Annotated in this window: 211 protein-coding genes, 1 other RNA gene, 2 pseudogenes and 1 other annotated feature (2 of these 215 cut by a window edge); of the genes and pseudogenes, 72 read left to right on the top strand and 142 right to left on the bottom strand. The window is 43.7% G+C overall.

Annotated features, from left to right (window positions below; all coding sequences use genetic code 11):
• The 3 genes from tgt to OCU38_RS02190 all read right to left on the bottom strand — a co-directional run.
• Positions 1 to 899: the 5' portion of a tRNA guanosine(34) transglycosylase Tgt gene (gene tgt, locus OCU38_RS02200; protein ID WP_261823600.1), read on the bottom strand. Its footprint begins 235 nt before the window's first position; only the first 899 of its 1,134 coding nucleotides appear in the window; its start codon is at positions 897 to 899; the stop codon falls past the left edge of the window.
• A gap of 228 nt (positions 900 to 1,127) precedes the next feature.
• Positions 1,128 to 2,180: a tRNA preQ1(34) S-adenosylmethionine ribosyltransferase-isomerase QueA gene (queA, locus tag OCU38_RS02195; RefSeq protein WP_261823599.1), complete on the bottom strand. Its 1,053-nt coding sequence runs from the start codon at positions 2,178 to 2,180 to the stop codon at positions 1,128 to 1,130.
• 144 nt (positions 2,181 to 2,324) lie between these two features.
• Positions 2,325 to 3,512: a S1 family peptidase gene (locus OCU38_RS02190; protein ID WP_172972822.1), complete on the bottom strand. Its 1,188-nt coding sequence runs from the start codon at positions 3,510 to 3,512 to the stop codon at positions 2,325 to 2,327.
• Positions 3,513 to 3,806: 294 nt separating this feature from the next.
• Here OCU38_RS02190 and OCU38_RS02185 point away from each other — a divergent pair, with 294 nt between their 5' ends.
• A complete protein-coding gene (locus OCU38_RS02185; protein ID WP_152821273.1) occupies positions 3,807 to 4,250 on the top strand; it encodes a CBS domain-containing protein in 444 nt (147 codons plus the stop codon).
• Positions 4,251 to 4,315: 65 nt separating this feature from the next.
• Here OCU38_RS02185 and lysS read toward each other — a convergent pair whose 3' ends face one another.
• The 5 genes from lysS to xerD all read right to left on the bottom strand — a co-directional run bounded on the left by lysS (position 4,316) and on the right by xerD (position 10,540).
• Positions 4,316 to 5,821: a lysine--tRNA ligase gene (gene lysS / locus OCU38_RS02180; protein WP_021714426.1), complete on the bottom strand. Its 1,506-nt coding sequence runs from the start codon at positions 5,819 to 5,821 to the stop codon at positions 4,316 to 4,318.
• Positions 5,822 to 5,833: 12 nt separating this feature from the next.
• Positions 5,834 to 6,932 (bottom strand): peptide chain release factor 2 gene (prfB, locus tag OCU38_RS02175; protein ID WP_119006043.1). Its coding sequence is split into 2 segments (ribosomal slippage): positions 5,834 to 6,856 and positions 6,858 to 6,932, totalling 1,098 coding nucleotides; the frame shifts between segments, so codons are not numbered across the junction.
• 117 nt (positions 6,933 to 7,049) lie between these two features.
• On the bottom strand, positions 7,050 to 8,789 hold the full coding sequence (gene recJ / locus OCU38_RS02170) for a single-stranded-DNA-specific exonuclease RecJ (RefSeq protein ID WP_261823598.1): 1,740 nt from the start codon (positions 8,787 to 8,789) through the stop codon (positions 7,050 to 7,052).
• 65 nt (positions 8,790 to 8,854) lie between these two features.
• Complete coding sequence (dsbC, locus tag OCU38_RS02165; protein WP_261823597.1) at positions 8,855 to 9,595, bottom strand: bifunctional protein-disulfide isomerase/oxidoreductase DsbC; 741 nt, start codon at positions 9,593 to 9,595, stop codon at positions 8,855 to 8,857.
• Between the two features lie 51 nt (positions 9,596 to 9,646).
• On the bottom strand, positions 9,647 to 10,540 hold the full coding sequence (xerD, locus tag OCU38_RS02160; protein ID WP_261823596.1) for a site-specific tyrosine recombinase XerD: 894 nt from the start codon (positions 10,538 to 10,540) through the stop codon (positions 9,647 to 9,649).
• Between the two features lie 134 nt (positions 10,541 to 10,674).
• Between xerD and fldB the strand changes: the two genes are divergently transcribed.
• From fldB to srmB, 3 genes are all read left to right on the top strand, one after another.
• The gene (fldB, locus tag OCU38_RS02155) at positions 10,675 to 11,193 is read left to right on the top strand and encodes a flavodoxin FldB (protein WP_261823595.1); all 519 of its coding nucleotides are present in this window, start codon (positions 10,675 to 10,677) and stop codon (positions 11,191 to 11,193) included.
• A gap of 129 nt (positions 11,194 to 11,322) precedes the next feature.
• Positions 11,323 to 12,048, top strand: a complete 726-nt coding sequence (locus tag OCU38_RS02150; protein WP_261823594.1) for a tRNA1(Val) (adenine(37)-N6)-methyltransferase — start codon at positions 11,323 to 11,325, stop codon at positions 12,046 to 12,048.
• 74 nt (positions 12,049 to 12,122) lie between these two features.
• On the top strand, positions 12,123 to 13,340 hold the full coding sequence (gene srmB / locus OCU38_RS02145) for an ATP-dependent RNA helicase SrmB (RefSeq protein ID WP_261823593.1): 1,218 nt from the start codon (positions 12,123 to 12,125) through the stop codon (positions 13,338 to 13,340).
• An 82-nt stretch (positions 13,341 to 13,422) separates the two neighbouring features.
• Here the strand turns inward: srmB and OCU38_RS02140 are convergent, their stop codons facing one another.
• From OCU38_RS02140 to OCU38_RS02125, 4 genes are all read right to left on the bottom strand, one after another.
• A complete protein-coding gene (locus tag OCU38_RS02140) occupies positions 13,423 to 13,851 on the bottom strand; it encodes a VOC family protein (RefSeq protein WP_261823592.1) in 429 nt (142 codons plus the stop codon).
• A 48-nt stretch (positions 13,852 to 13,899) separates the two neighbouring features.
• Positions 13,900 to 14,454, bottom strand: coding sequence for a GNAT family N-acetyltransferase (locus OCU38_RS02135; RefSeq protein ID WP_261823591.1), 555 nt, complete (start codon positions 14,452 to 14,454; stop codon positions 13,900 to 13,902).
• A gap of 113 nt (positions 14,455 to 14,567) precedes the next feature.
• Positions 14,568 to 15,341 carry a peroxide stress protein YaaA gene (gene yaaA / locus OCU38_RS02130; RefSeq protein ID WP_261823590.1) on the bottom strand — a complete coding sequence of 258 codons (774 nt, stop codon included), beginning with the start codon at positions 15,339 to 15,341 and terminating at the stop codon, positions 14,568 to 14,570.
• A 105-nt stretch (positions 15,342 to 15,446) separates the two neighbouring features.
• The gene (locus OCU38_RS02125) at positions 15,447 to 16,943 is read right to left on the bottom strand and encodes an alanine/glycine:cation symporter family protein (RefSeq protein ID WP_261823589.1); all 1,497 of its coding nucleotides are present in this window, start codon (positions 16,941 to 16,943) and stop codon (positions 15,447 to 15,449) included.
• A gap of 502 nt (positions 16,944 to 17,445) precedes the next feature.
• Here OCU38_RS02125 and OCU38_RS02120 point away from each other — a divergent pair.
• Positions 17,446 to 17,634, top strand: coding sequence for a DUF3545 family protein (locus tag OCU38_RS02120; RefSeq protein WP_261823588.1), 189 nt, complete (start codon positions 17,446 to 17,448; stop codon positions 17,632 to 17,634).
• 114 nt (positions 17,635 to 17,748) lie between these two features.
• Here the strand turns inward: OCU38_RS02120 and OCU38_RS02115 are convergent, their stop codons facing one another.
• From OCU38_RS02115 to nfo, 3 genes are all read right to left on the bottom strand, one after another.
• Positions 17,749 to 18,300 (bottom strand): hemerythrin domain-containing protein, encoded by a 552-nt coding sequence (locus OCU38_RS02115; protein ID WP_152821289.1) that lies wholly within the window; start codon positions 18,298 to 18,300, stop codon positions 17,749 to 17,751.
• A gap of 70 nt (positions 18,301 to 18,370) precedes the next feature.
• Complete coding sequence (gene ung, locus OCU38_RS02110) at positions 18,371 to 19,051, bottom strand: uracil-DNA glycosylase (RefSeq protein ID WP_390625231.1); 681 nt, start codon at positions 19,049 to 19,051, stop codon at positions 18,371 to 18,373.
• 247 nt (positions 19,052 to 19,298) lie between these two features.
• Positions 19,299 to 20,150, bottom strand: a complete 852-nt coding sequence (gene nfo / locus OCU38_RS02105) for a deoxyribonuclease IV (protein WP_261823587.1) — start codon at positions 20,148 to 20,150, stop codon at positions 19,299 to 19,301.
• Between the two features lie 318 nt (positions 20,151 to 20,468).
• Between nfo and grcA the strand changes: the two genes are divergently transcribed.
• Positions 20,469 to 20,846 carry an autonomous glycyl radical cofactor GrcA gene (grcA, locus tag OCU38_RS02100; protein ID WP_023404500.1) on the top strand — a complete coding sequence of 126 codons (378 nt, stop codon included), beginning with the start codon at positions 20,469 to 20,471 and terminating at the stop codon, positions 20,844 to 20,846.
• A gap of 121 nt (positions 20,847 to 20,967) precedes the next feature.
• Here grcA and thrC read toward each other — a convergent pair whose 3' ends face one another.
• Genes thrC through thrA form a run of 3 tightly spaced genes read right to left on the bottom strand, consistent with a single transcriptional unit; the run spans position 20,968 to position 25,669 of the window.
• A complete protein-coding gene (thrC, locus tag OCU38_RS02095) occupies positions 20,968 to 22,248 on the bottom strand; it encodes a threonine synthase (RefSeq protein ID WP_261823586.1) in 1,281 nt (426 codons plus the stop codon).
• Positions 22,245 to 23,207 carry a homoserine kinase gene (thrB, locus tag OCU38_RS02090; RefSeq protein WP_261823585.1) on the bottom strand — a complete coding sequence of 321 codons (963 nt, stop codon included), beginning with the start codon at positions 23,205 to 23,207 and terminating at the stop codon, positions 22,245 to 22,247. The genes thrC and thrB overlap by 4 nt, the downstream gene beginning before the upstream one ends.
• 2 nt (positions 23,208 to 23,209) lie before the next feature.
• Complete coding sequence (thrA, locus tag OCU38_RS02085; protein ID WP_261823584.1) at positions 23,210 to 25,669, bottom strand: bifunctional aspartate kinase/homoserine dehydrogenase I; 2,460 nt, start codon at positions 25,667 to 25,669, stop codon at positions 23,210 to 23,212.
• 27 nt (positions 25,670 to 25,696) lie between these two features.
• Positions 25,697 to 25,812, bottom strand: a sequence feature (Thr leader region).
• Positions 25,813 to 26,093: 281 nt separating this feature from the next.
• Between thrA and OCU38_RS02080 the strand changes: the two genes are divergently transcribed.
• Positions 26,094 to 26,606 carry a hypothetical protein gene (locus tag OCU38_RS02080; protein WP_261823583.1) on the top strand — a complete coding sequence of 171 codons (513 nt, stop codon included), beginning with the start codon at positions 26,094 to 26,096 and terminating at the stop codon, positions 26,604 to 26,606.
• Positions 26,607 to 27,011: 405 nt separating this feature from the next.
• Positions 27,012 to 27,728: a two-component system response regulator ArcA gene (gene arcA / locus OCU38_RS02075; protein ID WP_261823582.1), complete on the top strand. Its 717-nt coding sequence runs from the start codon at positions 27,012 to 27,014 to the stop codon at positions 27,726 to 27,728.
• A 103-nt stretch (positions 27,729 to 27,831) separates the two neighbouring features.
• Here arcA and OCU38_RS02070 read toward each other — a convergent pair whose 3' ends face one another.
• From OCU38_RS02070 to OCU38_RS02060, 3 genes are all read right to left on the bottom strand, one after another.
• Positions 27,832 to 28,296: a hypothetical protein gene (locus tag OCU38_RS02070; RefSeq protein WP_261823581.1), complete on the bottom strand. Its 465-nt coding sequence runs from the start codon at positions 28,294 to 28,296 to the stop codon at positions 27,832 to 27,834.
• Between the two features lie 2 nt (positions 28,297 to 28,298).
• On the bottom strand, positions 28,299 to 30,677 hold the full coding sequence (gene arcB, locus OCU38_RS02065) for an aerobic respiration two-component sensor histidine kinase ArcB (protein WP_261823580.1): 2,379 nt from the start codon (positions 30,675 to 30,677) through the stop codon (positions 28,299 to 28,301).
• Between the two features lie 121 nt (positions 30,678 to 30,798).
• On the bottom strand, positions 30,799 to 31,755 hold the full coding sequence (locus OCU38_RS02060; RefSeq protein ID WP_261823579.1) for a TIGR01212 family radical SAM protein: 957 nt from the start codon (positions 31,753 to 31,755) through the stop codon (positions 30,799 to 30,801).
• Positions 31,756 to 32,282: 527 nt separating this feature from the next.
• Between OCU38_RS02060 and gltB the strand changes: the two genes are divergently transcribed.
• Both gltB and OCU38_RS02050 read left to right on the top strand, forming a co-directional pair.
• Positions 32,283 to 36,821, top strand: a complete 4,539-nt coding sequence (gltB, locus tag OCU38_RS02055) for a glutamate synthase large subunit (protein WP_261823578.1) — start codon at positions 32,283 to 32,285, stop codon at positions 36,819 to 36,821.
• Between the two features lie 2 nt (positions 36,822 to 36,823).
• Positions 36,824 to 38,290 carry a glutamate synthase subunit beta gene (locus OCU38_RS02050; RefSeq protein ID WP_261823577.1) on the top strand — a complete coding sequence of 489 codons (1,467 nt, stop codon included), beginning with the start codon at positions 36,824 to 36,826 and terminating at the stop codon, positions 38,288 to 38,290.
• A gap of 293 nt (positions 38,291 to 38,583) precedes the next feature.
• On the opposite strand, the gene OCU38_RS02045 is transcribed toward OCU38_RS02050, so the two are convergent.
• Positions 38,584 to 39,813 carry an ATP-binding protein gene (locus tag OCU38_RS02045; protein ID WP_261823576.1) on the bottom strand — a complete coding sequence of 410 codons (1,230 nt, stop codon included), beginning with the start codon at positions 39,811 to 39,813 and terminating at the stop codon, positions 38,584 to 38,586.
• 547 nt (positions 39,814 to 40,360) lie between these two features.
• Between OCU38_RS02045 and OCU38_RS02040 the strand changes: the two genes are divergently transcribed.
• From OCU38_RS02040 to OCU38_RS02025, 4 genes are all read left to right on the top strand, one after another.
• Complete coding sequence (locus OCU38_RS02040; RefSeq protein WP_261823575.1) at positions 40,361 to 40,786, top strand: DUF1499 domain-containing protein; 426 nt, start codon at positions 40,361 to 40,363, stop codon at positions 40,784 to 40,786.
• Positions 40,787 to 40,862: 76 nt separating this feature from the next.
• Positions 40,863 to 41,564, top strand: coding sequence for a 5'-methylthioadenosine/S-adenosylhomocysteine nucleosidase (mtnN, locus tag OCU38_RS02035; RefSeq protein WP_261823574.1), 702 nt, complete (start codon positions 40,863 to 40,865; stop codon positions 41,562 to 41,564).
• On the top strand, positions 41,564 to 42,178 hold the full coding sequence (locus OCU38_RS02030) for a trimeric intracellular cation channel family protein (RefSeq protein ID WP_261823573.1): 615 nt from the start codon (positions 41,564 to 41,566) through the stop codon (positions 42,176 to 42,178). Before mtnN ends, OCU38_RS02030 begins: the two co-directional genes overlap by 1 nt.
• Positions 42,179 to 42,363: 185 nt before the next feature.
• The gene (locus OCU38_RS02025; protein ID WP_261823572.1) at positions 42,364 to 43,218 is read left to right on the top strand and encodes a LysR family transcriptional regulator; all 855 of its coding nucleotides are present in this window, start codon (positions 42,364 to 42,366) and stop codon (positions 43,216 to 43,218) included.
• On the opposite strand, the gene OCU38_RS02020 is transcribed toward OCU38_RS02025, so the two are convergent.
• From OCU38_RS02020 to secA, 6 genes are all read right to left on the bottom strand, one after another.
• Positions 43,145 to 43,939: a TSUP family transporter gene (locus tag OCU38_RS02020; protein WP_261823571.1), complete on the bottom strand. Its 795-nt coding sequence runs from the start codon at positions 43,937 to 43,939 to the stop codon at positions 43,145 to 43,147. The two genes, OCU38_RS02025 and OCU38_RS02020, sit on opposite strands and share 74 nt — an antisense overlap.
• A 234-nt stretch (positions 43,940 to 44,173) precedes the next feature.
• Positions 44,174 to 47,404, bottom strand: coding sequence for a carbamoyl-phosphate synthase large subunit (carB, locus tag OCU38_RS02015; protein WP_261823570.1), 3,231 nt, complete (start codon positions 47,402 to 47,404; stop codon positions 44,174 to 44,176).
• Positions 47,405 to 47,421: 17 nt separating this feature from the next.
• Positions 47,422 to 48,561: a glutamine-hydrolyzing carbamoyl-phosphate synthase small subunit gene (gene carA / locus OCU38_RS02010; RefSeq protein WP_261823569.1), complete on the bottom strand. Its 1,140-nt coding sequence runs from the start codon at positions 48,559 to 48,561 to the stop codon at positions 47,422 to 47,424.
• 458 nt (positions 48,562 to 49,019) lie between these two features.
• Positions 49,020 to 49,844 (bottom strand): 4-hydroxy-tetrahydrodipicolinate reductase, encoded by an 825-nt coding sequence (dapB, locus tag OCU38_RS02005; RefSeq protein ID WP_261823568.1) that lies wholly within the window; start codon positions 49,842 to 49,844, stop codon positions 49,020 to 49,022.
• Between the two features lie 66 nt (positions 49,845 to 49,910).
• Positions 49,911 to 50,306, bottom strand: coding sequence for an 8-oxo-dGTP diphosphatase MutT (gene mutT / locus OCU38_RS02000; RefSeq protein WP_261823567.1), 396 nt, complete (start codon positions 50,304 to 50,306; stop codon positions 49,911 to 49,913).
• A gap of 78 nt (positions 50,307 to 50,384) precedes the next feature.
• A complete protein-coding gene (gene secA / locus OCU38_RS01995) occupies positions 50,385 to 53,111 on the bottom strand; it encodes a preprotein translocase subunit SecA (RefSeq protein ID WP_261823566.1) in 2,727 nt (908 codons plus the stop codon).
• Between the two features lie 283 nt (positions 53,112 to 53,394).
• On the opposite strand from secA, the gene OCU38_RS01990 reads away from it, so the two are divergent.
• Positions 53,395 to 53,850: a DUF721 domain-containing protein gene (locus tag OCU38_RS01990; RefSeq protein ID WP_261823565.1), complete on the top strand. Its 456-nt coding sequence runs from the start codon at positions 53,395 to 53,397 to the stop codon at positions 53,848 to 53,850.
• A gap of 79 nt (positions 53,851 to 53,929) precedes the next feature.
• Here the strand turns inward: OCU38_RS01990 and lpxC are convergent, their stop codons facing one another.
• The 16 genes from lpxC to rsmI form a co-directional block, all read right to left on the bottom strand.
• The gene (gene lpxC / locus OCU38_RS01985; protein WP_021714389.1) at positions 53,930 to 54,847 is read right to left on the bottom strand and encodes a UDP-3-O-acyl-N-acetylglucosamine deacetylase; all 918 of its coding nucleotides are present in this window, start codon (positions 54,845 to 54,847) and stop codon (positions 53,930 to 53,932) included.
• 92 nt (positions 54,848 to 54,939) lie between these two features.
• Complete coding sequence (gene ftsZ / locus OCU38_RS01980) at positions 54,940 to 56,139, bottom strand: cell division protein FtsZ (RefSeq protein ID WP_261823564.1); 1,200 nt, start codon at positions 56,137 to 56,139, stop codon at positions 54,940 to 54,942.
• Positions 56,140 to 56,168: 29 nt separating this feature from the next.
• Positions 56,169 to 57,437, bottom strand: a complete 1,269-nt coding sequence (gene ftsA, locus OCU38_RS01975) for a cell division protein FtsA (protein ID WP_261823563.1) — start codon at positions 57,435 to 57,437, stop codon at positions 56,169 to 56,171.
• A 2-nt stretch (positions 57,438 to 57,439) separates the two neighbouring features.
• Positions 57,440 to 58,216, bottom strand: a complete 777-nt coding sequence (locus tag OCU38_RS01970; protein WP_261823562.1) for a cell division protein FtsQ/DivIB — start codon at positions 58,214 to 58,216, stop codon at positions 57,440 to 57,442.
• Positions 58,217 to 58,342: 126 nt separating this feature from the next.
• Positions 58,343 to 59,803: a UDP-N-acetylmuramate--L-alanine ligase gene (gene murC / locus OCU38_RS01965; RefSeq protein WP_261823561.1), complete on the bottom strand. Its 1,461-nt coding sequence runs from the start codon at positions 59,801 to 59,803 to the stop codon at positions 58,343 to 58,345.
• A gap of 106 nt (positions 59,804 to 59,909) precedes the next feature.
• The gene (gene murG, locus OCU38_RS01960) at positions 59,910 to 60,974 is read right to left on the bottom strand and encodes an undecaprenyldiphospho-muramoylpentapeptide beta-N-acetylglucosaminyltransferase (protein WP_261823560.1); all 1,065 of its coding nucleotides are present in this window, start codon (positions 60,972 to 60,974) and stop codon (positions 59,910 to 59,912) included.
• Positions 60,971 to 62,173 (bottom strand): cell division protein FtsW, encoded by a 1,203-nt coding sequence (ftsW, locus tag OCU38_RS01955; protein WP_261824217.1) that lies wholly within the window; start codon positions 62,171 to 62,173, stop codon positions 60,971 to 60,973. The genes murG and ftsW overlap by 4 nt, the downstream gene beginning before the upstream one ends.
• 85 nt (positions 62,174 to 62,258) lie before the next feature.
• Entirely contained in the window at positions 62,259 to 63,602 is a 1,344-nt protein-coding gene (gene murD / locus OCU38_RS01950; protein ID WP_261823559.1) for a UDP-N-acetylmuramoyl-L-alanine--D-glutamate ligase, read from the bottom strand.
• 3 nt (positions 63,603 to 63,605) lie between these two features.
• A complete protein-coding gene (gene mraY / locus OCU38_RS01945) occupies positions 63,606 to 64,688 on the bottom strand; it encodes a phospho-N-acetylmuramoyl-pentapeptide-transferase (protein ID WP_261823558.1) in 1,083 nt (360 codons plus the stop codon).
• A complete protein-coding gene (locus OCU38_RS01940) occupies positions 64,685 to 66,046 on the bottom strand; it encodes a UDP-N-acetylmuramoyl-tripeptide--D-alanyl-D-alanine ligase (RefSeq protein ID WP_261823557.1) in 1,362 nt (453 codons plus the stop codon). Before OCU38_RS01940 ends, mraY begins: the two co-directional genes overlap by 4 nt.
• Complete coding sequence (gene murE, locus OCU38_RS01935; protein WP_261823556.1) at positions 66,043 to 67,530, bottom strand: UDP-N-acetylmuramoyl-L-alanyl-D-glutamate--2,6-diaminopimelate ligase; 1,488 nt, start codon at positions 67,528 to 67,530, stop codon at positions 66,043 to 66,045. The genes OCU38_RS01940 and murE overlap by 4 nt, the downstream gene beginning before the upstream one ends.
• 8 nt (positions 67,531 to 67,538) lie before the next feature.
• Entirely contained in the window at positions 67,539 to 69,296 is a 1,758-nt protein-coding gene (locus OCU38_RS01930; RefSeq protein ID WP_261823555.1) for a penicillin-binding transpeptidase domain-containing protein, read from the bottom strand.
• Positions 69,296 to 69,610 carry a cell division protein FtsL gene (gene ftsL, locus OCU38_RS01925; RefSeq protein WP_261824216.1) on the bottom strand — a complete coding sequence of 105 codons (315 nt, stop codon included), beginning with the start codon at positions 69,608 to 69,610 and terminating at the stop codon, positions 69,296 to 69,298. The genes OCU38_RS01930 and ftsL overlap by 1 nt, the downstream gene beginning before the upstream one ends.
• A gap of 17 nt (positions 69,611 to 69,627) precedes the next feature.
• Positions 69,628 to 70,578 (bottom strand): 16S rRNA (cytosine(1402)-N(4))-methyltransferase RsmH, encoded by a 951-nt coding sequence (gene rsmH / locus OCU38_RS01920; RefSeq protein WP_261823554.1) that lies wholly within the window; start codon positions 70,576 to 70,578, stop codon positions 69,628 to 69,630.
• A 228-nt stretch (positions 70,579 to 70,806) separates the two neighbouring features.
• Positions 70,807 to 71,187, bottom strand: an RNA gene (gene rnpB / locus OCU38_RS01915) — RNase P RNA component class A.
• A gap of 81 nt (positions 71,188 to 71,268) precedes the next feature.
• The gene (gene rsmI / locus OCU38_RS01910) at positions 71,269 to 72,132 is read right to left on the bottom strand and encodes a 16S rRNA (cytidine(1402)-2'-O)-methyltransferase (RefSeq protein WP_152821329.1); all 864 of its coding nucleotides are present in this window, start codon (positions 72,130 to 72,132) and stop codon (positions 71,269 to 71,271) included.
• A 63-nt stretch (positions 72,133 to 72,195) separates the two neighbouring features.
• Here rsmI and OCU38_RS01905 point away from each other — a divergent pair, with 63 nt between their 5' ends.
• Genes OCU38_RS01905 through OCU38_RS01890 form a run of 4 tightly spaced genes read left to right on the top strand, consistent with a single transcriptional unit; the run spans position 72,196 to position 75,787 of the window.
• On the top strand, positions 72,196 to 74,022 hold the full coding sequence (locus OCU38_RS01905) for a penicillin-binding protein activator (RefSeq protein ID WP_261823553.1): 1,827 nt from the start codon (positions 72,196 to 72,198) through the stop codon (positions 74,020 to 74,022).
• The gene (locus OCU38_RS01900) at positions 74,006 to 74,374 is read left to right on the top strand and encodes a YraN family protein (RefSeq protein WP_261823552.1); all 369 of its coding nucleotides are present in this window, start codon (positions 74,006 to 74,008) and stop codon (positions 74,372 to 74,374) included. The genes OCU38_RS01905 and OCU38_RS01900 overlap by 17 nt, the downstream gene beginning before the upstream one ends.
• Before the next feature lie 2 nt (positions 74,375 to 74,376).
• Positions 74,377 to 74,967 carry a phosphoheptose isomerase gene (locus OCU38_RS01895; protein ID WP_023402602.1) on the top strand — a complete coding sequence of 197 codons (591 nt, stop codon included), beginning with the start codon at positions 74,377 to 74,379 and terminating at the stop codon, positions 74,965 to 74,967.
• A 28-nt stretch (positions 74,968 to 74,995) separates the two neighbouring features.
• Positions 74,996 to 75,787: a BON domain-containing protein gene (locus tag OCU38_RS01890; protein ID WP_261823551.1), complete on the top strand. Its 792-nt coding sequence runs from the start codon at positions 74,996 to 74,998 to the stop codon at positions 75,785 to 75,787.
• A gap of 84 nt (positions 75,788 to 75,871) precedes the next feature.
• On the opposite strand, the gene sspB is transcribed toward OCU38_RS01890, so the two are convergent.
• The 8 genes from sspB to zapE all read right to left on the bottom strand — a co-directional run bounded on the left by sspB (position 75,872) and on the right by zapE (position 82,231).
• Complete coding sequence (sspB, locus tag OCU38_RS01885) at positions 75,872 to 76,366, bottom strand: ClpXP protease specificity-enhancing factor (RefSeq protein ID WP_261823550.1); 495 nt, start codon at positions 76,364 to 76,366, stop codon at positions 75,872 to 75,874.
• Positions 76,366 to 77,001, bottom strand: coding sequence for a stringent starvation protein SspA (gene sspA, locus OCU38_RS01880; RefSeq protein ID WP_021714369.1), 636 nt, complete (start codon positions 76,999 to 77,001; stop codon positions 76,366 to 76,368). The genes sspB and sspA overlap by 1 nt, the downstream gene beginning before the upstream one ends.
• An 84-nt stretch (positions 77,002 to 77,085) precedes the next feature.
• Entirely contained in the window at positions 77,086 to 77,823 is a 738-nt protein-coding gene (locus OCU38_RS01875) for a cytochrome c1 (RefSeq protein ID WP_023402599.1), read from the bottom strand.
• The gene (locus OCU38_RS01870) at positions 77,823 to 79,085 is read right to left on the bottom strand and encodes a cytochrome b (protein WP_261823549.1); all 1,263 of its coding nucleotides are present in this window, start codon (positions 79,083 to 79,085) and stop codon (positions 77,823 to 77,825) included. Before OCU38_RS01870 ends, OCU38_RS01875 begins: the two co-directional genes overlap by 1 nt.
• The gene (gene petA / locus OCU38_RS01865; protein WP_039969944.1) at positions 79,085 to 79,675 is read right to left on the bottom strand and encodes a ubiquinol-cytochrome c reductase iron-sulfur subunit; all 591 of its coding nucleotides are present in this window, start codon (positions 79,673 to 79,675) and stop codon (positions 79,085 to 79,087) included. The genes OCU38_RS01870 and petA overlap by 1 nt, the downstream gene beginning before the upstream one ends.
• Positions 79,676 to 80,017: 342 nt before the next feature.
• A complete protein-coding gene (rpsI, locus tag OCU38_RS01860; protein WP_017026825.1) occupies positions 80,018 to 80,410 on the bottom strand; it encodes a 30S ribosomal protein S9 in 393 nt (130 codons plus the stop codon).
• A 15-nt stretch (positions 80,411 to 80,425) separates the two neighbouring features.
• Positions 80,426 to 80,854 carry a 50S ribosomal protein L13 gene (gene rplM / locus OCU38_RS01855; RefSeq protein ID WP_021714364.1) on the bottom strand — a complete coding sequence of 143 codons (429 nt, stop codon included), beginning with the start codon at positions 80,852 to 80,854 and terminating at the stop codon, positions 80,426 to 80,428.
• A gap of 264 nt (positions 80,855 to 81,118) precedes the next feature.
• Positions 81,119 to 82,231: a cell division protein ZapE gene (gene zapE / locus OCU38_RS01850; RefSeq protein ID WP_261823548.1), complete on the bottom strand. Its 1,113-nt coding sequence runs from the start codon at positions 82,229 to 82,231 to the stop codon at positions 81,119 to 81,121.
• Positions 82,232 to 82,350: 119 nt separating this feature from the next.
• On the opposite strand from zapE, the gene zapG reads away from it, so the two are divergent.
• The 3 genes from zapG to degS all read left to right on the top strand — a co-directional run bounded on the left by zapG (position 82,351) and on the right by degS (position 85,461).
• Positions 82,351 to 82,785: a Z-ring associated protein ZapG gene (zapG, locus tag OCU38_RS01845; protein ID WP_261823547.1), complete on the top strand. Its 435-nt coding sequence runs from the start codon at positions 82,351 to 82,353 to the stop codon at positions 82,783 to 82,785.
• 116 nt (positions 82,786 to 82,901) lie between these two features.
• Positions 82,902 to 84,272 carry a DegQ family serine endoprotease gene (locus OCU38_RS01840; protein ID WP_261824215.1) on the top strand — a complete coding sequence of 457 codons (1,371 nt, stop codon included), beginning with the start codon at positions 82,902 to 82,904 and terminating at the stop codon, positions 84,270 to 84,272.
• Positions 84,273 to 84,375: 103 nt separating this feature from the next.
• Positions 84,376 to 85,461 carry an outer membrane-stress sensor serine endopeptidase DegS gene (gene degS / locus OCU38_RS01835; protein WP_261823546.1) on the top strand — a complete coding sequence of 362 codons (1,086 nt, stop codon included), beginning with the start codon at positions 84,376 to 84,378 and terminating at the stop codon, positions 85,459 to 85,461.
• Positions 85,462 to 85,549: 88 nt separating this feature from the next.
• Here degS and parC read toward each other — a convergent pair whose 3' ends face one another.
• From parC to nudF, 6 genes are all read right to left on the bottom strand, one after another.
• Entirely contained in the window at positions 85,550 to 87,802 is a 2,253-nt protein-coding gene (parC, locus tag OCU38_RS01830; RefSeq protein ID WP_261823545.1) for a DNA topoisomerase IV subunit A, read from the bottom strand.
• Between the two features lie 2 nt (positions 87,803 to 87,804).
• Positions 87,805 to 89,685 (bottom strand): DNA topoisomerase IV subunit B, encoded by a 1,881-nt coding sequence (parE, locus tag OCU38_RS01825; RefSeq protein WP_261823544.1) that lies wholly within the window; start codon positions 89,683 to 89,685, stop codon positions 87,805 to 87,807.
• Between the two features lie 263 nt (positions 89,686 to 89,948).
• Positions 89,949 to 90,542: an esterase YqiA gene (gene yqiA, locus OCU38_RS01820; protein WP_261823543.1), complete on the bottom strand. Its 594-nt coding sequence runs from the start codon at positions 90,540 to 90,542 to the stop codon at positions 89,949 to 89,951.
• Entirely contained in the window at positions 90,543 to 91,361 is an 819-nt protein-coding gene (gene cpdA / locus OCU38_RS01815) for a 3',5'-cyclic-AMP phosphodiesterase (protein WP_261823542.1), read from the bottom strand. It abuts the gene before it with no gap.
• 34 nt (positions 91,362 to 91,395) lie between these two features.
• On the bottom strand, positions 91,396 to 91,836 hold the full coding sequence (locus OCU38_RS01810; protein ID WP_152821345.1) for a DUF1249 family protein: 441 nt from the start codon (positions 91,834 to 91,836) through the stop codon (positions 91,396 to 91,398).
• Complete coding sequence (gene nudF, locus OCU38_RS01805) at positions 91,815 to 92,453, bottom strand: ADP-ribose diphosphatase (protein WP_261823541.1); 639 nt, start codon at positions 92,451 to 92,453, stop codon at positions 91,815 to 91,817. Before nudF ends, OCU38_RS01810 begins: the two co-directional genes overlap by 22 nt.
• A 268-nt stretch (positions 92,454 to 92,721) precedes the next feature.
• Here nudF and tolC point away from each other — a divergent pair, with 268 nt between their 5' ends.
• Positions 92,722 to 94,038 (top strand): outer membrane channel protein TolC, encoded by a 1,317-nt coding sequence (tolC, locus tag OCU38_RS01800; protein ID WP_261823540.1) that lies wholly within the window; start codon positions 92,722 to 92,724, stop codon positions 94,036 to 94,038.
• A 238-nt stretch (positions 94,039 to 94,276) separates the two neighbouring features.
• Here the strand turns inward: tolC and OCU38_RS01795 are convergent, their stop codons facing one another.
• The 8 genes from OCU38_RS01795 to mlaF form a co-directional block, all read right to left on the bottom strand.
• Complete coding sequence (locus OCU38_RS01795) at positions 94,277 to 95,020, bottom strand: 1-acylglycerol-3-phosphate O-acyltransferase (RefSeq protein WP_261823539.1); 744 nt, start codon at positions 95,018 to 95,020, stop codon at positions 94,277 to 94,279.
• A 250-nt stretch (positions 95,021 to 95,270) separates the two neighbouring features.
• Positions 95,271 to 96,542, bottom strand: a complete 1,272-nt coding sequence (gene murA / locus OCU38_RS01790; RefSeq protein ID WP_261823538.1) for a UDP-N-acetylglucosamine 1-carboxyvinyltransferase — start codon at positions 96,540 to 96,542, stop codon at positions 95,271 to 95,273.
• Positions 96,543 to 96,551: 9 nt separating this feature from the next.
• Complete coding sequence (gene ibaG / locus OCU38_RS01785) at positions 96,552 to 96,806, bottom strand: BolA family iron metabolism protein IbaG (protein WP_023402583.1); 255 nt, start codon at positions 96,804 to 96,806, stop codon at positions 96,552 to 96,554.
• Positions 96,799 to 97,134 carry an STAS domain-containing protein gene (locus tag OCU38_RS01780; protein WP_261823537.1) on the bottom strand — a complete coding sequence of 112 codons (336 nt, stop codon included), beginning with the start codon at positions 97,132 to 97,134 and terminating at the stop codon, positions 96,799 to 96,801. The genes ibaG and OCU38_RS01780 overlap by 8 nt, the downstream gene beginning before the upstream one ends.
• Complete coding sequence (gene mlaC / locus OCU38_RS01775) at positions 97,131 to 97,772, bottom strand: phospholipid-binding protein MlaC (protein ID WP_261823536.1); 642 nt, start codon at positions 97,770 to 97,772, stop codon at positions 97,131 to 97,133. Before mlaC ends, OCU38_RS01780 begins: the two co-directional genes overlap by 4 nt.
• A 2-nt stretch (positions 97,773 to 97,774) precedes the next feature.
• Positions 97,775 to 98,254 (bottom strand): outer membrane lipid asymmetry maintenance protein MlaD, encoded by a 480-nt coding sequence (gene mlaD, locus OCU38_RS01770; protein ID WP_023402580.1) that lies wholly within the window; start codon positions 98,252 to 98,254, stop codon positions 97,775 to 97,777.
• A gap of 2 nt (positions 98,255 to 98,256) precedes the next feature.
• The gene (gene mlaE, locus OCU38_RS01765; RefSeq protein WP_261823535.1) at positions 98,257 to 99,048 is read right to left on the bottom strand and encodes a lipid asymmetry maintenance ABC transporter permease subunit MlaE; all 792 of its coding nucleotides are present in this window, start codon (positions 99,046 to 99,048) and stop codon (positions 98,257 to 98,259) included.
• Positions 99,045 to 99,848 (bottom strand): phospholipid ABC transporter ATP-binding protein MlaF, encoded by an 804-nt coding sequence (gene mlaF, locus OCU38_RS01760; protein WP_261823534.1) that lies wholly within the window; start codon positions 99,846 to 99,848, stop codon positions 99,045 to 99,047. The genes mlaE and mlaF overlap by 4 nt, the downstream gene beginning before the upstream one ends.
• A gap of 189 nt (positions 99,849 to 100,037) precedes the next feature.
• On the opposite strand from mlaF, the gene OCU38_RS01755 reads away from it, so the two are divergent.
• The 12 genes from OCU38_RS01755 (at position 100,038) to mgtE (ending at position 109,255) form a co-directional block, all read left to right on the top strand.
• Complete coding sequence (locus tag OCU38_RS01755; RefSeq protein WP_261823533.1) at positions 100,038 to 101,003, top strand: calcium/sodium antiporter; 966 nt, start codon at positions 100,038 to 100,040, stop codon at positions 101,001 to 101,003.
• 10 nt (positions 101,004 to 101,013) lie between these two features.
• Positions 101,014 to 101,988 (top strand): arabinose-5-phosphate isomerase KdsD, encoded by a 975-nt coding sequence (kdsD, locus tag OCU38_RS01750; RefSeq protein ID WP_261823532.1) that lies wholly within the window; start codon positions 101,014 to 101,016, stop codon positions 101,986 to 101,988.
• 3 nt (positions 101,989 to 101,991) lie between these two features.
• Complete coding sequence (kdsC, locus tag OCU38_RS01745; protein WP_261823531.1) at positions 101,992 to 102,549, top strand: 3-deoxy-manno-octulosonate-8-phosphatase KdsC; 558 nt, start codon at positions 101,992 to 101,994, stop codon at positions 102,547 to 102,549.
• A complete protein-coding gene (gene lptC, locus OCU38_RS01740; protein ID WP_261823530.1) occupies positions 102,546 to 103,109 on the top strand; it encodes an LPS export ABC transporter periplasmic protein LptC in 564 nt (187 codons plus the stop codon). The genes kdsC and lptC overlap by 4 nt, the downstream gene beginning before the upstream one ends.
• The gene (gene lptA / locus OCU38_RS01735; protein WP_261823529.1) at positions 103,090 to 103,587 is read left to right on the top strand and encodes a lipopolysaccharide transport periplasmic protein LptA; all 498 of its coding nucleotides are present in this window, start codon (positions 103,090 to 103,092) and stop codon (positions 103,585 to 103,587) included. Before lptC ends, lptA begins: the two co-directional genes overlap by 20 nt.
• A gap of 7 nt (positions 103,588 to 103,594) precedes the next feature.
• A complete protein-coding gene (gene lptB / locus OCU38_RS01730; RefSeq protein ID WP_021712403.1) occupies positions 103,595 to 104,320 on the top strand; it encodes an LPS export ABC transporter ATP-binding protein in 726 nt (241 codons plus the stop codon).
• A gap of 27 nt (positions 104,321 to 104,347) precedes the next feature.
• Positions 104,348 to 105,799: an RNA polymerase factor sigma-54 gene (locus OCU38_RS01725; RefSeq protein WP_261823528.1), complete on the top strand. Its 1,452-nt coding sequence runs from the start codon at positions 104,348 to 104,350 to the stop codon at positions 105,797 to 105,799.
• A gap of 21 nt (positions 105,800 to 105,820) precedes the next feature.
• The gene (hpf, locus tag OCU38_RS01720) at positions 105,821 to 106,108 is read left to right on the top strand and encodes a ribosome hibernation promoting factor (RefSeq protein WP_023402571.1); all 288 of its coding nucleotides are present in this window, start codon (positions 105,821 to 105,823) and stop codon (positions 106,106 to 106,108) included.
• A 2-nt stretch (positions 106,109 to 106,110) separates the two neighbouring features.
• Positions 106,111 to 106,578: a PTS IIA-like nitrogen regulatory protein PtsN gene (ptsN, locus tag OCU38_RS01715; protein WP_261823527.1), complete on the top strand. Its 468-nt coding sequence runs from the start codon at positions 106,111 to 106,113 to the stop codon at positions 106,576 to 106,578.
• Between the two features lie 4 nt (positions 106,579 to 106,582).
• Complete coding sequence (rapZ, locus tag OCU38_RS01710; protein WP_261823526.1) at positions 106,583 to 107,452, top strand: RNase adapter RapZ; 870 nt, start codon at positions 106,583 to 106,585, stop codon at positions 107,450 to 107,452.
• On the top strand, positions 107,449 to 107,721 hold the full coding sequence (locus OCU38_RS01705; protein WP_261823525.1) for an HPr family phosphocarrier protein: 273 nt from the start codon (positions 107,449 to 107,451) through the stop codon (positions 107,719 to 107,721). Before rapZ ends, OCU38_RS01705 begins: the two co-directional genes overlap by 4 nt.
• 175 nt (positions 107,722 to 107,896) lie before the next feature.
• Complete coding sequence (gene mgtE / locus OCU38_RS01700; protein ID WP_261823524.1) at positions 107,897 to 109,255, top strand: magnesium transporter; 1,359 nt, start codon at positions 107,897 to 107,899, stop codon at positions 109,253 to 109,255.
• Positions 109,256 to 109,347: 92 nt separating this feature from the next.
• On the opposite strand, the gene pmbA is transcribed toward mgtE, so the two are convergent.
• The gene (gene pmbA, locus OCU38_RS01695) at positions 109,348 to 110,691 is read right to left on the bottom strand and encodes a metalloprotease PmbA (RefSeq protein ID WP_261823523.1); all 1,344 of its coding nucleotides are present in this window, start codon (positions 110,689 to 110,691) and stop codon (positions 109,348 to 109,350) included.
• 130 nt (positions 110,692 to 110,821) lie between these two features.
• Here pmbA and yjgA point away from each other — a divergent pair, with 130 nt between their 5' ends.
• A complete protein-coding gene (gene yjgA, locus OCU38_RS01690; protein ID WP_261823522.1) occupies positions 110,822 to 111,346 on the top strand; it encodes a ribosome biogenesis factor YjgA in 525 nt (174 codons plus the stop codon).
• Positions 111,347 to 111,408: 62 nt separating this feature from the next.
• Here yjgA and tldD read toward each other — a convergent pair whose 3' ends face one another.
• The 27 genes from tldD to csrD all read right to left on the bottom strand — a co-directional run bounded on the left by tldD (position 111,409) and on the right by csrD (position 143,331).
• On the bottom strand, positions 111,409 to 112,854 hold the full coding sequence (gene tldD / locus OCU38_RS01685) for a metalloprotease TldD (RefSeq protein WP_261823521.1): 1,446 nt from the start codon (positions 112,852 to 112,854) through the stop codon (positions 111,409 to 111,411).
• Between the two features lie 3 nt (positions 112,855 to 112,857).
• Entirely contained in the window at positions 112,858 to 113,700 is an 843-nt protein-coding gene (locus OCU38_RS01680; RefSeq protein WP_261823520.1) for a carbon-nitrogen hydrolase family protein, read from the bottom strand.
• 11 nt (positions 113,701 to 113,711) lie between these two features.
• The gene (locus OCU38_RS01675) at positions 113,712 to 117,590 is read right to left on the bottom strand and encodes a YhdP family protein (RefSeq protein WP_261823519.1); all 3,879 of its coding nucleotides are present in this window, start codon (positions 117,588 to 117,590) and stop codon (positions 113,712 to 113,714) included.
• A 12-nt stretch (positions 117,591 to 117,602) separates the two neighbouring features.
• Complete coding sequence (gene rng / locus OCU38_RS01670) at positions 117,603 to 119,072, bottom strand: ribonuclease G (RefSeq protein WP_261823518.1); 1,470 nt, start codon at positions 119,070 to 119,072, stop codon at positions 117,603 to 117,605.
• 16 nt (positions 119,073 to 119,088) lie between these two features.
• Positions 119,089 to 119,664, bottom strand: coding sequence for a Maf family protein (locus tag OCU38_RS01665; RefSeq protein WP_261823517.1), 576 nt, complete (start codon positions 119,662 to 119,664; stop codon positions 119,089 to 119,091).
• A gap of 3 nt (positions 119,665 to 119,667) precedes the next feature.
• Positions 119,668 to 120,156 (bottom strand): rod shape-determining protein MreD, encoded by a 489-nt coding sequence (gene mreD, locus OCU38_RS01660; RefSeq protein WP_261823516.1) that lies wholly within the window; start codon positions 120,154 to 120,156, stop codon positions 119,668 to 119,670.
• Complete coding sequence (mreC, locus tag OCU38_RS01655; protein WP_261823515.1) at positions 120,146 to 121,066, bottom strand: rod shape-determining protein MreC; 921 nt, start codon at positions 121,064 to 121,066, stop codon at positions 120,146 to 120,148. Before mreC ends, mreD begins: the two co-directional genes overlap by 11 nt.
• Before the next feature lie 48 nt (positions 121,067 to 121,114).
• On the bottom strand, positions 121,115 to 122,158 hold the full coding sequence (locus OCU38_RS01650) for a rod shape-determining protein (protein WP_021712419.1): 1,044 nt from the start codon (positions 122,156 to 122,158) through the stop codon (positions 121,115 to 121,117).
• Positions 122,159 to 122,302: 144 nt separating this feature from the next.
• A complete protein-coding gene (locus tag OCU38_RS01645; RefSeq protein WP_261823514.1) occupies positions 122,303 to 126,124 on the bottom strand; it encodes a DUF6701 domain-containing protein in 3,822 nt (1,273 codons plus the stop codon).
• Positions 126,117 to 126,614: a hypothetical protein gene (locus OCU38_RS01640; RefSeq protein WP_261823513.1), complete on the bottom strand. Its 498-nt coding sequence runs from the start codon at positions 126,612 to 126,614 to the stop codon at positions 126,117 to 126,119. The genes OCU38_RS01645 and OCU38_RS01640 overlap by 8 nt, the downstream gene beginning before the upstream one ends.
• Entirely contained in the window at positions 126,604 to 127,398 is a 795-nt protein-coding gene (locus OCU38_RS01635; RefSeq protein ID WP_261823512.1) for a prepilin-type N-terminal cleavage/methylation domain-containing protein, read from the bottom strand. Before OCU38_RS01635 ends, OCU38_RS01640 begins: the two co-directional genes overlap by 11 nt.
• Positions 127,398 to 127,997, bottom strand: a complete 600-nt coding sequence (locus OCU38_RS01630; protein ID WP_261823511.1) for a type IV pilus modification PilV family protein — start codon at positions 127,995 to 127,997, stop codon at positions 127,398 to 127,400. Before OCU38_RS01630 ends, OCU38_RS01635 begins: the two co-directional genes overlap by 1 nt.
• Positions 127,987 to 128,484: a prepilin-type N-terminal cleavage/methylation domain-containing protein gene (locus OCU38_RS01625; protein WP_152821378.1), complete on the bottom strand. Its 498-nt coding sequence runs from the start codon at positions 128,482 to 128,484 to the stop codon at positions 127,987 to 127,989. Before OCU38_RS01625 ends, OCU38_RS01630 begins: the two co-directional genes overlap by 11 nt.
• A gap of 131 nt (positions 128,485 to 128,615) precedes the next feature.
• On the bottom strand, positions 128,616 to 129,080 hold the full coding sequence (locus OCU38_RS01620; protein ID WP_261823510.1) for a prepilin-type N-terminal cleavage/methylation domain-containing protein: 465 nt from the start codon (positions 129,078 to 129,080) through the stop codon (positions 128,616 to 128,618).
• A gap of 308 nt (positions 129,081 to 129,388) precedes the next feature.
• Positions 129,389 to 129,853 (bottom strand): type II secretion system protein, encoded by a 465-nt coding sequence (locus OCU38_RS01615; protein WP_261823509.1) that lies wholly within the window; start codon positions 129,851 to 129,853, stop codon positions 129,389 to 129,391.
• Between the two features lie 327 nt (positions 129,854 to 130,180).
• Positions 130,181 to 130,681 carry a type II secretion system protein gene (locus OCU38_RS01610; RefSeq protein ID WP_261823508.1) on the bottom strand — a complete coding sequence of 167 codons (501 nt, stop codon included), beginning with the start codon at positions 130,679 to 130,681 and terminating at the stop codon, positions 130,181 to 130,183.
• A gap of 333 nt (positions 130,682 to 131,014) precedes the next feature.
• Positions 131,015 to 131,599 (bottom strand): prepilin-type N-terminal cleavage/methylation domain-containing protein, encoded by a 585-nt coding sequence (locus tag OCU38_RS01605; RefSeq protein WP_261823507.1) that lies wholly within the window; start codon positions 131,597 to 131,599, stop codon positions 131,015 to 131,017.
• 95 nt (positions 131,600 to 131,694) lie between these two features.
• Positions 131,695 to 132,150 carry a hypothetical protein gene (locus tag OCU38_RS01600; RefSeq protein WP_021712429.1) on the bottom strand — a complete coding sequence of 152 codons (456 nt, stop codon included), beginning with the start codon at positions 132,148 to 132,150 and terminating at the stop codon, positions 131,695 to 131,697.
• 2 nt (positions 132,151 to 132,152) lie between these two features.
• Positions 132,153 to 133,373, bottom strand: a complete 1,221-nt coding sequence (locus tag OCU38_RS01595; RefSeq protein ID WP_021712430.1) for a type II secretion system F family protein — start codon at positions 133,371 to 133,373, stop codon at positions 132,153 to 132,155.
• Between the two features lie 6 nt (positions 133,374 to 133,379).
• A complete protein-coding gene (locus OCU38_RS01590) occupies positions 133,380 to 135,107 on the bottom strand; it encodes a GspE/PulE family protein (protein ID WP_261823506.1) in 1,728 nt (575 codons plus the stop codon).
• Positions 135,097 to 136,398: a tetratricopeptide repeat protein gene (locus OCU38_RS01585; protein WP_261823505.1), complete on the bottom strand. Its 1,302-nt coding sequence runs from the start codon at positions 136,396 to 136,398 to the stop codon at positions 135,097 to 135,099. Before OCU38_RS01585 ends, OCU38_RS01590 begins: the two co-directional genes overlap by 11 nt.
• Complete coding sequence (locus OCU38_RS01580; RefSeq protein ID WP_021712433.1) at positions 136,395 to 137,240, bottom strand: ExeA family protein; 846 nt, start codon at positions 137,238 to 137,240, stop codon at positions 136,395 to 136,397. The genes OCU38_RS01585 and OCU38_RS01580 overlap by 4 nt, the downstream gene beginning before the upstream one ends.
• On the bottom strand, positions 137,240 to 138,862 hold the full coding sequence (gene mshL, locus OCU38_RS01575; protein ID WP_261823504.1) for a pilus (MSHA type) biogenesis protein MshL: 1,623 nt from the start codon (positions 138,860 to 138,862) through the stop codon (positions 137,240 to 137,242). Before mshL ends, OCU38_RS01580 begins: the two co-directional genes overlap by 1 nt.
• A gap of 15 nt (positions 138,863 to 138,877) precedes the next feature.
• Entirely contained in the window at positions 138,878 to 139,201 is a 324-nt protein-coding gene (locus tag OCU38_RS01570; protein WP_261823503.1) for an MSHA biogenesis protein MshK, read from the bottom strand.
• Positions 139,194 to 139,835 (bottom strand): type II secretion system protein GspM, encoded by a 642-nt coding sequence (gene gspM, locus OCU38_RS01565; RefSeq protein WP_261823502.1) that lies wholly within the window; start codon positions 139,833 to 139,835, stop codon positions 139,194 to 139,196. Before gspM ends, OCU38_RS01570 begins: the two co-directional genes overlap by 8 nt.
• Positions 139,835 to 141,274, bottom strand: a complete 1,440-nt coding sequence (locus OCU38_RS01560) for a hypothetical protein (protein WP_261823501.1) — start codon at positions 141,272 to 141,274, stop codon at positions 139,835 to 139,837. The genes gspM and OCU38_RS01560 overlap by 1 nt, the downstream gene beginning before the upstream one ends.
• A gap of 44 nt (positions 141,275 to 141,318) precedes the next feature.
• A complete protein-coding gene (csrD, locus tag OCU38_RS01555; protein WP_261823500.1) occupies positions 141,319 to 143,331 on the bottom strand; it encodes an RNase E specificity factor CsrD in 2,013 nt (670 codons plus the stop codon).
• Between the two features lie 616 nt (positions 143,332 to 143,947).
• Between csrD and OCU38_RS01550 the strand changes: the two genes are divergently transcribed.
• The 3 genes from OCU38_RS01550 (at position 143,948) to OCU38_RS01540 (ending at position 147,158) form a co-directional block, all read left to right on the top strand.
• A complete protein-coding gene (locus tag OCU38_RS01550; RefSeq protein WP_261823499.1) occupies positions 143,948 to 144,937 on the top strand; it encodes an ABC transporter substrate-binding protein in 990 nt (329 codons plus the stop codon).
• 69 nt (positions 144,938 to 145,006) lie between these two features.
• Positions 145,007 to 145,906, top strand: a complete 900-nt coding sequence (locus tag OCU38_RS01545; protein ID WP_021712440.1) for an ABC transporter permease — start codon at positions 145,007 to 145,009, stop codon at positions 145,904 to 145,906.
• Positions 145,899 to 147,158, top strand: a complete 1,260-nt coding sequence (locus OCU38_RS01540) for a quaternary amine ABC transporter ATP-binding protein (protein ID WP_261823498.1) — start codon at positions 145,899 to 145,901, stop codon at positions 147,156 to 147,158. The genes OCU38_RS01545 and OCU38_RS01540 overlap by 8 nt, the downstream gene beginning before the upstream one ends.
• An 81-nt stretch (positions 147,159 to 147,239) precedes the next feature.
• Here the strand turns inward: OCU38_RS01540 and OCU38_RS01535 are convergent, their stop codons facing one another.
• Positions 147,240 to 148,169, bottom strand: coding sequence for a LysR family transcriptional regulator (locus OCU38_RS01535; RefSeq protein ID WP_021712442.1), 930 nt, complete (start codon positions 148,167 to 148,169; stop codon positions 147,240 to 147,242).
• Positions 148,170 to 148,292: 123 nt separating this feature from the next.
• On the opposite strand from OCU38_RS01535, the gene OCU38_RS01530 reads away from it, so the two are divergent.
• Positions 148,293 to 149,495, top strand: coding sequence for an MFS transporter (locus OCU38_RS01530; RefSeq protein WP_261823497.1), 1,203 nt, complete (start codon positions 148,293 to 148,295; stop codon positions 149,493 to 149,495).
• Between the two features lie 114 nt (positions 149,496 to 149,609).
• On the opposite strand, the gene focA is transcribed toward OCU38_RS01530, so the two are convergent.
• Positions 149,610 to 150,461, bottom strand: a complete 852-nt coding sequence (gene focA, locus OCU38_RS01525) for a formate transporter FocA (protein ID WP_261823496.1) — start codon at positions 150,459 to 150,461, stop codon at positions 149,610 to 149,612.
• A 327-nt stretch (positions 150,462 to 150,788) separates the two neighbouring features.
• Here focA and OCU38_RS01520 point away from each other — a divergent pair, with 327 nt between their 5' ends.
• Positions 150,789 to 152,153 carry an MATE family efflux transporter gene (locus OCU38_RS01520; protein WP_261823495.1) on the top strand — a complete coding sequence of 455 codons (1,365 nt, stop codon included), beginning with the start codon at positions 150,789 to 150,791 and terminating at the stop codon, positions 152,151 to 152,153.
• A 28-nt stretch (positions 152,154 to 152,181) separates the two neighbouring features.
• Here OCU38_RS01520 and OCU38_RS01515 read toward each other — a convergent pair whose 3' ends face one another.
• On the bottom strand, positions 152,182 to 153,099 hold the full coding sequence (locus OCU38_RS01515) for a M14 family metallopeptidase (RefSeq protein ID WP_261823494.1): 918 nt from the start codon (positions 153,097 to 153,099) through the stop codon (positions 152,182 to 152,184).
• Positions 153,100 to 153,819: 720 nt separating this feature from the next.
• Between OCU38_RS01515 and pykF the strand changes: the two genes are divergently transcribed.
• Positions 153,820 to 155,232: a pyruvate kinase PykF gene (pykF, locus tag OCU38_RS01510; RefSeq protein WP_152821408.1), complete on the top strand. Its 1,413-nt coding sequence runs from the start codon at positions 153,820 to 153,822 to the stop codon at positions 155,230 to 155,232.
• A 468-nt stretch (positions 155,233 to 155,700) separates the two neighbouring features.
• On the opposite strand, the gene ilvN is transcribed toward pykF, so the two are convergent.
• The 8 genes from ilvN to OCU38_RS01470 form a co-directional block, all read right to left on the bottom strand.
• A complete protein-coding gene (gene ilvN, locus OCU38_RS01505) occupies positions 155,701 to 156,195 on the bottom strand; it encodes an acetolactate synthase small subunit (protein ID WP_021712448.1) in 495 nt (164 codons plus the stop codon).
• A 1-nt stretch (position 156,196) separates the two neighbouring features.
• Entirely contained in the window at positions 156,197 to 157,918 is a 1,722-nt protein-coding gene (locus OCU38_RS01500) for an acetolactate synthase 3 large subunit (RefSeq protein ID WP_261823493.1), read from the bottom strand.
• A 357-nt stretch (positions 157,919 to 158,275) separates the two neighbouring features.
• Positions 158,276 to 160,105, bottom strand: a complete 1,830-nt coding sequence (locus OCU38_RS01495; protein WP_261823492.1) for an AMP-dependent synthetase/ligase — start codon at positions 160,103 to 160,105, stop codon at positions 158,276 to 158,278.
• 222 nt (positions 160,106 to 160,327) lie between these two features.
• A complete protein-coding gene (gene leuO / locus OCU38_RS01490; RefSeq protein WP_172972825.1) occupies positions 160,328 to 161,296 on the bottom strand; it encodes a transcriptional regulator LeuO in 969 nt (322 codons plus the stop codon).
• 331 nt (positions 161,297 to 161,627) lie between these two features.
• Positions 161,628 to 162,701 carry an MJ1255/VC2487 family glycosyltransferase gene (locus OCU38_RS01485; protein ID WP_261823491.1) on the bottom strand — a complete coding sequence of 358 codons (1,074 nt, stop codon included), beginning with the start codon at positions 162,699 to 162,701 and terminating at the stop codon, positions 161,628 to 161,630.
• Between the two features lies 1 nt (position 162,702).
• Entirely contained in the window at positions 162,703 to 163,260 is a 558-nt protein-coding gene (locus OCU38_RS01480) for a phosphatase PAP2 family protein (protein WP_261823490.1), read from the bottom strand.
• Between the two features lie 135 nt (positions 163,261 to 163,395).
• Complete coding sequence (locus OCU38_RS01475) at positions 163,396 to 166,503, bottom strand: efflux RND transporter permease subunit (protein WP_261823489.1); 3,108 nt, start codon at positions 166,501 to 166,503, stop codon at positions 163,396 to 163,398.
• The gene (locus OCU38_RS01470; RefSeq protein WP_261823488.1) at positions 166,500 to 167,816 is read right to left on the bottom strand and encodes an efflux RND transporter periplasmic adaptor subunit; all 1,317 of its coding nucleotides are present in this window, start codon (positions 167,814 to 167,816) and stop codon (positions 166,500 to 166,502) included. Before OCU38_RS01470 ends, OCU38_RS01475 begins: the two co-directional genes overlap by 4 nt.
• 707 nt (positions 167,817 to 168,523) lie before the next feature.
• Here OCU38_RS01470 and leuA point away from each other — a divergent pair.
• The 5 genes from leuA to OCU38_RS01445 all read left to right on the top strand — a co-directional run bounded on the left by leuA (position 168,524) and on the right by OCU38_RS01445 (position 174,208).
• Positions 168,524 to 170,074, top strand: coding sequence for a 2-isopropylmalate synthase (leuA, locus tag OCU38_RS01465; RefSeq protein WP_261823487.1), 1,551 nt, complete (start codon positions 168,524 to 168,526; stop codon positions 170,072 to 170,074).
• 71 nt (positions 170,075 to 170,145) lie between these two features.
• Entirely contained in the window at positions 170,146 to 171,237 is a 1,092-nt protein-coding gene (leuB, locus tag OCU38_RS01460) for a 3-isopropylmalate dehydrogenase (protein WP_152821422.1), read from the top strand.
• A gap of 53 nt (positions 171,238 to 171,290) precedes the next feature.
• The gene (leuC, locus tag OCU38_RS01455) at positions 171,291 to 172,697 is read left to right on the top strand and encodes a 3-isopropylmalate dehydratase large subunit (RefSeq protein ID WP_261823486.1); all 1,407 of its coding nucleotides are present in this window, start codon (positions 171,291 to 171,293) and stop codon (positions 172,695 to 172,697) included.
• Positions 172,698 to 172,708: 11 nt separating this feature from the next.
• On the top strand, positions 172,709 to 173,311 hold the full coding sequence (leuD, locus tag OCU38_RS01450; protein ID WP_152821426.1) for a 3-isopropylmalate dehydratase small subunit: 603 nt from the start codon (positions 172,709 to 172,711) through the stop codon (positions 173,309 to 173,311).
• Positions 173,312 to 173,407: 96 nt separating this feature from the next.
• Positions 173,408 to 174,208, top strand: coding sequence for a DUF547 domain-containing protein (locus OCU38_RS01445; RefSeq protein ID WP_261823485.1), 801 nt, complete (start codon positions 173,408 to 173,410; stop codon positions 174,206 to 174,208).
• A gap of 3 nt (positions 174,209 to 174,211) precedes the next feature.
• On the opposite strand, the gene OCU38_RS01440 is transcribed toward OCU38_RS01445, so the two are convergent.
• Positions 174,212 to 174,757 (bottom strand): DUF924 family protein, encoded by a 546-nt coding sequence (locus OCU38_RS01440; RefSeq protein ID WP_261823484.1) that lies wholly within the window; start codon positions 174,755 to 174,757, stop codon positions 174,212 to 174,214.
• Positions 174,758 to 174,765: 8 nt separating this feature from the next.
• Positions 174,766 to 175,611: a co-chaperone DjlA gene (djlA, locus tag OCU38_RS01435; protein WP_152821432.1), complete on the bottom strand. Its 846-nt coding sequence runs from the start codon at positions 175,609 to 175,611 to the stop codon at positions 174,766 to 174,768.
• A 148-nt stretch (positions 175,612 to 175,759) separates the two neighbouring features.
• Between djlA and lptD the strand changes: the two genes are divergently transcribed.
• From lptD to OCU38_RS01405, 6 genes are read left to right on the top strand one after another with little or no spacing between them, the layout of a single operon-like run.
• Positions 175,760 to 178,201 carry an LPS assembly protein LptD gene (lptD, locus tag OCU38_RS01430; protein ID WP_152821434.1) on the top strand — a complete coding sequence of 814 codons (2,442 nt, stop codon included), beginning with the start codon at positions 175,760 to 175,762 and terminating at the stop codon, positions 178,199 to 178,201.
• Positions 178,202 to 178,249: 48 nt separating this feature from the next.
• On the top strand, positions 178,250 to 179,560 hold the full coding sequence (gene surA / locus OCU38_RS01425; protein ID WP_152821436.1) for a peptidylprolyl isomerase SurA: 1,311 nt from the start codon (positions 178,250 to 178,252) through the stop codon (positions 179,558 to 179,560).
• Positions 179,550 to 180,536 carry a 4-hydroxythreonine-4-phosphate dehydrogenase PdxA gene (pdxA, locus tag OCU38_RS01420; RefSeq protein ID WP_023402512.1) on the top strand — a complete coding sequence of 329 codons (987 nt, stop codon included), beginning with the start codon at positions 179,550 to 179,552 and terminating at the stop codon, positions 180,534 to 180,536. Before surA ends, pdxA begins: the two co-directional genes overlap by 11 nt.
• Positions 180,533 to 181,336 carry a 16S rRNA (adenine(1518)-N(6)/adenine(1519)-N(6))-dimethyltransferase RsmA gene (rsmA, locus tag OCU38_RS01415; protein WP_152821439.1) on the top strand — a complete coding sequence of 268 codons (804 nt, stop codon included), beginning with the start codon at positions 180,533 to 180,535 and terminating at the stop codon, positions 181,334 to 181,336. Before pdxA ends, rsmA begins: the two co-directional genes overlap by 4 nt.
• A 30-nt stretch (positions 181,337 to 181,366) precedes the next feature.
• Positions 181,367 to 181,747, top strand: coding sequence for a Co2+/Mg2+ efflux protein ApaG (gene apaG, locus OCU38_RS01410; RefSeq protein WP_152821441.1), 381 nt, complete (start codon positions 181,367 to 181,369; stop codon positions 181,745 to 181,747).
• Positions 181,748 to 181,761: 14 nt separating this feature from the next.
• Positions 181,762 to 182,565 (top strand): symmetrical bis(5'-nucleosyl)-tetraphosphatase, encoded by an 804-nt coding sequence (locus tag OCU38_RS01405; RefSeq protein WP_152821443.1) that lies wholly within the window; start codon positions 181,762 to 181,764, stop codon positions 182,563 to 182,565.
• A gap of 54 nt (positions 182,566 to 182,619) precedes the next feature.
• Here OCU38_RS01405 and folA read toward each other — a convergent pair whose 3' ends face one another.
• The 7 genes from folA to rplU all read right to left on the bottom strand — a co-directional run bounded on the left by folA (position 182,620) and on the right by rplU (position 187,625).
• Positions 182,620 to 183,108 carry a type 3 dihydrofolate reductase gene (folA, locus tag OCU38_RS01400; protein ID WP_152821445.1) on the bottom strand — a complete coding sequence of 163 codons (489 nt, stop codon included), beginning with the start codon at positions 183,106 to 183,108 and terminating at the stop codon, positions 182,620 to 182,622.
• 10 nt (positions 183,109 to 183,118) lie between these two features.
• Positions 183,119 to 183,595, bottom strand: coding sequence for a threonine/serine exporter family protein (locus OCU38_RS01395; protein WP_023402508.1), 477 nt, complete (start codon positions 183,593 to 183,595; stop codon positions 183,119 to 183,121).
• Positions 183,592 to 184,359 carry a threonine/serine exporter family protein gene (locus OCU38_RS01390; RefSeq protein ID WP_152821447.1) on the bottom strand — a complete coding sequence of 256 codons (768 nt, stop codon included), beginning with the start codon at positions 184,357 to 184,359 and terminating at the stop codon, positions 183,592 to 183,594. Before OCU38_RS01390 ends, OCU38_RS01395 begins: the two co-directional genes overlap by 4 nt.
• Positions 184,360 to 184,478: 119 nt before the next feature.
• The gene (locus OCU38_RS01385) at positions 184,479 to 185,537 is read right to left on the bottom strand and encodes an FUSC family protein (protein ID WP_152821449.1); all 1,059 of its coding nucleotides are present in this window, start codon (positions 185,535 to 185,537) and stop codon (positions 184,479 to 184,481) included.
• A 112-nt stretch (positions 185,538 to 185,649) separates the two neighbouring features.
• A complete protein-coding gene (cgtA, locus tag OCU38_RS01380; protein ID WP_152821451.1) occupies positions 185,650 to 186,816 on the bottom strand; it encodes an Obg family GTPase CgtA in 1,167 nt (388 codons plus the stop codon).
• A gap of 220 nt (positions 186,817 to 187,036) precedes the next feature.
• Complete coding sequence (rpmA, locus tag OCU38_RS01375; RefSeq protein ID WP_017029046.1) at positions 187,037 to 187,294, bottom strand: 50S ribosomal protein L27; 258 nt, start codon at positions 187,292 to 187,294, stop codon at positions 187,037 to 187,039.
• A gap of 19 nt (positions 187,295 to 187,313) precedes the next feature.
• Entirely contained in the window at positions 187,314 to 187,625 is a 312-nt protein-coding gene (gene rplU, locus OCU38_RS01370) for a 50S ribosomal protein L21 (protein WP_017029047.1), read from the bottom strand.
• Between the two features lie 269 nt (positions 187,626 to 187,894).
• Here rplU and ispB point away from each other — a divergent pair, with 269 nt between their 5' ends.
• Positions 187,895 to 188,866, top strand: a complete 972-nt coding sequence (ispB, locus tag OCU38_RS01365) for an octaprenyl diphosphate synthase (protein ID WP_152821453.1) — start codon at positions 187,895 to 187,897, stop codon at positions 188,864 to 188,866.
• Positions 188,867 to 188,990: 124 nt separating this feature from the next.
• Here ispB and mdh read toward each other — a convergent pair whose 3' ends face one another.
• Positions 188,991 to 189,926, bottom strand: coding sequence for a malate dehydrogenase (gene mdh / locus OCU38_RS01360; RefSeq protein WP_152821455.1), 936 nt, complete (start codon positions 189,924 to 189,926; stop codon positions 188,991 to 188,993).
• Positions 189,927 to 190,220: 294 nt separating this feature from the next.
• Between mdh and argR the strand changes: the two genes are divergently transcribed.
• Positions 190,221 to 190,691 (top strand): transcriptional regulator ArgR, encoded by a 471-nt coding sequence (gene argR / locus OCU38_RS01355; protein ID WP_023402502.1) that lies wholly within the window; start codon positions 190,221 to 190,223, stop codon positions 190,689 to 190,691.
• Between the two features lie 114 nt (positions 190,692 to 190,805).
• On the opposite strand, the gene OCU38_RS01350 is transcribed toward argR, so the two are convergent.
• Positions 190,806 to 191,060 carry a hypothetical protein gene (locus OCU38_RS01350; protein WP_152821457.1) on the bottom strand — a complete coding sequence of 85 codons (255 nt, stop codon included), beginning with the start codon at positions 191,058 to 191,060 and terminating at the stop codon, positions 190,806 to 190,808.
• A gap of 65 nt (positions 191,061 to 191,125) precedes the next feature.
• Between OCU38_RS01350 and OCU38_RS01345 the strand changes: the two are divergent.
• The 5 genes and pseudogenes from OCU38_RS01345 to OCU38_RS01325 form a co-directional block, all read left to right on the top strand.
• A pseudogene (locus OCU38_RS01345) lies at positions 191,126 to 191,644 on the top strand (TAXI family TRAP transporter solute-binding subunit); the annotation flags it as partial.
• A gap of 49 nt (positions 191,645 to 191,693) precedes the next feature.
• A protein-coding gene (locus tag OCU38_RS01340; protein WP_261823483.1) for an IS3 family transposase occupies positions 191,694 to 192,877 on the top strand; the annotation gives its coding sequence in 2 pieces (ribosomal slippage) (positions 191,694 to 191,979 and positions 191,979 to 192,877; 1,185 coding nt in all).
• 34 nt (positions 192,878 to 192,911) lie between these two features.
• Positions 192,912 to 193,364: pseudogene (locus OCU38_RS01335) on the top strand (TAXI family TRAP transporter solute-binding subunit); the annotation flags it as partial.
• 268 nt (positions 193,365 to 193,632) lie between these two features.
• Positions 193,633 to 196,206, top strand: a complete 2,574-nt coding sequence (locus OCU38_RS01330; RefSeq protein WP_152821461.1) for a TRAP transporter permease — start codon at positions 193,633 to 193,635, stop codon at positions 196,204 to 196,206.
• 73 nt (positions 196,207 to 196,279) lie between these two features.
• The gene (locus OCU38_RS01325; protein WP_152821464.1) at positions 196,280 to 196,717 is read left to right on the top strand and encodes a universal stress protein; all 438 of its coding nucleotides are present in this window, start codon (positions 196,280 to 196,282) and stop codon (positions 196,715 to 196,717) included.
• 56 nt (positions 196,718 to 196,773) lie between these two features.
• On the opposite strand, the gene OCU38_RS01320 is transcribed toward OCU38_RS01325, so the two are convergent.
• From OCU38_RS01320 to rapA, 3 genes are read right to left on the bottom strand one after another with little or no spacing between them, the layout of a single operon-like run.
• Positions 196,774 to 197,742 carry a D-2-hydroxyacid dehydrogenase gene (locus tag OCU38_RS01320; RefSeq protein ID WP_152821466.1) on the bottom strand — a complete coding sequence of 323 codons (969 nt, stop codon included), beginning with the start codon at positions 197,740 to 197,742 and terminating at the stop codon, positions 196,774 to 196,776.
• A gap of 9 nt (positions 197,743 to 197,751) precedes the next feature.
• On the bottom strand, positions 197,752 to 198,489 hold the full coding sequence (gene rluA / locus OCU38_RS01315) for a bifunctional tRNA pseudouridine(32) synthase/23S rRNA pseudouridine(746) synthase RluA (RefSeq protein ID WP_152821469.1): 738 nt from the start codon (positions 198,487 to 198,489) through the stop codon (positions 197,752 to 197,754).
• A 13-nt stretch (positions 198,490 to 198,502) separates the two neighbouring features.
• Complete coding sequence (gene rapA / locus OCU38_RS01310) at positions 198,503 to 201,409, bottom strand: RNA polymerase-associated protein RapA (RefSeq protein ID WP_152821472.1); 2,907 nt, start codon at positions 201,407 to 201,409, stop codon at positions 198,503 to 198,505.
• A gap of 299 nt (positions 201,410 to 201,708) precedes the next feature.
• On the opposite strand from rapA, the gene OCU38_RS01305 reads away from it, so the two are divergent.
• The gene (locus OCU38_RS01305; protein WP_023402495.1) at positions 201,709 to 203,085 is read left to right on the top strand and encodes a PhoH family protein; all 1,377 of its coding nucleotides are present in this window, start codon (positions 201,709 to 201,711) and stop codon (positions 203,083 to 203,085) included.
• Positions 203,086 to 203,162: 77 nt separating this feature from the next.
• On the opposite strand, the gene OCU38_RS01300 is transcribed toward OCU38_RS01305, so the two are convergent.
• Together OCU38_RS01300 and mpl are read right to left on the bottom strand one after the other, a co-directional pair.
• Positions 203,163 to 203,804: a flavin prenyltransferase UbiX gene (locus OCU38_RS01300; protein ID WP_152821474.1), complete on the bottom strand. Its 642-nt coding sequence runs from the start codon at positions 203,802 to 203,804 to the stop codon at positions 203,163 to 203,165.
• Positions 203,795 to 205,159 (bottom strand): UDP-N-acetylmuramate:L-alanyl-gamma-D-glutamyl-meso-diaminopimelate ligase, encoded by a 1,365-nt coding sequence (mpl, locus tag OCU38_RS01295; protein WP_152821476.1) that lies wholly within the window; start codon positions 205,157 to 205,159, stop codon positions 203,795 to 203,797. Before mpl ends, OCU38_RS01300 begins: the two co-directional genes overlap by 10 nt.
• Positions 205,160 to 205,380: 221 nt before the next feature.
• Between mpl and fbp the strand changes: the two genes are divergently transcribed.
• Positions 205,381 to 206,397 carry a class 1 fructose-bisphosphatase gene (gene fbp / locus OCU38_RS01290; RefSeq protein ID WP_261823482.1) on the top strand — a complete coding sequence of 339 codons (1,017 nt, stop codon included), beginning with the start codon at positions 205,381 to 205,383 and terminating at the stop codon, positions 206,395 to 206,397.
• Here fbp and OCU38_RS01285 read toward each other — a convergent pair.
• From OCU38_RS01285 to tamA, 4 genes are all read right to left on the bottom strand, one after another.
• Positions 206,394 to 206,915 carry a lipocalin family protein gene (locus OCU38_RS01285; protein ID WP_261823481.1) on the bottom strand — a complete coding sequence of 174 codons (522 nt, stop codon included), beginning with the start codon at positions 206,913 to 206,915 and terminating at the stop codon, positions 206,394 to 206,396. The genes fbp and OCU38_RS01285 overlap by 4 nt on opposite strands.
• A 46-nt stretch (positions 206,916 to 206,961) precedes the next feature.
• Positions 206,962 to 207,306 carry a gamma-glutamylcyclotransferase family protein gene (locus tag OCU38_RS01280; protein WP_261823480.1) on the bottom strand — a complete coding sequence of 115 codons (345 nt, stop codon included), beginning with the start codon at positions 207,304 to 207,306 and terminating at the stop codon, positions 206,962 to 206,964.
• Positions 207,307 to 207,398: 92 nt separating this feature from the next.
• Positions 207,399 to 211,241, bottom strand: a complete 3,843-nt coding sequence (gene tamB, locus OCU38_RS01275) for an autotransporter assembly complex protein TamB (RefSeq protein WP_261823479.1) — start codon at positions 211,239 to 211,241, stop codon at positions 207,399 to 207,401.
• A gap of 2 nt (positions 211,242 to 211,243) precedes the next feature.
• Positions 211,244 to 212,968 (bottom strand): autotransporter assembly complex protein TamA, encoded by a 1,725-nt coding sequence (tamA, locus tag OCU38_RS01270; RefSeq protein WP_261823478.1) that lies wholly within the window; start codon positions 212,966 to 212,968, stop codon positions 211,244 to 211,246.
• A gap of 135 nt (positions 212,969 to 213,103) precedes the next feature.
• Between tamA and msrA the strand changes: the two genes are divergently transcribed.
• From msrA to OCU38_RS01240, 6 genes are all read left to right on the top strand, one after another.
• Positions 213,104 to 213,736: a peptide-methionine (S)-S-oxide reductase MsrA gene (msrA, locus tag OCU38_RS01265; protein WP_261823477.1), complete on the top strand. Its 633-nt coding sequence runs from the start codon at positions 213,104 to 213,106 to the stop codon at positions 213,734 to 213,736.
• A 110-nt stretch (positions 213,737 to 213,846) separates the two neighbouring features.
• Entirely contained in the window at positions 213,847 to 214,398 is a 552-nt protein-coding gene (locus OCU38_RS01260; RefSeq protein ID WP_261823476.1) for a YtfJ family protein, read from the top strand.
• 170 nt (positions 214,399 to 214,568) lie between these two features.
• Positions 214,569 to 215,372 (top strand): zinc uptake protein ZrgA, encoded by an 804-nt coding sequence (gene zrgA, locus OCU38_RS01255; protein WP_261823475.1) that lies wholly within the window; start codon positions 214,569 to 214,571, stop codon positions 215,370 to 215,372.
• A 70-nt stretch (positions 215,373 to 215,442) separates the two neighbouring features.
• On the top strand, positions 215,443 to 216,162 hold the full coding sequence (locus tag OCU38_RS01250) for an ABC transporter ATP-binding protein (protein WP_261823474.1): 720 nt from the start codon (positions 215,443 to 215,445) through the stop codon (positions 216,160 to 216,162).
• Entirely contained in the window at positions 216,159 to 217,418 is a 1,260-nt protein-coding gene (locus OCU38_RS01245; protein ID WP_261823473.1) for an ABC transporter permease, read from the top strand. Before OCU38_RS01250 ends, OCU38_RS01245 begins: the two co-directional genes overlap by 4 nt.
• Positions 217,419 to 217,428: 10 nt before the next feature.
• Entirely contained in the window at positions 217,429 to 217,920 is a 492-nt protein-coding gene (locus OCU38_RS01240; RefSeq protein ID WP_023402482.1) for a DUF3299 domain-containing protein, read from the top strand.
• A gap of 90 nt (positions 217,921 to 218,010) precedes the next feature.
• Here OCU38_RS01240 and cobA read toward each other — a convergent pair whose 3' ends face one another.
• A complete protein-coding gene (gene cobA, locus OCU38_RS01235) occupies positions 218,011 to 218,865 on the bottom strand; it encodes a uroporphyrinogen-III C-methyltransferase (RefSeq protein ID WP_261823472.1) in 855 nt (284 codons plus the stop codon).
• A 239-nt stretch (positions 218,866 to 219,104) separates the two neighbouring features.
• On the opposite strand from cobA, the gene OCU38_RS01230 reads away from it, so the two are divergent.
• Entirely contained in the window at positions 219,105 to 219,560 is a 456-nt protein-coding gene (locus tag OCU38_RS01230) for a GNAT family N-acetyltransferase (RefSeq protein WP_261823471.1), read from the top strand.
• 3 nt (positions 219,561 to 219,563) lie between these two features.
• On the opposite strand, the gene OCU38_RS01225 is transcribed toward OCU38_RS01230, so the two are convergent.
• The gene (locus OCU38_RS01225; RefSeq protein WP_261823470.1) at positions 219,564 to 220,148 is read right to left on the bottom strand and encodes a LysM-like peptidoglycan-binding domain-containing protein; all 585 of its coding nucleotides are present in this window, start codon (positions 220,146 to 220,148) and stop codon (positions 219,564 to 219,566) included.
• Between the two features lie 287 nt (positions 220,149 to 220,435).
• Between OCU38_RS01225 and OCU38_RS01220 the strand changes: the two genes are divergently transcribed.
• From OCU38_RS01220 to OCU38_RS01210, 3 genes are all read left to right on the top strand, one after another.
• Positions 220,436 to 221,056, top strand: coding sequence for an FKBP-type peptidyl-prolyl cis-trans isomerase (locus OCU38_RS01220; RefSeq protein WP_039969907.1), 621 nt, complete (start codon positions 220,436 to 220,438; stop codon positions 221,054 to 221,056).
• A 157-nt stretch (positions 221,057 to 221,213) separates the two neighbouring features.
• A complete protein-coding gene (locus OCU38_RS01215) occupies positions 221,214 to 222,482 on the top strand; it encodes an O-acetylhomoserine aminocarboxypropyltransferase/cysteine synthase family protein (RefSeq protein ID WP_261823469.1) in 1,269 nt (422 codons plus the stop codon).
• A 143-nt stretch (positions 222,483 to 222,625) separates the two neighbouring features.
• The gene (locus OCU38_RS01210) at positions 222,626 to 223,117 is read left to right on the top strand and encodes a DUF2780 domain-containing protein (protein WP_261823468.1); all 492 of its coding nucleotides are present in this window, start codon (positions 222,626 to 222,628) and stop codon (positions 223,115 to 223,117) included.
• 99 nt (positions 223,118 to 223,216) lie between these two features.
• Here the strand turns inward: OCU38_RS01210 and rplQ are convergent, their stop codons facing one another.
• The 15 genes from rplQ to rplE form a co-directional block, all read right to left on the bottom strand.
• Positions 223,217 to 223,597 (bottom strand): 50S ribosomal protein L17, encoded by a 381-nt coding sequence (rplQ, locus tag OCU38_RS01205; RefSeq protein ID WP_021712504.1) that lies wholly within the window; start codon positions 223,595 to 223,597, stop codon positions 223,217 to 223,219.
• 26 nt (positions 223,598 to 223,623) lie between these two features.
• On the bottom strand, positions 223,624 to 224,616 hold the full coding sequence (locus OCU38_RS01200) for a DNA-directed RNA polymerase subunit alpha (RefSeq protein WP_152821487.1): 993 nt from the start codon (positions 224,614 to 224,616) through the stop codon (positions 223,624 to 223,626).
• Between the two features lie 24 nt (positions 224,617 to 224,640).
• Complete coding sequence (gene rpsD / locus OCU38_RS01195) at positions 224,641 to 225,261, bottom strand: 30S ribosomal protein S4 (RefSeq protein ID WP_021712506.1); 621 nt, start codon at positions 225,259 to 225,261, stop codon at positions 224,641 to 224,643.
• Between the two features lie 31 nt (positions 225,262 to 225,292).
• Positions 225,293 to 225,682: a 30S ribosomal protein S11 gene (gene rpsK, locus OCU38_RS01190; RefSeq protein WP_004398450.1), complete on the bottom strand. Its 390-nt coding sequence runs from the start codon at positions 225,680 to 225,682 to the stop codon at positions 225,293 to 225,295.
• Between the two features lie 18 nt (positions 225,683 to 225,700).
• Positions 225,701 to 226,057: a 30S ribosomal protein S13 gene (rpsM, locus tag OCU38_RS01185; RefSeq protein WP_021712507.1), complete on the bottom strand. Its 357-nt coding sequence runs from the start codon at positions 226,055 to 226,057 to the stop codon at positions 225,701 to 225,703.
• A 147-nt stretch (positions 226,058 to 226,204) separates the two neighbouring features.
• Entirely contained in the window at positions 226,205 to 226,318 is a 114-nt protein-coding gene (gene rpmJ / locus OCU38_RS01180) for a 50S ribosomal protein L36 (protein WP_039969906.1), read from the bottom strand.
• A gap of 39 nt (positions 226,319 to 226,357) precedes the next feature.
• Positions 226,358 to 227,692, bottom strand: a complete 1,335-nt coding sequence (secY, locus tag OCU38_RS01175; protein WP_023402474.1) for a preprotein translocase subunit SecY — start codon at positions 227,690 to 227,692, stop codon at positions 226,358 to 226,360.
• A 20-nt stretch (positions 227,693 to 227,712) separates the two neighbouring features.
• The gene (gene rplO, locus OCU38_RS01170) at positions 227,713 to 228,147 is read right to left on the bottom strand and encodes a 50S ribosomal protein L15 (protein WP_021712509.1); all 435 of its coding nucleotides are present in this window, start codon (positions 228,145 to 228,147) and stop codon (positions 227,713 to 227,715) included.
• 5 nt (positions 228,148 to 228,152) lie between these two features.
• Positions 228,153 to 228,329 (bottom strand): 50S ribosomal protein L30, encoded by a 177-nt coding sequence (rpmD, locus tag OCU38_RS01165; protein ID WP_021712510.1) that lies wholly within the window; start codon positions 228,327 to 228,329, stop codon positions 228,153 to 228,155.
• 5 nt (positions 228,330 to 228,334) lie between these two features.
• Positions 228,335 to 228,835, bottom strand: coding sequence for a 30S ribosomal protein S5 (gene rpsE, locus OCU38_RS01160; protein WP_021712511.1), 501 nt, complete (start codon positions 228,833 to 228,835; stop codon positions 228,335 to 228,337).
• 14 nt (positions 228,836 to 228,849) lie between these two features.
• Positions 228,850 to 229,203: a 50S ribosomal protein L18 gene (gene rplR / locus OCU38_RS01155; protein WP_021712512.1), complete on the bottom strand. Its 354-nt coding sequence runs from the start codon at positions 229,201 to 229,203 to the stop codon at positions 228,850 to 228,852.
• A gap of 9 nt (positions 229,204 to 229,212) precedes the next feature.
• Positions 229,213 to 229,746, bottom strand: coding sequence for a 50S ribosomal protein L6 (rplF, locus tag OCU38_RS01150; protein WP_261823467.1), 534 nt, complete (start codon positions 229,744 to 229,746; stop codon positions 229,213 to 229,215).
• Positions 229,747 to 229,756: 10 nt separating this feature from the next.
• The gene (rpsH, locus tag OCU38_RS01145) at positions 229,757 to 230,149 is read right to left on the bottom strand and encodes a 30S ribosomal protein S8 (protein WP_021712514.1); all 393 of its coding nucleotides are present in this window, start codon (positions 230,147 to 230,149) and stop codon (positions 229,757 to 229,759) included.
• Between the two features lie 29 nt (positions 230,150 to 230,178).
• Entirely contained in the window at positions 230,179 to 230,484 is a 306-nt protein-coding gene (gene rpsN / locus OCU38_RS01140; RefSeq protein ID WP_017029090.1) for a 30S ribosomal protein S14, read from the bottom strand.
• Between the two features lie 17 nt (positions 230,485 to 230,501).
• Positions 230,502 to 230,686 carry the end of a 50S ribosomal protein L5 gene (rplE, locus tag OCU38_RS01135; RefSeq protein ID WP_021712515.1) on the bottom strand. 355 nt of this gene lie beyond the right edge of the window, so the window shows 185 of its 540 coding nt (coding positions 356-540); its start codon lies off the right edge, out of view; the stop codon is at positions 230,502 to 230,504.

Raw genomic sequence — 230,686 nt, 5'->3', positions numbered from 1 at the left:
GGATCTAGAGGTGTTGTATCTATTTTATGTTTCGCGTTTCGGATCTTGATCACACCGCCGGTCACAAATAGGTGGCCATTACGGGCATTTCGAGTAGGCATTACGCAATCGAACATATCAATACCACGACGAACACCTTCTACTAGGTCTTCTGGTTTACCCACGCCCATTAGGTAACGTGGCTTATCTGTTGGCAATTGTGGGCAAGTATGCTCAAGAATGCGGTGCATATCTTCTTTAGGTTCACCGACTGCTAGGCCGCCAACCGCGTAACCGTCAAAGTCAATTTTAGTCAGACCTTCAACGGATACATCACGTAAATCTTCGTACACGCCACCTTGCACAATACCAAATAGCGCATTTGGGTTTTCTAGTTTGTTGAAATGGTCACGAGAGCGTTGTGCCCAGCGTAGTGACATTTCCATCGATTTTTTCGCTTCGTTATGAGTCGCAGGATATGGCGTACATTCGTCAAAAATCATTACGATGTCAGAGCCGAGATCTTTTTGGATCTCCATAGACTTTTCAGCATCCATAAAGATTTTGTCGCCATTCACTGGGTTGCGAAAATGCACACCTTTTTCAGTGATTTTACGTAAGTCGCCTAAGCTAAATACCTGAAAACCGCCTGAGTCAGTAAGAATAGGACCTTGCCAGTTCATAAAGTCGTGTAGGTCGCCATGCAGTTTCATGACTTCTTGACCCGGTCTTAGCCACAAGTGAAAGGTATTACCCAACAGGATTTCTGCGCCTGTTCCTTTTACTTCTTCCGGAGTCATGCCTTTAACAGTGCCGTAAGTACCTACAGGCATAAATGCTGGGGTTTGAACCGAACCGCGTTCAAACTCCAATTGACCACGACGAGCTTTGCCGTCCGTTTTCTTTAGTTGAAATTTCACAAATTACTCCAATATGCCAGAGAAACAATCTGACGGTTAGTTTAGGACAACACGCTTACTTTTACCTTGTCCCAAAAAAGAGCGGCCATTAGCGATTAAGCCTTATTCAATAAGTCTCTTAACCCTATCACCGCTCATAAAATGAATTGTATCGAACCGTTCACAGCAAACGAGAACGGTATCTAACTTTGCTTTTTTACTTGCCGGACTTTACCGACAAATCTTCGTTTATAATCCTAAACGAGTCACAAACATCGCATCACCATAACTAAAGAAACGATAGTTGTGCTCAACCGCATGTTTGTAGGCTTGCATAACATTATCATATCCAGCGAACGCACTGACCAACATGATCAAAGTTGATTCAGGTAAGTGGAAATTAGTTAGCAGGCAATCGATTAACTGAAATTGATAACCCGGATAGATAAAGATATCGGTATCGCCAAAGAAAGGCTTAAGTTCTGTGCCCTTTTTCACAGCGTCTTGCGCCGCACTTTCTAGTGAGCGAACAGAAGTTGTGCCCACAGCAATGACTCGACCACCTTGCGCTTTAGTTTCGTTGATGGCATCTACCACCTCTTGAGTCACTTCAACATATTCGGCATGCATGTGATGTTCAAGAATGTTGTCAACGCGGACGGGTTGGAATGTGCCTGCGCCAACATGCAAAGTAACGAATGCAAGTTTTGCGCCTTTAGCTTTAATTTTAGCTAAGATTTCATCATCAAAATGCAGCCCAGCCGTAGGGGCGGCTACTGCGCCTGGCTTAGCGTTATACACAGTTTGATAACGCTCTTGATCGGAATCTTCATCAGGGCGATCAATGTAAGGAGGCAGTGGCATGTGGCCGACTTCTTCTAGGATCTGCAATACGGCTTTGTCTGAGGTAAAACGAATCTCAAACAGCGCATCGTGTCTTGCCACCATCACTGCTGAGTATTGATCTTTGTCGCCAAGCAACAACTCAGTCCCCGGCTTAGGAGACTTAGAGGCACGCACATGCGCTAAAACAGTGTGTTCATCGACCATTCGCTCAACCAACACTTCAATCTTGCCGCCACTGGCTTTACGACCAAAGACACGAGCAGGAATCACTCGGGTATTATTGAATACCAACAAGTCTCCTTCGTTAACAAGATCTAAAATATCAGTGAAGTGTTTATCCTGAACCTCACCGCTATTACCCGTCAGTTGCAGTAAACGGCTCGAAGTACGATCCGGCGTCGGATAACGTGCGATCAATTCATCGGGTAGGTCAAAATGAAAATCAGAAACTTGCATGGCGAATAACGATCCTAGGCTAAATATTTTGCAGGGCGCTAGTATAGATTGCCACCAGACAAGATCAAGGAAAGATAAAGAAGTCGTTGATTAAAGCCCTCTATTGCACGCCATTTGCGAGTAATAGAGGGCAAAATGGTAAATCTAACGTCGTTGGAAATGTCTTCTAAAGGCGACCGCTGATAGCAACAATAACCAGATATAGTGCACACTGCCTGAATCGGAATCCGAACCACCACAATCTACAAATACCGTTTCGCTTTCATCACAGCCTCCCTCTTCAGGTAAGGCTTCGTCATCCTCAGAAGATTGAGCGTTTTGAATGAAATTAGGCGGAGTCACTGTATCTGATGGCAGCTCTTCACTGTCCACTACTTGATTAATCCAATCATAAAAGTAAGACACTTTGGTATGGAAACTTGGGATAGTCACCGAGCCACAAACTGGCAAAATTAACGGCGTGCCACTGACAATACCAATCTGATACTCAGTGCCATCTAAACTAGACAGTAACGCACCGCCGGAGTCACCGATACAGGCTGAGTTGCCATATACACTGCCGTTCTCATCATATTTTTCAAGCTTAGTTGGATTGGTACAGATTTTAGTTGGGTCTATCGCTGAAGAAATAAAATCAGGGGCATCTTTGCCCTCTTCAAGACGAGTAAAACACTCATCAATGGGATAAAACGCTTGGGATGTGGTTTGCAGTTGCAGCTCTACGGTATCTCCCCAAGGGTCATACACATCGGTACTGCCCCAGCCGTGCACTTGCACATTTTCTGGCTTCGCCACATTACTTTCTGTTGGCCACTGAGAAATTAACTCAAGTTCAAGTGCAGCCATCACGTCAGGACTGGCTAAGGTTGCAGGGGTAATATCGGGTAACGGATATTTGATCCTCAACAAAGCAATATCGTTAGAGAGCTCAGTATTGATTTGTTCAACATCACCATTGGTTACTTCGACACTACTTAGCCTTTGATAATCACTGTGCACCACCACATGCGATACATCCACAAAGTTGGTGATGTCATCACTAATATCAGACTCTAAATTAGCCGCGCTATGCGTAATGGTGAGCTCTCCGGGTCGAGCGACATAGTAATCACCCGCATTTGTACCATCTTCACCGGGAAATACCACACAGTGCGCTGCGGTTAAAATCCATTGATCACGAATCAAAGTACCGCTACATAACGGAAATTCCGCCATATGACTGGAGCGAATGGTGACTCGATACTCAGCATCGAACACATCATCACCCAATGTAACCGCTTGGGCTCCGGTGACCATTGATAAGCCTATGGTCGATAAAATCCATTTATTCATCATTAATTCCATTTTTAAACATCTGCAACTAGCTGACAAAATCGTCACTACCCCGTTTAAAAATGGAATAGGCTGTTACAAAAAAGTAGTTATCCTCAGCAAACAATTGTTAGTTGCGATCAAGATCACAAAAAACACCCGTAATTCAAGGCTGTGTAACAAGAGAATTAATTAAGCTCGGTAAAGAAAAGCAACGAATTTGCTCAAATGTTAGGAGTAAATCAAAGTAAAAATACGCCCTGATTACTATAGTTAAATCAGATGTATTACTTCGGAACTTGCTAGGAGATCATTATGATAAAAATTGTCGATCTTATGACTCGCAACCCCTATACACTGTTGCGTTCCAACACCCTTGCCGATGCACAAAAGCTCATGACCGAACACGAAGTTAGACACGTACCTGTGGTTGATGTGGATGACAAGTTACTCGGCCTTGTCACACACAGAGACATACTCGCCGCTCAAGACTCAAACTTGCAAGCTGGCGCAGAAAGCAATAACTACACTCTGCATACGCCCCTTAACCAAGCAATGTCGAAAAACGTCATTACGGTCAGCCCTTATGCGGGTCTAAAAGAAAGCGCCTTAATGATCCAAAAACGCAAAGTAGGCTGTTTGCCAGTAGTGGAAAATGGAAAACTGGTAGGCATTATCACTGACAGTGACTTTGTGACGATTGCCATTAACTTATTAGAACTGCAAGAAGAAGTGGAACCGGTTGAAGTAGGCACATAAAAAAAGCCACATCAGTAATGATGTGGCTTCATCGTTGTTATGTTAACGCGCTACTGCAACAGCGGTTATTGTTGTGGGCGCATTGCAGGGAATAGAATCACGTCACGAATAGTGTGCGTGTTAGTAAATAGCATCGCTAGACGATCGATACCAATACCTTGGCCTGCTGTTGGTGGTAGACCATGCTCTAGTGCAGTAATGTAGTCTGCATCGTAGTACATTGCTTCATCATCACCCGCATCTTTTGCATCAACTTGCGCTTTAAAACGCGCATCTTGGTCTTCTGCATCATTAAGCTCAGAGAAACCATTTGCCACTTCACGACCACCGATAAAGAACTCAAAACGGTCAGTGAAGAATGGGTTGCTGTCACTACGACGCGCCAGTGGAGAGATGTCCGCTGGGTAGCCAGTAATGAAAGTAGGTTGAATCAGTTGAGGCTCAGCCGTTTCACCAAAGATCTCTTCAAGAAGTTGACCACAAGTCCAGAACGTTTCGACTTGAACGTGAACAGATTTTGCAATCGCCACCATCTTGTCACGGTCTTGAATGTCTTCTTCGGTCATTGCTTGAATTTCAGCATGATCTGGGTTGTATTGTTTAATCGCTTCAAACATGCTCATACGTGCATATTTGCCACCAAACTCAACCGTTTCATCGCCGTAAGGCATTGCTGTTGAACCAAGAACTTCAACCGCTACTGTGCTTAGCATCTCTTCAGTCAGATCCATTAGATCTTTGTAGTCAGAGTAAGCTTGGTAGAATTCCATCATAGTGAATTCTGGGTTGTGACGTGGAGAAAGACCTTCGTTACGGAAGTTACGGTTGATCTCAAATACACGGTCAAAGCCACCCACTACCAAACGCTTCAGGTAAAGCTCTGGTGCAACACGTAGGTACATGTCGATATCAAGTGCGTTGTGGTGAGTGATAAATGGACGTGCGGTTGCGCCGCCAGGAATCACGTGCATCATTGGCGTTTCTACTTCTAGGTAGCCTTTACCGCTCATAAAGTTACGAATAGCAGACACTAGTTTAGAGCGAATAATAAACGCATGACGAGAATCTTCGTTTACGATCAAATCAACGTAACGTTGACGGTAACGCATCTCTTGGTCAGTTAGACCGTGGAATTTTTCTGGTAGTGGACGAAGCGCTTTAGTCAGCAATTCGTACTCTTCCATGTTCACGTAAAGATCGCCTTTACCTGATTTATGCAGCGCACCTTTAATACCGATAATGTCACCGATATCAAGACCTTGGTACTGTGCTTTAAGCGCTTTTTGTACGTCTTTAGCAGCGTAACCTTGGATACGGCCAGAAGTTTCTTGGATCACTAAGAAAGGACCACGTTTTGCCATGATGCGACCTGCAACAGCCACTACATGGTTCAGTTCTTCTAACTCTTCTTTGGTTTTCTCACCAAACTGTGCTTGAAGATCACCGGCTAGGCTGTCACGACGGAAGTCATTAGGGTGACCGTTTGCCTTGCACTCCTTGCGGATTGAATCTAATTTCGCGCGGCGCTCTGCAATCAGTTTGTTTTCATCAATTTGAACTTGCTCAGTCATATTTAACCCTTATTACAGTCCAGACTTAAGGCTGGCTTCGATAAATTTGTCTAGGTCGCCGTCTAAAACGGCTTGCGTATTTCTGTTTTCTACACCAGTACGAAGATCCTTGATACGAGAATCATCCAGTACGTATGAGCGAATTTGGCTGCCCCATCCGATGTCGGATTTAGCATCTTCGTTTGCTTGTTTCTCAGCATTTTGCTTTTGCAATTCAAACTCAAACAATTTTGCGCGTAGTTGCTTCATTGCTTGGTCTTTGTTTTTATGCTGAGAACGGTCATTCTGACATTGAACCACGATATTGGTTGGTACGTGCGTAATACGTACCGCAGACTCAGTGGTGTTAACGTGCTGACCACCAGCACCAGAGGCGCGGTATACGTCAATGCGAAGATCTGATGGGTTAATATCGATCTTAATGTTGTCATCAATCTCAGGGTAAATAAATGCAGAAGCAAATGAGGTGTGGCGACGACCGCTCGAATCAAATGGTGATTTACGCACTAAACGGTGTACACCAGTTTCAGTACGAAGCCAACCATAAGCGTATTCGCCCGCAACGCGCACTGTTGCGCCTTTAAGGCCAGCAACATCACCGTCAGACACTTCGATAACTTCAACTTTAAAGCCTTTCGCTTCCGCCCAACGTAAGTACATACGCAGCATCATTGAAGTCCAATCTTGCGCTTCTGTACCACCAGAGCCTGATTGCAAATCGATGTAGCAATCAGAAGCATCATGGTCGCCAGAGAACATGCGGCGGAATTCTAACTTGTTCAGTTTAGTTTCCAGCTCAGCCAGTTCAGGCTCGATTTCATCAAAAGTTTCTTGGTCTTCTTCTTCAACCGCTAACTCTAGCAAGCCATCCACATCTTCGACACCTTGATCTAGTAAATCAATGGTTTCAACGACAGCTTCTAGTGATGCACGTTCTTTACCTAACGCTTGAGCGCGCTCAGGTTCATTCCATACATCCGGTTGTTCAAGTTCTGCATTTACCTCTTCTAGACGCTCTTTCTTAGCGTCATAGTCAAAGGTACCCCCTCAGGACATTAGTGCGTTCAGACACATCCTGTAGGCGGTTTTTGATCGGATTGATTTCAAACATTATTGGCCAATACTTTGAATAGAAAATAACCGCGGAATTTTACTCAAAAATGTGAGCAAGATACAGAAATATTTTAAAGATAGTCAATTCTCTTGATAAGAAACAACAATGACCGTACTAGGCGACATCAATATGCTCAACCATCAGTTGCAATGACTGATTACCTCTAAACTCATTGATATCAAGACGATATGCCATGCGTACTTTGGTAGTGGCTGGATCAGGCCAGCGGCGCAAATCTACATTAAAGGCAATCGCATCCACCATAATGTTGGTGCCATGGGATTTATGCAGAGGTTCAAGCATTAATTTAAGGTGTTTTTCACCGACCAATTTCTGATGCAAAACTTTAAATTCACCATCAAAAATCGGTTCAGGGAATGCTTGTCCCCAAGGGCCACCGTTGCGGATCTCCATCGCCGTGTGCATGGAAAACTCTTCGGGTGTTAATTCACCATCTGAAAGCACAATACCTTTTAGGGCATCTTCACCCACTTCATCGCGTACAGCTTTATCAAACAGTTCACTAAACTGTTTAAAATCTTGCTCTTTAATGGTTAAACCTGCCGCCATGGCATGCCCACCAAATTTTAAAATAAGTCCGGGATTCTGCACGTCGATTTTATCGAGTGCATCACGCATGTGCAGCCCTTTAATAGAGCGACACGAGCCTTTAATTAAGCCGTCTCCGCCATCGGCAAAAGCAATCACAGGACGATGGAATTGATCTTTAATGCGGGAAGCTAAAATGCCGATCACCCCTTGGTGCCAATCATGTTGGAACAAGGTGATACCATAAGGCATCTCTTGGTCTTTGCTAAATTGAATTCGCTCACAAAACGCCATCGCTTCTTGCTTCATGCCCTCTTCAATTTCGCGGCGAGTAATATTGAGAGCATCTAATTCGGTAGCCATGCGTCTTGCGGCATGAATGTTGTTACTCATTAACAACTCAACCCCAAATGACATGTCATCCAATCGTCCTGCGGCATTGATTCTAGGGCCTAAAGCAAAACCAAAATCAGAGGCAACCAAACGGCCTGGGGTTCGTTTCGACACTTCGATTAAAGCTTGTATACCTGGGCGGCCATGTCCGGCGCGAATGCGCTGCAGACCTTGATGCACCAGTATGCGATTGTTCTCATCTAATGCCACTACGTCAGCCACCGTACCTAGCGCCACCAGATCTAAAAACTCAGTAAGATTGGGCTCGGCAATGCCCATTTGTGTAAACCAGCCTTTTTTGCGCATCAATGCTCGCAGCGCAATCATCAGATAAAACGCCACTCCAACACCGGCTAATGATTTAGACGGGAAACCACATTCGTTTAAATTTGGGTTTACCATAGCATCGGCATTGGGCAAGACATGTCCCGGCAAGTGGTGATCAGTCACCAGTACCTGAAGACCATTGTCTTTGGCAAAACGTACCCCTTCAATGGAGGAAACGCCGTTATCGACCGTCATAATTACATCAACGCCCATCTCAATTGCTTGTTCCACTACTTCAGGGCTAAGGCCATAGCCATCTTCAAAACGGTTTGGCACCAAATAATCAACGTTATTCGAGCCTAGCATGCGCAGCGCCATAACCGATAACGCCGAAGATGTTGCGCCATCGGCATCAAAATCCCCCACCACAATAATGCGCTTATTGTTTTGAATAGCAGTAAACAACAACTCTGCGGCGGACTCGATACCAAATAGCTTTTGCGGAGCTAGCAAGCCCTTTGCGCCTCGCTCTAGTTGCGAGATGGATTCAATTCCGCGAGCCGCATAAATGCGTCTCATCAGTGCAGATAAAGAAGTGGGCAGGCTTGAGATATCCGCAAGAGGACGGCGTTTTATTTCGATCATGTGCTATCAATATTGTTCTGGAGTAATAAAAAAGCGCTGTAATAACAGCGCTTCGATACATCATATTAGTTTTGAGATTGCAGTCTGGCTAGTAAATCTTTTGGCGATAAGTAACCGCCTATATTCACGCCTTGCGCGTTGTACACCGCTGGAGTACCTGAAACACCAACAGATTTACCAACTTGATAGTGTTTGGTAATGATAGATTGGCACTGCTTGATATTATCCGTTGAGACTTCGGCATTTTTGCCACGCAGTTTCATATCACTCATAGCTTGAGCAGGGTCGTCATGACACCAAATGTTCGCCATTTGTTGCGCCACTTGACTTTGCGGGCCTGAACGAGGAAATGCAAGGTAACGTACAGTAATACCTAGTTTATTGTACTCATCCATTTGGCGATGCAGTTTTAAACAATAGCCACATGATGTATCAGTAAAGACAGTGACTACGTACTTTTCATCTTTGGCTTTGTAGACAATCATTTCATCGCTAAGACTCTCTAATTTAGCCGCAATTTTAGGACCAAGACGCGCCGCAGTCACATCTTTAAAATTGCCATCATCATCCAGTGAATACAGCTTGCCCGGAATAAAGTAATCGCCTTTTGGCGTTGCATAGAAAGTACCTTGATTGGTCGTTACTTCTACTAAACCATCAATACCAAGAGATTCCACTTCGGTAACAGAGACGCCAATTTTAGCAAATCGCTCTTTAATTTGGGCTTCATCAAACTTTGCTGCGCTGACACTAAATGCAATTAACGAGCAGATAAGTAAGCTAAAAACTCGACATAAACTCTTCATACAATTTCCTACTAAATAAAAAATATTGAGTGCGATTAGTTGTTGTTAATATCACGCTCTTGGATGGTGTTGCTGATGGATCTGTTTTAATCGTTCGGTAGCAACATGAGTATAAATTTGGGTAGTAGATAAATCACTATGCCCTAATAACATCTGTACGACACGTAAATCAGCCCCATAGTTCAATAAATGGGTCGCAAAAGCATGCCTCATAACGTGTGGTGACAAAGTATCCGTATCTATGCCTGCTATCAGAGCATAGTACTTTATGCGGTGCCAAAACGTTTGACGGGTCATTTGTCGAGCGCGTTTACTGGGAAAAACCACATCCGAAGAGTGCTCTCCCATTAATGCCGGTCGTCCTTGAGTCAAAAAACGTTCAATCCAATCAATGGCATTTTCACCCATAGGCACTAGACGCTCTTTTCCGCCCTTACCCACAACGCGCACCACACCTTGACGTAAACTCATGTTTTCCATCGTCAAACCCACCAGCTCAGAGACGCGCAATCCAGTGGCGTATAACAGCTCTAACATCGCTTTGTCACGAAGCTCGATAGGATCATCGACATTAGGCGCACTGAGCAAACTCTCAACTTGTTGTTCGCTAATATCTTTAGGTAAACGTTTTGGTAATTTAGGGCGAACCAATAACACACTAGGGTCATCCGCGCGCACCTTTTCACGATACAGATATTGAAATAAACGACGCATTGCCGACAACATGCGCGCACGACTTGATTGAGCAAACTTCTGCTCGGCCAACCACACTTGATATTCCAATAATTTTTCAGGACTTACAGAGGTAAGATCTGAATCATTATGATCTAACCATTGAGAAAGCTTGCTCAAATCTAAACGATAGGAAGCTAAGGTATTTTCTGATAAACCTTTTTCCATCCATATAGCGTCTAAAAATTGTTCTATAAGATTCTGATTTAACAAGCTAAAAGACCTACGATTCTCAAAATAATAACCTAAAGTATACAAGCATAACTGTGATTGCTAGAGCGGAACACTGAAACTTATTAAAAATAAGGGTAGAATCCAAAGTATGACAATTAGCTGTAATAAAAATAATGAAAATAGGACTATTTTTCGGCTCTACTACCTGCTATACCGAAATGGCTGCGGAAAAAATTCAAGACATTATTGGAAGTGAGATTGTAAATCTTCACAACGTAAAAGATACGCCACTTGCAAAAATGAACGATTATGATTTTTTGATTCTCGGCATTTCCACATGGGATTTCGGTGAACTTCAAGAGGACTGGGGCGCATTATGGCAAGACATCGATGGCATACCGCTAACCGACAAGCACGTCGCGTTGTTCGGCTTAGGGGATCAAGAAGGATATGGCGAATGGTTTCAGGATGCGATGGGACTACTTCATCAGCAGCTTCAGCCAAGCAATCCTAACTTTATTGGCTACTGGCCTACCGATGGGTACGAATTTGCAGCATCAAAGGCATTAACCGCCGACGGCACTCAATTTGTCGGCCTTGCTCTTGATGATGCAGCGCAATATGAATTAACCGATGAGCGAATTGCCGCTTGGTGTGAGCAAATTCTTACCGAATATGCCGACTCCTTGTAAGCAATAGACTCATTGATAAGTAAGGAGGTGCCGTAATCACCTCCTTGTCACGCGCCACTGCCACATCTGCTCACATACCCTTTTATCACCGATACCCTTAACCTTCGCAAAACCAAAAGCCTTTAATCAATGAAAGCCAGCACTAAAGATTTTCAGTTTAAACAATTTACTATTTGGGGTGGTCACAGTGGCATGCCCGTGAGTACCGATGGTGTTCTATTAGGCGCTTGGGCCACGCTATCTGGACATCATCACCTTTTAGATATTGGCACTGGCACTGGGTTACTGACCCTGATGTGCGCGCAAAGGCAACCAAACCTAACTTTGACAGGCATTGATATCGACCCGCATGCGATTGAGGCTGCGCAGACTAATTTTTCTGCCAGCCCATGGGCAGATCGCATCACTTTACAGCGCCATGATGTGATTGCTTTTAGTCGTGATAACTTAGCTAAGTTTGATGGCATCATATGCAATCCCCCTTATTTTAACTCGGGCGAACAGTCAGCCTTAGCCAGCAGAGCAACCGCCAGACACACGGCGACCTTGTCTCACCCTGAATTATTGCGCTGTTGTGGGGAGCTTCTGCAAGATGAGGGAAGGGCCAGTTTTATCTTACCTAGCCTAGAAGCCGAGCAGTTTATCGAGCACGCTGTCGCGCAACAATGGCAATTAACTCGGCTGTGCAAAGTAAAAACTACTGCCAGAAAAAATCACTCGCGCTACTTATTTGAGCTACAACTAAAAGGGAGCGAGCACACAAAAACCGAACAAAGTGAGCTGATCATTCATCAAAACGAGCAATACAGCGCTCAATTTATTGCTTTAACACAGAGTTTTTACCTAAAGATGTAAATAAGAGTGTGACCAGCATCACCATTAAACTATAATACTTTCTTTTATCATCCACCCGTTTGCGGAGCACTGCAGTGTTAAGAACTTTTGCTGAGTTAGATTTAGACCAATCCCTTATTAAAGCCATAGAAGAAATAGGCTTTGAGAGACCAACAAAAGTACAAAGTGAAGCCATTCCTCAAGCATTGGACGGAAAGGACATCCTTGCATCTGCACCAACAGGAACTGGTAAAACCGCCGCTTTTGTACTTCCAGCGTTACAATATCTATTGGATTTTCCACGTCGTCGTGGCGGCCCAGCTCGCGTATTAATTCTAACGCCAACCCGTGAATTAGCGATGCAAATTACCGAGCAAGCCAAACAACTCGCTAAATACACCAACTTGAACATTTTCACCATTACTGGTGGTGTTATGTATCAAGATCACGCTGATATCCTATCAACGACTCAAGATATCGTAGTGGCAACACCAGGACGCTTGATGGAATACATCAATGCGGAACGATTTGATTGTCGCGCTATCGAATGGTTAATTTTGGATGAAGCTGACCGCATGTTAGATATGGGCTTTGGCCCTGTTGTGGATCGTTTATCTAACGAATGTCGCTGGCGTAAACAAACCTTATTATTCTCTGCCACGCTTGAAGGTAAAGGTGTAGCAGGTTTCACTGAAGATCTATTAAAAGATCCTGCAGAAATCGATGCGCAGTCATCACTAAAAGAGCGTAAAAAAATTCAGCAATGGTATCACCGTGCTGATAACGCAGAACATAAACTTGCCCTGCTAAAACACATTATTACTGAGCAAGCGGAAAGAAGTATCATCTTCTTAAAAACCCGTGAACGTCTTGCTGAGTTACGTCAACAACTGGATAGCGCTCAAATTCCATGTAGCTGGATTCAGGGTGAAATGCCGCAAGATCGTCGTAACAACGCCATTGCCCGTTTCCGTGATGGACAAGTGAATGTACTGCTCGCAACTGATGTTGCCGCACGTGGTATTGACCTGCCAGACGTAAGCCATGTAATCAACTACGATCTACCTCGTACTGCCGATGTCTACTTACACCGTATTGGTCGTACAGCACGTGCTGGTAAAAAAGGAAATGCGGTTTCTCTTGTTGAAGCGCACGATCAACCTATGATTGAACGTGTAGAACGATACACAAAAGAAGCCATTAAAGAGCGTTTCGTTAAAGATCTTCGTCCAAAACACAAGAAACCTGTGTTCAAGAAGAAAAAGAAGCCAGCCGCTAAAACAGCGACTAAAGCTAAGAAGAAGAAAAAATAATAACCATCCCCGACCTTAGTGTCGGGGATTTTTTTATCTGGCTATTTGCTCCAATACCAATGCTAACGCCAATACGACAGAGCTACTCAATCACTAAGCTGCCGTCTGCATTAAATTGCCAAGAATCGGCGTGCGCCACTTCCCAATAATGACCATCAGGGTCTTTGAAGTAACCACTGTAACCGCCCCAAAACACTCTCTGAGCTGGTTTAACCAAACTGCCCCCTGCTGCTACCGCCTGCTCTAATATCTCATCGACTTGATGCTGTTGCTTGGTATTGTGCGCTAAGGTCATTACTGGTGAGGCTATTGCATCTTCTGTTAACTCAATGCCTATCTCTTCGGCAAGTTTCGCTAATGGATAAAGGGCGACACAAACGCCTGAGGTTTGAAAAAAGACAATATCTTGCTCTTCGGTATAAGACGAAGGAAAGCCAAGCGCAGAATAAAAATCATAAGAGCGCTTCAGATCGGCGACACCTAACGTAATAATGCTGACTCGCGGTTCCATAGCTACCTCGGCTTTTTAAATTTAAGAATGGTTTGGTAAGAATAGCGACTAAAGTTGTGCCTTCCATTGCTGTTTGCTGATTTTGTACAAGCAGTGCCAACTCAGATTAGAATTCACATCAAGCCGTGGGTGCTGAAAATTAGCCTGGGTATCTTGCATACCAATTTTTTGCATCACCCTTTGAGAAGGCAGATTCACCAAAGCGGTGAGGCTATAAATAACATCGACATGCATACGCTCAAAGGCATACTGCAATACCGCTGTAGCGGCTTCAGTGGCAAAGCCTTTGCCCCAATTACGCTCATTTAAGCGCCATGCGATTTCTTTAAACGGTTTAGTTAAAATCCCATCATCAATGGATCTTTGCTGCAAACCCAGCATACCTATAAACTGCTTGGTCGACTTTTCTTCGACTACCCACATACCCCATTGCTGCTGTTGCAACTCTTCGGATAAACGTCTTGCTGACTCAATACTCTGCAGTGGAGTTAAGGTGCTAGGGAAGAATCGCATCACTTTAGGGCTCGCATTCATTTGCACAAATGCGTCGAAATCGCAGGGCTTCCAAGGTCTTAATCGCAATCTATTTGTTTGCAGGATCATAGATGCGCCCCTTAGTGGTTTACTTAGACAAGAAGTAGTTAGATAGGTATTGGTGTTGCACTGCCAGAGTACGTAATTACTATCAATACGTACTCTGGCAAAAGAAGATTATCTTATTGCTGATCTCTTTTAAATACTAACTCTCTGGCGGTTGAGTCTGTATCACTAAAATAGTAACCCGCACTATCAAATAGCTTTAATGCCTCTAGGCTGTCTACTTGGTTTTGAATAATGTATTTCGCCATCATGCCGCGAGCTTTTTTGGCATAAAAGCTAATCACCTTGTATTGACCATTTTTCAAATCTTTGAACACTGGCGTAATCACTCGCCCTTGCACATTTTTCGGTTTTACTGATTTGAAGTATTCGTTGGAAGCAAGGTTAATTAGCAAGTCATCCCCTTGCGCCGCTAAAGTCTCATTCACCTTATCCGTGATCTGATCACCCCAGAAATGGTATAAGTTGCTACCTCTGGCGTTTTCTAATCTTGTACCCATTTCTAAGCGGTAAGGTTGCATCAAGTCTAGTGGTCTTAATAAGCCATATAAACCTGACAACATACGAAAATGTTGCTGGGCATAATCAAAGTCCTGTTCACTAAAGCTCTCAGCTTCAAGCCCGGTGTACACATCCCCTTTAAATGCCAAAATGGCAGGGCGAGCGTTGTCGGGTGTAAAGGTAGTGCTCCACTCTTGAAAGCGAGCCACATTCAATCCAGCGATTTTATCACTGACTTTCATTAATTTAGAAATATCCGCCGGGGTCAGCTTTTTGCAGACATCAATTAATTTTGCTGACTCAGAGATGAATTCAGGCTGTGTATAACGTTCAGTTGCCAATGGCGACTCATAATCTAACGTTTTTGCAGGTGAGACTAAAATCAGCATATCAGTATCCTTTACTTAAAAGTTCTGTTCCTATTGCACTAGGGTATAAAAAAAGCCGCGCTAAGTCAGCACGGCTTTCACTATTGTTTTAATCGGAGAATTCGATTACTTGTTGCGTTCTACTTGCGCTTTTAGCTCTTCGTAGTCATCCCAGATCCCTTCTTCAAGTTGCGAATGTAGCTCTGGGTAATTTCTCGCATCAAAAGTTGGCACAACACCAGATTTTAATTGCTGGTTATAATCCTTAGCCAGTTTCACAACTATGCCGGATAGCAACAAGATAGCGACCATGTTCACGATTGCCATTAAGCCCATAGAAACATCGGCCATTGCCCAAACCACAGGCAAAGTTGCTACAGCGCCAAATAAAACCATCGCTAATACAATGATGCGGAAGATATTTAATCCCGCTTTATGGCTGTGTCTTAAGAAGATAAGGTTAGTTTCAGCGTAAGAGTAGTTGGCAATGATCGAGGTAAAGGCGAAGAAGAAAATCGCTACCGCAATAAAGATACTGCCCCACTGACCAACTTCAGCGCTCAATGCTCGCTGAGTCAATTCGATACCAGTAAACTCACCATGTGGTACATATTCACCAGAGACTAAGATAATGGCGACCGTTGCCGAACAAATCACAATGGTATCAGTAAATACACCAAGCATTTGTACATAGCCTTGCGAGGCTGGGTGTGGCGGATAAGGTGTGGCTGACGCTGCCGCATTTGGCGCGGAACCCATACCTGCTTCGTTAGAAAACAAACCACGTTTAATACCATTAATCATCGCTTGTGCGATTGCATAGCCAACACCACCAGCGGCAGCTTCTTGCAGGCCAAAGGCGCTCTTAAAGATAAGTGAGATAACATCAGGCACTTTATCTAAGTTACTGAACATCACAAATAGCGCTAAGGCTAAATACGCCAACGCCATAACAGGCACAACAAGTTCAGCGGTACGAGCAATTTTGCGAATACCACCAAAAATAACAAATGAAGAGATCGCCACAATGATTGCGCCGCCAATCAATGCATTTCTGTCAAAGCTAAATTCACCAACCGACATTGGGTGCGCTTGAATTTCAAAAGCATTAATAACTGCGCTAACAATAGAGTTTGCTTGCACGGCATTAAAGACCAAACCAAAGGCTATGATTAGAAATACTGAGAACAGCACTCCCATCCAACGCATACCTAGGCCTTTTTCCATATAGTAAGCTGGGCCACCACGGTAGTTACCGTCACTATCTTTGGTTTTGTATAGCTGCGCTAGAGAGCTTTCGGCAAATGAGGTTGCCATACCGAGCATGGCAATAAGCCACATCCAAAAGATAGCACCAGGACCACCGACGGTCAGTGCTACCGCAACCCCCGCCATATTACCGGTACCCACACGAGCAGCCAGACTAGTACACAGTGCTTGAAAAGACGAAATGCCAGCACTGTCTGCTTTACGACTATTTTTCAAGACACTGAACATGTGCCCAAAATGTCTAAATTGAATAAAACTAAGACGAATGGTGAAGTAGATACCACCACCCACAAGTAGGTAAACAAGAATCGATCCCCACAGAAGATCGTTCATTAGATAAATAATATCAGCCACATAAACCTCGTACGCAAAAGGGCTCTATGAGAGCAAAGGAATGGTTGCTACTCGGTTTTTTTATATTTCTACCTATCCTAGTGATTAACTCGTCAAGCTAGCTGATAAAAATGCGATATTGTCGAGCATTTTCCTTGGCTATTTGTGAGCCGTTAATGACTGTGATGGATATCAGACCTGAGTAGTGTAGAGGGCAAACCGTCCACTTCATACCATTCTTGGAATTTAATTTTTCGTGTGCATCATGCCGATATAAATCTGATAAATCAAATTACACGCTTTAGTGTCTGTTTTTTATACAAATACGCGATTCAATAATGCAAACCTCATCACCATTGACACATTATTTTTACTTTTTGTACATATTTGTTAAACACTTCAAAGATACCATCACACTGTTCATGATAATAATGGCGTTAAGTTTGCTAGATGGTCAAAGTATCTGATTGTCCATATTCAATACAAACTGAAAGTACTTAATTACAACTAAAAGGGATAGCTTATGGATGGCTTGCAACTTGATAGTATCTTTGATGAAACAGAAGAGCGAACTCCTCGTAGAACCCGCTCAAAGCCGGTAAAACGCAAATGGCGTGAAATTGAAGCGATAAAAGATCGTCAAAGACTTCAAAAGGAATTGATGGATTTGGATGTGTGTAGCAGTTATCGATTAGAAGACATTCAGTTATAAACGAACAGACTCTTAGCCCTAGCCAGTTAACCCTATGCGCTAAGTCTATTCAATACTCTCTATACAGCAAAGGATGGGGCTTCCCCCCATCCTTTTTTAATATTCTAGCGAAATTTAACAGAGTTCTTTATCTACCTGTTTCACTCGATCGGCCAACTGCTTGTACTTGTCGGCAATGGTTTCACCAAACACAGGATCATCTTCCTGATCCCCCCATTTAGTTTCCAAATATTGCCAATCTGCGGTAGTCAGAGTTTTATTAAGCAAAGGCAAAATTTCATGTTCTTCTAGATCAAGGTGCTGCTTTTGACTGCGAATGAAGGTATTTAGTTGCTCAGCGAAAATATCTAATGGCACGACAGCATCTTGCAAGATCATGTCGACCATATCTAAAAACTCATGAGTGGTCTTAGAGAGTGCAATGTGCTCAGCTTCCAAATTACTGATTGTCTCATCCTTACCGTAGTTCTCATTAAAGTAATGATAAATAAGATCTTCTTTGGGATGGTGCGTCCTCTCAGAATGTTCACAAAGGTAATCAACTATCTCTTTTAATAGAGAATAATTGATGGGCTCTTCCCTTTTCACTTGTTTGAGCTTTCTTTTTAATATCGCCAGCAAACGAATCATATAATCGTGTTCACGCTGGATTCTTTCAATCATCATGATCTATTCCTCCATACCTACAACTGTTTAAAGTTTACGCGATTATACGGGGTTGTGTTTTAAGTATTTTTTAAAAGAGTGAAGGATGAGAGCTCGGTATTTGCCAATTGATCCCTGTTTTTCCTTGTTGCTCTAGATATTGATTGGCTAATGAAAAATGCTGACAACCCAAAAAACCACGCCTAGCCGAGAGTGGTGAAGGGTGGCTTGAAGTCAGTACGCAATGCTTTGCTGGATCGATACAGGCACCTTTCTTTTGTGCATGTGCGCCCCATAACATAAACACGATATGTTGCTGCTGGCTAACAAGGTATTCAATAGCGTGTTGAGTAAAGGTTTCCCAACCACTTTTAGCGTGCGAATGAGCCTGACCTTGTTCAACCGTCAGTACAGTATTAAGCAGTAATACCCCTTGCTCAGCCCACGATTGCAGGTAGCCGTGATCGGGCGTGACAAATTCTGGAATATCTTGAGCCAATTCTTTATAGATATTGCGTAATGAAGGCGGGATTTTATTACCGGGTAACACAGAGAAGCTAAGACCATGAGCTTGGTTTGGCCCATGATATGGGTCTTGACCGAGAATAACGACTTTAACCGTTTCTAGAGGTGTTTGTTCAAATGCAGAAAATACATCTTGGGGTGCTGGGTATATGACTTTGCCACATGAGCGCTCAGCATCAATAAATGCCTGTAGAGAAGAAAAGTACTCTTTTGAACGCTCTGTATTTATGAAATCTTGCCAACTCAACCTTATCTACTCCGTTACGTTTGGTATTGGAGAAAATATTGGCATATTGTTGGCAAATTAGATATCACTTCTTCTTAGGTGTTCGCTGAGGAGTACGGTGATGTCCTTGCCCACGCTGTGTTGGCCGGGCTTGAGGTAGTACAAAATTTACGTTAAACATGACACACTCCATAATGCGTAGTGACTTCGTCCGTTGCATTATGAGATGAAAGAAGTGTGCCAACAATCCGCTTATTTGCAAAATAAGTTACACAGAAAATGACCGCATTGCTTGAATTTCATCCTGCCATCTTTCTGGCTCAATAGTTTCTAAGATCAGCGGGATTCCATCAAAGCGAGAGTCTTGAGAAATATACTTAAAACACTCCCAACCTATCTCTCCTTCCCCCAAAGAATGGTGTCTGTCGACCTTTCCACCCAATGCTATTTTTGAGTCATTAATGTGCATTGCACGTAAATAGTGCATACCGACAATGCGATCAAACTCGGCAAAAGTATGCTCACAAGCTTCAGCAGTTCTAAGATCGTACCCAGCCACAAAAGTGTGGCAAGTATCAAGGCAAACCCCAACACGACTTTTATCTGCAACTTGCTCGATGATTTCAGCAATATGCTCAAATCGCCAACCAAGGTTAGTGCCTTGTCCTGCTGTATTTTCTATCACGGCAATCACATTCGGCACGGCTTGATGCGCTAGATTAATAGACTCAGCAATACGCGCTAAACATTCACTCTCGGAGATTTTTTTCAAATGACTGCCAGGGTGAAAATTTAGCAAAGTAAGACCAAGCTGTTCGCAACGCTCCATTTCATCAATAAACGCCGCGCGGGATTTTTCTAGCTTCTCTTCTTCTGGCGCACCTAAGTTAATCAGATAAGAATCGTGGGGCAAAATTTGCTGTGATGAATAGCCTAAAGCCGTGCAGTTTTTCTTAAATGAATCTATGCTTTTTTGCGTTAATGGCTTTGCCACCCACTGACGCTGATTTTTGGTGAATAAAGCGAATGCATTGGCACCAATTTCTTTGGCTCTAATGGGCGCGTTCTCCACACCACCAGCAGCAGAAACATGGGCACCTATAAATTTTTTATTTGACATAAAAACTCTCACTGACTTCAAAAAATGATCACTCTCAAACTGTTATGCTCAATCTGAATAGCAATGATTTTGATACAAATGTTGTTAAAAAACCACACATTAGCTTTCAAATCCATACAGCTTGTTAATTTAAATGGCGTAAGCCTATGAATTAATTAAAAGTTGATCCTAATCATGGAAAATACCTTAAAAAAAATGCGGTTTTTAGTTGTTTTTTGACTTAAATCAATATTAAAATGGCAAACATGCAGTGAGCGAACTAAAAACGCTCCAAGTTTATCCGTAAATCTAACCCACATATGTGGCTGAGGAGAAATCATGATCAAAGGTATTCAAATTACAAAAGCAGCAAACGATGAGCTTTTAAACTCTATCTGGCTACTAGATTCTGAAAAGAACGAAGCACGTTGTGTTGTTGCAACGTCTGGTTATGAAGCAGATCAACTAATCGCAGCTTCAGATCTAGGTGACTTCGAAAGCCGTGAAGTAGCTATCGAAAAAGCACCTAAAGTAGAAGGCGGTCAGCACCTAAACGTGAACGTTCTTAAACGTGAAACTCTTCAAGATGCAGTTGCTCACCCAGAGAAATACCCACAGCTAACTATCCGTGTTTCTGGCTACGCTGTACGTTTCAACTCTCTAACTCCAGAGCAACAACGTGACGTTATCGCTCGTACTTTTACTGAGACTATGTAATTACTAGTTTTTAAGTAAATTGCGAAAAAAGCTTGGCACTAGCCAAGCTTTTTTTTGCTCTAAGCAAAATATAAAAAAACGACACCGAAGCGTCGTTTTTATGCTGATAACGGTAAATGTGCTACTGCACTTTTCTTAGTACCGCTTTTAGTAGTTCAAAATCATTGTCTAAATCTTCTGACAATAAATCCATTACCGCATGCTTCGCCAGTGGTCCCGGTAATTCAATATCACTACCTAAAATATCATCAACCACTTCTTTAAACTTAGCTGGGTGAGCTGTACACAAGAATAGCCCGGTTTCGCCATCATTAAGTTGCTCTTGCAAAGAACGGTACGCTATCGCGCCATGTGGCTCACATAGGTAGCCTAAGTCGTTTAGTTCACGAACACTTGCAGCACTTTGCTCATCCGTCACTGTAGCACTGCCCAATGTATCTAAGCCCCAACCTTGACGCTGGCAAAGCTCTTCGATACGCGGCCAGTTATTAGGTTGGCTAACGTCCATTGCGTTTGAAGTGGTTGCAACGGTAGGTTTTGGATCCCATTTACCGGTTTTCAGATAACGAGGAACAGTATCATTGGCATTGGTAGCGGCAATGAAGCGCTTAATCGGCAAACCTAGAGCTTTAGCTAATAGACCTGCGGTTAAGTTACCAAAGTTACCACTTGGAACAGAGATCACTAGGTTCTCACGTTGTTCTTTACTCAGCTGAGCGGCAGCTTCAAAGTAATAACAAATCTGCGCCATTAAGCGGCTGATATTGATTGAGTTTGCTGAATTCAAACCAATTTCTTGACGAAGTGCTTCATCATCAAAGGCTTTCTTAACCAAAGATTGGCAATCATCAAAATCCCCAGCAATGGCCACGGTATGGATATTTTTACCCAAAGTACAAAATAGTTTTTCTTGTAGCGGGCTGATTTTGCCTTTTGGATACAAGATAACGACGTTGATATTTGGCATGCCATAAAAAGCATGTGCTACCGCCGCGCCAGTATCGCCTGAAGTCGCGGTCAAAATAGTAATTTGCCCACCTTCAGAAACCGTTGCCAATGACTGCGCCATAAAGCGGCCACCAAAATCTTTAAATGCTAGTGTTGGACCGTGGAACAACTCCAAAGCATAGGTACCGTCTTTTACTTGCTTAATCGGTGCAGGGAATGCAAACGCAGAGCTCACCATCTCGGAAACTTGCGCTTGTGAAAGTTCATCACCGATCAATGCAGACAATATTTTGCTGCTACGGGTAATAAAATCTTCTGCAAGTAATGCGTCAATGTTATCCAGTGCTGGAATATCCGTTGGGAAGAATAGTCCTTGGTTACGACCTAAACCTTGTCGAACAGCCTGTCCAAATGAGACCTGTTCGTCGTTTTCTTTGATGTTATACAACTTCATAATTTACTTCCTGTTCCCTTCGAGCCCTGCTGATCTATTTTGCAGATGTGCACGAATCCTTCATTATTTTGTACGTAGTTGACTTCAAGCCAAGCTTTCACTCTTTCGGCAACCTCTAAACTATCACAGATAGTAAACATTGTGGGACCACTTCCAGAAATTCCAGAAGTGAGTGCACCTACTGTTTCAGCGTACTCTCTCGCCTCAGGAAAACCCGGAAGCAGACGCTGTCGATAAGGTTCAGCAATCACGTCTTTAATCATTTTAGCGGCTAGCTTTGATTGACCCGAATAACTGGCATGAATAAAGCCTGCTAAATGACGACCGTGCGCAATAATGTCTTGTCTACGATATTGAGCAGGTAATATTTCACGAGCCGCTGCCGTTGAAACATTGATGCCCGGATAAGCCATCACCCAATACCAATCATCAAAACTAGGCACTTCTTGGCTAATAATACCTAGTTCTTCTACCATCAGTTGTACGCCGCCAAGATAGCAAGGGGCAACATTGTCATAATGGATGCCACCAGAAATTTCACCTTCCATCTCACCCATCAAGGCCAGCAACTCGGTTTCATTAAGTGGGTTATCATGAAATTGGTTTAATGCATCTAATGCCGCCACAATAGAGCAAGCGCTAGAACCAAGCCCAGAACCAATAGGCATGTTTTTCTCTAGGGTCATCTCAAGGTGGCGCAGTGCGACACCTTTACGCGCCACTTCTTTGGCAAACACTTGCCAGCAGCGATACACAATATTTTGTTTCGCATCAGCAGGCAATTTACTGACAAAACGCCCTGCTGTTTTTAATGAAAACTCTGACTCTCCAGTGGCAACCATTACTCGATCTCCAAGTAATGTGCCATCTACCGGAGAGACTGCTGCGCCCAGTACATCAAACCCGACACTGACATTGCCGATAGATGCAGGAGCATAAACGCAAACACTCTCTTTCATATTTAGATTCCTAACTTCCAACCCAATGTACGCATTACATCAGAGAATACACCTGCCGCCGTTACCTCTGTACCGGCACCGTAGCCACGCATAACCAGTGGAATTGGCTGATAGTAACGACTGTAGAATGCCAGAGCATTCTCGCCATCTTTTACTTTAAATAGAGGATTGTTCTCATCTACCGCGGCGATAGCCACTCGACATTTGCCATCGGCAATCTCGCCCACATAACGAAGCACTTTGCCTTCTTTGGCCGCTTCTTGGGACAAATTAGTAAAGTAAGCATCTGCATCAGGCAAGCGCGCTACAAACTCAGCAATAGAACCAGAATCATCAAAACCCGGTGGTAATGCTTGATCAACCACGACATCTTCAAGCTCAATCGACATGCCTGTTTCACGAGCCAGAATCAACAGCTTACGTGCTACGTCCATGCCCGATAAATCGTCGCGAGGATCAGGCTCTGTAAAGCCATTATCCATTGCTACTTTTGTCGCTTCACTCAACGTCATACCTTCATCTAATTTACCGAAGATAAAGGACATTGAGCCCGACAAAATGCCATTAAACTTAACCAGTTCATCACCCGCGTTAATCAGGTTTTGCAGGTTCTCGATAACAGGTAAGCCTGCGCCTACCGTTGTTTCATACATAAGTTTACGTCTTGAAGCGCGCGCAACTTGACGTAATTGATGGTAGTACGACATGCTCGCTGTGTTTGCTTTCTTGTTTGGCGTTACCACATGGAAGCCAGCTTGTAGGAAATCAGCGTACTGACCGGCTACGTTTTCACTAGAGGTACAATCGACTAATACTGGGTTGATAATGTGATTGCGCTGCACCATGGCGCTTAGTGATGAAATGCAGAATTTCTCACTAGCATCTCCCATACGATCACGCCACTGCTCTAGGTCTAAGCCTTCGCCATCAAGTAACATGCCTTGGCTATTGGCTAATGCACACACGCGCATCACAATGCCTTTGCTAGCAAGTTTTTGCTGCTGACGAGCGACCTGATCAACAAACTCACCACCAACACCACCAATACCGACTACAAAAAGGTCGATGAAATGCTTAGAATTAAACAGGTTTTCGTGACACGCTTTAATCGCTTTAGCAATTTTGTTTTCAGGGATTACCGCTGAAATAGCGCGCTCAGAGGAGCCTTGAGCAATAGCCACAATGTTGACATTTACTTGAGTTAACGAGGTAAAGAACTTAGAAGCCACACCACGAGAAGTGCGCATACCGTCGCCAACCAAAGTTAAAATAGCTACATCATTGATGAATTCGATTTGCTCTAACAAGTTGTCTTTTAATTCAAGTTCAAACGCATCTTCTAATACCGCTTGAGCACGCAGGCGATCAGCTGCCTCAATACAAAAGCTAATGCTGTATTCAGAAGAAGACTGAGTAATCAGTACAATCGAGATACCCGCAGAAGACATCGCGCCAAATACGCGACTTGCCATGCCCACCATACCTTTCATACCAGGTCCTGACACATTAACCATAGTCAGGTCGTTTAAGGTAGTGATGCCTTTGATATCTAAATTATCTTCACCGGTATCTAGGCCGATTAAAGTGCCCGGTCCTTGTGGGTTGAAGCTATTTTTGATCAAACAAGGAATATTAAACTGCGCAATCGGGGCGATGGTTTTTGGATGCAGTACTGAAGCACCAAAATAAGAAAGCTCCATCGCTTCTTGGTAACTTAACGATTTAAGAAGGCGGGCATCTTCAACTAAGCGCGGATCACAGTTATAAACGCCGTCTACATCAGTCCAAATTTCACAGCAATCTGCACGTAAACAAGCCGCTAATACTGCCGCAGAATAATCTGAGCCATTACGCCCAAGAGTAACCAGTTCACCCTTAGCGTTACCTGCGGTAAAGCCTGGCATTAGATGCACTTCATCTTTTGGTAATGGTGATTGCACGAAGTTCTGCGTCGAGACTTCAACATCTACCATAGCTTCTAGGTAATCACCTTTTGCATAAAGGTATTGCACAGGATCAATCAGCCCCGCGGCTTGTCCTTTGGCTTCTAATACCGCTTTCATTAAGCGAATAGAAACTTTTTCACCTTTACTGATGATGCGCGCATTAACATTGTTTGGGCACATGCCCAATAGTTTAATGCCTTGCACAAACTCAACTAAGTTCGCTAGAGACTCTTCAACTTGAGCCGAGAAAGCGTCTAACTGAATATGAGGCAGCTCTTGTTTGATGTTGTTCGATAATTCTATAAAAGAATTTCGTAACTCATTGATTAGAGGTTCTACATCTTGTTTCTCTAGCGCAGAGTTGATAATTGCGACTAGTTTATTGGTGGTTTTTCCTGGAGCAGATAAAACTACCGCCAATTCTTCTTGATCCGCATTACTTGCGATAATGTTCGCCGCACGCAAAAACCTGTCTGCATCCGATAACGACGATCCTCCAAACTTCAATACTCGCATTCCATTCTCCCTGAGCTAAAAATTGCAATAAAAAAGGCCTGTATCTGGTGGGATACAGGCCTTTTTTGTAAAAGTTTTCTTTCAGCAGCCTGCCCCAACACTGGTGGTGTCGGTAATAATGATTCGGGTAATCAGGCTACGTGTGTTTTGCATTACTGTTCTATCTGTTTTCTAAATATGTCTAACTCTAGAATTACCTATTTTGCTTTAATTCGTCAATGATAAATTAACAAAAATGGACAAATTCCTATTTTCATCAACAAAAATGGGAGAAAAGTATAGACATCAAACCTAAAAATTTGAAATAAGAACTGTCATCATTGCAATAACATATGATAAACAAATTAATTATATGCGTAACAATGGCAATTCCTGTTATCCACATCCATAATTGATACTCTTCAAGGATGAATAAGGGGACAAAATGCGATTACTTTTTCGTTATCAACTGCTTTTGATTGTGTCCACTCTATCAATCCTTTTCACCTCAACCGCCTATAGTGCTCCAGACTTTGAGCCAGCGGTGACACAAGACTCAACTCCCCATGCACTAAATAGCCAATCCCCACATCGCCTATTTATGTCTGCGACGCCGAGTTCGGGAGAGCAATTTGATGAATGGCGCGTTGATACCGGCTATGCATACTCAGTTTTCGAAAATATCGATCTTTATGTTGCAACACGAATTTCCAGCTCAGCTGAGCGCCATTCAAGTCGCAACTTTCTAAGTGGTGTGAACTATCATTTCAGTAACAAACTCTCTTTAAATAGTGCCATCTATGCCTCGCCAGACGTAGAGGCTGTAAGCATTAGCGACTATATGGGGGCTGAATTATCAGGCCAATATATGTTAACTGAAAGTCTAAATTTGAAGGCTACTTTAGACTATGAAGAGTGGCAAAGTGCCATAGAAGTAAGGCTTGGTTTTAGCTTTTAAATGTGATTTACGTACAAATTTCACACTAATGCAACTATTGCACCTTGTTCTTATTTAATGAATACTAACGCCCAGCACGAAATATCGATATTGATCACAGAATCTAGAGCTGTTTTCACTTATTTGTTAAAATTAACCATTGATTTAAATCAATAAAGTAAAATAAATGAACAGCATTTGATTGTTAGAAAGCTGTTAAGTCGGTATGATACGCAATTAATTTGGCCAAGAATGAAAGGTACTGTTGGATTTTTAGGTACCTTGTAAAATTTCCAAGGAGGGGGATGTTAAGGTGCAATGAAATCATCGAATGCATTACAAACGCACACAAATGATTACCTTGATGTTATTTTTTGCCTAGAATTTATTAATAAAAATCAATTACACATAGTTTAGGTAGAGCCAATGCAAACCCCTAACATTCTTATTGTTGAAGACGAACAAGTAACTCGTAGTACACTAAAAAGCATATTTGAAGCAGAAGGATACAGCGTATTCGAAGCAACAGATGGCGACTCTATGCATCAAGTGATTTCTGAAAATCCAGTAAACTTGGTGATCATGGATATCAATTTACCAGGCAAAAACGGCTTACTTTTAGCTCGTGAACTAAGAGAGCAAGCGAATGTTGCTCTTATGTTCCTTACTGGCCGCGACAATGAAGTCGATAAGATTTTAGGACTTGAGATCGGTGCTGATGATTACATCACTAAACCTTTCAACCCACGTGAATTAACGATTCGTGCTCGTAACCTTCTATCTCGTTCAATGAGCGTAAGTAAAGAAGGCGAAGAGAGCAAAAACGTTGAAAAATACACATTCAACGGTTGGGTTCTAGACATTAACAGCCGTTCTTTGGTTAACCCAAATAACGAAAGCTACAAACTTCCTCGCTCAGAATTCCGTGCATTACTGCACTTCTGTGAGCACCCAGGAAAAATCCAAACTCGCGCAGAATTATTGAAGAAAATGACAGGACGTGAGCTTAAACCTCATGACCGTACTGTAGACGTTACGATTCGCCGTATTCGTAAACACTTTGAATCAGTTGCAGGTACTCCTGAAATTATCGCGACTATTCACGGTGAAGGCTACCGTTTTTGTGGTGATTTAGACGCATAATCAATCCTTGCATTGATTATAAGAAAACCCAGTTTTTAAGCTGGGTTTTTTTAGGTCTAGTGTTTTAGCTTAGCTTTATAGCTTGAGCATCCGCGACAATAAATTAATAAACGGCATCCACATCTACCGCTTTATCAATCAACCATACTTTTTGCGTTTCACCTTTTAGCTCAACGGCAACATCTGCAGCTGCGGCATTGTCATTAAAGGCTTGGTCTTGTTTGAAAGAGATTTTCCACTGTTTCTCATTGATAGCTTCAACATCAAATGCTTCTTCATCAATAAGGAAGGTTTCACCTGCATAACGAACCCAGATAGCCGTCACCGCGAGATCGGCTGGGATAGTCTTATCTGAGCTTAATACTAAATTACCATGTAACGGAGCAGATGCAGCACTCTCACCAATAGTCGGCATTTTATTGCCCCACATATTTGCATCTAATGTCACTTTAGTCTGTTCGACACTTGATGTCGCTGATGCCGTATCCCACGGAGCATTACATATTGAAGCGCACCCAAATAAGAGCGTAGAGCTCAACAATATCGCACTTAAAACTTTTACTTTCATAGCTAACTCCTATCGGCAAACTCTTGCTCAATCCAATCTTTTACAATTTCTATATCACTAAGGTAACTCTCTTTTATCTCATCAATCCAGTCATTAATATTTTCCCACCATGCCGGTAGTTCTGGAGATTGAGCTTGCTGAGCTACCATTTGAATACGTTTTAGACCCACCGAGCCTGCAGCACCTTTAATTTTATGTGCTTCTGATACAATCGCGTCTTTGTCTTTAGCCGCTAAATTAGAATCTAAAATCGCCACATAATCTGGCATCATATCTTCAAATAATTGCACACTTTCAAGGACTGGGTTTTTCCCTACGATTTCAATGTATGAACGTAGCATTTCTTTATCGATAAGCACATCTAATGGCACTTCTTCAATCGTCGTCTCTTCTAACACCGCTTTAGTGGCGTGCGTTTTCTCCTCGATAATTTGCTCATCGAGATAACAAAGCTTGTTCAAAATCTTACGCAAAGCTTTTGCCGACAATGGCTTACTTATCGCATCTTGCATGCCCGCTTCTCTGTAAGCGGTTTTGTCTTTCACTAAGTTAGCCGTCAGCGCCACAATTGGAGGTAAGTTGGTATAGCGACTTTGCAATTCAGTAGCAATATCAAAGCCTGTCATATCTGGCAATTGTATATCTAACAGTACTAAGTCGTAGTCAGTCGGTTCAAACTTACTTAACGCTTCTTTACCTGTCATTGCCACATCAACTTTATGCCCAAAACTGGTCAATAGTGAGCGAGCAACGGTAATGTTCAGTTCAATATCTTCAACCATGAATATAGAAAGCGGACGTTGTACTGTCTCCGTCGTTTGTTCTACGTTATCAATAATGCTCGAACCTAAAGGTGCAGTAAATTCCACATAAAAGGTACTGCCATGCCCCACTTCACTGGTGGCGTAGATATCTCCGCCCATCTTTCTCATAAGCGATTGAGAAACCGCCAAGCCAATCCCTGAGCCTACAGCGTGCAAATTGCCCTCTTCAGATTTCACCTGATAATACATGGCAAATATTTTCTCAAGCTCTGACTCAGGAATACCTATGCCGCTATCTTCAATTTCAAAGCGAATAGCGACGTCATTGTTTTCTAAAGGCTCGGCACTAACATTGACAAACACGCCACCATCAGAGGTGAACTTGATGGCGTTGCTAATTAAATTCCATAACACCTGTCGCAGACGAGTCGCATCCACAATGATGCTATCAGGCATGTCAGAAAGCCGTTCCAATTCAAAGCGCAAATTCTTTTGCTCTGCCATTAGCCTAGATAAGCTATCTAATTCGGTAATAAAGCTATTAAAACTCAGTTCAGAAGGAACCAGCTCTAGCTTGTTGCGATCAAATTTATCAATATCAATAATGTCGTTAAAAATATGCCCTAGCGTAATCGCACTAATATTGATGGTTTGCATATACTGGCGCTGCTCTTTATCTAAGCTAGTGCCTAGCAACATACGGCTCAAACCCACAATACCGTTTAGCGGAGTTCGCAGTTCATGACTAATGGTCGAAATAAAGGTGGTTTTGTCGCGACTGGCTTTTTCTAACGACTTTTCATTTAATTTGCGTTCGGTAATATCGCGCCCGAATCCAACCAAACCTAAATGACGCCCTTCTTTATTGAAAAATGGCACTTTACGTAATTCGTAATACGCTTTGCGACCGCCAGGGTACTCAAGCCACTGTTCATAAATAAGCTCTTCGCGGTTTTCAAATACGATTTGATCTGTTTCGACGATCTGTTGCGCAATTTCTTTCTTATAAACCTGCCAAGGGGTTAATCCCACTAACTCTTTTTCTGTTTTACCTGTGAGTTTTTCAACCGCTTGGTTACACCCAGAAAAGACACCATCGGCGGTGCGGTAGTAAAATAAATCAGGACAAGCATCGATAAATGAACGTAATAAGGCGGTTCGCTCTGCTAGCGCAATCTGAGTCACTTCTCTTTGGAACACTTCATGCTCAAGATCGAGCATAGCCTGCTCGCGAGACTCTTCCGCAGACAAACGCTCCTTCATTTCAAGATTTAATTGCTCTAAGTTTTGCGTGAGCTTTTCATTGAGATTGAGGTCACGTTCACGCATATCACTGAGCTCAGAGACCAGCTTAGAGAGTTTGCGACGCGACTCTTCCAATTGATCGACCACTATCGAGATAAAATAGACCGCACAAGGGGTCATGATCAGACCAAAAGCTAACGAGCGCAGCGCATGTTTATATTCGAAGGTTTCCCCTAACAGCCAACTGATACCAAATTGAACAAAAATAGCTAAAGTGATCAGGCCAAGGGCAATTAGGAAAGAGAATCGGAAGATCCCTAAGCGAACGAGAAGATCGACATAATATCGAGAGTAAGTTTTCAACGGTTTCATCAAGCAGTCCATTTGCTGTAACTGCCATTAGTTTATCTTGCCTGACTGTAAAAGTAAGTAAGGCAAGAAAGTATTTTAGAAGTAAAGTCGAGACATCGGCTAATTAATAGTGATTATGTCTTCACTTATTCATAGGGGCTGACTTTAATAGCGGTTGAGTAAACACAAACGGCTGATTTAAAAGAGAGCCTTGCGCCCCTTCTCTATCTAATGCGCGGCCAATCTCTGTCATCGCCAACCAACGATTTTCACACCATAAAGGGGAAAGCAATGTCGGTCTGCGCGCCGCAGACGAAACTCGGTGATACACCACCTCTGGCGGCGTCATTCGGATCAGTTCAGAAGCAATGCTGACATACTCTTCCAACTCTAGAGATTCCAATTTGCCCGCTTTCCATGCTTTCGCCATAGTGCTGCCTTCGACAATATGTAAACTGTGTAATTTAATGCCGTCAGTACCCACATCTAATACTTTGCGCAGTGTCTCGATATTATCTTGCTTGGTTTCTTTTGGCAGTCCCACAATCAAATGCGTACATACTTTGATGCCATTGTCGCGCGCCTTCTTGGTGATTTCGGCATAACATGCAAAATCATGACCACGATTGATGCGCTTCAAGGTGTCATTATTAGCCGTTTGCAAACCCAGCTCTAACCAGATTTCGTAGCCTTTCTCTTTATACTCCACCAGCAAGTCCATCACCGCATCAGGAACACAGTCGGGACGAGTGCCCACACACAGCCCTACGATATCGGCTGACTCTAGCGCTTCTTCATACATCTTTCTTAGCGTTTGTACTTCAGCAAAGGTATTGGTGTAGGCCTGAAAATAGGCAAAATATTTTTTAGCGCGAGCAATCTCTTTAGAGCGATCGCTTAACTGAACCTCAATGGCTTGAGTTTGAGTTGTTTCATCAACAAATGAAGAGACATTACAAAAAGTACAGCCACCCCGTCCGATAGTGCCATCGCGGTTAGGACAACTGAATCCACCATGCAGAGTTAATTTATGAACTTTTTCGCCATAGCGACGCTGTAAATCTTGTCCGAGAGTGTTAACTAGCTCGTGTAACTGCATGAAACTTCACCTATGATGACTTTGTATTCTGACGCTCCTGTCATGAAACTAAATTACATCCCTTCATTTATAAGCGGCGCATTCTATCATCTCTACACATTTTTTTCGATCCAGGTATTTGAGGCTATATCACGACGCAAAGGTTTGCGTGTAAATATAAACACACAAATGTTAACTGGATGCTGTAGACACTTGCTCATAAAAAATCCACTTTTGTTGAAACTTTCGTTGGAATTAAGCTAGACAAAATTGTAGGATAGTTACAACTATTGCCTAATATCGCTTCATTTTAGATGCCGTTTTTAGATGAATAGTCGGTCATATTCCGCTCCTGCCTTTATAAGATTCTATTAATCAGAAGCTAACTACTGGAAATGACCAAGGAATGTTTTTTTCGCGAACTTTTCAGCGAGAGACGGAATGGAAGCAGGCTAATTTCACATATATTAGCCCTTTTAGAGACAATTATAAGGAATAATGACGCGGGATCACTCCCCCTTGTCACATTAGATTGGAAGGATTTACCTATGTTGGATAAAGAGCAATCAGCTCAGGGTTTATATACTCCCGAACTGGAGCATGACGCTTGTGGTATCGGTTTTGTAGCACATCTCAAAAACCGCAAATCTCATCGTGTAGTTACACAAGCACTAGATATGCTAGCCAGAATGGAACACCGTGGTGGTCAGGGCTGTGATCCATGTTCAGGTGATGGCGCAGGTATTTTGCTGCAAAAGCCGCATGAGTTTCTATTAGAAGAAACCGTTAAATTAGGCGTTCGTCTACCGTCTTTTGAACAGTACGGTGTTGGTGTGGTGCTTTTCCCTCGTGATGAGCATAAACGCGCACAATGTCGTGACATTTTAGAACGCAACGCACAACGTCTTGATTTAGAAGTACTGGGTTACCGTGTTTTACCTACGGACAACTCTATGCTGGGTGCCGACCCACTAAGTACTGAACCACAGTTTGAACATGTATTCATTACTGGTGGACCAAGCACTACGCCTGAAGAGCTAGAAAGAAAGTTGTATGTACTACGTAACTACACTGTTCGCGTATGTCTAGAAAGCGTATCTAACATTGGTGATGACTTCTACATTAACTCTTTGTCTTATAAGACACTGGTATATAAAGGTCAGCTAACCACAGAGCAAGTACCTCAGTACTTCCTTGATCTACAAAATCCAACCATGGTGACAGCGCTTGCCTTGGTTCACTCACGCTTCTCAACCAACACCTTCCCAAGATGGCGTTTGGCTCAGCCTTTCCGTTACATTGCGCACAATGGTGAAATTAACACCGTTCGCGGTAACTTGAACTGGATGAAAGCGCGTGAAGCTATCCTTGAGTCTGATCTTTTCAGCCAAGCTGAAATTGATATGCTATTGCCTATCTGTCAGGAAGGCAGCTCAGATTCATCTAACTTCGATATGGCACTAGAGCTTCTTGTTCTATCTGGCCGTACTCTGCCACATGCTCTTATGATGCTGATTCCTGAAGCATGGCAAGAGAACAAAAACATGGATCCTAAGCGTCGTGCTTTCTATCAGTACCACGCCAATATCATGGAACCATGGGATGGCCCTGCATCAGTATGTTTTACTGATGGTGTACAAGTAGGTGCAACGCTAGACCGTAACGGCCTGCGTCCTTCTCGCTACACAGTGACCAAAGATAACTTCCTAGTGATGGCATCTGAGTCTGGCGTAGTTGAAATTGAACCAGAAAACGTTGAGTTCCGTGGTCGTCTGCAACCGGGTCGTATCTTTGTTGCCGATCTAGAACAAGGTCGCATTATTTCAGATGAAGAAGTCAAAGATTCAATTGCCAATGCTCAGCCATATGAAGCATGGGTTGAAGAAAATCTACTGAGCCTGAAAAAACTGCCTGACGCAGAAAACGAATTCAACCAACCTTCTCCAGAGCGTTTGCTACACAAGCAACAATCGTTTGGCGTGAGCTCGGAAGAAGTAAACGAAATTATTGTGCCAATGGCAAAAGACGGCAAAGAGCCACTTTCTGCTATGGGCGCTGACTGGCCACTAGCGATTTTGTCGCACCAGTCACAGCACCTTTCAAACTACTTTAAACAGCTGTTTGCTCAAGTAACTAACCCACCAATCGATCCGATTCGTGAGCGTATGGTTATGTCTCTGAACACTTACCTAGGTAAAGATCAGAACTTACTGACTGAGACCCCTGAACACTGTCAAAAAGTAGAACTAGAATCTCCGGTTCTATCTAACTCTGAACTTGAGAAGCTACGTGCTATTGATAACGAGCACTTACAATCAAAAACGCTAGATATCGTATTCCAAGCAAATGAAGATAAAGGCAAGCTAGAGCGCGCCCTAAAACGTATTTGCCAATACGCAGAAGATGCTGTCATCGACGGTTATTCTATTATCTTGCTCACTGACCGTGCGGTTAACTCAAACCATGCTGCTATTCCAGCTATGCTGGCAGTAGGCGCGGTTCACCACCACCTAATTCGCAAAGGCCTACGTGCTAAATGTGACATCGTGGTAGAAACCGGTGATGCTCGCGAAACGCACCACTTTGCAACGCTAATTGGTTACGGTGCTAACGCAGTTAACCCATACCTAGTGATTGAAACACTGGTGGATCTGCAGCGTACTAAGAAATTAGACCCTGAAGCGCACGTTAAAGACCTATTCGAGAACTACCGTAAAGGCGTTAACGGCGGCTTATTGAAGATCTTCTCGAAGATGGGTATCTCTACCTTGCAGTCTTACCATGGCGCGCAAATCTTTGAAGCACTTGGTGTGAGCAAATCAGTAGTAGACAAATACTTCACCGGTACTGTTTCTCGTATTCAAGGTTTGACTATCGATGACATCGCTAAAGAAGTGATTGTTCGTCACCGCATTGGTTACCCAACACGTGAAATCCCAGTTCAGTTGCTTGATGTTGGCGGTGTTTATCAGTGGAAACAACGTGGTGAAAAACACTTGTTTAACCCTGAAACAATTTCATTGCTACAACAGTCAACTCGTAACAAAGACTTTGACCAGTTTAAGCAATACACCCAAGCAGTTGATAGCCAAGGTGATGATGCAGCAACACTGCGTAGCCAGTTGGACTTTGTTAAAAACCCAGCCGGTTCTATCCCGCTAGAAGAAGTCGAGCCAATTGAAGCTATCCTAAAACGCTTTGCTACAGGTGCAATGTCGTTTGGTTCTATCTCTTACGAAGCTCACTCAACACTTGCTGTTGCGATGAACCGTATTGGCGCTAAATCAAACTCTGGTGAAGGCGGCGAAGACCCATCTCGTTTCGAACGTAAAGAAAACGGCGATTGGGAACGTTCAGCAATCAAACAGGTGGCTTCTGGACGCTTCGGTGTAACCTCTTACTACCTAACCAACTCTGAAGAAATTCAGATCAAGATGGCGCAAGGTGCGAAACCAGGTGAAGGCGGTCAGCTACCGGGCGATAAAGTTGATGACTGGATCGGTGCAACTCGTCACTCCACTCCAGGAGTTGGTCTAATTTCACCACCACCACACCACGATATTTACTCAATCGAAGATTTAGCCCAGCTTATCTACGACTTGAAAAATGCCAACCGTAGCGGTCGCGTAAACGTGAAACTGGTATCGGAAGCAGGCGTGGGTACTATCGCTTCGGGTGTTGCAAAAGCTAAAGCCGATGTAGTTCTAATTGCCGGTTTTGATGGCGGTACAGGTGCTTCACCTATGTCTTCAATTCGCCACACAGGTTTACCTTGGGAATTGGGTCTAGCTGAAACACACCAAACACTACTGAAAAACGGCCTACGTAACCGTATCGTTGTTCAGTCTGATGGTCAGATGAAAACACCTCGTGACCTTGCTGTTGCTACTCTATTGGGCGCAGAAGAATGGGGCGTGGCAACGGCAGCATTGGTTGTTGAGGGTTGTATCATGATGCGTAAGTGTCATAAGAACACCTGTCCTGTTGGTATCGCTACACAAAACAAAACGCTACGTGAGCGCTTTGATGGCCGCGTAGATGATGTTGTGACTTTCTTCCAATACATGGCTGAAGGTCTACGTGAAATCATGGCTGAGCTAGGTTTCCGTACAATTCAAGAGATGGTAGGTCAATCACAGAAACTGAAAGTTCGTGAAGATATCGGCCACTGGAAATACAAAAACCTCGATCTATCGCCTGTTCTACACATTGAACCTGCGCGTGCTGAAGATGGTGTATTTAACCAGATTGAACAAAACCACAACCTTGAAGAAGTATTGGACCGCAAACTGATTCAAACTGCGATTCCTGCACTAGAAAAAGGCGAGTCAGTAACGGCTGAATTCCCAATCATCAACACTGACCGAAGCGTAGGCACAATGTTGTCTAACGAAATTTCGAAAGTGTATAAAGACCAAGGGTTGCCACAACCAATGAGCGTTAAGTTCAATGGTAGCGCAGGCCAATCATTCGGTGCTTTCCTTGCTAAAGGCGTTAAGTTTGAAGTTGAAGGTGACGCGAACGATTACTGGGGTAAAGGCTTATCTGGCGGTACGCTAGTGCTTTATCCGAACGCAAACTCAAACATCGTTCCTGAAGACAACATTGTCGTGGGTAACGTATGTTTCTACGGTGCAACCTCTGGTGAGTCATTCATCCGTGGTCTAGCGGGCGAGCGTTTCTGTGTACGTAACTCTGGCGCGAAAGTTGTCGTTGAAGGTGTCGGTGACCACGGTTGTGAATACATGACTGGCGGTATCGCGATTATCCTTGGCTCTACCGGTCGTAACTTTGCCGCAGGCATGAGTGGTGGTATCGCTTATGTTTGGGATAAAGACGGTGACTTTGAAACTAAACTCAATAGCGAGCTGGTTGACATCGACCCTATCGAAGCAGAAGACAAAGCACTACTGCAAGACATGCTAACTAAACACGTACAATTCACAGGAAGTGAAGTCGCTCAGTCTTTCTTAGACAACTTTGAAGTGAACTTGCAGTCATTGGCGAAAGTAATGCCTCGTGACTACAAAGCAGTTCTGCAAAAGAACAAAGCAGCGCAGCAACAAACCGAAGCGGAGGCAGTTTAATCATGGGTAAGCCTACTGGATTTTTGGAGCACGGTCGTGAGCTTCCACAAAAACGCGACCCGTCTGTTCGTATCGAAGACAACAAAGAATTTGTGCTAAACGAAGAGTTTGGTGACAAAATCAATACTCAGGCATCACGTTGTATGGACTGTGGCGTACCTTTCTGCCACAGCGGTTGCCCTATTGGTAACATCATTCCTGAATTCAATGACGCGGTATATCGCGACAGCTGGGAAGAAGCGTGGAACATTCTAAGTTCTACGAACAACTTCCCTGAATTTACGGGGCGCGTGTGCCCTTCTCCTTGTGAGACAGCCTGTGTACTAGGTATCAACCAAGATCCTATTACCATCTGTAACATCGAGAAGACCATTGTTGAGCGTGCCTACAAAGAAGGTTATGCCAAACCTAAGAAACCACGTTCTCGTTCAGGTAAAAGCGTTGCCATTATCGGTAGTGGCCCTGCTGGTTTATCAGCAGCAGAGCAGTTAAACAGTGCTGGTCACTGCGTAACGGTATTTGAACGCGACGAGAAAGTGGGTGGTCTACTGCGCTTTGGTATCCCTGACTTTAAGCTAGGCATGGACATCATTGATCGTAAGATCAACCTAATGGCTGAAGCGGGCGTTAAGTTTGAAGTAAATGCACACATTGGTGTCGACATCAACGCACAACAACTGCGTCAAGACTTCGATGTTGTCTTGCTAACCGGTGGCTCTACGGTTCCTCGCGATCTGCCAATTCCTGGTCGTGAATTAAAAGGCGTGCACTTCGCCATGGAATTCCTAGGTCAAAACAACCGCCGTGCTAACGATATGGACCTAAAGGGTGAAGAAATTCACGCAGCAGGTAAACATGTTGTGGTGATCGGTGGTGGTGATACAGGTTCTGACTGTGTGGGTACTTCTAACCGTCATAAAGCCGCTAGCATTACTCAGGTTGAGATCATGCCGATCCCACCAGAGAAACGCCCAGCAAATATGCCTTGGCCTCAGTATCCAATGATCATGAAAACAACCACTTCTCACGAAGAAGGTTGTGAGCGTCACTGGAACATTCTGACCAAAGAATTTATCGCAAATGATAAAGGTGAAGTTACAGGCCTACGCATTGCTGACATCGTTTGGCAAGATGCCGCTCCTGGCGAACGCCCTAGTTTTGAAGAAGTTGCTGGCAGTGAGCGTGTGATTCCTTGTGATCTCGCTTTCTTGGCAATGGGCTTTTTACATCCAGAGCCAACTGGCGTGCTAGCTCAACTGGACATCAAACTTGATGAACGCGGTAATGTGGCAGCCGAAGGGTTTGCAACTAACCAAAAAGGTGTATTTGCAGCAGGTGATATGCGTACAGGCCAATCTTTGGTAGTTCGTTGTATCAATGAAGGTCGTGAGTGTGCAATCGCTATCGACAAATACCTAATGCAAAACTCTAACTTAGAAGCAAAAGCAAACTCGCTAATGCTTTCATAATAATTAAATCTTAAGATTCCAATCTTTGGCCAGCCTTAACACCGCTGGCCTTTTTTCTGCCTCTGAGTAAATACTGCTATCTTGTACTTCGTGTTATTTATAAAAGTCCTGTATTATACCAATCACACTAAGTAAGTGATCAGAGCTAGCGCAGGAAAAATGCTCGAGAACAAGGCAGAATTTTTTGATAAGTAGTTATTCTACAATCAAAAATTCTAACGCCGTTATCGAGTATTTTAACAAGCTAGAATGATCAGTTATTTAGTACGATTGGTATTAAAGCGAAGTTACAGTTAAAACGTGAGCATCTTTGAAATAGGTATAAGCCAAATTTTTTCATCGATATGGACTTGATGATCACCTGTGTATATCACCACACCTCGGTCAATAACTTTGTTGTCAATAAGTTTTCTAAGGTGCTTGAGCCAATCCGATTGATAAGTAGAACCAGCCTTAATCTCTATGCCGATTGATAAATTTTTAACGGTTACCATCAGATCAACCTCTACCCTACCTTTAGCATCACGATAGTGATAAGTGTCGATGTCAAGCTCGTGCAAATTTGCCAAACGTCTAAACTCAGTAACAACAAATGCCTCAAAAATATCACCTAACAGCGTTCTGTCGTTCAATAGATCTGTTTCATTAATTCCGCGAAGGCTGCACACAAGAGCGGTGTCAACGAAGTTAATTTTGGGGGATGTGATTAGTGCTTTTCCCTCGTTCTTATGCCACGCAGGTAAAAAGTCGATAATATGACAAGATGTTAGTGACGATAGGTAAGTGTCCGTAGTTCGACGGTCAATGCTTAGGTTCTTTTGAACGTTACTCTTTACCAGAGTCCCTGATATATTGACCGCGAGACTTTTAAGCAATAACAATGCTTCATCTGAGTTGCGAATATTGTACACCGACTCAAGATCTGAACGAATGGTCGAATTTAAGTACCCTTTGAGCCACGCTCTTTGACGCCTTGGCGTTCTGTTTTGCAGTTCAGGATAACCACCCGCGACAATTTTATTTACCACATCCTCCAAATCTAAATTGGTGCTAGGTTCTGTAAACTCACCAGAGACCAACTCATCTATAAAGGTTGATTCTTTGCCAGCAATTTCTGCTTGAGTCAAAGGATGCAAGGTCACCCATTCAACTCTCCCAGCCATTGAGTCACCCTTGCCATGCTTATGACTCTTTGAGCTTGAAACCGCCCTAAGATCAGCAGAACCTGTGATTACATACAAACACCCTTCGCCTCTATTTTCATCAACAACCATTTTTATGGTTGACGTAAGATGAGGAGCCTTTTGGATTTCATCAATCAAAGCAGGGGTCTTTAAACTTCGTATCAAACCCACAGGATCGTCATTGGCCAGTTGTAAGGTCGTGTTGTCATCAAGAGTGATACGTTGATTTGCCCCTGATGGAATGAGGTTCTGAGCAAGCGTACTTTTTCCTACTTGCCTTGCACCTAAAATGGCGACCACAGGGGTGTCTTCCATCGCCTCTAAGAGGTAATTTTCCAATGTTCGCTTGATCATTCTTTTGATATCACTTGCTTAAAACCTAACTAAGAATAATCATACATAAAGCGGAGTAAATGCGCAATTTATGGTGGAGTAAATGCGCAGTAACCAGTGGAGTAAATGTACAATAATAGATGGAGCATACGTGTAATTACCAATGAATTAAATGTGCATCAAGCATTGGGAAAATGTACATCAAATAAACTGGGGTAGAGCTCATTCAAACCTCCGCCCCTACTCCAAATTCATATTAGCTAATTGTAATTGGAATAGAGCTTTGGTTAACTAGTAGTTTTCCTCTCCATAACTCTTATCTCTCATCCAGAGAAATCAGCCCAGACAGTAACCACACTGAAGCAAAACAGGGCTGTAAATCCCCCCCTGTGCTTTTTATAAGTAGTTTGCATAAGCCTCTTGACCTTTGTTTGTTTTAAACTTAACTTGTAAAAATAACGTTAAGTTATTGTATTTAAACACAACATATAAGCTTCATGCACTAAGGATACTGTGCTGAGCAATTTCACACTTACAACGGATTGATAGACTCATGTTTAAACCACTCGCATTACTCATGGCAACAACCCTTGTCGTAGGATGTAGCAACGGAGAGAGCGCCATGTCAGATAGAAGTATTCAGCCCTGCGCTGACAAACCCAATTGTGTCTCAACTCAAGATGGCAGAGAGAAATACGCTTTGGCTCCTTTTGTGCTAAAACCTAGCGCCACTTTAGAGGCAATAGAAAATGTCGCACTTAGCTTAGGCCGAGCAAAAACCGCTGACCGACAAGAAAATTACCTACGCATTGAATACACCAGCAAAGTGTTCCGTTTTGTTGATGATTTAGAGCTTCGTATTAGTGGTGACAAGCTCATCGTACGTTCAGAATCACGCAAAGGTCACTCCGACTTTGGGGTGAACCGTAAACGCGCTGATGCGTTACGTGTGGCGTTATTAGAAGCTGGTCTAATCTAGCTTTCACTTCTATAAAACTCCTATGCTACAATCTCGCTCTATCTAATATAGCCACATTGATCAGAGCGAGATTTTTATGAAAGTCGGTATTATCGGCGCGATGGAACAAGAAGTTGCCATCCTAAAACAATCCATCCAAGAGTTAAGCGAACAGCAAAAAGGCGGTTGTACTTTCTTCTCTGGTACCATTGATGGTGTTGAAGTCGTTTTACTTCAATCTGGCATTGGTAAAGTTGCCGCTGCTATTGGCACTACACTACTGATCAGTGATTACCAACCTGATGTGATTATCAACACTGGCTCTGCGGGCGGTTTTGACTCAACCCTTAACCTTGGTGATGTTATTGTATCGACTGAAGTTCGTCATCACGATGCCGATGTAACTGCTTTTGGTTATGAAATTGGACAAATGGCTGGACAACCTGCCGCCTTTAAAGCTGATGAAAAGCTGATCAACCTTGCGCAATCTGCACTAGACAAAATGGCTGACACACACGCAGTACACGGTCTTATTTGTACTGGTGACACCTTTGTTTGCACCGCACAAGCGCAACAACGCATTCGCACAGACTTCCCTTCTGTTATCGCAGTAGAAATGGAAGCCTCGGCTATCGCTCAAACTTGTCATCAATTTGCGGTTCCTTTTGTGGTCGTGCGTGCTATCTCTGATGTGGCAGATAAAGAATCACCAATGAGCTTTGAAGAGTTCTTACCTCTTGCGGCGAAGAGCTCATCTGAGATGGTGCTGAACATGCTTGCGTTGGTGAAAACTGCGTAATGAGCCTGCTGTACTTTATCGACCTCTTTGGTACCGCCATCTTTGCTATTTCTGGAGTATTGCTGGCCGGTCGATTAAGAATGGACCCCTTTGGCGTGATTGTGCTAGCAGCTGTCACCGCCATTGGTGGGGGGACTATTCGAGATATGATGCTAGGTGCCACTCCTGTATTTTGGATTGGCAATACCACCTATGTGTGGGTGATCATCATAACCAGCTTGATCACCATGCTGATCGTCAGAAGACCAAAACGGATCGCTTGGTACTTACTACCCGTTTGTGATGCGATTGGGTTGGCGGCCTTTGTCGGCATTGGCGTTGAAAAAGCCTTGAGCTACCAAGACTCGTACATGATAGCAGTCATGATGGGCGTACTCACAGGCTGTGGCGGCGGGATCTTGCGCGATATTTTAGCGCGAGAAATCCCGATGATCTTGCGTAGCGAAGTGTACGCTACCGCATGTATTGTTGGAGGTTGTACCCATACCGGGCTGTTAGAACTAGGCGTCAATAGCACACAAGCTATGTTAGGTGGCATCGCTGTAACCTTACTCATTCGCTTAGCCGCTATTCGTTGGCACTTGTCATTGCCTACATTTGCGTTAAGTAAATAGCAATCTGATAACTTCAATCTGCCAGCAATTATCAGCACCTCTCATTCCAAGCTACAAAGTCATAAGCACTAGAAGATTACACAATATCTGTATTTCTCTTCTAAATTTATGGCTTTAGCCTAGCTTCATAGCTCATAATCACCTAGTTTAAAATAAGAACCATTCCATATATTCATGAGTGCCGTATGCTTTTAGAAGGTATAGAAACACTATTAGTGTTGAACAAAGAAAAGACCATGAGTCGTACTGGCTCTCAGCTGTATATTAGCCAATCTGCGGTCAGCAAACGTATTTCAAACTTAGAAAAGAAACTCGATAAAAAGTTAGTCGAGCCAGATGGTCGCTTGATTAGACTCACCCCTGCCGCGCAAGCACTTATCCAAAATGTCGCGCCTACCTTTATTGAACTGCAAGGTCTAATCAGCGATGAACAGAGCTTATCTTCGGATGCGGTTATTAAAATGGATTGCTCAGAGACACTGATTGCGGGGTATCTATCATCGCAAATAGAAACGATAAATGCGCTAGAAAGTGCATTTACCATCACTACTAATCATACGCCAAGAATCGTTGAAAACGTGCAATCAGGTAGAGTGACTATCGGTTTTTGTGCGGGTCATTTGCCAAAAAGTCATGGTCTGGAAGTGTTTCACTTATTTGATGAGCCTTTTTATATTGTTAGCAAACACAGCCTGCCACAACTGCCTAGCCAGCTTATCTGTAATGACTTAGCCAACCCCGCCAATGCTTATCAAGTGCAACTATTGGCAAAACTTGGCGTGAGCCCACTAATGGAAATGGACTCCTACACAGCAGCGGCAAACCTAGCGCTAGGTGGATTAGCCCCCGCACTGATTCCACTATCGACCATTAAAACACTCAACATTGCGGCGCAAAATCTTTATTACTTTGAACAACTAAAGCCTTTGAACCGCCCTATCAATGTTTGCGTAAGAGCTAAATCGCTTAAGAATGAAAGAGTGAAATCAATGATAGAAACCATTGCTGATGTTGTTCCCAAAGCAGCTTCATTGCCATAGTCATTGACATAATAATCACCAACGGACGGATCCAACGCTGTCCTTTGGTCACTACAATTTTTGCGCCGCAACGAGCACCAATAAACCCACCAATCGCCATCACTAAACCAATTTTCCAGATTGGCAAACCCGCAATAATAAAGAAGGTTAATGCGGCAATATTCGAGGTGAAGTTCAATACTTTAGTGCGCGCTGTTGCTTCTACTAACGAGCAGTTGGCTAACACCACAAAACAAACCGCAAAAATAGAACCTGTTCCCGGCCCAAAGAAGCCATCATAAAAACCAATACCGCCACCGATGAAAAATGCGAACATAGCTTCAGATATTTTTCGCTCACCAGATGCTTCACGGTTTTGTGGTGACAATAAAAAGTACAACGAAATCAGTATCAATAATGCGGGGATAAGACTGGTTAAAATACTGGCATCAATATACTGCACCGCTTCTGCGCCAGTCGCCGAACCGATAAAAGTACACAAAATAGCAAGACGCATCTCTTTAAGGCTCACTAAGCCACTGCGCACAAAATAGAAACTCGCCGAGAAACTACCAAACGAGCTTTGCAGTTTATTGGTGGCTAATGCATGCGTAGGAGGTACGCCAGCGGCTAATAATGCCGGTAAGGTAAGTAACCCGCCGCCACCTGCCATCGCATCAATAAAACCGGCTAAGCCCGCTACAAAAAATAAAAACGTAAGTATCTCAATGCTTACATCCATCGGTCATCATCCATCCGCTAAAAATCGAAACGCTACGATAGCACTGAGAGATAAATCACAATAGCGAAACAATAGAAAGCAACTCATTCCTGATTTTCATCAATTGATATTGCGATATGAAGTCACTATATAAGGTTGCTATAAAAACAAAAAAGCCCGCTATAAAAGCGGGCAAATGAGGTTGTCATGACGGGAGCAATACCCCCGCCTGATTATTATTTTTAAAGTTTGTTGTTACGCTAAGCTTGCTTTCACTTTTGCGTGCAGTTCTTGTACTGAAGTTACGCTAGTTTTAGCGTCCGCAGTATGAGCCATACAGGTTGCAAATGCAGCGTTTAGCGTTGTGGTGTAGTTTACTTTCTCAGCAAGAGCACCACGACGTAGTACTTTTGAGTCTTCAATCGCTTGACGACCCGCAGCAGTGTTTACAATGTAGGTGTATTCATTGTTCTTGATACGGTCAAGAATATGAGGACGACCTTCATGTACTTTGTTCACTAGACGAGGGTTGATACCTGCTTCACCAAGGATAACCGCTGTGCCGTGTGTTGCATCTAAATGGTAACCTAATTTGGTTAGCTTCGATGCTAAGTCAACAACACGCTCTTTGTCACCTTCACGAACAGAAAGCAGTGCACGACCACCTTCAGGGTACACATGACCACAACCAAGTTCTGCTTTAGCGTACGCTTCAGCAAATGTTGCGCCAACCCCCATAACTTCACCTGTTGAACGCATCTCAGGGCCCAATAGTGGGTCAACGCCAGGGAATTTGTTGAACGGTAGAACCACTTCTTTAACAGAGTAGTATGGTGGAATCACTTCTTTAGTGAAGCCTTGAGCTTCTAGAGATTGACCAGCCATTACGCGAGCGGCAATCTTAGCAATTGGAGCACCAGTTGCTTTAGAAACAAATGGGATAGTACGCGCTGCACGAGGGTTAACTTCGATTAGGTATACTTCATTGTTCTTAACGGCAAACTGTGTGTTCATTAGACCACGAACACCTAGCTCAAACGCCAGTTTCTCAACTTGCTCACGCATCACATCTTGGATTTCTTGGCTTAACGTGTAAGCAGGAAGTGAACATGCAGAGTCACCAGAGTGAACGCCCGCTTGCTCGATGTGTTCCATGATACCGCCAATCACTACGCGCTCACCGTCACAAATGGCATCAACGTCCACTTCAACGGCATCATCAAGGAAGCTATCAAGTAGTACTGGAGATTCGTTTGAAACGCTAACTGCTTCGTTAAAGTAGCGACGTAAGTCTTGCTCATCGTATACGATTTCCATCGCACGACCACCAAGTACGTAAGAAGGACGTACCACTAGTGGGTAACCAATTTCACGCGACTTCTCAATCGCTTGTTCCATTGTGGTTACTGTCGCATTTTGTGGTTGTAGTAGACCTAAACGGTCAACAGCAACTTGGAAACGCTCACGGTCTTCGGCGCGGTCGATAGCGTCAGGGCTAGTACCAATGATAGGCACGCCAGCGGCTTCTAGAGCACGAGCCAATTTCAGTGGAGTTTGACCACCGTACTGTACGATAACGCCTTTAGGCTTCTCTACACGAGCGATAGCCAATACATCTTCCAGAGTTACTGGTTCGAAGTACAAACGGTCAGACGTATCGTAGTCAGTAGACACTGTCTCAGGGTTACAGTTAACCATGATAGTTTCGTAACCGTCTTCACGTAATGCTAGTGATGCGTGTACACAACAGTAGTCAAATTCGATGCCTTGGCCGATACGGTTTGGACCGCCACCTAAGATCATGATCTTGTCTTTATCTGTTGGGTTTGCTTCACACTCGTCATCGTAAGATGAGTACATGTAAGCCGTATCTGAAGAGAATTCAGCCGCACAAGTATCTACGCGCTTGTAAACAGGGTGAATTTCGTATTGGTCACGTAGACGACGAATTTCGCTTTCTGCAACACCAAGGATCTTAGACAAACGAGCATCTGCAAAGCCTTTACGTTTCAGTTGGTTTAGTACGTCTTTGTTTAGACCCGCAAAACCGTTCGCTTTAACTTGTTGTTCAAGCTTAACGATTTCTTCGATTTGAACTAAGTACCAACGGTCAATTGCCGTTAGGTTGAATACGCCGTCAACTGACATGCCGGCACGGAATGCATCAGCGATGTACCAGATACGCTCAGCGCCTGCTTCTTTAAGTTCGTAACGAATCTTAGTCAGTGCGTCAGGAGCATCAAGGTCAACCATTTCGTCAAAGCCTGTTGCGCCAACTTCTAGGCCACGCAATGCTTTTTGTAGTGACTCTTGTTGGTTACGACCAATCGCCATAACTTCACCCACAGATTTCATCTGTGTAGTTAGGCGGTCGTTAGCACCAGCAAATTTCTCGAAGTTAAAACGAGGGATCTTAGTGACTACGTAATCGATAGTTGGTTCGAATGAGGCTGGTGTTGCGCCGCCAGTGATGTCATTCATCAATTCGTCTAGCGTAAAGCCTACTGCCAGTTTCGCCGCAATCTTAGCGATAGGGAAGCCTGTTGCTTTAGAAGCTAGAGCAGAAGAACGAGATACACGTGGGTTCATCTCGATGATAACCATACGGCCATCTTTCGGGTTGATACCAAACTGTACGTTTGAACCACCTGTTTCTACGCCGATTTCACGCAGTACCGCAAGAGATGCGTTACGCATCAATTGGTATTCTTTGTCAGTTAGTGTTTGTGCTGGAGCCACTGTGATTGAGTCACCAGTGTGAATACCCATAGGGTCAAAGTTTTCAATCGCACAAACGATGATGCAGTTGTCCGCTTTGTCACGAACCACTTCCATCTCGTACTCTTTCCAACCAATTAGAGATTCATCGATTAGAAGCTCGTTAGTTGGTGAAAGGTCTAGACCGCGACGACAAATTTCTTCAAATTCTTCTTTGTTGTACGCGATACCGCCACCAGTACCACCCATAGTGAATGATGGACGGATGATACAAGGGAAGCCAACCATTTCTAGAACTTTGTAAGCTTCTTCCATGCTCTTCGCTGTATCAGCAGTTGGACACTCAAGACCAATGTGCTTCATCGCTTTATCAAAGCGAGAACGGTCTTCAGCTTTGTCGATAGCATCAGCAGTTGCGCCAATCATCTCAACATCAAATTCAGCAAGAACGCCGTGTTTCTCTAGGTCTAGAGCACAGTTAAGCGCAGTTTGACCGCCCATAGTAGGCAGTACCGCATCAGGACGTTCTTTAGCAATGATGTTACGAACCACTTCCCATTGGATTGGTTCGATGTAAGTTGCATCGGCCATCTCTGGGTCAGTCATGATTGTTGCAGGGTTTGAGTTAACTAGAATTACTCGGTAGCCTTCTTCACGAAGTGCTTTACACGCTTGAGCGCCAGAGTAGTCAAACTCACACGCCTGACCGATAACGATCGGGCCAGCACCTAAAATTAGAATGCTTTTTATGTCATTACGTTTTGGCATTTTCTCTCTACTCCAACTTACGCTTTATGTTCTTTAATCAGGTCAATGAAATGGTCAAATAGTGGTGCCGCATCATGTGGACCAGGGCTTGCTTCAGGGTGACCCTGGAAGCTAAACGCTGGCTTATCTGTGCGGTGAATACCTTGCAATGAACCATCAAATAGAGATTTATGCGTTGCACGTAAGTTAGCCGGTAGCGTCTCTTCGTCAGCCGCAAAACCGTGGTTCTGAGAAGTAATCATTACTACGTTGCGATCAAGGTCTTTAACCGGGTGGTTAGCACCGTGATGACCAAACTTCATCTTCACAGTGGTTGCACCAGAAGCCAAAGCTAGAATTTGGTGACCAAGACAAATACCAAAGATAGGTAAGCCTTTATCTAGGAAAGTTTTAGTTGCTTCAATTGCATAAGTACAAGGAGCAGGGTCACCAGGGCCGTTTGACAGGAATACACCGTCTGGGTTCAGCGCTAATACGTCTTCCGCTGAAGTTTCAGCAGGAACAACCGTTAGGCGACAGCCACGGTCAACAAGCATACGTAGGATGTTACGCTTGGCACCGAAGTCATAAGCGACTACGTGGTATGGCAGTTCAGAGTCATCTTTCGCTTCAGGAAGACCACCTTCAAGCGTCCAAGAACCTTGTTTCCATTGGTAAGTTTCTTTGGTTGTCACTTCTTTCGCAAGATCCATGCCTTTTAGGCCAGGGAAATCTTTCGCTTTTGCCAGTGCCAAAGCTTCGTCAAGGTTATTACCCGCAACCACACAACCGTTTTGCGCACCCTTCTCGCGTAAAATACGAGTCAGTTTACGTGTATCGATGTCTGCAATACCTACAATGTTTTGAGATTTAAGGTATTCAGAAAGTGTTTGTTCACTACGGAAATTAGAAGCGATGATAGGAAGGTCGCGAATCACAAGGCCTTGAGCATGAATAGAAGTAGATTCTTCATCTTCGGAGTTAGTTCCGGTATTGCCAATGTGAGGGTAAGTAAGAGTAACGATTTGCTGTGAATAGGATGGATCAGTAAGAATTTCTTGGTACCCCGTCATCGAGGTATTAAAAACAACTTCTCCAATTGCAGAGCCTTCAGCTCCAATCGCGATACCACGGAACACAGTCCCATCTTCTAGGACCAATATTGCTGGCTTATTCAAGACAACCTCCAAACAAATAAATATGTGAAATTAATAAATTAAATTTCAAGCGCCTTCTCTATTATAGAGACAGGTCACATTTGCTGAACTCAGACAAATTGACGGCATTCTAATGATGCAGTGTAATATTGTCAATTAAACGACCAATAAAAAGTGTTTTTTTTACTATCATTGCTTATTTAGAATATGAAACCCCTAAAAAGCAAACTTAACCTGTATATAAAATGATAATTAACAGTCATTCTCAACAACAGACAGGAAAAGCATACCAGTCATCAGTGAAAATACGTTTTCGAGAAATAGAAAACGTTACCCTCATGATTTAACCGATCAAATACGTAGCTTCAACTAAATAAGATACTCAACAGCATAAAAGATCATATAAAGTCACTCATTTTCAAACAAATGTCGCCAGATAATTTTATGCAAAAAAAACGCCAGCATTTGCTGGCGTTTTTTTAAATGTTATTCAGATCGAGAACATCGGTCATGCTGTACAAACCCACCGGTTTGTCACCCAACCACTGTGCTGCACGCACTGCCCCATTGGCAAATGTCATTCTATCCGTCGCTTTATGAGTAATCTCTACGCGCTCACCAATATCAGCAAACATAGCAGTATGCTCACCGACGATATCGCCAGCTCGGATAGTTGCAAAACCAATCTCGTCACGAGTTCGTTCACCAGTGATGCCTTCACGAGCATACACTGCAACATCCGCTAAATTATTACCCATTGCCCCTGCAATGGCTTCGCCCATACCGATAGCAGTGCCCGATGGAGCATCCACTTTATGACGGTGATGCGCTTCTACGATTTCAATGTCACTATAATCGCCCATCACTTTGGCTGCTTTCTCTAGCAACTTAAATACTAGGTTAACACCGACACTAAAGTTAGGAGCCATTACAATAGAAACTGACTTAGCATATTCACTAATCTGCTGCTTTTGTTGTTCACTAAAGCCTGTCGTACCAATCACGATAGCCTTACCGTGTTGTTTACATAACTCTAGGTTTGCTAACGTATTTGCTGGTGCAGTAAAGTCCACAATCACATCAAAATCATCAATCACTTTATTAAAGTCATCAACAAGTGCGACATCAAGTTTACCTTCGCCACTCAACTCACCGACATCAACCCCAATTAAAGAAGTTTGAGGACGTTCATTGGCTGCGCCAAGAGTTGCTTGTTCCATGATGTTTGTTGCTTTAACTAAATTACGACCCATACGGCCTGCCGCTCCGGCAACTGCTATTCGCACCACTACGTTAGTCTCCATTATAAAGTTGGCATGACTTAATGTATCTGAATCACAGTTTAGAATCCAGCCAATTCACAGATAGCTTTAAAAGTGCTGTATCACTGATTTTACCACCGGAATATTCGCTTCAGGAAAAGCGTAATTGGCTAAATCAGCGACGTTAACCCACTGCCCTTGTTGTCCTTCTTTACCAAAAGGCGTGCCTTGAAAACTATGCACCACAAAAAAATCAAAGCTCAGCGCTTTATCACTGTAATCAAAGTCAAAATGCTGAAACACTTCACTGTCTAACTGGCAAATTCCTATCTCTTCAAACAACTCTCTTTCAATAGCATCGGCCGCAGATTCATTCTGTTCAACCTTGCCACCAGGAAACTCCCAAAAACCACCTTTATGTGCATGATCTGGGCGCTTTGTTATATAGATTTGTTTCTTTTCGGGGTTGAAGATGATGCCAGCAACAATATGAACTCTTTTCATTCATTCCTCTCTATACGTAAAAAAAGAGCCGCATCAGCGACTCTTTTTATTTTATTCCATTACTCACAAAGTGAATAACTAAGCAATTTTACCATGACACTGTTTGTACTTTTTACCTGAGCCACAAGGACACGGTTCGTTACGACCCACTTTGTGTTCGTTACGTACAGGAGTTTGTGCCGCAGCTGCAGGTTGCTCATCGCCAGCAAGCTGGTTTTCAGCGGTTTGATGCTGAGCTTTTGCTAAACGAGCCGCCGCTTCTGCTTGAGCTTGACGCTGTTGTTCCATACGCTCAACTTCTTCTTGCTGTTGAACACGCACTTTACTCAAAATAGAAATAACGTCTGATTTTAGCGTTGTTAGCAAGCCTTCAAACAGTTCAAACGATTCACGCTTGTATTCCTGTTTCGGGTTCTTCTGAGCGTAACCACGTAAATGGATACCTTGACGCAGGTGATCCATTGCCGCCAAGTGCTCTTTCCAAAGTCCATCAAGAGATTGCAGCATTACCGATTTTTCGAAGTTACGTAGTACAGATGCACCCACCGCTTCTTCTTTCTCTTTGTAAACTGCAACTGTTGCCGCTAGGATTTTCTCGCGTAACACTTCTTCGTAAAGCTTGTCGTCTTCGTCTAGCCAAGTTTGCAGAGGAAGCTCTAATTCAAACTCAGTTTTTAGGCGCTTCTCGAGACCCGATACGTCCCACATTTCTTCAATAGATTGTGGTGGAATGTATTCGTCAATGATGCTTTCAACAACGTCAGCACGGTTATGTTCGATCATTTCACTGATATCATCAGCTTCCATCAACTCATCACGCAACTCGTAAACCACTTTACGTTGATCGTTGGCAACATCATCGTATTCAAGTAGCTGTTTACGAATATCGAAGTTGCGACCTTCCACTTTACGTTGTGCTTTTTCAATTGAGCGAGAAAGCATCTTACTTTCAATCGCTTCACCTTCATCCATACCAGACTGAATTAGGCCAGCCATACGATCTGAAGTGAAAATGCGCAGTAGAGAATCTTCCATTGAAAGATAGAATCGTGAAGAACCTGCATCACCCTGACGACCAGAACGACCACGTAGCTGGTTATCGATACGACGAGATTCGTGACGCTCAGTGCCAATAATGTGTAGACCACCTGATGCTAGAACTTGATCGTGGATCTTACGCCATTCTTGTTTGATCTCTGCTACTTGCTCGTCAGTTGGGTTTTCTAACGCTTCAACTTTCGCTTTCCAGTTACCACCTAACACGATATCGGTACCACGACCGGCCATGTTGGTTGCGATAGTTACCGCACCTGGCATACCAGCGCCCGCTACGATTTCAGCTTCATGTTCGTGGAATTTTGCGTTTAGAACGTTGTGCTTGATCTTGGCTTCTTTCAGCGCGTTAGATAACAACTCTGATTTTTCGATAGAGATTGTACCCACCAAAGATGGCTGACCTGCATTTACGCGATCTTTAATATCTTCGATAATTGCCGCAAACTTATCTTCTTCAGTACGGTAAACCACATCTGGCATATCGTTACGAATCATAGGTTTGTTGGTTGGGATAACCACTGTTTCTAGGCCATAGATAGACTGGAACTCAAACGCTTCAGTATCAGCAGTACCTGTCATGCCCGACAGTTTGTCGTACAGACGGAAATAGTTCTGGAAGGTAATCGATGCCAGCGTTTGGTTTTCGTTTTGAATCTTAACGCCTTCTTTCGCTTCTACCGCTTGGTGAAGACCTTCAGACCAACGACGACCTGGCATAGTACGGCCAGTGTGCTCATCAACGATAACCACTTCGCCTTCTTCATTAACGATATAGTCAACGTTACGCTCAAACAGTACATGAGCACGTAGCGCAGCATTCACGTGATGCAATAGGCTGATATTGGCTGGAGAGTAAAGAGTATCGCCCTCTTCCATCAAGCCATTTTGAATCATCAATTCTTCAACGTATTCTTGACCGGTTTCAGTCAAGTACACTTGCTTAGATTTCTCATCTAAAGTGTAGTGACCATCACCACGGTAATCTTCGCTATCTTCTTTATCTTGCTTTTGCAGATTAGGGATCAACACATTAATGCGAGTATAAAGATCTGAGCTGTCTTCCGCAGGGCCAGAGATGATAAGCGGTGTACGCGCTTCATCGATTAAGATCGAATCCACCTCATCCACTACTGCGAAGAAACGTTCACGTTGCACGCGATCTTCAGCGCGGAACGCCATGTTGTCACGTAGGTAGTCAAAACCAAATTCGTTGTTAGTTCCGTAAAGAACGTCAGCTTTGTAGGCTTCTTTCTTCGCTGGCGGCGCCATGTTTGGAATGTTCACGCCCACTGTCATTCCTAAGAATTCAAATAGTGGACGGTTAGTTTCAGCATCACGACTCGCTAGGTAGTCGTTCACTGTTACGACGTGCACGCCTTTACCCGTTAAAGCATTCAAGTAAACAGGAAGTGTTGCGGTTAAAGTTTTACCTTCACCTGTGCGCATCTCTGCAATTTCGCTGTCATTGAGTACCATGCCACCGATTAACTGCACGTCAAAGTGACGCATGCCATATACACGTTTTGAGGCTTCACGTACCGTAGCAAAAGCATGAGGCAATAGTTGCTCTAGTGTTTCACCTTTCTCTAAACGCTGACGAAATTCAACTGTTTTAGCTTTTAATTCTTCGTCACTTAATTTGTCATAATCAGGCTCGTAACTATTGATCTCTTTAACGATCTTACGAAGACGGCGAAGAGTACGCTCGTTTCGACTGCCAATTACCTTTGTCAGTAGCTTAGTTATCATTGTTATTGTTTCTCATGTTGTGGATCGTTATGACCCAAAATACTTATTCGGCTATATATCTATTCAGCGAGTACTCTGTGATATTGAGTTCGAAGCAAGCAATTTCAAGCTTTCAATTAGATTTAATGGGCTATAGTGTATGAAATTTTAAACTTGCCGACCATTAGAAACTAAATTTGTTTGAACAAGCCTCTATTTTTTTCAGTTAACTGGGTAAAGATAAAGCGAATCAGAGGTTCAAACATGATAAAATTGCCTTGAAATTCTTCTCAGAGGCTGAGTTGTGCGAGACCATAGACCTACATTAACCGAAGAGGTTATTAAAAATACCAAGCTAGGCGCTATCCAAGAGCACGCTGCTGCCATCAATAAACTCAATAATACGGTCTTAGAATTACTACCTAAAGAAATTAGACGTTATTGCCGAGTCGCCAATTGTCGAGATAGCCAACTGGTTTTAGAGGTGGCAAATGCCTCTATCATGATGAAGCTCAACTATGATCGCCTCTATCTTTTATCTCAACTACGCCAGCATGGATTTGCTCGCCTAGTGAATATTGAAATAAAAGTGAGCCCTGAGCTTTATAAAAGTGAGCAGCTGTTTGTCGCAGAAAAAGACCTTCCTTCTCGCCCGCCTCTTTCACAAGCCACGGCCGATAATTTAACTATGTTGGCAGAAATAGCGCCGGACAAAATAAAGCAGAGATTACGTAATATCGCCAAACTGGCTAATAAGTAGGAATAAAGGAATACACCAAGATCAAAAAAAGCAGCCTAGGCTGCTTTTTTAATTGTATTTGGTTTAGCTTGCTAAACGCTTATGCCAACACCATGTTTGGTTCAGCAAAAGCAACAGGTGATCCTGCTTCTTCTTCAAAGGTTGCCCATTCCCAAGCTTCTTGGTCAGCAAGTACTGCACGAAGAAGTTGGTTATTTAGACCGTGACCTGATTTAAATGCACGTAACTCACCAACGATTGGTGAACCACACATGTACATATCACCGATAGCATCCAATACTTTGTGCGTAACAAATTCGTTTGAGAAACGTAGGCCGTCTTCGTTAAGAATACGGTATTCATCAAGAACGATTGCACAATCAAAACTGCCGCCTAGGCATAAGTTTTGTGATTGAAGATATTCGATATCACGCATGAAACCAAAAGTACGAGCGCGAGAAATCTCTTTTACAAAAGATTTAGACGAGAAATCAAAGAGCATGTGCTGCTCATCTGAATCAATCGCTGGATGCTCAAATTCAATTTCAAAGTCTAGACGAAAACCGTTGTAAGGAACAAGTTCTGCCCATTTGTCGCCATCTTCTACGCGAACTGGCTTCTTAATGCGAATAAAGCGCTTAGCTGCGTTTTGAACCTCGATACCTGCTGATTGAAGCAAGTATACGAACGGGCTCGCGCTGCCATCCATAATTGGAATTTCAGGTGCATCCACTTCGATAATAATATTATCAATGCCCATGCCTGAAAGAGCCGCATTAAGGTGCTCAACAGTAGAGATGCGCACACCGTCATCATTTACAAGAGCGGTACAAAGCATGGTGTCGCGCACAGAGTTAGCATCCGCAGGGAAATCCACTGCAGGCTCTAAATCCGTTCTACGGTATATAACACCAGTGTTTGTTGCTGCCGGGCGAAGCGTTAGTGTGACCTTTCGCCCAGAGTGCAAACCCACTCCGGTTGTTTTAACGATCTCTTTTAAAGTACGCTGCCTAATCATGCAATACCCCTCATTTAAAGCAAATTCTGTCGCTGTTTCCAGCTTGGTCGCACATCCTACCAGTTTTTTTCCAATTGTCAAAAAATGAGCAATTAGTCGGCTTGGTTGCGTAAGAAAGCTGGAATGTCTAGCAATGCGCTTTCTGTTTGACCAGCTTTCGCTGCGTGCTGTTGGCTTCCTGTCGTAGGACGAGAAGTCACAGTCTCTGGTTTTGGCTTAACCGTAGTTTGAACCTTCAACTCTGATTCCGCTTTCGCAACAACGCGAGGCTCAGGAGTTACCGCCGCTTTTGGCTTAGAAGCTGAACCTGTCACTAGCGTGATTTCAGGTTTCTTCTCATTGCCAATGCCTGTTGCAACAACAGTTACGCGGAACTCATCAGACATATCTGGGTCTAGAGATGTACCGATAACAACGGTCGCATTGTCAGATGCAAATGCTTTAACTGTGTTACCAACAATCTCAAATTCATCAAGACGCATGTCCATACCAGCAGTGATGTTAACCAGTACGCCACGCGCACCCGCTAAATCGATATCTTCTAGTAGAGAGTGAGAAATTGCCGCTTCTGCCGCTTCTTCTGCACGATCTTCACCAGTAGAAACACCGCTACCCATCATTGCTTGACCCATTTCCGACATTACGGTGCGAACATCCGCGAAGTCGACGTTGATCATGCCAGGACGAGTAATCAATTCTGCGATACCTTGTACTGCATCTTTCAATACATCATTAGCATAGCCGAATGCTTCAAGTAGTGTCACATTGCGACCGTATACTTTAAGCAGTTTTTCGTTAGGAATTGTAATTAGGGAATCAACATGCTTAGAAAGCTCTTCAATGCCTTGCTCAGCAAATGCTAGACGTTTCTTACCCTCAAAACCAAATGGTTTTGTCACTACAGCAACCGTTAGTACACCCAGTTCTTTTGCAATTTCTGCAATCACTGGTGCTGCACCAGTACCTGTACCACCGCCCATACCTGCAGCGATGAATACCATATCAGCCCCGTCCAACACACCTTTGATCGCTTCGCGATCTTCAAGAGCGGAATCACGGCCAACCTGAGGGTTCGCGCCAGCACCAAGGCCTTTAGTAATATCAGTACCAATTTGAATTACGGAACTTACGCTTGCCTTGCGAAGTGCCTGTGCATCGGTATTAACACTGATGAATTCCACGCCTTCGATGGACTCACGAACCATATGTTCAACGGCATTACCACCGCCACCGCCAACACCAACGACCTTAATTACGGCTTCATCATTTATTTCCGTCATCGGTTCAAACATCTGCTTTCTCCGTTTCCTGTCTAGCCAGGTTAAAATTCTTTTTGTATCCAATTACGCATTTTGGTAAAAAATCCAGCAATTGATGAGGCTTGTTTCGGTTCTGAATACTCACCATCATCATTAAAACTGCTGTCTTTGCCATAATGCAATAAACCAACTGCCGTAGAATGGTACGGCTCCTTCACATATTCTGTTAAGCCTTTTACTTCTGTTGGCTTCCCGATTCGAACTTGGTTACCAAATACGCGCTCTGCACATTCAGCCAAACCTTCTATTTGAGAAGCACCGCCAGTGAGTACAATACCGGCCGCAATGTGGTGATGCTTAACACCACTTTCGCGCATTTTATTCTGTGCGTTTTCAATCGCTCGATTGATTAAACCCATAAGTTCAGTATAACGTGGTTCTATCACTTCAGATAACGTTTGTCTCTGCAAGCTACGAGATGGACGACCACCTACGCTAGGAACATTCACAGTATCATCTTTGCTGACCAATTCGCTCATGGCGCAGCCATACTTCACTTTGATTTCTTCTGCGTCGTTAATTGGCGTACCAAAGGCAAAAGCGATGTCGCTAGTTACAGAGTTACCTGCATAAGAGAACACTTCTGTATGACGCAGTGCGCCACCGGTCCAAAGTGCAACATCCATAGTGCCAGCGCCGATATCAACAACACACACGCCTAATTCTTTTTCATCTTCGGTAATCACGGCATCACTTGCTGCAAGACCAGAGAAGACTAATTGTTCAACCGTTAAGCCACAACGCTCAACGGCTTTAATTACGTTTCTTGCCATATCGTTATGACAAGAAATCATGTGTACGCTGACTTCCATACGCACACCAGATAAGCCTAACGGATTTTTAATTCCGCCAAGATGATCTATTTTAAATTCTTGTGGAATTACGTGTAAAATACGCTCTTCGTCACCAATTTTGATTGAACGAGCTGTATGAATAGCTCTATCCATATCTTCTTGAGACACTTCTTCATCAGAAATCGCCCCCATACCTTTTTCGATACGGCTGGTAATGTGCTGACCAGAGATAGAAAGGTACACGCTGCTAATCTTGTGCTCAGCCATTAGCTCAGCTTGATTAACCGCTCGTTCAACGGACTTAATTACGGATTCGAGGTCATTAACCCCACCTTTGTCCATTCCGCGGGATGGGCTACTGCCAGATCCAATTATATTGATCTGGCCGTCTGGAAGAATTTCGCCTACTAACGCTGAAACAGTCGCTGTACCGATGTCCAGACCAACAATCAGATTATCATCCATACCCTTGGTCATTACTACTCTCTATGCCTTTGCTCGTCGGAAAGCCAGCCAATGGCGGCTCCAGTATCGTATCTCAAGTCTATATAACTGATTTGCTGAACCTTTTCGTTCATATGACGATAAAGGTCAACAAAGCGTTTTATTCTTTCTTTTAGCGAATCTTTACCTAATTCAAGGCGAATACCGTTATCTAATATAATCTGCCAAGCCAGTCTGTCGTTGAGAACAACAGAAGTAATTTTCAATCCGAGATCTTCGAATTTCGGCTTTAAATCACGCCAAGTATTCAGTACTTCTTCGCTTTTTGGCGCAGGGCCATAAAGCTTAACAATTTCTTGATCTTTTTCGTGCAAGCTCGCTGGGTCTGCATCAAAAATCTGCCCATTATCATTAAGCAGTGCAGTACCATTCCAGATAGCGGCAGGTTGATGCTCCGTGACAAAAACCTTGATGGTATTTGGCCATTGCTTACGGATAGCGGCATTGGCAACCCAAGGTATATCTTCAACGGCGTGTTGCAGTTGAGTAACGTCTTGAGTCATAAAAGTGCCAAACGGCTGAATACGTGACAAAGCGCTCTGTACGTCAGAGTTATGTACGTATTCTAAGTTACCTTCAAGGACAAACTGAGAAAGGGGCAAGCGTCCACTATCTCGCATCCATGCAACGGTGGAATAAATACCAAAAACAATCAAAATAATAACGAACAGTAAAAAACTCGCATCTACCAAAGAAAATTTAAACTTTGGCTTTTGTTTGAATTCAGTTTCGACGTCTAATGTAGCTTCCATTTTTATAATGTCGTCGACTTCCTAATTAATGGCGCATATGCCTACACGGGCAAGTATATCTACCTTTAGATTATACTTACCCGACATGATCTTTCCATAACAATAAGGGATATTTCGCTTAGGAAACTAACATTTTTGCATTGCTCTGATATTGAGCGCAAATTTTTCCAGTTTTTTGGCAACCTTTCCTACATCACCCGCACCCTGAGTAAGGACAAGGTCCCCTTCTTGCAACAAGTTGCTAAGCACGCTTGGCAATTCATCTTGTTTTTTAACAAAGATAGGATCGATGCGGCCACGGCCACGAATGGCTCGGCATAATGAGCGACTATCAGCTCCTGCAATCGGTTCTTCACCTGCAGAATAAACATCAAGCATTAACAGCACATCAACTTTGTCGAGTACGTTAGCAAAGTCATCAAAAAGATCGCGAGTACGGCTATAACGGTGAGGTTGGAATATCATCACTAAACGCTTATCAGGCCAACCGGCGCGAGCCGCATCTATGGTAACGTCAACTTCACTTGGGTGATGACCATAATCATCCACCAGCATGGCACTGCCATTACCGGTTTCATACTCACCAAGGTGTTCAAATCGACGACCAGTACCTTGAGTAGCCAGTAAGGCAGATAAGATAGCGTCATCAGAAATGTTATCTTCGGTTGCAACCGCAATCGCAGCCGATGCATTCAGCGCATTGTGTTTACCCGGCATGTTCAACGTAATGTTAAGATCGCTCTTACCTTCACGTTTAACCGTAAAGTAGCTTTGCTGTCCTTGCTGGCGATAGTTGACGATTTTAACGTCCGCATCTTCAGCAAAACCATAGGTGATCACCTGACGGCTGATGGTAGGTAGCATTTCGCGAATAACAGGATCGTCTATACACATGATTGCCTGACCATAGAAAGGCAGTTTATGTAGGAAATCACGGAATGTTTGCTTCAGCACTTCAAAGTCGCCGCCATAAGTATCCATATGATCAGCTTCGATATTCGTCACAATGGCAACCATAGGTTGCAGATGCAAAAATGACGCATCGCTTTCATCGGCTTCCGCAATCAAAATACGGCTTGAGCCTAAACGTGCATTGGTACCTGCGCTTTTTACTAGGCCACCATTGACAAACGTTGGATCAAGACCGGCTTCAGAATAAATTTGTGTCACTAAGGCTGTAGTAGTGGTTTTACCGTGTGTGCCGGCAACCGCAATGCCGTGGCGATAACGCATAATTTCTGCCAGCATTTCAGCGCGACGCACAATAGGAATACGCAGGGCTTGAGCGGCAACTATTTCCGGATTTCTTTGGTCTATTGCCGTTGAGACTACCACTACACTGGCATTTTCAATGTTGCTTTTAGCGTGACCAATAAAAATCGTGGCCCCTTTGCTTTGTAAGCGTTCCGTGACGAGATTTTGATTAATATCTGAGCCAGAGATAGCATAGCCTTCGTTTAGCAACACCTCAGCAATACCACTCATACCAGCACCGCCGATACCGACAAAGTGAATGCTTTGCACGCGGCGCATTTCTGGAATCATAGCTCGGATGTGGGCTAAATTTTGTTCGTGTTCAATTACCATAATATTCTCTTGCTCAGTATTCTTCGAGATTAGTCTCGTTCACTTAACGCTGTTCGCTTAAATCTAGAGAGTTAACGCTCGTTAATTAAAGCTCGTCAGTTAAAAGCTATTTAGTTAAAGCAATAATGGCTTCCGCCACCACTTTATCTGCATCAAGCTTAGCCGCCTGACGTGCATTAATTGCCATCTCTAGTAGTGAGGTTCTGTCTAATTCTTGGATAGTGTCTTTTAGCTTAATTGCCGACAAATTTTGTTGTTCAATCATTTTGGCCGCACCAACATCAACCAAGTAGTCTCCGTTAAGTGCTTGTTGTCTATCTTTATGCGGATAAGGGATAAAGATAGCCGCTAAGCCCGCCGCTGATATTTCAGATACGGTTAACGCGCCAGAGCGACAAACAATCACGTCAGCCCATGCATAAGCCGCCGCGACATCATCAATAAATTCGGTCACTTTAACGTCTGTGACACCTGCATTTTGATAACGCGTTTCTACATCAGCTTGGTTATTTTTACCCACCTGATGCCATACGCTATACCCCTGACCAAGCTCAGCTACGGTGTCAGGAAGAGTATGATTTAAAATTCGAGCGCCTTGACTACCACCCATCACCAAAATACGAATGTCATCAGTGCGAGAAGCCAATCGTGTCGCAGGGTCTTCCAGTGCAACCACATCGGTACGCACAGGGTTACCCACTACTTCAGCTGTTGGAAATGCACCAGGGAAAGCTTGAAATACCTTACTGGCAACTTTAGCAAGCCAGCTATTCGTTAAACCCGCTACGGCATTTTGTTCATGCAAAACCAGTGGAATACCACATTGGCGCGCGGCGATACCGCCAGGGCCGCTAACATAGCCACCCATGCCTAATACCACATCCGGTTGGTAACGTTTTATGTGTGCTTTCGCTTGAGCGATGGCATTGATGATCTGAAATGGCGCTTTAATCAGCTTAGCTAAGCCTTGACCACGAAGTCCTTTGACCTTGATAAAATCAATCTCGATGCCATGTTTAGGCACAAGCTCGGCTTCCATGCGATCTTCTGTCCCTAGCCAGCGGATCTCCCAACCTTGTTGTTGTAGATATTTAGCAACGGCAAGCCCTGGAAAAACATGTCCGCCAGTACCGCCAGCCATAACTAAAAGTCGTTTCTTTTCAGTGGTCATTTTTGCGCTTTACCTTGTAAGTCATCATCTTGGGTTAATGAGTGCTGGTAGTCCTGCAGTCGATACTCATGATCAATTCTTATCACTATGCCTACCGCGATAGACATGATAATCAAACTAGAGCCACCGTAACTGATCAGTGGTAACGTCAAACCTTTGGTTGGAACCATACCGGCTGCCGCGCCCACATTGACCACACTTTGGAAGGCAAACCAAATGCCAAAGCCCATAGAAAGGTAGCCACTAAATACATCGCCCGATTCAATGGCGCGTTTACCAATGAATACCGCTTTGAATACCAAGGCAAAGATAAGGAATAAGATGCAAGTGACACCGATAAAGCCGAGCTCTTCCCCCATCACCGCAAATACAAAGTCGGTATGCGCCTCAGGTAAGTAAGCCAGTTTTTGAATTGAATTACCTAAACCTTGTCCAAACCATTCACCGCGACCAAACGCCATCAGGGACTGTGTTAGCTGATAGCCACTACCAAACGGGTCTTCCCACGGGTCTAAAAATGACGTAACACGCTTCATACGGTACGGTTCGGCCAAGATCAAACCACACACGGCTAGCACCCCGGCAAAGGCTATCGCCAAGAACTGCCATAATTTGGCGCCCGCAATGAAGAGCATACCAAAGATAGTGACGAGCATAACCACAACCGTACCTAAGTCTGGTTGTCCTAATAAAAGGAGTGCAAGCGCACCAAATACAAAGAAAGGTTTTAAGAAACCACCAAAAAAGCTGGCTCTTACTTCCTGCTGCTTACGGAATAAGTAGCTGGACATAAAAATAAACAATGACAGTTTTGCCAACTCTGCCGGCTGAAAGTTTATCACTCCCAATGGAATCCAACGCGATGCCCCGTTCACCGATTTACCACCAACCAACACAAACATCAGCAAAAACAGACTGAATATCAACAGTGCCATACTGTATTTCAACCAAAATTTGGTTGGAATATGCACCACAACAGTCATCACACCTAATGCTAAAATCAGATACAACGCATGGCGTATTGCAAAATGGAAGGGAGTACCAAAGTGGGTATAGCTCAGAGGTAATGACGCTGATGTCACCATGACTAAGCCGATAAGCATGAGTATAAAGGTCAGCCACACTAGCTGTCGATCGTAAAGAACAGGTAAAGCAGAGGGCTGTTGAACATCCTCTATTTCATCAGAAGACGCTACCACTTCATCACTTAATGTAGGAGTCGATTCCTTTCCGTGAAATCGAGACAGCCAACGTAATTTTTTCACTTTTTCCTGATCTCTATTTTTAAATTGCATCCTGCTGCTCATCACTGTGTTGAGCGAGCTGAGTAAAGATATCTCCGCGCTGCATAAAGTTCGCAAACTGATCTAAGCTGGCACAGGCGGGAGAAAGCATCACCATATCACCGACTTTAGCTTTCTGTCGAATGGCCTGCACCGCTTCTTGCATAGTTTCAAAGTAAACACTGTTTTCAGACAGTAAAGCGAGCTGTTTACCATCTTCGCCAAAGCAATATAGCTCAGTATGCAAGGCAGATAGCGCAGGTTTTAATTCGCTAAAATCGGCGCCTTTACCGTCACCACCTAGCAATAGGTACAAACAACCGGCAATGCGTAAACCATTTAACGCCGCTAAAGTGCTGGCAACATTGGTCGCTTTTGAGTCATTTACCCAAGTAATGCCATTATCACGACTGACTACCTGACAACGATGCGCCAGTCCGACATAAGATTTCAATACATTTAAAGCAGGCTTAACATCAATATCAGCCGCTTCAAGTAGCGCAATTGACACTAAGGCGTTAAGCATATTGTGTTGACCCACAATAGACAGTTCATCCGTCGCTAACAGGCGCTGTCCATGACTGGTGAGCCATGTTTGATTAGCATGATCTGACAGATAATATTCACCTTGCGCAATACCGAACGCTAGCAAGCCTTGATGGTTATCTGGATAAGTGGCTTTATCATCTGCATTCACAATTTTAATCTTGGCATTATCAAAGATTCGTAATTTAGCATCTCGATAATCATGCATGCCTTCATATCTATCCATATGATCTTCAGATAGATTTAAAAAGGCCGCCGCTTGTAACGCTAAGCTAGAGGTTGTCTCAAGTTGAAAGCTAGACAGTTCCAGTACATATAAATCTGCATCAGATTCGAGCAAGTTTAACGCAGGAACACCTATATTGCCGCCGATAGCGGTTTTAACCCCAGCGGCATTAGCCATCACGCCCGTTAAGTCAGTCACTGTACTTTTGCCGTTAGAACCAGTAATCGCAAGTACGGGTTTGTTGGTCGCCCAAGCAAACAGCTCAATATCACCGACAATAGGCACGCCCAGTTTAGCCGCTTGTTGCAACTCAGCGGTTGCTAAAGCAATCCCCGGACTGGCTACAATCAGGTCGGCACTATCTAGCCATTGCTGATTTAAACTCCCACAAAACAGTGGCACATCATCGCTAAGTTTATCTCGCCCGGCTGGATTTTCTCGGGTATCAATCACTTTAATGCTCAGATTGCGCCCCAATTGCGACGAAACTCTTTTTAAGTGATTAACTACTGACAGCCCAGTAATACCAAGCCCGATAACGACGACATTTTGTATCTTTTGCCACTGTTGCATGGATTAACGTACCTTCAATGTTGCAAGACCAATCAGCACAAGTACGATAGAAATAATCCAAAAACGTACAATAACACGAGGCTCTGGCCAGCCTTTTAGTTCGTAGTGATGGTGAATTGGTGCCATACGGAAAACGCGTTGACCACGTAACTTATAAGAGCCAACCTGCAAAATAACCGAAAGAGTTTCCATTACGAAAACGCCGCCCATAATCACCAATACAAACTCTTGACGCACTAACACTGCAATAGTGCCAAGCGCTCCGCCAAGAGCAAGCGAACCCACATCGCCCATAAAGACTTGTGCAGGGTAAGTGTTAAACCATAAGAAGCCTAAACCTGCACCTACAATCGCCGCACAGAAAATAACAAGTTCACTGCTGTCTGGGATATAAGGAATGTGCAAGTATTGCGCGAAATTCACGTTACCTGTGGCATAAGCAATAATGGCAAAACCGGCTGAAACCAAGATAGTTGGCATAATAGCTAGGCCGTCCAAGCCATCGGTTAAGTTAACCGCATTACTGGTACCCACAATCACAAAGTAAGTCAGCACAATATAAAACAGGCCAAGCTGCGGCATGATGTCTTTGAAAAAAGGCACCACAAGCTGAGTGGCGGCGGTGTCTTTACCGTGCGCGTACAAAGCAAAAGCCACCACAATAGCAATGGCTGACTGCCAAAAATATTTCCAACGAGCAATCAAACCATCGGTATTTTTGCGCACTACTTTGCGGTAATCATCCACAAAGCCAACCGCACCATAGCCAAGCAATACTGTTAGCACCGCCCAAATATACGGGTTAGATAAGTCTGACCATAGCAATACGGTGATACTAATGGCGGCCAAAATCATGACCCCGCCCATCGTTGGCGTACCGTGTTTACTCAAATGAGATTCTGGGCCATCGTGACGTACAACTTGACCAATTTGCAGTAGTTGTAGGTGTCGAATTAATTTAGGTCCCATCCATAGCGATAGCCCTAATGCTGTAATAACACTGAGGATCGAACGAAAAGAGAGATAATCAAAAAGACGAAAGAACGAAAAATAAGGCTGTAATAGATCCGCTAGCCAGATAATCATTTAAGTTTCTCCTTCAGTGCAGCGGCCACTTTGCTCATTTGAGCGCTATTCGCACCCTTAACCAGCAAAGTGTGTTGAATGTGTGGTTGATTTGAGATTTGTTGCTCTACAAAATCCAAAAGGCTTTGGTGAGTAGCAAAATGGTGTCCATGGGTAACGTCACTAATTACCTTAGTGTCATCACCATAAGTAAGTACATACTCAAATCCAAATGTTGCGGCATATTCACCGACTTGTCGGTGAAGTTCAAGGCTTTCTTTGCCCAATTCCGCCATGAAGCCCAGAATCAGCCATCGACTGCCTTTAAAAGTGCTAAGTAGATCAGCTGCCGCTTTCATCGCGGGAACGCTAGCGTTATAGCTATCGTCAATTAAACGTATGTTATCGGTGAGTTGCTCAACCGCAACCCGTCCTTTCATTTGTGCCACCGCTTCTAAACCCGCAACAACGGTCGCTAAAGGCGTCCCCATATTCAGGGCAACCGCTGAGGCGGCTACCGCATTGGCGACGTTGTGCTTACCGACCACGCTAAGATTGACCTTAGCCATGCCAAAAGGAGTATGCAGGTGGAAGTTTGCTAAACCATTGTCATCAATAACAATGCCAGTGGCGTAATATTCAGCTAAAGAGTTATCTAAAGAAAAGGTTTGAACACGTCGGTTTTGCAACAGAGATTGCCATAACTCACCACCTTGACTGTCTAGGTTATACAGAGCTAACCCTTTTTCATCTAAAGTAGAGAAAATTTCACCTTTGGCTTTCATTACCCCTTCAATGGAACCGAACCCTTCAAGGTGTGCAGCAGCAACATTATTGACCAAAGCAATATCAGGTTGAACCAAATTAACGGTGTATTCGATTTCATGCTCGTGGTTTGCACCTAGCTCAATCACTGCAAATTCATGCTCTGAATTAGCGCGTAGCAAAGTGAGTGGAACGCCGATATCATTGTTAAAGTTTCCTGCGGTAGCTAACGTCTCACCTCTTAGTGATAAAATAGAGGTCAGCATCTCTTTAACGGTCGTCTTACCACAACTGCCAGTAATGGCCACTTTGGGTATGCTCAACTTCGCTAAATTCCAAGCACCCAATTGCCCTAAAGCAATCTTGGTATCTTCAACCAGCAATTGAGGAATGGATAGTGGCAGTTCTCTGTCCACCAGCAATGCCACAGCGCCTTGCGCCACAGCTTGCTCACAAAAGTCATGAGCATCAAAACGCTCACCCACTAAAGCCACAAATAAACCTTGTGCAGGGATATTGCGACTATCGGTAGAAACGGACGCTATAGTGAGATCATCGCCAATAACACGACCATTAACAGCCTGAGCGATATCCGATAGTTGAGTTGCTATCATTTGACTAGCTCCAACAAGGTCATCGCCGATTCACGATCAGAATAATGAATAGTCTTATCTCCTAAGATTTGATAGTCCTCGTGTCCCTTACCCGCAAGTAAGATGATGTCATTGGCTGCCGCGTTCTCAATAGCATAGGACAAAGCCTTAAATCTATCATGCTCAATGACGACAGACTTTTGATTTGAAACGCCTTTTTGCATATCAGCAATGATCTGTGCGGGACTTTCACTGCGAGGGTTATCATCGGTAAGGATCATTCGATCAGCAAAATCTTCAGCCACTTTCGCCATCATGGGTCTCTTACCTGTGTCTCTATCACCACCGCAACCTAAAATAGCCCACAGTTGCCCTTGGCAGTGAACCTTAAGTGCACACAATGCTTTTTCTAATGCATCTGGGGTGTGAGCATAATCGACAACAACTTTAGCTTTGTCAGCGGTTTGAAAGAGTTCCATACGCCCAATTACAGGTTGTAACTGGGTAGAGGTTTGTTGCAAGTCTTTGATGTCAATGCCAAGACTTAACAAAGCGGTAAAAGCCAGTAATACATTACAAGCATTAAACTCACCGATTAAAGGAGCGCGCAATACGCCTGCCCCCCAAGAACTCTCAAAAGTAATATCAATGCCTTGCTCTGAATAAGCAATGTGAGTGGCATACATAAAACGTTCTGTGGTTGGCTTTTCTAGTAGTGAAACTGCGATTGCATCTGGCACTTGAGTTAACCACTGTTTGCCTACTTCATCATCAACATTGATAACTTTATGTTTGCAATCATGCTCGGTAAACAAGCTTAATTTCGCCTTAGCGTATTCAGCCATGCTGCCGTGATAATCAAGGTGGTCTCGGCTAAGGTTGGTAAACACCCCTACCGCAAACGCCAGTGCTTTAATGCGATGCTGTACTAAACCATGAGAGGAGATCTCTAAGGCAGTCAACTGAGCGCCTGACTGTTTTAATTGTGCCAGTGTTTTACACACTTCAATCGCACTTCCAGTGGTGTTTTTTGCCTCTTTTAAATCCGCAAGAAAACCATTTCCTGTGGTGCCCATCACCGCGACTTGCTGACCAATACAGCCCAACCACTGCGCAATAATTTGCGTGATGGTGGTTTTACCATTGGTGCCCGTAACGGCAATCAAATCCATGCCTGAAAAATGATACAAACGATGCGCCAACGCGGATAAAATCACACCTAAATCATCAAGGTATAAAACGGGCGTTTGCGTACGCCACTGCACACTGCCGTGCTCGTTATCGGCATCGCTTTCCGCAATGACCAAACTTGCTCCAGCGGCAATCGCATTATCGATAAAGCGTCGACCATCAACCGTATGACCTTTGATAGCAATAAAGGTAGAACCTGCCTCTATTTTTCGGCTATCTAGCTCTAAGTTAGCAACGGCTATTTGCGCCAATTCCTCACTTAATTGACTCAGCCACGGCTGAACTAAATGCTGTAAAGTACATTGAACCTTCATACCAATCCTTAATCCGTGTTCGCATCAGGCGGTACATTCAGAATTTGTAACGCACTTTTTAATACTTCAGAAAATACCGGAGCCGCCACCTCACCACCGTAGTAGGAATCACCTTGTGGATCATTCACTACGACAACCAATGCCAGTCTAGGATTGCTAATTGGCGCAACACCTGCCGTAATAGCAACGTATTCATCACTATAACCACCGGCGTTAGCTTTACGGGAAGTCCCCGTTTTAGCACCCACACGATAACCTGGAACTCTCGCTTTTGTTGCGGTGCCGCCTTTTTGCGTCACCCCTTCTAGCATGTCTAGCACTTTACGTACATTGTCAGGGTCTGCCACTTGCTTAGGCGACGGAAGATCTTTCGCGTCTTTCACTATATGCAGAGGTTTGAAACTGCCGTAGCTTCCCAAAGTCGCGTAAGCATGCGCGAGCTGTAGCGGTGTGATAGATAAGCCATAACCAAAGGCAAAGGTAGCGATTTCAATCTTGGACCAGCGACGACGACTCGGGAATAGCCCTGGAGTTTCACCCACTAGATTAATCCCAGAAACGGAACCAAAACCAACAGATTGATACATTCCTTCTAAAGATTCTATAGGCATATTCAAGGCTAAATGAGTCACACCTATGTTACTGGACTTTTTAAGGATGGTAGCAAGATTCGCTTTACCTACTGGAACACTATCGCGTACACGGTTGCCGCCAACACGCATAATGCCATTGCCCGTATCAATCACAGTATTAAGATCTGCGGTGTGAGTTTCTAACGCGGCCAACACAACAAAAGGTTTTACCGATGAACCCGCTTCTAAGGCATCGGTAATGGCACGATTTCGCATTTTAAACGATTGTAATTGATCGCGGGTATTCGGGTTATATGACGGAGTGTTCACCATGGCTAAAATGCCACCAGTTTTAACATCAACCAGCACTATGCTGCCTGATGTTGCTCTATGATCCGCAACGGCTTGCTTGATAGAACGGTAAGCGATCGCTTGTAAACGCTGATCGATCGTAAGTTGCAAAGAACGACCTTGCTCACTATCGGTCATTGAAATATTTTCAACAACTCGACCGTCTCTATCTTTGCGCACCTTACGTGAACCATCGTGTCCAGAAAGCCATTTATCGTAGCTTTTCTCAACCCCTTCTAAGCCGTGACTATCAATACCGGTCACACCCACCACATGAGCACTCACTTCACCGGTAGGATAATAACGACGAGACTCATCACGCAAGCCCACACCTTTTAGCTTCAGCTGTTTAATGTATTTCGCCATTGCCGGGCTAACTTGACGTTGCAAGTAGATAAATCGACGGTTTTTGTTTTTATCTATCTTGTGAATTAACGCTTCACGATCAAGGTACAATACATCGGCAAGTGCATGCCAACGTTGTACATCTTGCAGTGCATCGCCTTTTTCAAAGATAGTACGAGGATCGGCGTACACCGCTTCCACAGGCACACTGACCGCAATCTGTTCACCATTGCGATCGGAAATAATTCCGCGAGCCGAAGGGAGAGCTTTCACCCTAACAGAACGCATATCACCTTGTTTGATCAGTGAATCCGGTTCTATGACTTGAATGTAGGCAACGCGCAGTAGCAATGCACCTAGTAGCGCTAAAATAAACCCTAGAACCAGTTGATAGCGCCACTTAATAACACGAGTATCAGCAGCGGGTAGCTTCTCAGGTTCAATTTTTGGAATACGCTTTTTGATGGCTTGGGTTGTTTTTTTCTTGATCGATTTCATTACAGTTTAACTATAACTTCCTTGTCGGAGTCTGGGCGTGTCATATCAAGCTCAGAGGTGGCAATTTTTTGAACTCGGCTATGTTCAGAAAGCGCATTTTCTTCAAGAATAAGGTTGCGCCACTCTTCATCAAGTGTCACTCGCTGTTCAAGCGCCTGATCTTTTTGTGAGATAGCGGCACGCGTCATCTGCGTAGTCATCACCACTGCTATTGCGCTAAAAAAGAGAGTAATCAATAACAGCAAAGGCACACGACCGGCGGTAAATAGGTCGCGCACAATGATCTTACCTAGTGGCGGTACGCTAGGCTGAATCGATGTCTCTAATTCGTTCATAGTTTTTCAGCAATCCTTAGCACTGAGCTTCTCGCTCTAATATTAATATCTAGCTCTGAAACTGATGGTTTAATTGCTTTACCGACAGGCTTCATATCCGCACTACCCAGAGCACGGATCTGCTCTTCAGTCATCGGGATACCATGTGGAACTTGCGGTCCACGACTCTCTTTGCGGATAAACTGTTTTACCATTCTATCTTCTAAAGAGTGAAAGCTGATGACAGACAAGCGGCCTTCTGGGGCTAAGATGTTTTTTGCCCCATTTAACGCTGTGGCAATTTCATCAAGCTCGCTATTAATATAGATACGAAATGCTTGGAAAGAACGAGTGGCAGGATGCTTTTTCTCTTTGAAACTTTTTGGCGCTGCTTCGGAGATCAGTTTCGCTAACTGACCAGTACGCAACAAAGGTTCATTTTCTTCGTTGTCACGATACGCAACAATGGCTTTGGCAATACGCCAAGCGTGCTTGTCTTCGCCAAATTCACGAATAACCCAAGTAATATCTTCGATATCCGCTTCCATCAACCATTGTGAAACAGGCACTCCCGAAGTTGGGTCCATACGCATATCCAGTGGGCCATCTTTCATGAAGCTAAAACCACGTTCAGCATCATCAAGTTGTGGTGACGAAACACCTAGGTCTAACAGCACACCATCGACTTGACCCACTAGGTCTCTTTGTTTGGCGTACTCTTCCATGCCAGAAAATGGACCGTGGATAATAGTAAATCGAGGATCATCAATTTTTGCGGCTTCAGCAATGGCTTGCGGATCTCTATCGATACTAAACAATCGACCATTTTCACCCAGTCGAGAGAGTATGTTGCGACTGTGACCACCGCGACCAAAAGTACCATCTATATAGGTGCCATCGGGTTTAATGTTTAAACCATCAATGGATTCTTCTAGCAAGACGGAGACGTGTTTAAAAGCTTCGCTCATTACAAAGGCTCAATTTAATTAAATAACTATGAATTAGTGTACTGAAATAGTCCGGTTTAGTCAGCGTTAGTCAACAAATTCACCAAATTATTAAACAAATCGTGCAATGACTTGCACAAATTTATTGAATAAGAGGTGAGCGCATCTTCTAGCACATGCAACTTCGAGCATTTATCTCTCGTACAAATAAGCAAAAAGCCCCGCCATAATGGCGGGGCTTCTTTTTAAAGGTGGAGCATACCTATAAGCCGGGTTCTGTATCCGCTTGCGCGGTGATAGCCATTCGTCTAGGCCAGCAATCGCTCACTGGCTCAAGCAACCTACCCGCTCCCTTACGCGAGCAACGCAACGTGGGAGCCTATTTGGTCTTGCTTCGGGTGGAGTTTACCTTGCTACGGACTGTTACCAACCGCACGGTGCGCTCTTACCGCACCCTTTCACCCTTACCTGTGCCCGAAGGCCATCGGCGGTTTTCTCTCTGCTGCACTTGTCGTGGGCTTGCGCCCCCCAGGCGTTACCTGGCACCCTGCTCTATGAAGCCCGGACTTTCCTCCCCTCCGTCAGTCTCCCTAAGGACATCAACGAAGCAGCGACTATCTGGTTAGCTCCGGAGCGGATTGTACTGACAAAGATCACAGATGTCTATTCAAATAAAAACGCGGCGCAAACAAAGTGGTTGAGCGATAACGCTTAGTCTAGATGCTCTAGACCCCACTTGTATAAAGCGTTCTTTTTCAGATTGTAGATTTCAGCAGTTAAGGCGGCGGCTTTTTTAAGCGGCAGCTCTTTGGTCAGAATAGCCAAAGTACGACGCGCTTCATCTGGCAACTCATCATTGCTATCTTCACGATGACCGTGAACTAAAATCACCATTTCGCCACGAATGCGATTCGCATCTTCTTCAAGCCATGGGATCAGTTCACCTAACGGCAGTCCTTGAATGGTTTCAAAGGTTTTAGTCAGCTCTCTTGCCAATACCACCTGACGCTCTGCGCCAAGTACATCTAGCATATCTGCCAATGAATCCATGATGCGATGTGGCGACTCATAAAAAATACAGGTACGTTCTACTTTCGCTAGCTCTAAAAAGCGATCTTTACGCCCTTTGCTCTTCGGTGGCAAAAAGCCTTCAAAACTAAAACGATCAGACGGCAAGCCCGATGCACTCAAAGCAGTAATTACCGCACAAGCGCCCGGCAGCGGCACAACTTGTACGCCTGCTTTACGGCACTGATTAACCAAATGATAGCCAGGATCGCTAATTAATGGGGTTCCAGCATCAGAAACTAAGGCTATAGACTGCCCTTCTAATAGTTTTTCAACCAATACTTGCGCTTTTTGTTGTTCATTATGATCATGCAAGGCAAAAGTACGTGTGCCGATATTAAGATGAGAAAGTAATCGCCCCGTATGACGTGTATCCTCAGCTGCAATAAGGTCTACACTGCTTAAAACTTCGACGGCACGTTGAGTAATATCAGCCAAATTTCCTATTGGAGTGGGGACGATATAGAGAATTGCAGGCGAAGAATTAAAAGAATTGTTATCTGTCATTTGTTTACCGTCACTTGAGGGATTAATATAGAAGTAATTAATCCACAATAATTTAAAGAACTCATGGCGCAAAAAAATCGATCTGGATACAGTGTATCACGCATTCTTACTCCCATTGCATTGTCTGTGCTTCTTGCAGCTTGTTCGAGCCCACCCTCTGATCCAGAAGTTGCGCAACAATCCAATATCCTTAATCAACCGACTCAAACCTCTGAGTACTACCTGATCAAAGCGGATAGCTCTGATGGCTCAGAGCAAATAGATTGGCTTATCTTGTCTTTAAAAGCCTCGGTATCTGAAAATAATACCGGTTTAGCAAACCGAATCATCCAGCGTTTGGCTCAACAAAACATGAGTGAGACCCAACAAGCTGAATGGCAATTAGCGCGAGCTCAATTACTGCTAAACAACAATCAACCGACCGATGCTATCAAACAATTGAACTTCCGCAATGAGTGGCGTCTAGATAAATCTCAGTGGCAACACTACTACAAACTTCGTTCTGATATCTACCAAGCTTTATATCAACCTTTAAATGCAGCACGAGAGCAAGTGATGCTTGCTGATTTTCTGACAGAAGATCAACAGCAACAAAACGTAGACCAAATTTGGGCATTAATGAACAGCGTCAGTGCTGATGAACTAAAAGCCATGCCTATTGCTGAAACTGAGCCTGAACTACTCGGTTGGCGTGAACTGGCCATGTTTAATCAAACATTTAGCCATAACCTGCCAAAACTACAAAAATCATTCCAAGATTGGATTGATAGCAATGTTCACCACCCAGCGGCTTTATACACCCCACAAGAAATTAAAGACATTCTGGCCCTAGAAATTATCCAGCCAAACAAAACGGCGTTAATTCTTCCTCTTAGCGGTAAATTTGCTAAGCAAGCAAGTGTTATCAGAGATGGTTTTGTATTTGCGATGATGCACGATAAAGATCGTCTTCCTGAGGCCGAATATGTGGTCATCGACAGTAATAAAAACAATACCACGCAAATCCAACAACAACTTGAAGCACAAGAGGTCGATTTCATTGTTGGACCGCTAATGCGTAACACCATTGAAGATCTGCAAGAAGCGCAACAAAATAGCTCTAGCCCTATCCCTATGCTGGCATTGAATTTCCCTAAAGACATTCTAGAAGGCACTGATTTCTGTTACATCACTCTTTCACCAGAGCAAGAAGCAGAAGAAGCGGCCAGACACCTAGCAGAGACTGGCGCTAAATACCCGCTTCTGATTGCACCAAGCGGTAGCTATGGTCGACGCATGGCAGATGCATTTAAAGCTGAGTGGAGCAAAAATAACGACACTAAGAGTGCCGTCTCTTACTTCAGTTCTAAAAATCAGCTACAACGCGCCGTAAACAGCGTATTTGGTCTGCAAGCCAGCCAACGACGTATTGCACAAATGAACAACCTAATGCACACAGAGATGGAATCGGAAGAGCGTTCACGCCGAGATATCGATGCTGTGTATATCGTGGCAGGTGATTCTGAACTGAACTTGATTAAACCATTTATCAATGTGGCCATTAACCCAGAAGCTACGCCGCCAAAACTGTATGCCAACTCACTCAGTAACACTGGCGTGAAACGTGCTTCGCAGAACTTATCTGGCGTTATTTACAGTGACATTCCGATGCTGACTGAGCCAAACGAAGAACTGAACGCACAAATGCAAAGCATTTGGAGCAAATCAAACAACCAACAAAAAAGGCTACACGCATTGGGTATGGACGCTTATAGTCTGATCAATGCTCTGCCAAACATGAAGGTAAGTCCAAGTCATTCAATCAAAGGCCAAACTGGTGTCCTTAGCATTGATGACCGTTGTGTTGTGCAACGCCAGCTCAGCTGGGCAGAATATGAGTCTGCTCAATAAGCTGGCTATAGGACATAAATATGAGGCCAAAGCACAGCGATACCTCGCGAAGCAAGGCCTCAAATTTATTGAGAAAAATTTCCACGCTAAATGTGGTGAAATAGACCTCATCATGCAAGACAAACAAGAGTTTGTGTTTGTTGAGGTCAAATACCGAAAGCAACAATATTATGGAAGCGGCGTTGATGCAGTTTCTCATTCTAAGCAGTCAAAACTAAAGAAAACTGCTATGTTGTGGCTGATAAAAAATAACTTATCTCCCAGTGATACTTACTTTCGATTTGATGTCATCTCTTTAAGTAGCGCTCCTGAGAAAGTTGAATGGATACAAAACGCAATTGTTGAAGGATAAAAATGCACGAGAGCATAAAAGCGAGCTTTACTGAAAGCATACAAATTCAAATCGCCGCTGCAGAAGAACTGCCCGATGCTATTACCCATGCAGCGCAAGCTATGGTAAGCACCTTATTAAATGGTAAAAAGATTCTGTGTTGCGGTAATGGCGGCTCAAGCGCTAACTCACAACAGTTTGCTGCCAGCTTATTAAACCGATTTGAAACCGAAAGACCGAGCCTACCCGCGATGACGTTGGGGGCAGATATGACCACCTTAACCGCGATTGCCAACGACTATCACTACCAAGAAGTGTTTTCAAAGCAAGTTCGAGCTATCGGTCAGCAAGGTGATATTTTGCTTGCCCTTTCCACCAGCGGTAACAGCAAAAACATCATCAAAGCTATGGAAGCGGCAGTAACAAGAGACATGACCATCATTGCCCTTACTGGTAAAGATGGCGGTGAAATGGCAGGTCTACTTGGCGAACACGACGTAGAAATCCGTATCCCTTCCAATAGAACGGCGCGCATCCATGAAATGCATATGCTGACATTGCACTGTCTATGTGACCTTATCGATCAAGTATTATTCCCTGAGCACGTTGAGTAATATTTTATACCAGTGAGGATCTCCATCCATGTTGTACACTCGGAAACTCTTTTTATACATCATCACTTTGATGGCATGTTTGATGACGGCTGGCTGCTCAAACATGCTGGTCAGCGACGCCTCTGTTGTCACTGACAATCGTTCCGCTCGTGAAGTGTGGGATGATAACAACATTGAATTTGAAGCGGCCGCTCTGGGCAACAAGGCCCCATTTGCGGGCAAGGTTCGTGTGGCGGCAAACTCTTTTAGAGGCAAAGTCGTTTTGATAGGACAAGCCCCTACCGAAGAACTGCATCAACAAATTGGCAAGCGCGTTGCTGATATACCTGGCGTTAAGAAGGTGTATAACCAACTGCGAGTTCAACCGACGATCAATTTATCGCAGATGAGCCAAGATAGCTGGATCACGACTAAGGTAAAATCGGCACTACTCAGTGAAGGTAAGCTGAGAGGCATCTCGATTAAGGTTGTGACAGAAAACCGTGAAGTGTTTTTATTTGGCTATGTTGACCCGCAAAGTGCTGATATCGCCACCGAAACTGCGCGCAATGTGAGCGGTGTAAAATTGGTTATTCGCGGCTTCGAAATCGCCGATGTGGCGACCACGACTAATGATGTGAAAAATGCACCAACTAGTGTCGCTGCGCCAACGACTGAAGCTAGTTCTCAAGATACTGCGGTTCAAGTGAATGAAACTCAAGGGAATGAGGCTCAAGCAAGCACCCAAGATAACGTCATAGCAGAAGATGATGCAGTAATGGGCGGTGATGTGATCATTGATCGTACGGATGACATCGTTGAAGAACCTGTAGCAGAGTAAAGCGGGACAGACAAAAAACAAAAGGAGCCAAACGGCTCCTTTTTATCATTCATGATGAGTCAATCATCAACAGCTAGCGATAGTCTATTTAACCACACGCAAGCTTGGACGCCCTTTTGGTCTAGGCGGTTCGTCATCAGGCTCTGGTGATGTCTCATCATCAGCGACTACTTCTGCTGAGTCTTCTACTACAGAAAACGAATCAGCAGGTGCTAGATGAGTCTCTTCAGCCTCAATATTGCTATTTTCGTAAGCTTCTTCAGGTTCAAACATAGTCCCTGCGCCATTCTCACGAGCATAAATAGCTTGTACTGCATAAATCGGAACGATAACTGAATGCGGACGGCCACCGAAACGGGCATGAAACGTTAATGCTTCATTACCAATCTCTAAGTTACCTACCGCACGAGGAGCTACATTTAAGATAATTTGACCATCTTGAATGTACTCTTCAGGAACACGAACACCCGGCATATTGGCGTCAACCACCAAATGTGGAGTGAGATCGTTTTCTGCCAACCAATCATAAAATGCACGAAGCAAATAAGGTCGGCGTGGAGTCATTGTTGAAATATCCATTAACGAACTAGACGCATCTCACGTTCAGCTTCAGTAAGAGAAGCTAGGAATGAATCACGTTCAAATACGCGGTTCATGTAGATCTTAAGCTCTTTTGAACCAGGACCTGTTAGCTCGATACCAAATGTCGGTAGACGCCACAATAGTGGAGCAAGGTAACAATCGATCAAGCTAAAGTCTTCACTCATGAAGTACTCGCTTTCAGCAAATAGAGGACCCAGCATTAGCAGATCGTTGCGCAGTTTTTGACGAGCTTTTTCTTGTTCTTCACCTGTAGTAGAGATAATTTTCTCTGCTACGCTGTACCAGTTACGCTGAATACGGTACATCATCAGACGATTTTTACCGCGATCAACTGGGTAAACTGGCATCAAAGGTGGATGAGGAAAACGCTCATCTAGATATTCCATAATAATCTTTGAATCATAAAGAGTCAGTTCACGATCCACTAGAGTCGGAACAGATTTATATGGGTTCAATTCTACAAGTTCAGCAGGTAAATTCGCTTCGTCGACTAGCTCAACTTCAACAGCTACGCCTTTCTCAGCCAAAACGATACGTACCTGATGGCTAGCCATATCAGTAGCACTTGAGAATAGAGTCATCACAGAACGTTTATTGGCAGCTACAGCCATGAGCCCTCCGGTATTGTAAATTTAAATATAAGAATGGAGGCAACATGCCTCCATTTCAGAAATCAGCGTTACATCGTATCACAATTAGTGAATATCACGCCAATATTCTTTATATAGTAGGTAGCCAACAGCGGTGAAAATTGTTAAGAACAGTAATACCCAGATACCTAAGTTTTCACGTTCAACTTGTACAGGGTCACCCGCATACTCAAGGAAGTTCACTAAGTCACGAACCGTATCATCGTATTCGCTCTGGCTTAGTTCTCCCGTTGCGTCCGCTTTCACACCCACAACCACTTGCTGCTCTTGACCATCAATCATATGCGTTTCAAAAACAGGTTGCGGCACGCCTTGCAACTCTTGTAGAACATGAGGCATACCCACGCTCGGGAAAATCACATTGTTTACGCCAAATGGACGACTTGGATCTTCATAAAATGAACGTAAGTAGGTGTACAACCAATCCACGCCGCGAACGCGCGCCGTTAGCGTCAAATCTGGTGGCGCTACGCCAAACCATTTTGCAGCATCTTCGGCGGGCATGTTGTTGACCATTAAGTCCCCGACAACCGCTTCAGAATCGAACATCAGGTTTTCACGCATCAGATCAATTGGAATATCCAGATCGGTCGCGACACGCTCATAACGTTGATACTGCGTTGAGTGACAGGCAAAACAGTAGTTCATATACGTCTGAGCACCGCGCTGCAAAGACTCTTTGTCTCGAATATCATTGTTTGCTTTATCGAGAGCAAAGTTTCCGCCTGCTGCGAATCCAAGAGCCGGCACTAGCGCAAATAATAATATGAATAACTTTTTCATTATTTGGTGATCCTTGTCGGTAGCGTCTTAGTCTTTTCATTCTTGCTGTAGATAAACAACACCACGAAGAACATGAAGTAACCCAGACTGAACAAACGAGATAGATTCGTATACAACTCTGTCGCTGGTAGCGTACCCAGCACACCAAGACCGATAAATGAGATCGTAAACTGGATCAAGTTGATCAAATGCACGCGGCTTCTGTAGCGGAATGAACGCACATTACAACGGTCAATCCAAGGCAACAAGAACAGCACTACAATTGAACCACCAAAGAAGACAAAACCGATTAACTTGTCAGGAATTGCACGCAAAATGGCGTAGTTTGGAGAGAAATACCAAACTGGAGCAATATGTTCCGGCGTTTTAAGTGGGTTCGCAACTTCAAAGTTAGGCGGCTCAAGGAAGAAACCTCCCATCGCTGGTGCGTAGAACAAGACATAGCTAAAGAACAGCAAGAACACGCCCACATAGAATAGATCTTTCACCGTTCCGTACGGGTGGAATGGCATTGAATCTATGATGTCGTATTTCTTGGTGTAGTCTTCGTGGAATTTAAATTCTGACTCGTAATCATCACCCATAGTGCCTTTTGGCAACTTGGTATCAATACCATCAGGGTTGTTTGAGCCCACTTCGTGCAACGCCAAAATATGCAGTGCTACTAGCAGTAGCAACACGATAGGTAGCGCAATAACGTGCAGAGCAAAGAAGCGGTTTAACGTTGCGCCAGAGATAACATAATCACCTCGAATCCACAGCGTTAGATCATCACCAATCACAGGAATCGCGCCAAATAAGCCAATGATTACCTGAGCACCCCAGTATGACATTTGTCCCCAAGGCAGCATGTAACCCATGAAGGCTTCAGCCATCAGCACCACAAACAACAACATGCCAAATAGCCAAACTAGCTCACGCGGCTTTTGGTATGAGCCATAAATTAGGCCACGGTACATGTGCAAATACACAACGATAAAGAAGAAAGATGCGCCAGTTGAGTGCATATAACGAAGCAACCAACCATATTCAACATCACGCATGATGTATTCAACAGAAGCAAACGCGCCTTCTGCTGACGGCACGTAGTTCATGGTAAGCCAAATGCCAGTCACAATCTGGTTAACCAGCACCAACATCGCCAAAGCACCAAAGATGTACCAAAAGTTTGAGTTCTTTGGCTGAGGGTACTCTGACATGTGTTTACGATAGGTATTCATAGCTGGAATGCGTTTTTCAACCCAGCTTAATAAAGCCTCCATTATGCCTCTCCTTCGTCTTCGCCGATTATTATTAGGTTGTCATCCATATACATATGTGGCGGCACTGCTAGGTTGTAAGGCGCAGGTACACCTTGGAAAACACGTCCTGCCATATCAAATTTTGAACCGTGACATGGGCAGAAGAAACCTGATTTAACACCGCTGACTTGCTCGCTAAAGGTATTTGGAAGATAAGTCGGTGAGCACCCTAAGTGCGTACACAAACCTACAGCAATAAAGATTTCAGGCTTCAAAGAACGGTAAATATTTTGTGCGTAAGAAGGTTGTTGTTCCTCAACTGAATCAGGGTCACGAAGCTGTTCGGTAAGTTGATCAAGTTCGTCTAATGTAGCCTGTCCACGCTTTACAACCCAAACCGGTTGTCCACGCCAGATGACTCGGGCCATTTGCCCTTCTTCTAATTTACTGATATCGAATTCAACCGGAGCGCCAGCTGATTTAGCTCTAGCACTTGGATTCCAGGATTTGATAAAGGGTACAGCGACAGCTGCGGCTCCTAATCCACCTACCACGGCCGTGGTGGCGGTTAGAAACTTGCGACGTCCATTATTTAGTGGCGCATTGCTCATCCAACATTCTCCCATTTGCTCCTTTGGATAGAATTACCCCTGCAACAGAGCACGGCTTTAAAAAGTAAAACTTTGATTCTATTTTTGTGGAGGAAATGATAAAGAAAACACTACTTTAAGACAAGATAAAGCTACTTTTTTACAACATCTCTGAAGCAAATCAGAGCATAGGTCACAAAAGAGGTAAAGTTGAAACATCTTGTTAGCGGGATACGAAGGTGATGCTGAACGGAATGGAATTTTTGCGGGGCTAAAAAAACAAAAAGCCCGGTATAATACCGAGCTTTTTTGACACAATTCCAACTCGAAAGTTGGAGCATTGCCCTTTCTGTAAAAGAAAGATTAACGCTTCGAGAACTGTGGTTTACGACGTGCTTTACGTAGACCAACTTTCTTACGTTCAACTTGACGTGCGTCACGTGTAACGTATCCAGCAGCGCGTAGAGCAGGACGTAGAGTTTCATCGTATTCCATAAGAGCACGAGTAATGCCGTGACGGATAGCGCCAGCTTGACCAGAAATACCACCACCAGAAACAGTGATGTAAAGGTCTAGCTTGTCTAACATTTCAACTAGCTCAAGTGGTTGACGAACAACCATACGAGAAGTTTCACGACCAAAGTAAACATCAAGGCTACGCTTGTTGATTACGATGTTACCAGCACCCGGTTTGATGAAAACACGAGCAGCTGAGCTTTTGCGGCGACCAGTGCCGTAGTATTGATTCTCTGCCATTTCCATATTCCCCGATTAGATGTCTAGTACTTGTGGTTGTTGAGCAGCATGGTTGTGCTCAGCGCCAGCGTATACTTTTAGCTTACGGTACATTGCGCGGCCTAGAGGACCACGTGGTAACATACCTTTAACAGCTAGTTCGATAACCATTTCTGGTTTCTTATCGATCAACTTTTCAAAAGTGATAGATTTTAGACCACCTGGGAATTCAGAGTGACGGTAATACACTTTACCTTTAGCCTTGTTACCAGTTACGGCAACTTTCTCAGCGTTAACAACGATGATGTAATCACCAGTGTCACAATGAGGAGTGTATTCAGCTTTGTGCTTACCGCGTAGGCGAGAAGCGATTTCACTTGCAAGACGACCTAGAGTTTTACCTTCAGCGTCTACAACATACCAGTCACGTTTTACTGTTTCTGGTTTAGCAACGAATGTTTTCATGCTAATAATAACCCGTTAATTTGAAATTAAACTAATAAGGAGCGGTTGCTCCCACTGTCTAAGAGCCCAGTCATCACCCCTTCGAGTGGTGGCACTCTTTGGCAAATTTTTAATAATAAAAATCACCAGCAGTAACGGTGGGTCGCAGGATTATACCGAAGCCGCGCAAAAACGCAATCCTATTCGACATGTTTTTGAGTGTTTTTTCACCGGCAATGCCCTGATACAGGCGTATCACGAGCATGCAAGCTACAGGGAATAAACTTAAGCTAAATGCTCTTGTGATAGGTAATCATTACTTTGCATTTCTGTCAGGCGAGATTGACAACGCTGAAATTCAAATTCTAATCGTCCTCCTGCGTACAGCTCAGTTAAAGCCACTGCTGCGGTAATAATAAGGCAGACTTTTCTCTCATAAAACTCATCCACCAAGGCGATAAACCGTCTGGCCGCATCATCATTGGCACCACTCATCTGTGGCACATCAGATAACAGCACAGTGTGATACTCATGGGACAGCTCAATATAGTCATTTTGGCTTCGAGCGGTTTGACACAACTGAGTAAAGCTTGCCATCAGCACACCATTATGAGCATTTATTACATCTAACTGTCTATGATTCACTTCAATGCATTGCACCGTTTCTGCGCCTTCGGCTGTGGCCGTGCTTAATGATTCAAAGTAACGGTTTAGATTTTGCTTAGCCGCAGCGTCACAAGGATAGTGATAAAGCTCTGCTTGTTGCAGGGTTCGCATCCTAAAGTCATTGTCACTATCAAGCTCAAACACTTGGCAATGCCTTTCTATCAACTCAATGGCAGGTAAAAAACGAGCTCGTTGCAAGCCATTGCGATACAACAGATGCGGCGGAATATTCGAAGTGGCTACTAAAATGATATTGCGTGCAAACAGCGCCTGAAACAAAGTGCCAAGCAACATGGCATCGGTAATATCCGACACAAAAAACTCATCAAAGCAAATGACATCCGCTTCGCTCTTAAATTTATCAGCCACTAACTCCAATGGGTCTGCTTGTTGCTCTAACAGTTTAAGTTCATCGTGTACCCGATGCATGAAGCGATGAAAGTGCATGCGCATCTTGCGCTGACTGGGATATAAGTCGTAAAAACTGTCCATAAGGTAGGTTTTACCTCGCCCCACCCCACCCCATATATAGAGACCTTTCGGTGAAATCACAGGCTCGGCCTTATTAAACCAACTGCGCCAGCCTTTTACTGGGGGATTATTTGCTGTTTGGGTAAATTCAGTCAGGCGCACGTATAAGTCATTAAATTCTTGTACAGCCCTATGCTGCTTGGGGTCAAACTGAAATCCATGATGCTTGATATCATGCTGATATTTTTCTAAAGGCGTCATTTTGGGTGATGAACTTAATTAGATTCTTTATTGGATAAGGTTCTCATAGTAACATGAGGTATGTTTCGGTGTAAGAACACAGTAACTAGATTGTTAACAGATTAACAAAAGGAAATACTATGCCTTGGATTTATGCGATCATCAGTCTATTCGTTGGGATCATCATTGGAGTGATTATCTCTCGTATCACTACGCCTCAATACAAAAAACAAAAAGAGCTACAAAAAGCACTTGAGACTTCAAAGTTTGCACTAGAGCAACAACGACAAGACATCAACGATCATTTCTCTGAGTCCGCTCAGCTACTTGAGAATATTGGTAAAGAGTATCGTAAGTTGTACGAACACATGGCAAATACATCAAATGATTTGCTACCTAACCTGCCAACTCAAGACAACCCTTTTGCAAAACACATTGAAGCAAAAGATAAAAAAGAAGATGACAGCACATCGACTAATGTACCGCCAAAAGACTATGCCAACGGTGCAACGGGTATGTTAAAAGATGAAAAGAAAGAAATTCTAGATGCTCCTGAAGCAATTAGAGCCTCTTAATTAAGCTTTTGCAAAAGGCTTAAGCTTATATGGAATTTCTAGAGATCACTCTAGATATGGAACTTGCTCGATTTTTTTATGTCTCAAACTTCAGTATCAACTAAACGGAGTTAATGATGAAAAGACCTTTGCTTGCTTTATCTGTTGTAGCCTTAAGCTTAAGCTCAATCATCACACCACTGCACGCCAGTGCAGCTCTACCTTTAAAGGTAGATAATCATGAATTACCTAGTCTTGCACCTATGCTTGAGCAGGTCTCTCCTGCTGTTGTAAGTATTGCAGTAGAAGGCACTCAAGTCTCTAAACAGCAGATCCCTGATAGTTTTCGCTTCTTTTTTGGCGACCAACTTCCCGCCGAACAAGCTCAAGAGCGCCCATTTAGAGGGCTTGGCTCAGGGGTAATCATCGACGCTGATAAAGGACGTATTGTCACTAACTATCACGTCATCAATGGCGCCGACACCATTAAAGTGCAGCTTACCGACGGCCGTGAATATGACGCTGAGCTTATCGGCGGCGACAAAATGTCAGACATTGCGCTGTTAAAGCTCACCAAAAAAGTGAAGGGCTTGTCACAAGTCACCTTTGCAGACTCTGACACCCTGCGAGTTGGTGACTTTACCGTTGCCATAGGGAATCCATTTGGTTTAGGTCAAACCGTCACATCGGGCATTGTATCCGCTCTAGGACGCAGTGGACTAAACCTAGATAACCTTGAAAACTTCATCCAAACAGATGCCGCTATTAACAGCGGTAACTCAGGTGGCGCACTAGTGAACCTAAACGGTGAGCTCATTGGTATTAACACTGCCATTTTAGGTCCAAATGGGGGCAATATCGGTATTGGTTTTGCCATTCCATCCAATATGATTCGCAACCTTACCGATCAAATCATTGAATTTGGTGAGGTGAAACGAGGTATGCTTGGCGTGCAAGGTGGAGAAATCACTACCGAGCTTGCAGAAGCTCTTGGTTACGAGTCAAATCACGGCGCATTCGTCAATCAAGTGATGCCGGACAGTGCAGCGGATAAAGCCGGCCTACAAGCAGGCGATGTGATTGTCAGTGTCAACGGTAAACGCATTGATACTTTTAGTGAGTTGCGCGCAAAAGTAGCCACCTTAGGCGCAGGTAAAAAAGTGACTCTTGGGGTTATTCGCGATGGCGACACTAAGAAATTTGATGTTACTTTAGGTGAGTCTCCGACGCAGCAGACCAAAGCTGAACAGCTCCATGCTGGACTAAAAGGCGCAGCTTTAACCAATACCACTAAAGCCGATGCCTACCAAGGCGTTAAAGTGACTTCGGTTGCCGAAAACTCGCCCGCCGCCTCTTATCAAATAGAGCAAGGCGATATCATTATTGGAGTCAACCGCAAGCCTGTGGCTAACCTTGGCGAGTTCCGAGCCATTGCTGAAAAACAGGAAGGTATCCTTGCGCTGCATATCCAACGTGGCAACAGAAAAGTAGTGGTGGTAGTTCGTTAGAACAAGCCATTGATATCATTAGGGAAGCCCAACCGGCTTCCCTTTTCATTCGCTAAAATTGAGTGTTATGCTTTGTGCTAACACATCATTTATTGGGACTGTCATGCTGAGATTCTTATTGCGCTCTGTTTTACTTGGGTTGTTCGCCGCAGCTTTAGTTATTGCTGTGGTTCCTAACCTGCGTAGTATTGTCATTCCCGCTTCCGCCCAGCAAAAAAGTGATGACTCCCCTAGCCCGATGTCTTTCAATACCGCAGTAAGACGCGCGGCACCTGCTGTTGTCAATATCTACAGTCGTCAATACTCAGAAGAAGATCGCAGCAAGCTAAAAACACAAGGTTTAGGTTCTGGAGTGATCGTCAGCGATAAAGGCTACATCATTACCAATTACCATGTAGTCGCAAGCGCCGATCAAGTCATTGTGGCACTACAAGATGGCCGCGTAGCCAGTGCGCAATTAATTGGGCAAGATCGCCGCACTGATATTGCGGTACTGCAAATATCGATGCCTGATCTACCGGTTATTCCACTCAACCCTAACTATTCAGCAAAAGTGGGTGATGTCGTATTAGCCATTGGCAACCCATATAACCTAGGGCAAACCACCACTTTTGGGATTATCTCGGCAACCGGGCGTTCTTCCATCAGTAATGATGGACGTCAGGCCTTTATTCAAACTGACGCCGCTATCAATGAAGGTAACTCAGGGGGAGCTTTAGTTAACTCTAAAGGAGAGCTTGTTGGTATTAATACCGCCTCTTTTCAACAAGCAACAGATTTAGAAACCTACGGTATTTCGTTTGCCATTCCACAGAAACTTGTGTGGAAGATCATGAACAAGATCATTGCCGATGGGCGAGTCATTCGCGGCTATATCGGTGTCGATGGGCAAGACATTAGCTCGATGACCAATCGTCTGTTGGCTGGTAACTATAATGGCGGCATCATTGTGTTGGGTGTTGAGCCTGGCGGCCCAGCTGATGTTGGCGGGATCAAACCACAGGATATCATAGTTAAAATTGGCGATATGGTGGCTGATAATCGTCAAAACGTGATGGATGCCATCACCGATGCTCGTCCGGGTTCTAGTGTGAACATTATGATCGTAAGAGACGGCAAACAGAAACAACTGACGATTAAGATTGGGGAAGATAATCGACACTTAAGCCACAATCAGGGCTCTCGCTAACAATATCCCTAGCACACAATGATTCATACATAATAAAACGGCCTGCAAATAATTTGCAGGCCGTTTTTATAACTTATCAAAGCTGAACTTACTCGTTGCTTTGCACTTCAATAGCAGTGACGCGCTGTAGACCACGTGGCAACATAGCACCGCGACGTCCTCGCTCACCTCTAAAGTTATCCAAGTCACTTGGTTTCAAGCCTAACTTACGTTTGCCTGCGTACAAGGTAACAGTGGCATTGGCAGGCACCGCTAGTAATTGCGTGACAAACTCTTCACGACTCTTAGCTTTCGCCGAAGGAATATTAATAATCTTATTCCCTTTACCTTTGCTCAGTTGCGGTAAGTCTTTAATAGCAAACATCAGCATGCGACCTAAGTTTGTGATCGCAAGGATCTCATCTTGGTCTAGTTCCGAGATCGGACTTGGCGTTAAGATCTCAGCGCTTTGTGGCAAGTTAACTAACGCTTTACCATTGCGGTTTTTAGAGAGTAAATCGCTACCACGACACACAAAGCCATAACCTGCATCAGAGCCAACCAGCCATAGCTGCTCATCATCACCCATTAATACCTGACGAATACTGCTACCTGTAGATAAGTTCAAGCGACCGGTAATCGGCTCACCTTGGCTTCTCGCCGATGGCAGAGAGTGCGATTCTAAAGAATAACTTCGTCCATCAGAGCCTAAGAATATCGCTTGTTGGTTACTCTTACCTTTAGCCGAGGTTAAGTATTTATCACCGGACTTATAGTTTAGTGTCGATGCATCTACCTCATGCCCTTTGGCATGACGAATCCAACCTTTCTCAGACAACACCACCGTAATTGGCTCGTTTGGTAGTAAGTCTTTTTCAGTTAGCGCTCGCGCTTCGGCACGTTCAATCAATGGTGAGCGACGATCATCGCCGTATTTCTCAGCATCGGCTTTAAGTTCTTTCTTCAGTAAGGTATTTAAACGACGCTCAGAACCTAGTAGCAACTCAAGCTGTTTACGCTCTTTTTCTAGCTCTTCTTGCTCGCCACGGATCTTAAACTCTTCTAGCTTCGCCAACTGACGTAACTTGGTATCTAAGATGGCATCCGCTTGAATCGCCGAAAGCTCAAAGCGAGACATTAATACCGCTTTCGGGTCGTCTTCAGTACGAATAATCTCAATCACTTCATCAATGTTGAGATACGCAGCCAACAAACCTTCAAGGATATGTAGACGAGCTAAGATTTTATCTAAACGGAACTGCAAGCGACGGCGAACTGTTGAACGACGGAACTCAATCCACTCTTTTAGTATTTGAACAAGACCTTTTACCTGTGGACGCTTGTCCAAACCAATCATGTTTAAGTTCACACGATAGTTTTTCTCAAGATCGGTTGAGGCAAATAAGTGATTCATTAACTGATCGCAATCCACTCGGTTAGAGCGAGGTACGATAACAATACGCGTTGGGTTTTCGTGATCGGATTCATCGCGTAAATCATCAACCATAGGCAACTTTTTAGCGCGCATTTGATTAGCGATCTGCTCTAGCAACTTAGAACCAGATACTTGGTGCGGTAACGCAGTAATGACCACATCACTGCCTTCTTTATGCCAAACCGCGCGCAGTTTAATGCTGCCACGACCAGTGCGATAAATTTTCTCGATATCCGTTTTCGGTGAAATGATTTCCGCTTCGGTCGGGTAATCAGGGCCTTGCACGTATTGCATCACATCCGCTAGCTCAGCTTTCGGATTTTCGATTAACTCAATAGTGGCGTTGGTCACTTCACGAACGTTGTGTGGCGGAATATCCGTTGCCATGCCGACCGCGATACCAGTAATACCGTTTAGCAAGATATGTGGCAGGCGCGCCGGTAACATTTGAGGCTCTTTCATCGAACCATCAAAGTTAGGTTGCCATTCCACTGTGCCTTGACCTAATTCACCTAGCAATACCTCAGCAAACTTCGACAGTTTAGATTCGGTATAACGCATTGCAGCAAAAGACTTAGGATCATCAGGAGCACCCCAGTTACCTTGACCGTCTACCAATGGGTAACGGTAGGTAAATGGTTGTGCCATCAGCACCATAGCTTCATAACACGCTGAATCGCCGTGTGGGTGATACTTACCGAGCACGTCACCAACGGTACGAGCTGATTTTTTATATTTAGATGAAGCGGATAAGCCTAGTTCTGACATCGCATAAATAATGCGGCGTTGCACGGGCTTTAGACCATCACCAATGTAAGGCAATGCACGATCCATAATCACGTACATTGAATAGTTTAAATAGGCGTCTTCGGTAAATTTGCGCAGCGGTAACTGCTCAACGCCATCGTATGTAATCTCGTTCGACATTCTTATACCTCAGCCATATCGCCTTTGTCTTGTAACCAATGACGGCGATCATCTGCACGCTTTTTACCTAATAGCATGTCCATCATTTCCATTGTCTGTTCATCATCATCTATGGTGAGCTGTACTAGACGGCGAGTATTGGGATCCATGGTGGTTTCACGAAGCTGTAATGGGTTCATTTCACCCAGACCTTTGAATCGTTGTACGTTGATTTTGGCTCGTTTACTGCTTAAACGTTCGATAACACCATCTTTCTCTTCTTCATCAAGAGCGTAAAAAACCTCTTTGCCGCAATCAATTCTAAACAGTGGCGGCATAGCAACGTATACGTGACCTGCGCTAACTAGAGAACGGAAATGGCGTGTAAATAAGGCGCAAAGTAGCGTTGCAATGTGCAGTCCATCCGAGTCCGCATCCGCTAGGATACAGATCTTACCGTAACGTAAGCCTTCTAGGCTTTCAGTGTCTGGGTCTATCCCTAGTGCCACAGAGATATCGTGTACCTCTTGTGAGGCTAACACTTGGTCGGCGCTGACTTCCCAAGTATTCAAAATCTTACCACGCAGTGGCATGATCGCTTGAAACTCACGGTCTCTCGCCTGTTTGGCTGAGCCTCCCGCAGAGTCACCTTCCACTAAAAATAGTTCGGTGCGAGCTAAATCTTGCACGGTACAATCGGTTAATTTACCCGGCAATGCAGGGCCTGATGCCACTTTTTTACGCACCACTTTTTTGCTGGCACGCATACGGCGGTGAGCGTTTGCAATACACGCCTCTGCCAGTTGCTCGGCAATATGTGGGGTTTCATTCAGCCACAGACTAAAGGCATCTTTGATAACGCCAGACACAAAAGAAGCACATTGACGAGAAGAGAGTCGCTCTTTGGTTTGTCCAGCAAATTGAGGGTCTTGCATTTTGATCGACAATACATAAGAACAGCGATCAAAGATGTCATCACCGGTCAGTTTCACGCCGCGCGGTAATAAGTTGCGGAATTCACAAAACTCACGCATCGCATCGAGCAAACCTTGGCGCAGACCATTTACGTGTGTACCGCCTTGTGAGGTCGGGATTAAGTTCACGTAACTTTCAGTAATTAATTCGCCACCTTCTGGTTGCCAAATAATCGCCCAATCAGCACCTTCAATCTCACTAGAGAATTGACCGGTAAACGGGGTTTCCGGTAAGACGGTGTAACCTTTAACGCCTTCAGCAAGGTAGTCTTTTAGACCACTTTCGTAGTACCACTTGTGCTCTTTACCATTGACTTTATCTTGCAGGGTAATTTCGAGTCCAGGACACAGTACCGCTTTCGCGCGCAGGTTATTGATCAATCTTGATACAGAGAAATTCCCTGAATCAAAATATTTAGCATTTGGCCAGAAGTGTACGCTAGTACCGCTATTGCGTTTACCGCACGTCCCGATAACAGAGAGCTCTTCGACCTTATCGCCATTTTCAAAAGCGATTTGATAAACCTGTCCATCACGGCGAACGTTGACTTCAACACGTTGCGACAGTGCGTTTACCACTGAAATACCAACCCCGTGCAAACCGCCGGAAAATTGATAGTTCTTATTGGAGAATTTACCACCAGCATGCAGCTTACATAGAATAAGTTCCACACCAGAAATACCCTCTTCAGGGTGAATATCCACAGGCATACCACGCCCGTCATCAATCACTTCGAGTGACTGATCGGCATGTAAGATGACCTGTATTTTGGAAGCATGTCCAGCTAACGCTTCATCGACACTGTTATCAATAACTTCTTGCCCAAGGTGGTTGGGACGTACAGTATCGGTATACATTCCAGGGCGACGACGGACTGGCTCCAAGCCATTTAAGACTTCTATCGCCCCAGCGTTATATTGTTCAGTCATAATTTGAAAATTTACTCTTGGCGTTGTTAAACATCGCTTCTCATCATTGAGAAATTTGCAATCTTATAGATGCTTAAAATTGTTAAAACGGCAATGGCAGATGAATTGATTCTGGTCGTTAATTAACCGTGATACAACTTGAATGCTTTACATAGTCTGGCGCAGTGGCGGTTATGTCAAGTTCACACTCACTTCCAGATAAAAAAGCATGACAATTGTGCAGTTATCAAGCAAACATCATGAATTGTAGCGTAAGGTTTACATTAGAGTTGAAGAAACTCCACTATCGCGCTTGGGTAGCGCTCAAACCCTATAAAACTATGATCGCCGTCTTCTTCTACGGTCTGTTTGCACCCTATAAATTTATCTACAGCTTGTCGATAATCGAGGACTTCATCCCCTTTTTGTTGCAACAGCCAAAAATCTGCAGTTTGGCTAATGACTGGAACATCAATGGCTCTTAGTTGCTCAACATGTTCCTGCTTTAGAATGTACTCTTCTTCGGTATAAGGGTTTAGCTGCGGGCCTAAATAATCTTGTAGCAACTCAAAAGGTTTTGCTGCAGGATTAATTAACGCAGCTTTAAAGCCGTATTCTTTATTGAGCCAAGTGGATAGATAGCCCCCCATCGAGCTTCCGACTAAGCCCACTTGATATTCTGCACTGAGTTCATCGCATAAGGTGCGCAGACTTTGTATACATGGCTCTGGATACACAGGCAGCTGCGGAGATACAAAACGAATGTCCGGTCTGTGGTTTTGACAAAACTCTCTCATTAGTTGCGCTTTATGCGACTGAGGAGAACTATTGAAGCCATGCAAATAAAGCAATAAAGAGGGTTTATTGTGCGCAGTCATTTAATAGCCTTGCGCATCAAAATCAGGGACAAAACAGCCCTCATCAAGACGATGCAATTGAGACTCTAAACGCCCATCTTTATGTAACTGTAGATGACGCCAACCCGGAGGTAGCGAATCTAAAGCAAACTCATGGGTATTGGCCTTAAACTGGATACAAGTTGAAGGGGTTGCGATGACTTTGACGCCATTGCAATCTTGTTCAAAATCTTGATGCACATGTCCGCCCAATACCGCGCGTACATTGTTGTGTTTTTCTATGACATTCCAGAATTGGTCGGCTTTTTGTAGTTTATGCTGATCAAGCCAAGTACTGCCAATAGGCAGTGAATTATGGTGTAGTAATACTAAGGTATGTCGTTCTGGATGTTGGCTCAATTTCTCATCAAGCAGATCAAGCTCATGCTGCTCAAGGTAGCCATGGGGTAAACCTTCAACTTGGCTGTTAAGCATAATCAACTGCCAATAGTCTCCAGCAAATACATGCGAGACTTCATTGATTTGCTCAGAAGGCAAGACTTTGCCCATATTCGCCTGCAGATCGTGATTACCCGGTAGCCAATAACAAGGTTTCAGCAATTGTTTGATGCCGTTTGCAAAGCGCTTATAAGAGGCGACTGAATGATCTTGAGATATGTCACCGGTAGCGATAATGGCATCAAAAGGTAGGTTGTGCGCGGCAATATCATCCACTACGGCTTGAAAACTCAATCCAGTATTCACACTTAGCAAACACCCTTCGTCATCAGCGAATAAGTGCGTGTCTGTAATTTGTAGTAATTGGACGGTTTCTTCCGTCACAACTATATGCGGTTCCACAATCAGTCTTTCCAATATTATTTATACGCTGAGCTCATAACAGGGGCTCTCTACTAATTCCCATTTTTAAGCAAAATGTCAGCCAATCTCCAAGAAATTTATTTAGCTGGTGCTTTTCGTCTTTTTGCACCATTTTCTTATTTGGATAATCATGGCGTGCATTCACTATTCTCATTTTTTCACTTGCACATACTTCTGCAACCCTTGCATCGTGATATAGACGTACCGTCATGCTTGGAAGTGGAAAAATGGGATGTATATCACACTGATAAACGTTCACCAAGGTGGTATAGCGTGTAATTTCCAAAATATTAATCTGGTAAACTTGATCTTGCACTTGATACGTTCGCTTATCTCCCACCACTGCAGGGCGAGGAAGCAAGGCATTTAATTTAGCATAATTGGTCTCATACAAACGCATAAGGCCTGCAAAATCAACATGATATTCAGAATTTACTTTTCTTGGGTTAACCATTGTTTTCTCAGTTGTTGATGATTCAACATCAACCACTGAATCGTTATGATAGATGCTGCGTTCTCGATTGTACCATTTTTCACTAATTGGTAAGCCTCTTCTCTGCCCAGAACATGTACGCGAATATCTTCACCTTCCGATTCTAAGCCAAAAACACCACCCGATAGCGGTGCTTCTATCTGCCCAACATATAATTCTAGACGTTCAGAGCAGCCCCCTGCCGAAGGGTAATAACCACTGATGTGTTGAATGGCTTTTACCGCTAGACCAGCCTCTTCAACGGACTCTCGCTTAGCCACATCTATTGGGTCTTCACCCTCTTTATCTAGCATTCCTGCCACTATCTCTAACTGCCACGGCCTTTTATCACCGAGTGCGCCAACCCGAATCTGTTCCACCATCACCAATTGATCCGTAACAGGATCGTAAGGCAACATTGCCACAGCATGTCCACGTTCAAACAGCTCTCGTTCTATCTCAGCACTCCAGCCCCCAGCAAACAGTCGATGACGAAATTTCACTTGAGTTAGACAGAAAAAGCCCTTAAACAAAGTCTTTTTTTCAATAATTTCAACATCTTTATTGTGAAATGTAGGGTAGGAGCTAGGGTTAAACATAAGCATTCTCTTTACTGGATGAATGACAAGCAATTTTCAGGTCGTGAGCTATCGTCATGTATAAGATTAATACTACCTGAATAGATAATGAACTGTGTTTTTTTAACAAAAACATGTAACAATAGCCTTAATATTGGTTTTTGTAGTACCCTGTACGATACTGTATAGGATGCTGTGTAAAATTGTGTAAAAACAGTTCAAATTCAAATCAATACCTATATTCTAATCAACCAAATATAAATTTTAAGTAGCAGGAAGAGTTACGACAATGAAGAAAGCGCTGTCCATCTTTATCTCAGCTTCTCTGTGTGGTCTGTCTTTATCAGCCAGTGCAGAAAATCTAGCTGATGTTTATAATCAAGCGAAAAAGAGTGATCCTCAACTGCTACGTTCAGCGGCTCAACGCGACGCAGCTTTTGAAGCAATTACCTCATCACGCAGTTCCTTGCTTCCTCAAATTAACCTAACCGCTTCTTATGACTATGGTGAAGGCTACACTGGGGCAAAGACTAATGCTTTTCAAGCAGGCATTGGCTTAAGCCAAGAGCTTTACCAACGTTCAAGCTGGGTTACTCTTGAAACCACAGAGAAGAAAGCACGCCAAGCAGACTCTGCTTATGCGGCTAAACAACAAGATCTCATCCTGCGTACCGCTACAGCGTATTTTGAAGTGTTACGAGCAAAGGACAGTTTAGAGTTCGTTCAAGCCGAGAAAAGCGCTGTTGAACGACAACTCGATCAAGAAAAACAACGTTTTGACGTTGGCCTATCTGCAATCACTAACGTGCATGAAGCTCAAGCTGAATACGATAGCGTACTGGCTGAAGAAGTAAGCGCGAAAAACGCTTTAGTAAACAGCTATGAATCACTACGTGAAATCACAGGTACGGGTCACCAAAACCTAGATATTCTAGATATCAAACGTTTCTCTGCTTCTAAATCAGATAAAACGAACGATGCACTTGTAGAACAAGCTCAGGAAGAAAACCTTAGCTTGCTGGCTGCTCGTATCAATCAAGATATCGCAAGAGACAACATCCGCTTAGCAAGCTCTGGTCACCTACCATCGCTGACCTTCAATGCTGATGCTGGCTACGGTAATGGTAAAATCAGCGATACTAATGTTGATGACACTAAATACAACCTAGGCATTAACCTTTCTGTACCACTATATACCGGTGGCAATGTTAGCTCTCAGGTAAAACAAGCTGAGTATGACTATGTGGCAGTGAGTGAAGACTTAGAAGCCTCTTACCGCTCTGTAGTTAAAACAGTACGTGCATCTAACAACAACATTGATGCAACCATAGGTTCTATCCGCGCATTTGAGCAATCTCTAATTTCTGCGGAATCTGCACTATCTGCAGTTGAAACAGGCTATGAAGTTGGTTCACGTACAGTAGTTGACGTTTTAGACTTCACTCGTCGAGTGTTTGAAGCAAAACGTAACCTATCTGATGCTCGTTACAACTACATCATCAGCGTACTGCAATTAAAAGAAGCAGTAGGTACATTAAGCGAGCAAGATATCTTAGATATCAACGATGGCTTGCAACCTGCACCAGTAGCGTCTAAAAACTCTTAATCAGCTTTAGTACAACAATTACGAAAAAGGCTAGTCATCACTGACTAGCCTTTTTTATGTCTACATTTTATCTTGGTGATACATTTATAGAAGGTGCTACCAATCTATTAATAACCTATAAGTAAATAGCCTTACCCAACAAGCTATTAGGAATAATCCAACAAGCTAGCTAGCTTGTTTACATACTCGATTGTTGGCTATTTACTTAACGTGATTAATCTTACCTCAAACGCAGTGTTTAGTTTTTTACACCATCAGCGGCGTTTCTTGCATCCACTTCTTCGTCCAAACTTTTCAGCTTCTCTTCCATTTGGTTTCGGCAAACTTCAGCTAACTTACGGACATTTGATTTGTTGTACTCAGAGGTATCCACTGGAGGTAACATTTCGATAATCACATGTCCGTTGTTCCAACGGTTCAGTTTTATCTTGTCTTGTGTGGTGCTACAAACAATAGGAATGATCGGTGTTTCCGCACCAATTGCGGTATGAAAAGCCCCTGTTTTAAATGGCAATAAGCCTCGACCGCGAGAACGTGTGCCTTCGGGAAACATCCACACAGATAAACGCGTTTGCTTCATTTTATCGACCACTTGATCGATAGTTCCTTTGGCTTTAGAGCGGTTGGCACGATCAATTAGGATGTTACCTGTTAACCAGTATAATTGACCAAATAAAGGCAGCCACAATAAGCTCTTCTTACCTACAGTCACAACATTTGGCGTAACGGCAGAAGATACGGTAAATAAATCCCAAGAGTTTTGATGGTTGGCAATATAAGTTGCTTGGCCTCGCTTATAAGCATCTTCTGGGAGTCTAAGCTCTAGCTTGATACCAAATACGCGGTGCATTGCACCAAAGTAGCGACCAAAGGTAAATACGTGCTTTGGATTTCTTGGGCTAAATAGGCAATAGCCACAGCCAAATACAAACATCAATATGGCAAAAATTAAGACCAAAAACATGCGCAGTAAAGCAATCATTATGTAATTCCTAGCGATAACCTTCGCTGTTTAATTGTCATTCCCGATAGTAATACCAATCGCAGTAATTAAGTGATTGATAGAATGCTCTTCGAGACTGTTATTGTATAAAGCCTAGCTTTTCACTAAGTCTCTTATTTTCTCTTTCATAGCTCAGGCTTGCTGGACAAAGAAAGTCAGAAGCTAACAGTCTATCAAATAAAAAAACCGAAACCACAAGGTTTCGGTTTTTAATAGAATCTAAATGTGATTAGTCACTAAACCTTTCAATATTAGCACCAAGCAGGCTCAGTTTATGCTCAATTCGGTCATAGCCTCTATCGATATGGTAAATGCGATCAACAATCGTCTCACCACTAGCAATGCAACCTGCAATAACAAGACTTGCAGAAGCACGTAGGTCAGTCGCCATCACTTGTGTGCCACTTAAACCTTCGCTATCACCACAGATAACCGTGTGACCTTCAATCTCCGCTTTTGCGCCCATGCGTTGCAATTCAGGAACGTGCATGAAACGATTTTCAAAGATAGTTTCTGTGATTACGCCGCCGCCTTTTGCCATCATATTTAGCAAAGTAAATTGCGCTTGCATGTCGGTTGGGAAACCCGGGTATGGCGCAGTGCGAACAGTAATCGCTTTTAGCTCTCTGTCGCCGGTCATGTCCGCAGAAATCCAATCTTCGCCCGTTTCAATCTTAGCGCCCGCTTCTTCTAGCTTAGCTAATACCGCTTCTAGCAAGTTAGCACGAGTGTTATGACATACCACTTTACCGCCAGAAACAGCCGCCGCCACTAAGAAAGTGCCGGTTTCGATGCGATCGGGAACAACCGTATGCTCACCACCAGCAAGACGTTCAACGCCTTCAATTGTGATGGTATCAGTACCAGCGCCGGTAATTTTTGCGCCAAGGGCAATCAAGAAATCCGCGGTATCAACAATTTCTGGCTCACGAGCAGCGTTGTCTAAAATTGTGGTGCCTTCGGCTAATGCTGCTGCACTCATGATAGTAATGGTTGCGCCAACACTGACTTTATCCATGATAATGTGCGCGCCTTGCAAGCGACCATCCACTTTTGCTTTTACATAGCCATCTTCAATGGTGATGTTTGCGCCAAGGCTTTCTAGGCCTTGAATGTGCAAATCAACAGGGCGAGCACCGATAGCACAGCCACCCGGTAGGCTGACTTGACCTTCACCAAATCTTGCCACCAAAGGACCTAATGCCCAAATAGATGCACGCATGGTTTTAACTAACTCATAAGGTGCGCAGTATTCATTGATGCCTGAAGCATCAACTAGCAAAGTGGTAGTATCTCCATCACGAGATGCTTTAACACCTAATTGTTGTAACAAAGCTAGGCTAGTATTAATGTCACGTAGTTTTGGTACGTTGTGTAAAACAACAGGTTCTTCCGCCAAAATAGCCGAAAATAAAATAGGTAAAGCCGCATTTTTTGCGCCAGAAATTAACACTTCACCGCTTAAAGGCGCTGAAGAGCCAGTTACTCGAAATTTTTCCATTATTAGTCCTTAAAGCGACATTAGTTTTTTATCACGCTGCCACTCCTCGGGAGTAAAAGCTTTTATTGATAGTGCGTGAATTTCGTTGCGTTGAATGTAGTCCGTAAGCGGCGCATAAATAAACTGCTGCTTCTTAACACGGCTCATTCCTTCAAAAGAAGCATCAACAGCAATCACTTCAAAATGACTGCCCTCTCCTTTTACATGAATCTCTGCTAGCTGCAACGCTTCGTCGAGCAGTTCTTTAACTTGTGTACTATCCACTTTCACCCTCAATTTCGATTTCTATGTGCTCTACCAATAACGGCATTGCATTGCTCACTTCAAACAAAGTAAGCAGTTTATTAGGTACAGATCGCAACATTATATGGCAGTCACAATTTTTTGCATGGTCAATTATGTGCAGAATCAGCGCCATTGCCGCAGAATCTGTACTTAATACAGCACTTAGGTCGAGTTCTAGTCGTTCAACCTTTGGCTGCCACTGCGCGATTTGCTGCCATAGCTGCGGAATATTGTTTCGATTGAGCATACCACTTAGTGTGACATGCTGATCATCAATCATGTGCCAAACCGCTTTATCACTCATCATTTAGCAGAGTCATAATGGATTGGCGTTTTCGCTAAAGTCGCTAACTCATGAGTGACGGCTGGCAGGCCATCTTTACGTATTTTGCCGCCCCACTCTGATTGTTTGCTTGATAACAGACTGACACCTTCTGCCACCATATCAAACGCTTGCCACTCATTGGTTTTTTTGTTTTTTCGCCACTTAAACTCTAATTTTATCGCCGGTCGATTAGCCTGCATGATTTCAACAGGGATAGACACGATACGCTGATCATCGCGAAGATTACGCGGCGGAGTGTATTTGATCTCTTGATCTTTATACTGAGTTAACACCTGCGCATAAGCGGTCACTAAGTACTCTCTAAATGCGACCAAAAAGTCAGCCACTTCACCCTTATCAGCTTTTCTTAGGTAATTACCTAATACTTTAAGCCCTGCGTAACGATCGTTGACGTAAGGCATTAGCTCTTCTTCAACCACCACTTTTAACTGTTCTGGAGACTCTCTCAGCTGAGCTTGTTCGTTTTTGAGTCTATCAAAAGTACGACTGCCCACTATTTCCATCATCTGATAAGGCTGGGTTTTATCCACAGTGTCACCCCATACAATTGAGGAAGACAACATCGCCATCAATAAGATAAGTCTTGTCATAATTTTCATGGTTATTTCCCTGAATTATCGCCTACGCTGTACATAAACTGCCCGATCAAATCTTCCAGCACCAAGGCTGACTTGGTATCTTCTATCAGATCGCCATCCTTGAGTATCTCAGCGTCATCGTCCATAAAACCCGGTATTAAGCTAATATATTGCTCACCAATTAAACCAGAAGTTAAGATATGCGCACTTGAAGTATCTGGAAAGTGACCAAAACGCTCTTCAATAGTCAAAGTGACCACTGGCGTAAAGTATTCAGTATCGAGCGTAATATCCGATACTCGACCGACCACTACTCCACCTACTTTTACTGGGGAACGTACTTTTAGGCTGCCTATATTATCGAAAGATGCTTTAAGTTTATAACTATCTTGGCTTCCTAGCGACTTTACATCAGCCACTTTAAATATCATAAACATCACCGCTACAATGCCTAAGATGATAAAACTACCAACCCACAATTCTAACTTCCTTGATTGATTCATACTTAACTTCCAAACATTAATGCGGTTAAAACAAAATCTAGCCCTAATACAGCTAGAGAAGAATGCACTACGGTGCGAGTCGTTGCTTGACTGATACCTTCTGAGGTAGGGACAGCATCATAACCATTAAACAGCGCTATCCAAACTATAGTTATGGCAAACACCAATGATTTAATTAAGCTATTACCGATATCTCGTCCTAGCTCTACCGACGACTGCATTGCAGACCAAAAACTGCCGTGATCGATTCCTTTCCAATCCACGCCAACAATGTGTCCACCTAAAATACCCACCGCGATAAAAATCATCGTCAGTAACGGCATAGAAATAACGCCCGCCCAAAATCTAGGGCTAATAATGCGTTTTAATGGGTCAACCGCCATCATTTCCAAACTTGAAAGTTGTTCGGTGGCTTTCATCAATCCTATTTCAGCGGTTAAGGCAGAACCTGCTCGACCAGCAAACAGTAATGCGGTAACTACAGGGCCTAACTCACGTAGCAAAGAAAGTGCGACCATTTGCCCTAAACTGCCTTCTGCGCCATAGTCCACCAGCACGACATAGCCTTGCAAACTCAGCACCATACCGATGAATAAACCTGAAACCAAAGTAATTACTAGCGATTGAGCGCCTACAGAATAGAGCTGCTTAAACAATAGCGGTATGTTTTTCATTGGCTGCGGTTTAGCCACCAGAGCACCAAACAGCATCAAGGTTGCTCGCCCAAAAGAGCGGGTAACTCTGATCCCTGATGCGCCTATATCGGCAACTTTATTGATAGCCCAAGATATCATCGTTGAAATAAATCCCTTTCTAATGGTGCTGATGGAAATGCAAACGGCACTGCACCATCCGCGCTGCCATGTAAAAACTGTTGTACTCGCGGATCTTGGCTTTGTTCAATATCGGCTGGCTCACCGCTCGCAATCACCTTTTTATCCGCAATCAAATACACATAATCTGCAATGCTCATTAACTCAGGCACATCATGCGACACTACAATCGACGTTACGCCTAACGCTTGGTTTAACTTTTTAATCAGTTCAACCAACACCCCCATAGTGATCGGGTCTTGCCCCACAAAAGGCTCATCATACATCACGACATCTGGGTCTAAAGCAATGGCTCGTGCCAACGCTACTCTTCGGGTCATGCCTCCGGATAACTCACTAGGCATTAACTGGGCCGCACCTCGCAAACCTACCGCTTCTAGCTTCAATAGCACAATAGTGCGAATAAAAGATTCCGATAGCTGAGTGTGCTCGCGAATTGGGAACGCGACATTGTCGAAAACATTAAGATCAGTAAACAGCGCCCCGGATTGAAATAGCATGCTCATTTTCTTGCGAACTTGATAAAGCTCACCACGGCTAAGCTCGGGAATGTTCTGTTGCTCAAACCATATATCACCGCTATCTGGCGGAATTTGCCCTGCGATAAGTTTGAGTAAGGTAGTTTTTCCTATACCCGAAGGCCCCATAATCGCGGTAATTTTACCTTGTGGAATCGACAAGCTAATGTCGTCAAAAACCACCCTAGAACCCCGAGAAAATGTCACCTTATCTAATGTAATTTTGCTTTTAGCTTCGAGCATCAACACTCCTTGTTGTGACCTGAAAACCGTCCAATATCAAAAAAGTTGAATATATCAGGCAGTTGGTCGACTTAATCATAGGAATTTTATCAGACTTGTGTGTAAATAATTCGTCTAAAATCTTCCCTTTTTGACAGCTTAACGTCAAAATCACTGTTTAACTCGTACCAATTAATAAAGAGCACACAAATGATCGTAGCGATTTGTCTACTTGTCGTTGGTTTAATCATGCTGGTTTGGAGTGCCGATAAACTGGTATTCGGTTCAGCAGCATTAGCTAGAAATTTCGGAATATCTCCCCTTGTCATCGGTATGACCATTCTTGCCATGGGCTCTTCTGCTCCAGAAATGATGGTTTCTGCAACTGCCGCCTTAGACGGTCGAACGGATACCGCTGTCGGTAATGTATTAGGTTCAAACATTGCCAACATAGCGCTTATTTTGGGTATCACCGCACTGGTTAAGCCTTTAATCGTAAGCTCAGGTATATTGCGACGCGAGCTGCCACTCATGATAGGTGTCACCCTAATTGCCGGTGGCATCATGTGGGATCACTATCTTGGCTTCACCGAAGGTGTGTTACTTGTCGTCCTGTTTGTCGCGTTCATTCTGGCGATGCTACACATTTCTCGAACAGAAAAACACGTTGGCGATAGCATGCTCAGTGAGCAAGAATCTGAAGTCCCTGACGGCGTCGAGAACAAAAAAGCCATTTTTTGGATTGTGGTAGGTCTTATCTTACTGCCACTGGCGGCAAACCTATTAGTCAATAATGCCGTGTACATCGCCAAGTACTTTGGCATGAGCGATCTCGTTATTGGACTGACCATCATTGCCATCGGTACTAGTTTGCCAGAGTTGGCGGCCTCATTAGCTGGGGTCATGAAAGGCGAAGATGATATGGCGGTGGGTAATATTATTGGCTCCAACGTCTTTAATATACTGGCGGTTATGGGCATTCCGGGGTTATTGCACCCTTCACTGCTCAACGAAAATGCCATGAATCGTGACTTTTGGGTCATGCTAGGCGTTTCCGTTTTATTAGTCATTATGGCGCTAGGTAAATCGAAAAAGATCACCCGAATAGAAGGTGGGATACTCTTTGCTATATTTGTTGCCTACCAAAGCTATCTCTTTTTCAATGTAGGTGCGTAAGGATATTCACATGACAGTAAAATTTGACTACCAAAAAGCGGCGCAAAATGTCCTCAACACGGAAATAGCGGGACTCACACAGCTGTCTCAATATTTTAATCGTGATTTTGACCAAGCCTGCGACACTATTCTTGCGAATAAACATGGCAAAGTCGTGGTGATGGGAATGGGTAAATCTGGTCACATCGGCAATAAAATTGCCGCTACTTTAGCCAGCACTGGTACGTCAGCTTTTTTTGTCCACCCTGGTGAAGCCGCTCACGGTGATTTAGGCATGATTGCGCCAGACGATATTGTTCTGGCTATTTCAAACTCTGGTGAGTCACAAGAGATCCTTTCTCTTTTTCCTGTGTTAAAACGCCTTAATGTTCAAATCATCAGCATGACCGGCAAGCCAAACTCCAACATGGCAAAACTGGCGGATGTCCACCTATGTATCGCGGTACCTCATGAGGCATGTCCAATTGAGTTAGCACCAACAAGCAGCACCACGGCCACCTTAGTGATGGGAGATGCTCTGGCAATGGCTTTGATGCAAGCACGTGGCTTTACCGCCGAAGACTTTGCGCTGTCTCACCCTGGCGGAGCCTTAGGGCGTAAGTTACTACTAAAACTAGAAAACATTATGCATACTGGTACAGATGTTCCTAAAGTTAAAGCGGATGCTTTGATCAAAGATGCTTTGATTGAGATAAGCGAGAAAGGCCTAGGGATGACCGCCATTGTCGATGATGCAGATAAAATCTTAGGTATCTTCACCGATGGTGATTTAAGACGTCTTCTCGATAAAAGAATCGACATTCACTGCACCGTTATTGGTGATGTGATGTCAAAAAATCCAAGCTACGCATCGCCATCTCTGTTGGCTGTAGAAGGATTGAATATGATGCAAGAGCGCAGTATCACTGCCCTATTGCTATGTGAAAATGATAAACTGGTCGGCGCCCTCAACATGCATGACCTTTTAAAAGCAGGAGTAATGTAATTCATGAATGAAATGGTCGATTCTCTATACGGTCCAGTTTCAAAGCCTGTTTTTGCTATAGCAAAAGAAATTAAACTGCTTATTTGTGATGTCGATGGCGTATTCTCTGACGGTCTTGTCTACATGGGCAATGCTGGCGAAGAACTCAAAACCTTCCATACACGTGATGGCTACGGCATAAAATCACTGATGAACGCCGGCATCGAAATCGCTATCGTAACTGGACGTCGCTCGCAAATCGTCGAAAATCGTATGCGCGGTTTGGGCATAACGCTCATCTATCAAGGTCAAGACGATAAAATTAAAGCCTACCATGACATTATCAATAAGTTAGGCATTTTACCTGAACACACAGGTTACATCGGTGATGATCTCATCGATTGGCCAGTCATGGAAAAAGTCGCATTAAAAGTGTGCGTCAACGACGGACACCCACTGTTGGTACAACGAGCTAACTATGTCACCAAAATTAAAGGTGGTCATGGCGCAGTCCGCGAAGTGTGCGATCTTATTTTGCAAGCTCGCGGAGAATTAGAGCAACATAAAGGTCTGAGTATATGACGGGTTCTCGCATTTTTCAGATAGTGTTAATCGGTATTATCTGTATATCCGGTTATTATCTACTGATAAATCAAGAACAAGAGGTTATTCAGGTTGAACCTAGCACTGAATTACCTATGTTTACCGGACGCCAAGTGACTAACACCACTTATGATCTTGACGGTATTCGTAGCTACAAAATCAGTTCCGAAAAACTGGATCACTACGCAACCAGTGGCGATACCCTATTTGATAACCTCATAATGTATGTGTATCGTGATGGGACAGTCGAAGAGTGGCAAGTGGTTTCAGATACCGCCGTTTTAGATAAGAATCATCAACTGACGTTAGCCGGAAATGTCATCGCGACCAATTTACTCCCTGGCGCCAGCTTTGAAACATTAACTACAGATAAAATGACAATTGAGCTAGACAGCAAAGACTTTAGTTCCGACGTCCAAGTGACTCTAAAAGGACCTCAATTTCTCAATATTGGTCAAGCCATGCAGGGAAATTTGGATAAAAATGAAGCCGTCTTGTTCAATCATGTAAAAGGGATCTATGAAAAAGCTAAGCCTTAGTCTTTTACTGGGAATATTACTGTCTCCTTCAGTTTATGCGCTCTCTACCGACTCAGAGCAACCGGTGTACATCGACTCTGACAGTCAACAACTTGATATGAAGAGTAACAAGGTTACTTTTATTGGTGACGTAAAAATGCGCCAAGGCAGTATCAATGTGAAAGGGGATAAGGTCATTGTCTATCGTAACCCTAGCGACGGTGCCATAAAGAAAATTGAAGCTTATGGAAAGCTCGCTAAGTTCTCTCAAAAAACCGACGATGGCAAAACTATCCACGGTCATGCACAAGAGCTGTATTACGATATGTCTCAAGATCAATTAACTATGATCAAACAGGCGATGCTGGCTCAAGATGACAGCACTATCAACGGCCAACGAATTATCTACCACATCACCACCGAGAAAATGATCGCTGAGGGTGGTAAAGGCTCTCGAGTATCAACCGTGCTACAACCTCAACCAAAAGAGAATAAATAGTCGACCTATGGCAGTATTGAAAGCTGAACACCTAGCGAAAAGCTATAAAAACCGCAAAGTGGTTGCAGACGTAAGCCTGCAAGTAGAATCGGGGCAGATCGTAGGTCTACTAGGGCCAAATGGCGCAGGCAAAACCACCTCTTTTTACATGATTGTGGGATTAGTTGCTCGTGACGAAGGACGAATTCTGATTGATGATCAGGATATCAGTATTCTACCAATGCACAGCCGTTCTCGAATGGGTATTGGCTATCTTCCACAAGAAGCGTCTATATTTAGAAAGCTCTCTGTTGAAGATAATATTTACGCGGTACTGCAAACTCGCAATGAAATCTCAAAACAAGAACGAGATGAAAAGCTTGAAGAGCTATTAGACGAATTCAACATTCAACACATTCGTAAAAGCAACGGTATGGCTCTCTCTGGTGGTGAACGTCGTCGTGTGGAAATCGCACGTGCATTGGCTGCCAATCCGCAGTTTATTCTGCTGGATGAACCTTTTGCCGGTGTCGACCCGATATCGGTTATCGATATCAAAAAGATCATTGAACATCTAAGAGACCGTGGTTTAGGGGTACTTATCACTGACCACAATGTGCGCGAAACCCTGGACGTATGTGAGCGAGCATACATCGTAAGCCAAGGACACTTAATTGCCGAAGGTACGCCCGAGCAAGTGCTTAGCAACGAACAGGTTAAGAAAGTTTACCTCGGTGAACAGTTCCGTCTCTAGACGGCCCACTGCAGGCGACTCATAATTATGAAAGCAGCATTACAACTTAAGTTTGGTCAACACCTTGCCATGACCCCACAACTGCAACAAGCCATACGCTTATTGCAGTTGTCTAGTTTTGAGCTTCAACAAGAGATTCAGCAAGCATTAGACTCTAATCCCCTGTTGCAAGTTTCCGAAGAGACCAGTCAATCGGAAGAAAAACCCGAATCAACAAAAGAAAACAACCAACAAGAAAGCACTGAACCGAGCGCACAAGACAGTTCTGAATTAATGGCCTCTAACTCCATTGGTGACGAACTTGCTGTCGACACCTCTTGGGAGGACGTGTACAGCTCCAATTCAGGCAATACTGGTGTGGCTCTTGATGATGAATTGCCTATCTATCAAGGCGAAACTCAAACCAGTCTTTTTGATCACTTACTGTGGCAGTTAGAACTCACTCCGTTTTCTGAGACCGATCATGCGATTGCGATTGCCATCATTGATGCCATTGACGATCAAGGTTTCTTAACGCTTTCCACCGCTGAAATTACCGCCAGCTTATCCCTTCCCGATGTCGAAGAAGATGAAACAGTTGCAGTTCTCAAACGTATTCAGCAATTTGAACCCCTTGGTGTTGGCTCTCGCAATTTACAAGAATGTCTATTGTTGCAACTGTATGCCCTTCCTGATGACACGCCACGCAAACAGCAAGCTTGTGAGATTTTAAAAAATCATATCGAACATTTAGCTAATCGCGACTACAAATTAATCATTAAAGAAACTAAGCTCAAAGAAAGCGATTTAATCGCTATATTGCAGCTTATCCAGCAGTTAGATCCGCGACCGGGTAGTCAGATTGGCAACAGTGATATTGAATACGTTGTGCCCGATATTAATGTGATAAAAGTGAACGGCAAATGGACGGTCTTTCTCAATAATACCGATATGCCAAAACTTGAGGTCAACCAGCAGTATGCCACGATTACTGGGGCAAACAGCAGTGATAGCCAATACATTAAAGATCAACTACAAGAAGCAAAGTGGTTAATCAAAAGCCTTGAAAGCCGCAGTGATACCTTGCTGAAAGTCGCCAGATGCATTGTTGAAACTCAGCAAGAGTTCTTCGAAAAAGGCGCTGAGGCAATGCAACCGATGATTTTAAATGATGTAGCCGAAGCGATTGATATGCATGAATCGACTATATCACGCGTCACAACTCAGAAATATATGCACACACCACGCGGTATTTTTGAACTAAAATATTTTTTCTCCAGTCATGTTAGTAACAATGATGGAGAAGATAAGTCCTCTACTGCGATTCGTGCACTGATCAAAAAATTGGTCGCAGAAGAGAACACAGCTAAACCATTGAGCGATAATAAAATTACCGCTCTACTCGCTGAACAAGAGGTAAAAGTTGCAAGACGCACAGTGGCGAAATACCGCGAATCATTAGGTATCGCCCCCTCTAGTCAACGAAAACGCCTAGTTTAGGCATTAACAGAAGGAACGCTTATGCAAATTAATATCACTGGTCACCATGTAGAACTTACAGAGTCACTTCAAGAGTACGTTGATACTAAGTTTCAGAAACTCGAGCGTTTCTTTGAACACATTAATAACGTTCAAGTTATTTTAAAACTTGAAAAAGTTAACCATATTGCGGAAGCTACGCTACATGTAAGCCAAGGCGACATTCACGCCACCGCTGAAGAAGAAAATATGTATGCAGCCATCGACGCATTAGTCGATAAACTGGTTCGCCAGCTGACCAAGCATAAAGAGAAGCTAAGTAGTCATTAACCATGCAAATTAATCAAGTATTGTCTTTGGACTGCACCAAAAGTGCAGTCCATTGTACTAGTAAGAAGCGCGCCCTAGAGCTTATTAGCCAAATTGCAGCAACCCATTCAGGCCAAGATTCTACGGATCTATTTGAATGTATGCTCGGCAGAGAAAAACTAGGCAGCACAGGAATTGGCAACGGTATCGCCATTCCGCATGCTCGAATGAGTAATTCAGACCAAGCGATTGCAGTCCTATTACAATGTGACGAAGCCATTGAATTTGACGCTATCGACAATCGTCCGGTTGATTTGTTATTTGCGCTGTTAGTTCCAGAGAATCAATGCAAAGAACATTTAAAAACACTGTCTTGTATGGCGGAACGCCTGAATGACAAAAAAGTGCTTAAACAGCTTCGTCATGCAAAATCTGATGAAGAGCTGTTTGAAATAATGGTTGCAGAATCGATTGAGTGTCCAAAGGGATAAAAGAATGTCTGAACCTCGCCAGCTTGTAGTTGTTAGTGGTAATTCCGGTGGCGGAAAAAGTGTCGCGCTACGTGCCTTAGAAGACATTGGCTACTATTGTGTCGATAACCTTCCAGTGGCTTTGCTTAGCTCTTTTGTCGACGGTCTAAGCCCCAAACAAACCAAAGTTGCGGTGAGTATTGATATTCGTAACTTACCGAGTAACCCAAAGCAAGTCACAGCGGTACTCACGACGCTAGATGATTCTGTTCAAGTGACGGTTCTTTATCTTGAAGCAAACGAAGAAACCCTCATTAAGCGCTATAGCGAAACCCGACGCATCCACCCTCTCTCATTAATCAAAGACTCACGCTCCCTTCAGCAAGCCATTGTAGAAGAAAAAATCTTACTGTCTGCATTAAAAGAACGAGCCGATCTGGTCATAGACAGCAGTAAGCTCTCCATTCACGAACTCAGCGAAATGGTGAGAAAGCGCATCTTAGGTCGTGATGGGCAAGAGTTGGTCATGGTCTTTCAATCCTTTGGCTTCAAATACGGTCTGCCCTCTGATGTTGACTATGTGTTTGATGTTCGCTTTCTGCCGAATCCACACTGGGAACCCAGTCTAAGACCTTTAACTGGTTTAGATAAGCCTATTTGTGATTACCTGTACGGCTTTGACGATGTGGTTGAGCTAAAAGAGCAAATCCAAGCATTTATTGAACGCTGGCTTCCGGCTCTAGAAAAAAACAATCGTAGCTACCTTACGGTTGCGATTGGCTGTACTGGTGGCAAGCACCGCTCGGTATTTCTTACTCAGCAAATTGGTGAATACTTCCTTGCACAAGGGCAACAAGTGCTTATTCGTCACAATCAATTAGAGCAACAAAAGTGATCCAATCTCGTCGCTTACTCATCATTAATAAACTGGGATTGCATGCACGCGCGGCGGTAAAACTTGTCGAATTAGCCCAAAGCTTTGATGCTAAAGTTACCGTCAGTAATGATGGTAATAGTGCTGACGCGGATAGCGTAATGGCACTACTTATGCTCGAATCTGCACAGGGTGAATACGTCACAGTGACCGCCAACGGCAAACAAGCACCACAGGCTCTACAAGCGGTGTGCGCTCTCATCGAAGAAAAATTCGAAGAAGATGAATAATGCTAATCGTACTAAATAACTGCTCATTCTAGCTTGGTTAGTATGATTGGTATAATTTTCACCCAGTCTATTAAAATATTCGTTTTAGATTTAAGAACTTATTAACCCCTTGAATAAAATAGGCTAATATCCTTCTATCAATTTATTTAGTGTACACACCTAATGGAGGCAAATAATGGCGGAACAGATCGAGTTTGATCAGGCCCACCAAACGCTTCAGGAAGTAAGTGATGCGCTGGATAATGGCCGCTTTGTCTTCGTTAGACGTCAGCTCCAATCAATGGAGCCAGAAGATATTGCCCACCTTCTTGAAGCCTCGCCAAGAAAAAGCCGTGAAGTATTATGGCAACTCACCGATCCAGAAGATTACGGTGAAATTCTTGATGAGCTAAGTGAAGACGTCAAAGATAACCTAGTATCCAAAATGGCTCCCGGTAAGCTGGCAGAAGCGACCGAAGGCATGGATACCGATGACGTTGCCTACGTTCTTCGAAGCTTACCTAATAACGTATCACAGGAAGTCCTAAGCCAAATGGACTCTGCGGATCGACTACGTGTCGAAACCGCTCTCTCCTATCCAGAAGACACCGCTGGCGGAATAATGAATACCGACGTCACCACCATACGTGGCGATGTTGATATTGATGTTGTACTTCGTTATATGCGAATGAAAGGTGAACTGCCTGAAGCCACCGATACCCTGTATGTAATTGACGACGACGACCGTTTAATTGGCAATCTGTCACTCACTACCCTGCTAACCACACAACCTGATGTACCCGTTGCAGAAGTCATGACTCACGCTGATGAGGCTATCGCTGTGGATCTTAGCGATACGGATGTGGCAAGCTTATTTGAACGTAGAAACTGGGTATCCGCGCCGGTTGTTGACCAAAACCAACACTTAGTCGGACGTATTACCATTGATGATGTGGTTGATATCATTAGGGAAGATGCTGAGCACTCCATGATGAGCTTAGCCGGTCTTGATGATGACGAAGATACCTTTGCACCAGTAGTCAAATCAGCGCGTCGCCGGAGTGTCTGGTTAGGCGTCAATGTACTGGCCGCTCTAGCAGCCGCTTCTGTGTCCAACATGTTTGAAGCCACCTTAGAACAAATGGCGGCTATCGCTGTGTTGATGACCATAGTACCTTCCATGGGCGGCGTAGCCGGTAACCAGACTGTGGCCTTGGTGATTCGTGGCTTGGCTCTGGGCTATATCGGTGACAGTAACCGCAAAGAACTACTAATGAAAGAAGCGGCTATCGGCTTCTTAAATGGCGTGCTTTGGGCGTTAATTATTGGTGCGATTGTCGTGTTCTGGAAACACGATTGGATGCTCGGCTTTATTATCTCTGCCGCAATGCTCACCAACTTGTTTGTGGCTGGGGTTGCTGGGGTTACCATTCCGATTATATTGAAGAAAATGAACATAGATCCTGCATTGGCAGGCGGTATGGCGTTGACCACCATTACAGATGTGATTGGTTTATCGGTCTTTTTAGGGCTGGCGACGATTTTCTTACTCTAGGTACTTTTCGCTAGCTAAGTATTCGAACTAACCAACATAAAAAAACGAGCTTTTCAGCTCGTTTTTTTAATAACTACAAAGGTGGATAGAGGTTAAACACCCGCAACTTTCATCGATTCAATCAGCATAGAACCAGTTTGAATTTGTGAGCGAGTTTCAACATCATTGCCTACCGCCACAATTCGTTGGAACATATCTTTAAGATTGCCCGCAACAGTCACTTCTGAAACTGGGTATTGAATCACCCCATTTTCTACCCAAAATCCAGCTGCGCCACGTGAATAATCACCGGTAACGCCATTCACGCCCTGACCCATTAATTCAGTCACTAAAAAGCCAGTACCTAGCTCTTTGAGCATGGCTTGGTAATCTTGTCCGGTAGATTGAACAAACCAGTTGTGAATACCACCAGCGTGTCCTGTGGCCGTCATCCCCAACTTGCGAGCGGCATAACTGGTCAGCAAGTAAGTTGCCAACTTGCCATCGGTGATGATGTCGTAGTCTTTAGTCGCCACACCTTCGCTATCAAATGGCGTAGAGGCTAAGCCTCGCAGAATATGTGGCTTTTCGTTCACATTGAACCAATCTGGCAGGATTTGCTTTCCAAGGTGATCAAGTAAAAAAGAGGATTTACGGTAAAGACTGCCACCGCTAATAGCACCAATTAAGTGCCCCATTAGCCCTGTAGCCACCTCAGCGGCAAACATCACTGGATACTCACCAGTAGCAATACGTCGAGCATCTAAGCTCTGTATGGTTCTTTGTGCCGCTTTTAAACCGACTTCTTTCGCAGACCAAAGATCTTCTGCTCTGCGGGCAACGCTATAACTATAATTGCGTTCCATATCGCCATTTGCACCCGAGCCAATGACGCTACAGCTAACGCTATGACGGCTTGATGGATAACTGGCTAGCACGCCATGTGAGTTACCGTAAACACGAATGCCATAGTGAGAATCATAGCTTGCACCATCACTTTGTTTGATCTTATCGCTGTACGCCAAAGCGGCTTGTTCCGCTTCAATAGCAATTTTCGCAACATGATCAGGGTTTGGCTCATCAGGATGGAAAAGATCCAGATCTTTCACTTCTTTAACCATCAACTCAGCAGGTGCAGGGCCGGCGCAAGGATCTTCAGAAGTGTACTTGGCTATGTCTAAAGCAGCAGCAACCGTTTGTGCTATTGCTTTTTCACTGAGATCGGAAGTGGATGCACTTCCCTTTCTTTGGCCTCGGTAAACTGTGATACCTAGAGCGCCGTCGCTATTAAACTCGACATTCTCTACTTCACACATGCGAGTGGATACACTCAGACCAGTAGATTTATTGATCGCTACCTCAGCACCATCGGCTTTGGCAGACGCCAACGCTAGGGCTTTAGCAACCGCTTCTTCTAATTCTACTTTTTGTTGGGCAATTTGTTGTCTAGCGTCCATAGTTAAATCAATTATTTGCAGGCAATTGTGTTTAGAATACCAAGCTTTTCCCATTCTCCCCAATTTGTTTGTTAAAATAACGGAAATTATGCGTAATACGCATTCAGAATTGAGTAACTAAGAGCAAATTATGGCCAGAAAAAACCAGAAAGCCCCTTGGGAAGAGGAAGAAGAAATCATTTGGGTAAGTAAAACCGAAATGAAGCAAGACATGGAAGCCTTGCAAAAACTTGGCGAAGAGCTTGTGGCGCTAAAGCCTGGTGTACTGGATAAATTCCCGTTACCAGAAGATCTTGCTGATGCTATTAAAGATGCGCAACGCTTTAAAAACGAAGCGAGACGCCGTCAACTGCAATACATTGGTAAAGTAATGCGTCAAATTGAGATTGAGCCAATTCAAGCTGCGCTCGATAAGCATCGTAACAAGCACTCTCAAGCTTCGGCTGAATTGCATAAACTGGAAGTATTGCGTGATCGCGTTGTCGCTGAAGGTGACTCTGCAATTGAAGAAGTGCTTAACTTATACCCAGAAGCGGATAGACAACGTCTACGCCAATTAGCTCGCCAAGCAAATAAAGAAAAGGCAGCCAGTAAGCCGCCTAAAGCATATCGTGAGATTTTCCAGATCTTAAAAGATCTGAACAGCGAAGCTTAAATCGCTTTATTGTACACACTGTAATGATAGGCTTTCCTATCATTACAGTGTGTATGTGCCGCTTACTCTGTACCACCGACAGTGATAGTTTCAAGTTTAACCGTTGGTTGACCTACACCAACAGGAACGCTTTGTCCCGCTTTACCACACACGCCAACACCCTGATCGATTTGTAAATCATTACCTATCATCGATACCTGCTGCATCGCTTCGATACCAGAGCCAATTAAAGTTGCATCTTTTACTGGACGAGTGATTTTACCGTTTTCAATAAGGTATGCTTCTGAAGTTGAGAACACAAACTTACCCGAAGTGATATCAACCTGACCGCCGGCAAAGCTTGGTGCATAGATACCTTTTTTGACGGTTGAAATGATCTCTTCAGGCGTATGTTGACCCGGCAACATATAAGTATTAGTCATACGAGGCATAGGTAAGTGCGCAAATGATTCACGACGGCCATTACCCGTGGGTGCCACACCCATAAGACGCGCATTCATTTTATCTTGCATGTAGCCTTTAAGGACGCCATTTTCAATTAAGGTGTTGTATTGACCATCAACCCCTTCATCATCAATATTTAACGAACCACGGCGATCCACCATAGTGCCGTCATCGACAATGGTACAAAGATCGGAAGTGACTTTGTCACCCACTTTTCCAGAAAATACTGAGGATTGCTTACGGTTAAAGTCGCCTTCTAAACCATGACCTACCGCTTCATGTAGCAATACGCCCGGCCAACCTGCGCCTAATACAACCGGCATTGCGCCCGCAGGTGCCGCGTCAGATTCAAGGTTTACTAAAGCTAAACGAATCGCTTCATCGGCAAAGTGCATAGCCACAGTTTTGCTGCCATCCATCGCTAAGAATCTTTGGTAATCGTAACGACCACCGCCGCCTGAAGAACCACGCTCACGGCGATCGCCACGTTGTGCTAACACGCTGATAGACAAACGTACCAATGGACGAATATCGGTAGCGTAAGTGCCGTCTGTAGCGGCAACAAGCACTTGCTCATACACACCACTTAAACTGATGTTCACTTCGCTCACCAAAGGCTCTTTAATACGAATGTACATATCAAGCTCTTTAAGCAGGTCGATTTTCTGTTGCTTTTCAAGGCTCTGTAGCGGGTTAACACTTGAATAAATTTTGCTTGAGTTATGACGAGAGAAGGTTTGAACCTGAGCCGTTTGTCCTTGCTTTGCAATGCCTCGAGCGGCAATTGCCGATTGTTTTAAACTGTCAGCTTGAATCTGATCTGAATAAGCAAAACCTGTTTTCTCACCACTGATCGCCCTAACACCCACACCACGGTCGATATTAAATGACCCATCCTTGATGATGCTGTCTTCTAAAACTAAGGTTTCGTGCCAGCTCGCTTGAAAGTAAACATCCGCATAATCGATATCACGAGCGGCAATCAAAGAAAGAGTACGCTCCACATCTTGATCTGTTAGGCCACTTGGAGCCAACAGCTCTTTTTCTACTGTTTCAATTGTCATAATTTACTCATTTTCCTCATCAATGATGAGGCTAAAAAATTTTTGATGTGCAGCAACAGGCATCGCCTTACGAACTTGCTCCACTTGATGTAATTCAATATCAGCCACTAAATTGCAGGGTGTCATTGCCGCGCAAGTGATGACCTTACCCCAAGGGTCTATCACCATAGAATGGCCCCAAGTTTGTCTGCTGGCAGAATGCTGTCCACATTGACCGACGCCAATCACCCAAGCTTGGTTTTCAATAGCTCTTGCACGAAGCAGAGCTTCCCAGTGTGCCTCGCCCGTCACCGCAGTAAAAGCGGCAGGTACCAGTAAAATATTTGCACCACCGTCACGCAAAACGTTATACAGATTAGCGAATCGTAAGTCATAACAAATCGATAAGCCAAGGTTAGCGAAAGGCGTCTGCGCTATCTTTGGCGCAGTGCCGTGCGCAAAGCAATCCGATTCGCGATAGCTACCATGCCCATCAGCCACTTCGACATCAAATAGATGCATTTTGGCGTAATCGGCAACTAACTCACCTTGCTCGCTAAACACTAAACTTGTGGAGTAGAGTTTACCTTTTGGCGCTCGAATAGGAAAAGAGCCGATGACAATCCAAACCGCCAACTCTTTGGCCAGTTTAGCTATTTGACTCTGAATTGGCCCCGAATCCAGCTCTTCTGCAAGCTTTTGATAACCTTCAGCATTATCAAACAGTAAGCAATTTTCTGGCATAATAATTAACTGACACTGCTGCGTAGCTAATTCTCTCACCTGCTGTTCAATGTATTGATAGTTTTGCGTGACATCACTAGTTGATGTCATCTGCACTAAACCGACTGTTACTTGTTGCTGCATATGTGGCTTCCCTATGACTCAGAGCGAAGTTTCTTAGGTACTTCGTAGTCTCCCTTACGACGCGATTTTTCTCGTACTTTCGGTGCGTTCATCGGCCCTTTGATTTCATAAGTGACCTGAGTAATAACTTCAATTACCGGAGCCACTACAGTACTGATAGCCAATACATATAGCGCGGTTTGTGGCGCTACTGCAAAGGCGGTCAGCATTGGAATACCTGAAGTGACGTCAGGTTTAAAGGTCACTTCCGCATCCACCATTTGAGTATTCAAATTCGCTAGACCACGAATGGTCATATCGCCGGAGATCGAATCCATTTGTAGATCGTTAGTGACAAATATGCCATTTTCGACCTTGCCTTTACCTTCGATAGAATCAAAAGCTAAACCATCATCAAATACATCGCTAAAGTCTAACTGCATGCGTCGAATCAAGGAATCTAAGCTAAACATACCCAGTAATTTAGCCGCGCCACCAACATCAGAAATCACCCCACGGCCAAATTCTGCGTCTAGCGTGCCATTGAGAGTATCTACCTGAATATTCCATGGTGAACCTTTCCAATCTAAAGATGAGTTAAACTCAAATGGCGCTTTTTGAATGCCCGAGTTCACCCCAAATCTTGCCATGATTTCCGAGTTATCTTCGCCTTTAGCATTAAAGTTTAAATGGGTAGTGCTGTCTTTATCGGTTAACTTCCACCAACCGCTGGCTAATAAGCTCGATTGCCCACTGGTTAAATTGGCTTTGTCCCACACAATGCGATCGCCATCGTGTTTCATCACCACGTCAACCTTACCTACTTTATAACCTTGCATCCAAAAATCATCGATTTGTAAATCAAAGCTCGGCATTTTGGCAAAGAAGGTTTTATCAAAGTCTGAAATTAACGGCTTGCCGTCTTTTTCTTTCTCAAGATCTTTTTCATCGATAATGGACTCATCAACGAGGTTTTCAGGATCCGCTAAGTACAATTGCAGTTTCGATAAATGCACGCCTAGGTGCTTTCCATCGTAATCGGCTTTGCCTTTTAACTGCGAACTGTCTACGTTGAAATCCCATTTATTGCCACGATTACGTGCCAACAAATCCACATCATTCCAATCTAAACCACCCGCTTTAAGGTTGGTGGTTTGTACTTGTATGCGTTGCGGAACCGGAAACTCTGGAGCATTAAGCTCACTGACTATCGGCTTAGGCCCAACGGTAGAACGATCTAATGCATCTATCCATTGGTCGAGATCAAATTCAGGTAAACGCAACGAGGCGTGATGCCCAACAATGGGGCTGACTCGAAAACTGCCTGAACCAATGATGGTGTTGGTCGCTTTAAGTACTGGTCTTCCCTGAGTGATGTCAATTTCAGTTTGGAACTTAGCTTTTGGCAGTTGCAGTCTGGCAGAAATCGACTCTTGGTTACCTGATGCCTGCATGCGAGCTTGCCATACCTCGCCTTTCTTTTTCTGCATTGGCGCTGGATAGTTACTGGCTACAGAGGTTAAGTTTGCTTTGGCATCCAACTGATAGGTAAAGCCAACATCATTGATTTGCAGATCGATTCCCATATTCCATGGCGCTCTACCTGAAATAGGCTCTAGCCACGTTTTACCCAGATATGGCACTAAAGGTTCAACCTGCCAGTCACCGATAAGATCAATACGAGTGTCATAGCTTGCCTCGGCATTTTGTCCGGTAAAGTCGAGTGAAATAGGCTGATCTAGCACAGTCGCCTTTAAGCCTGCTGTGCTCACCACATCATTATCAAACTCAATGCGACCGGTGGCTTTTTCCAGCATCATTGGCGGCGCAGTAATATTGATATTGTTATTTTTGAGGTCGGCATAGCCCCACGCTCTGGCGTCTTCACCTTCGCTAAATGGAATGTAAAGTTGGAACTGTGAGTCAACTTGTCCTTTGATATCTATGGTGGTTAACGCAGCCCCCACCGAGCCAACTAAAGGTGTGGCACTCATATAATCTCGAACATCAGAGCCTTCTGCTTTAGCTGCGGCAAACAGTTCAATATGCCCATCACCATGCATTTGAGGAATTTGACCTGAGATGCGATCAGCGTGGATATTCAGCAGTTTGGCATCTCTTGAATCTAAGAACATGGTCTCGTTTTCAAATAGCAAATCAAGCTGCATATCGGTTAATGCTGGCCATGCTGTGCTAAAGCTAAATTTGGTTTTTCGCAGTGGAACCCAAGCCTGAAACACACCGTCATTTTTACGATATGGGAACTTGGAAAGCTCACCATACCAAAGCAATTTAGCGGTTTTTACTGTGCCGCCTTGAATACCCGCTGAAAGGTAATCGGTCAAGCTACGCCCTAAGGCTAAGGTAGGCAAATAACGCCACGTTTCACCGGCGTTAAGCAAATCGGCTTCTGCGTAAAAAGACAAAAATGTGGGTGCATCTTTTGGGAAATCGAGTTTAAAAGCACCGAGCACTTGTAGATCAGGTGTCGCTGCGGTGACTTTATCTGACCATAGTCGCCAGCCGTCATCATCGGATTGCCAAACTAAATCAAGCTCGGCCTGACGAATGCGTAGTGGCGCTTGAAACACATCGCCATAGGGCAATACGTCATCAACCATGGTGACTTTGGCTTTCGCCAGATCGGAGCGACCAAAAACTTGCGCTTCTAAAGTATGGAAACCAGGAAGCAATTCCCATTGCTTCATGCGTCCATCTTTAAGCTTGGCCGAATAGCGAAGTGTCTCTATGCCTTTGCCCATGGAAACACGCATATCCGTCACTTTACCGCCAAGTTGAACGGTATTGATCCAGTCTTGCGTTTTTTCCATATCCGGCAGTAAATCTAATATCGGTGTTAAGCTACCGATTTTTATCTGATTAACATTGAGCTTCCACTGCTCTGGCGCCCATTGCAAAGCAAAGTTAAGCTCTGGCCACTGTGAGCCATTTGAGCGAAACGCAAGATCTTGACCATTCACTTGCCAACCATCGTCAGTAGGATCTAGCTTCATCACTCCGCCTTGGATGGAGATAGAGTTCTTTTTGTTATGTTTGTCTTTCCACTCTAAACGCGATGGAGAAATTTCCAGATAAGCATCAATAGGTTGGTTATTTTTAAGAGAAACCCAAGTGTTCAGGCTCACTCTTCCCTTCTCTACCACAATACCATCGGCTAAATAAGGGGAAACCCAAGGGGTAATGTTGAAGTTATTCCCTTGCAGGTAAAAGTCACCACTGATATCAGCAATGCCATCGTTATCAGTAAAATCAGCAATAACGCTGACGCTGTTTAACTGAACGTCTTTAACACTAATCACCCCATCGGCACGGTGACGATTGGCGTTGTTGTGCCAGTTAAGGTTTTCTATTTCAACTTCACGTACATCTCCCGCAGCATCTTTAAATACTAAGGTAGAATCTTTGAGTGAAAATTCACTTAACTGACGCAGGATTAGGTTTTCTAGATTTTTAAGAAGTTGCTGCTCACCCTCTTTTGGCGGCTCGCTATTTGTATTACTGCGGTGGAATAGATCGATATCACTGATATCAATATGCAGTCCATTAACGGTTAATTCACTGATCTTAGGCTGTAAGTTTAATAGAGAATCAACCAGATCAAATTCCGCGGTAACTTCCCCAACAGAAAAGGCTTTTACGCCCTTGGGAATGTCTGCTTGTAAGCCTGATAGAGAAAGAGATGGATGGGTGTTTTTCCAATACCCATGTACCTCACCGATAGTGAAGTTAAGGCCAGACGCTTTGTTTACCCAAGTTTCGATTTCCTGTTGATAGTTATCTAACCGAGGCAAAGCAATACGTAAAGCGGTGACAAGCACCGCTAAAGATACAAATATAAACACTAATAGCGAGAGAAAAAATCGCTCTAGTCGAACTGAGAATGACGCCAATGAATCACTACCCTACATCATTACAACATCGAACTGCTCTTGAACATAAAGCGGTTCGGCTGTGATTTTAACTTCTTTACCTATAAACAGTTCTAACTCAGCTAACGCATGAGACTCTTCACCTTGCAACGCATCTGCAACCGCTAATGAAGCATAAACTAAGAATCTATCGGCGTCATAGGCACGATTGACTCGTGTGATTTCACGAAGCACTTCATAGCATACGGTTTCAACGGTTTTGACTGCGCCTCGACCTTCACAACTTGGGCAATCTGAACACAGTACATGCTCGATACTTTCTCGAGTACGCTTACGTGTCATCTCAACTAATCCTAGTTGAGTAAAACCATTGATGTTGGTTTTAACGCGGTCATTATTTAAGGCTGCTTCAAGAGAAGCAAGTACGCGCTTGCGGTGCTCATCACTGATCATATCGATGAAATCTATAATGATGATGCCACCAAGGTTACGTAACCTAAGTTGACGCGCAATGGCTTCGGTCGCTTCTAGGTTGGTATTAAAGATTGTTTCTTCTAAATTACGACGACCAACAAAGGCTCCGGTATTAATATCTACCGTCGTCATGGCTTCTGTTTGATCTATGATCAGCGAGCCGCCTGATTTTAAATTGACTCGACGATCAAGTGAGCGTTGAATTTCGCTCTCGGCATCGTATAAATCAAAGATAGGCTTATCACCATCATACAACACCAGTTTGTCCATTAATTCAGGCACAAATTCTTCGGTAAACTCAAGCAGTGATTCAAACACCATACGTGAATCGACCTGAATCAAAGACAGCTCAGTACCTACAAAGTCACGTAAAATTCGCGGAGCAAGCCCTAGCTCACCGTATAGAGTAGAACGGGTAATGTATTTGGAGCGGCGAACCATCACCTTCTCCCACAAACGCTCTAAAAAAGCCGCATCTTGAGCCAGCTCTTTTTCATCCGCGCCTTCGGCAGCCGTTCGGATAATAAATCCACCGGATTCACTGCAATAAGGGGCGACGATTTTTTTAAGACGGTTGCGCTCTTTTTCTGATTCGATACGTTGTGATACGCCAACGTGGCTTGCACCTGGCATAAAGACTAAATAACGAGAAGGAAGAGTAATATCTGTGGTTAAGCGTGCGCCTTTTGTGCCAAGGGGATCTTTAACCACTTGCACCACAATATCTTGACCTTGGCGAACCAATTCAGAGATATCACGCACTTTAAATTGCTGCTTTTCGTTTTCGGCAACGCACTCAGTATGAGGCACAATATCTGAAGCATGTAAAAAGGCCGCTTTTTCCAAACCGATATCAACAAATGCGGCTTGCATTCCCGGTAATACGCGGCTGACTCGACCCTTGTAAATGTTGCCTACAATGCCTCGCCTAGCTTCCCTTTCTATATGAACTTCTTGAAGGACACCGCCTTCAATCATAGCAACCCGAGTTTCACTCGGTGTTGAGTTGATCAATAACTCTGCACTCATGGCGCACCTCTAAAACTTATAAAAATTGGTGCAAGAGCTGTTCGGTTTCAAATAAAGGTAGCCCTACGACTGAGTGATAACTGCCCTCAATGCGCGTAACAAACTTTCCGCCTATACCCTGAATCCCGTAGCTTCCTGCTTTATCGCATGGTTCGCCTGTCAACCAATAATCTTCTATTTCTTGGCGGCTGAGAGGTTTGAACCATACGTCTGTAATACAAATAATGGTCTCTGTTTTATGAAGATCAGAAACGCAGACTGCCGTCATCACTTGATGTTTTGCGTTCGACAGTTGATCGAGCATTTCTAAGCTATCTTGCACAGAATTAGGCTTTTCAAATACACACTCACCCTGAGTTACTATGGTATCTGAGCCAATAACGATAGGTTCAACTATGCCTTTAGAGCGAGCTTGCTCAAGAACAGCTTGCGCTTTATTCTCAGCTAATCGCTGTACATATTGGCTAGGGGATTCCCCTGCGCTACGAACTTCATCTATATTGCTGATAAGTATAGTAAATTCGTAGCCTAGTTGAGATAAAAGTTCACGTCTTCTTGGCGACGCCGACGCTAAAATAAGAGATTTCTGCATCACTTATCTTACTCTCCAAATACGGCGAACACGACGTAATAATAAAAATAGCCATGGCCAAAGGATAGCGTTAATGAGTGCAACCCACAGTGATGCTGGATTAAATACCACATCTTGAATAACAAATTCACCAAAGAACTCTATGGTGATACTGAGCATGCTTAAAAGCGCCATCACTAATGATTGTTGCCACAATGCCATATTGCGGATAACCAGAAAGTTAATCGCTACTAAGTAAGTCACGATAGCCATCATCAGGCCGTGAATACCCAGAGTGGAACCTAATAGAAGATCCCACAATAAACCTAAAAATAAACCTGTTCCCACATTCACTCTATGCGGGGCGGCCATCACCCAATAACAGGTGACTAATACCAACCATGACGGACGCAACATATCCATTGTGCCCGGCCAAGGAATGCTTTGTAGAATCAGAGCCGCTAAAAAAGTCGTCCAGATTACGAGCTTGCCGCCAAAGATACTATTCGCCATCTTTTTCTCCGGCTTCCGCTGTTATTGGGTTCTGTTCAGTTGTTGCAGCTGGTGCGGACTCCATCAGCGTTGGTTGTTCATTAGCCGACGTTTGCTGAGGCCAAACCAACAGCAGATAACGCAAACGCCCAAAGTCTACCGCTGGTATAGCGGTAATAGTTGAAAACGGTTGGTGGTTATCTATTTGAACTTTATTTACCGTCGCCACTGGATACCCTTCAGGATATACGCCACCTAAGCCAGATGAGACCAGCACATCCCCTTCTTGAATATCAAAATTACTTGGGATGTGTTGCAGGTGCATTTGCGTCAAATCGCCACTGCCTGCGGCAATCACTCGAATATCATTACGAATGACTTGCACTGGAATCGCGGCGTTAGCATCGGTCAGCAATAGCACTCGACTATTGTGAGCACCAACTTCGGTTACTTGCCCAACGATACCGTTTTCGTTAATCACAGGTTGCCCTTGATAAACACCATCGACACGGCCTTTATCAATCATGATCTGTTGATGATATGAAGAGGCATCAACTGCCATTACTTCTGTCACTACCTTTTTTTCATCTCGCACAAAGCTAGAGCCAAGCAGCTTTCTAAAGCGTTGGTTTTCTTCTTTATATTGAGAAAGCAGCGACAATTCACTGTTCATTTTTAGTAGCTGTTCGCGGAGCGCTTTATTGGTCGATAACAGTTGTTGTTTACTGCTTACCTGCTCATAAAGCTTGCCAAACATGCTTCTGGGTAGATCAGCTAGATACTGGATTGGAGCGACAGAACTGTTTAACACGTATCGTACATTTGAGAAGGTATCTAAACGACTATCAGCCAACATTAAGCTGGCTGATAGTAATACGGCAAAAAAGAGTCTCAATTGCAGAGAAGGGCCTCTGCCAAAGATTGGATTCATTCTTCATTACCCGTTTTTGTTACTAGTGGGCGTAATTCAGAGGAAGACTTATTCTTCACTAAATAAGTCACCGCCGTGCATATCAATCATTTCAAGAGCTTTACCGCCCCCACGAGCCACACAAGTTAGCGGCTCTTCTGCCACAACAACAGGGATGCCAGTTTCTTCTGTTAGCAAACGATCTAGGTCTTTCAATAGCGCGCCGCCACCGGTTAACACCATACCGTTTTCAGAGATATCAGAAGCCAGCTCAGGTGGACACTGCTCTAGTGCAACCATTACTGCAGAAACGATACCAGATAGAGGCTCTTGCAGTGCTTCAAGGATTTCGTTTGAGTTTAGGCTAAAGCTGCGTGGCACACCTTCTGCAAGGTTACGACCACGAACTTCAAGCTCTTCTACTTCATCGCCAGGGTAAGCTGAACCGATCACATGTTTGATTTTTTCTGCTGTTGCTTCACCAATCAAGCTGCCGTAGTTACGACGAACATAGTTGATAATAGCTTCATCAAAACGGTCACCACCGATGCGCACAGAAGAAGAGTACACCACACCGTTTAGTGAGATAACTGCAACTTCAGTAGTACCACCACCGATATCAACAACCATAGAACCGGTTGGTTCTGATACTCGTAGACCTGCACCAATTGCCGCCGCCATTGGCTCGTCAATCAAGTACACTTCACGAGCACCTGCACCTAATGCTGATTCACGAATCGCACGGCGCTCAACTTGTGTTGAACCACAAGGAACACAAACCAAAACACGTGGGCTTGGTTTTAGGAAGCTGTTGTCATGAACTTGCTTGATGAAGTGCTGAAGCATTTTTTCGGTAACGAAAAAGTCTGCAATTACGCCATCTTTCATTGGGCGAATAGCTGAAATATTACCAGGAGTACGTCCTAGCATTTGCTTTGCGTCATGACCAACGGCCGCAACGCTTTTAGTTGAACCAGCGCGATCTTGGCGGATAGCAACAACTGATGGTTCATCAAGAACAATGCCTTGTCCTTTTACATAAATGAGTGTGTTCGCTGTACCCAAATCAATAGACAGGTCGTTTGAGAACATTCCGCGAATTTTTTTAAACATAACTAAGCGCTCTTCTCACAATCTTTGGAAGATAAAATTGTACTAAATGTACCAATGCCTCACTTATTGGGCAAGGCATTGGACAACAAAGATTGATATAAAGTGCCTTTTTCTGACGCTGTCCTGACTTAGGCACTAAAAAAGTCAGTTTTCGTTACCAATTAACGCTCGCTCACCTTTAAATATGATCCGATCGTTACCTCTAAAAACACCAAAAGTAACGACAGCGGAAGGGTCTTCATCACCTTTGTCTCTCCAATTGTATTGAAGCCAAGGTTGGTTGGTGAATGACGTGGCTTTTGAGCAGTCAATATCGGTTTCGTGACGTTGCGGTGAGTCATCGGCTTGACGCAACCAGAGCCTTACTTGAGCTCTTTCAGTATTTGCTGTACTCGTTGGAACATGCTCAGCATGCAGTTCATCCGACAAGCCTTGCGCTACGCTATGATTTCCACCACTGACTAGCGCTGCGTTTGTAGTTGCAGATTGATTATTCCAAATCGTCTGCACGCAATAATGATTGGTCGCATCATACTCACTGCCACTGTCTTTATCATTTGTCTTAAACTCGCCATCATCCCAGTATTCCACACGTAATGGCACTCGCACTGTTTGGCCTGTATTGCCTCCTACATCTTCTAGATGCATACGACCATAACGAAACTCTGGTTGCTCAAGGAAAGCACTACCGACATTCGTTCCAGTGTTGACATCTGGCATATCCAGAACAGAAAAATTTACATCATCGATAATTGTGGTGACTTCAAGGCCAAAAATAGAATTACTACTGTTAAATGGTCCATCTGGCTCTGTAGCAATAAAACTGCCAACCGTTGAATCCACCTTTTTCATAAATGCAAAATCATCCATTTGCACTGAAAGTATTGAAGGGTCTTCAGCCAAGGTTTTCGGCCAATCCGCTCCTGTCCAAGTCTGCGTGTTAGCCACTCGATTCAACAAGCTAACATCGGTCGCTAAACCTGTTGTATTCGCCATGTAATCGAGTGTTGAGATGTAGTCATTACCGAATAAACCATAATTTAACGTCGGCGTACCGTCGTTCGCTTGTGCTTGAACTTTAAAGGAATGTGGGAATTGCTGGCTCATATAAGCAAAACCATCATGGTTTGACGCATACTGCCACTGCGTCCAAACATTACTAGGATCGCTAGCTCCATCTAGCATAACCAACTGCGATGGGGAGAACCGTCCTACACTGCGATAACCCGGGTTTATAGGCTCAAACAGATAATCAGCCTGATTGGTCAAATCTGCAGTCACTTTCAAACTCCCCGCCTCTTTCCAGAATAATGAAGAGAAAGCTATAGGGTTTGTATTGTGAGCTAAACCATTCGGTGGGATTCCCTCTAAACCACTGCCAAGTTCGCCTGCGCTTGGTGAATCAAGTACCGCTGATAAATTGACACTCACCGCTGGCGCTGAGTCCGCATAGAAGTTTTTAGTTGCTAATGTATCGAGTTGATTACAATAATTACTAACATCAATAGCAACATTTGGAGCTGTACTTTCGTTACTCACCCAACGAATTGGGGTCGCATTTAAAGCAAAAATCTCCCCTGAGCGTTTAAAGACACTACCAGAGTTAGATGTACCTGAAATATTAGCGCCACTAGGTTCACAAAGAGCAAATGTCCATGGACGAGACTGGATTTGATGCTCTCCAGAATACTCTCTACACTCTTGCGAGCCTTGCCCATCATCAATACAGATTTCATCGGTCATTGTATAAGAGACACTACCTGCCTCAGCATATTCAACCTGAATATTAGCGGTACTATTGCTTCCAAAATCAAGATTCATACTACCTTGTGGCGTAGTCGAACCATTTACTTTAATCACCTCACTAGGACGAACCGTTGATGATGGAGCGATGTAATTGGTAGCGGATAATTCAACTTGCTTTGCGCCATTATAATCTGCTGAAACCACAGGAGCATCGTTCAAACATTCCAATGGTTGCACCGATACATTTTCTGACGGCTTACCTGCAACAACGTTGGTTGGATTAGGCGAAAAACCTAGCTTATAGGCGACAAATTTATAGTTTCCAGTCACTGATGTGGCACTAGGGTCATCTTGTAAACTGCCCGTCACAACCACATCACTAACGGTATTCTCATCCATGCTAAGGCTTAATAATCCATTGCTATTTGCCTTGTAGAGATTACCCCCTTGTGGAGAGCCTTGCAGTACATTAAAACTAGTATTGGTGCCGCCAGTTGCAGTAACTGCGATATCTCCGGTGTAAGCACCAGTGTTATTCCCAGATGAGTCTTTTACTTGGAAATCAAGCTGTTGGGCGGTGCAAGTTAATTGGATGCCTTGGGCTGGGGTGAGTGATAGTGAATAGTCTGTTGTTGGTGGAGGCGTTGTTCCACAAGTTGACTCTGACAAGTTAAAGTGATTGTCACTTCCATTCATTTGAATCTCAGGCACTGTAAGACTACCGTAGAACTTAAAATGGTTAGCCGTTATATGAAATGAATTTCCATTTCCTCTAGCAGGACCTGTAGAAATATATAGATTAGCGGCTATAGTTACATTATTTTTATTTATCTTAAACTGACTGTGATCATCACTATTATGATTCAGCAAAATAAGCTGTGAAGGGGAGTTTACATTACCGATGGTTACATGATTATTAGTATTAATTGTTAAGTCATTAAAATGCACTTCAGCTATAACACCATCAGCCGCTCTTATTTTTATATTGCTTGCTGACTGAGGGATCGTAATACTACCAATCCAATATACACCGCTTTCCGAGAAAACAACTTCACCACTGCTATTATTTTCAAAATCAATAGCTGTGTAGTTTCTTTCTCCACCACTACCAAGGTTAACTGTATTACTACCGACGGAAACCGAAGCACCACTCGCTTGAAATGCTTCTAAAACAGGCGCACCTGAAGGAAATAAATCTTGTCCAGTAAGGCTACAATCCTTGGTAATTACACCGTTAGGTAAATTAGTATAGGTACATCCACTATGATCACTTTGCGTCCCACTGCAACTATTTCCATTGCAGGTATAATCTTTAAACCCTAACTCTGTAGAAGTGCTACCATCGGGGCCGAATAAATTGATACGCTGAGGAGTACCACCAGCTATTTTAATCTCGCTATTAGAGTATGAATTCGAGCTTGTGGGAGCAGGGAAATACGTACACATATCTGAGATTGGTGGAGTCTGTGGAGTAGCACAATGATCAGTTACACCTTCAAGGTGATCACCTCTCATAATAATATCATGAGCAGTTACTGCACCATATAAATCGGCTCCCCAGTCAATAGTGACACTTGCACGACTAAAAATATCCGCATATAGAATAGATGTTTTTACTGTAATACTAGGAGCTACTCCTGATTCATATTCACCCCAAATAATCACATTTTCAGAGTCATCATCAGGCATCTCTGTAGCTATCTTTTCACTAGTCAGTACTGCTGAATTTACTTTAATAAAAGTGTTTGGTTTTATAATTAGCTCAGCCCCAGAGGTTACAGATAGTTTCTTTATTTCATAATAAGAGCCTGTGAACTCATAAGAGTCATTGCCGCCACTTAGCTCAATTGTGTCATATTTCCCTGCTGGTATTTCTCTTATTGATTTATCAAAAGAAAGTACTGGTTCACTAGAAAAAGGCTGTACAGTTGGCTCAGCGATCAATAGGCTATGATCTGCAATACAAGGATTGCCATCACAAACATAATCCCACTGCCCTACACTGATACTTCCAAAGCCAATCCTTCCACTTTTATTTTCAGTACCTACAATATTTACCCCCCCATTCTCAATTCGTAAAGTGGACGTAGAACTCCAAGACTGAATAGAGTTAGGTAACACTGTACACAAGTCAGATGGTTTATTTTCCCATGTCTGAGCTGAAACCTGAAAGCCAATCAATACAAAAAAAACAATAAGATAAGATGAGAATCTATTCATCTTTTACCCCTCTCACCCAAACAGTTTGTTGACGTTCAACTTCAAAAGTATTGCCACTATTACAAATAGCTCTAGATGATATAGAAATGTGCTTCAACTCTTCTGGGATATCATCCATCTCCGAAGGAATATTTGAAGGTGATGTTTCGCAAGAAATAATCGGAGCACGACAAGGAATAGCACTGTTTTCAACCAAAGCAGTCGCCGCATCAATAGCACTTGCGCCAAGCGTACTGCAACGACTAGATAAGGTCGTAAAATCATCGTCCTCATCTAATGGAAATAAATACGTTAACGCCCATTCATTTGCCGACTGAGCCAGCATGGAGGCCTGCTTACCCAATACTTCACGAGTTAATGTATCTTGGTTTGACCACGATATTCTGGTGAGATTTAAGGTCAACATCCCTAAAACTACGATAATAAAAACCGCAATGATGTACACATTACCTTTTTGGGAGTTCATTGATGCTTGATTATTACGGTACATTGCTCACCTGCACATCATGTTTATATTGACTCTGCTCGTCACCATTTTTAAACAATAAATCAAGGTGAACTAACCCGCCACGCTGAAGAGCTGTTTGTTGGTAAATGAAATCACTGTCACTAAAGGCAAGCCCCGTTGCCACTATCACACCGATATTATGATTAATATCAGTAATGGCAGTATTAGGCTCAATATCGCCATAGTAACGCACTACTCTTCCTGTTTCGTCACTACTACTGGTGCGTTCTACGCAGTAAGTTACCGTTTTATCTTGATAGATAAAATGTCGCTTGGCACTCGATTGACTGGTTAAATTCATTGCTACCGAAAAGTAATGCCCCAAAGTTGATGTAGTGGTACTTCCTAAACCAACAGCTTGAGGGCCGGACTCATCTAAATCTTCTATTCGACTAGGGTTTATGACTAATCGAGTGTCTGTTGAAAAGGTATGTGGATGTGAGTAGTCTTCATTGCTAACCACGAACTCCACATGTTTTGTAGATTCTACAAATTTATAGAAACCAGAATATTGGATTGGGTAAAAAATTAAGCATTTATTTAAGTCATCGCTGACTGTTTTAAAACTATTAGGCACAGCATAGCGTATCTCCCTGCTCATTTTTTCGATAGCAAAACGAGCTTGGTTTTGTAATCGCTGTCTATCTACAGACTGTACATATCCTTTAGTGCCAAACTCCACAAAACCTGCAATGCCTAAAAATATAATCGCGAGAATAATGATCGTTATGATCATCTCAATCAGAGTAAAACCACGTTGTTTCATTAGTAGTTCCCTCTATATGAGATAAATTTGAAGTCCCCATATTGGCTAGCGGTAATCGTGACTGTGATTTTTTTAAATAAATCCTGACTGGCATCTCCTAAGCGAGTGTCATGGTCATATTCAACCTTCACTTCCGCTCTAAAACCTAAATAGTCGCCACTAATATCACTACCAAAAATATCGGTTAATTTCCCGCCATGAGTTTTATCAATACAGCTATTTTGCGAGTCCGTGGTGGTGTACCAACAACCTATATAATCATCCACGTCATTAAATAATGCGGGTGGCTCATTGTTGTCAGGACCAAAATCGGCACTTGCGGTACATAGGATAGGTTGGCCGGAACTATCAATATAGTCGCTTTCACCACAACGATATCTTCCGCCATCATGATCACTGTGTTCGTCAAAGTTTCTGGCCAAGATTTCAGTCATCAAGCTTGAGCCTAACGCCGATGCTCGTACTTCGTAAAAAGGTTTGGCTGATTGGCTGATTTGAGGAAACAGGAAACTGGTCAAGGTGATTAGAGCAATCCCCAAGATAACAATAGCGATGATGCTTTCAATAAGTGTAAAGCCTGTCTGCTTTTTAACAGCCATGTACATACCCCTGACTATTGATGCAGATCTCTTGCTGATCTTGAGTGCTAGCAACAAAAATATGGATAGACTGACCTGCTACTGGTGTAGTACAACCTGAACTGCAGGTGGGGTTGCCCAATAAATCAAAATCAATGGTCATTGAAGGAGAAAAGCTCATATCTTGATTTTCTAGAACCACTACATTGCTCAGAGGTTGGGTATTGGTGGTGCAGGCTTGTTGCGAGCCTAAGCATTGCCCCGTCACCACTAAGCGAAATCGTTGATGAAGTAAGCTACTATCTTCAATATTAGACTGCATTCTACCTAACTGAATTTGCCTAATAACAGCAATGCCTTGCTGCTGTGCGGCCTGAGCAGAAAACTGTGATACACCAATATATTTACTTGAGGCATACAAAGACAAAATCGCAGCCACGATTATGACAATAATCAGCTCGACCAAGGTAAAACCTTTTATATTCTTTGCAATAGGCTGGTGATCCATTGCTTGTCCCTAACCAATGAAAACGTAAGTAATTAGATTATATAGAATTGAATGCAATCTCGCTAAGAAATAGCATGATTGTTGGGAATAAAAAAGGTCAGCGATTGCTGACCTTAGTTTGACGTTAATAATTAACAGCCTGAATCTTCTAGATCTACTGCAGGTAAAGCACTTGAGGAAGCTTGAGTATACGTTACATAACAATGTGTACGCTGTATCGCCATTGCTCCAGAAGCGGTATCTGAAAAGGTAGCAAATAATGAATTATCAACCGTACCGGATGCTAACTTATCACTATCTGATCCTGACTGAATAGCCAAAAGAATACCTGTAGAAGTTGCTAATGGGTAACCGTAGGCAATATCAATATTCTCTATCAGAGTGCCTGATGGCTGAGTTTCTTTCCCTTCAATGACTGACTTACTATAAACAATAGACGCAGCACTAGTCATTGCACCCTTCAAGCCTTGCAAAGAAGACTTGTGTGCATCAGATTGCAAGTTCAAAAAGCGAGGAGCTGCTGTTACAGCTAGAACACCTAGAATAACTATTACCACCACAAGCTCAATAAGTGTAAAACCACCTTGCCTTTTCATTTTGTCGCCTTTTATATAACCCAATATACCTATTGCTAAGTATGTTAACTTGTAAGTAAATATAAATAGGCGTTATAGGTCAAATTTATGGTAGATAGCGATATTCTTTTTTTGAATATATGGCGTTATGGAAGGTTATGTTTGAATATATAATTCTTTATTTACAATACGTAGGATATGCAGTGCAATGAATATCGAAATAATAGATCTTATATGGAATCGAACTTAGTTGTGTTAATAAATATGTTATTTAATGAGATGCATAAAAAGACCAACAAAGTCGGCCTTCCGGAATCTAATATTCTAAGTTAGCAATCATTATCAACAACGGTTGCTTTGGCTGATAAATTAGCTGCGGTACTTGTCGCCGGATCATATCGAACATAACAGCCATTTGTATCAGTAAACTGACTGGAATCTTGTCCTTTAAATGTAAAGGTCATATCTGAACCGTTTAAAAATACAAGCATCCAATCTTTATCTAGGCCGTCCACAGCTTTCATTATTCCCGTATCACTATTTGATGGGTAACCATATACAATATCGATCCCTTCGATATCTGCTGTAGCTGAAGCTTCTTTACCTTCTATCACAGCCTTACTATAGACAATAGATGCTGCACTAGTCATCGCACCTTTTAAACCTTGTAAAGAGGACTTGCGCGCATCGGATTGTATATTTAAAAAGCGAGGAGTAGCTGTTACAGCTAGGATACCGAGAATGACAATAACTACGACAAGTTCAATAAGCGTAAAGCCAACTTGTTTTTTCATGTTGTTCCCTTTATATGCACAATTCTAGTTGTTACTAAATAGCTTAGTTTCTGAGGTGATTTAAACAAGAGATGTACTAATTTTTTACTATAAATTGACGTCTTAACTACTACTATAAATCTTTGTTCTAAACCAGTAAATAATCGTCAGATATCATAAGTGAAGTATCATATAAGGAGTATGCAGAAGACTATAATTGATCTATGTATTAAAATAAAAAGTCTGACTTCGAAAAAGTATCGAAATCAGACCTTAAACTTCACTTAATAGAAATATTCAATTTTAGGAAATCACTTCAAAGTGAAGCCAATTTATAAATTCTATTTATTAACAGTCGGTAGCAGTTACGCTAATATCAGGAGTTGATGTTTCCGAGTCAGCCTCTGTATATTTAACATAACAACCAGTACCTGTAATAGCTGCTGCAGCTGATGCAGTACCGGTAAATGTTGCTACTAGAGTTCCAGGGGTACCAGCGACTCCTGTTGTTTCTTCTGCATAGACCCATTCATCAGAGTCTTCTAGTCCTTGAACAACCTTAACTAGACCATCTTTTGTTGCAGCAGGATAGCCAAAATTAATTTGTGTCGAGTCATCCAAAGTAGGATAAGCTCCACTAATTTCTTCACGCTCTTTGCCTTCAATCGCAGCCTTACCATAAACGATAGAGCCTGCTCCCGCCATTGCACCTTTCAAGCCTTGTAGAGAAGACTCACGTGCATCAGATTGTAGATTCAAAAAGCGAGGAGCAGCTGTTACAGCTAGGATACCTAGGATAACGATAACTACTACAAGCTCAATAAGTGTAAAACCGCCTTGCTTCTTCATATTTTCTACCTTTTATGTATTTAACATACTTGAACTGTTACTAAATATATTAACTCGTAAAATAATATAAACAAGTGATATGCATGCTTTTTTATAACATATCGACTCATTTTTTTATTTTCTAATCTCTTGTTTTCACAAGGATAATCTTAGAGCGTATAACTTTTCATCTGTTCTATGTTAAACCATAGAACAGATGACATCTTTTTCTACATGAAAGCATGACAAAAGCACTCTAAAAACCATTTTGATTATCAGTAGCAGCAATACACGATATCCAAGAGGTCATTGCTACTAACTGGTTAATCTTACGAAGCACTTATGTCACTTTCATTAATTTAAAACTACGTTAACCGCACCTTTAGACACATCATAATCAAAGTAATGTGCAGAGCTGGCTTGGTCGCCACTCAATTGCGTGTAGCGACAGTTATCATTGATAAATTGCGCTGAATATTTGATAGTGCTATCAGTAGCCACGTCAGCTGTTGTGCCCACTTTCGGTGGGTTTTGCAGTAAGTTTTCAAACAAATCAACACACGCAGCTTCAATCAAAGCCGTTGGTGATGCAGTTGTTGGTATAGAATCACCAGCAAATGCAATAGGGTAACCATCACGAAGACCAGTATCAGTTCCATTCCCTAACTCTGATGATGTTAATTGGAAATAACTTCCATCATAATCAACAAAATTAGTATTTTTATTAGTCGCATCGGTACGAGGACGTTGCTCAGCTTCCCACTGTGCACGAGCTGATAATACAGCGGTAGCAAATCCGCCAGCCACACCTTCTATACTTGCTTCTTTAGCTTTGTCAGTTACGTTTAAGAATCTAGGCAATGCAGCAACAGCTAACAGACCAAGCACCACGATAACGATAACAAGTTCAACCAAAGAAAAACCGGAGTTACGTTTCATAAAAAATCCCTCTTGGGTACAAATTTGGATGGCAGATTATATACCTATTGTTCAAATAATCTACTCATGAATGTACATAGATGTACGAAATATCTTCAATGTTCCTTTTGAATAGATAGACTTCCTCCAACCATTTTTATCACTAACACCTCTTGGTTACTAAAAGTATAGGCACATGAATACACGTTACCCGCCTGAAATAATTCAACTGATATCGGCGAATACTCCTGCTTCGATTTTGGCAATATGATGGTCTGCCAAGCTTCGCAACTTTGTACTTCGTCCAATATCGGTTTTACCCAGCCTTTATCATTAAACGACACCGTTTTATCATTAATCTTGGCCTGCATTGGCTTACCATGCATCTCCCAATGCTGACGCAAATGGTTAGCCCTTAAAAGTGCCTTGCTGGCAATTAACGATACTAATGTGCTTTCCGCTTCTGTCCTTATTCGATGCATCGCAGTCAACAATACTGCGATTAAAATCAGCACAACACTGCCCCAAGCAGCCAATTGAACTAAGTTAGAATTTCGATAACTTGTTTCCACAATTATCCTTGTATCGCATCCAGCATTCCCCACATTGGAAGGAAGATACCCAATGCTAAGATCAATACCATTCCGGCAACGATCACCAGCAAGATTGGCTCTATGCGAGCAGTCAGTGTTTTAAGATCGTAATCCACTTCACGATCATAAAAGTCAGCGACCTCTATCAGCAACTCATCTATGCGGCCAGTTTCTTCTCCGACCGAGATCATCTGCTGAACTAATGGGGTAAATATTCCAGTACTCTTTGCCGCACTGGAAATTGCAGAACCCGCCTCAATCGCCGCTTTCATTTCTAATAAGCGTGCTTCTAAATATTTGTTGTCCATGGATTCGGCTGATAATGCCAATGCATTGTTCAACGGAACACCTGATTGCAGCATCAAAGAAAATGTTCTGGAAAAACGAGCCAGTTGTGCACGATTGACAATATCCCCTACAACAGGGAAGCGCAGTCGAATTTTATCCCAAGTTTCTCGCCCTTCGGCGCGGCTTATCCAAGCCTGAAAAGCAAACAGTAAACCGACTATTACTGCGATAATTAAAGTCCAATACTCTACAAAAAAGTTCGACGTACCTATCAAGATACGCGTAGGTAATGGCAGATCGACCCCAAAGCGGGCAAACATACTGGCAAATTGCGGAATAACCTTAACGTTAAGCACGAACATCGCAATACCAATGAAGGACAACACAAATATCGGATAACGCATTGCCGTTTTTATTCGTTTACGGGTTTCTAACTCTTGCTCGTAATAGTGGCTCAACTGCAAAAGCGCTTGGTCAAGACGCCCGGTACTTTCACCGACTGAAATCATAGACACAAATAAAGGGCTAAACACATGCGAATGAAGCTGCATGGATGCCGACAAACTGCGACCATTGGTCAGTTCATTACCGACTTCTTCTAATGCCTGTTTAAGTTGCTTGTTACTCGCATCTGAGGTTAAGCCTCGAATAGCACGTAATAACGGAATACCCGCTTTGGTTAAGCTGTACATTTGGCGGCAAAATATCACGTACACTTCAAGTGGCACCGCAGGAACAAACATCGCCTTCCAGTCGAAGTTGCTTTTTCCCTTAGATTTACCTGAACGTAGCGAAGTCGGTATGATCCCTTTACCAATTAATGCTTCTACTGCTAATTCTTGAGTAGCAGCATCGACGAGGCCATTGACTTTTTGCCCTTCGAGGTTTCGTCCTTGATATTTAAAAGTAGCCATAAACCCCTACAAAATATACGGTTCAATAAGGCCAGAGCTGTCACCCTCACCTAAAGTCATCACTTCTTCTAAACTCACAATCCCTTGCAGTGCCAACTCCATTGCTGATACCAATAAAGGTTTATACCCTTCGGTATGTCTTGCTTGCTGAGTAAAACCAACGGCGTCATTGGCTCGCAGCAGATCCATTAGGGCTTGATCAAATTCAAGCAATTCAAACACACCAACACGCCCTTTATAGCCCGTTAAGTTACAGCTTTGACAACCTCGGCCTTTACTAAAGGTCGCATGGGATTGATTTGGGAAGCGCGCTTGCAACCAAGTTTGTTGGTGCACACTAACACTGTGAGTTTCACCACAATCGGTGCATACACGGCGAATAAGACGCTGAGCTAATACAGCGCGAACCGAGCTTGCGACTAGGTAACCCGGCGCACCCATATCCATCATACGCAATGCACTGTCAACGGCATCGTTGGTGTGCAAAGTACTTAATACTAAGTGACCGGTTAAAGCTGCACGCAGGCCTATTTCTACCGTTTCTCTATCACGCATCTCACCTACTAAAATAATGTCGGGATCTTGACGTAAGAAAGTTCGCAATATGGTGGAGAAATCCAAGTTAATTTTGCTATTAACCTGCACCTGATTGACTCGTGGTAATCGATACTCAACAGGGTCTTCCACAGTGATGATTTTCTTACCCGGCGAGTTCAGCTCTGTCAGTGCACCATATAAGGTGGTGGTTTTACCGGAACCTGTTGGTCCGGTAACCAAAATCATTCCATGCGGACGTTTCAATTGATAGCGAATGCGTTGCAACAGATGTTCAGGCAAGCCCGTTTCGTCAAGCTGACGCACACCTTCGGTTTGATTGAGCAAACGCATTACCACCGACTCGCCAAATTCTACTGGCATAGTCGACATACGAATATCAATGGATTGCCCTTTGGCATTTATATGAAAACGACCGTCTTGCGGTAGACGCTTCTCCGAGATATCCAGATCGGCCATCAGTTTTAAACGAAGCACTAATGCCGAGGCTATGTTCACTTCGTTTAAAATAGTTTCATGCAAAATACCATCGACACGCTGTCTTAAACGCAGCACGTTTTCATCAGGCTCAATATGAATATCGGATGCGCCAACTTGTACCGCATCTTCAAACAGTGAATTAATCAGTTTAACAACGGTGACTTCATCGCTGTCTGATTCATCGTTTGCCGTAATATTAAAACTGTCTGTGGGCTGATGTTCGGCATGCAACTGCTCGGCAAATGAAGCGATATCTTTGGTGCGACGATAATAACGATCGAAACCCGAAACTAATTGATGCTCTGCTGCGATAACAAATTCGATATCGTAATTTGATAGCAGACGTAATACTGATTCTTGCGCAAACAGATCCGCAGGGTCACTCATTGCCACGCGCACAACATGCTCACGACAATCTATGACTAACGCTCTTAAACGACGGGCATGTACTTCAGGAAGCAACTGCACGGCATCCACATCTACCTGCGCTAAGTTAAGATCAATCAGCGGTAAGTTTAATTGCTGAGACAAAAATTCAAGTAGCTGCTTTTCAGAGATAAAGCCTAACTGAATAAGCGTATCACCGAGCTTTCGACCGGTTTGTCTTTGTGCATCAAGAGCTTGCTGTACTTGTTCTTCGGAAACAATATTGCTTTCAACTAACAAATCACCTAAGCGTTTTACAAGTTTAATTGCCACTATTGTCCCCTTCTAATGATTTAAGAAGCTTTAAACGGTCTCGAATAAAGGACTGTGTTTTGGTCGAAACACCCACTAAGCCTATCGCTTTGGTGTAAGAAACCTGAGCATTCTTATAATCTAAACTACGCTCTTGAGAAATGCCTAACCCCAGCCACCAGCGGGCATTATTAGGATCTTTTTCTGACAGAATTTGATAGCTCTCTAGCGCAACATCGGTATTTTTTACTTCTTGAGCTAGGCCAGCGCGCAACGCCAGGTAATCATTACTGGCCGTTTTTGGCACCGTAATTAATACACTGAGCGCGGCTTCTGGTTGCTGTTCTTTAATCAACAATTTTGCCAATGAATAGCGAAGCGCTTCACTTTGATCATTAAGGCGAATACCGTCTTGCAAGGTAGTCGCCGCTTTTCTTAGATCCTTTCTTCCATAATAAAGTGCTGCTAATTTTTGACGCACATTTTCATCATCAGGCACTAAGCGCAAGGCGTTGTTGTATTCAATAAACGCAGTATTGACATCATTAGAATCAATTGCCTTTTCGGCTATCGCAATCGATTTATCCGCAAGCTCTCTATGAGTTAACTCAACATGCTCAACCGTCATACTTTGTTGGCTAGTCGGCGTGTTCACTTTTGCCAGTAAAATCGGTTCTTCGACTTTAGTTTTTATTGGCGTAGCTTTAATTGGCGCGGCTTTAACCGCCACTGTTTTAGCTACAGGTTTAGGCTGAGGCTGAGTCTTAGCCGCAGTCGCTTTAACAGGGGCAGCTTTTTTAACTGGTGCTGTTTTCGCTTTTGCGACAACTGGCTGAGCTTTTGGCTCATTTGAACTCACCTTAGCAACAGCTTGTTTCGCAGGCTCTTTTTTAACAGACTCTTGCTTAACTGCTTTTTCTTTAACAGGCTCCGCGACAGGCACTACAGGTTGCGTACTGTGAATTGTCACCGATTGCTGCACTTTACTGTGCGTAGGAGAAAGCCTCATTGGCTGAGCTTGCTCAGCGGCAGGTTGCTGTGGTGCAGTTTCTGATGCTGATGCTGATGCAGTCGTTTCAGGTGCAGCTTCTTGCGTGGTAGTAATTGCATCTGAGGACGTGTTGTACTCAAGGTCTTTTCCTTGTTGCGACACAGCCCAGCCGCCAATAGCCATGCTAATGGTAAATCCAGCAATCAACCATACCAAAGGTTTTGAGCGTTTGATTTCAGGCACTTCAGCCTTGGTTATGGTTTGCCCTTGCGGTTTATCTTTATCCGCTAATTTAGATAGGGCGCTATTTACTACACTCATACTTGTTGCCATCCCCATAAACATGGTGTTTTATATTTTGGCTTTTGCATTACATAGGTATCTTTCATTGCATCGAACAAATGTCGATTGGCGACAGTTTGTTTATCGGAAGTAAAAGCCAACAGCAACGCCTTATGGCACAACTGATTAACGATTCTTGGAATCCCTGACGCCGCACGCCAAATAGCTTTCTTTTGGCGCAAATTAAACAAGTTTTTGCTGCCACCACAAGAGGTGATCCTATGATCGATATACGCCGCGGTTTCTTCTAACGTTAACGGCCTTAACTCGGCACTGAAGGTGATGCGCTGTCGAAACTGTCGTAAATGGTGCAAAGAGAGTCTTTCTTCAAGCTCTGGTTGTCCAATCAACACAATTTGCAGTAGCTTGCTATTGATGGTTTCAAGGTTGCCAAACAAACGTATGGTTTCCAGTGCTTCATCACTTAATGCTTGTGCCTCGTCAATTAAAGCCACTACAGGTTTTCCTGCTTCTCTAAGTAGCAATAATTTTTGTTGAATATTGTCTACAATCGCTCTTTGATCTGTCGTATCCACTTGCAACTCTTTCGCTATCGCAAAGCGAATGCCGTCGCCATCAAGTACTGGATTAGGCAGATAAACCAATGAGTATTCATGCTCTAGTTGCTCTATCAGCATGCGACACACCATGGTTTTTCCAGTGCCTACTTCTCCTGTTAACTTAATAACGCCCTCGCCCATACTGATTGCAGACATCACGGTATTGATCGCCTCATAATGCGGGGCTAATCCGTGAAACAACTCAGTATTTGGCGTTAGGCCAAACGGCGGTTGATTAAAACCAAATCGAGAAAAATACATTATTGCCCTTCAGGGAACCATTCGTTCAATAAATCTCGTGAGCGCTCAATCTCATGTGGCCAAGTATTCACACCAACAACCGTTGGTTTAAGTAAGATAACCAGTTCGGTTTTTTCACTTAAATTCACAGTGTTACGGAATAAGTGTCCAATACCTGGGATATCACCTAAGAAAGGAACTTTCGAAACAACATCTTTATTTGATGACTTCATCAAGCCACCGATAACAACAACATCGCCGTCCGACGCTCGAATAATTGTGTCTGACTCGCGAATTGAGCTTTTAGCCAGTGGTAGTTGAATCACGCCTGCGGTGTCACCAAGATCGATAGATTTTACTTCTGTCGACACATCAATAACCGCTGGGTGTACATGCAGTAATACATTACCTTTATCATCAATTTGCGGTGTCACATCCAGAGAAATACCCGAGAAAAACGGCGTTAGTTCAACATCTGGCGCAACGTTCGCATTATCACCACTGCCCACTACACTGCTAACATCAGTTACAAAGTATTCATCTTCACCGACTTTGATCAGTGCTTTTTGGTTGTTGGCGGCAGTCACTCTTGGGCTAGATAGAACGTTTAAGTCGCCCTGAGTTGCCATAAAGTTCAGTACCGCTTGGAAGTTACCATCTGACACTGTAACACTGGTAGAGCCGCCTAATAGATCGGCGATAGGGTCTAAACCTGCTAGCGTAGAAGCGGCGCGGTTTACCACAACATCAGCACCACCAAGAGAAGCACTCATGTTGCTCCACTCAATGCCTTGTTGGTAGCCATCATTTAAAGTCACTTCTAAAATTTTCGTTTCTAGAATAACCTGACGCTGCAAGCGTTTTTGAGACACATCAAGGAATTGGCGAACTTCGCGAATCTCATTTGGCATGGCGCGAACAGTAATGACACTCGCTTGTGGAGACACCACAACGCTACGTCCACCATTGGCACCAATTAAGGTTGAAACTGATTTTTCTAATTGAGTCCAGAAGTCACTTTCACTCAAGGTTTCAATATCAGTACCGCCCGTTTTCTCAGTTGATGTGCTTGAAGAAGAGCTCGATGAGCTTGAATCACTACTACTGCTGCTAGAACCATCATCTTTAGAAGATACCGAACCATTAGTAATCGACGTTAAAGAACGTCCAATTCGTTTTAGCTGCAAGTAATCAACAGGAATAGTCTCAGTACGCAGTCCTGCTGGGTAAACTTGGATCACTTTGCCATTTTTAACGACGTCGTACCCGTAGATATCACGCACGACATTGAGCACTTCATCCATAGTGACGTCAGTTAAATTTACTGTCACTCTACCTGTAACATCAGGGTGAATGGCAGCACTAAACTCAGTACCTTTGACTAAGTTAGCAAAGAAGGCTTTAGCCGGAACGTCATTCGCTTGCACTCTAAAGCGCTTAATCGTTGGTTGATCAGAAGAGGATAAGCCTTCTAATTCAGGCATCAGATCAGCTTGCACTGAGTCAGGCAGTTCGTCCAAACTTTTGCTATTTGCTTGATTCGCTGCTTCGTTCAAAGCTTTCTTGACCTCAACAGGGTCTCTATGCCCCATTGAACATCCAGATAAAATAGCGATAACCATCCCTAGGAAAATAATACGCATAAATTTAATAAAGCCTTATTGTCTGATATCTGAGTTGAAAATTTCTAAGTTCCAAGTTTTTCCGGCACGAACCAAGGTAACTTGTTCAAAAGTTATCGCTTTGATCTTATAACCGACTACAAACTGCCCATTAGATAAAATCTTATCATTGAGCATCGCAAAGCACTGAGATCCATCATCACAAACGATACTTTGCAACCTTGGCAGAGGCGCTGTTTTTCGCTTAACCACACTGCTGGATTTCTTGCTATACCATCCTAATGGTGCGGTCGGATCTTGAGCCGCATGCGCCACTGAACTTAAAAGAAATAAAAGGGTAATCGCAATCACTCTAACCACTGATAAACTCCTGTCTCGTGCCTAGGGTGTAAACCACTAAAACTAATTCAGCTCTAGGGTATTTTTGCACCTTATAATCAAAACTTCGCCAAAAGTATTTCACAGGCATGCCCTCAAGCTTCGCCAGAAAATCCTTAATATCGAAATATCGACCTGAGATAGTGATTTTGACTGGATGCAAAAAGTAACCTGCACTATCACTGGTTTTGGTAATCGATTCTGCGGGTAGTGACTGTAGAGACTCTAACTTGAGGTTATTGCTACTGCCTAAAACGGTTTCTAGCAACTCAGCCATCTGGCTTGGAGCAATTAAACTATCCACCACATTAGAAAGCTCTTCAGAAAGCTCTTGATTTGCCAGAGTGAGGGCTTTTAGCTTTTTATTGATCTCAGCGTCTGGGTCTCGTTTTAACTTCGCCACCAGCACATTAATATCCGCTTGAGTTAACTGAACCGCGCTACGTTCTCTTTCTAAGTTTCGTTGCGTGCTCTGTCTTGTCTCAGTGGCAGGATCTAATAGAAACGTTAATGAAATTAAAAGAATACTAACCCAGCCACCCGCTGAGACTAGCCACTTTTCTCTCTCACTTAAATTAGAGAAGCGTTCGCAAAATAATAGCCATTGCTCTTTCATTATTTCACCCCAGCCTTAGATTTAAGCTCAAATGTCACGACATTTTTTTTGTCTCTAGCAATGTGTAACGATTCAAAAGTTCTTCCCACTAACGCGAGCTCTTTCTTAAACTGATTGACCCAACTCGGCACCGCTTTTGGATTACTCGCGACACCATTAAGGTCTAAACGAGTACTGGTAATAAGAATGTGTTGTAGAGAAATATCATTTCTTGCTTGTGAAGCTAAGGCATCCATAATCCCTGAATAGCCCACTTTTTGTGACTCATCAAATTTACCCACAGCCTGTAGCGAGCTCTTCTTCGCTTCAATGTCCTGCTCAATTCTCTTCGCTGCATTTAATTTTGCTTGAGTGGGTGTATGGCTTGCTAGTCGCTGTTGCAGGCTGGATTTTTCTTTATCCAACAACTCAGATTGATTCTGAATACTGGTTAATTGCAACTGAATACTTTGTGTTTGCTGTTTTTCTAAATACGCCAAGCCTGCAATAGCCACAAAAGTGATCACCCACAACGCCACGACTTTATTCAGAGTGACTAATTCTTGCTTTGGTCGCAGATGCTTAGGGTATAAATTGATGCTAAAAGAAGATAATTGCGCAACGGTTTTACACAGCTCTATCCCACAAGGTAAGTGTGGCTGTGACAGTGCATTAATTTTAGGGTTGACCGTGTCTTGCAGCTTCGCCACTAACTCTTCGAGATTGTCTTCATCACAGCAGACAAACAAATGGTTAAATGATGCTTGCGGTAGAGACGCTGTTAAATAATCAGCGCTTCGCTGAATATCAAGAGCCAGCGAGTCGTACATGGATGGAGTGCCATTTTGTCCCGTAATAGGAGCGGCAATCCCCCGTAAGCTACGCAGAAAAACAGGTGCGCCATCTACATAGGCGGCTAATTTATAGCCGTCATTCATACTGCGTCTTAGCAGTAGAAAACTCTGTTGTGCTTCAGTGGAATGTCCCCACACTTCATCTTCAGTGATGACTCTAGTAACGGTCACATGCTGCGCATTGCTTACATCTAATACGGTTTGCAGCGTGTGTTTACTAATAATGTAAGCCTGTACCTTTTGCCCATCAGGCATCAAGCTGGCGTCAGCCACAATATCGGTGAATTTTTCTGAGATGAGATCTTTGAGTAAAAATGGAAGCGCTACCGGCCACTCTTCTTTTGGTATTTGAGGTTTATCTATCTGATAACTTTGGTAGTGCTGAGTGCCAAGAACAATGCAAGCCTTGCCTTTGATAGACTTATTCGAGAGAGCGTCTTTAAGTGCGTTTTCCCAATTGCCATGCGCAATAGGATAAAGTTCTGGGGCTTTTTGCGGGTGGGACAGATCCGACAGATAAACTCCATCTGCCTGAATAACAATGACTAATTGAAAATCATCATCCTTTGATGATTTTAAGTTCTTCAATTTCGACAACCATGTCATTTGTATTACCACTTAGTATTTTTAGAGCCAATAAAAAATGCTGATTAGTTATTGGTTACTTTATTTTTCCACCTATTCCGTCTTCCTGGAATAGTCGATTTTACCGCTAAAGGTTGAGAGATAACTGGGGCAATAAAATCACTTTCTTCTGCAAAGAAACGGCCTTGACCACCGTCTATTCCCAAATTCACTAATTGTTGCCATTCACGCTTTGTCTCTACACCCACAGCAATTACTTTGGTATCTGTATTTGCACATGCCCCTATTAGGCTACGAATGTACAATTGGTTTTCTGAACGTCTTTCTATATTGCGTACTAGGCTTCTATGCAATTTAAGGTAATCAATGGTCGAATCTTTAATATAGTGCGAACTAATTATGGTACGCCCAGCTTGATTAACGATGACCTTACAGCCTAGAGCAGACAACATTTTAAGCACTCTGCGAATAGAATCTAAGTAAGTCACCATCGGCCCTTCCATAAATTCAAAGGCCAATCTTTGTCTTTGTTTAGGTGTTAATTGCAGTAGCTCATTCCTAAACCAATCAAAATGAGAACGATACCTAAACGGTTGTGCATATAGATTAATAGAATAGCATGAATCAAGACTGTCTTGCTTTAAAAATTTAACTACGTTTATCAACACGTTCCGATCAAGTTGTCGCTCATATCCCACTTGTCGTATTGCAGGGCTAAACTTAGACGCTTTTAATGTTTCGCCTTTTTCATCACGTATTCGACTAAAGAGTTCGTGATGAATAAATTCAACTTCTCCCCTGTCATCCAATAGATAACATGGCTGCTTAATTAGGGTTAATTTACTGGCATCCAATTGCTGATCAAAAAGGGTTCTCCAGCGCACACTGCCTCTTTCTGAGGACGGCATGCTGCGCTTTTTAAAGCGACTCCAATTATTAGAACCTTCTAATTGCGCACTTTTCAGTGCCGTTTCAACTTCGTTTAATATATCGCTCTTCCGCTCGCCTTGTTTATAGACCGTCATGCCCGCATGAATCCAATTATCAGGATCATGCTCTGGCAGAGGTTCTAACTTACTGGCTTGCTTTAATATTTGTGAAGCCAAGCTAGACACTTCAACTTGAGACTGGTTTGGAATAAGCACCGCAAACGTAGACTCAAAATAACGCGCAAAAACCACATCAGGAAAACGATTAATACAATTGGTTAGGGCATCACCTAAAGCAATAATTAAACGATCTTTCTGTTGCTTGCTTTCTGGGCCTCGAATATCGGCCCAATCATTAACCTGAATAATTATAATACCACCCGCAGCATTACTTTCTGTGAGGGTTGACTCTAATTTATTATCAAAAGACAAACGGTTAGCAGCGCCTGTCAGTTGATCAAGAAAGGTTTGCGAACGAATAAACGTATCAAATCGGCTTCTTTCTTGTCGCGCATCTTGTAATTCTGCTATTAATTTATCGAGCGCTTCACTTGCGGTATAAGGCCATTCGAGATGATCGCCCACTGCATATTGTTCAACCCGCCCCGCTAATATCATTCTGGCTCTTTCTTCTAATAGCTCAGAACCTTGCAACTGAACTTTTAGCCAGCGCACCCCTTGCACCAAACAAAGGACAATTAAGCCAAAAGCGAGAGTAATTGATGACAATGCCCCCACGGAGTAGTGATAACCAATATAAGGCGGCAGTAATTTAATGTTAACGGTATGCGAGGGATTAAGGGTGAGCGGCGTGGAAATAGAGATCAATCGCGTTTGATCATAGCGAGTTTCGGTGTCGTTATACTGAAAAATAACCGCATGCGGCGTCGTAACTTCGAGCTCAATAATATTACTGGCTTTAATAAGCTTGGGGATCCAACGGCGTAACTCACTGGTATTTACATGCTCGAGAAGTTGCTGATCGATAACTTTGGTCACGCTTTGCACTGAGTGCTTTGTGTATTCTTCGCCGAGTTGTTTAAGCGATAATGCGCCTCCTACAAAGAGGATAAACACAGCGCCAATAACTATCATGGTCACAAATGCAACCAAACGGGTGCTAAGCTTGAGTGAAGGGGTTGCTCTCATGAAGATTCAATCCTTGAATTTCATTGGTAATCTTAAGGATATACAGGTCCGAACCGAATGAAACCATTTTACAAAAAAAATAAGGCTCAGTTACCAAAAATGATCTCTAAAAAGGCCATTTTGTTATTTGACGACTCATTATCTATTAATTTATTTTGCATAAAAATACGCAAAATCCATCACTGTATTACTTAAAGTAATACTGATATTGGTAGAGCCTCAATAAACAGGTGCACTTTGCCTCTTTGCTCATCAATAATCAACCTTAATGTAGTAGTGAGTATTGTGATGCGCAGCGTTCTATTCAACCCTCCTCACATACGCACAATGGTGGCTTACCTAGAATTTAGATGATGTGGTTTTTCCTTCAAAAAATACGCTCACGGATGCTTTTTCTACCTCATCAAGGAAATTATAACTGTTCAAATATGCATATATACACCCATCAAAAATGAGTAGTTTTCGCCTTGCAAGCCTTGATTTGTATACATTTACGGCAAATTTACCAGTAACTCGCTTTCCTACATTCACTTTAGTTCTAAAGAGTTAGGGGTGTAATAGCCATGGGATATAATGTACTCTTTAAAAGAGACCAAATCATACAAAAGGACTTATGATGAAATGGAAACTAGCCTCACTAGCAATAATTGCTAGTGTTTCAAGCCAAGCTCAAGCAGCAGAATGTGGCACAGTGACTATCGCTGACATGAACTGGAATTCAGCGAGTGTTATTGCCAATATCGACCGATTTATCCTTGAACACGGTTATGGCTGTGATGCTGAACTGACTCCAGGCGATACTATGCCTACCGCCACTTCTATGGTCGAAAAAGGCCAACCTGATATTGCACCAGAACTTTGGACTAACTCAGTTAAAGACGCCATTGAAAAAGGCGTTGCAGAAGGGCGACTTGCTTATGCAGGTAAAGCGCTAGTTGACGGTGGTGAAGAAGGCTTTTGGGTGCCATCCTATTTAGTGAAACAGTACCCAGAACTTGCGACCATTGAAGGGGTTAAAAAGCACGCTAAGCTATTTACCCACCCTGAAGATCCTGATGTAGCGGGTTTCTACGGTTGTCCAGCTGGTTGGGGATGTCAGATTTCTGGCGGAAACCTATTTAAAGCTTTAGAACTAGACAAAGCGGGTTTTGAATTAATTGATTCCGGCTCAAGTGCTGGTCTTTCAGGTTCTATCGCGAAAGCCTATGAGCGCAAAGAAGGTTGGTTTGGCTACTACTGGGCACCTACCGCTGTCTTGGGTAAATACGAGATGGTAAAAGTTGATTTTGGTAGTGGCGTCAACGAACAAGAGTTTGTGAACTGTATTGCAGTTGAAGGCTGTGAAAGCAAAACCGTTTCTATGTACCCGCCCTCTCCAGTTAACACAGTTGTCGTTTCTAGCTTTGCCAGTAAAAACCCAGCGGCAATGGAATACCTAGCTAAACGTGGCTTTAAAAACAGCGATATGAACAAGCTGTTAGCGTGGATGGAAGACGAACAAGCCAGTTCAGAAGACACCATGTATCACTTCTTTGAGACTTCACCTGAAATCTGGAAACAGTGGGTCTCTCCAGAAATTGCTAAGAAAATCACTAGCAACCTCTAATCTCTTCATAAGCCATAAAATAAAGGGTAACTCAATCAGTTACCCTTTCGACTATATAAAGGAATGTATATGTTCGATAGCAGTTGGTTGTCCAGTTTTCCCGAAATTGATCGCTCAACCATGCGCACCATCCGCAAAACATTAGACGGTGCGTATAAAGATTTTTCGAGAGAATATGGCGACTTCATCGAATCCTTATTTGATCCCCTTCTTTCATTTTTGGTGTGGTTTGAAAAGCTATTACTTGCCACGCCTTGGTTCATCGTACTGGCAGTCATCACCGCCCTTATCTATCTTGCCAGTCGCTCATTAAAACTCACTATTGGCGGTGTGATTGCACTGCTCTTTATTGGCTATTTAGGGATGTGGGACGACACCATGCGCACCCTAAGTATTATTACGGTTTGTACTGCGCTCGCCATTATTGTAGGTATCCCGATAGGCATAGCAATGGCACGCTCTAATCGAGTGCAAAGTGTTGTCACTCCTATTCTCGACATCATGCAAACCATGCCCGCTTTTGTGTATTTGATTCCTGTGGTCATGCTATTAGGTATCGGCAAAATCCCTGGGCTTATTGCGGTGGTCATTTATGCGATTCCTCCAGTAATTCGCCTAACCAACCTTGGTATCCGCTTGGTTGATAAGGAAGTAATGGAAGCAGCTACTGCCTTTGGCGCAAGCCGCAGTCAGCGCCTATTTGGGGTGCAGTTGCCTCTAGCAATGCCAACTATCATGGCCGGCATAAACCAAACCGTAATGATGGCGCTATCTATGGTGGTGATTGCTTCTATGATTGGCGTGAAAGGCTTAGGCCAGCCGGTATTAAGATCCATCACCAACCAATACTTCACTTTAGGCCTGCTCAATGGCTTGGCAATTGTGGTGTTAGCTATTCTTATTGACCGTTCAACTCAGGCATACGCCAAACGCACTCAAGCTCACCTAGGAGATTTAAGACATGACTAAACCTCTAATTAAGATCTCCGGCCTGTATAAGATTTTCGGCCCTAAACCTGAGTCTGTTTTACCTTTGGTAAAACAAGGCTTGAGTAAAGACGATGTGCTAGCCAAAACCGGTCACACTGTTGGGCTAAAAGACATCAACCTTGAAATTAATAATGGTGAGATTTTCGTCATAATGGGCTTGTCGGGTTCTGGAAAATCCACTTTGATTCGTCACTTCAACCGTCTAATAGACCCAACCGAGGGGCAAATTGATGTGGAAGGGACGGATGTTATGCAATATGGACCTAAAGAACTGGAAACATTTCGTCGTCATAAAATGTCGATGGTATTCCAACGCTTTGGTTTATTGCCGCACCGCAAAGTCATCGACAATGTGGCGTATGGTTTAGAGATCCAAGGTATAGATAAAGCTCAGCGTTTAGATAAAGCGTCACAATGGATCGAGACGGTTGGGCTTAAGGGTTACGATGATCAATACCCTTCTCAACTCTCTGGCGGACAGCAGCAGCGAGTGGGTTTAGCCCGTGCCTTATGTACTGATGCTGAAATTCTATTGATGGATGAGGCTTTTTCTGCGCTTGATCCTCTCATTAGAAGTGAAATGCAAGATCAGCTGATTGAGCTACAAGAGAAGCTACATAAAACCATTATTTTCATCACTCATGATTTGGATGAAGCACTGCGCATCGGTGACAAAATTGCCATCTTGAAAGACGGCGAGCTAGTTCAGCAAGGAACTCCGGATGAAATTCTTCTCAACCCTGCTACTGCTTATGTAGAAGCGTTTGTCAAAGACGTCAACAGAGCCCGCGCGCTGACGGTAGAAACTGTGATGCAAAAACCATCATTACGCATTACTCACAGCACCATAGAAGGTGCGCTAAAGCAGATGAGAAACTCTGTCCATGATTACGGCTACCACGTCACTGATGAGGGTTATCAAGGTTTAATTACCGAAGAAGCTCTGCAAGAAGCGGCCGATGATGACGCTATCGATAATATCGAACCTAGCTTGTATGAAGATGTGCCGACTATCTCTTGTGAATCTGCCATTGAGGAAGTTCTGACTGAAGCGATTTCATCGGATTACTCATTACCGGTGATCAACGATGACGGCGAGCTAGAAGGTACTCTAGAAAGAGAAAAAGTTGCGGATATATTCTCTGACAAAGAAGCAAAAGAGAGCACCAAAGACGAGCAAGTTAAACAAGAATCGACTAAACAAGAGCCAACAAAAGAAGCCAGCGCCTAACTCAGCACATAACGCTCTCTTTTATTAGTCTTAATAAAGGTCTGATACTGCACTCATTGTTAACCACAATAGGTGTTTATATCAGGCCTTTGCTTTTTCTTGCTCTGCAAAAGCCTCATACAAGAAATCTAAGAACAGGCGAATTCGCTTTGGTTGGTGTCTTTTATCCAGATAGTACACCTTAAGGTCAGTACTGCGCTCTGTAGTTGCAGAGCTGAAATTTTTCACATAATCATCCAGCACTGTGCACAAGCGGCCTTGCTCCACATCGGTTTGAATATCTAACAGTGACTTCATCGCAATCCCATGCCCACTTAAGGCTAATTGCTTAATGATCTCTCCATCATCAGATAAGTACTTAGGATTAACGATCACAGACTGCAGTTTAGTACCTTTTCGAAAATACCAAGTTTTAAGCTCCTGTTGAGAGCTCAACATCACTAAAGCGGCATGATCTTTTAGGTCACTTGGCGTCTTTGGCACACCTTGTTGTTTTAAGTATTGCGGTGAGGCGCACAACACCCTTGTACTTTCTCCTAGTCTTCGTCCGATGATATTGACATCATCCAACTCGCCATAGCGAATAACAATATCAACGCCACTTTCTGCCACGTTGTGGACATGATCATTCAGATAAAGGTGCGGAGTCACTTCGGGGTATTTGGCTGTAAAATCGGCAATGATAGGTAAAATGAGCTGCTTACCTATATCTTTTGGGGCGATGATTTTTATTGGCCCCTGTGAAGAGCGAACTCCCTTAGTAATGAGATTTTCTACTTCATAGACACTGTCTAAAATATCCAAACACGAGCGATAGTACACCTCCCCAGAATCGGTCAATGAAATATGCCGAGTGGTTCGGTTGAGTAATTTCACCCCATAGCGATCTTCTAGTGCTTTCAAACGAGTAGTAATAGAAGCGGCCGACACCCCTAACTCACGCGCAGCCCCAGCCATGCTTTGTAATTTAACGATGACCGCGAACATCTGCATATCAGAGAATTTACCCATCACCACCCTTCATTGTTTAGCTATTTTAAATAATGTATTCAGTTTTTAGTCAATTATCAATCTGTGAATAATAATCCATAATATTCACAGATAATCCCATCAGCATAACTATCGGAGCTGAATATGAGCCAACAAAAAATGCCAATGCAGGTATGGATCTTAACACTGGCGGCTTTTGCCATAGGCACCGCAGAATTTGTCATTGCCGGCATATTGCCGCAAATAGCCACCTCGCTATCCATTACAGAAGGCCAAGCCGGCTACCTAATCAGTGCTTACGCATTAGCCATTGTTATTGGTGGTCCAATATTGACCATCTACCTTGCCAAGTTCAATAAAAAGAACGTTCTCATTGGCTTAATGGGGCTGTTTATCTTAGGCAATATCCTTTCAGCCCTTGCACCTAACTACACTTTACTATTAGTTAGTCGCGTTATTGCTGGCCTAGTTCAAGGTCCTTTCTATGGTATTGGCGCTGTTGTTGCCACTAATCTAGTGTCAGAAAAAATGGCAGGTCGAGCTGTAGGACAAATGTTTGCTGGCCTCACCTTGGCTAACGTATTAGGCGTACCTGCTGGTACTTGGATCAGCTTAACATTCGGCTGGAGCAACACCTTCTTCACTGTAGCCGCATTTGGCGCTGTAGCACTTGTATTTATTATGCTTGCTATTCACTCATCAGGTCATAGTGAAGCGAAAAGCATCAAAACTCAGCTACTTGCCTTTAAAAACCCTATGCTACTGATCAGTTTAGCCATTACCGCTTTTGCATGGTCAGGGTTTATGACTCTGTATGGCTACATTGCCCCTATCGCAATGCATGTTACTGGCTTTGGACAAGACTCTGTTACTTGGATATTAGTGCTAGTTGGTGTCGGTTTAATTATTGGTAATACCTTAGGCGGCCGCTCTTCAGATAAAAGCTTAGCCAAAGCATCGATGTTTTGGGCTATTGCATTAATTGCATCACTGCTATTAGTCGGTGTATTTACCGACAACAAAGTGCTGTTCGTTATCTCATTATTTATCTTTGGTATCGCTTCATTTGCCAACGTACCAGCAATGCAATTACGAGTTATGAACCATGGCGGTGAAGGTCAAGAGCTAGCGGCGACTGCCAACATCTCTGCTTTCAACTTGGCTAACGCATTTGGTGGCTTCCTTGGTGGAATGGTGTTAGATGGACACCTTGGCGCAAGCATGATTCCATACACAGCTATCGTTGTACCTCTTATTGGATTGCTACTGATTGCCAAAGCCAATAAAGCGGAAGCAAAAACATCATCATTAGAGACTGAGGATGCTGCGGTAGTAACAGCAAGCTAACAGAGCGCCTTAACTTTATAAAACAAAGACATAACGCTATAAAACATAGACATTTCCGATAAAAAGGCCCCTTAATAACCAGTTATTAAGGGGCCTTTTTATCGGAAACAATGATTATTCTTTTAGATAAATCATCCAGAAATAGATACCCACGAATAAACCGCCACCGATAATATTCCCTATCGTGACTGGAATCAGGTTGTTAACAACAAAATCGGCTACGTTAAGGTCAGCGTAGTTAGCAATATTCGCACCTGTCATTTGCCAAAACTCAGCAGGAGCAAAAGTTTTAATCGCAATCGCCATAGGAACTTGGAACATATTCGCAATACTATGCTCAAAACCAGATGCCACAAACATCGCCACCGGAAGAATCAAAATAACCACTTTATCGGTCAATGAACGGGCACTAAATGTCATCCAAATGGCAAGACATACCAATAAGTTACACATAAGTCCAAGTGCGACTGCTTGCCAAAATGTATGGTGTAATTTGTGTTGTGAGATAGCCATGGCATTCAAACCCATTAACCCACCGTCACTCATGTATTCTTTAGTAATCATCATAATGATGATAAGCAAAGATGCGCCGACAAAGTTACCTACATAAACCACCGCCCAGTTTTTAAAAAGGGCGCGCCATGTCACTCGTCCACTGGCTTTCGCCACTAAAGTTAATACGCTACTGGTAAACAGTTCACCACCGGTAATCACTACCAGAATAAGCCCTAAACTAAAGGCTAAGCCTCCCATAAACTTTGCCATGCCATAAGGCATTTCTGCTGCGCCCGTCGTTACTACGGTATAAAAGACAAAGGCAATACCTATGTGCATACCTGCGGCAATGGCGAGAAGAAACGATTTTAGTTGGTTTTTATTTACTTTGCTTTCTCCCACTTCTGCAGCACGCTCTGCCATCTGTGGGGGTAAAAGAGATTCAAACTGTGTAGGGTTTTGATCAGCCATTTTTTGTACTTATTGTTGATTGAATTAAAGTGAACGCAGAATTTACGCTGTATCAAAAATGTTTCATAGAGCTAATTTCGCAACCTTAATTTGCTTCTTGTTAACTATAAACACTCAATTCATTACCAATATAGACACAATAAATAACCCGTAGTTAATCAATAACTTTCATGAAGTGTTTATTTTCTATGTGGTTACAATAATCATACAAATAGAAGGGACTATATTAATCCTCGAAGATCTGTACCTCTCTATATAGGGAAACCCCTTTCATATCTGCTATTTTGCTAGATAATAGATCCAACTTACCTCACCTCTATAACTAGAATGACCGCCGAAGCAATTAACAATAATGAGTCTGTAAGCCGAGTTTTTTGGCGATTTGCTATTCCATCTGTCACTGCCATGCTGATCACTGGCTTGTACCAAATAATCGATGGGATCTTTGTCGGTCACTATGTTGGTTATGCAGGTCTTGCCGGGATCAATATGGCGTGGCCGATCATTGCCACTATTATGGGGCTCGGCATTTTAATTGGTATGGGGGCAGGTAGCCTGATCTCTATGTTCCGTGGAGAGAAGCAATACCAAAAAGCAGCCTTAGTATTACAAACAGCCATCAGCCTAACGATTATGTTTTCACTGATCTCTATGCCTATCGTGGCAATATGGGGCAAAGATCTGTTGATATTGCAAGGAGCAGTAGGTGATTCGCTCATGCATGGCTATGACTACCTAAAGGTCTTCATATTTAGTGCTCCCGCGGCCATTGCTTCTGCTGTCACACCAATGCTAGTACGCAATGACAACAGCCCTAAAATAGCCACGGCTTTAACTATCATTGGTGCGCTACTCAATATTGTATTGGATTACCTTTATATCGGTGTATTCGAGCAAGGCTTGCAAGGTGCTGCCATTGCAACCGCTCTATCGCAGTCTGTGGTTATCTTGTTGGGGCTGATTTACTTTCTTTCCCAGCACGCCGAGATTCGCCTCACTCGCCTTGCATTCGATATCAAAAAGGCAATCCGCATTTGTCACTTAGGGGCATCCAGTATGCTGATGTTCGCCTACTTTTCTTTTGTGGTGGCGTTACATAATCGATTACTCATGGAGTATGGCAGTGAGCTGCACGTTGGTGCGTTCGCTATCATTGGCTATATCGCCACTATGTATTATCTATTTGCGGAAGGGATTGCGTCGGGTATGCAACCGCCAATAAGTTATGACTTTGGGGAACAGCGCTATCATCGCATCAAAGGCACCTTAATCTTGGCGCTGAAAGTGGTGTTAATTTCTGGGGTAGTCACCGTTGTTTTGCTCGCGCTATTTCCTGAATTTTTTATCGGCTGGTTTTCTGATTCACCCGATCTTATTACTACCGCAGTCTCTGGTATGCGATTACATCTATGCGCACTCTTTCTCGATGGCGTGTTGTTTTTAGCGTCCGTCTATTTTATGGCGGTAGGAAAAGCGGCTAAGGCCATGTTTGTTTCTATTGGCAATATGATTGTCCAACTGCCTTTTCTATTCTTGGTGCCGCAATGGCTAGGAGTTGATGGGGTTTGGCTAGCTGTACCTATGTCGAACGTTGTGCTAACGCTGATTGTCGTTCCTATGATGTGGAAAGACATAGCAATACTCATGAATAAAAAGGTAGTGATTAATGAGCCTGTTATCGCCAGCTCTTAATCATCACCTCTTAATCATTACATCAGACTTATAAAGCTTTAAGGTAATCAAGCATACCCGTAATTGCAGCTACTTGCGCACGGTTACATTGCTGTGGTGTTGCTTTAGCGCTATCGGGATACACTTCTGTCGTTGTGGTATATTTTGCCTTGCTAAAACCAGCACATAAACCAAGTGCCTGTAATGGGTAGTTAATGACGCCATGTTGCACCACTGGCGAGCCAATGATAGTGCCATCAGGATCGGGTGGCGCAATGTGAGTGACCTTTTGTACTGATTCAATAATGCCCGTTTGCATCTGCGCACATGGGTTTTCAGTATCCCCTACCGTATAAAACCCGTCCGGGATAGTACCTGCGACATATTCTTGACCATCACGAGCCGCTAGGGCAGGACGAAACTCTTGTTCGTCGCTATCTGTCGTCTCGTGCAGATCGATATGCGCGAAAATATCCACGGCTAAATCTTGCACAAACTTCATCACTAATGCTGACTCAGGTGCAGGGCTATTTTTGACAAACGAACGGTTCGGGTCGATAGCATCGGGGTTCCAGCGGTTAATGATCTCATAACCCCATGGAGAGACACATGGCGCAACCAGTAAATTAAAGTGCGCTAAATATGCAGAAGCCGTTTCTTTTAAAAATAACAGTGCACCTTGCACACCGCTGGTTTCGTAGCCATGTACTCCACCGGTAATCAGCACGCTAGGCTTGTGCTCATCCCATGCTTTAGACTTAAAACCAAACAAAGGATAAGAGCCAGATTCGTACTCAAGTTCACCATATTGAATGCGCTCAAAGTCATCACCAATTTGCTCCATTTTCAACACGACTTCTTGCTGATAAGAGCGTTGTATGTGGCGACTTTCACGCCATTGTCGCACCTCTTTTGAGGTCCATTTTATTCCTGGGGTACCAATTGGATAAAACTGTGCTTGCTGCATGTGCGCATTCCATAATAAGTGAACATGCGTCTTAGACTACCACACTCGCAAACAGATAATTAACACGCAGCAATAGCTTGCAACCTTTCAATACAGGCAAGGCGATGCCAATTTATTGCACCGATACAAAATGTAACAAAATACCGAGACATCCCAAGATAAGCTCAAAAACACCATCATTACTGCGCAGCAATCAATCACACTCAATCTTTGCATATTCAGCTTATTTTTGACTGATCAGGCTATTTCTTAATCCATTACTGCTGAAAATATCGCAAACTCAGTCGATGTTTTACTGGGTTATGTGGCTGGTAACACCCTGAATCGAAGCCATTTTTGAGTAAAAGAATTATTTTATTGTTAAAAATAATTCTTTTGCGCTAAAACCTTGTTCTAAGACAATTCTAAACCGTGAATTTGAACTATTTCGGTGTTAGAATCCGACGCCAGAAAGAAACTTTATTACAAAATTGATATCGTTAGTCACAGAGCTAATGTTGCTTTATTCGTGATCTAGCGATGAATTTGGTGAAAAATCACGCAAAAACTGTGCTAAAAATGATTGATTTTGTGTGATAAGTCGCCAAGGTTGCCTATAATAACTTCCGAGTCATCTAATAGAAGGACTCCGTAGAATTTTGTAATTTAATTACAAATGAAGTAATATAGCCGCCAGTACCCTATTTAAACTTATGTAATACTTACCGGAGAGTATTTTCCATGAAAAAGACCAAAATCGTATGTACGATTGGCCCTAAAACTGAATCTGTAGAGAAGCTGACTGAACTAGTAAATGCAGGCATGAACGTAATGCGCCTGAACTTCTCTCACGGTAACTTTGAAGAGCACGCTGGCCGTATCACAAACTTCCGTGAAGTTATGTCTAACGTAGGTAAGCAACTAGCTATCCTTCTAGACACTAAAGGTCCAGAAATCCGTACAATCAAACTAGAAGACGGCAATGACGTTGATCTAGTAGCTGGTCAAGAATTCACTTTCACTACAGACGCATCTGTAGTGGGTAACAAAGACATCGTTGCTGTAACTTACCTTGGTTTCGCAAACGACCTAACTGCTGGTAACACTATCCTAGTAGACGACGGTCTAATCGAAATGGAAGTTCTTGCTACTACTGAAACTGAAGTTAAGTGTAAAGTTCTTAACAACGGTGCACTAGGCGAAAACAAAGGTGTTAACCTTCCTGGCGTTTCTGTTCAACTTCCTGCTCTTTCTGAGAAAGATAAAGCTGACCTTAAATTTGGTTGTGAGCAAGGCGTTGATTTCGTTGCTGCTTCTTTCATCCGTAAAGAAGAAGACGTTAAAGAAATCCGTGAGCTTCTAAACGCTAACGGTGGCGAAAACATCCACATCATCTCTAAAATCGAAAACCAAGAAGGTGTTGATAACTTCGACGCAATTCTTGAAGCTTCTGACGGCATCATGGTTGCTCGTGGCGATCTAGGTGTTGAAATCCCAGCAGAAGAAGTAATCTTCGCTCAGAAAATGATGATTGAGAAATGTAACCGTGCTCGTAAGATGGTTATCACTGCAACTCAAATGCTTGATTCTATGATTCAAAACCCACGTCCAACTCGCGCAGAAGCGGGTGACGTTGCAAACGCAATCATGGATGGTACTGATGCTGTAATGCTTTCTGGTGAAACTGCGAAAGGTAAGTACCCAGTTGAAGCTGTTACTATCATGGCTCAAATCGCTAACCGTACTGACGGCGCACTTAAAGCTGAACTAGGTTCTCGTCTAGACAGCCCACGTCTACGCATCACTGAAGCAGTATGTAAAGGCGCAGTAGACACAGCTGAAAAACTAGCAGCTCCTCTAATCATCGTTGCTACTGAAGGCGGCAAGTCTGCACGTTCTGTACGTAAATACTTCCCAACTGCAAGCATCGTTGCTCTAACTACTAACTCTAAGACTGCTGCACAGCTAGTTCTTACTAAGGGTGTTCGTCCAGTTCTTGTTGATTCTATCAACAGCACTGATGAGTTCTACAAAAACGGTAAAGAATACGTTCTTGAAGCTGGTTTTGGTAAGAAAGGCGACATCGTAGTTATGGTTTCTGGCGCTCTAGTTGCTTCAGGTACTACTAACACTGCATCTGTACACGTACTGTAATTTACAGCTACCTAGCAGATACAAAAAAGAGAGCCTTTTGGCTCTCTTTTTTTATGTCTTTTTTACAACAGGTTCTACTAGAAAGAAAATAGCTCACGACGATGAGTGTTCATTAACAGAACTAACGGAAGGAAATAAACGGCATTAAATACCATTGCCATTCCCAATAATCCACCTACAACCAATCTTACAAATGCAGTTCGTAACATACTGTGCCTCTATATGATCACAAAGTTAGGCAATCCCTATCTGACTCAGCGATAACGTGTCTAAAAACTCACTGCAACCAGTGTATCGTTCAAAAAAGCACCACGCAATCATATTGCGATCCACATTTACGTTTGCTAAACATTCCAACATAAAAAAGCCACCTCAATAATAGAGATGGCTCAATAAAAAATAGTTAACTTTCAAAAGAGTATGTGCTGTTTATTCACTGATTCTTTTGAGTCGACGCAGTATTGGTAACTAAGCTTTCAACGCTCGTTCACCACGGGCTAATCCAACCACACCACTTCTTGCCACTTCAATCACATCGGTGATTTCAGAAATAGCTTTAATAAAAGCGTCCAGTTTTTCACTTGTGCCTGCCAGTTGCACCGTATATTGAGAGGCCGTAACATCCACAATCTGGCCGCGGAAAATATCGGCGGTACGTTTTACTTCAGCGCGAGCAAAACCCGAAGCTTTCAGTTTCACCATCATCAGTTCACGCTCAATGTAGTCAGACTCTGTCACTTCCTGAACTTTAAGTACGTCGATCAGTTTGTGCAGTTGCTTCTGAATTTGCTCCAGTTGTAGCTCATCGGTTTCGGTGGTGATATTCAAACGAGATAAGGTTTCATCGTCTGTCGGTGAAACGGTTAGCGATTCAATGTTGTAACCACGTTGAGAAAATAACCCAACCACTCGCGACAATGAGCCCGGTTGGTTTTCCATTAATAGGGAAATAATGTGTCTCATATTATGTTCTCTCCGTCTTGCTTAGCCACATATTATCCATGCCTTCACCTTTCACTTGCATTGGATAAACATGCTCTGTTTCATCAACACTAATATCTACAAATACCAAACGATCTTTCATATCTAACGCTTTTTGTAGCCCTGATTCCAACTCATCAGGAGAGGAAATGCGCATACCAACATGTCCATAGGCTTCTGCAATGGCGGCGAAATCAGGCACCGATGACATGTATGAGTTGGAGTGGCGTCCTTCATAGATAATATCTTGCCACTGCTTAACCATGCCTAAGAAGCGATTATTCAGGTTGATGATTTTCACTGGAATGCCGTATTGCAACGCTGTCGACAGCTCTTGAATATTCATTTGAATACTGCCGTCACCGGTTACCACTACCACCTCTTCCTCTGGATGAGCAAACTTCACGCCCATGCCGGCTGGCAAACCAAAGCCCATAGTGCCAAGACCACCGGAGTTAATCCAACGACGAGACTGCTTAAATGGGTAGTATAAGGCCGCAAACATCTGATGCTGGCCGACATCGGAGGCCACGTAGGCATCACCATTGGTGAGCTTATGTAGGGTCTCTATCACCTGCTGAGGCTTGATTTTATCGGCGGACTTTTCATAGGCTAAGCAATCACGCTCACGCCAAGTTTGAATCTCATCCCACCAAAGTTGTAGTGCTTGTTGATCGTTACTTGCGTCTTGGTTTTCTAACAATGACACCATGCATTCCAGCACTTTATCGGCAGAACCGACAATCGGCAGATCCGCTCGCACATTTTTCGATACCGAGGATGGGTCGATATCAATATGAATAACTTTTGCGTCTGGACAGTATTTTTCTAAATTGTTGGTGGTGCGGTCGTCAAATCTAACCCCAACACCAAAGATAAGGTCGGCATTATGCATCGCCATATTTGCTTCATAGGTGCCGTGCATGCCAAGCATACCTAGCGAGTTAGCGTGCATTCCAGGAAAGGCACCTAAGCCCATTAATGTGCTGACTACTGGCAGTCGTAGCTTCTCGGCTAAGTTAAGTAGATACTTATCTGATTCAGAAATAACCGCGCCACCACCAACGTACAATACTGGCTTTTTCGCTTCGAGCAGGGCTTTTAGCGCCTTCTTAATTTGCCCTTTATGCCCAGCAGTTGTTGGGTTGTAAGAGCGCATTTTAATGCTGCCTGGATATTGAAAAGGGAGCTTAATTTGCGGATTCATGATGTCTTTAGGGACATCAATCACTACCGGACCAGGTCGACCTGTTGAGGCAATAAAAAAGGCTTTTTTAACGGTCTCTGCAATATCTTCAGCACGTTTAACTAAAAAGCTATGCTTCACTATCGGTCTTGAAACACCGACAATATCGCACTCCTGAAAGGCATCATTACCAATTAAGTTATTTGGCACGTTGCCAGAGATAACGATCATTGGGATGGAGTCCATATAGGCAGTCGCGATACCGGTGACGGTATTGGTTGCGCCAGGGCCTGAACAGACTAGCACTACGCCGGGTTTACCCGTGGATCTGGCATAGCCATCAGCCATATGGGTTGCGGCTTGCTCATGACGAACTAAAACGTGCTTAATTTGATCGGTTTTTGCATGCAGGGCATCATAAATATCGAGAACTGAGCCTCCTGGATAACCAAAAATCTGCTCAACTTCTTCTTCGATCAATGACTGGACGATGATTTCTGCGCCAGATAACATTTCCATTAACTCTCTCCTTACCGTTGACGAATAAACTTGGGTTATCTATTCGTTGGGTTTTACATAGTTAGGGCTTATTCGTAGCCTAAAGTCTATTATTCCTTGTCAAAACGGCTGTTTTTCGCCTCAACAATAACTGACTATGTTCCTACCTTCGCCATAGCAAATGTAGGGTTACCGTTCCACCATACAGTTTTTATCCCGCCTCTGTCTACGCTAAAAAACACATTTCATTAACAGAAATATTTAAAGACTCACCACCTATGATTAACCGCTTCTAACTCATTGTTTTTCATAGACCCAAATAAAAATCCCCGCGAGCTTATCAAAGCTGCGGGGATTATTTTTATTCAAGTTAACTCACTACTTTTTCGGCTTTGCCTTAGCTTTGCCTTTTTCATGGTACATTTCTTCAATTTCGTCTTGATAACGATCATTGATGACTTTACGACGTAACTTTTGAGTTGGCGTTAATTCGCCTTTTTCCATAGAGAAGGCTTTAGGCAGTAATTTAAACTTCTTAACCTGCTCAAACTTCGCTAAATTCTTTTGTAGCTCAGTGACGCGTTCTTCAAGCATTTCAACAATTTGGCTATGTTTTAATAATTCCACTTTGTCGTGATACTTGATGTTCAGCTCTTTGGCATACACTTCTAAGGCTTCATAGCTAGGTACGATTAACGCCGAAACAAATTTACGAGTATCTGCGATAACGGCAATTTGCTCGATAAAGTGATCTTTACCTATGGTGCCTTCAACCACCTGCGGTGCAATGTATTTACCACCAGAGGTTTTCATCAACTCTTTGATGCGATCCGTGATAAACAAATTACCATTCTCATCAAAATGCCCTGCATCACCGGTCTTCAAGAAGCCATTTTCATCAAATGTGTTAGCGGTTTCTTCTGGCAACTTGTAATAACCACGCATCACCATAGGGCCGCGAACTAAAATTTCGTTGTTTTCGCCAATCTTAACCTGAGCACCGGGCATCGAAGTACCGATTGAATCAGGATCAAATTTTGGTTCATCCCAGCACGATACCGTGGCTGTCGTTTCAGTCATGCCGTAGCCAAGCTTAACGTTAAGACCTAGAGCATGGAAAAAGCGACCTATTGTCTCATCAAGCTTAGCGCCACCACATGGCATCATAGTGATATTGCCACCCAATAAAGCGCGTAATTTACTTAGCACAAGCTTGTCGGCCAAAGCATGGCTACGTTTTAATAAGTAGGATGGTTTACGCTGTTCTTGCTTACAAAGAGCAATTCTTGCCCCCGTATTAACCGCCCAAGTGAACATGGCTTTTTTGGCTATAGAAGAGTGCGATACTTTTTCATGAATCGCCGAGAAGATCTTCTCATAGAAGCGCGGCACCGCACACATTACGGTTGGCTTCACTTCACCTAACGCATCACGCACTTGCATCGTATCCACAAGGTAGGCATTCGTCGCCCCTGTAAACAGCACAAACATAGTCCATGCACGTTCAAACACATGAGATAGCGGCAAGAAACACAAAGACACATCATCTTTGCTTAGATTTAGACGAGCCACGTGCCCTTCTAACTGTGATGCAAAGTTAGCGTAATCTAGCATTACCCCTTTTGGCTGACCTGTGGTGCCAGAGGTATAAATAAGTGTCACTAGATCGTCTAAGTTGGCATCTTGTATGCGCTTCTCAAACTCATCTTTTACATCTGCTGTGTGATCTTGTGTTTTAACGAAATCATCCCAAGACTGGCTGAAATTATTTTCAGCTAGTGCAATGCTGTCACACATCGCAACGATCAATTCTAGCTGCTCACACTGATCGAAGATTGAAACGGCAATATCGTATTGCTCTTGTTCACCAACGAACAAAACCTTTACGTCTGCATTTTGTAGAACATAAGCTGACTGTTCTGCAGTATTAGTTGGATAGATAGGAACGGTAACGATACGTGCTTGTAGCGCACCAATATCTGCCATTGTCCATTTCGGCATATTATTCGAATAAATACCCACTTTATCCTGAACACTCAATCCTTGAGTCAAAAGCGCCATCGAAACAGCATCCATCTGCTGTCCAAACTGAGACCAAGAAATCCCCTGCCAAGCACCTTTAATTTTGTGCTTAAGTGCAATGCGGCTTCCTCCGTCTACAACTTGCTGACGAACTTTTTTAACAATGTGAAACTCTGAACTGGCCATACACCTCTACCTTTTGGCTTACACCTGTAAGCTGAGTTAGCCAGATAGTTTACAGTCGAGTAATAAAAAGGCAATTACACTCGCGTTTTCTTGCTTCAAAATTGGACATGAATCTTGTTTTTGGGTACTGGTAAGAGCAGTATCAGTGCAATATTGCACATAAAAAAAGCACCGATAACGTTCGCTATCGATGCTTCATAAATTTTTGCAGAATAATTCTAATTATCCTTTAGCAACCACTTCACCACACACGGCCATTAACTGGTCCCTCATCCAGATATGAGCAGCATCATTTTGTCTAGATTCGTGCCAAGTTAGGTAGGCTCTAATCTGAGTTTGCTCACCCGGAAACGGCATAGAGTGCAGCTCTAAACTGGTTGGGAAAAACTCTTTAACCCAACGAGGAACAACACACAATAATTCAGACTGCGCGGCTACCGCGATTAAGTTACCAAGTGTCGCACCACGGTATGAAGATTGAACTTGTAAATCTTTATATACGATATGGTTTAAATCCATCACATCACTGGTTGGCGATAAACTGGCATGTTGTTCATGCAGCAGTTGTTCCATTGATATTTTGGCCGATTGACCAAGACGAGGATGGTCTTTAGCACAAATTACCACTAGCTCATCACTAAAGATCTCTGTGCTTACAAAGTCAGCATTATCAAAATAGGTGTAGCCGATGATGTAGTCGATCTCTTGCTGAATGAGTCGCTCTTGTAGCGACGTGCCACCCAAAGAATCTAGGTTCAATTTCACGCTCGGTGCTTTCTTGGCGGTATTTTTAATTAACTCAGGAGCAAAACGAACATCATTTGGCGTACCGATAGCAATAGAGAATATGCGGCTAGAAGTCGCCGGATCAAACGATGTTCCCGGCAGTTCATTTCTCACCAATTGCAAAGCTTGGCGTACTGGAGTTGATAATTGACGAGCACGTAATGTAGGAGAGATGCCACGCCCTTTACGCATAAAGAGGTCATCTTTAAACATCACCTTTAAACGAGCAACAGCATTACTCACGGCAGGTTGAGACATGTTTAAGTTTTTCGCTGCACGAGTAATATTCTGCTCTTGCATAACAGCATCAAATACGATGAGTAAATTAAGATCAACACCACGTAAAGTGGTGCTTTTTTGATCTACCGCTTGTTGCCAATCATGTGCACTGCTACTCGCCAACATCCGTTCTTCTCTCTATCTATTGTTGTAATGGATAAACTGTTAAATCAGCAAATCATTAATAGGATGAATATTCATTGAAACTAATATGTTTCATATCATCACTATAGAACAAGCAAATTGATAAAGAATGAGTAGATTTTAGCTATACAGAGATATTGCCACTATAAAACAGAAACTTACGAGCTATATAAAAAAATAAAAAACACTATTTTTGATAAAAAAAACATATAACTTGTATGACAAATACATAAGCTGAGCATATAAAACAAAGCAGTGACGCAAGGCTGAATCATTGACCTAGCTAATTATACGTCACTACTTTGTCTGATTTTTAATCTAACAGGTGTGTAATATGGCTTGGAAAACTCACTTGTTTCCAGAGGTGTTCACTCAACTGAGCTTGTTGATCCCAGTTACCTTCCAGCACCCAATCCGAGATAGCTCCCGCCACATCAGGGTAATGAATAGGGTCTGGTTTTTCTTCCTCTAACCACTTACGAATGATACTCGGCTCTAGCACAAACATAGCGCTTCCTAGACCCAAATACTCTAGAGTCGCCACGTTACTTTGCTGTTCAAACTGGCCGCTTAATGGTTTAAGTAGCAGTTTTTTCCCCAAAGAAAGTGCTTCAGATGGCAGTTCAAATCCACCGTTAGCAATGACGCCCTGACAACGCACCAGATCTTGTTGGAAATTGGTGAAGGACAGAGGACGAAATTGCACGTTATCCAAGTCATACACTTCTTTAATATCAGGGTGATAGCAACAGAATGTGTAATCAGATAAGCGCTGTAGCAACTCAGCCACTTGTTTTAAATCTTCAAAAGGAAGATAGACTAAGATGAAGTCCCCTCCTGCACTTCTAGATTCAACACCATTATGAGCTCCGCCACTGTGTACGATAGGCGGTAAAATAGGTTGGTCGAAATGATACCAGTGCAATCCCAGTTGAAAATCCGAAGGCGCAAAGTGATGGATAATGGTTTTATCCATCAAACCATAGCCTTTTTTAGGCACTTGATAGCGGAACGCATTTTGGTGGCTAATGCCAATACACGGCACTTTATGCCTTTTAGCCGCCCATGCACTTATTGGCTCAAAATCATTTAAGACTAAATCGTAGCTCTTTACGTCTAATGTATTAATGTCTTGCAACAGCTCAACCAAGTTATTGTTGGTGGCGGTTTTTAGGTAATCCACCTTGCCACTGTTGGAATTAAAGGTCAGTCCAGAAAAGGCGCGATAGCCATTAAATGCTTCCATCGAGAAGTATTTCTCTTTTTCTCTTCCAGAAAAGACAAAATCGACTTGGATACCATCACGGTTTTTGAATGCTTCAGCCATCGCACGCGCACGTGCAATATGACCATTTCCTGTACCTTGTACACCGTATAATATTTTCATGTTACGCACCTATGATCGCCATAGCAGTAAAGGCACTAGCCGCTCCAAGCGCCACTCCCGCAACAATGTCGCTAAAGAAGTGCACACCAAGAAGAATTCTAGATAGCGCAATAAGGCTTGCCCAAACCACGGCGATAATCGCTAAAGTCGGGAAAAATATAGAAATATTAATTGCCATGATAGTGGCAGCAGCAGTATGCCCTGACGGCAAACTGTACTTATCTGAAGGTTCTATATAGTTAATGAATCGTGGTGATAATTCATGAGGACGACGACGACGAAAGCCATTTTTCACTAGCCAGTAAATCGGTAATTCAATGGCAAATGCTAATAGCCCGCAAGCTAAAAACAGACTTCCCGTCGCTGAATCGACAACGTAAGCAATTAAAGCCAATAATACATAAAGATGACCATCACCAGAGTGAGATACAGCTCTACTAATTTGGCTAACTCGATCCGCATATTTGTGTTCCATACAAAGCAGCGAAAACGTCAGGTCGAAACGAACAATAGGGTTAATGTGCTGTACATCTTGACGGTTAAAATCAAAGATACTCATATCCCTGCCTTACTCCCTTAATTTAGTTAACACCTAAACTAAGGAAGTTAAATGACAGAAAAGTGACGTTTTGTTTGCTTTGAAATTACATTTTCAGTGGTTTTTTCTTACCCGATGTAAGCCACTGATTTATAGTCAAATATCAATTGCTTCATGCTTTTTAATTTTGCCAAAATCAGCCAAAACTGTGTAAGCACAAGGAACCATAAACAGCACCAATATCGTGGAAGTGAAAATACCAAATACAATCGAAATAACTAATGGCTGAATTACCTGAGCTTGTAGGCTAGTTTCCAATAATAGAGGTAGCAAACCCGCAGCTGTGGTCATCGAAGTAATAAACACGGCGCGAAAACGCTCACGACTCGCTTTTACTACCGCATCTCGAACCTCATCACCTTCATCAATATGGAAGCGTATATATTGCACTAACAAGATTGAGTCATTGACCACGATACCGGCTAAAGAAACAAAGCCCATAATGCTTGGCATACTCATATTATGCCCAAGTAAGAAGTGCCCCCAGATAACGCCAATCAATGCCAATGGTATTGCTAGCATCACCACGAAAGGTTCTAGATAGCTACGGAACTGGTAACTGAGGATGGCAAATACACCAAATAAACCGACTAAAAATCCTTTACCCATAGACGAACTGGTCTTGTCGGTATCTTTCGATTCACCGTCAAAGTCCACTCGAATACCGGGGTATTCTTTTTGCAGTTTAGGCAGTTCTTGGGTTTTGAAAGTGCTGATGATCTCCCCAGAACTGGCTTTCGAGGTATCTAAATCACTAAATACCGCCACCGTTCTCATGCCGTTAATACGTTGAATGCGCACGTAACTGCGCTGAAAATCAAAACTGGCAATAGTTCCCAGCGGGATTTGCGCGCCACTTGGCATGATGATTGGGAAGTTTTCTAGATGCTCTAGATTACCCGCTTCATCTTTATCTAAGCGCACTTCAATCTTGATATTTTCTACGCCAACTTGTATCTCATCAGCGGTTTGACCATAAAAAGCACCGCGCAATTGGCTGGCAATCATTTGCCCATTAACGCCATAGCTTTCAGCGCCGGGACGCAGTTTAACCAACACCTCTTCCTTACCCATACGCATATCATCAAGCACGCCGTGCACACCATCAAACTCATTCAAGTATGACTGCACTTCGTTAGAGGCGGCTTTCAATGACTCTAAGTTGTCGTGCTGCAAACGAATCTCGATAGCACGTCCACCCGGCCCCATAGTAGGCTGTTTGTAGACTAAGGATATTGGTGTAGCTAATTCACCCACATCACTGCGCCACGCATCAATAAACTCGTCTAATACCGTGTTTCGCTCTTCTGCACCTAACAAGTCTAAACGTACGGTCGCAATATGCGGCCCTGATTCATCTGCATCGGCATTGGTGTTGTAACTGGTGGTGATATGCTGAATGAGCGGCACGCCATTTTCTACTTTTTCAGTCCACTCTTTATCCAGTTTCTGCGCTGAATTAACCAAACGATCGACGACGATTTCGGTCTGACTTAATGTCGAACCCGGCGGCAAAATAATACGTGCTTCGGCGATATCCCCATCTAAATCTGGGAATGGCACAAATTTCAAAAAACCACCGGCGAGCAAAGAAACCGAAATAAGTAACGCTGCCACAACCGAGCCCATAAATAGGTAGCGATATTCCACCACTTTATCTACTGCGCGCACCAAAGTGCCATTGCGGAACTCATCAAACTTTCTTAAAAAAGCGGTTTTAAAACGCAGATCAGGGCGCTCTTTTTTCGCTCTGTGCAGTGAATGGGCTAAGTGATGAGGCAAAATCAAGAAGGCTTCAATTAGACTCAAACTCAGCACTAAGATTAAGACTTGTGGCACAGCTTTTAATACTGCCCCCATTTCGCCATCCAAAAAGAGCAAACTACCAAAAATACAAACCGTAGTTAGGAATGAAGAAACCACCCCCGGAAGTACTTTTTTAACCCCTAAGTGCACCGCATCATCGATACTCTCCCCCCGATCTAAATGGGCGGCAATCGACTCGGCAATTACTATCGCATCATCCATCATGATACCGATAGCCATTAACAGCCCCACCAAAGACATGATGTTAATTGAAATGCCTAGGTTAGCCATCATGAACAGCCCACCTAAGAAGGCGACGGGTAAGCCTGCTGCAACCCAGAAAGAGTAACGTAAACTAAAAAACAGCCACATGGTGACAAAGACCAGCGCAATACCTTGCCAGCCATTACGCACCATCATGGTTAATCTGTCCCACAATACCGATGACAGATCATTGGTCATGCTAATCGTCACACCTTGCGGTGCAACAGCTCGCTGCGCCTCAACAAAACGCACTACGTCATCTTTGATTCTTAACGCATCATCTTCTTTGTTCTTACTGACTTTTAAAATGGCCGATGGTTTGCCATCAAACAGCACTTTTTGCTCGTCTAACTCAAAACGATCGGTAATTTTGGCAATATCGCGCAGTCGTACCGCCGCGCCATTTGGACCAGAACCCACCACAATATTTTGCAGTTGCTCTGGCGTCACTTGTCTTTCATCAAAACGAATCAAAAAATTCTTCTGTGGCGTTTCAATATTACCGCTCGGCAATTTAACGTTTTGCTTACCAATTTGAGAGGCTATATCACTGACATTTAAACCTAATTGACGCATCGCATAGGTATTGAGCTCGACCCGATATTCATGATCAGAAAAGCCCGATACATCAACCAATGAAACGCCATAATCAAGTTTCATGATCCGCTTGAGCTTCTCGGCATACGCTTTAAGATCAGGCCAATTCATATCTGCTGTGATAGCAACATCAACCACAGGTTCATTCCAGTCAAGCTCACGCACGACCGGCGATTCGATTTCATCGGGGAAGTCATTGATGGCATTGATCTGTGTCTGTACATCCACCAGCATACGCCCGATATCAGCCGAGCCATTAAGCTTTAATACTAAGCTGGCACTGCCTTCTAAAGCATCACAGGTACTTTCTTCAATATTGGATAGACCATCGACGGCATCTTCCATACGCACACACAGGCTCTCTTCAACCTCTAAAGGCGAAGCGCCCGGATAGGCAATTGAAGCAATGATGTACGGCGGCGAAAATTCAGGAAACGTTTCACGCTTGATGGTAGGTAGCGATAGCACACCCACTAAAAAAATCAGTAGCATCAATAGATTGGCAGCCGTTGGATGCCTTGCAAAAAATCGGATCACGCCGCATCCTCCGCAGACTTAGCCTCATCAGCCACTTTTTCCAGCTTCAACTGCATTCCAGAAAGTGCCGGTAATAGATCATTTAAAATTAAACGATCTTCTGCTTTAAACTCACCGCTAACGACCACTTTCTGATCGCGACGATATTGCACCGAAACTGGTAGGATCTTCAATTTGCCATCTTCAAACAGATACACTTTGTTGCCATGCAACGCCATTTCCGGGATAACCCATTGTGGTGATTGCACACCTTCTATTTTAGCGCGTAACAACATGCCACTGATCATGGACGCTGTTGGCGCAGGCATACCTTTCGCCCCTTGTTGGATCTCCAAGATCACACCAATGGTGGCGTGAGTAGGATCAACGGAGTCACTAACTCTAGTTACTTTTGCAGGCCAAACCGCAGTATAACTTCCACTAGAAACACTCACTGAGGCTTGTAAGCGAGACAAATCAGGAAAACGAGCATCGGTACCTTGCTTATCCGCTAAGCTCTGCGTCAATAACTGCATATCATGAATCGACACTTGTGCTTCGACTTCCATCACATCTAACCCTTGAGCGGTCAGCATATTTTGTTGCAGGTTGACCACTTGGTTGAGCTCAATATCAACCGAGGAGATACGTAAATCGCGAGGCAGAACAATACTGGTTTTTGCCAGAGCGCGTTCAGCTTCTTTAACTTTAGCTTTATTGACCTCAACCAAGGCTTGCGCAACTTTTCTTTCGTCTGGATAAAGCGTGACTTTGTTTTCACTGTCTTGCACCAGTTTGCGCTGCGCAAGATACGCTTGTTGCTGAGTATCCACATCAGATTGCGAGGCTACTTTTTTGTTTCTCAAATCTTGCAGACGTTTTAATTCGGTTTCCGATAACGTAAGACGATTTTTCTCTATCGCTAAACTGCTTTTATTGTTGCTAAACTCTATGGCTAATTTTTTAAGCTGGGTTTCACTAGAGCTCAAATCGGCTTTTGCCTGCACTAGCTTCAATTCATAATCGAGCGGATCGATTCGCAACACTTCAGTCCCCGCCTTAAGCACTCGACCACGCTCAAGATTTGGATTTCGATAAACCACTTTGCCTGATACTTCAGCAATGGCAGTCCATTCAAATTTGGCAGACGCTTGTCCAAAACCAATCGCTTCTGGTGCTATTGGAGTCAATTTCATCGCCATTACTTTCACCGGCTTTGCCCTATCTCCAGCAGGCTTAGTTGGAACTTGTGGACGAGTTTCGATGGCCACGATTAAAATAATAATTCCAACGATAACAGCGGGAAAGAACAGTAGCTTGCGATTAAATTTCATGAATTAGAATCCTAGTTTCTAGCCAGTTTGCTTCATCATCCAAAATGAGAGAACACTGAAAGTATGCTGAAGCAACACTCTTTAGATACGAATGTTGCTTACTAATTGAGGTCGACACGAGTGTAATAATATCGAAACATTAGTGAGTTTACTCATGCTTTTTAGTTAACGGAGAAAAGTCGTTATATTTCATCATCTAACTCACTAACAGAAGTGTACTCACTCAAGCCCTAGCCCTTAATTTTCACTGCATAACAAAGCTTGAAAAAGTACCGCAACCAGCAAAAAAACCTCTTTTTATACGCGCTAGTCATACGTACGCATATATAAAAATGGTAAGCCGACCAATGAAACATAGATAAAAGAAATACAAAGCCACTAAACCCATAAGCTCAAGTTATTCAATTACTTGCAACAAGATAACCAGCAATACTTCTGCAATTCCACAATCTATATTGAATGTTTTTTCAACTTTCCTCTTGACGATTGTAGTCAAATCGCGGTATTAATTTGTTAACTTCATTGATGGATTGTTTTTTAAAATGAAATTCGTTGTTTCAACTTCACTACTGCTCCTCCTGATCGTGACATAAACACGCGGGTTGCTAGTGGGCGAAAAACACCACCAAGATGAACAGAAACCCGCAACTTAGATGCGGGTTTTTTTGTATATAAATTTAACGATAACGCTGGAAAAGGAAGCCAATATGAGCGATCAAGTCATTATCTTTGACACCACACTACGAGATGGTGAACAGGCACTTTCTGCAAGCCTAACAGTTAAGGAAAAATTGCAAATTGCCTATGCTCTGGAGCGATTGGGCGTAGACGTTATTGAAGCTGGCTTTCCTATTTCTTCGCCAGGTGATTTTGAATCGGTACAAACCATTGCCAAACACATCAAGAACAGCCGCATTTGTGCCCTATCTCGCGCAGTTGCCAAAGATATCGATGCTGCGGCAGAAGCGTTGAAAGTCGCTGACCAGTTCCGAATTCATACTTTTATCTCCACATCGACCGTGCACGTACAAGACAAACTTCGCCGTAGCTACGATGATGTGATTGAGATGGGTGTCAATGCAGTTAAACACGCTAGAAAATACACAGATGATGTTGAGTTTTCTTGTGAAGATGCTGGTCGTACGCCAATCGATAATCTATGTCGCATGGTGGAAGCTGCGATTAATGCTGGCGCGAATACCATCAACATTCCTGATACCGTTGGCTACACAGTGCCAAACGAATTTGGCGGTATTATCGAAACCCTATTTAACCGCGTACCTAACATAGATAAGGCCATTATCTCTGTTCATTGTCATGACGATTTGGGTATGTCCGTTGCCAACTCGATTGCCGCTGTACAAGCCGGTGCTCGTCAGGTGGAAGGCACGATCAACGGCATTGGTGAGCGTGCGGGCAACTGTTCACTAGAAGAAGTGGCGATGATCATCAAAACGCGCGAATCCTTCTTGGGCGTACAGACGAATTTCAAACACGATGAAATTCATCGCACCAGCAAACTGGTCTCACAGCTTTGTAATATGCCAGTGCAAGCCAATAAAGCTATTGTCGGCGCAAATGCCTTTAGCCACTCGTCAGGCATTCACCAAGACGGCATGTTAAAGAACAAAAACACCTATGAAATCATGACTCCTGAATCCATAGGTCTTAAAAACCAAGCGCTTAACTTAACCAGTCGCTCTGGTCGCGCTGCAGTAAAAAGCCATATGGACAGCATGGGTTACAAGGAAGAAGAATATAACCTTGATACGCTATATGCAGACTTCTTGAAGTTGGCTGATAGCAAAGGGCAAGTATTCGATTACGACCTAGAAGCATTGATGCACTTCGCTAATTTGCGAGATGAAGATGACTACTTCAAGTTGAACTACTTGAGCGTTCAATCCGGCAGCATCATGGCAACCACCAGCATCAAATTGTTATGTGGCGATAAAGAAAAATGCGAAGCCGCAGTAGGTAATGGTCCCGTTGATGCCTTGTACCAGTGTATTTATCGCCTAACGGGTTACGATATTGTATTAGATAAATTCCACCTAACTGCTAAAGGCGAAGGTGAGGATGGTCTAGGTCAAGCCGATATCATCGCTAACTACAAAGGTCGTAAATATCACGGTACAGGTTTGGCGACGGATATTGTTGAAGCCTCAGGACAAGCATTACTACACGTGATTAACAGCATCCATCGCGCAGACCAAATTGAAGAAATAAAGCAGAAGAAACACACAGCAACAGTTTAAACACTATCACCTCCTCTTACGCAGTATCTAAGAGGAGGAAACCAACATATAAATTTAAGGAAGACCATTTCATGGCAGATAAATCTTACAAGATTGCCGTACTACCAGGTGACGGTATTGGCCCAGAAGTAATGCAACAAGCTCATAAAGTATTGAATGCAATTGAAAGTAAGCATTCACTTAAATTTGAACGTGATGAATTTGACGTGGGTGGCATTGCTATCGATAACCACGGTTCACCACTACCACAATCAACACTAAATGGTTGTGAAGCCGCTGATGCTATCTTATTTGGCTCTGTGGGTGGTCCTAAATGGGAAAACCTACCCCCAAACGATCAACCCGAACGTGGTGCTCTACTTCCTTTGCGTAAGCATTTCCAACTGTTCTGTAACCTTCGTCCTGCACAAATTCATAAGGGCTTAGAAAGCTTCTCTCCACTACGTGCTGATATCTCAGATCGTGGTTTTGATATTGTGGTGGTCCGTGAACTTACTGGCGGCATCTACTTTGGTCAACCAAAGGGCCGTGAAGGTGAAGGCGCAAATGAAAAAGCGTTTGATACCGAAGTTTACCACCGCTACGAGATTGAGCGTATTGCGCGTATCGCCTTTGAATCGGCTCGTCTACGTGACAAAAATGTCTACTCCATCGATAAAGCGAACGTTCTACAAAGCTCTATTCTTTGGCGTGAAGTGGTAGAAGAAGTGGCTCAGGAATACCCTGATGTTGAGCTTAAGCATATGTACATTGATAACGCGACTATGCAGCTTATCAAAGACCCATCGCAATTTGACATCATGCTATGTTCAAACATCTTTGGCGATATCATCTCTGATGAATGTGCCATGATCACAGGCTCTATGGGCATGCTTCCTTCTGCAAGCTTAAACGCGAGCAACTTTGGTTTATACGAACCTGCTGGCGGCAGTGCGCCTGATATTGCCGGCAAAAACATCGCCAACCCAGTCGCGCAAATTTTGTCTGCGGCACTGATGTTGCGTTACAGCCTAGGCGAAGAAGATGCGGCTAAAGATATTGAAAATGCTGTCTCGAAAGCATTAGCCGCAGGCGAGCTTACTGCCGACCTTGCCGGTGACAAACCCGCTTTAAGCACCTCTGAGATGGGCGATAAAATTGCTGAGTATGTTTTGAACTCTTAACCAATAGATGAGTTTCCTTGGTAAGTAAATTGCCAAGGAAAAAGGAAGTAACAATGGCTAAAACTTTATATCAAAAAATCTATGATGCACATATTGCGGTAGAAGCTGAGGGCGAAAACCCTATCTTGTACATCGACAGACACTTAGTGCATGAAGTGACCTCACCACAAGCGTTTGATGGTCTGCGTGAAAAAGGTCGTCGTGTTCGCCAAACCAGCAAAACCTTTGCTACCATGGATCACAACGTCTCTACAACCACCAAAGACATTAATGCTTCTGGTGAAATGGCGCGCATCCAAATGGAAACCTTGTCGAAAAACTGTGGTGAATTTGGGGTTCGTCTTTATGACTTAAACCATAAATATCAAGGTATTGTACATGTTATGGGCCCAGAGCTTGGTATCACCCTGCCGGGCATGACCATCGTGTGTGGTGACTCACATACCGCTACTCACGGCGCATTTGGTTCTATTGCCTTTGGTATTGGTACCTCTGAAGTTGAGCATGTGTTGGCAACTCAAACCCTAAAACAGTCTCGTGCAAAAACTATGAAGATTGAAGTTAAGGGCAAGGTTGCACACGGCATTACCGCAAAAGATATCGTACTGGCGATCATCGGTAAAACGACCGCTGCTGGCGGTACGGGCTACGTGGTTGAGTTCTGTGGCGAAGCGATTACCGACCTTTCTATGGAAGGCCGTATGACCGTATGTAACATGGCTATCGAGCTTGGTGCAAAAGCGGGATTGGTTGCTCCAGACCAAACCACCTTTGATTACATCAAAGGCCGTAAATTTGCTCCAACAGGCAAAGATTGGGATGACGCGGTTGAATACTGGTCAGGCTTGAAATCGGATGCTGATGCTGAGTTTGACGCTGTCGTTACCCTAGAAGCTGCCGACATCAAACCTCAAGTCACTTGGGGTACTAACCCAGGTCAGGTAATTTCAGTGGATACGCCAATTCCTAACCCAACCAGCTTTGCTGACCCTGTAGAAAAAGCATCTGCGGAAAAAGCCTTAGCTTACATGGGACTAGAAGCCGGTAAATCTCTTTCTGAATACCCTGTCGATAAAGTGTTTGTTGGCTCTTGTACTAACTCTCGTATCGAAGATATGCGCGCGGCGGCGAAAGTTGCCGAAGGTCGTAAAGTCGCTGAGCACGTACAAGCACTTATCGTTCCTGGTTCTGAGCAAGTAAAAGCGCAAGCAGAAGCGGAAGGGCTAGATAAGATCTTTATTGCCGCAGGCTTTGAATGGCGCTTACCGGGCTGTTCTATGTGTTTGGCAATGAACAATGACCGCCTTGGTCCACAAGAGCGATGCGCTTCTACCAGTAACCGTAACTTTGAAGGTCGTCAGGGTCGTGAAGGCCGTACACACTTAGTTAGTCCAGCAATGGCGGCAGCGGCAGCTATCGCCGGTCATTTTGTTGATATCCGCACTTTTGAGCAGCAGTAAGGGGAAATAACATGTCAGGTTTTAAACAACATACGGGCTTAGTTGTCCCTCTTGACGCTGCCAACGTCGATACCGATGCCATCATTCCAAAACAGTTTCTACAAAAAGTAACTCGCACTGGATTTGGTCAGCACTTGTTCCATGACTGGCGTTTTCTTGATGATGCAGGTCAGCAAGCTAACCCTGAGTTTGTCATGAACGAAGCACGCTATCAGGGTGCGAGCATCTTGCTTGCACGTGAAAACTTCGGTTGTGGTTCTTCTCGTGAGCACGCCCCATGGGCACTGGCTGATTACGGCATTCAAGTCATGATAGCGCCAAGCTTTGCAGATATTTTCTACGGCAACTCTATCAACAACCAAATGGTTCCAGTACGTTTGACCGAAGCGGAAGTGGATGAGATTTTCACTTTTGTAGAAGCTAATGAAGGGGCTGAAGTCACCGTTGATTTAGAAGCTATGTTAGTGACCGCTAATGGCAAACAATACAGTTTCGAAATTGATGAGTTTCGTCGTCACTGCCTACTAAATGGTTTAGATAACATTGGTCTAACTCTGCAACATGCAGACAAAATCACAGAATATGAGCAGAATATCCCTGCATTTATGCGTTAATCATTATTCGCTGAAATAGAATCTATGCTTAAAAGGTCTTGTTGATACAAGGCCTTTTTTATTGGGTTTTTCTTTGCAATCGAGATGGAGAGAGATATGTCAAAGGTATGGATTCTGATTCTTGCACTGTTTTCCTATAACAGTTTCGCCGCGCCCAAATCTGAGCTTTGGTCATATTGGGATGTGCATAGCCAAAGCCAGCAAAGCATTGATCATAGCCAGTGGCAGTCTATTCTAGATACTTATCTTGTTACCCAAGGGGACTTGACGCTATTTCGCTACGCATCCGTTACTAAGGCTGACAAACAGCATCTAAAAAACTATCTCTCATCACTGGCGAGTATTGACCCTCGACAATACTCCAAAGCTGAGCAATATGCGTACTGGGTTAATTTGTACAATAGCTTAACCGTACAGCTCATTCTGGATAATTACCCCGTCAAATCCATCACCAAATTAGGTGGCTTATTTAGCTTTGGTCCATGGGATGACAAACTGATCAGCGTGACCGGACAATCATTGACACTAAATGATATCGAACATCGGATTTTACGCCCTATCTGGAACGACCCTCGCACTCACTACGCCGTCAACTGCGCCAGTTTAGGTTGTCCGAACCTACAACCTCAAGCCTTTACAGCGCAAAATACTGAGCAGCTACTGATACAAAGTGCCAAAGTGTTTATTAATAGCGATAAAGGGGTAAAAGTCAGTAACGGAGCGCTACAACTCTCCTCGATTTACGATTGGTTTGCTGTGGACTTTGGCGGTAAAAAAGGCGTTTTGCAGCACATCGCGCAATACCACGATGACTTAGCCACCGCAGATAGTCTTGCCACTTTTAATGGCAAAATCACTTACGACTACGACTGGCAGTTAAATGAGACAGCTAAATAGAAATTAGAAGCTAGAGCCGGGCTGAGAAAGGAAAGTCAGCTCTTCTGGGGTGCTGACTCGGCCTAAAGCTTGATTACGATGAGGATATCGGCCAAAGCGCTGTAAAATAGCGGTGTGTTGCAGGTGAAATTCGCGGTTATTTTTAAGATCACTTTGAGTAAATAATTGCAAGCCATGCTGATGAATAAGTAAAGACTCACTATGCATGTAAGGCATGTACAGAAAGCTTCTTTGTGACAAAGGCAGTGTTTTATCAACGCCAAGAGAAACCGCTTCTTGCGCCAAGGCTAACGCCAAAGAATCATTGGCAAAAGCGAGCGCTGATTGCCGGTATAAATTGCGCGAAAACTGATCGAGTACGATAATCTCCGCTAAACGCCCACTAGCGGAGTCGCGCCAATCAGCAAGCTCACATTGCACGGCTTGCTGATGTAGCGACATAAAACGCTGTTTGATTTGCAGATCAACATCTGGATTGGAGCGGAACCAATCTTGTGGTTCCAACTCTGTAAACCAATAGTGTAAGACGTCGCTATGACTCAATGTCATCAATTTACCTATTTAAAGTTTCTCTCTTTCTTAACTACATCATAGGCGTGTTGAATCTCTTGTGCTTTTTCTTTTGCCACTTCCAGCATCTCAGGCGGCAAGCCTTTCGCTGAAAGTTTGTCTGGGTGATGTTCATTCATCAACTTGCGATAAGCTCGTTTAATCTCTTTTGGTTCAGCCGAAGCTTCGACGCCAAGGATCTCATAAGCCGCGGCCAATTGGTCTTGAGTGGTCGCTTGCTGCTGATAACCACCACCAGAATGCTGACCACCAAAGCCACCGCTTTGCTGGAAACGATACGCCGCTTCTTGCATTTTTAGACGGCGCTCCAATTGAGCCGCGCTAAAGCCAAGCACCTCAGCAACAATGTGTAACACATCGCGCTCTTTAGGATGCAAACTACCATCGGCGAAAGCCGCTGAAATTTGTAGCTCAAGGAAGAACTGCGTTAAATCATGTCTGCCACGGCTAATTTCGCGTACTCGATTTAGCACATCACGCAGCGGGAACGAGGCCGACTTACCTTGACGAAATGCCTCTTGAGCGGTTCGTCTTTGGTTTTCATCCAAGTTCATACGTTGCATCATGATGCTTGCAAGTTGAATTTCTTGCTCGGTAACTTGACCTTTTGCCTTAGCAACATGCCCCATCACCGAAAACGCCGCTTGGAAGAACTCCGCTTGTTGCGCTGGATTTGCGCCTCTTTGGAATCCACCAAAGCCACTTTGACGAGCTCGACTTAATGTTTTTGCTCGATCAAATCTATGTCCAATGTACAGCCCGAGTAGCGCGCCAAACGCTCCACCGAACAAAAAACCAAAAAATGCGCCTAATATTTTGCCAAAAAAATGCATGCTTTTTCTCAATCTACTAATTTTTATAGAGTAATGTGCTCTTTTAGTGCCTGATGCTCCAAATTCTATTATCATAAGGAACATTCTGCCGAGTAAACGGTCAACTACAGTCTACGGACTTATTCATCATCAAGGAAGTTTCTATTCGATGTCAAAATTTCCCCGCACCTGGCTAGCTCTTTCTATAACCACTGCGTTGTTGGTTACAAATGCGCAGGCGGAAACTAGTGTGCAGGAGAACTCCCCTGAAGATCAAGGATCGGTTGCAAATGTTGATCTTAATGACTCTCAGAATGACTCCACAGACAATTCAACACCAGAGCAAGATTCAGCTCCTGCTGCTGAGTTGACCGCACTGCTTTCTGCAGCCAAAGACCAAACCTTTGATCTGACGTCACAGTGCCTACCTCCTGATGATGCCGACCAAGCAAACTCGCTACCGACCAATGTTGAAGCTGATTCTCTTGATGGAATCAATGGCAAAGAAGCCACTTACAGCGGCAATGTAGAAGTGACACAAGGCAACAAACGCCTTGATGCCGATAGCGTTACTCTCTATCAAGAGCAAAACACCATAGTTGCCAAAGGCAACGTAAAAATGGCCAACGGTCAAATCAAAACGGTTTCTGATACAGCTACCACCAACCTTGATACCGATGTTACTACGCTAGAAATGGCCAACTATCAGTTGCTATGTCAAAACGGACGTGGTGATGCCAAGGTGATTCGTGCCGAAGGTAAGCTGTATTATGAGTTGAAAGATGGCTCAATCACTTCTTGTCCAGAAGATGATGACTCATGGCGCTTGGTTTCATCCTCAATTGAAATAGACCAAGAAGCCGAAGAAGCGACGCTGTATAACCCGCGCTTTGAAATCCAGAAAGTTCCTGTTTTTTATCTACCATGGCTAACCGTGCCTATTGGTGATAATCGTAAAACCGGCTTTTTATATCCAACGGTTGCTTATGGCACCAGTGACGGCTTTGAGTTAGAAGTCCCGATTTATTGGAACCTTGCGCCCAATTATGATTTAGAAACTACGTTCAAATATATGTCTGAACGTGGATTACAAACTGACGCTAAGTTTAGATACCTGAGTGACTGGGGTCGCGGTCAGATTGACGCTCAATACCTAGCTGACGACCAAAAATACCCAGAGCTCGGCGATCGTTGGGGCTTTGGCTACAGCCACTATGGTGTATTTGATCGCAACTGGAAACTGGAAGTTGACTATGCAAAAGTCAGTGACATTTATTACTTTAGAGACATCTCATCGAACATAGGTGAGCGAGAAGACGGACAATTACTGCAACAAGGTAAAGTCTCTTATCGTAATGAGCACTGGGACACCAGTTTATTAGTGCGTGATTTTCAGCTGTTATCCACTACGACCAACCTCCCTTATCGGATGTTGCCGCAGTTGAGTGCGCACTATTTTTATCCTCAGCTGATGCCGAACCTCGATTTTGACGTGATCAGTCACATCACACAGTTTTCTACCGATGATGCGCGTAAAGTAAAACCAAAAGATGCTACCCGTGTTCATATTGAACCCGGTTTGACCGTGCCACTGAACACCACTTGGGGCAGTTGGGAAAGCGAAGGGCGTTTATTAGGCACTTATTACCATCAAGACCTAGATGATATTACCGATCCTAAAAACCTCGACTCGGAAGTGTTCCGCTCAATCCCAGAGTTTCGTAGTACCGGTACATTGTTTCTTGAGCGAGATACCACTTTCATAGATGGTTACACCCAAACTCTAGAACCTAAAGTGCAGTATTTGTATGTACCGTATGAAGACCAAAGCAATATTTACGACTACGATACTACCCTGCTGCAAACGGACTACTATGGCTTGTTCAGAACTCGTAAATACAGTGGCGTAGATAAAATAGCGGCCGCTAACCAAATTAGTTATGGTGCCACGACTCGTTTTTATGACTCTAGCTACAAAGAGAGAATGAACCTCTCCTTTGGCCAGATCTACTACTTAAACACAGATTCTAGCGATACAGATACCGCTGATTCTAACTACTCTGCTTGGGCGATTGAAAGTGACTTTAACTTCAATGACTACCTCTTCTATCATGGCGGGTTGCAATATGATATTAGCGCAGAAGAAATACAGTTAGCCGATAGCACCATTGAATACCGTCAAGGTGCTGGATACATACAAACAAACTATCGCTATGTCACCAGAAGTTATCTTGATAAGACCGTAGGTAGCTCTATCAACCTAGATAACATCACCACTGATGGTATCTCGCAAGTGGGTTTATTAGGCGGATATAAGATCAATAAAAACTGGAATGTTAACGGTCAGTACTTCTACGATACGACTGAAAACATCATGCTAGAAGCATTGGCTCGCGTCACTTATACCTCTGATTGTTGGTATGTGGGTATCACCTACACAGACCAATTGCGCTCATGGGATAATGTCGGGATTCATACTCCAGGGCCTGAATATGAAGAGAATATTAGCTTCAATATCGGCATTATTGGATTTGGCACTAATTTTGGAACAGATTATGGTGACGGAGGTAACGCTCTAGGTTACGGTCGTCCTTTCTATTTGAATAACTAAAATTTCACTGGAATACACCGGTGATCATTAAGATGTATTGGAAAACAAATGAATATGTTTAAACGACTCATTGCTTCGATGATCCTAATACTGATACCTGCTATGACTGTAGCGGCGCCAGTTGAATTAGACCGAGTAGTAGTAATCGTTAACGATGGCGTGATTTTACAAAGCGATATCGATAGTGCGATGAAAACACTTAAGCTCAACGTCCAAGAAAATAAACAGGCACTTCCTGAAGGCGACGTACTTAAAGAGCAAGTCATCGATAAGTTGATTATGGATGAACTGCAATCACAAGAAGCCAAGCGTATTGGCGTGCGCATTGACGACAATCGCCTTGATCAAGCCATCCAAAGCATTGCGGATAAAAATAATCAAAGCCAAGCTCAACTGTTGGCGAGCGTGAAAGCAAAAGGTCTTAGCTACACTGAGTTCCGTGAGCAAATTCGCACCGAAGTGGCTATCTCAGAAGCGCGTAATGCGTTGGTGCGTCGTCGCATCAATATCCTACCGGCAGAAGTCGAAACATTGGCTGGCATGCTAGCCAAAGAAACCAATAAAGATGTGAACTACGACATCAGTCATATCCAACTGCGTTTCAATGATGATCAATCTAAAGCCGAAGTGGAAGAAGAAGCCAATAAGCTAGTCGAAAGACTGAAAAATGGTGAGAAATTTGCCGATCTCGCTATCGCATATTCAAAAGGCCCAAAAGCCTTAGAAGGCGGTGAGTGGGGCTGGATGCATAAAGAAGAAATGCCTACCATCTTTGCAGACCAAATCACCTCGCAAGGTAAAGACGCCATTATTGGTCCTTTCCGTAGCGGTATTGGTTTTCACATCTTAAAAGTGAATGATGTTCGAGGGCTAAAAACCGTTGCCGTAACCGAAGTTAATGCACGTCATATCTTGATTAAAACCTCCGTTATTTTGAGTGATGAAGGCGCTAAACGTGAGCTGTATGATTTCATTCGTAAAATCAAATCTGGTGAAGCTACCTTTGGTGAGCTAGCACGACAATACAGTGCCGATACAGGTTCTGCAGCAAATGACGGTGAACTTGGCTACCAAACACCGGATCTATATGTACCTGAATTTAAACACCAAGTAGAAACACTGCCTGTTGGTCAAATCAGTGAACCATTTGAAACCGTGCATGGCTGGCATATTGTTGAAGTGCTAGATCGTCGTCAAGAAGATCGCACCGACAGCGCTATGACTAATAAGGCTTATCGCATTCTGTTTAATCGTAAGTTTAACGAAGAAGCCTCAGCGTGGATGCAAGAATTAAGAGCCAGTGCTTTCATTGAAAGACTCGACAAACAAGATTCTGAAGAGGCTGACGATGCATTGTAATCGAATCATAATTACAGCCGGTGAACCTGCCGGTATTGGCCCAGATCTTGTTTTATCGTTAGCCGATAATCCTTATCCGCACCAATTAGTGGTGTGCGCCGATAAAGAGATGCTACAACAGCGCGCACAGCATCTTGGTATTGAGGTCGACATTGTTGATTATGATGCCAATAGCAAGCCAACACCGCAGCAAAAAGGCCAATTGGTGGTAGAACACATTCCATTGGCGCAACAGACCGTAATCGGTCAACTCAACGAAGCTAACGGCCATTATGTTCTAAAAACCTTAGAAAGAGCCGCACAAGGCTGTATGAATGATGAGTTTGCCGCTATAGTTACCGGCCCCGTGCACAAGGGGGTCATTAACCGAGCTGGTGTTGCCTTTAGTGGGCATACCGAGTTTTTCGCTGAGCAATCTGATACCCCTATGGTGGTGATGATGCTAGCAACAGAAGGACTCAAAGTTGCGTTGGTGACGACACACATTCCATTGGCTTATGTGTCAAAAGCAGTAACCGAAGAAAGAATCGAGCAAATTATGCAGATTCTACATAAGGATATGGTCACTAAGTTTGCTCTGCCAAACCCTCGCATTTATGTGTGTGGATTAAACCCTCATGCGGGAGAAGACGGCTGTTTAGGGCAAGAAGAAATCGAAACGATTTCTCCCACTTTAGATAAGCTAAGAGAACAAGGTATGGACATTGTTGGTCCACTACCTGCAGACACCATTTTTAATCACAAGTATCTAGAAGATGCTGATGTGATTTTGGGTATGTACCACGACCAAGTACTTCCAGTGCTAAAATACAAAGGCTTTGGAAGTTCCGTTAATATTACTCTGGGTCTACCCTTTATAAGAACCTCTGTCGATCATGGTACAGCCTTAGATTTGGCCGGCACAGGTAACGCGGATACAGGCAGCTTCCAAACGGCACTGTCCCACGCGATTGAATTAGTTGAGAAAAAACAATGAGAAATGATGTCCACTTAGGACACAAAGCGCGTAAACGTTTTGGTCAAAACTTTCTAAACGACCCGTACATTATCGACGGAATCGTTTCATCTATTAACCCACTACCAGGCCAAAACTTGGTTGAGATTGGTCCAGGCCTAGGCGCAATTACTGAGCCTGTGGGTAAATTAGTTGATAAGTTAACCGTAATTGAGCTAGATAGAGATCTGGCTGAACGCTTACGCAATCACCCGGATTTAAGCTCTAAGCTGACTATCCATGAAGGTGATGCTATGCGTTTTGACTTTACCCAATTGGTAAAGCCAAACAATAAGTTACGTATTTTTGGTAACTTGCCATACAACATTTCGACCCCTTTGATGTTCCATTTGTTTGAATTTCACAAAGACATCCAAGACATGCACTTTATGCTGCAAAAAGAAGTGGTGAATCGCTTAGCAGCAGGCCCAGGCACTAAAGCCTATGGTCGCCTAACGGTTATGGCGCAGTACTACTGTAAAGTAATGCCAGTACTGGAAGTGCCACCAACAGCATTTATACCACCACCGAAAGTAGATTCAGCTGTCGTGCGCCTAATGCCATACGAAGTATTACCGTACCCAGCAAAAGATCTAAAATGGCTTGATAGAGTGTGTCGTGATGGCTTTAACCAGCGTCGCAAAACCATTCGTAACTGCTACCGCTCACTGATTAGTGCAGAAGTTATGGAGCAGTTAGATATCAACCCAAGCATGCGCCCAGAGAACCTCACTCTGAAACAATTTGTCGATATGGCCAACTGGCTTGCAGACAATCACTAAGGTTTAACCACCTTAGCAAGGAGACCGAATATGGACGTTAGTCAACCTTGTATAAAATGTCATGTGCAAACTAAATACATAGAGGCGCAATCTGAAGCAGAGAGCGGCCACTATGTATTTATTTACATGATCACCATAAAAAACCTCAGCCCCACCCCTGTACAACTGCTTTCCCGATACTGGCTAATCACCGATGGTGACGGCAAAGAAATAACGGTTGAAGGTGATGGCGTGGTCGGAGAGCAACCTGTCATCGATTCTAATGACGATTACTCCTACACCAGCAGTACTGCGTTAAAAACCCCTGTCGGCGTGATGCAAGGCCACTATGTCATGCAAACCGCAGAGGGTAAGCGCTTTCGAGCTCAAATATCCCCATTTAGCCTTTCTGTACCTAATATCATTAACTAATTTGAGGCCACAACTTGTCTAACTATCTCGTTGGCGATATCCAAGGCTGCTTGGATGAACTCCTTTTATTACTTGAACAAGTTCACTTTAACCCAGAGAAAGACACACTGTGGGTCGCCGGTGATCTGGTCGCGCGCGGGCCAAAATCACTAGAAACATTACGCTTTATTCGAGATTTAGGCGATGCTGCCAAAGTCGTTTTGGGTAATCATGACTTACATCTTATTGCCGTTTCACTCGGTATTCATAGCGCGAAGCCAAGAGACAAAACCCAACCTATTTTAGACGCTGAAGATTGCGAGCAACTGATCGAGTGGCTTCGCCAACAACCTTTGCTTGCCGAGCATCCTGAATTTGTAATGAGCCACGCTGGGATATACCCTCTATGGGACTTATCGCAAACCAAAGCCGCCGCCGCCGAAGTAGAATCGGAATTGCGTGGGGAGAATTGGCAGTCACTAATACAACAAATGTACGGTAACTCACCCGATATTTGGCACCCTTCCCTGCAAGGAATGGAACGTCTGCGCTTTATCATCAATGCCTTCACCCGCATGCGTTATTGCTACCACGATGGTCGCTTAGACATGGCCAGTAAGTTGCCACCGGATCAAGAAGATAAGAGCAAGTTACTGCCTTGGTTTGAACTTACTCAGCGCAAACCTCTATCGAAAAAAACCATTTTTGGGCATTGGGCGGCATTGATGGGTATCGACGCGCCACAAGTTATCGGATTGGATACAGGCTGTGTGTGGGGGAATTATATGACGTTACTCAGATGGGAAGATAAGCGCTACTTTACTCAAGCAGCGCTTTAAAACTGAGAATTTATATCTAGATTTATATCGATAGGCTGATTAAGTTCAGCTTATCTACTTTTCTACTTTATCTAAAACAACAAACTCCATAGCATGCGCATTTTTCTCATCAGCGGCGAAGGTTTCACTGTAGCTTTGCGTCCAATGCTCACCCCAATCAGGAAATTGCGTATCTCCTGCCACTTCTAAATCGATATGAGTTAAATACAGCTTGTTGGCTAAAGGTAAGCAGTGCTGATAGATAGAGCCGCCGCCAATAATCATCACCTCGGCTTCGTCTGCAACTAACTGTAACGCTTGCTCAATCGAAGTGACCGTAGTGACACCGTCAATTTGTAACTGCGAATCACGGCTAATCACCAAGTTATGACGCCCCGGTAAAGGACGACCAATAGACTCATAGGTTTTACGACCCATAATCACAGGCTTACCCATAGTGCACTTTTTAAACCAAGCAAAATCTGCTGGTAAATGCCACGGCATTTGATTGTCTTTACCGATAACACGGTTGTGAGCCATAGCGGCAATCATACTAATGATCATTGATGTTCCTTTAAACGATAGGACGACGACGATAAATAAACAATCCAGGCATAGCGAGCCCAACTGCAAGTCCTGCAATGATAAACATTGCGGTCAGGAAATTCTCTATCAAACTGGCAAATAATACTGGGGTATAGCCTGTTTGGTTAATTTCTACCATCGCTATCATGGCATTAAAGGCATACACCCCCGGAACCATAGGGATCATAGCCGCCACGGTGAACACTTTTGGATGCGCCAAAAAACGACGTGACCAAATCACACCAATAAAACCTACTAAGGTAGCGGCAAACAAAGTCGCCCATTCTATAGGCATGCCAAAGTGCATCATAAAGAAACGCGAACCATGCCCAACAGCGCCACCTAAGGCACAATAAAAAAGCGCATTCTTAGGGACATTGAATACCAACGCAAAGCCGACCGCAGGAATAGCGGCAAAAAACATGTCATCGATTAGTGCGAGTAACAATGAAAAGAACTCATTCATAGCATCACCCCAAACATACCCAGCACGCCACTCACTGCCACAATTCCTAAGCAAGTAGCAAGTGTCAGTAAACTGCCCATCACAAAGCGGGCAATACCCATATTGATATAGCCTTTTAGCACATCAGCCACAGCATTTATTAAGGGGAATCCGGGGACTAGCATCAACACCGACGATGCCATAACAACATTTGGGCTGTTGCCGATTTCAAATACAACCGCTTGCGCGGATACAAAGGTAGTCACAAAGGCGGTGACGGCGAAGTTGAGCATAGGGTTGAAATGGCGATGACCAATCTCTTGTCGCACAACCATACCGATGGCTGAGGCAATAAAGGTCATGCAAAACACCGCTTTATCCCCCCCAGCAAGGTGGCTAAAGGAGGCACACGATAAGCCAATCATGAATACAACGAACCAACGATTGTAACGCTCAGGGGTGATCTTATCTAACTTCTGCTGCGCCAAATGATGATCGAGTATGCCTTTTTCTAGCATGATGCAAACACGCTGAACTTCTGTTACCACACGCATATTTATGCCTCTATCGGCACAACGACGAGCTGTTGTCATACAGTGTTCACTGGTCACAGTCGTCACGACAAAAGAGTTGGCACACAAAGAGACTTCAACCTCGTCCATGCCACACGCTAGGCCAATACGTTCCATGATGCCAGCAATTAAGGCGCTTTCTGCACCATGGGCATGTAACATTTGACCAGCTTGAGCAATGAGGCGGGAGATAGAGCGTTGTTCTGATTCCATTCTTGCTTTACAAATCGTTTAAAATAAAGCCGATATTCTATTGGGTTTGCCTAAAAAACTATACCCGTAATTGAATTTTAATTGATTGAAAACAACCAATATTGCATATAAAGATACCGTTAATGCTCATGTGAGAGATTCAAAGCTAAAACAAGCAGCTTTTTTAAATCCCCTAAATCTTCAATCAACTTCAAGTTAAGCCATACATAACCGTAGATATTCGACTCTTCACCGCCTAGCTCCGCAATATTGCTTTTTAATTCTCGGGTGATCTCATCGATATCTTGCACATTCAAACCACCTCGAATTTCACCCTTTTCTACTAAATAGGCAAGGTCTTGCAACTCCTGCTCTATCTGCTTCTGGCAACTATTCAAAGACTTAGACCACAACATATTCAGATGACTTTCCCTATCGCTCCAATACGAGTGATTAAGTAACCCTATGGTGTTCAATAGGTTTCGCATTTGGTTGTTAATGGCATCTAGCAACTGACGCTTCAGTTTGGTTTCTTTTACCGAGGGGGAAATAAGGGTATTAATCACCGTCATTTGTTTCATGATGATGCTTTGATAAGGCTCTAGGCTAGGTTTTTCTAATACATTTGGCGAGTATGAAAGATGGTAAACCTTAGAGAAATTGGTCAGTGTGTTGGCGGTACGTAAACGCCAATGTATAAAGGCGCGTTGCGGATGAATAAGGCAAAACAGTACTGCAATAATACAGCCAAGAGTCACATCTAAGCCGCGCCAAACCGCCACATCAATATGGGTATTCGACGAGCCGACTGTCACCCCTAAGGTGATCCCAATTAAGATCCCAACATAGGGTCTCTTTCCTAACGCAAAGTAACCACTAAGAAAGATAACAATCGAGCACCACAGGTACATCAACAACATAGAGTGCTGACTCATCGCCAGACCTAAGATCCCTGAAACCGCACCGATAGTTGTACCTAATACTCGGTGCCATGCTCGTGGTAATACGTTGCCTAGATAAGACATAGGACCAATAACCACAAATAAGGTAATCAAGATCCAAGAACGCTCAGGTAGCGCAAAGTAGGAGGTAACAAACAGGGTAAAAACAAAGGCTACCGCAATTCGAATACCGTGCACAATGCGATAATTAGCGAAAATAAACGCGTCAAGATCAGAAATCTTCTTGTTCAGATACATACTCTCATATCCTTGAGATGAAACTGTACAGCCAAATAAAAAAAGAGCCTGAATAAGGATTCAAGGCTCTTTTTATTATGTTTATAAATCAAATGATTGTCTACAGAAGATACTAATCACGCACGTAGATTACGTGGCCATCATCTTCTTCATCGTCATCCCAATCATCGTCGTCTTCAGTCACGACATTGCTGCCTGACATTGCATCTTTGTGGTAGTCATCCCACATGAAGTCAACTTTGTCTTCTTCTTCAATCTCTTCCGCTTCGCGAGGTAGATTGTCCATGAAGTCAGCCAGTTTGTAACACAACTCTTTAGTACCCTGCTTGTTGATCGCAGATACTTTGAAGTATTGATCTTCCCAGCCTAGCGCATCCAAGATCTGTTGGATCTTTTCGTTCGCTTCATCTTCTGGCATAAGATCCACTTTATTGAAGACTAGCCAGCGCGGTTTGTTCAGCAACTTCTCACTGTACTGCTCTAGTTCATCAATAATGGTCAATGCATTTTGTACTGGATCACTTTCATCGATCGGCATGATGTCGATCATATGCAGCAGCACGCGACAACGTTCCAAGTGCTTCAAGAAGCGAATACCAAGGCCCGCACCATCTGCTGCGCCTTCGATAAGTCCAGGAATATCAGCCACTACGAAGCTCTTCTCCGGAACTACACTGACTACGCCTAAGCTAGGAATAAGAGTGGTAAACGGATAATCCGCTACCTTTGGTTTAGCCGCAGAAACTGAGCGAATAAAAGTAGATTTACCTGCGTTTGGTAAGCCAAGCATACCTACGTCAGCCAACAGCAATAGCTCTAAACGAAGTTCACGAACCTCGCCTTTAGTACCCATTGTTTTTTGACGAGGTGCGCGGTTCACTGAAGACTTAAAGCGTGTGTTACCTAAGCCATGCCAACCACCTTTAGCGATCATAACTTTTTTGCCGTGCTCAGCCACTTCGCCGACAGTTTCATTGGTATGAATATCAACGGCGCGAGTACCCACAGGCACTTTAAGAGTCAGATCTTTACCACGTTTACCGGTACAGTTACCGCCACGACCATTCTCACCACGATCAGCGGCGTAGAAGCGCTGGAAACGGTAATCAATCAGTGTGTTAAGGTTTTCGTCAGCTTCAAGGTAGATATCACCACCGTCGCCGCCATCGCCCCCATCAGGACCACCTTTTGTAATAAACTTTTCACGCCAGAAACTTACGATGCCGTTACCGCCATCACCCGCTTCTACCTTTACTGTTGCTTCATCTACGAATTTCATTTCTCACTCCGTATTGGTGTGAATACCCGACTGGATCAAATGTAGCAGATCCAATTGTGTTTGGTTCTAGGTATCTGGGTGCTAGACCCTAGGGGTTATCAATCATCATAAGAGACCGATATCATCTCTAGGACCCAGGACCAAGAAACCGAGTACCTATAAAATAAAAAACCCCGCCTAATTGGCAGGGCTTTTGAATTCAGCTTGTTCTAAGTAATAATTACTCAGAATCGATGCTTACAAATTTACGGTTCTTAGGACCTTTAACTTCAAATTTCACTTTACCTTCAGTAAGAGCGAAAAGAGTGTGGTCTTTACCGATACCAACGTTGTTACCAGCGTGGAATTTAGTACCACGTTGACGAACGATGATGTTACCCGCTAGAACTGATTCGCCACCAAAACGCTTAACACCTAGGCGTTTGCTTTCTGAATCGCGACCGTTACGAGTAGAACCGCCAGCTTTTTTGTGTGCCATTGTTTAACTCTCCTAAAACTTAAGCGTTAATGCCAGTGATCTTCACTTCAGTGAACCACTGACGATGACCTTGTTGCTTACGAGAGTGCTTACGACGACGGAACTTAACGATTTTTACTTTATCGCCACGACCGTGCTTAACCACTTCAGCTACAACTTTACCGCCCTCTACAAGAGGAGCACCAACAGTGATTTCTTCACCGTTTGCGATCATAAGAACTGAGTCAAACTCAACAGTTGCACCAGTTTCAACGTCCAATTTCTCTAAACGAAGAGTTTGGCCTTCGCTTACACGGTGTTGTTTACCACCAGATTGGAAAACAGCGTACATATTTTACTCCGCTTTTTCCGCACAGCCTTTGCCTGTTTTGGGCAGTTTGGGTGTGCGCTAACTAATTTATCAATAGGGCGCAGATTCTACGTGAACGCATCACATAAAACAAGCCATATTTTAAAAAAATCGGCGAAAAGATAATCGCCACATAAAAGTGTGAGAATGATGCCTTTTACAGCTGTATTTAGCAACGTTTTTTAGTGTAAAATTCGACATTAATTATCATCTTAGCTACCCCTTTGTAGCAACTCAAAACCGGAAGTATCATGGACTTTAGTGCTATCCAGGACCTCACTGCCGACGACATGGCAAAAGTAGATCAAACAATCCAAGCTCAATTAAACTCAGAGGTCACTCTGATTAATCAACTGGGTTACTACATTGTCAGTGGCGGTGGAAAGCGTCTGCGCCCTCTCATCACACTCCTAGCAGCCCGTGCGTTAGGTTACCAAGGTGAAGGTCATATTACGGCAGCTGCGTTCATTGAATTTATCCATACGGCGACCTTGTTACATGATGATGTAGTAGACGAATCAGACATGCGACGCGGCAAAGAAACCGCGAATGCAGCCTTTGGCAACGCACCTAGCGTACTGGTGGGTGATTATATTTACACTCGCTCTTTCCAAATGATGACCAGCTTAGGATCATTAAGGATCCTTGAGCTAATGAGTGAAGCGGTAAACGTCATCGCCGAAGGGGAAGTTCAGCAATTAATGAATTGCAATGATGCTTCTACAACAGAAGAAAGCTACATGCAGGTGATTTACTCTAAAACGGCTCGTCTGTTTGAGTCAGCCTCTCAGTTATCCGCTATTTTGGCAGAAGCGAGCCCTGAGATGGAAACGGCCATGCAAACCTACGGTCGCCACCTTGGCACCGCATTCCAGCTCATTGATGATGTATTAGATTACACCGCTGACGGCAAAGAGATGGGCAAGAACGTGGGTGATGACCTAGCAGAGGGTAAACCTACCCTTCCGTTGCTGTACGCTATGCAAAATGGCTCACAGGAACAAAAAGAGATGATTGTTGAAGCCATCGAGAAAGCCAACGGAATGGATCGACTAGAAGAAATTTTAGCCGCTATGCATCAAACTGGCGCTCTAGAATACACCACTAAAGTCGCAAATCAGGAAGCAGATAAAGCGATTGCCGCGTTAGCTAAACTGGCTGACTCCCCTGAGAAACAAGCGCTTGAAGCACTGGCGCACCTTGCAGTGAAACGCAGCAAGTAATCGCGCTCAGCATTAATTGCGCTTGGCGTCGATCGCAAGCACGATATCTAACAAATAAAAAGCGGATCATCATGATCCGCTTCTCGTATCTAATTGTCCTGTCCTAAAACAGGTCAGCCACCCACTATTTAGCGAATGCTTCACCTTTGCTGATATCGTTAGACAGTGTTTCTAACATGCCGTCCAAAGACGATCTTTCAAAATTACTCAACTCACCGTAACCTAAAATCTCTTCAACGCCTTCTTTGCCTAATTTAACAGGCTGTGCAAAGAATCGCGTATGTTCGCCTCTGCCTTCAACATAAGCACATTCAACGATATTGGCTTCACCTTGCAGTGCGCGTACCAGCGACAGACCGAAACGACAAGCCGCTTGTCCCATCGACAAGGTTGCACTACCACCGCCCGCTTTTGCTTCAACAACTTCAGTGCCCGCATCTTGGATACGAATAGTTAACCAAGAAACTTCTTCACTAGTAAATTCCACGCCTTCGATTTGAGAAAGAAGAGGAAGAATCGTCACCCCAGAGTGGCCTCCAATCACAGGTACATTGATTTTGGTTGGATCAAGCCCTTTTAATTGACCGACAAACGTTTCAGAGCGAATCACATCCAAAGTCGTTACACCAAATAAGCGACGCTTATCGTATACACCGGCTTTTTTCAGTACGTCAGCCGCAATTGCTACGGTGGTGTTGACTGGGTTGGTGATAATACCAATGCATGCTGTTGGGCAAACCACTGCGATCTTTTCTGCTAATGATTTAACAATGCCAGCATTCACGTTGAATAGATCTTCACGATCCATGCCCGGTTTACGAGCTACACCTGCCGAGATTAATACAACATCTGCATCAACTAATGCTGGTGTTGGATCTTCTCCTGAGAAACCAGAAACAGTTACTGGAGTTGGTATGTGACCAAGATCAGCAGCAACGCCAGGAGTTACAGGTGCAATGTCATAAAGAGCTAGATCTGAACCAGCAGGAAGGTTGTTTTTCAATAGTAAGGCTAGTGCTTGTCCAATTCCACCAGCAGCTCCGATAACAGCGACTTTCATTGTGTTCTCCTTGGATAATTTAGAGGTCGTTTTGTTCCCTGATATATTAAGCCTGAAATTATAATATTTACTTTGCATTTACAATTACGTAACTACACCTTTGCGACCTTACTCACTCATCGCACATCTATTCCTGCTAATGCCTGTCCTTCATCACGAATTGACACACAAGATAAGAGGTTTTTATCGAGTAACAATCCCATTACTTGGGAATGATCTCGTTCTATGAGACACTGTACCAACTGAGGTAAAGCTCTCCAGTGAACATAAAATCAATAATATGTGGAACAAGTAATGCGAAACAGCGAAAAACAGGACCATTTAGTCCGCGAGTTCAAATCCCTTTTGAAACAAGAACGTTTCGGCTCACAAAGTGAGATTGTTGAAGCACTAAAGCTCGAAGGGTTTGACAATATCAATCAATCTAAAGTCTCGCGCATGCTCACCAAGTTTGGTGCTGTTCGAACTCGCAATGCCAAAATGGAAATGGTTTATTGCTTGCCAGCAGAGCTTGGAGTACCAACAGTATCAAGCTCGTTGCGTGAATTAGTCTTAAGCATCGACTACAACAATGCGCTTGTTGTTATTCATACCGGCCCTGCCGGTGCGCAACTGATTGCTCGACTGCTTGACTCTCTAGGTAAGTCGGAAGGCATTCTTGGTGTAGTCGCTGGCGATGACACCATCTTCATCACTCCAACCCTAGAAATAGACACCAAACAACTCTTCGATTCTGTTTGCGAACTCTTTGAATATGTTGGATAAAATATAATTTGTCCTACTAACACAGCCTGATTTTCAGGCTGTGAGAACGATCACATCCTAATAAAATACTCCCTCTTGAGCACAAAAACCATAAGTAATTGTTTATAAAGACTTTTATTTAAAATACTCCGTAAAATTAATCGCATAAGCAACTGATTTTGTACTGTCAATCTCTCTATGCACCCTATTTCTGGTTGTTTTTTGATATGATGCAGACACTTTTTCAACAAATCCCTTACCACAATTGATGTTATGTTGAGCGTTTCTGTAAAGCGAACTACGCTTAAAAGACTCGATCAATATCGATAAAAATAACGTCATTTTAAGTGCTATGGGCATTGTAGGAGTTGAAAAAGGTGCCGTTTCCATACAGGAAACCTCAACAGCACATAGAAGGCTGTTGGTATGATCATGGACATAAGGAAGAAAACATCATGGCATTTAAGAAAGCAATTAAGTTCGGCGCGATTGCAGCTGCAGTTATGGGTGCAAGCGTTGTTTCTGCTCAAGAGTTCATCACTATCGGTACTGGCTCAGTAACGGGTGTCTATTACCCAACTGGCGGTGCTATCTGTAAATTAGTTAACAAAGATCGTAACGATCACAGCATTCGTTGTTCAGTTGAATCCACTGGCGGTTCTATTTACAACGTCAACACCCTTCGCTCTGGCGAGCTTGATTTTGGTATCGTGCAGTCTGATTGGCAATTCCACGGCTACAACGGTACTAGCAAGTTTTCTGAGCAAGGCCCATACAAGAAACTACGCGCGATGTTCTCTCTTCACACCGAACCTTTTAATATTATCGCACGCGAAGATTCTGGTATTAACAACGTTTCCGACCTAGCTGGCAAGCGTGTCAACATTGGTAATCCAGGCTCTGGTGACCGTGCAACGATGAGCGTTGTAATGGACGCAATGGGCTGGACTAACGACAGCTTTAAACTGGCTTCTGTAGTTGACCCGATCTAGTGGACACCTTCAATTAATATTGGAGGTGGTTATGCCAGCTTATAAATCAGGTAAAAAGACGCAACAATACCCAACAGAATTTAAGGTCACAGCTGTTCGACTTTCTCTTCGAGATGGGGCTACAGTTAAGGGAGTAGCTCAGTCGTTGGATATACATCCTTTCATGTTATCCAGATGGCGCAAGGAGTATCGAGAAGGGATCATCATGGAAGATAAACGAAAGAAAAAACCACACATACCCAAGCAAAAGGTAGAGTCTAATCGACTTGCTGAACTAGAGCGTCAAAACGAACAGCTTAGGTTAGAGAATGATCTGCTAAAAAAGTGGCAACGATTCGTAGCCCAGGAAAATCGACAAAATTCAGGTTCATAAAGAAATACAAATCAGTGTTTCCTATAGTGATGATGTGTCGCCATTTATCGGTTTCTAGATCTGGCTATTATGCTTGGCTGGTGCGTTCGCCTAGTAAATATAGTCAGTCTGAATCGGACTTACTCATGGAAATCAAAAAGATATTTGCGAAGAGTCGTGAGACATATGGTAGTCCAAGAGTTCATGCTGAGCTGAGAAGGCATGGCATATCTGTTAGTCGTAAACGTGTTGCGCGATTAATGAAGGAGCATGGACTCAGAGCAAGAAGCTATCGAATCTATTTGAAGATGGCCAAGTTGCATCGTTTTTATCAATCGATAAAGAATATTAAGAAAGATACGCCTAAGCCAACAGCGGTGAACCAACAGTGGTCTGGCGATTTAACTTATATTCGACAAGGTAATCGTTGGATGTACCTTGCGGTCATTATTGATCTTTACTCACGAAAAGTGGTGGGTTGGTCTCTTGGTAAGCAAAAAAGTACAGCATTGACTATGAGTTCATTAAGGATGGCAGTACGTAACCGTGCTCCGTCTAGTGGTTTATTGTTCCATACAGATAGAGGCTCAGAGTATCGTTCCCATGAGGTGCAAGCGCTTCTTAAAAAAAATGGTATTGTGCCGAGTATGAATCGCCCTAGTCACTGCACAGATAACGCTGAGGTCGAATCATTTTTTCACACGCTTAAAAGCGATATTATTAGAAAGAATACGTTTAAAAGTGAGAAGCAGCTCAGAGATAAACTAGCGGGTTATATCCAGCATTTTTATAACCGTTATAGACTGCATTCTAGTTTAGGATATCGAAGCCCACATGAATATGAAGTTGTGATGGGGTTTTAGAAAATAGGTGTCCATTTTATCGGGTGAAGATCATTCTGAGCTAAAAGGTTCTGAGCGTTCACAAGCACTTTGTGATAACAAGATTGATGCATTCATCTACATGGTAGGTCACCCAAATGGCTCTATCAAAGAAGCAACAACCTCTTGTAATGCAAAGCTTGTTCCAGCGACAGGCCCACAGATCGACAAGATCGTTGCTGACAACCCATACTACGCATTTAGCACAGTTCCGGCTGGCATGTATCGTGGTACAGACATCGACGTGAAAAGCTTCGGTGTTGCGGCAACTATGGTAACCACATCTGACGTTTCTGATGAAGTTGCTTATACCGTGGCAAAAGCGGTATTTGAAAACTTTGATACCTTCAAACGTCTACACCCTGCTTTCGCTAATTTGAAAAAAGAAAACATGGTAAAAGATGGGTTATCCATTCCACTTCACCCAGGTGCAGTGAAGTACTACAAAGAAGTCGGCCTACTTAAATAAGTGCTGACAATACTACCAATCACTTAATTATTACGATTGGTATGAAGGAGGCTTCGGCCTCCTTTTCAAACTATTTGTAGTGTTGGGGAAAGTCATCCCCACTAGCCAATGCCCCCCTTTCAGGTGGGACTTTTTGTTTGCCACAACTTGGCAACACCTTTCTATATTGTAATTTTTTTTGGCTAGTATTTCGGCTTGGTCTAGAAGTATCGGTTATACCAATCACAGTTCTTAGCCCAATCTGCGTCAACAGAATTAGGATACACTAATGACACATTCAACGACTCCGTCCCAAGAAGCTCAAGATATCGTCGCGCAAGCCGATACGGGAGCACGTAATCCCTTCGGAATTGCTGGAAAAATTCTCTGGTTTGTACCTTTATGCTGGTCACTATTCCAGCTTTGGTATGCATCACCACTGCCGTTTATTTTTAACTTCGCCATATTAAATGATACTGAGGCTCGTTCTATTCACTTAGCCTTCGCTATCTTCTTAGCCTTTACCGCTTACCCGGCAATGAAACGCTCACCTCGTGACAGAATTCCTGTCGTTGATTGGGTTCTGGCGTTAGTCGGTAGTTTATCGGCCGCTTATATTTATCTGTTTTACACCCAACTAGCAGGACGCTCTGGCGCACCCACTTCTTTTGATATTGTGGCCGCAGTAACAGGAATGGTATTGCTACTTGAAGCAACACGTCGCGCATTAGGTCCACCACTGATGGTGGTTGCCGCAGTATTTCTGCTGTACACCTTTGGCGGCCCACATATGCCTGACGTTATTGCACATAAAGGGGCGAGCTTAAACAAAGCGATGTCGCATTTATGGCTGACAACCGAAGGGGTTTTCGGCATTGCACTGGGCGTTTCTACCTCCTTTGTTTTCCTGTTTGTATTGTTTGGCGCCATGCTAGAGCGCGCAGGAGCAGGTGCTTACTTCATTAAAGTGGCCTTCTCATTGCTTGGTCATATGCGCGGAGGCCCAGCAAAAGCGGCTGTCGTCGCCTCTGGGCTTTCCGGTTTAGTCTCTGGCTCTTCGATTGCAAACGTCGTCACTACGGGGACTTTCACAATTCCACTGATGAAGCGAGTGGGCTTTCCGGGCACCAAAGCGGGCGCGGTAGAGGTTGCCGCTTCAACCAATGGCCAGTTGACGCCACCCATTATGGGCGCGGCGGCGTTTCTGATGGTGGAATACGTCGGAATATCCTATGTCGAAGTGATTAAAGCGGCGCTCTTGCCGGCATTAATCTCTTATATTGCTCTTATCTATATTGTGCATCTGGAAGCCTGCAAAGCAGGAATGCAAGGACTGCCACGCCGACACACACCCACCAAACTGCAAAGCCTGACTTCCTTTGTTGGCACCATTTTAGGCTTATGTGTGATCAGTGCTGCGGTTTATTACGGCATTGGCTGGACCAAAGATGTATTTGGCGCTGCTGCAACACCGATTGTGACCGTAGCTCTATTGCTGAGCTATATTGCTCTTGTTCGCGTGTCATCTCGCTATCAAGAACACGCAGAAATGGACCCAGAGCTAACAGAAATTCCAGATGTTGGCCCTACGGTAAAATCAGGACTGCATTTTTTACTGCCTATCGTAGTGCTTGTTTGGTGCTTAACCGTAGAACGCTTTTCTCCGGGTTTATCAGCATTTTGGGCCAGTGTGTTTATGATTTTTGTATTGCTCACTCAGCGTCCACTGATGGATCTGTTTAACAAGCAAAACAACACCTTTGCCGCCTTCAAACTGGGCGTACACGATCTATTGGAAGCTTTAGTATCTGGCGCGCGTAATATGATAGGCATTGGCGTAGCAACGGCGGCGGCGGGTATTGTGGTGGGCGTAGTGACCCTAACCGGTATTGGCTTAGTGATGACTGACTTTGTCGAGTTCATCTCTGGTGGCAATATCATTATGATGCTTCTCTTTACCGCTATTATCAGCCTGATACTGGGAATGGGATTGCCGACTACCGCCAACTACATAGTGGTCTCTACCTTAATGGCTCCTGTTATCGTCACCCTAGGCGCCGCTCACGGGCTGATCATTCCGCTTATTGCCGTGCACTTGTTTGTGTTCTACTTTGGTATTCTTGCCGATGATACACCGCCAGTAGGTTTAGCCGCTTTTGCTGCAGCCGCGATTGCTAAATCCGATCCTATTCGCACCGGTATTCAGGGCTTTACCTACGATATACGTACCGCAATTTTGCCGTTTATGTTTATCTTTAATACTCAACTATTAATGATGGGGATCGACAGTTGGTGGCACTTATTACTTACGGTACTTTCCGCCATCACCGCTATGTTGCTGTTTTCTGCTGCCACACAAGGATGGTGGTTTACTAAGAATAAATGGTGGGAAACCATCGCTTTATTGCTACTGACCTTCACTTTCTTCCGACCGGGTTTTTGGTGGGATCAAATCTACCCAGCCAAGATAGAAGTGCCTGCCTCAGAAATCTCGCAAGTAGTACAGCAAATGCCTGTTGGGCAAACACTGGAAATGCGTGTTGCGGGTGAAAACATTGAAGGAAAGTTCATTGCTAAAACAGTGCGCCTGCCTTTTGACGATGACGCTGTATCTGCTGAAGATCGCATCTCATCAATGGGCTTAATGCTGTCTCACAATGACGATAATGTCATCGTTGATATGGTGGAGTTTGGCAGTCCAGCCGAGGCTTCTGGAATCGATTTTGATTGGCAAATTCAACATATCATCCAAAAAGCCGAGCGCCCGATGAAGGAGTGGGTTTTCTTACCTGCGCTTATTTTGGTGATATTAATGGGCTTAAATCAAAAACGACGCGTAACTAGAGAGTCTATCACCACTTAATTTGATTTCGCTCAATGCCCCATAGCCTGCACTATGGGGCAATAGGTATGACACAATATCAAGAGCACTTCTCATGTATAAACAGATCTTAGTTCCCGTTGACTTAAATGAAAAAGGCTTCTGTGACAAAGCACTAAAAGCAGCCATTTGGCATGCTAAACAAAGTAATGCACAACTGCATCTGCTAAACGTATTACCAGGGGTTCACATGTCCATGGTCGCAACTTATTTCCCACCAGATGCGATTAAAGATATGAAGAAAGATGTTGATATCCAGCTGCGCAATTTTGCAGATAAGTTTATCGACCCAGAGTTGGTTTATCATGTGCATATTGCGGAAGGTAAACCTTACGCCACCATCATAGATTACGCAGAAAAACTCGGTGCCGACCTAATTGTGATGCCAAGCCACAAACGTTCAAGAATTGATAATGTGGTGCTAGGTTCAGTGGCAACCAAAGTCGTACATAACTCGCCTGTAAACGTGTTAGTGATCAAACCACAAGGCTGATAGAAGAATTAACGAAGCACCAGTAATTGGTGCTCGTATTTTTAAGCAGCTATAGATTAAACCACTCGATTGCTGTGTTTGCCTGCCATAAATTGTTCAATATTATCGAACAGAATACTCACTAAGCGATTAAGAGCAGAATCACTGCCCCAAGCCACGTGAGGGGTTAACAGCAAGTTAGGTAATGAGATATTCGCTAATAGTGGATTCGAGTTATCTGCTGGCTCTTGAGTGAACACATCCACCCCTGCGCCAGAAATCTCACCGGATTTCAAAGCCGCAACTAAGTCAGATTCATTGACTAAGCCACCACGTCCCGTATTTATCAGCACTGCGGTTGATTTCATCAATTTTAGTTCATCAAGCCCAATCAGATTGGTGGTAGATTCAGTTAATGGGCAGTGTAAAGAAACGATATCCGCTTGCTGTAGTGCATCAGTAAAAGGCACGTAGCCTTGCTTGCTTTTCTGCTCACCTTTACGACCAGCAAAGATCACTTGCATGCCTAAAGCGCGCGCTAAAGTCGCAACCCCTTGCCCTAGATTACCGCTTCCCATAATCGCAATCGTTGAGCCAGCAATATCAGAAATGGGATGAGTAAAGAAACAAAATTGTTTGTCCTGCTGCCAGACACCGTTAGCAATATCTTGATGATAAGCAAATAAATTGCGCTTTAACGCAAAGATCATGGCGATCACATGCTCTGGCACAGATTGAGTGGCGTAGCCCTGAATATTGCACACTGCGATTTGTTGCTCGCGACAGTAATCAAGATCGACGTTATTAGTGCCCGTTGCTGACACTGCGATCAACTTGATCTGCGGCTGTTTCTCTAAAATGTCTGCACTCAAAACAACCTTGTTACTAATCACAATATCAGCGTCTTGTAGGCGATCCTCAACCTGCTGCGGCGAAGTATAATCGTACTCTACCCAATGATGCGGAAAATTCAGTGTGCGAAATGGAACGTGCGCAGGAATAGTTGCCCTATCTAGAAAGACAACTTTAGGTAACGACTGTGACATGCAAAATCCTTAATGCTTAGGCAAAGTTTTGTAATCAGGTAACTCAGGTTCAGCTAAATAGAGCTCTAATACTAACGGTTTTGCCTCAGGATAAAAGTCGCATGGCACAAACATACTGACTAATTTATTGTCTTTTGGATGATAAAAACTCAGTTCGGTAGAGTGCAATTGCAAGCGCTCGGAAAACGCCCTTGCCTCACCCTCTGCATAGAATTCATCGCCAACTATAGCGTGCCCCATTTCACTCATATGCACACGTAACTGATGGGAGCGTCCGGTAATTGGCAACAAACGTACAATACAGGTTTGCGCTTCTTGCTGAACTTTTTGGTAGTCAGTGCGCGACGGTTTTCCATCTTGAGTACACACTTTTTGTCTTGGTCGATTGGGCCAATCACAGATTAGGGGCAAATCAACTATGCCTTCTTTTTCTTCTAGCTCACCCCACACGCGAGCGTAGTAGATTTTATGGGTCAAACGGTATTGAAACTGCTTCTTGATGTGTCGCTCTGCGTCTTTAGTCAGAGCAAACAGCATCAAGCCAGAGGTGGCCATGTCTAAGCGATGCACTACTTGGATTTCTGGATAATCCACCACTAGACGACTCCATAAGCTGTCGTAGTGTTTGGCTTCTCGTCCAGGAACCGACAGTAAACCTGCCGGTTTGTTTGCCACCAAGATATAGTCATCTTGGTACACAATATCAATCCAAGGGTCTGTGGGTGGATTGTACTCAATCATGGCCATGCTCTATTTCACTCTAATTGTGAGAAACAACGATCAAGCGCAATGAATCCAACTGGATTTGAGCTTGAGAGATGAAACCTTCTAATTCAGTGATTTGCTGTTCAATAACTTGAACTTCTTCATCACGGATATTTGGATTCACCGCTTTTAGTGCCAACAATCTTTCAAGCTCAGCACTTAAGCTGGCTTTCATTTCAGCGTTGGCTTGCTGTTTAATTTGCTCATGCTTAGGCAATATCGCTTCATCACCTTTGGCAATTAACGCTTGTACTTGAGCTTGTACTGAGGTCACTAGCTTACTCGCCATATGACGGTTGATAGGGCTTAATTGACGGTTAAAGCTATCAAACTCAACCTGAGCCGAAAGATCATTCCCTTTGCCATCTAACATCAATCGAATTGGTGTTTGCGGTAAGAAGCGCGCAATTCCACTGCGTTTAGGCGCTTGGGCATCCACCAGATAAATCAGCTCTAACAGCATAGTACCGACAGGCAGTGCTTTGTTTTTTAACAACGAAACCGCTGATGCACCGACCCCTTCACTTAATAATAGGTCAATGCCACCTTGGATCATTGGGTGTTCCCAAGACATAAAGTTCATGTCTTCACGAGACAGTGCAGTATCACGATCAAAGGTGATGGTCGCGCCGTCATAAGGAAGCCCCGGATAACTAGGTACTAACATATGCTCTGATGGAGTAACCACGAGTGCATTTTCGCCTTTATCATCTTGGTTTAAACCAATGCAATCAAATAGGCTCAGCGCAAAGCTAACAAACTGAGTGTCGTTATCTTTGGCGGCAATTTTTTCTACTAACTCTTGCGCGCGCTCACCACCATTAGAGTGCATCTCTAACAAACGGTCACGACCATGCTCAAGGTCTTGTTTTAACTGCTGATTCATTTTCACTGATTGCGCAATCACATCATCCAGCGCTGAGCTATCACCTGTCGCAATCATTTCTGTTAATTCATACGCAAATTGCTCGTAAACCGTGCGACCAGTTGGACAAGTTTCCGCAAACGCATTTAAACCTTCGTTGTACCAACGGGCTAATACACTTTGCGAGCTGCCTTCAAGATAAGGCACAAATACATCAATATCTGAGTTCTGACCGATGCGATCCAAGCGACCAATACGCTGCTCTAAAAGATCAGGGTTGAACGGTAAATCAAACATCACCAGTTGGTTAGCGAACTGGAAGTTACGACCTTCAGAACCAATTTCGGAACAAATTAGCACCTGTGCGCCGCCATCTTCTTGGGCAAAATAGGCTGCTGCTTTATCGCGTTCAATGATCGACATTCCCTCATGGAATACCGTGGCGCGGATACCTTCTCGCTCACGTAGTGCTTGCTCAAGCTGTAATGCTGTAGCAGCTCTTGATGCGATCACTAAGATCTTATCGGAACGTTTTTCTTTTACCTTTTCAATCAACCAATCTACGCGGCTATCAAACTGCCACCAAGAACCAGAGTCTCCCAGCTCTTGGAATACCTCTTCTGGGTAAAGCATGATGCCCGCTTGTTTTTCTAGAGATAAATCGACGTTGAAGATCTTAGATACCTTAATTGCACGCAGGTATTGCTCAGGCATTGTCATTGGCAATAAGTGTACGCGGCGCTCAGGAAAACCTTTAATTGCGGCGCGAGTATTGCGGAACAATACGCGACCCGTACCGTGACGATCCATCAAGTTATCGACTAACTCTTGTCTGGCTAATGCTTGTTGCTCTGGATGCTGATCATCAGAAATTGCTTTAAAAATTGGCTCAACATCTTGCTCTGATAGCAATTCGGTTATTTGATTTTTAGCCTCGTTAGGCAATGCTTGCCCAGAAAGAAGTTGGCTCACAGCCTCTGCAACGGGGGCATAGTTGTCTTCTTCATCGACAAAGCTTTGATAATCATAAAAACGGTCAGAATCTAATAGACGCAGACGAGCAAAGTGACTCTCGCGACCTAATTGCTCAGGGGTAGCCGTTAGCAGTAATACCGCTGGTATTTTTGAAGCCAAAGATTCAACCGCTAGATAGCCTGCACTCGGCGCATCGACACTCCACTCTAAGTGGTGAGCTTCATCAACCACCAGCAAATCCCAGTCAGCTTCTAGCGCTTGTTGATGACGTTTAGCGCTGTTTTTTAAGAAGTCTAATGAACATAAGACTAATTGCTGAGTATCAAAAGGATTGGCCGCATCTGCATAAGCTTCAATGCAGCGCTCTTCATCAAACACCGAGAAATGCAGGTTGAAACGACGCATCATCTCAACCAACCATTGGTGAGTCAGGGTTTCTGGCACAACAATTAAAATTCGCTCAGCGCGACCGGCCAACACTTGCTGATGGATGATCATGCCCGCTTCAATGGTTTTACCTAAACCAACTTCATCGGCCAATAATACACGCGGAGCGTAACGACGACCGACTTCTTGGGCAATGAATAGCTGATGAGGAATCAAGCCAGCACGCATACCTGTGAGGCCGCGTAGAGGGCTTTTATGCTGCTTATATTGATTGTTCAATGCGTGATAACGCAGTACAAAGTTGTCCATGCGGTCAATTTGTCCGGTGAACAATTTATCTTGCGGTTTATTGAATCGAATTTGGTGGCTTAAAAATATTTCTCTAAGCTCAACGCCTTGCTCACCGGTATCTTCTCTTGTACCTGTATAGCAAAGCACGCCTTTGTCTTCGGTTACGTCAGTCACCACCAGTGACCAACCTTCATGCGCTTCAATGGTATCACCAACGGCAAACGTAACGCGCGTGATTGGAGCATCGCTGATGGCATACAGTCGCTCTTCTTCCGAGGCGGCAAACATTAAGGTAACCGTTCGGGCATCTATTGCCACTATCGTTCCTAGCCCTAAATCACTTTCTGTATCACTAATCCAACGTTGACCAATCGCAAATGCCATTCAGCTAAAACCCTTTATCAATTTAACTCTAACAATAGTAGAAGAAATTTAAGCAAATTTACCTAAGTTTCCTGCCAGAAAAAGGGCGTAATCATAGTACATTGCGGCATTAGGAGCACGAAAAACCTTACACATACTGGGCATAAATCATGCAATCAAACTGTCAACTAAATGAAACTAAACTAGACTAAAAATAGAAGGGGTTAACGATATCTAGTTGTGCTCTCTTCATCGGTCTATCAAACTGAATATTGAGAACACTTAGGTTTCACAACATCAAATAAGCACAGGAGCCGCTTATGGGTGATAGAAAACGTAAGATTTTTGTACTCGACACCAACATCCTACTTCACGAACCGCACGCTATTTTTTCCTTTCAAGAACACGACGTCGTCATCCCAATGACGGTACTCGAAGAACTCGACCGCATCAAAGACAGTAAACGAGATGTTGCTCGTGATGCGCGCATTGCCATTCGCACATTGGAAGATATTTTCCGAGAAGCCACTCCTGAACAAATATCAGAAGGTATTTGCTTTAACACAGAAGCCAAATCAACTGGCACCTTATCCATATTGGCCGACTTTGAACTGCACGAAACCGTCAAAGCATTTGCCGATAAAGCCGGTGATAATCGAATTTTAAATGCGGTTATCCATCTGCAAAAAAAGAGCGCTTCGCGAGATGTGGTTCTAGTCACTAAAGACATCAATATGCGGTTGCGAGCCAAGGGAGCAGGAGTTCGCTACGTTGAAGATTATCGCACCGACCAATTAATTGATGACGTGCAGTATTTAACTAAAGGCTTCGTCCAATGCGAGGGCAATTTTTGGGACAAAGTCGATGAGGTTAACTCCATTGCATTAGCCGGAAAAACCCATCATCTAGTGCATCAATCGACCATAGAACAGCCTTATATCAATCAGTATGTGCTGGATACCGATAGTGACTTTGCCACTCGCGTCACTCGCATTGAAGAAGAATCCATCACCTTAAAAGATCTCGGACGAGACAAATTAATGAGTCGTCGCGCTTGGGACATTAAACCGAAAAATATCTATCAAGGCATGGCGCTGAATGCGCTACTCGACCCAGATATCGACTTAGTTATTCTAACGGGCGCGGCAGGTAGCGGTAAAACTCTACTGGCGATGGCGGCGGCATTGGAGCAGTCCGTTGAACAAAAGATGTTTGATAAAATCATCGTCACTCGCAACACCCCAGAAATTGGCGAATCGATTGGCTTCTTACCCGGCAATGAAGAAGAGAAAATGTTGCCATGGCTGGCGGCTGTCACCGATACCTTGGAAGCACTGCATAAAAACGATCATTGCACTGAAGGCTCACTCAGGTACATTTGTGAGAAAGCCAATATTCAGTTTAAATCCATCAACTTTATGCGTGGACGCTCCATTCAAAACGCCTTTGTATTACTCGATGAGTGTCAAAACCTGACCGCTTCGCAGATCAAAACCATCATCACTCGCTGTGGTGAAGGGACGAAAATTGTCTGCTCAGGAAACTTAGCGCAAATAGATTCACCCTACTTAACCCCTGTGACATCAGGGCTGACTTATATGGTTGAGCGCTTTAAAAACTTTGAAGGTTCGGCCAATGTGCACTTAAACGGTGTAGTGCGCAGTCGCTTGGCAGAGTTTGCAGAAGAAAATTTGTAGGCATTCGCTTTTATTAATTTTAGCAAGGCATAAGAAACTAGGACTCAGAGCAAGCTCTGAGTCCTAGATAAATAATATTACTGACGTCTATCATAACCCCAAGGCTGCACTAAATCTTGCGCAACCCCAACATGGTCGAGCACCCGTGCCACCATAAAGTTCACTAAGTCTTCTATGGTTTGTGGCTGATGATAAAAACCAGGCGCGGCCGGCATAATGGTGGCCCCCATCTTGGACAGCTTAAGCATATTCTCTAAATGTAAGGTCGAAAATGGCGTTTCTCGCACCACTAAGATCAATTGTCCGCGCTCTTTAAGCACCACATCCGCAGCGCGTTCAATAAGATTATCCGACATACCATGCGCGATAGAGGCAAGACTGCCCGCCGAACAAGGACAAACAATCATTTGTTTAGGCGCGGCTGAGCCCGACGCTACAGGAGAAAACCAATCTTCCTTGCCACACACCACCAGCTGAGTTTCATCGCACTCTAGGTGCTTTACAAGCGCAGATTTAATGGCATCTGGACCACTTGGAAGCTTTAGGTTGTGCTCTGTGGCTAATACCACCCGCGCCGCTGATGAAATCAAGAAATAAACTCGATAATCCGCAGCCAATAGTTTTTTCAGCAAGGCTAAACCATACGGAGCGCCCGATGCTCCGGTCATTGCCAAAGTGATGCTTTTTTGCTGTGCGTCTATTGGTTGTGTTATTGGCATGAATGACCTGCTGTTTGTAGGGCATCCAGCAGTTTGCCGTGTATGCCTTCAAAGCCACCATTACTCATGATCAGAATATGATCGCCACTGCGAGCCTCAGCCACTAACTCTTTAACAATGTCATCGACAGAGTCCGAGGTATAAGTCGGTTGTGAACACTGCTTCGCCACATCCTTGACTGACCATTGAATGGTGTCAGGCTGATAGAGGTACACTTTATCGGCCAAACCTAATGAAGCGGCTAATGTGTCTTTGTGCACCCCCATTTTCATGGTGCTGGATCTCGGCTCTAATACCGCTAAGATTCTTTGCTCACCCACTTTGTTACGTAAACCATCGAGAGTCAGTTCAACGGCGGTTGGATGATGAGCAAAATCATCATAAACCGTAATCCCATGCACTTCGCCTTTCAGCTCTAAGCGACGTTTGGTATTAATAAAGCGAGCCAATGCTTCACAAGCTAAGTCAGGTACTACACCCACATGACGCGCCGCCGCGATAGCCATTAGTGCATTATTCACATTATGGTCGCCCACCAGATCCCACTGCACCTCGCCAACTTTTTTCTGTTCAAAGTAAACTTCAAAATGACTGCCATCAGCATGCAGTTTTTTCGCTTGCCAATCTTTATGGGTAAACTCAGTCTCACTCCAACAGCCACGAGAGAGCACATCATTTAGAGCAGAGTCATCGGCAGGTGCCAAAATACGCCCATTGCTCGGAACCGTTCTCACTAGATGATGAAACTGACGTTTGATCGCTTCCAGATCGTCAAAAATATCCGCATGGTCAAATTCAAGGTTATTCATCACCAAAGTGCGAGGATGGTAGTGGACAAATTTAGAGCGCTTATCAAAGAAGGCACTGTCATATTCATCCGCTTCAACCACAAAGAACATACTCTTGCCTAAGCGCGCTGACTGACCAAAGTTACCTAATACACCACCGACCAAAAATCCCGGCTCGTAACCACAGTCATCTAGAATCCACGACAACATACTTGAAGTGGTTGTTTTACCGTGTGTGCCTGCTACAGCCAACACCCAGCGATCTTGCAATAAGAAATCTTGTAGCCATTGTGGGCCTGAGGTGTATTTCAAATTATTGTCTAGAACATACTCGACACATGGATTACCACGGCTCATTGCATTGCCAATGACCACAAGATCAGGTCGCGGTTCTAGTTGCTGAGGATCATAGCCTTGAATAATTTCAACTCCCTCTGACTCTAAAAGAGTGCTCATTGGAGGGTAAACATTGGCATCACTGCCTGTCACTTTATGACCCAGTTGTTTTGCCAATACCGCAGCACCTCCCATGAAGGTGCCACAAATACCAAGTATATGAATATGCATAACTTTCCTGTTATTCTTGAACGGTGGCTTTATTTTTATAAGCACACCAATAAGCCGTATTAAGAGATTCTAACTAGATTCTGGACACGAACGCATACAATTCCAAGTGATTAAAGTCAGAAAATTGTGAAATAGATCGGTTAGTTTGCGTGTCTTAATATGTTTTGTGCTGTATATTTGCCTAAAAAAAGAACTTGTCATACAAATAAACGGAATCCCCCATGTCCAATTTAAGAACGCTAGGTGAATTTATTGTAGAGAAGCAGAATGACTTTCCTGCTGCAAGTGGTGAATTATCGTCACTACTCTCTTCTATCAGTCTTGCTGCTAAGTTAGTTAACCGAGAGATCAATAAGGCTGGCCTTGTTGATATCACTGGTGCTGCTGGCGCAGAAAATATTCAAGGTGAAGCACAGCAAAAACTTGACGTATTTGCGAACGATAACTTTAAGGCTGCTCTTGAAGCTCGTGACCAAGTTTGTGGTATTGCAAGTGAAGAAGAAGACCAAGCGGTTTCTTTTACTAAAGAGCAAAACCAAAACGCAAAATATGTTGTTTTAATGGATCCACTAGATGGTTCAAGCAACATTGATGTGAACGTTTCTGTTGGTACTATCTTCTCGATTTATCGTCGTATTTCGCCAATTGGCTCTCCAGCTCAAGAAGAAGATTTTCTTCAGCCTGGTACAGAGCAAGTTGCATCTGGTTATGTAATCTACGGTTCTTCAACCATGCTAGTTTACACAACAGGTGCAGGTGTTCACGGCTTTACGTATGACCCTTCAATTGGTGTTTTCTGTCTATCTCATGAAAACATGACGATTCCTCAAGACGGATTCATCTACTCAATTAACGAAGGTAACTACGCTAAATTCCCACTAGGTGTAAAAAAATACATCAAGTACTGCCAAGTAGAAGACACTGAAACTAAGCGTCCATATACGTCTCGTTATATCGGTTCTCTAGTATCAGACTTCCACCGTAACTTGCTAATGGGTGGCATCTTCTTGTACCCAAGCACACGTTCTTACCCTAAAGGTAAACTGCGTCTTCTTTATGAGTGCAACCCAATTGCATTCTTGATGGAACAAGCAGGCGGTAAAGCGACTGACGGTACACAGCGCATCATGGAGCTTAAACCAACTGAACTACACCAACGTGTTCCGTTCTTTACTGGTTCAAACTCAATGATCGATACGCTGCATGAGTTCATCGCACAGAACCCTGACGAATATTAATCTGCGGTCTGTTTGACCCAAATTAATTGACTGATATCAAAGCCAAGCTCTTCTGCTTGGCTTTTAAATTTCTGCTGTATCTCGGCGCTCACTTCAGGAGTTCGAGACAATAACCATAGATAGGAATGATTAGGGCCTGAGATAAAAGCGTAATCGTAGTTCTCTTTCTCAAGCTCAAAGACGATATAAGAGCCGTAAAATGGGCCAAAGAAGGATACTTTTAAATAGCCCTCATCGCTAGAATCGACAAAATAGGCTTTACCTTCGGCGCTTTTCCACTCTTTATCTTGGGTAGAATAACCGCGATTTAATACCTGAACACCACCGTCTTCCTTCATTGAATAAGTTGCTGTGACCTGATTCATTCCTCGCTCAAAAGAATGGTCCAAACGCGCAATTTCATACCACTTACCTAGATAGCGGTCTAATTGAAAATTCTTAACTGGGGTCACTTTTTCCGGCTTGCCCACACAGCCAAATAGCATGATACATGCTAATGCTATTAACGGTTTTTTCATCTTACTTCCTTGTTCAATGAAGATAACTTTAGGGTTATTTGTATGACTAATTACGCAAATTCCAGTCTCCAGATTCTATCGCTTTACCCGATTCTGTGCCCTGATAAATATAAATCCAAGCTTCACCAAAGGTGGTTTCGATAGTCTCTCTGCGGTATTCAATGGGTATATCTTCCAAAATATCCAATTTTGCCAACACTTCATCACTGATTCTATACACCTCTCCTGTGATGCTGTTGTGACCTTCCACAATGCCAGGATAAGCACTAAAATCATACAAAGAATATTGTGCGGGTGTTTCATAGATGCCAAGTAAATCACTCTCTTGCAAAAGGTGATGATTAGACTCGCCTTGCCTTAAGGTTCCGTAAACAAAAACTAAATGCTGCATACCCTCATCCTGTGTCTATGATACCAATCGTACTAAATAACGGGTCATTCTAGCTTGTTAAAATGATCACTTACTTAGTGTGATTGATATGATTAATCAAATTCAAACTGATACAACAAATCTACTGCACTATCGGTACCTGAAACCAACTCTAAATAGAGATCTTTCATTAAACGATAACGGAAGGTAAATTCACCAATAGATTCAAAAATCCCAACGCCATACTTAACCTGTAACCCCGGTAGAATGTAACCACTCACAGTCACTTGCGAATCATCCCCGCTACCTGCGGTATCAAGCTGCAAATCACTGACGCCAAAGGCTTCACCGATTTCACCAACCACACGCCCACTACGAGCTAAACTCAGCCCAATCAAGGCTGTGGTCATCGCATTACCACCGGACTCACTATCCAGATCTTGTCCTCGCAGAATATATGACAAGGCATTGGCTTGTGGCATGGATGGCTCTGAGAACACTTCAATACTCGGCTCATCAGCAGGGCCAGTAACTTTAATTCCAGCAATAACATCATCTTCGGTGTTATCTGGATTACGAATCGCTTTAATGGATAAGTATGGCAAATCGGCTGGGCCATTGAATTGAACTTTACCCTCTTCAATAAGTAAGTCTTGACCGAATGAGCGATATTTACCATCAACGATATTCACTTCACCTAAAATAAACGGCGCATTGTTCTTTTGCGAAACGTTCATTTCACCCACCAGACCGCCTTTTAATCCAAAGGCGCTCAGTAAGAAGTCATCCCCGATCACCACCTTAATATTGGTTTTTATCTCGAATGGGAACTTGCTACTTTCCTCTAAAGGTTGCAGGTCTTTATTCACAATCACTTCATCAGAAGAGACTGAAATTGCCGATGGCGGAAGCTCTTCAACCGTAATTCGTCCCCACGGCAAACGCACTTCACCTTTGACATCGATTAATCCCGGAGATATCGCAACATCGATATCGGGCTCAACCTTAGCTTTAACCATTGGTGGCACTTCGATCAATAATTGGTTAGCTGACAAACTGAGGTTAGCTCTCCAATCATCAATATTTTGCCAATCTCCATCGCCCTTCATCAATAGGTCACCGTCTTGGGTCACTATGGTTGAATCCAGTTTGCCTTGATAGCCTGAGAAGGTAGCGACCACCTGACCACCCGTAACATCCACAGGGCTAATATCACCGGTGGCAATAATGTTTTCTACTCTAAAATCACCAAACACTTGAGGCTTAGTGACCGGCCCTTTCAGCTTAATATCAGAATTAATATCAGCCGCCACTTTACTAAACTCACCAAACATTGGTGCAAGCATATCTAAAGTGATTTTTTGCAATTGCAGTCGCGCATCAACCTGTTTGTCTTTTTTAGAGACTTTATCCAGTTCAACCCGACCTTTCACCGCACCATTATCAGTTAGGTCGATATCCCAATCAGCTTTTAAGTCATCTTTGAGCAAGCTGGCGGTAACATCAATGCGGTTCCAACCTACTACCAATGGGCGATCAAGTTGTTGGGTTACGCTTCCTTGTGGAAGATCCACTTTCATCTCTAGTTCTGGCAATGCGCTTGGTGACCATTTGGCGCGCACAGTGGCATCGACAGTACCGACTACCGAAATATCTTGTGGCATCAAAGCGGCAACCTGTGAGAAATTAAAGCTCTGAATACTGGCAAACACCTCCCCTGACTGACCGGCATTCACATCTTTGTCTAAGCACAATTTAGAATCTGCTTGTAACCAGCAATGCGCTTCCACAAATACACTTTGCGTATTGCCGTCATAGGCAAGTTTTGGGCTGTGGTCGACAACCCACTCACCTTGCACTGTAGTTAAACTGGCATCTTGCAGTTCGCCTTTCCATTGAATACCTTGCTTAGTATCTAACGAACCTTGAACGCTAAAGCCCCCTTGCAACACATCAGAATCAATACTAAAAGAGGCTCGATGATTCTCTTCAGAGCCGCTAAAGCTAAATTCACTGCGTTTCACTTTTTGTTCTAAATGCTGCAGCCCCGCCACTACGACATCGAGATCGCCTCGCGGCGCAGGTAGCGGGATCACATCCCCTTTTAGGGAAACAGACGCGACAGTGAGTTGGTCGAGCCAAGCAATTTTAGTGGCGGTAACATCGGCAATGATCTCAGGGGTCGCAAATGGCCCGCGAACCTTAATTAAACCTATTGCCTTACCTGAGGCATCCGGTACTGTATTTTTTATTTCAGGAATATCTAACTGAGTATCGATATTCCAATTTTGGTCTAAGTTACCAGACACTCGAATATTGTTCTGACCATGCGCCACCACAATGCCGGGAGTATTAACCCTAAAGTCACCTTTTCCGGAAATGTCTTTTGCTTGCAAAACGCCATTAATATTTAACGGGTAATTACGGAAAATACCGTCAATATCCAGATGAGATAGCTCAACTTCCCAGCCGCCTTTTGTCGGCAAACGTCCGGTAGTTTCTATATCACCGCTAATATCACCCTCAGCATTCGGCCAATAACTTCCCGGCTGGATATGCTGTAGATTCAACTTCGCATCCCAGTTAATTGGAGCAGCCCAATTGGCTAAAACCTGCCCTTTGACGACACCTTTGAGTGCTTGTACATTGATGTTTTTCAGATCTATCTGCTCTAAATTCCCCTCACCATCCACGGCTAAATTGACATCCGGGATCTGCTTACCTTGAGCGGCGGCTTGTAAATCAAGTGCGTACTGAGTTAATGAGCCTTTGGCTTGTAAGCGGGCAATTTGCGCTTTGTAATCGGCTTCACCGCGCAATGGCCACTGCAGTTTGGTTTTAGTCAAATCAATATCAAACGGAATATTAGGATCGAGCAAGGCTAAATTAGCATCGAGATCAGCAACTACAAGATCCCTTAACCCTGCATTTAAACTCAAATCAGCGGCGCTACCTTTGGCATTTAAAAATAGAGATTGTCCGGCCAAGGTGGTTTGTTTTATTTTTGCATCCAGATCTAGCGATAAAGGATAATCGCCCTTGAGCTCAGCGGTGGCATCTAAATTTAAATCCAGTTGTGGCATCACCAATTCAAACTGTTGAATCGTGACATTATTGCCGTGAGCTTCACCAACTAAATGCGCACGAGTTATTTCCACCGCAGGTTCGGTGATTTTAAAATCTGTCACCGTAATGTCTTGCACCGTTGCACTCAGTGGTATCCATATTTCAGGTAACACGATATTGATATCGGTCGGCGCATCTGAGGCATTAGTGGTAGGCGGTGGCGTGCTTGATGGCGGTTCTTCTTTGCTTGGAGCAAGAGTAACTCGGCCACCATCAAAAATAGTAGGACTTAAAATAAGGTTATCAAAACGCATTTTCGCGCCGCTTTCAAACGTTCGCCATGCTGCTTTATTACCTAACACATCAAGCGAGATATCGTTCAAATATAAACGCTCAATATCAATACCTAAGCCAAAGGGTAATGAAATGCTGGTTAACGGCTCGCTCGGCTCTTCGGCAACATCCTCACTTAAGGGCAGTTGGTCTAATGAGAAATTAGCCCCTTCAATGCCCAAAGTTTTAATGCACACTTTCATTTCGGCAAGGCAGCGTAGCTGAATATCCAACTCTAATTTATCGGCTTTTAAGGCAGCGGTTAAATCAGGGTTGTCATAGACAATGCCATGCAACTCAAAGTCAGTAAGCAGCGCCCCTTCAGTGCGTTCAACTTTTAGCTCAGGGACAAATTTTTCCGCAGTCCAAAGAATGCTGTTTAAACCAGGATTGGTAAATAGCAGTCCCCATAGCAAAATAAGGATAAGCAGAATAAGTGCCAATACACCTAACGATATATGGGTAAGAGTCCATAGAATGCGCCGCCACAACGGGCGCTTTTTCTTAGCTGGCGTTGGCGCAGCTTTAGCTTGGCTGCTTTGTTTTGACTCTGTCATAGTTACAACTCCGGACCCAAACCAAAGTGAATCTGGAACTTGTCGGTTCCTTCATCAGCATCTAAACCAAAGGCAAAATCAAGCCTTACAGGGCCTACAGGAGAAGCCCAGCGAATACCAACACCTGTGCCGGTTTTCCATTCTGGGGTTTCGTTCCACGCATCACCATAATCAACAAATGTCGCTAGCCACCAATCTCCATACACACGGTACTGATACTCTAAACTGGTTGTGGCCATAAACTTAGCCCCGGTAAGCTTACCTTCGTCGTCTTTTGGAGAGATGGATTCATACTCATAACCACGCAGATTATTATCGCCACCAGCAAAAAAACGTAACGATGGCGGAAGGTCGAATACCGACTCAGTAAAGTTTGCGCCACCACCGACATAAAATATGCCACGATGATTCTTTTTATAACTGCGAATCCATGTGGTGCGTCCCTGAACCCTTAACACTCGGGTTTCGGAGAACAGCGCCGGATCGCCATATTCAAAGGTAATGGACTGTTTATCACCCCATGTTGGCATAGGGCCGCCTCGGGTACGAGTTTTAGAAAACGACACACCGGGCAACAACATGGTGAAGTTATCTTCTTGAGAACCCTGAGTAAAATCTTCATTGAGTAAGCGGATAAATACGGTTCGATGCCAGCCGCTATCCAAAGCCCAATGTCGCTCAAGGCCTAAGCTGGATTCAAAACTGGTGGTATCGTTATTGTCGAGATGTTTCATACCATATTGAACACGGTAGTACTCACGCAGCACATCTTCTAAAGGGATTTTATAACCCACCACAATCTCTTGCTCTGGTTTAGAAAGAGAGAAGCTACTATCGAAGCTGTGACCTTGTGGGTTCAACCAAGGTCGCCGCCAACTTAATGAGCCGCGCACGCCAACATCGGTTGAATAACCAATACCGGTTTCGACTTGGTGACGAGATTGTGGTGACAATTGAATGGTCATCGGCAACTCTCGATTGCCATCACCCACTTTGCTTAGATCCGGTTCTACAAATACGCTAGAAAACCAAGATGTACTGGATAGGTTTTGATTGAGCAAACCTATCTGACTGGCTAAATAAGGGTCGCCTTGTTCAAATGGCACTAAAGACTGCACTCTTTTCTCTTCTATCTGAGAGCCTAAGATCTTAGTTGGGCCAAAGCGATATCGAATGCCACTTTCATAGTGAAGATGAATAAAAGCTTTATTCAGCTCTGGAGATACTTCTAAACGAGTGGTACTAAAGTCCCCCTCAAAATAACCTCGCTTTAGTGCCAGATTACGCAAGCCTGATTTAAGTGCATCGTAATCACCATGATTTAGCCTTTGACCTACTTTTAAGTTACTCGACTTAATCAAGGCTGCAAATTCACGATCGTCTTTGGCTTCTCCGCTCACCTTTACATCGACGGTATCAATAACCACAGGATCACCCAGTTTCACATCAACCGTGAGCTCTTGGTCTTCTTTGTTGACGGTAAATTGAAGGATCGGATGATAGTAGCCCAAAGCTCTAACAGCTTGAACAATGCTATCTTCAACACGAGATTGAAAACGAAGGGAGGTAGAATATTCATCCTCTGGAATGGCAGACAAATACGCCTCAACATTATCTTCGACCTCACTAGAAAGGCCGTTGATGCTGAGGGTTGCCTCGGCTCGACACATTTGGCTTATAACCAAAAGGACAAAAGCGATAAATATCCGTATTACGCGTTGATTCATTTTTTATGGTTACTGTACTTCCTGTAACGAGACAGATGTGTAGGCAGAAAATTTCCCCATGGGTCGACTAAGTAGTATAAAGGATTGATCCGTGATAAAAAATTTAAAAAACACTTACTTTTGCTAGGAGAGCACATGTTTGATAAACATACCATGATTTCAAAGGAAGATGCGTTGCCTGGACGCACAAATCCTATCGTTAAACTGGGTCATCATTTTGTTAATCATACTGATTTGACCGCACCACCAGCGAAAGGTTGCCAAAAAATCTTACTCGGATTGGGTTGTTTTTGGGGAGCCGAACGCCTGTTCTGGAATACCGCTGGAGTGATTTCAACATCAGTGGGTTATAGCGGTGGATATACACCCAACCCAAGCTATGAAGAAGTCTGTACCGGACAAACCGGACATACCGAAGTGGTAAGTGTTATTTTCGACCCGCAACAAATATCCCTAGACGCTTTACTGCAACTCTTCTGGGAAAAACACGACCCGACTCAAGGAATGCGTCAAGGCAACGATGCGGGCACACAATACCGCTCCGCTATCTACTGCTATGACGATGAGCAAATGCAAATAGCTAAAGCCTCACTCGCTGTCTATCAACGGTTACTTGCTCAATCAGAGAAAGCCACCATTACTACTGAAATCACCTTAGCCGGCCCTTACTACTTTGCCGAAGAGTATCATCAACAGTATTTAGCAAAGAATCCAGACGGGTATTGTGGCCTTGGCGGAACCGGAATTTGCTTCCCTCCACAGAACTAATATGGAACTTCACAGGTGTAAATAAATCTACTTACCATATACTTAAGGCAAATTATCACTTGTCGTTGCAATGCTTCTAAGTGGCTATTCACATAACAATGGATTTAAACATGCAAATAAAACCCCTACTCGCTGTATTAGCTATCACTATGCCTTTTTCTTCATGGGCACTAAATATGCCAACCGGAAAAACGGCTCCTGCGGTGAATGTTTCCAGTTTTGGAGAAGTTATAGCCAATCAGGATGATATAACATATCATCAGTGGGATTCAGCAAGCATGGTGGGTAAAACTCGCGTAATCCAAGCTATCGCCGGGCGCTCTGCGGCCAAGGCCCTAAATAAGCCGATGATAGATGCGATTATTAATGCTGATTTCCCAAAAGATAAGTATCAAACGACCACGATTGTGAATCAAGATGATGCTATCTGGGGTACCAGCTCTTTTGTTAAATCCAGTGCTGAAGATAGCAAACGTGATTTCCCATACTCTTCTATTGTCTTAGATGAACATGGTGCGGTGGCTAAAGCGTGGGACCTTGAAGCAAAAAGCTCAATGATTGCGGTTCAGGGTAAGAACGGAGAGATCCTTTGGGCTAAAGAAGGTGAGTTAACCCCTAAAGAAATACAGCACGTTATCTCTTTAGTAAAAAGTAACCTATAAACCCAACCATATAAACTTTGCTGTTTAAATGCGCTCTATGGGTTGTGAGTCATGATATTTAACGCCTTTATGGGCATTAAATTGAGTGAAAATAACAACCATATAGAAATATGAATGAAAAATATCGACGTTACAATACGTCGACATTGCATCAATAGGTAATTAGAACAATGATAAAAGCTGTTAAGCCACTACTTTTCTCCCTAAGTGCTCTGACGCTAGCGGTAACGTCTATTTCAGCTCACGCTGAAGAACATTTCCGTCAGCATGGTGCTCATGTACACGGCAGCGTTGAGCTAAATATCGCTCAAGACGGCCAAGATCTTTTAGTTGAAATTCGTGCTCCAGGCGCTGATGTGATCGGTTTTGAGCACATGCCAAAAACGGACAAGCAACATAAGGTTTTTGACAAAGCAATGGCTCACTTAAACTCTGCTGATTCTATTTTGCAAATCAGTGATGAAGCGGGTTGTACACTCACTACTAAAGAAGTGACTCCTGCTCTTTCTGAAGGCGATCATGATGACCATGAAGGTCACGACCACGAAGGCCATGATCATGATGGACATGACCATGACGGACACGATCATCATGCACATGAAGGCCATGACCACGATGGGCATGACCATGACGGACACGATCATCATGCACATGAAGGCCACGACCACGATGGGCATGATCATGACGGACACGATCATCATGCACATGAAGGCCACGACCACGATGGGCATGACCATGATGGACACGATCATCACGCACATGAAGGTCACGACCACGATGGGCATCATGACGGACATGGTCAATTTAACATTGCATACCAATATCAATGTAAAGATATGAGTAAACTGACTCAGATTGACACAAATTGGTTCAAGCTATTTAGTGGCACAAAGGTTATCCACGCAAACTTGCTAACAGATTCAGCTCAACTTGCTACCGAGCTAACTAAAGGCAACAGCGTTATTAAGCTTTAGTCTCTATGGTCACCGCGAAACGCGGTGACCATTTCTCGTCACTTTTCGGCAGATTGTAATAGGAAACATAGTGACTACACATTCTCAAACAGATACCGTAATCGAACTCAAAGATGTTCGTTTCGCATGGCCGGGTAACTCCACACCTACCTTAGATATACCAACGCTTACGGTCAAACAAGGTCAGCACATCTTCATTAAAGGGCCAAGTGGCTGTGGCAAGTCGACACTTCTCAGCTTACTTACCGGCATCTCGACCAGTGATAGTGGCTTCCTTAAAGTATTAGATACCGAATTATCTAGCCTTTCGCAAACTCAAAGAGATCGTTTTCGCGCTGACAACATAGGCTATATTTTTCAACAATTTAATTTGCTGCCTTATTTATCTGTTGTGGATAATGTGATTCTTCCTTGCCAATTTTCACAGCAAAGAAAACAGGGTGTCGATGGCGACCTAAAACAGCAAGCACGCCAACTATTACAACGCCTTCATCTTGCAGAAGAGCTATTAGATAAACCGGTTGTCGAGCTCAGTATTGGTCAACAGCAACGCGTCGCTGCAGCGCGCGCCTTAATCGGTAAACCACGACTTATTATTGCAGATGAACCGACTTCCTCATTAGACTTTGCCAATCGCACCGCATTTTTAGAGTTATTAATGGAGCAGGCAGAGCAAGCACAATCAACCTTGGTTTTTGTTAGCCATGATCCAACCCTTGAAGGGCTGTTCAATACTCGCCTCAACCTTCAAGAACTCAATCAAGTTAAAGCCGAGGGATTAAGCGAATGAACACCACTGCACATTTAGCTTGGAAAAGCCTTTCTAACCGAAAAACAACCGCTTTTCTCACTATTTTAACGGTCGCTATTTCCGTCATTTTATTACTGGGTGTTGAGCGCATTCGTACCGAGGCTAAAAACAGCTTTGCCAACACCATTTCTGGTACAGATTTAATTGTTGGCGCTCGTTCTGGCCAAGTAAACCTACTTCTTTATTCTGTTTTTCGTATTGGTAACGCCACCAATAATATTGACTGGAAAAGCTTTGAAGAATTTAGCAATAGTCCGGTTGTGGATTGGGCCATCCCTATTTCTCTTGGTGACTCGCACAAAGGTTTTCGGGTGATGGGCACCACCCAAGCCTATTTTGACCATTTTAAATACGGCAAAAAACAGCACATAAAATTGAGTGCAGGTAAGCCATTTTCCGGATTATTTGAAACCGTAATCGGCTCAGAAGTTGCTGAAACTCTGGGTTATAAAATTGGTACAGAGATCATTATTGCGCACGGCATTTCCGACGTAGGATTTGCCCGCCACGATCACCTTCCATTTAAAGTGGTGGGGATCTTAGCCCCAACAGGTACACCGGTAGATAAAACGGTGCACGTTTCCCTAAAAGCCATCGAAGCTATTCACGTGGGGTGGGAATCTGGGGCCAATTTAGGTGGTAACCCAGGCGCTGATGCTCTGAAAAAAATGGATTTCCAACCTAAGCAGATCACTGCATTTATGCTGGGGCTTAAATCAAAAATTCAGACTTTTGCTCTGCAACGACAAATCAACACCTACAACAAAGAACCGTTAAGCGCCATTCTTCCGGGTATCGCACTACATGAATTGTGGGGAATGATGTCCATTGCCGAACAAGCCTTGTTGGTTGTGTCTGGATTTGTCGTGATTTCAGGTTTGCTTGGCATGCTCAGTAGCCTACTGACCAGTCTGCAAGAGCGCCGCCGAGAAATGGCCATATTACGCGCTATGGGTGCACGCCCTAGACACATTTTTGCCTTACTCATTAGTGAAGCGACCGCTCTAACTCTAGCCGGTATTGTGACGGGTGTTGCGGGGCTTTACGCTATGTTATTTATACTGAAACCCATCATCCTAAAACTCTATGGCATTAGTATTGAATTAAGCATGCTAACCGCACATGAATGGACCTTAATTGGGTTAGTTCTTGGAGCTGGTGTTATCATCGGCTTCATTCCAGCCTTTAGAGCATATCGCCAGTCACTCGCTGATGGCATGACTATTCGAATTTAAGAGACTATCAATGAAAAAGCTTACACAATGTTTTTTTATGTTGGCACTAACCCTGTCATCACTGTTAGCCCACGCTGAACCACTGGAGCTGAATTGGATTGATCTGATTCCTGAAAGTGAACGCGCCCAATTTGATCAACAACAAATGCCGATGCCTTCATCACATGATGGTGGCGCAGCACCGCAAGCTAAAATTGGTTCTGTTCGTACCGAACTTGATGGCAGCCAAGTAAAAATCCCGGGCTTTGTTATTCCACTGGAAGGCGACGCTAATAACGTGACTGAGTTTCTTTTAGTTCCTTACTTTGGTGCTTGTATTCACGTTCCGCCACCGCCACCAAACCAAATCATCTATGTGAAGTTCCCAAGTGGTGCGCCAGTACAAGAATTGTGGGATGTAGTGTATGTGGTTGGTGAGCTAAAAGCGCAAACCGTTGAGCATGAACTGGCCGAAACTGGCTACCTGCTAAACGGGACATCGCTAGAACCGTATGATGACTAAGTTATCAATGTAACAGCGCTATAAACGGAAAGACTAAAATGAAAGACGAGCCATACATAGAGGATCTATGTATGGCTTTTTTTGTTTAGTTTACTTTACTTTTACTTGAGCGTTCGCGTGAGCATGCTCTGTTTGCACGCCATCGGTATCAAACCACGCCAATTTTTTACCTAAAGCAACCACTTCTCCTACTACGATTAAGGCCGGAGATGCTGCGTGTTTAGATAGCTCACTCAATTGCGATAGATTGCCATAAATGACCTTTTGCGCCGCTTGAGTTCCGCGCTCAATAATCGCTATCGGTGTGTCAGCCGCGCGTCCATACTGGGTGAGTTGCTGCTCGATAATGCTCGACTTCATTAAGCCCATATAAATAACCAGAGTTTGATTTTTACGTGCTAAGGTCGACCAATCCACTGTCGAGTCTTCATCTTTTAAATGCCCCGTCACAAACATTGCCGTCTGAGCATAATCTCGATGTGTCAGCGGTATTCCAGCATACGCCGTCGCACCAGATGCTGCGGTAATACCTGGGATAACTTGAAAGCTAACTCCATTATCCACCAGTACTTCCAGTTCTTCTGCGCCACGACCAAATATGAAGGGATCGCCACCTTTAATTCTTACTACTCGATAACCTTGCTTAGCAAAATCAACTAACAGCTGATTGGTTTTATGCTGAGGGACGCTGTGCGCTCCTGCTCGTTTGCCCACACAAACCAAAATCGCATCGGCTGACACCAAAGATAAAATCTCATCCGACACTAGGTAGTCATACAGAATCACTTCTGCTTGTCTTAGCATGTTCAATGCTTTGATGGTCAAAAGCTCAGGATCACCCGGTCCTGCGCCAACAAGTGCCACTTGTCCGGGTTGTAGTGCGGTATAAGGCAGCTTTGAATCAATCGCAGTGCGAGGGCTAATAGGAACAACAGTGTCGAGCATAATCACATCCTTGCTATAAGAGTGAAATGATTATGCCGTGTACAGTTTATAACTGGAAATTCTATATTTGTATCTGTTATTCCTTAATCGACTTAAAAACGCACAATACCCTTTGCAAATTAAGGGTTATTAGTGGTTCCACTTCAGATCCTAGCGACTGATGTACAAGGGTCAGTACAGCAAAGTTTAGTTGTGCTAACCTATTCTTCTTTATTAATCGTTAACTGGTACTCCCGCTCATGCTCGATTGGCAACTACTCGCATTCGATGAAATCGACAATCACCTTCTTTATCAAATTATTAAACTGCGAGTGGACGTCTTCGTTGTCGAACAAGATTGTGCTTATCCTGAGTTGGATAATAAAGATCATGCGCAAGGGGTTAAGCATTTAATCGCTTTACAAGACCATGAAGTAGTTGCAGTAGCCCGCTTAATTCCGGCTGGGATTTCATATCCTGCGGTAAGCATTGGGCGTGTAGTGGTCAGCGCGGCGGCGCGAAAACTTAATCTAGGTCATCAGTTGATGGAGAGAGCGGTGGCTGAGTGTCAGAGGCTATGGCCAGATCAGGCCATTGAAATTGGTGCACAAGCGCATTTGCAAGCGTTTTACCAAAGACATGGTTTTGAGGCATTCTCAAAACCTTATCTCGAAGACGGTATTCCGCATATCGACATGCGCCGAAAGGCGGTATAACTGTTACTTGCTACGACCAAATCCACCATTAGAAAGGCGGAAAAACATTACTGAGTCGTTGCTGCTCTCTAACTGCAAAATATCTAAACGGCCATTCACATCGCGTTTGAAACGAACGAGCTGACCTTGCTTGATTTGGCTCAGTGGTTTATCAATGCCTTCAATTTTAGCTAGAGCGTTTAAGTCGGTCATGGAGAGATTATTTTTGCGAAACACATTCGCTAACGTATCCCCAGACTTTACTTTGTACTCAATCCACTGCTCAGCTGTTGAATCTTGGCTGCTAGTTTCAGACCCAGTAGCAATCACAGTGTTGCTACCTTGCTCACTTAAACCACGAGTATTGATAGGCACAGAAACCCTTTGATTGGTTGGCGTGCTGACGTCTTTATCAACCGACACTTTAGGCTCTGGCATAATAATGAGTATTAAAGTGACAGGTATCAGTATCATTAGCGCACGTCGATGCCACTTAGGGAATGCCATAACCCCTTGTTTTATCTTTGAAGGTAGCGCCATCCACTCTATTTGGTTCCACTTTTCTGTCAACATTTCTGTATGTGTCTTAGAGCGGGTACGTCGATTCATCCTATATCACTCCGACTTATCCATTTCTATCAGGATATAAAAAAAACAGTGTAATGAACACACCCTCGGTCTCAGTGAAAGATAATTAAACGCAATTAACTGTAAATGAGCACTAATTTGAGCAACTAGAAGGTGTAATTAAGCGATTTGAATTAAAAATCTAGCTCTAGGTTTAATTTTTATACATTATTTGACCGCTATCGAATATCAAACCTTAGCAACAATTTTCAACTTCAATCAGAACTGGTATGCTTGCGCCTTTATATCAAAAACTGAGAGAGACAACTATGTCTGAAGTTCAATTAGAAACTGTAGAGCAAAAAGCTAGCTACGGTATCGGTCTACAAATGGGTCAGCAACTGGCTGGCAGTGGTCTTGAAGGCCTAAACGTTGACGCAATCGCGGCAGGTATCGCAACAGCATTGACTGGCGGCATGCCAGCAATCGAAGTTGATGAAATCAACAACGCTCTTCAAGAACTTCACACTCGCGTAGAAGCTGCACGTGCTGAACAAGCTAAAGTTGCTGCTGCTGATGGCGAAGCATTCCTAGCGGACAACGCTCTTCGTTCAGAAGTGACTGTTCTTGAGTCTGGTCTTCAATACGAAGTACTAACTGAAGGTACTGGTGAAGTTCCAACATCTGAAGCACAAGTACGTGTTCACTACCACGGTGAGCTAACTGACGGAACTGTATTTGACAGCTCTGTATCTCGCGGTCAACCAGCTGAGTTCCCTGTAACTGGCGTTATCAAAGGTTGGGTTGAAGCACTGCAACTAATGCCTGTTGGTTCTAAGTGGAAACTATACATCCCACAAGATCTTGCATACGGTGAGCGTGGCGCTGGCGCGGCAATCCCTCCGTTCGCAGCTCTAGTATTTGAAGTAGAACTACTGGATATCCTGTAATTCTCGCATAGCTATTGTTTTATAAAGGCTTTTTCTTCGGAGAAAGCCTTTTTTTATATCTGTATTATCTGGAAAACTTGTTATCTCTGCCCTTGCGAACCCATAGTAAAACATGGCATCTTAATTCTAATTTCGCTCACAAGGACAGGAAGAACCAATGAAAGACGAAACTCTTGCAATACATCATGGCTATGAAACGGACCCAACCACTAAATCATGTGCCACTCCAATCTATCAAACTGTCGCCTATGAATTTGACGATGCTCAACATGGCGCTGATTTATTTGATTTAGCCGTTCCTGGTAATATCTACACTCGTATCATGAACCCAACCAATGATGTATTAGAAAAGCGTATGGCAGCTCTTGAAGGCGGTATTGCAGGTCTAGCGGTAAGTGCGGGCAGTTCTGCAATCCACTATGCGGTGCTAACCCTAGCGCAAGCGGGTGACAACATTGTTTCGACGCCTCAGCTATATGGCGGCACTTACACCCTGTTTGCTCACATGTTCCCAAGCCTAGGTATTCAAGTAAAATTTGCCGCTGACGATAAGCCTGAGACACTAGCAGCATTAATTGATGACAAAACTAAAGCGGTATACTGCGAATCTATCGGTAACCCTGCTGGTAATATTGTGGACATCGAAGGCATCGCCACTGCCGCACACGCCAAAGGTGTACCTGTTATTGTGGATAATACCGTTGCCACACCCGCGGTCTGTAAGCCAATCCAATATGGCGCTGATATCGTAGTGCACTCACTGACTAAGTATGTAGGCGGACATGGCACAACTTTAGGTGGCATGATCATCGACTCAGGTAAATTCCCTTGGGCAGAGCACAAAGAACGCTTCGCGGTATTAAATCAGCCAGAGCCTTCTTACCACGGCGTAGTGTATGCCGAAGCCTTTGGTGAAGCTGCATTCATTGGCCGCGCACGCACTGTACCTTTGCGTAATACCGGTTCTGCACTATCACCGATGAATGCCTTTATGTTGATGCAAGGTCTAGAAACCTTATCACTGCGTATGGAGCGTCACTGTGAGAATGCGATTAAGGTGGCTACCTACTTACAAAACCATCCAAAAGTAAGTTGGGTGAGCTATGCAGGCCTACCTGACTCGCCTTTCTACGACCTTGCCCAAAAATATATGCAAGGTAAGCCATCTAGCATCCTTTCGTTTGGCTTAAAAGACGGCTACGAAGCTGGGGTGAAGTTTTATGATGCGCTGCAAATATTCAAACGCTTAGTAAACATTGGTGATGCTAAGTCATTAGCCTGTCATCCGGCTTCCACCACTCACCGCCAATTAACTGAGCAAGAGCAGAAGAATGCAGGTGTAGCGCCTGAGATGATTCGCTTGTCGGTAGGCATTGAGCACATAGATGATATCATTGCCGATCTTGAGCAAGCATTAAATCAATAACTGCGAATTGGTTTTCAATTAATAATATGACGGCGCTTAGGCGCCGTTTTTTATTGCCAGTTCCAAGCAAAGCTATCAATCCTTTCCTAGACTTAAAGCAATTCATATCAGTATGAAGAACTTTAAATTAAGAGGGATTGGAAATGAAGGGAATAGCTGTATCAACCTTAATCGGCGCTTTGGTGCTAAGTACGCCAAGTTATGCATACTTTGGCTTTGGCTCAGATGACGATGAAGATAAGACAACTGACATGTCTGCACTTACTGGACAAATTTCTCAGCAGCTAAACTCAGCGCAAAGTACACCACTCACCGATCTACTAAGTAGCCAACTGGATGTCACACCGACACAAGCGGCAGGTGGTGCAGGCGCACTATTATCCTTGGCTCAAACTCAGCTATCTGATGATAATGCCAGTGAATTAAGCTCACTTATTCCGGGGCTAAGTAGCTTTACAGGATCTACTGGGTTGACCTCAATGATCACTAATATGGACTCGGTAAAAAGCACTTTTGAAAGTTTAGGACTTGATCCTTCGTTAGTGTCTCAGTTTGCACCGGTTATTTTGCAATATCTGACTTCTGAAGGTGCCAGTAGTGGCTTATTAGGTTCGTTATCGAGTTTATGGGGATAGTTGATAAAGCAGCGTGAAGGTAAAATTTATCGAATCGCTAAATAGCAGATACAAAAAAGCCGAGCATAAATGCTCGGCTTTTTAGTTCTAACTGAACTATTACTCAGCAGCTTCTTCAGCAACTGGACGATCTACAAGCTCAATGAATGCCATTGGTGCTTTATCGCCAGTACGGAAACCAGCTTTTAGGATACGAGTGTAACCGCCTTGACGGGCAGCAAAACGTGGACCTAGTTCGTTAAATAGTTTTGCCACAACTTCGTTATCACGAGTGCGAGCAAATGCAAGACGACGGTTAGCAACACTGTCAGTCTTAGCTAATGTAATCAAAGGCTCAACTACGCGACGTAGCTCTTTTGCTTTTGGCAATGTAGTCTTGATAACTTCATGACGTACAAGAGAGCTAGCCATATTGCTGAACATCGCTTTGCGATGTGAGCTGTTGCGGTTGAGTTGACGACCACTCTTACGATGGCGCATGACCTAATCCTTCTAACTAATATCGGTTAATCTTCAGCGATTGACGCTGGTGGCCAGTTTTCTAGGCGCATGCCTAGAGACAAGCCGCGAGAAGCAAGCACGTCCTTAATCTCAGTAAGTGATTTCTTACCAAGGTTAGGGGTTTTAAGAAGCTCTACTTCAGTACGCTGAACAAGATCACCGATGTAGTGAATCGCTTCTGCTTTTAGACAGTTTGCAGAGCGAACTGTTAGCTCAAGATCGTCTACAGGACGAAGTAGGATAGGATCGAACTCCGGCTTCTCTTCGATTGGTTCTTGAACACGTACATCGCGAAGATCTACGAAAGCATCCAATTGTTCAGCAAGTATAGTTGCTGCACGACGGATTGCCTCTTCTGGCTCAAGAGTGCCATTCGTTTCCATATCGATAACAAGCTTATCCAAGTCAGTACGTTGTTCTACACGTGCCGCTTCTACAGCGTAGGCAATTTTGTCTACTGGGCTGTAAGTTGCGTCAACAAGTAGACGACCGATTGGGCGCTCATCTTCTTCAGTATGGATGCGAGATGAAGCTGGAACATAACCACGACCACGTTCAACTTTGATACGCATAGCGATATCAGCGTTGTCATCGGTTAGATGACAAATAACGTGCTCTGGGTTAGCGATCTCTACATCACCATCGTGGGTGATGTCACCTGCAACCACAGGGCCTGAGCCTGATTTGTTCAGTGTAATAAACACGTCATCTTTGCCTTCCGCTACGCGTACAGCCAAACCTTTAAGGTTCAGTAGGATTTCAAGAATGTCTTCTTGAACGCCTTCTTTAGTGCTGTATTCGTGTAGCACACCTTCAATCTCAACTTCTGTTACGGCACAACCCGGCATAGAAGATAAAAGAATACGGCGAAGTGCATTACCAAGAGTATGGCCAAAACCACGCTCTAATGGCTCAAGAGTTACTTTTGCGTGTGTCGTATTGATCTGTTCGATATCAACAAGACGTGGCTTAAGAAATTCTGTTACAGAACCCTGCATTGTGTCCTCTCTTTAGTTTAAACCTTACTTAGAGTAAAGTTCGACGATCAGGTGTTCGTTGATGTCAGCAGACAGATCAGAACGTTCTGGTAAACGTTTGAATGTGCCTTCCATTTTGCTGCCATCTACTTCAATCCAAATTGACTTTTCACGTTGTTCAGCAACTTCTAGAGCAGCCTTAATGCGAGATTGCGTTTTAGCTTTCTCACGAATTGAAACAACGTCATTTGCCGCTACTTTGAATGAAGGAACGTTAACAACTTTACCGTTAACTAGGATAGCTTTGTGGCTAACTAGTTGACGTGCTTCTGCGCGAGTTGCACCAAAGCCCATACGGTAAACTACGTTATCTAGACGACCTTCTAGAAGCTGAAGTAGGTTTTCACCTGTGTTGCCTTTAAGGCGAGCAGCTTCTTTGTAGTAGTTACGGAATTGTTTTTCTAAAACGCCGTAGATACGACGAACTTTTTGCTTCTCACGAAGCTGAACGCCATATTCAGATAGACGACCGCGACGAGCGCCGTGTACACCTGGTGCGTTATCAATTTTACACTTGGTATCGATCGCGCGGACACCAGACTTAAGGAATAAGTCAGTACCTTCACGACGGCTAAGCTTCAGCTTAGGACCCAAATATCTAGCCATGTTCTTTCTCCAATATTCCTAGAAACGAAACTTAAACGCGACGTTTCTTAGGTGGACGACAACCGTTATGAGGGATCGGAGTTGCATCAACGATGTTAGTGATGCGGTATCCAGCAGCGTTTAATGCACGGATAGTTGACTCACGACCTGGACCAGGGCCCTTAACCATAACTTCCAAGTTCTTTAGGCCATATTCTTTAGCCATTTCGCCAGCGCGCTCTGCTGCAACCTGAGCTGCGAACGGAGTTGACTTACGAGAACCACGGAAACCTGAACCACCTGCAGTAGCCCAAGCTAGTGCGTTACCTTGACGGTCAGTGATGGTCACGATTGTGTTGTTGAAAGAAGCATGAATGTGCGCTACGCCATCAGCTACTTGCTTGCGAACGCGTTTACGTGCGCGAGTTGGTTGTTTTGCCATTGTACTCTACCCTTCCGACTATTTCTTGATCGGCTTACGCGGACCCTTACGGGTGCGAGCGTTGGTTTTAGTACGCTGTCCACGTAGTGGTAGACTGCGACGATGACGAAGACCGCGGTAACAGCCAAGGTCCATAAGACGCTTGATGTTCATCGATACTTCACGGCGTAGATCACCTTCTACAGTGTATTTAGCTACACCATCACGCAGTTGATTGATCTGATCTTCAGTTAGTTCACTGATCTTAACATTTTCAGCAATACCCACTTCAGCTAAAATAGCTTGAGAACGAGTCTTACCGATGCCGAAGATTGCAGTTAATGCAATCACAGCATGCTTATGATCAGGAATGTTAATGCCTGCTATACGGGCCACTATTCACTCCTAGTACTTATGTAAAGAATTATCCGCAGCAGAGCCCGTCTAGGATACGCTGCGGCATACTACTTCTTTTGCACGCAAAAGGTAGGCCGAGTAATATACTCGAACCTACCCAGTTTTTCAAGTAAAAACTTCTGCTAATTAGCCTTGGCGTTGTTTATGCTTTGGCTCACTGCAGATCACACGCACAACACCGTTGCGCTTGATGATCTTACAGTTACGGCAGATTTTTTTAACGGAAGCACGAACTTTCATTGCTAAACTCCGTAAATGAAATCTGGAACTACAACCGAATTAACGGCCATAACCCTTCAGATTTGCTTTCTTCAACACAGAATCATACTGTTGTGACATCAGATGAGTCTGTACCTGTGCCATGAAATCCATGATTACAACAACTACGATTAGTAGTGATGTGCCGCCAAAGTAGAAACGTACGTTCCACATGACCATCATGAATTCGGGAATCAGACAGATAAAGGTAATATATAGAGCACCTGCAAGGGTTAGTCTAGTCATTACTTTATCGATGTATCTAGCTGTCTGCTCTCCTGGGCGGATGCCGGGTACGAAAGCACCAGACTTCTTCAAGTTATCTGCTGTCTCACGCGGGTTGAATACCAACGCCGTGTAGAAGAAACAGAAAAAGATAATCGCTGACGCATAAAGCATAACATATAGCGGCTGACCTGGGCTTAATGCTAGTGACACATCAGTTAACCAACCGAATGTCGCACTTTCGCCGTTCTGACCGAACCACTGTGCTAATGTTCCTGGGAACAAAATAATACTTGATGCGAAAATTGCAGGGATTACACCAGCCATGTTTATTTTCAATGGTAGGTGTGAACTCTGCGCTGCATATACCTTACGACCTTGTTGACGTTTGGCGTAGTTAACGACGATACGACGTTGACCACGTTCCATGAATACAACAAAGTAGATAACAGCAAATGCAATTACTGCGATTAACAGTAGAAGAAGCACGTGCAATTCACCTTGACGCGCCTGCTCAATTGTAGACCCGATTGCTTTAGGCAATCCTGCAACAATACCTGCAAAGATGATTAACGAAATACCGTTACCAATTCCGCGCTCTGTAATTTGTTCACCTAACCACATTAAGAACATGGTGCCGGTTACTAAACTTACGGTTGCAATCAGGGTGAACATGGTTTGGTTGATAACAACCAGATTGTCGACCATATTCGGTAAGCCTGTTGCTATACCTATAGCTTGGAATGTTGCAAGTACGAGCGTGCCGTAACGTGTGTACTGGCTTATCTTACGACGGCCAGCTTCACCCTCTTTCTTTAGCTCAGCTAAAGCAGGATGAACAACAGTTAGCAATTGGACCACAATCGATGCCGAAATATACGGCATGATACCAAGGGCCAAGATAGATGCACGCGAAAGTGCACCACCGGAGAACATGTTGAACATTTCAACGATGGTACCTTGTTGCTGGTCTAACAGTTGGGCAAGTACAGCCGCGTCAATACCAGGGATCGGCACAAAAGAACCCGCACGAAACACCAACAAGGCACCTATTACGAATAAAAGGCGTGTTTTCAATTCCGATACGCCACTTTTTGCACTACTAAAATCTTGTCCTGGTTTTTTAGCCATCTGTACCTTTCCCTCGAAGATTATTCTTCGATTTTACCGCCGGCAGCTTCAATAGCAGCTTTAGCGCCTTTAGTTACGCGAAGACCTTTAACAGTCACAGCTTTGTTAATTTCACCAGAAAGAACAACTTTTACAAATTCGATGTTCTTAGTGATTACGTTAGCAGCTTTAAGGCTGTTTAGGTCTACAACGTCACCAGTTACTTTCGCTAGCTCAGCTAGACGAACTTCAGCAGACACTAGGCTCTTACGAGAAGTGAAGCCGAATTTAGGTAGACGCTGTTTCAAAGGCATTTGACCGCCTTCAAAACCTGGACGAACACTGCCGCCAGAGCGTGACTTTTGACCTTTGTGGCCACGGCCACCTGTTTTACCAAGGCCAGAACCGATACCACGGCCTACGCGCTTCTTAGAAGGCTTAGAACCTGCAGCCGGTGATAGAGTATTCAAACGCATTCTGATTACTCCTCAACTTTAACCATGTAGTAAACCTTGTTGATCATGCCGCGAATTGCAGGCGTGTCTTCAAGTTCTACCGTATGGTTGATGCGACGAAGGCCTAGACCACGTAAGCACAATTTGTGCTTAGGTAGACGACCGATTGAGCTTTTAGTTTGAGTTACTTTGATAGTTGCCATGGTGCTTACTCCGAAATATTTTCAACAGTTAGACCACGTTTAGCTGCAATCATCTCTGGAGATTTCATGCCGCTTAAACCATCAATAGTCGCGCGAACTACGTTGATAGGGTTTGTTGAACCGTATGCTTTCGCAAGTACGTTTCGAACACCTACAACTTCTAGTACTGCACGCATCGCACCGCCGGCGATGATACCAGTACCTTCCGCAGCTGGCTGCATGTATACTTTAGAGCCAGTGTGACGACCTTTCACCGCGTGGTGAAGAGTACCTTCATTAAGCGCGATCGTAACCATGTTACGACGAGCTTTTTCCATTGCTTTTTGAATCGCAGCAGGTACTTCACGAGCTTTGCCGTAACCGAAACCTATGCGACCGTTACCGTCACCAACTACTGTTAGTGCAGTAAAACTAAAGATTCGACCACCTTTAACCGTCTTAGCAACGCGGTTAACGGCGATTAGTTTTTCCGCCAAATCTGAAGCTTGTTGTTGTTCTTTAGCCATCGATCAACCCTACCTTAGAATTTCAGACCAGCTTCGCGAGCAGAATCTGCTAGCGCCGCTACTCGACCGTGGTATTGGAAACCAGAACGATCGAAAGCAACATTTGAAATGCCTTTTTCGATAGCGCGCTCAGCAATAGCTTTACCTACAGCTTTAGCAGCGTCAACGTTACCAGTGTTCTTAACTTGCTCACGGATCGCTTTTTCTACAGTAGAAGCAGCTGCGATAACCTCAGAGCCGTTTGGTGCAATAACCTGTGCATACACATGACGAGGAGTACGGTGTACTACTAGACGGTTCACACGAAGTTCAGCAATCTTACGACGTGCACGTGTAGCACGACGGATGCGAGATGCTTTCTTATCCATAGTGTTACCTTACTTCTTCTTAGCTTCTTTGGTACGCACATATTCATCTGCGTAACGAACACCTTTACCTTTATAAGGCTCAGGCTCACGGTAAGAACGAATGTTAGCCGCTGTTTGACCAACTAGTTGCTTATCAGCACCAGTTAGAACAATTTCAGTTTGGCTAGGACATTCGGCTTTAATACCCGCTGGCACTTCGTGCTCAACTGGGTGAGAGAAACCTAGAGTCAAGTTTACAGCGTTGCCTTTGATAGCAGCACGGTAACCAACACCCTTAAGAACCAGTTTCTTAGTAAAGCCTTCAGTAACACCAACAACCATGTTGTTTACAAGTGCACGCGCAGTACCAGCTTGTGCCCAAGCACCAGCTACACCTTCACGTGGACCGAAAGTTAGGTTGTTTTCTTCCTGAGAAATTACTACTGCGTTATTGAAAACGCTAGAAAGTTCACCCTTAGGGCCTTTCACAGTAACTTCTTGACCATTAATCTTCACCTCTACTCCAGCTGGAATAGCGACAGGTGCTTTAGCAACACGAGACATATTCTACTCCTTAAGCTACGTAGCAGATGATCTCACCACCAAGACCCGCTTTGCGAGCGGCGCGGTCAGACATAAGACCTTTGGAAGTGGACACTACAGCAATACCCAAACCACCCATCACTGAAGGAAGGCTGTCTTTATTTTTATAGACGCGCAGACCTGGACGAGAAACACGTTGGATTTGCTCGATTACTGGTTTTGCTTGGAAGTACTTAAGAGTAACTTCTAGCTCTGGTTTTGCTCCGCTTTCAACAGCGAAGTCTGTGATGTAACCTTCGTTTTTTAGCAAAGTAGCGATTGCAACTTTAAGCTTTGAAGAAGGCATTTTTACAGCAACTTTATTTGCTGACTGACCGTTACGAATGCGGGTCAGCATATCCGAAATCGGATCTTGCATGCTCATACGATTTACTCCAAATGATTAAGTGGCAATTACCAGCTAGCCTTACGAAGACCCGGAATCTCGCCTTTCATGCAAGCTTCACGAACCTTAATACGGCTAAGACCGAACTTACGTAGGTAACCGTGTGGACGACCAGTTTGGTTGCAACGGTTACGCTGACGAGATGCACTTGAATCACGTGGTAGAGATTGTAGTTTAAGAACTGCATCCCAACGCTCTTCTTCAGATGCGTTAACATCACTGATAGTGATTTTAAGCGCACGACGCTTTTCAGCGAATTTTGCTACTAGCTTAGCACGTTTAGTTTCGCGTGCTTTCATAGATTGTTTAGCCATAACAGTAACCCTTCACCTTACTTACGGAATGGGAAGTTAAAGGCAGCCAGCAGAGCTCGGCCTTCCTCATCGGTGCTCGCAGAAGTCGTGATAGTAATATCAAGACCACGAACGCGATCAACTTTATCAAAGTCGATTTCCGGGAAGATGATTTGCTCGCGAACGCCCATGCTGTAGTTACCGCGTCCGTCAAAAGACTTAG

It is taken from the genome of Vibrio neonatus (assembly GCF_024346975.1).
Taxonomy (GTDB): Bacteria; Pseudomonadota; Gammaproteobacteria; order Enterobacterales; family Vibrionaceae; genus Vibrio; species Vibrio neonatus.
This window is presented reverse-complemented; position numbering and strand designations above follow the sequence as displayed.

Bases quoted from the DNA above. Each gene is read 5' to 3' on its own strand.
- queA (WP_261823599.1), bottom strand. From the start codon at position 2,180: ATGCAAGTTTCTGATTTTCATTTTGACCTACCCGATGAATTGATCGCA.
- OCU38_RS02190 (WP_172972822.1), bottom strand. From the start codon at position 3,512: ATGAATAAATGGATTTTATCGACCATAGGCTTATCAATGGTCACCGGA.
- OCU38_RS02185 (WP_152821273.1), top strand. From the start codon at position 3,807: ATGATAAAAATTGTCGATCTTATGACTCGCAACCCCTATACACTGTTG.
- lysS (WP_021714426.1), bottom strand. From the start codon at position 5,821: ATGACTGAGCAAGTTCAAATTGATGAAAACAAACTGATTGCAGAGCGC.
- recJ (WP_261823598.1), bottom strand. From the start codon at position 8,789: ATGATCGAAATAAAACGCCGTCCTCTTGCGGATATCTCAAGCCTGCCC.
- dsbC (WP_261823597.1), bottom strand. From the start codon at position 9,595: ATGAAGAGTTTATGTCGAGTTTTTAGCTTACTTATCTGCTCGTTAATT.
- fldB (WP_261823595.1), top strand. From the start codon at position 10,675: ATGAAAATAGGACTATTTTTCGGCTCTACTACCTGCTATACCGAAATG.
- OCU38_RS02150 (WP_261823594.1), top strand. From the start codon at position 11,323: ATGAAAGCCAGCACTAAAGATTTTCAGTTTAAACAATTTACTATTTGG.
- OCU38_RS02140 (WP_261823592.1), bottom strand. From the start codon at position 13,851: ATGGAACCGCGAGTCAGCATTATTACGTTAGGTGTCGCCGATCTGAAG.
- OCU38_RS02135 (WP_261823591.1), bottom strand. From the start codon at position 14,454: ATGATCCTGCAAACAAATAGATTGCGATTAAGACCTTGGAAGCCCTGC.
- yaaA (WP_261823590.1), bottom strand. From the start codon at position 15,341: ATGCTGATTTTAGTCTCACCTGCAAAAACGTTAGATTATGAGTCGCCA.
- OCU38_RS02120 (WP_261823588.1), top strand. From the start codon at position 17,446: ATGGATGGCTTGCAACTTGATAGTATCTTTGATGAAACAGAAGAGCGA.
- OCU38_RS02115 (WP_152821289.1), bottom strand. From the start codon at position 18,300: ATGATGATTGAAAGAATCCAGCGTGAACACGATTATATGATTCGTTTG.
- nfo (WP_261823587.1), bottom strand. From the start codon at position 20,150: ATGTCAAATAAAAAATTTATAGGTGCCCATGTTTCTGCTGCTGGTGGT.
- grcA (WP_023404500.1), top strand. From the start codon at position 20,469: ATGATCAAAGGTATTCAAATTACAAAAGCAGCAAACGATGAGCTTTTA.
- thrC (WP_261823586.1), bottom strand. From the start codon at position 22,248: ATGAAGTTGTATAACATCAAAGAAAACGACGAACAGGTCTCATTTGGA.
- thrB (WP_261823585.1), bottom strand. From the start codon at position 23,207: ATGAAAGAGAGTGTTTGCGTTTATGCTCCTGCATCTATCGGCAATGTC.
- thrA (WP_261823584.1), bottom strand. From the start codon at position 25,669: ATGCGAGTATTGAAGTTTGGAGGATCGTCGTTATCGGATGCAGACAGG.
- OCU38_RS02080 (WP_261823583.1), top strand. From the start codon at position 26,094: ATGCGATTACTTTTTCGTTATCAACTGCTTTTGATTGTGTCCACTCTA.
- arcA (WP_261823582.1), top strand. From the start codon at position 27,012: ATGCAAACCCCTAACATTCTTATTGTTGAAGACGAACAAGTAACTCGT.
- OCU38_RS02070 (WP_261823581.1), bottom strand. From the start codon at position 28,296: ATGAAAGTAAAAGTTTTAAGTGCGATATTGTTGAGCTCTACGCTCTTA.
- arcB (WP_261823580.1), bottom strand. From the start codon at position 30,677: ATGAAACCGTTGAAAACTTACTCTCGATATTATGTCGATCTTCTCGTT.
- OCU38_RS02060 (WP_261823579.1), bottom strand. From the start codon at position 31,755: ATGCAGTTACACGAGCTAGTTAACACTCTCGGACAAGATTTACAGCGT.
- gltB (WP_261823578.1), top strand. From the start codon at position 32,283: ATGTTGGATAAAGAGCAATCAGCTCAGGGTTTATATACTCCCGAACTG.
- OCU38_RS02050 (WP_261823577.1), top strand. From the start codon at position 36,824: ATGGGTAAGCCTACTGGATTTTTGGAGCACGGTCGTGAGCTTCCACAA.
- OCU38_RS02040 (WP_261823575.1), top strand. From the start codon at position 40,361: ATGTTTAAACCACTCGCATTACTCATGGCAACAACCCTTGTCGTAGGA.
- mtnN (WP_261823574.1), top strand. From the start codon at position 40,863: ATGAAAGTCGGTATTATCGGCGCGATGGAACAAGAAGTTGCCATCCTA.
- OCU38_RS02030 (WP_261823573.1), top strand. From the start codon at position 41,564: ATGAGCCTGCTGTACTTTATCGACCTCTTTGGTACCGCCATCTTTGCT.
- OCU38_RS02025 (WP_261823572.1), top strand. From the start codon at position 42,364: ATGCTTTTAGAAGGTATAGAAACACTATTAGTGTTGAACAAAGAAAAG.
- OCU38_RS02020 (WP_261823571.1), bottom strand. From the start codon at position 43,939: ATGGATGTAAGCATTGAGATACTTACGTTTTTATTTTTTGTAGCGGGC.
- carB (WP_261823570.1), bottom strand. From the start codon at position 47,404: ATGCCAAAACGTAATGACATAAAAAGCATTCTAATTTTAGGTGCTGGC.
- dapB (WP_261823568.1), bottom strand. From the start codon at position 49,844: ATGGAGACTAACGTAGTGGTGCGAATAGCAGTTGCCGGAGCGGCAGGC.
- mutT (WP_261823567.1), bottom strand. From the start codon at position 50,306: ATGAAAAGAGTTCATATTGTTGCTGGCATCATCTTCAACCCCGAAAAG.
- secA (WP_261823566.1), bottom strand. From the start codon at position 53,111: ATGATAACTAAGCTACTGACAAAGGTAATTGGCAGTCGAAACGAGCGT.
- lpxC (WP_021714389.1), bottom strand. From the start codon at position 54,847: ATGATTAGGCAGCGTACTTTAAAAGAGATCGTTAAAACAACCGGAGTG.
- ftsZ (WP_261823564.1), bottom strand. From the start codon at position 56,139: ATGTTTGAACCGATGACGGAAATAAATGATGAAGCCGTAATTAAGGTC.
- ftsA (WP_261823563.1), bottom strand. From the start codon at position 57,437: ATGACCAAGGGTATGGATGATAATCTGATTGTTGGTCTGGACATCGGT.
- OCU38_RS01970 (WP_261823562.1), bottom strand. From the start codon at position 58,216: ATGGAAGCTACATTAGACGTCGAAACTGAATTCAAACAAAAGCCAAAG.
- murC (WP_261823561.1), bottom strand. From the start codon at position 59,803: ATGGTAATTGAACACGAACAAAATTTAGCCCACATCCGAGCTATGATT.
- murG (WP_261823560.1), bottom strand. From the start codon at position 60,974: ATGACCACTGAAAAGAAACGACTTTTAGTTATGGCTGGCGGTACTGGC.
- murD (WP_261823559.1), bottom strand. From the start codon at position 63,602: ATGCAACAGTGGCAAAAGATACAAAATGTCGTCGTTATCGGGCTTGGT.
- mraY (WP_261823558.1), bottom strand. From the start codon at position 64,688: ATGATTATCTGGCTAGCGGATCTATTACAGCCTTATTTTTCGTTCTTT.
- OCU38_RS01940 (WP_261823557.1), bottom strand. From the start codon at position 66,046: ATGATAGCAACTCAACTATCGGATATCGCTCAGGCTGTTAATGGTCGT.
- murE (WP_261823556.1), bottom strand. From the start codon at position 67,530: ATGAAGGTTCAATGTACTTTACAGCATTTAGTTCAGCCGTGGCTGAGT.
- OCU38_RS01930 (WP_261823555.1), bottom strand. From the start codon at position 69,296: ATGAAATCGATCAAGAAAAAAACAACCCAAGCCATCAAAAAGCGTATT.
- rsmH (WP_261823554.1), bottom strand. From the start codon at position 70,578: ATGAGCGAAGCTTTTAAACACGTCTCCGTCTTGCTAGAAGAATCCATT.
- rsmI (WP_152821329.1), bottom strand. From the start codon at position 72,132: ATGACAGATAACAATTCTTTTAATTCTTCGCCTGCAATTCTCTATATC.
- OCU38_RS01905 (WP_261823553.1), top strand. From the start codon at position 72,196: ATGGCGCAAAAAAATCGATCTGGATACAGTGTATCACGCATTCTTACT.
- OCU38_RS01900 (WP_261823552.1), top strand. From the start codon at position 74,006: ATGAGTCTGCTCAATAAGCTGGCTATAGGACATAAATATGAGGCCAAA.
- OCU38_RS01895 (WP_023402602.1), top strand. From the start codon at position 74,377: ATGCACGAGAGCATAAAAGCGAGCTTTACTGAAAGCATACAAATTCAA.
- OCU38_RS01890 (WP_261823551.1), top strand. From the start codon at position 74,996: ATGTTGTACACTCGGAAACTCTTTTTATACATCATCACTTTGATGGCA.
- sspB (WP_261823550.1), bottom strand. From the start codon at position 76,366: ATGGATATTTCAACAATGACTCCACGCCGACCTTATTTGCTTCGTGCA.
- sspA (WP_021714369.1), bottom strand. From the start codon at position 77,001: ATGGCTGTAGCTGCCAATAAACGTTCTGTGATGACTCTATTCTCAAGT.
- OCU38_RS01875 (WP_023402599.1), bottom strand. From the start codon at position 77,823: ATGAAAAAGTTATTCATATTATTATTTGCGCTAGTGCCGGCTCTTGGA.
- OCU38_RS01870 (WP_261823549.1), bottom strand. From the start codon at position 79,085: ATGGAGGCTTTATTAAGCTGGGTTGAAAAACGCATTCCAGCTATGAAT.
- petA (WP_039969944.1), bottom strand. From the start codon at position 79,675: ATGAGCAATGCGCCACTAAATAATGGACGTCGCAAGTTTCTAACCGCC.
- rpsI (WP_017026825.1), bottom strand. From the start codon at position 80,410: ATGGCAGAGAATCAATACTACGGCACTGGTCGCCGCAAAAGCTCAGCT.
- rplM (WP_021714364.1), bottom strand. From the start codon at position 80,854: ATGAAAACATTCGTTGCTAAACCAGAAACAGTAAAACGTGACTGGTAT.
- zapE (WP_261823548.1), bottom strand. From the start codon at position 82,231: ATGACGCCTTTAGAAAAATATCAGCATGATATCAAGCATCATGGATTT.
- zapG (WP_261823547.1), top strand. From the start codon at position 82,351: ATGCCTTGGATTTATGCGATCATCAGTCTATTCGTTGGGATCATCATT.
- OCU38_RS01840 (WP_261824215.1), top strand. From the start codon at position 82,902: ATGAAAAGACCTTTGCTTGCTTTATCTGTTGTAGCCTTAAGCTTAAGC.
- degS (WP_261823546.1), top strand. From the start codon at position 84,376: ATGCTGAGATTCTTATTGCGCTCTGTTTTACTTGGGTTGTTCGCCGCA.
- parC (WP_261823545.1), bottom strand. From the start codon at position 87,802: ATGTCGAACGAGATTACATACGATGGCGTTGAGCAGTTACCGCTGCGC.
- parE (WP_261823544.1), bottom strand. From the start codon at position 89,685: ATGACTGAACAATATAACGCTGGGGCGATAGAAGTCTTAAATGGCTTG.
- yqiA (WP_261823543.1), bottom strand. From the start codon at position 90,542: ATGACTGCGCACAATAAACCCTCTTTATTGCTTTATTTGCATGGCTTC.
- OCU38_RS01810 (WP_152821345.1), bottom strand. From the start codon at position 91,836: ATGGTTAACCCAAGAAAAGTAAATTCTGAATATCATGTTGATTTTGCA.
- nudF (WP_261823541.1), bottom strand. From the start codon at position 92,453: ATGTTTAACCCTAGCTCCTACCCTACATTTCACAATAAAGATGTTGAA.
- tolC (WP_261823540.1), top strand. From the start codon at position 92,722: ATGAAGAAAGCGCTGTCCATCTTTATCTCAGCTTCTCTGTGTGGTCTG.
- OCU38_RS01795 (WP_261823539.1), bottom strand. From the start codon at position 95,020: ATGATTGCTTTACTGCGCATGTTTTTGGTCTTAATTTTTGCCATATTG.
- murA (WP_261823538.1), bottom strand. From the start codon at position 96,542: ATGGAAAAATTTCGAGTAACTGGCTCTTCAGCGCCTTTAAGCGGTGAA.
- OCU38_RS01780 (WP_261823537.1), bottom strand. From the start codon at position 97,134: ATGATGAGTGATAAAGCGGTTTGGCACATGATTGATGATCAGCATGTC.
- mlaC (WP_261823536.1), bottom strand. From the start codon at position 97,772: ATGAAAATTATGACAAGACTTATCTTATTGATGGCGATGTTGTCTTCC.
- mlaD (WP_023402580.1), bottom strand. From the start codon at position 98,254: ATGAATCAATCAAGGAAGTTAGAATTGTGGGTTGGTAGTTTTATCATC.
- mlaE (WP_261823535.1), bottom strand. From the start codon at position 99,048: ATGATATCTTGGGCTATCAATAAAGTTGCCGATATAGGCGCATCAGGG.
- mlaF (WP_261823534.1), bottom strand. From the start codon at position 99,848: ATGCTCGAAGCTAAAAGCAAAATTACATTAGATAAGGTGACATTTTCT.
- OCU38_RS01755 (WP_261823533.1), top strand. From the start codon at position 100,038: ATGATCGTAGCGATTTGTCTACTTGTCGTTGGTTTAATCATGCTGGTT.
- kdsD (WP_261823532.1), top strand. From the start codon at position 101,014: ATGACAGTAAAATTTGACTACCAAAAAGCGGCGCAAAATGTCCTCAAC.
- kdsC (WP_261823531.1), top strand. From the start codon at position 101,992: ATGAATGAAATGGTCGATTCTCTATACGGTCCAGTTTCAAAGCCTGTT.
- lptC (WP_261823530.1), top strand. From the start codon at position 102,546: ATGACGGGTTCTCGCATTTTTCAGATAGTGTTAATCGGTATTATCTGT.
- lptA (WP_261823529.1), top strand. From the start codon at position 103,090: ATGAAAAAGCTAAGCCTTAGTCTTTTACTGGGAATATTACTGTCTCCT.
- lptB (WP_021712403.1), top strand. From the start codon at position 103,595: ATGGCAGTATTGAAAGCTGAACACCTAGCGAAAAGCTATAAAAACCGC.
- OCU38_RS01725 (WP_261823528.1), top strand. From the start codon at position 104,348: ATGAAAGCAGCATTACAACTTAAGTTTGGTCAACACCTTGCCATGACC.
- hpf (WP_023402571.1), top strand. From the start codon at position 105,821: ATGCAAATTAATATCACTGGTCACCATGTAGAACTTACAGAGTCACTT.
- ptsN (WP_261823527.1), top strand. From the start codon at position 106,111: ATGCAAATTAATCAAGTATTGTCTTTGGACTGCACCAAAAGTGCAGTC.
- rapZ (WP_261823526.1), top strand. From the start codon at position 106,583: ATGTCTGAACCTCGCCAGCTTGTAGTTGTTAGTGGTAATTCCGGTGGC.
- mgtE (WP_261823524.1), top strand. From the start codon at position 107,897: ATGGCGGAACAGATCGAGTTTGATCAGGCCCACCAAACGCTTCAGGAA.
- pmbA (WP_261823523.1), bottom strand. From the start codon at position 110,691: ATGGACGCTAGACAACAAATTGCCCAACAAAAAGTAGAATTAGAAGAA.
- yjgA (WP_261823522.1), top strand. From the start codon at position 110,822: ATGGCCAGAAAAAACCAGAAAGCCCCTTGGGAAGAGGAAGAAGAAATC.
- tldD (WP_261823521.1), bottom strand. From the start codon at position 112,854: ATGACAATTGAAACAGTAGAAAAAGAGCTGTTGGCTCCAAGTGGCCTA.
- OCU38_RS01680 (WP_261823520.1), bottom strand. From the start codon at position 113,700: ATGCAGCAACAAGTAACAGTCGGTTTAGTGCAGATGACATCAACTAGT.
- rng (WP_261823518.1), bottom strand. From the start codon at position 119,072: ATGAGTGCAGAGTTATTGATCAACTCAACACCGAGTGAAACTCGGGTT.
- OCU38_RS01665 (WP_261823517.1), bottom strand. From the start codon at position 119,664: ATGCAGAAATCTCTTATTTTAGCGTCGGCGTCGCCAAGAAGACGTGAA.
- mreD (WP_261823516.1), bottom strand. From the start codon at position 120,156: ATGGCGAATAGTATCTTTGGCGGCAAGCTCGTAATCTGGACGACTTTT.
- mreC (WP_261823515.1), bottom strand. From the start codon at position 121,066: ATGAATCCAATCTTTGGCAGAGGCCCTTCTCTGCAATTGAGACTCTTT.
- OCU38_RS01650 (WP_021712419.1), bottom strand. From the start codon at position 122,158: ATGTTTAAAAAAATTCGCGGAATGTTCTCAAACGACCTGTCTATTGAT.
- OCU38_RS01645 (WP_261823514.1), bottom strand. From the start codon at position 126,124: ATGAATAGATTCTCATCTTATCTTATTGTTTTTTTTGTATTGATTGGC.
- OCU38_RS01640 (WP_261823513.1), bottom strand. From the start codon at position 126,614: ATGTACCGTAATAATCAAGCATCAATGAACTCCCAAAAAGGTAATGTG.
- OCU38_RS01635 (WP_261823512.1), bottom strand. From the start codon at position 127,398: ATGAAACAACGTGGTTTTACTCTGATTGAGATGATCATAACGATCATT.
- OCU38_RS01630 (WP_261823511.1), bottom strand. From the start codon at position 127,997: ATGGCTGTTAAAAAGCAGACAGGCTTTACACTTATTGAAAGCATCATC.
- OCU38_RS01625 (WP_152821378.1), bottom strand. From the start codon at position 128,484: ATGGATCACCAGCCTATTGCAAAGAATATAAAAGGTTTTACCTTGGTC.
- OCU38_RS01620 (WP_261823510.1), bottom strand. From the start codon at position 129,080: ATGAAAAGGCAAGGTGGTTTTACACTTATTGAGCTTGTGGTGGTAATA.
- OCU38_RS01615 (WP_261823509.1), bottom strand. From the start codon at position 129,853: ATGAAAAAACAAGTTGGCTTTACGCTTATTGAACTTGTCGTAGTTATT.
- OCU38_RS01610 (WP_261823508.1), bottom strand. From the start codon at position 130,681: ATGAAGAAGCAAGGCGGTTTTACACTTATTGAGCTTGTAGTAGTTATC.
- OCU38_RS01605 (WP_261823507.1), bottom strand. From the start codon at position 131,599: ATGAAACGTAACTCCGGTTTTTCTTTGGTTGAACTTGTTATCGTTATC.
- OCU38_RS01595 (WP_021712430.1), bottom strand. From the start codon at position 133,373: ATGGCTACTTTTAAATATCAAGGACGAAACCTCGAAGGGCAAAAAGTC.
- OCU38_RS01585 (WP_261823505.1), bottom strand. From the start codon at position 136,398: ATGAGTGTAGTAAATAGCGCCCTATCTAAATTAGCGGATAAAGATAAA.
- OCU38_RS01580 (WP_021712433.1), bottom strand. From the start codon at position 137,240: ATGTATTTTTCTCGATTTGGTTTTAATCAACCGCCGTTTGGCCTAACG.
- mshL (WP_261823504.1), bottom strand. From the start codon at position 138,862: ATGCGTATTATTTTCCTAGGGATGGTTATCGCTATTTTATCTGGATGT.
- gspM (WP_261823502.1), bottom strand. From the start codon at position 139,835: ATGAAAGAGCAATGGCTATTATTTTGCGAACGCTTCTCTAATTTAAGT.
- OCU38_RS01560 (WP_261823501.1), bottom strand. From the start codon at position 141,274: ATGACATGGTTGTCGAAATTGAAGAACTTAAAATCATCAAAGGATGAT.
- csrD (WP_261823500.1), bottom strand. From the start codon at position 143,331: ATGAGAGCAACCCCTTCACTCAAGCTTAGCACCCGTTTGGTTGCATTT.
- OCU38_RS01550 (WP_261823499.1), top strand. From the start codon at position 143,948: ATGAAATGGAAACTAGCCTCACTAGCAATAATTGCTAGTGTTTCAAGC.
- OCU38_RS01545 (WP_021712440.1), top strand. From the start codon at position 145,007: ATGTTCGATAGCAGTTGGTTGTCCAGTTTTCCCGAAATTGATCGCTCA.
- OCU38_RS01540 (WP_261823498.1), top strand. From the start codon at position 145,899: ATGACTAAACCTCTAATTAAGATCTCCGGCCTGTATAAGATTTTCGGC.
- OCU38_RS01535 (WP_021712442.1), bottom strand. From the start codon at position 148,169: ATGGGTAAATTCTCTGATATGCAGATGTTCGCGGTCATCGTTAAATTA.
- OCU38_RS01530 (WP_261823497.1), top strand. From the start codon at position 148,293: ATGAGCCAACAAAAAATGCCAATGCAGGTATGGATCTTAACACTGGCG.
- focA (WP_261823496.1), bottom strand. From the start codon at position 150,461: ATGGCTGATCAAAACCCTACACAGTTTGAATCTCTTTTACCCCCACAG.
- OCU38_RS01520 (WP_261823495.1), top strand. From the start codon at position 150,789: ATGACCGCCGAAGCAATTAACAATAATGAGTCTGTAAGCCGAGTTTTT.
- OCU38_RS01515 (WP_261823494.1), bottom strand. From the start codon at position 153,099: ATGCAGCAAGCACAGTTTTATCCAATTGGTACCCCAGGAATAAAATGG.
- pykF (WP_152821408.1), top strand. From the start codon at position 153,820: ATGAAAAAGACCAAAATCGTATGTACGATTGGCCCTAAAACTGAATCT.
- ilvN (WP_021712448.1), bottom strand. From the start codon at position 156,195: ATGAGACACATTATTTCCCTATTAATGGAAAACCAACCGGGCTCATTG.
- OCU38_RS01500 (WP_261823493.1), bottom strand. From the start codon at position 157,918: ATGGAAATGTTATCTGGCGCAGAAATCATCGTCCAGTCATTGATCGAA.
- OCU38_RS01495 (WP_261823492.1), bottom strand. From the start codon at position 160,105: ATGGCCAGTTCAGAGTTTCACATTGTTAAAAAAGTTCGTCAGCAAGTT.
- leuO (WP_172972825.1), bottom strand. From the start codon at position 161,296: ATGTTGGCGAGTAGCAGTGCACATGATTGGCAACAAGCGGTAGATCAA.
- OCU38_RS01485 (WP_261823491.1), bottom strand. From the start codon at position 162,701: ATGAAAATATTATACGGTGTACAAGGTACAGGAAATGGTCATATTGCA.
- OCU38_RS01480 (WP_261823490.1), bottom strand. From the start codon at position 163,260: ATGAGTATCTTTGATTTTAACCGTCAAGATGTACAGCACATTAACCCT.
- OCU38_RS01470 (WP_261823488.1), bottom strand. From the start codon at position 167,816: ATGAAATTTAATCGCAAGCTACTGTTCTTTCCCGCTGTTATCGTTGGA.
- leuA (WP_261823487.1), top strand. From the start codon at position 168,524: ATGAGCGATCAAGTCATTATCTTTGACACCACACTACGAGATGGTGAA.
- leuB (WP_152821422.1), top strand. From the start codon at position 170,146: ATGGCAGATAAATCTTACAAGATTGCCGTACTACCAGGTGACGGTATT.
- leuC (WP_261823486.1), top strand. From the start codon at position 171,291: ATGGCTAAAACTTTATATCAAAAAATCTATGATGCACATATTGCGGTA.
- leuD (WP_152821426.1), top strand. From the start codon at position 172,709: ATGTCAGGTTTTAAACAACATACGGGCTTAGTTGTCCCTCTTGACGCT.
- OCU38_RS01445 (WP_261823485.1), top strand. From the start codon at position 173,408: ATGTCAAAGGTATGGATTCTGATTCTTGCACTGTTTTCCTATAACAGT.
- OCU38_RS01440 (WP_261823484.1), bottom strand. From the start codon at position 174,757: ATGACATTGAGTCATAGCGACGTCTTACACTATTGGTTTACAGAGTTG.
- djlA (WP_152821432.1), bottom strand. From the start codon at position 175,611: ATGCATTTTTTTGGCAAAATATTAGGCGCATTTTTTGGTTTTTTGTTC.
- lptD (WP_152821434.1), top strand. From the start codon at position 175,760: ATGTCAAAATTTCCCCGCACCTGGCTAGCTCTTTCTATAACCACTGCG.
- surA (WP_152821436.1), top strand. From the start codon at position 178,250: ATGAATATGTTTAAACGACTCATTGCTTCGATGATCCTAATACTGATA.
- pdxA (WP_023402512.1), top strand. From the start codon at position 179,550: ATGCATTGTAATCGAATCATAATTACAGCCGGTGAACCTGCCGGTATT.
- rsmA (WP_152821439.1), top strand. From the start codon at position 180,533: ATGAGAAATGATGTCCACTTAGGACACAAAGCGCGTAAACGTTTTGGT.
- apaG (WP_152821441.1), top strand. From the start codon at position 181,367: ATGGACGTTAGTCAACCTTGTATAAAATGTCATGTGCAAACTAAATAC.
- folA (WP_152821445.1), bottom strand. From the start codon at position 183,108: ATGATCATTAGTATGATTGCCGCTATGGCTCACAACCGTGTTATCGGT.
- OCU38_RS01395 (WP_023402508.1), bottom strand. From the start codon at position 183,595: ATGAATGAGTTCTTTTCATTGTTACTCGCACTAATCGATGACATGTTT.
- OCU38_RS01390 (WP_152821447.1), bottom strand. From the start codon at position 184,359: ATGGAATCAGAACAACGCTCTATCTCCCGCCTCATTGCTCAAGCTGGT.
- OCU38_RS01385 (WP_152821449.1), bottom strand. From the start codon at position 185,537: ATGTATCTGAACAAGAAGATTTCTGATCTTGACGCGTTTATTTTCGCT.
- cgtA (WP_152821451.1), bottom strand. From the start codon at position 186,816: ATGAAATTCGTAGATGAAGCAACAGTAAAGGTAGAAGCGGGTGATGGC.
- rpmA (WP_017029046.1), bottom strand. From the start codon at position 187,294: ATGGCACACAAAAAAGCTGGCGGTTCTACTCGTAACGGTCGCGATTCA.
- rplU (WP_017029047.1), bottom strand. From the start codon at position 187,625: ATGTACGCTGTTTTCCAATCTGGTGGTAAACAACACCGTGTAAGCGAA.
- ispB (WP_152821453.1), top strand. From the start codon at position 187,895: ATGGACTTTAGTGCTATCCAGGACCTCACTGCCGACGACATGGCAAAA.
- mdh (WP_152821455.1), bottom strand. From the start codon at position 189,926: ATGAAAGTCGCTGTTATCGGAGCTGCTGGTGGAATTGGACAAGCACTA.
- argR (WP_023402502.1), top strand. From the start codon at position 190,221: ATGCGAAACAGCGAAAAACAGGACCATTTAGTCCGCGAGTTCAAATCC.
- OCU38_RS01350 (WP_152821457.1), bottom strand. From the start codon at position 191,060: ATGGAAACGGCACCTTTTTCAACTCCTACAATGCCCATAGCACTTAAA.
- OCU38_RS01330 (WP_152821461.1), top strand. From the start codon at position 193,633: ATGACACATTCAACGACTCCGTCCCAAGAAGCTCAAGATATCGTCGCG.
- OCU38_RS01325 (WP_152821464.1), top strand. From the start codon at position 196,280: ATGTATAAACAGATCTTAGTTCCCGTTGACTTAAATGAAAAAGGCTTC.
- OCU38_RS01320 (WP_152821466.1), bottom strand. From the start codon at position 197,742: ATGTCACAGTCGTTACCTAAAGTTGTCTTTCTAGATAGGGCAACTATT.
- rluA (WP_152821469.1), bottom strand. From the start codon at position 198,489: ATGGCCATGATTGAGTACAATCCACCCACAGACCCTTGGATTGATATT.
- rapA (WP_152821472.1), bottom strand. From the start codon at position 201,409: ATGGCATTTGCGATTGGTCAACGTTGGATTAGTGATACAGAAAGTGAT.
- OCU38_RS01305 (WP_023402495.1), top strand. From the start codon at position 201,709: ATGGGTGATAGAAAACGTAAGATTTTTGTACTCGACACCAACATCCTA.
- OCU38_RS01300 (WP_152821474.1), bottom strand. From the start codon at position 203,804: ATGCCAATAACACAACCAATAGACGCACAGCAAAAAAGCATCACTTTG.
- mpl (WP_152821476.1), bottom strand. From the start codon at position 205,159: ATGCATATTCATATACTTGGTATTTGTGGCACCTTCATGGGAGGTGCT.
- fbp (WP_261823482.1), top strand. From the start codon at position 205,381: ATGTCCAATTTAAGAACGCTAGGTGAATTTATTGTAGAGAAGCAGAAT.
- OCU38_RS01285 (WP_261823481.1), bottom strand. From the start codon at position 206,915: ATGAAAAAACCGTTAATAGCATTAGCATGTATCATGCTATTTGGCTGT.
- OCU38_RS01280 (WP_261823480.1), bottom strand. From the start codon at position 207,306: ATGCAGCATTTAGTTTTTGTTTACGGAACCTTAAGGCAAGGCGAGTCT.
- tamB (WP_261823479.1), bottom strand. From the start codon at position 211,241: ATGACAGAGTCAAAACAAAGCAGCCAAGCTAAAGCTGCGCCAACGCCA.
- tamA (WP_261823478.1), bottom strand. From the start codon at position 212,968: ATGAATCAACGCGTAATACGGATATTTATCGCTTTTGTCCTTTTGGTT.
- msrA (WP_261823477.1), top strand. From the start codon at position 213,104: ATGTTTGATAAACATACCATGATTTCAAAGGAAGATGCGTTGCCTGGA.
- OCU38_RS01260 (WP_261823476.1), top strand. From the start codon at position 213,847: ATGCAAATAAAACCCCTACTCGCTGTATTAGCTATCACTATGCCTTTT.
- zrgA (WP_261823475.1), top strand. From the start codon at position 214,569: ATGATAAAAGCTGTTAAGCCACTACTTTTCTCCCTAAGTGCTCTGACG.
- OCU38_RS01245 (WP_261823473.1), top strand. From the start codon at position 216,159: ATGAACACCACTGCACATTTAGCTTGGAAAAGCCTTTCTAACCGAAAA.
- OCU38_RS01240 (WP_023402482.1), top strand. From the start codon at position 217,429: ATGAAAAAGCTTACACAATGTTTTTTTATGTTGGCACTAACCCTGTCA.
- cobA (WP_261823472.1), bottom strand. From the start codon at position 218,865: ATGCTCGACACTGTTGTTCCTATTAGCCCTCGCACTGCGATTGATTCA.
- OCU38_RS01230 (WP_261823471.1), top strand. From the start codon at position 219,105: ATGCTCGATTGGCAACTACTCGCATTCGATGAAATCGACAATCACCTT.
- OCU38_RS01225 (WP_261823470.1), bottom strand. From the start codon at position 220,148: ATGAATCGACGTACCCGCTCTAAGACACATACAGAAATGTTGACAGAA.
- OCU38_RS01220 (WP_039969907.1), top strand. From the start codon at position 220,436: ATGTCTGAAGTTCAATTAGAAACTGTAGAGCAAAAAGCTAGCTACGGT.
- OCU38_RS01215 (WP_261823469.1), top strand. From the start codon at position 221,214: ATGAAAGACGAAACTCTTGCAATACATCATGGCTATGAAACGGACCCA.
- OCU38_RS01210 (WP_261823468.1), top strand. From the start codon at position 222,626: ATGAAGGGAATAGCTGTATCAACCTTAATCGGCGCTTTGGTGCTAAGT.
- rplQ (WP_021712504.1), bottom strand. From the start codon at position 223,597: ATGCGCCATCGTAAGAGTGGTCGTCAACTCAACCGCAACAGCTCACAT.
- OCU38_RS01200 (WP_152821487.1), bottom strand. From the start codon at position 224,616: ATGCAGGGTTCTGTAACAGAATTTCTTAAGCCACGTCTTGTTGATATC.
- rpsD (WP_021712506.1), bottom strand. From the start codon at position 225,261: ATGGCTAGATATTTGGGTCCTAAGCTGAAGCTTAGCCGTCGTGAAGGT.
- rpsK (WP_004398450.1), bottom strand. From the start codon at position 225,682: ATGGCAAAACAACCAACTCGCGCACGTAAACGCGTTCGCAAGCAAGTA.
- rpmJ (WP_039969906.1), bottom strand. From the start codon at position 226,318: ATGAAAGTTCGTGCTTCCGTTAAAAAAATCTGCCGTAACTGTAAGATC.
- secY (WP_023402474.1), bottom strand. From the start codon at position 227,692: ATGGCTAAAAAACCAGGACAAGATTTTAGTAGTGCAAAAAGTGGCGTA.
- rplO (WP_021712509.1), bottom strand. From the start codon at position 228,147: ATGCGTTTGAATACTCTATCACCGGCTGCAGGTTCTAAGCCTTCTAAG.
- rpmD (WP_021712510.1), bottom strand. From the start codon at position 228,329: ATGGCAACTATCAAAGTAACTCAAACTAAAAGCTCAATCGGTCGTCTA.
- rpsE (WP_021712511.1), bottom strand. From the start codon at position 228,835: ATGGCTAAAGAACAACAACAAGCTTCAGATTTGGCGGAAAAACTAATC.
- rplR (WP_021712512.1), bottom strand. From the start codon at position 229,203: ATGGATAAGAAAGCATCTCGCATCCGTCGTGCTACACGTGCACGTCGT.
- rplF (WP_261823467.1), bottom strand. From the start codon at position 229,746: ATGTCTCGTGTTGCTAAAGCACCTGTCGCTATTCCAGCTGGAGTAGAG.
- rpsH (WP_021712514.1), bottom strand. From the start codon at position 230,149: ATGAGCATGCAAGATCCGATTTCGGATATGCTGACCCGCATTCGTAAC.
- rpsN (WP_017029090.1), bottom strand. From the start codon at position 230,484: ATGGCTAAACAATCTATGAAAGCACGCGAAACTAAACGTGCTAAGCTA.